The organism is Streptomyces sp. NPDC098781 (assembly GCF_044759995.1).
Classification (GTDB): domain Bacteria; phylum Actinomycetota; class Actinomycetes; order Streptomycetales; family Streptomycetaceae; genus Streptomyces.
The window spans coordinates 282277-501745 of the sequence record NZ_JBIWAK010000008.1; the positions used below are offsets into that span (position 1 = coordinate 282277).

178 protein-coding genes, 1 tRNA gene and 2 pseudogenes (1 of these 181 cut by a window edge) are annotated in these 219469 nt (G+C 71.2%); 93 read left to right on the top strand and 88 right to left on the bottom strand.

Translation table 11 applies throughout. The annotated features are described in order from the left end of the window. Positions 1 to 420 carry the final stretch of a glycoside hydrolase family 6 protein gene (locus ACIQWG_RS30585; protein WP_404101531.1) on the top strand. Its footprint begins 1299 nt before the window's first position, so 420 of the gene's 1719 nt are visible here — the last part of the coding sequence; its start codon lies beyond the left edge, outside the window; the stop codon is at positions 418 to 420. A gap of 87 nt (positions 421 to 507) precedes the next feature. On the opposite strand, the gene ACIQWG_RS30590 is transcribed toward ACIQWG_RS30585, so the two are convergent. Beyond that, positions 508 to 1278 (bottom strand): phytanoyl-CoA dioxygenase family protein, encoded by a 771-nt coding sequence (locus tag ACIQWG_RS30590; protein WP_404101533.1) that lies wholly within the window; start codon positions 1276 to 1278, stop codon positions 508 to 510. A gap of 138 nt (positions 1279 to 1416) precedes the next feature. On the opposite strand from ACIQWG_RS30590, the gene ACIQWG_RS30595 reads away from it, so the two are divergent. From ACIQWG_RS30595 to ACIQWG_RS30605, 3 genes are all read left to right on the top strand, one after another. Beyond that, positions 1417 to 2346 (top strand): class I SAM-dependent methyltransferase, encoded by a 930-nt coding sequence (locus ACIQWG_RS30595; RefSeq protein WP_404101535.1) that lies wholly within the window; start codon positions 1417 to 1419, stop codon positions 2344 to 2346. Between the two features lie 110 nt (positions 2347 to 2456). Continuing rightward, the gene (locus ACIQWG_RS30600; protein WP_404101537.1) at positions 2457 to 3158 is read left to right on the top strand and encodes an SDR family oxidoreductase; all 702 of its coding nucleotides are present in this window, start codon (positions 2457 to 2459) and stop codon (positions 3156 to 3158) included. A gap of 109 nt (positions 3159 to 3267) precedes the next feature. Then, positions 3268 to 3879, top strand: a complete 612-nt coding sequence (locus tag ACIQWG_RS30605; RefSeq protein ID WP_404101539.1) for a hypothetical protein — start codon at positions 3268 to 3270, stop codon at positions 3877 to 3879. Between the two features lie 133 nt (positions 3880 to 4012). Here the strand turns inward: ACIQWG_RS30605 and ACIQWG_RS30610 are convergent, their stop codons facing one another. The 3 genes from ACIQWG_RS30610 to ACIQWG_RS30620 form a co-directional block, all read right to left on the bottom strand. Continuing rightward, positions 4013 to 4846, bottom strand: a complete 834-nt coding sequence (locus ACIQWG_RS30610) for an aldo/keto reductase (protein ID WP_404101541.1) — start codon at positions 4844 to 4846, stop codon at positions 4013 to 4015. A gap of 177 nt (positions 4847 to 5023) precedes the next feature. Next, positions 5024 to 6850, bottom strand: coding sequence for an AMP-dependent synthetase/ligase (locus ACIQWG_RS30615; RefSeq protein WP_404101543.1), 1827 nt, complete (start codon positions 6848 to 6850; stop codon positions 5024 to 5026). 272 nt (positions 6851 to 7122) lie between these two features. Beyond that, positions 7123 to 7986, bottom strand: a complete 864-nt coding sequence (locus tag ACIQWG_RS30620; RefSeq protein ID WP_404101833.1) for a LysR substrate-binding domain-containing protein — start codon at positions 7984 to 7986, stop codon at positions 7123 to 7125. A 181-nt stretch (positions 7987 to 8167) separates the two neighbouring features. Here ACIQWG_RS30620 and ACIQWG_RS30625 point away from each other — a divergent pair, with 181 nt between their 5' ends. Then, positions 8168 to 9181 (top strand): bile acid:sodium symporter family protein, encoded by a 1014-nt coding sequence (locus ACIQWG_RS30625; protein ID WP_404101545.1) that lies wholly within the window; start codon positions 8168 to 8170, stop codon positions 9179 to 9181. Here ACIQWG_RS30625 and ACIQWG_RS30630 read toward each other — a convergent pair. After that, positions 9117 to 10352: a DUF4185 domain-containing protein gene (locus ACIQWG_RS30630; protein ID WP_404101547.1), complete on the bottom strand. Its 1236-nt coding sequence runs from the start codon at positions 10350 to 10352 to the stop codon at positions 9117 to 9119. The genes ACIQWG_RS30625 and ACIQWG_RS30630 overlap by 65 nt on opposite strands. Before the next feature lie 19 nt (positions 10353 to 10371). After that, on the bottom strand, positions 10372 to 12258 hold the full coding sequence (locus tag ACIQWG_RS30635; protein ID WP_404101549.1) for an exo-alpha-sialidase: 1887 nt from the start codon (positions 12256 to 12258) through the stop codon (positions 10372 to 10374). Positions 12259 to 12633: 375 nt separating this feature from the next. Here ACIQWG_RS30635 and ACIQWG_RS30640 point away from each other — a divergent pair, with 375 nt between their 5' ends. Continuing rightward, positions 12634 to 13167, top strand: a complete 534-nt coding sequence (locus ACIQWG_RS30640; protein WP_404101551.1) for an isochorismatase family protein — start codon at positions 12634 to 12636, stop codon at positions 13165 to 13167. 72 nt (positions 13168 to 13239) lie between these two features. Here ACIQWG_RS30640 and fdhD read toward each other — a convergent pair whose 3' ends face one another. Genes fdhD through ACIQWG_RS30665 form a run of 5 tightly spaced genes read right to left on the bottom strand, consistent with a single transcriptional unit; the run spans position 13240 to position 19684 of the window. Next, positions 13240 to 14088: a formate dehydrogenase accessory sulfurtransferase FdhD gene (gene fdhD, locus ACIQWG_RS30645; protein ID WP_404101553.1), complete on the bottom strand. Its 849-nt coding sequence runs from the start codon at positions 14086 to 14088 to the stop codon at positions 13240 to 13242. 8 nt (positions 14089 to 14096) lie between these two features. Beyond that, positions 14097 to 14957 (bottom strand): 2Fe-2S iron-sulfur cluster-binding protein, encoded by an 861-nt coding sequence (locus ACIQWG_RS30650; RefSeq protein ID WP_404101555.1) that lies wholly within the window; start codon positions 14955 to 14957, stop codon positions 14097 to 14099. Then, complete coding sequence (locus ACIQWG_RS30655; protein ID WP_404101557.1) at positions 14954 to 16777, bottom strand: NAD(P)H-dependent oxidoreductase subunit E; 1824 nt, start codon at positions 16775 to 16777, stop codon at positions 14954 to 14956. Before ACIQWG_RS30655 ends, ACIQWG_RS30650 begins: the two co-directional genes overlap by 4 nt. Positions 16778 to 16782: 5 nt before the next feature. Next, the gene (locus ACIQWG_RS30660; protein WP_404101559.1) at positions 16783 to 18702 is read right to left on the bottom strand and encodes a molybdopterin oxidoreductase family protein; all 1920 of its coding nucleotides are present in this window, start codon (positions 18700 to 18702) and stop codon (positions 16783 to 16785) included. A 10-nt stretch (positions 18703 to 18712) separates the two neighbouring features. After that, positions 18713 to 19684: a 2-dehydropantoate 2-reductase gene (locus tag ACIQWG_RS30665; protein WP_404101561.1), complete on the bottom strand. Its 972-nt coding sequence runs from the start codon at positions 19682 to 19684 to the stop codon at positions 18713 to 18715. Positions 19685 to 19932: 248 nt separating this feature from the next. Here ACIQWG_RS30665 and ACIQWG_RS30670 point away from each other — a divergent pair, with 248 nt between their 5' ends. From ACIQWG_RS30670 to ACIQWG_RS30685, 4 genes are all read left to right on the top strand, one after another. Beyond that, positions 19933 to 21276 carry an OFA family MFS transporter gene (locus tag ACIQWG_RS30670; protein ID WP_404101563.1) on the top strand — a complete coding sequence of 448 codons (1344 nt, stop codon included), beginning with the start codon at positions 19933 to 19935 and terminating at the stop codon, positions 21274 to 21276. Continuing rightward, complete coding sequence (locus tag ACIQWG_RS30675; RefSeq protein WP_404101565.1) at positions 21245 to 21379, top strand: hypothetical protein; 135 nt, start codon at positions 21245 to 21247, stop codon at positions 21377 to 21379. The genes ACIQWG_RS30670 and ACIQWG_RS30675 overlap by 32 nt, the downstream gene beginning before the upstream one ends. Positions 21380 to 21529: 150 nt before the next feature. Continuing rightward, positions 21530 to 22468, top strand: coding sequence for a beta-ketoacyl-ACP synthase III (locus tag ACIQWG_RS30680; RefSeq protein ID WP_404101567.1), 939 nt, complete (start codon positions 21530 to 21532; stop codon positions 22466 to 22468). 160 nt (positions 22469 to 22628) lie between these two features. Then, positions 22629 to 23306: a GntR family transcriptional regulator gene (locus tag ACIQWG_RS30685; protein WP_404101569.1), complete on the top strand. Its 678-nt coding sequence runs from the start codon at positions 22629 to 22631 to the stop codon at positions 23304 to 23306. Positions 23307 to 23346: 40 nt separating this feature from the next. On the opposite strand, the gene ACIQWG_RS30690 is transcribed toward ACIQWG_RS30685, so the two are convergent. After that, a complete protein-coding gene (locus ACIQWG_RS30690; RefSeq protein ID WP_404101571.1) occupies positions 23347 to 23883 on the bottom strand; it encodes a DUF4231 domain-containing protein in 537 nt (178 codons plus the stop codon). 281 nt (positions 23884 to 24164) lie between these two features. On the opposite strand from ACIQWG_RS30690, the gene ACIQWG_RS30695 reads away from it, so the two are divergent. The 15 genes and pseudogenes from ACIQWG_RS30695 to ACIQWG_RS30765 all read left to right on the top strand — a co-directional run bounded on the left by ACIQWG_RS30695 (position 24165) and on the right by ACIQWG_RS30765 (position 44763). After that, positions 24165 to 25346: an ROK family transcriptional regulator gene (locus tag ACIQWG_RS30695; RefSeq protein WP_404101835.1), complete on the top strand. Its 1182-nt coding sequence runs from the start codon at positions 24165 to 24167 to the stop codon at positions 25344 to 25346. A 137-nt stretch (positions 25347 to 25483) separates the two neighbouring features. Continuing rightward, positions 25484 to 27004 (top strand): sugar ABC transporter ATP-binding protein, encoded by a 1521-nt coding sequence (locus ACIQWG_RS30700; RefSeq protein WP_404101573.1) that lies wholly within the window; start codon positions 25484 to 25486, stop codon positions 27002 to 27004. Next, on the top strand, positions 27001 to 28020 hold the full coding sequence (locus ACIQWG_RS30705) for an ABC transporter permease (RefSeq protein WP_404101575.1): 1020 nt from the start codon (positions 27001 to 27003) through the stop codon (positions 28018 to 28020). Before ACIQWG_RS30700 ends, ACIQWG_RS30705 begins: the two co-directional genes overlap by 4 nt. 17 nt (positions 28021 to 28037) lie before the next feature. Continuing rightward, a complete protein-coding gene (locus ACIQWG_RS30710) occupies positions 28038 to 29075 on the top strand; it encodes a substrate-binding domain-containing protein (protein WP_404101577.1) in 1038 nt (345 codons plus the stop codon). A gap of 214 nt (positions 29076 to 29289) precedes the next feature. Further along, the gene (locus ACIQWG_RS30715; protein WP_404101579.1) at positions 29290 to 30525 is read left to right on the top strand and encodes a Gfo/Idh/MocA family protein; all 1236 of its coding nucleotides are present in this window, start codon (positions 29290 to 29292) and stop codon (positions 30523 to 30525) included. 15 nt (positions 30526 to 30540) lie between these two features. Continuing rightward, positions 30541 to 31539, top strand: a complete 999-nt coding sequence (locus tag ACIQWG_RS30720; protein ID WP_404101581.1) for a sugar phosphate isomerase/epimerase family protein — start codon at positions 30541 to 30543, stop codon at positions 31537 to 31539. A 284-nt stretch (positions 31540 to 31823) separates the two neighbouring features. After that, positions 31824 to 35540 carry a ThuA domain-containing protein gene (locus tag ACIQWG_RS30725; RefSeq protein WP_404101583.1) on the top strand — a complete coding sequence of 1239 codons (3717 nt, stop codon included), beginning with the start codon at positions 31824 to 31826 and terminating at the stop codon, positions 35538 to 35540. Between the two features lie 83 nt (positions 35541 to 35623). Beyond that, positions 35624 to 36745 (top strand): annotated as a pseudogene (locus ACIQWG_RS30730) (inositol-3-phosphate synthase); the annotation flags it as partial. Between the two features lie 347 nt (positions 36746 to 37092). Continuing rightward, positions 37093 to 38049, top strand: coding sequence for an SCO3242 family prenyltransferase (locus ACIQWG_RS30735; protein WP_404101585.1), 957 nt, complete (start codon positions 37093 to 37095; stop codon positions 38047 to 38049). Beyond that, complete coding sequence (locus tag ACIQWG_RS30740) at positions 38046 to 39011, top strand: sugar phosphate isomerase/epimerase family protein (protein ID WP_404101587.1); 966 nt, start codon at positions 38046 to 38048, stop codon at positions 39009 to 39011. Before ACIQWG_RS30735 ends, ACIQWG_RS30740 begins: the two co-directional genes overlap by 4 nt. A gap of 296 nt (positions 39012 to 39307) precedes the next feature. Continuing rightward, entirely contained in the window at positions 39308 to 40027 is a 720-nt protein-coding gene (locus ACIQWG_RS30745) for an EboA domain-containing protein (RefSeq protein WP_404101837.1), read from the top strand. Next, positions 40027 to 40962: a TatD family hydrolase gene (locus ACIQWG_RS30750; RefSeq protein ID WP_404101589.1), complete on the top strand. Its 936-nt coding sequence runs from the start codon at positions 40027 to 40029 to the stop codon at positions 40960 to 40962. Before ACIQWG_RS30745 ends, ACIQWG_RS30750 begins: the two co-directional genes overlap by 1 nt. Before the next feature lie 3 nt (positions 40963 to 40965). Continuing rightward, positions 40966 to 42135 carry a metabolite traffic protein EboE gene (gene eboE, locus ACIQWG_RS30755; RefSeq protein WP_404101591.1) on the top strand — a complete coding sequence of 390 codons (1170 nt, stop codon included), beginning with the start codon at positions 40966 to 40968 and terminating at the stop codon, positions 42133 to 42135. Further along, a complete protein-coding gene (locus ACIQWG_RS30760; protein WP_404101593.1) occupies positions 42132 to 43604 on the top strand; it encodes a nucleotide pyrophosphatase/phosphodiesterase family protein in 1473 nt (490 codons plus the stop codon). The genes eboE and ACIQWG_RS30760 overlap by 4 nt, the downstream gene beginning before the upstream one ends. Before the next feature lie 115 nt (positions 43605 to 43719). Next, positions 43720 to 44763 (top strand): sugar phosphate isomerase/epimerase family protein, encoded by a 1044-nt coding sequence (locus tag ACIQWG_RS30765; protein WP_404101595.1) that lies wholly within the window; start codon positions 43720 to 43722, stop codon positions 44761 to 44763. Between the two features lie 78 nt (positions 44764 to 44841). On the opposite strand, the gene ACIQWG_RS30770 is transcribed toward ACIQWG_RS30765, so the two are convergent. From ACIQWG_RS30770 to ACIQWG_RS30790, 5 genes are all read right to left on the bottom strand, one after another. After that, positions 44842 to 46230 carry an OFA family MFS transporter gene (locus ACIQWG_RS30770; RefSeq protein WP_404101597.1) on the bottom strand — a complete coding sequence of 463 codons (1389 nt, stop codon included), beginning with the start codon at positions 46228 to 46230 and terminating at the stop codon, positions 44842 to 44844. 1 nt (position 46231) lies between these two features. Then, entirely contained in the window at positions 46232 to 47617 is a 1386-nt protein-coding gene (locus ACIQWG_RS30775; RefSeq protein WP_404101599.1) for an OFA family MFS transporter, read from the bottom strand. A 119-nt stretch (positions 47618 to 47736) separates the two neighbouring features. Continuing rightward, positions 47737 to 49881 carry an acetate--CoA ligase family protein gene (locus tag ACIQWG_RS30780; protein WP_404101601.1) on the bottom strand — a complete coding sequence of 715 codons (2145 nt, stop codon included), beginning with the start codon at positions 49879 to 49881 and terminating at the stop codon, positions 47737 to 47739. 4 nt (positions 49882 to 49885) lie between these two features. Then, a complete protein-coding gene (gene frc / locus ACIQWG_RS30785; RefSeq protein WP_404101603.1) occupies positions 49886 to 51127 on the bottom strand; it encodes a formyl-CoA transferase in 1242 nt (413 codons plus the stop codon). A 10-nt stretch (positions 51128 to 51137) separates the two neighbouring features. After that, on the bottom strand, positions 51138 to 52820 hold the full coding sequence (locus ACIQWG_RS30790; protein ID WP_404101605.1) for a thiamine pyrophosphate-binding protein: 1683 nt from the start codon (positions 52818 to 52820) through the stop codon (positions 51138 to 51140). 144 nt (positions 52821 to 52964) lie between these two features. Between ACIQWG_RS30790 and sucC the strand changes: the two genes are divergently transcribed. The 3 genes from sucC (at position 52965) to ACIQWG_RS30805 (ending at position 56648) form a co-directional block, all read left to right on the top strand. Continuing rightward, entirely contained in the window at positions 52965 to 54098 is a 1134-nt protein-coding gene (sucC, locus tag ACIQWG_RS30795) for an ADP-forming succinate--CoA ligase subunit beta (RefSeq protein ID WP_404101607.1), read from the top strand. Positions 54099 to 54112: 14 nt separating this feature from the next. Next, entirely contained in the window at positions 54113 to 54997 is an 885-nt protein-coding gene (gene sucD / locus ACIQWG_RS30800; RefSeq protein ID WP_404101609.1) for a succinate--CoA ligase subunit alpha, read from the top strand. 109 nt (positions 54998 to 55106) lie between these two features. Further along, entirely contained in the window at positions 55107 to 56648 is a 1542-nt protein-coding gene (locus ACIQWG_RS30805) for an aldehyde dehydrogenase family protein (protein ID WP_404101611.1), read from the top strand. Between the two features lie 38 nt (positions 56649 to 56686). Here the strand turns inward: ACIQWG_RS30805 and ACIQWG_RS30810 are convergent, their stop codons facing one another. Further along, positions 56687 to 58018, bottom strand: coding sequence for a DUF2254 domain-containing protein (locus tag ACIQWG_RS30810; protein ID WP_404101613.1), 1332 nt, complete (start codon positions 58016 to 58018; stop codon positions 56687 to 56689). Between the two features lie 142 nt (positions 58019 to 58160). Here ACIQWG_RS30810 and ACIQWG_RS30815 point away from each other — a divergent pair. The 3 genes from ACIQWG_RS30815 to ACIQWG_RS30825 all read left to right on the top strand — a co-directional run bounded on the left by ACIQWG_RS30815 (position 58161) and on the right by ACIQWG_RS30825 (position 61227). After that, positions 58161 to 58245, top strand: a tRNA-Leu gene (locus tag ACIQWG_RS30815). A 454-nt stretch (positions 58246 to 58699) separates the two neighbouring features. Continuing rightward, a complete protein-coding gene (gene fusA / locus ACIQWG_RS30820) occupies positions 58700 to 60760 on the top strand; it encodes an elongation factor G (RefSeq protein ID WP_404101615.1) in 2061 nt (686 codons plus the stop codon). Positions 60761 to 60861: 101 nt separating this feature from the next. Further along, positions 60862 to 61227, top strand: coding sequence for an iron chaperone (locus ACIQWG_RS30825; protein ID WP_404101617.1), 366 nt, complete (start codon positions 60862 to 60864; stop codon positions 61225 to 61227). A 158-nt stretch (positions 61228 to 61385) separates the two neighbouring features. Here ACIQWG_RS30825 and ACIQWG_RS30830 read toward each other — a convergent pair whose 3' ends face one another. Beyond that, positions 61386 to 63185 carry a coagulation factor 5/8 type domain-containing protein gene (locus tag ACIQWG_RS30830; RefSeq protein WP_404101619.1) on the bottom strand — a complete coding sequence of 600 codons (1800 nt, stop codon included), beginning with the start codon at positions 63183 to 63185 and terminating at the stop codon, positions 61386 to 61388. Between the two features lie 214 nt (positions 63186 to 63399). Here ACIQWG_RS30830 and ACIQWG_RS30835 point away from each other — a divergent pair, with 214 nt between their 5' ends. From ACIQWG_RS30835 to ACIQWG_RS30855, 5 genes are all read left to right on the top strand, one after another. Continuing rightward, positions 63400 to 64719 carry an ABC transporter substrate-binding protein gene (locus ACIQWG_RS30835; RefSeq protein WP_404101621.1) on the top strand — a complete coding sequence of 440 codons (1320 nt, stop codon included), beginning with the start codon at positions 63400 to 63402 and terminating at the stop codon, positions 64717 to 64719. A gap of 5 nt (positions 64720 to 64724) precedes the next feature. Then, a complete protein-coding gene (locus ACIQWG_RS30840; protein ID WP_404101623.1) occupies positions 64725 to 65714 on the top strand; it encodes a carbohydrate ABC transporter permease in 990 nt (329 codons plus the stop codon). A gap of 7 nt (positions 65715 to 65721) precedes the next feature. Further along, on the top strand, positions 65722 to 66561 hold the full coding sequence (locus ACIQWG_RS30845; RefSeq protein ID WP_404101839.1) for a carbohydrate ABC transporter permease: 840 nt from the start codon (positions 65722 to 65724) through the stop codon (positions 66559 to 66561). 47 nt (positions 66562 to 66608) lie between these two features. Next, positions 66609 to 67973 carry a GH1 family beta-glucosidase gene (locus ACIQWG_RS30850; protein ID WP_404101625.1) on the top strand — a complete coding sequence of 455 codons (1365 nt, stop codon included), beginning with the start codon at positions 66609 to 66611 and terminating at the stop codon, positions 67971 to 67973. A gap of 139 nt (positions 67974 to 68112) precedes the next feature. Further along, positions 68113 to 69984 (top strand): discoidin domain-containing protein, encoded by a 1872-nt coding sequence (locus ACIQWG_RS30855; protein ID WP_404101627.1) that lies wholly within the window; start codon positions 68113 to 68115, stop codon positions 69982 to 69984. 9 nt (positions 69985 to 69993) lie between these two features. Here ACIQWG_RS30855 and ACIQWG_RS30860 read toward each other — a convergent pair whose 3' ends face one another. The 3 genes from ACIQWG_RS30860 to ACIQWG_RS30870 all read right to left on the bottom strand — a co-directional run bounded on the left by ACIQWG_RS30860 (position 69994) and on the right by ACIQWG_RS30870 (position 72005). Beyond that, on the bottom strand, positions 69994 to 70134 hold the full coding sequence (locus ACIQWG_RS30860) for a hypothetical protein (protein ID WP_404101629.1): 141 nt from the start codon (positions 70132 to 70134) through the stop codon (positions 69994 to 69996). Positions 70135 to 70231: 97 nt separating this feature from the next. Beyond that, entirely contained in the window at positions 70232 to 70705 is a 474-nt protein-coding gene (locus ACIQWG_RS30865) for a protease inhibitor I42 family protein (protein WP_404101631.1), read from the bottom strand. 352 nt (positions 70706 to 71057) lie between these two features. Beyond that, positions 71058 to 72005 carry an ATP-binding protein gene (locus ACIQWG_RS30870; protein WP_404101633.1) on the bottom strand — a complete coding sequence of 316 codons (948 nt, stop codon included), beginning with the start codon at positions 72003 to 72005 and terminating at the stop codon, positions 71058 to 71060. A gap of 182 nt (positions 72006 to 72187) precedes the next feature. On the opposite strand from ACIQWG_RS30870, the gene ACIQWG_RS30875 reads away from it, so the two are divergent. Genes ACIQWG_RS30875 through ACIQWG_RS30890 form a run of 4 tightly spaced genes read left to right on the top strand, consistent with a single transcriptional unit; the run spans position 72188 to position 77244 of the window. Continuing rightward, positions 72188 to 72724, top strand: coding sequence for a GNAT family N-acetyltransferase (locus tag ACIQWG_RS30875; RefSeq protein ID WP_404101635.1), 537 nt, complete (start codon positions 72188 to 72190; stop codon positions 72722 to 72724). A gap of 39 nt (positions 72725 to 72763) precedes the next feature. Then, a complete protein-coding gene (locus ACIQWG_RS30880; RefSeq protein WP_404101840.1) occupies positions 72764 to 74224 on the top strand; it encodes an ABC transporter substrate-binding protein in 1461 nt (486 codons plus the stop codon). A gap of 3 nt (positions 74225 to 74227) precedes the next feature. Continuing rightward, complete coding sequence (locus ACIQWG_RS30885; protein ID WP_404101637.1) at positions 74228 to 76018, top strand: ABC transporter permease subunit; 1791 nt, start codon at positions 74228 to 74230, stop codon at positions 76016 to 76018. Continuing rightward, positions 76015 to 77244 carry an MDR family MFS transporter gene (locus ACIQWG_RS30890; RefSeq protein WP_404101639.1) on the top strand — a complete coding sequence of 410 codons (1230 nt, stop codon included), beginning with the start codon at positions 76015 to 76017 and terminating at the stop codon, positions 77242 to 77244. Before ACIQWG_RS30885 ends, ACIQWG_RS30890 begins: the two co-directional genes overlap by 4 nt. A gap of 414 nt (positions 77245 to 77658) precedes the next feature. On the opposite strand, the gene ACIQWG_RS30895 is transcribed toward ACIQWG_RS30890, so the two are convergent. Next, positions 77659 to 78426, bottom strand: coding sequence for a CDP-alcohol phosphatidyltransferase family protein (locus ACIQWG_RS30895; RefSeq protein WP_404101842.1), 768 nt, complete (start codon positions 78424 to 78426; stop codon positions 77659 to 77661). Positions 78427 to 78534: 108 nt separating this feature from the next. Here ACIQWG_RS30895 and ACIQWG_RS30900 point away from each other — a divergent pair, with 108 nt between their 5' ends. The 5 genes and pseudogenes from ACIQWG_RS30900 to ACIQWG_RS30920 all read left to right on the top strand — a co-directional run. Further along, complete coding sequence (locus ACIQWG_RS30900) at positions 78535 to 79518, top strand: dehydrogenase (RefSeq protein WP_404101641.1); 984 nt, start codon at positions 78535 to 78537, stop codon at positions 79516 to 79518. Positions 79519 to 79669: 151 nt separating this feature from the next. Next, positions 79670 to 80068, top strand: a complete 399-nt coding sequence (locus ACIQWG_RS30905) for a 6-pyruvoyl trahydropterin synthase family protein (protein ID WP_404101643.1) — start codon at positions 79670 to 79672, stop codon at positions 80066 to 80068. Next, positions 80065 to 81264 (top strand): glycosyltransferase family 4 protein, encoded by a 1200-nt coding sequence (locus tag ACIQWG_RS30910; RefSeq protein WP_404101645.1) that lies wholly within the window; start codon positions 80065 to 80067, stop codon positions 81262 to 81264. Before ACIQWG_RS30905 ends, ACIQWG_RS30910 begins: the two co-directional genes overlap by 4 nt. Next, positions 81261 to 82340 (top strand): class I SAM-dependent methyltransferase, encoded by a 1080-nt coding sequence (locus ACIQWG_RS30915; protein WP_404101647.1) that lies wholly within the window; start codon positions 81261 to 81263, stop codon positions 82338 to 82340. The genes ACIQWG_RS30910 and ACIQWG_RS30915 overlap by 4 nt, the downstream gene beginning before the upstream one ends. Then, positions 82337 to 83362: pseudogene (locus tag ACIQWG_RS30920) on the top strand (lysylphosphatidylglycerol synthase transmembrane domain-containing protein); the annotation flags it as partial. The gene ACIQWG_RS30915 and the pseudogene ACIQWG_RS30920, both read left to right, overlap by 4 nt. Positions 83363 to 83466: 104 nt before the next feature. Here the strand turns inward: ACIQWG_RS30920 and ACIQWG_RS30925 are convergent. Continuing rightward, positions 83467 to 84255, bottom strand: a complete 789-nt coding sequence (locus ACIQWG_RS30925; protein WP_404101649.1) for a creatininase family protein — start codon at positions 84253 to 84255, stop codon at positions 83467 to 83469. Between the two features lie 41 nt (positions 84256 to 84296). Between ACIQWG_RS30925 and ribA the strand changes: the two genes are divergently transcribed. Then, on the top strand, positions 84297 to 84965 hold the full coding sequence (gene ribA, locus ACIQWG_RS30930) for a GTP cyclohydrolase II (protein WP_404101651.1): 669 nt from the start codon (positions 84297 to 84299) through the stop codon (positions 84963 to 84965). A 63-nt stretch (positions 84966 to 85028) separates the two neighbouring features. After that, complete coding sequence (locus ACIQWG_RS30935; protein WP_404101653.1) at positions 85029 to 86174, top strand: NAD(P)/FAD-dependent oxidoreductase; 1146 nt, start codon at positions 85029 to 85031, stop codon at positions 86172 to 86174. Positions 86175 to 86475: 301 nt separating this feature from the next. On the opposite strand, the gene ACIQWG_RS30940 is transcribed toward ACIQWG_RS30935, so the two are convergent. From ACIQWG_RS30940 to ACIQWG_RS30950, 3 genes are all read right to left on the bottom strand, one after another. After that, positions 86476 to 87711, bottom strand: coding sequence for a serine hydrolase domain-containing protein (locus ACIQWG_RS30940; protein ID WP_404101655.1), 1236 nt, complete (start codon positions 87709 to 87711; stop codon positions 86476 to 86478). A gap of 67 nt (positions 87712 to 87778) precedes the next feature. Further along, positions 87779 to 89128: an MFS transporter gene (locus ACIQWG_RS30945; protein ID WP_404101656.1), complete on the bottom strand. Its 1350-nt coding sequence runs from the start codon at positions 89126 to 89128 to the stop codon at positions 87779 to 87781. Next, the gene (locus ACIQWG_RS30950) at positions 89125 to 89712 is read right to left on the bottom strand and encodes a TetR/AcrR family transcriptional regulator (protein WP_404101658.1); all 588 of its coding nucleotides are present in this window, start codon (positions 89710 to 89712) and stop codon (positions 89125 to 89127) included. Before ACIQWG_RS30950 ends, ACIQWG_RS30945 begins: the two co-directional genes overlap by 4 nt. Before the next feature lie 236 nt (positions 89713 to 89948). Here ACIQWG_RS30950 and ACIQWG_RS30955 point away from each other — a divergent pair, with 236 nt between their 5' ends. Next, a complete protein-coding gene (locus ACIQWG_RS30955) occupies positions 89949 to 90290 on the top strand; it encodes a VOC family protein (RefSeq protein ID WP_404101660.1) in 342 nt (113 codons plus the stop codon). Here ACIQWG_RS30955 and ACIQWG_RS30960 read toward each other — a convergent pair. From ACIQWG_RS30960 to ACIQWG_RS30970, 3 genes are all read right to left on the bottom strand, one after another. Then, on the bottom strand, positions 90256 to 91422 hold the full coding sequence (locus ACIQWG_RS30960) for a glycosyltransferase (RefSeq protein WP_404101662.1): 1167 nt from the start codon (positions 91420 to 91422) through the stop codon (positions 90256 to 90258). The genes ACIQWG_RS30955 and ACIQWG_RS30960 overlap by 35 nt on opposite strands. 55 nt (positions 91423 to 91477) lie before the next feature. Further along, positions 91478 to 92731 (bottom strand): nucleotide sugar dehydrogenase, encoded by a 1254-nt coding sequence (locus ACIQWG_RS30965; protein WP_404101663.1) that lies wholly within the window; start codon positions 92729 to 92731, stop codon positions 91478 to 91480. A gap of 80 nt (positions 92732 to 92811) precedes the next feature. Then, entirely contained in the window at positions 92812 to 94275 is a 1464-nt protein-coding gene (locus ACIQWG_RS30970; RefSeq protein ID WP_404101665.1) for a glycosyltransferase, read from the bottom strand. 91 nt (positions 94276 to 94366) lie between these two features. On the opposite strand from ACIQWG_RS30970, the gene wecB reads away from it, so the two are divergent. The 4 genes from wecB to ACIQWG_RS30990 are packed head-to-tail and all read left to right on the top strand — an operon-like array spanning position 94367 to position 100107. Beyond that, positions 94367 to 95455: a non-hydrolyzing UDP-N-acetylglucosamine 2-epimerase gene (wecB, locus tag ACIQWG_RS30975; RefSeq protein WP_404101667.1), complete on the top strand. Its 1089-nt coding sequence runs from the start codon at positions 94367 to 94369 to the stop codon at positions 95453 to 95455. After that, complete coding sequence (locus ACIQWG_RS30980) at positions 95448 to 96095, top strand: class I SAM-dependent methyltransferase (protein ID WP_404101668.1); 648 nt, start codon at positions 95448 to 95450, stop codon at positions 96093 to 96095. Before wecB ends, ACIQWG_RS30980 begins: the two co-directional genes overlap by 8 nt. Beyond that, positions 96095 to 97903 carry a hypothetical protein gene (locus ACIQWG_RS30985; protein ID WP_404101670.1) on the top strand — a complete coding sequence of 603 codons (1809 nt, stop codon included), beginning with the start codon at positions 96095 to 96097 and terminating at the stop codon, positions 97901 to 97903. Before ACIQWG_RS30980 ends, ACIQWG_RS30985 begins: the two co-directional genes overlap by 1 nt. Further along, the gene (locus ACIQWG_RS30990) at positions 97900 to 100107 is read left to right on the top strand and encodes a glycosyltransferase (protein ID WP_404101671.1); all 2208 of its coding nucleotides are present in this window, start codon (positions 97900 to 97902) and stop codon (positions 100105 to 100107) included. Before ACIQWG_RS30985 ends, ACIQWG_RS30990 begins: the two co-directional genes overlap by 4 nt. 49 nt (positions 100108 to 100156) lie before the next feature. On the opposite strand, the gene ACIQWG_RS30995 is transcribed toward ACIQWG_RS30990, so the two are convergent. Together ACIQWG_RS30995 and ACIQWG_RS31000 are read right to left on the bottom strand one after the other, a co-directional pair. Further along, the gene (locus tag ACIQWG_RS30995) at positions 100157 to 101497 is read right to left on the bottom strand and encodes an MFS transporter (RefSeq protein ID WP_404101844.1); all 1341 of its coding nucleotides are present in this window, start codon (positions 101495 to 101497) and stop codon (positions 100157 to 100159) included. A gap of 181 nt (positions 101498 to 101678) precedes the next feature. Then, positions 101679 to 102344: a TetR/AcrR family transcriptional regulator gene (locus ACIQWG_RS31000; protein ID WP_404101672.1), complete on the bottom strand. Its 666-nt coding sequence runs from the start codon at positions 102342 to 102344 to the stop codon at positions 101679 to 101681. A gap of 170 nt (positions 102345 to 102514) precedes the next feature. Between ACIQWG_RS31000 and ACIQWG_RS31005 the strand changes: the two genes are divergently transcribed. Continuing rightward, positions 102515 to 103411 (top strand): shikimate dehydrogenase, encoded by an 897-nt coding sequence (locus ACIQWG_RS31005; protein WP_404101674.1) that lies wholly within the window; start codon positions 102515 to 102517, stop codon positions 103409 to 103411. A gap of 65 nt (positions 103412 to 103476) precedes the next feature. Further along, entirely contained in the window at positions 103477 to 105270 is a 1794-nt protein-coding gene (locus ACIQWG_RS31010; protein ID WP_404101675.1) for a bifunctional sugar phosphate isomerase/epimerase/4-hydroxyphenylpyruvate dioxygenase family protein, read from the top strand. On the opposite strand, the gene ACIQWG_RS31015 is transcribed toward ACIQWG_RS31010, so the two are convergent. From ACIQWG_RS31015 to tkt, 8 genes are read right to left on the bottom strand one after another with little or no spacing between them, the layout of a single operon-like run. Beyond that, positions 105257 to 106699: a membrane-associated oxidoreductase gene (locus ACIQWG_RS31015; RefSeq protein WP_404101677.1), complete on the bottom strand. Its 1443-nt coding sequence runs from the start codon at positions 106697 to 106699 to the stop codon at positions 105257 to 105259. The genes ACIQWG_RS31010 and ACIQWG_RS31015 overlap by 14 nt on opposite strands. Positions 106700 to 106723: 24 nt before the next feature. After that, complete coding sequence (locus tag ACIQWG_RS31020) at positions 106724 to 107329, bottom strand: histidine phosphatase family protein (protein ID WP_404101679.1); 606 nt, start codon at positions 107327 to 107329, stop codon at positions 106724 to 106726. 6 nt (positions 107330 to 107335) lie between these two features. Beyond that, the gene (gene gnd / locus ACIQWG_RS31025; protein ID WP_404101680.1) at positions 107336 to 108214 is read right to left on the bottom strand and encodes a phosphogluconate dehydrogenase (NAD(+)-dependent, decarboxylating); all 879 of its coding nucleotides are present in this window, start codon (positions 108212 to 108214) and stop codon (positions 107336 to 107338) included. Between the two features lies 1 nt (position 108215). Further along, positions 108216 to 109895, bottom strand: coding sequence for a glucose-6-phosphate isomerase (gene pgi / locus ACIQWG_RS31030; protein ID WP_404101682.1), 1680 nt, complete (start codon positions 109893 to 109895; stop codon positions 108216 to 108218). Beyond that, on the bottom strand, positions 109888 to 110823 hold the full coding sequence (gene opcA, locus ACIQWG_RS31035) for a glucose-6-phosphate dehydrogenase assembly protein OpcA (protein ID WP_404101683.1): 936 nt from the start codon (positions 110821 to 110823) through the stop codon (positions 109888 to 109890). Before opcA ends, pgi begins: the two co-directional genes overlap by 8 nt. Beyond that, positions 110820 to 112361, bottom strand: a complete 1542-nt coding sequence (gene zwf / locus ACIQWG_RS31040) for a glucose-6-phosphate dehydrogenase (protein WP_404101685.1) — start codon at positions 112359 to 112361, stop codon at positions 110820 to 110822. The genes opcA and zwf overlap by 4 nt, the downstream gene beginning before the upstream one ends. Beyond that, positions 112358 to 113506 carry a transaldolase gene (tal, locus tag ACIQWG_RS31045; RefSeq protein ID WP_404101687.1) on the bottom strand — a complete coding sequence of 383 codons (1149 nt, stop codon included), beginning with the start codon at positions 113504 to 113506 and terminating at the stop codon, positions 112358 to 112360. Before tal ends, zwf begins: the two co-directional genes overlap by 4 nt. Positions 113507 to 113524: 18 nt before the next feature. Next, complete coding sequence (gene tkt / locus ACIQWG_RS31050) at positions 113525 to 115618, bottom strand: transketolase (protein WP_404101689.1); 2094 nt, start codon at positions 115616 to 115618, stop codon at positions 113525 to 113527. Between the two features lie 186 nt (positions 115619 to 115804). Between tkt and ACIQWG_RS31055 the strand changes: the two genes are divergently transcribed. After that, positions 115805 to 116704: a helix-turn-helix domain-containing protein gene (locus ACIQWG_RS31055; protein ID WP_404101690.1), complete on the top strand. Its 900-nt coding sequence runs from the start codon at positions 115805 to 115807 to the stop codon at positions 116702 to 116704. Between the two features lie 261 nt (positions 116705 to 116965). Here ACIQWG_RS31055 and ACIQWG_RS31060 read toward each other — a convergent pair whose 3' ends face one another. After that, positions 116966 to 118327, bottom strand: coding sequence for a rhodanese-like domain-containing protein (locus ACIQWG_RS31060; RefSeq protein ID WP_404101691.1), 1362 nt, complete (start codon positions 118325 to 118327; stop codon positions 116966 to 116968). A gap of 111 nt (positions 118328 to 118438) precedes the next feature. On the opposite strand from ACIQWG_RS31060, the gene ACIQWG_RS31065 reads away from it, so the two are divergent. Then, positions 118439 to 118864 carry a spore germination protein GerW family protein gene (locus tag ACIQWG_RS31065; RefSeq protein ID WP_404101693.1) on the top strand — a complete coding sequence of 142 codons (426 nt, stop codon included), beginning with the start codon at positions 118439 to 118441 and terminating at the stop codon, positions 118862 to 118864. A gap of 57 nt (positions 118865 to 118921) precedes the next feature. Here ACIQWG_RS31065 and ACIQWG_RS31070 read toward each other — a convergent pair whose 3' ends face one another. Beyond that, on the bottom strand, positions 118922 to 120316 hold the full coding sequence (locus ACIQWG_RS31070; protein ID WP_404101694.1) for a glycoside hydrolase family 16 protein: 1395 nt from the start codon (positions 120314 to 120316) through the stop codon (positions 118922 to 118924). Positions 120317 to 120489: 173 nt separating this feature from the next. Here ACIQWG_RS31070 and ACIQWG_RS31075 point away from each other — a divergent pair, with 173 nt between their 5' ends. Further along, the gene (locus ACIQWG_RS31075; protein WP_404101696.1) at positions 120490 to 120804 is read left to right on the top strand and encodes a DUF1905 domain-containing protein; all 315 of its coding nucleotides are present in this window, start codon (positions 120490 to 120492) and stop codon (positions 120802 to 120804) included. A gap of 39 nt (positions 120805 to 120843) precedes the next feature. Here the strand turns inward: ACIQWG_RS31075 and ACIQWG_RS31080 are convergent, their stop codons facing one another. The 5 genes from ACIQWG_RS31080 to ACIQWG_RS31100 form a co-directional block, all read right to left on the bottom strand. Further along, a complete protein-coding gene (locus ACIQWG_RS31080) occupies positions 120844 to 122949 on the bottom strand; it encodes an MMPL family transporter (protein WP_404101698.1) in 2106 nt (701 codons plus the stop codon). 131 nt (positions 122950 to 123080) lie between these two features. Then, the gene (locus ACIQWG_RS31085) at positions 123081 to 123749 is read right to left on the bottom strand and encodes a response regulator (protein ID WP_404101699.1); all 669 of its coding nucleotides are present in this window, start codon (positions 123747 to 123749) and stop codon (positions 123081 to 123083) included. Beyond that, on the bottom strand, positions 123746 to 124939 hold the full coding sequence (locus ACIQWG_RS31090) for a sensor histidine kinase (protein WP_404101701.1): 1194 nt from the start codon (positions 124937 to 124939) through the stop codon (positions 123746 to 123748). Before ACIQWG_RS31090 ends, ACIQWG_RS31085 begins: the two co-directional genes overlap by 4 nt. Positions 124940 to 125039: 100 nt before the next feature. Beyond that, complete coding sequence (locus ACIQWG_RS31095; protein ID WP_404101703.1) at positions 125040 to 125828, bottom strand: IclR family transcriptional regulator; 789 nt, start codon at positions 125826 to 125828, stop codon at positions 125040 to 125042. 38 nt (positions 125829 to 125866) lie between these two features. After that, on the bottom strand, positions 125867 to 126292 hold the full coding sequence (locus ACIQWG_RS31100; RefSeq protein ID WP_404101705.1) for a MarR family winged helix-turn-helix transcriptional regulator: 426 nt from the start codon (positions 126290 to 126292) through the stop codon (positions 125867 to 125869). Between the two features lie 223 nt (positions 126293 to 126515). On the opposite strand from ACIQWG_RS31100, the gene ACIQWG_RS31105 reads away from it, so the two are divergent. From ACIQWG_RS31105 to fxsT, 8 genes are all read left to right on the top strand, one after another. Beyond that, positions 126516 to 127433: an SDR family NAD(P)-dependent oxidoreductase gene (locus tag ACIQWG_RS31105; RefSeq protein WP_404101706.1), complete on the top strand. Its 918-nt coding sequence runs from the start codon at positions 126516 to 126518 to the stop codon at positions 127431 to 127433. 11 nt (positions 127434 to 127444) lie between these two features. Continuing rightward, positions 127445 to 128320, top strand: coding sequence for an amidohydrolase family protein (locus ACIQWG_RS31110; RefSeq protein WP_404101846.1), 876 nt, complete (start codon positions 127445 to 127447; stop codon positions 128318 to 128320). Positions 128321 to 128330: 10 nt separating this feature from the next. Further along, complete coding sequence (locus tag ACIQWG_RS31115) at positions 128331 to 129833, top strand: long-chain fatty acid--CoA ligase (RefSeq protein WP_404101708.1); 1503 nt, start codon at positions 128331 to 128333, stop codon at positions 129831 to 129833. 8 nt (positions 129834 to 129841) lie between these two features. Continuing rightward, positions 129842 to 130297: a MaoC family dehydratase gene (locus ACIQWG_RS31120; protein ID WP_404101709.1), complete on the top strand. Its 456-nt coding sequence runs from the start codon at positions 129842 to 129844 to the stop codon at positions 130295 to 130297. A gap of 352 nt (positions 130298 to 130649) precedes the next feature. Beyond that, positions 130650 to 132782 (top strand): FxsB family cyclophane-forming radical SAM/SPASM peptide maturase, encoded by a 2133-nt coding sequence (locus ACIQWG_RS31125; protein ID WP_404101711.1) that lies wholly within the window; start codon positions 130650 to 130652, stop codon positions 132780 to 132782. Then, positions 132779 to 133618 carry an aminoglycoside N(3)-acetyltransferase gene (locus ACIQWG_RS31130; protein WP_404101712.1) on the top strand — a complete coding sequence of 280 codons (840 nt, stop codon included), beginning with the start codon at positions 132779 to 132781 and terminating at the stop codon, positions 133616 to 133618. The genes ACIQWG_RS31125 and ACIQWG_RS31130 overlap by 4 nt, the downstream gene beginning before the upstream one ends. A gap of 57 nt (positions 133619 to 133675) precedes the next feature. Continuing rightward, positions 133676 to 134977, top strand: coding sequence for a TIR-like protein FxsC (locus ACIQWG_RS31135; RefSeq protein WP_404101714.1), 1302 nt, complete (start codon positions 133676 to 133678; stop codon positions 134975 to 134977). Then, positions 134964 to 139034, top strand: coding sequence for an FxSxx-COOH system tetratricopeptide repeat protein (gene fxsT, locus ACIQWG_RS31140; RefSeq protein ID WP_404101716.1), 4071 nt, complete (start codon positions 134964 to 134966; stop codon positions 139032 to 139034). Before ACIQWG_RS31135 ends, fxsT begins: the two co-directional genes overlap by 14 nt. Positions 139035 to 139047: 13 nt before the next feature. On the opposite strand, the gene ACIQWG_RS31145 is transcribed toward fxsT, so the two are convergent. From ACIQWG_RS31145 to ACIQWG_RS31185, 9 genes are all read right to left on the bottom strand, one after another. After that, on the bottom strand, positions 139048 to 139941 hold the full coding sequence (locus ACIQWG_RS31145; protein ID WP_404101717.1) for an alpha/beta fold hydrolase: 894 nt from the start codon (positions 139939 to 139941) through the stop codon (positions 139048 to 139050). A 218-nt stretch (positions 139942 to 140159) separates the two neighbouring features. After that, positions 140160 to 141008, bottom strand: coding sequence for a hypothetical protein (locus ACIQWG_RS31150; protein WP_404101719.1), 849 nt, complete (start codon positions 141006 to 141008; stop codon positions 140160 to 140162). Between the two features lie 11 nt (positions 141009 to 141019). Beyond that, the gene (locus tag ACIQWG_RS31155; protein ID WP_404101720.1) at positions 141020 to 142687 is read right to left on the bottom strand and encodes a PHP domain-containing protein; all 1668 of its coding nucleotides are present in this window, start codon (positions 142685 to 142687) and stop codon (positions 141020 to 141022) included. A gap of 19 nt (positions 142688 to 142706) precedes the next feature. Beyond that, the gene (locus ACIQWG_RS31160) at positions 142707 to 144533 is read right to left on the bottom strand and encodes a LamG-like jellyroll fold domain-containing protein (RefSeq protein WP_404101722.1); all 1827 of its coding nucleotides are present in this window, start codon (positions 144531 to 144533) and stop codon (positions 142707 to 142709) included. Between the two features lie 56 nt (positions 144534 to 144589). Continuing rightward, positions 144590 to 147505: a glycoside hydrolase family 2 TIM barrel-domain containing protein gene (locus ACIQWG_RS31165; RefSeq protein WP_404101723.1), complete on the bottom strand. Its 2916-nt coding sequence runs from the start codon at positions 147503 to 147505 to the stop codon at positions 144590 to 144592. Then, entirely contained in the window at positions 147505 to 148341 is an 837-nt protein-coding gene (locus tag ACIQWG_RS31170) for a carbohydrate ABC transporter permease (protein ID WP_404101725.1), read from the bottom strand. The genes ACIQWG_RS31165 and ACIQWG_RS31170 overlap by 1 nt, the downstream gene beginning before the upstream one ends. 15 nt (positions 148342 to 148356) lie before the next feature. Further along, positions 148357 to 149310, bottom strand: coding sequence for a carbohydrate ABC transporter permease (locus tag ACIQWG_RS31175; protein WP_404101727.1), 954 nt, complete (start codon positions 149308 to 149310; stop codon positions 148357 to 148359). Then, entirely contained in the window at positions 149310 to 150596 is a 1287-nt protein-coding gene (locus ACIQWG_RS31180) for an ABC transporter substrate-binding protein (protein ID WP_404101729.1), read from the bottom strand. Before ACIQWG_RS31180 ends, ACIQWG_RS31175 begins: the two co-directional genes overlap by 1 nt. An 81-nt stretch (positions 150597 to 150677) precedes the next feature. After that, complete coding sequence (locus ACIQWG_RS31185; RefSeq protein WP_404101731.1) at positions 150678 to 151697, bottom strand: carbohydrate kinase family protein; 1020 nt, start codon at positions 151695 to 151697, stop codon at positions 150678 to 150680. A gap of 151 nt (positions 151698 to 151848) precedes the next feature. Between ACIQWG_RS31185 and ACIQWG_RS31190 the strand changes: the two genes are divergently transcribed. From ACIQWG_RS31190 to ACIQWG_RS31205, 4 genes are all read left to right on the top strand, one after another. Continuing rightward, the gene (locus ACIQWG_RS31190; protein WP_404101733.1) at positions 151849 to 152613 is read left to right on the top strand and encodes a DeoR/GlpR family DNA-binding transcription regulator; all 765 of its coding nucleotides are present in this window, start codon (positions 151849 to 151851) and stop codon (positions 152611 to 152613) included. Next, entirely contained in the window at positions 152610 to 153950 is a 1341-nt protein-coding gene (locus ACIQWG_RS31195; RefSeq protein ID WP_404101734.1) for a 6-phospho-beta-glucosidase, read from the top strand. The genes ACIQWG_RS31190 and ACIQWG_RS31195 overlap by 4 nt, the downstream gene beginning before the upstream one ends. Before the next feature lie 102 nt (positions 153951 to 154052). Then, positions 154053 to 157100, top strand: a complete 3048-nt coding sequence (locus tag ACIQWG_RS31200; RefSeq protein WP_404101736.1) for an alpha-mannosidase — start codon at positions 154053 to 154055, stop codon at positions 157098 to 157100. Next, a complete protein-coding gene (locus ACIQWG_RS31205) occupies positions 157100 to 158350 on the top strand; it encodes an alpha-L-fucosidase (protein ID WP_404101738.1) in 1251 nt (416 codons plus the stop codon). The genes ACIQWG_RS31200 and ACIQWG_RS31205 overlap by 1 nt, the downstream gene beginning before the upstream one ends. 176 nt (positions 158351 to 158526) lie before the next feature. Here the strand turns inward: ACIQWG_RS31205 and ACIQWG_RS31210 are convergent, their stop codons facing one another. Both ACIQWG_RS31210 and ACIQWG_RS31215 read right to left on the bottom strand, forming a co-directional pair. Further along, a complete protein-coding gene (locus ACIQWG_RS31210) occupies positions 158527 to 160209 on the bottom strand; it encodes a carbohydrate binding domain-containing protein (protein WP_404101740.1) in 1683 nt (560 codons plus the stop codon). Between the two features lie 133 nt (positions 160210 to 160342). Continuing rightward, positions 160343 to 161476 carry an ATP-grasp domain-containing protein gene (locus tag ACIQWG_RS31215; protein ID WP_404101741.1) on the bottom strand — a complete coding sequence of 378 codons (1134 nt, stop codon included), beginning with the start codon at positions 161474 to 161476 and terminating at the stop codon, positions 160343 to 160345. A gap of 347 nt (positions 161477 to 161823) precedes the next feature. On the opposite strand from ACIQWG_RS31215, the gene ACIQWG_RS31220 reads away from it, so the two are divergent. Continuing rightward, on the top strand, positions 161824 to 162684 hold the full coding sequence (locus ACIQWG_RS31220) for a metallophosphoesterase family protein (RefSeq protein WP_404101743.1): 861 nt from the start codon (positions 161824 to 161826) through the stop codon (positions 162682 to 162684). Continuing rightward, positions 162681 to 163361 carry a 4'-phosphopantetheinyl transferase gene (locus ACIQWG_RS31225; RefSeq protein ID WP_404101745.1) on the top strand — a complete coding sequence of 227 codons (681 nt, stop codon included), beginning with the start codon at positions 162681 to 162683 and terminating at the stop codon, positions 163359 to 163361. Before ACIQWG_RS31220 ends, ACIQWG_RS31225 begins: the two co-directional genes overlap by 4 nt. Before the next feature lie 21 nt (positions 163362 to 163382). Here ACIQWG_RS31225 and ACIQWG_RS31230 read toward each other — a convergent pair whose 3' ends face one another. The 3 genes from ACIQWG_RS31230 to ACIQWG_RS31240 all read right to left on the bottom strand — a co-directional run bounded on the left by ACIQWG_RS31230 (position 163383) and on the right by ACIQWG_RS31240 (position 164990). Then, positions 163383 to 163613, bottom strand: a complete 231-nt coding sequence (locus tag ACIQWG_RS31230; protein ID WP_404101746.1) for a hypothetical protein — start codon at positions 163611 to 163613, stop codon at positions 163383 to 163385. Between the two features lie 163 nt (positions 163614 to 163776). After that, entirely contained in the window at positions 163777 to 164301 is a 525-nt protein-coding gene (locus ACIQWG_RS31235; RefSeq protein ID WP_404101848.1) for a toxin-antitoxin system, toxin component, read from the bottom strand. 38 nt (positions 164302 to 164339) lie between these two features. Further along, a complete protein-coding gene (locus tag ACIQWG_RS31240) occupies positions 164340 to 164990 on the bottom strand; it encodes a helix-turn-helix domain-containing protein (protein WP_404101748.1) in 651 nt (216 codons plus the stop codon). Positions 164991 to 165213: 223 nt separating this feature from the next. On the opposite strand from ACIQWG_RS31240, the gene ACIQWG_RS31245 reads away from it, so the two are divergent. From ACIQWG_RS31245 to ACIQWG_RS31305, 13 genes are all read left to right on the top strand, one after another. Next, entirely contained in the window at positions 165214 to 165876 is a 663-nt protein-coding gene (locus ACIQWG_RS31245; RefSeq protein WP_404101750.1) for a hypothetical protein, read from the top strand. 174 nt (positions 165877 to 166050) lie between these two features. Then, positions 166051 to 167202 carry an NAD(P)/FAD-dependent oxidoreductase gene (locus ACIQWG_RS31250; protein WP_404101752.1) on the top strand — a complete coding sequence of 384 codons (1152 nt, stop codon included), beginning with the start codon at positions 166051 to 166053 and terminating at the stop codon, positions 167200 to 167202. Continuing rightward, positions 167199 to 167501 (top strand): (2Fe-2S)-binding protein, encoded by a 303-nt coding sequence (locus tag ACIQWG_RS31255; protein WP_404101754.1) that lies wholly within the window; start codon positions 167199 to 167201, stop codon positions 167499 to 167501. The genes ACIQWG_RS31250 and ACIQWG_RS31255 overlap by 4 nt, the downstream gene beginning before the upstream one ends. Further along, on the top strand, positions 167491 to 168873 hold the full coding sequence (locus tag ACIQWG_RS31260; protein ID WP_404101756.1) for an FAD-dependent oxidoreductase: 1383 nt from the start codon (positions 167491 to 167493) through the stop codon (positions 168871 to 168873). The genes ACIQWG_RS31255 and ACIQWG_RS31260 overlap by 11 nt, the downstream gene beginning before the upstream one ends. Then, a complete protein-coding gene (locus tag ACIQWG_RS31265) occupies positions 168870 to 169760 on the top strand; it encodes a dihydrodipicolinate synthase family protein (RefSeq protein ID WP_404101758.1) in 891 nt (296 codons plus the stop codon). The genes ACIQWG_RS31260 and ACIQWG_RS31265 overlap by 4 nt, the downstream gene beginning before the upstream one ends. A gap of 15 nt (positions 169761 to 169775) precedes the next feature. Further along, positions 169776 to 170777, top strand: a complete 1002-nt coding sequence (locus ACIQWG_RS31270; RefSeq protein WP_404101759.1) for a proline racemase family protein — start codon at positions 169776 to 169778, stop codon at positions 170775 to 170777. A 61-nt stretch (positions 170778 to 170838) separates the two neighbouring features. Next, on the top strand, positions 170839 to 171537 hold the full coding sequence (locus ACIQWG_RS31275; RefSeq protein ID WP_404101761.1) for a GntR family transcriptional regulator: 699 nt from the start codon (positions 170839 to 170841) through the stop codon (positions 171535 to 171537). 62 nt (positions 171538 to 171599) lie between these two features. After that, a complete protein-coding gene (locus tag ACIQWG_RS31280) occupies positions 171600 to 172598 on the top strand; it encodes a LacI family DNA-binding transcriptional regulator (RefSeq protein WP_404101762.1) in 999 nt (332 codons plus the stop codon). A gap of 110 nt (positions 172599 to 172708) precedes the next feature. Next, the gene (locus tag ACIQWG_RS31285; protein WP_404101763.1) at positions 172709 to 174058 is read left to right on the top strand and encodes an ABC transporter substrate-binding protein; all 1350 of its coding nucleotides are present in this window, start codon (positions 172709 to 172711) and stop codon (positions 174056 to 174058) included. A 6-nt stretch (positions 174059 to 174064) separates the two neighbouring features. After that, positions 174065 to 175021: a carbohydrate ABC transporter permease gene (locus ACIQWG_RS31290; RefSeq protein WP_404101764.1), complete on the top strand. Its 957-nt coding sequence runs from the start codon at positions 174065 to 174067 to the stop codon at positions 175019 to 175021. Continuing rightward, positions 175018 to 175878, top strand: coding sequence for a carbohydrate ABC transporter permease (locus ACIQWG_RS31295; protein WP_404101766.1), 861 nt, complete (start codon positions 175018 to 175020; stop codon positions 175876 to 175878). Before ACIQWG_RS31290 ends, ACIQWG_RS31295 begins: the two co-directional genes overlap by 4 nt. A gap of 42 nt (positions 175879 to 175920) precedes the next feature. Next, positions 175921 to 177513 carry a glycoside hydrolase family 13 protein gene (locus ACIQWG_RS31300; protein ID WP_404101768.1) on the top strand — a complete coding sequence of 531 codons (1593 nt, stop codon included), beginning with the start codon at positions 175921 to 175923 and terminating at the stop codon, positions 177511 to 177513. 76 nt (positions 177514 to 177589) lie between these two features. Further along, on the top strand, positions 177590 to 179731 hold the full coding sequence (locus ACIQWG_RS31305) for a discoidin domain-containing protein (protein WP_404101770.1): 2142 nt from the start codon (positions 177590 to 177592) through the stop codon (positions 179729 to 179731). Here the strand turns inward: ACIQWG_RS31305 and ACIQWG_RS31310 are convergent. From ACIQWG_RS31310 to ACIQWG_RS31325, 4 genes are read right to left on the bottom strand one after another with little or no spacing between them, the layout of a single operon-like run. After that, complete coding sequence (locus ACIQWG_RS31310; RefSeq protein WP_404101771.1) at positions 179700 to 180512, bottom strand: ABC transporter ATP-binding protein; 813 nt, start codon at positions 180510 to 180512, stop codon at positions 179700 to 179702. The genes ACIQWG_RS31305 and ACIQWG_RS31310 overlap by 32 nt on opposite strands. Before the next feature lie 12 nt (positions 180513 to 180524). Beyond that, on the bottom strand, positions 180525 to 181301 hold the full coding sequence (locus ACIQWG_RS31315) for an ABC transporter permease (RefSeq protein ID WP_404101849.1): 777 nt from the start codon (positions 181299 to 181301) through the stop codon (positions 180525 to 180527). After that, entirely contained in the window at positions 181301 to 182074 is a 774-nt protein-coding gene (locus tag ACIQWG_RS31320; protein WP_404101773.1) for an ABC transporter permease, read from the bottom strand. Before ACIQWG_RS31320 ends, ACIQWG_RS31315 begins: the two co-directional genes overlap by 1 nt. Before the next feature lie 28 nt (positions 182075 to 182102). Next, positions 182103 to 183071, bottom strand: a complete 969-nt coding sequence (locus ACIQWG_RS31325; protein ID WP_404101774.1) for an ABC transporter substrate-binding protein — start codon at positions 183069 to 183071, stop codon at positions 182103 to 182105. A gap of 157 nt (positions 183072 to 183228) precedes the next feature. Here ACIQWG_RS31325 and ACIQWG_RS31330 point away from each other — a divergent pair, with 157 nt between their 5' ends. Continuing rightward, entirely contained in the window at positions 183229 to 184080 is an 852-nt protein-coding gene (locus tag ACIQWG_RS31330; protein ID WP_404101775.1) for an IclR family transcriptional regulator C-terminal domain-containing protein, read from the top strand. Here ACIQWG_RS31330 and ACIQWG_RS31335 read toward each other — a convergent pair. From ACIQWG_RS31335 to ACIQWG_RS31360, 6 genes are all read right to left on the bottom strand, one after another. Beyond that, positions 183995 to 184933 (bottom strand): PDR/VanB family oxidoreductase, encoded by a 939-nt coding sequence (locus tag ACIQWG_RS31335; RefSeq protein ID WP_404101777.1) that lies wholly within the window; start codon positions 184931 to 184933, stop codon positions 183995 to 183997. The genes ACIQWG_RS31330 and ACIQWG_RS31335 overlap by 86 nt on opposite strands. After that, a complete protein-coding gene (locus tag ACIQWG_RS31340) occupies positions 184926 to 185102 on the bottom strand; it encodes a hypothetical protein (RefSeq protein ID WP_404101778.1) in 177 nt (58 codons plus the stop codon). The genes ACIQWG_RS31335 and ACIQWG_RS31340 overlap by 8 nt, the downstream gene beginning before the upstream one ends. Beyond that, entirely contained in the window at positions 185099 to 186169 is a 1071-nt protein-coding gene (locus tag ACIQWG_RS31345; RefSeq protein WP_404101780.1) for a Rieske 2Fe-2S domain-containing protein, read from the bottom strand. Before ACIQWG_RS31345 ends, ACIQWG_RS31340 begins: the two co-directional genes overlap by 4 nt. 115 nt (positions 186170 to 186284) lie before the next feature. After that, complete coding sequence (poxB, locus tag ACIQWG_RS31350; RefSeq protein ID WP_404101781.1) at positions 186285 to 188021, bottom strand: ubiquinone-dependent pyruvate dehydrogenase; 1737 nt, start codon at positions 188019 to 188021, stop codon at positions 186285 to 186287. Positions 188022 to 188049: 28 nt separating this feature from the next. After that, the gene (locus ACIQWG_RS31355) at positions 188050 to 188538 is read right to left on the bottom strand and encodes a hypothetical protein (RefSeq protein ID WP_404101783.1); all 489 of its coding nucleotides are present in this window, start codon (positions 188536 to 188538) and stop codon (positions 188050 to 188052) included. A 146-nt stretch (positions 188539 to 188684) separates the two neighbouring features. Next, the gene (locus ACIQWG_RS31360; protein WP_404101784.1) at positions 188685 to 189983 is read right to left on the bottom strand and encodes an MFS transporter; all 1299 of its coding nucleotides are present in this window, start codon (positions 189981 to 189983) and stop codon (positions 188685 to 188687) included. Between the two features lie 162 nt (positions 189984 to 190145). On the opposite strand from ACIQWG_RS31360, the gene ACIQWG_RS31365 reads away from it, so the two are divergent. Further along, a complete protein-coding gene (locus tag ACIQWG_RS31365; protein ID WP_404101786.1) occupies positions 190146 to 192197 on the top strand; it encodes a phosphocholine-specific phospholipase C in 2052 nt (683 codons plus the stop codon). A gap of 30 nt (positions 192198 to 192227) precedes the next feature. Here ACIQWG_RS31365 and ACIQWG_RS31370 read toward each other — a convergent pair whose 3' ends face one another. Together ACIQWG_RS31370 and ACIQWG_RS31375 are read right to left on the bottom strand one after the other, a co-directional pair. After that, a complete protein-coding gene (locus ACIQWG_RS31370) occupies positions 192228 to 193214 on the bottom strand; it encodes a hypothetical protein (RefSeq protein WP_404101788.1) in 987 nt (328 codons plus the stop codon). After that, positions 193211 to 194032, bottom strand: a complete 822-nt coding sequence (locus ACIQWG_RS31375; RefSeq protein WP_404101790.1) for a phosphatase PAP2 family protein — start codon at positions 194030 to 194032, stop codon at positions 193211 to 193213. The genes ACIQWG_RS31370 and ACIQWG_RS31375 overlap by 4 nt, the downstream gene beginning before the upstream one ends. A 232-nt stretch (positions 194033 to 194264) precedes the next feature. Here ACIQWG_RS31375 and ACIQWG_RS31380 point away from each other — a divergent pair, with 232 nt between their 5' ends. Next, entirely contained in the window at positions 194265 to 194879 is a 615-nt protein-coding gene (locus ACIQWG_RS31380) for a TetR/AcrR family transcriptional regulator C-terminal ligand-binding domain-containing protein (RefSeq protein WP_404101792.1), read from the top strand. Positions 194880 to 195026: 147 nt separating this feature from the next. On the opposite strand, the gene ACIQWG_RS31385 is transcribed toward ACIQWG_RS31380, so the two are convergent. The 11 genes from ACIQWG_RS31385 to ACIQWG_RS31435 all read right to left on the bottom strand — a co-directional run bounded on the left by ACIQWG_RS31385 (position 195027) and on the right by ACIQWG_RS31435 (position 205908). Then, positions 195027 to 196010, bottom strand: coding sequence for a DUF2510 domain-containing protein (locus ACIQWG_RS31385; protein WP_404101793.1), 984 nt, complete (start codon positions 196008 to 196010; stop codon positions 195027 to 195029). Between the two features lie 119 nt (positions 196011 to 196129). Next, the gene (locus ACIQWG_RS31390) at positions 196130 to 197284 is read right to left on the bottom strand and encodes an anhydro-N-acetylmuramic acid kinase (RefSeq protein ID WP_404101794.1); all 1155 of its coding nucleotides are present in this window, start codon (positions 197282 to 197284) and stop codon (positions 196130 to 196132) included. A 4-nt stretch (positions 197285 to 197288) separates the two neighbouring features. Beyond that, positions 197289 to 198560 (bottom strand): MFS transporter, encoded by a 1272-nt coding sequence (locus ACIQWG_RS31395; protein ID WP_404101796.1) that lies wholly within the window; start codon positions 198558 to 198560, stop codon positions 197289 to 197291. 71 nt (positions 198561 to 198631) lie between these two features. Next, the gene (locus tag ACIQWG_RS31400) at positions 198632 to 199423 is read right to left on the bottom strand and encodes an SDR family NAD(P)-dependent oxidoreductase (RefSeq protein ID WP_404101797.1); all 792 of its coding nucleotides are present in this window, start codon (positions 199421 to 199423) and stop codon (positions 198632 to 198634) included. 64 nt (positions 199424 to 199487) lie between these two features. Continuing rightward, the gene (gene pcaD / locus ACIQWG_RS31405) at positions 199488 to 200606 is read right to left on the bottom strand and encodes a 3-oxoadipate enol-lactonase (RefSeq protein WP_404101798.1); all 1119 of its coding nucleotides are present in this window, start codon (positions 200604 to 200606) and stop codon (positions 199488 to 199490) included. Then, the gene (gene pcaB / locus ACIQWG_RS31410; RefSeq protein ID WP_404101799.1) at positions 200603 to 201892 is read right to left on the bottom strand and encodes a 3-carboxy-cis,cis-muconate cycloisomerase; all 1290 of its coding nucleotides are present in this window, start codon (positions 201890 to 201892) and stop codon (positions 200603 to 200605) included. Before pcaB ends, pcaD begins: the two co-directional genes overlap by 4 nt. Further along, positions 201889 to 202494, bottom strand: coding sequence for a protocatechuate 3,4-dioxygenase subunit alpha (gene pcaG / locus ACIQWG_RS31415; RefSeq protein ID WP_404101801.1), 606 nt, complete (start codon positions 202492 to 202494; stop codon positions 201889 to 201891). The genes pcaB and pcaG overlap by 4 nt, the downstream gene beginning before the upstream one ends. A 6-nt stretch (positions 202495 to 202500) precedes the next feature. Next, on the bottom strand, positions 202501 to 203274 hold the full coding sequence (gene pcaH, locus ACIQWG_RS31420) for a protocatechuate 3,4-dioxygenase subunit beta (protein ID WP_404101803.1): 774 nt from the start codon (positions 203272 to 203274) through the stop codon (positions 202501 to 202503). A gap of 8 nt (positions 203275 to 203282) precedes the next feature. Further along, positions 203283 to 204485 carry a thiolase family protein gene (locus ACIQWG_RS31425; RefSeq protein ID WP_404101805.1) on the bottom strand — a complete coding sequence of 401 codons (1203 nt, stop codon included), beginning with the start codon at positions 204483 to 204485 and terminating at the stop codon, positions 203283 to 203285. Beyond that, positions 204482 to 205126: a CoA transferase subunit B gene (locus ACIQWG_RS31430; RefSeq protein ID WP_404101806.1), complete on the bottom strand. Its 645-nt coding sequence runs from the start codon at positions 205124 to 205126 to the stop codon at positions 204482 to 204484. Before ACIQWG_RS31430 ends, ACIQWG_RS31425 begins: the two co-directional genes overlap by 4 nt. After that, on the bottom strand, positions 205126 to 205908 hold the full coding sequence (locus tag ACIQWG_RS31435; protein ID WP_404101808.1) for a CoA transferase subunit A: 783 nt from the start codon (positions 205906 to 205908) through the stop codon (positions 205126 to 205128). Before ACIQWG_RS31435 ends, ACIQWG_RS31430 begins: the two co-directional genes overlap by 1 nt. A gap of 210 nt (positions 205909 to 206118) precedes the next feature. Between ACIQWG_RS31435 and ACIQWG_RS31440 the strand changes: the two genes are divergently transcribed. Next, on the top strand, positions 206119 to 206583 hold the full coding sequence (locus ACIQWG_RS31440) for a MarR family winged helix-turn-helix transcriptional regulator (protein WP_404101810.1): 465 nt from the start codon (positions 206119 to 206121) through the stop codon (positions 206581 to 206583). A 21-nt stretch (positions 206584 to 206604) separates the two neighbouring features. Here the strand turns inward: ACIQWG_RS31440 and ACIQWG_RS31445 are convergent, their stop codons facing one another. Continuing rightward, positions 206605 to 207552, bottom strand: coding sequence for a DUF3048 domain-containing protein (locus tag ACIQWG_RS31445; protein ID WP_404101851.1), 948 nt, complete (start codon positions 207550 to 207552; stop codon positions 206605 to 206607). 318 nt (positions 207553 to 207870) lie between these two features. Between ACIQWG_RS31445 and ACIQWG_RS31450 the strand changes: the two genes are divergently transcribed. Beyond that, positions 207871 to 209061, top strand: a complete 1191-nt coding sequence (locus ACIQWG_RS31450; protein ID WP_404101812.1) for a zinc-dependent alcohol dehydrogenase — start codon at positions 207871 to 207873, stop codon at positions 209059 to 209061. 13 nt (positions 209062 to 209074) lie between these two features. Here the strand turns inward: ACIQWG_RS31450 and ACIQWG_RS31455 are convergent, their stop codons facing one another. Beyond that, positions 209075 to 210145 carry an ATP-dependent DNA ligase gene (locus ACIQWG_RS31455; protein WP_404101813.1) on the bottom strand — a complete coding sequence of 357 codons (1071 nt, stop codon included), beginning with the start codon at positions 210143 to 210145 and terminating at the stop codon, positions 209075 to 209077. Positions 210146 to 210219: 74 nt separating this feature from the next. On the opposite strand from ACIQWG_RS31455, the gene ligD reads away from it, so the two are divergent. Next, positions 210220 to 211305, top strand: coding sequence for a non-homologous end-joining DNA ligase (gene ligD / locus ACIQWG_RS31460; protein WP_404101815.1), 1086 nt, complete (start codon positions 210220 to 210222; stop codon positions 211303 to 211305). Here the strand turns inward: ligD and ACIQWG_RS31465 are convergent. Next, a complete protein-coding gene (locus ACIQWG_RS31465; protein ID WP_404101852.1) occupies positions 211292 to 213484 on the bottom strand; it encodes an OmpL47-type beta-barrel domain-containing protein in 2193 nt (730 codons plus the stop codon). The two genes, ligD and ACIQWG_RS31465, sit on opposite strands and share 14 nt — an antisense overlap. A gap of 14 nt (positions 213485 to 213498) precedes the next feature. Next, positions 213499 to 215976, bottom strand: a complete 2478-nt coding sequence (locus ACIQWG_RS31470) for a ThuA domain-containing protein (protein ID WP_404101816.1) — start codon at positions 215974 to 215976, stop codon at positions 213499 to 213501. A gap of 178 nt (positions 215977 to 216154) precedes the next feature. Between ACIQWG_RS31470 and ACIQWG_RS31475 the strand changes: the two genes are divergently transcribed. The 3 genes from ACIQWG_RS31475 (at position 216155) to ACIQWG_RS31485 (ending at position 219378) form a co-directional block, all read left to right on the top strand. Further along, positions 216155 to 217156: a multicopper oxidase domain-containing protein gene (locus ACIQWG_RS31475; protein ID WP_404101818.1), complete on the top strand. Its 1002-nt coding sequence runs from the start codon at positions 216155 to 216157 to the stop codon at positions 217154 to 217156. 14 nt (positions 217157 to 217170) lie between these two features. After that, complete coding sequence (locus ACIQWG_RS31480) at positions 217171 to 218106, top strand: ornithine cyclodeaminase family protein (RefSeq protein ID WP_404101820.1); 936 nt, start codon at positions 217171 to 217173, stop codon at positions 218104 to 218106. 234 nt (positions 218107 to 218340) lie between these two features. Further along, the gene (locus ACIQWG_RS31485) at positions 218341 to 219378 is read left to right on the top strand and encodes a LacI family DNA-binding transcriptional regulator (protein ID WP_404101822.1); all 1038 of its coding nucleotides are present in this window, start codon (positions 218341 to 218343) and stop codon (positions 219376 to 219378) included. Positions 219379 to 219469: the final 91 nt, after the last annotated feature.

The window sequence follows — 219469 nt, forward strand, 5'->3', positions numbered from 1 at the left end:
GGCATGCTGATCGACACGTCGAGGAATGGCTGGGGCGGCAGCGCGCGACCCGCCGGGCCGGGTGCGACGACCGACGTCGACACCTACGTCAACGGAGGCCGCTACGACCGCCGTATCCATGTCGGCAATTGGTGCAACCAGTCCGGTGCCGGTCTCGGCGAGCGTCCGCAGGCCGCGCCGGCGGCGGGGATCGACGCCTACGTCTGGATCAAGCCCCCGGGTGAGTCCGACGGTGCCAGCTCGGAGATCCCGAACGACGAGGGCAAGGGGTTCGACCGGATGTGCGACCCGACGTACACGGGTAATCCGCGCAACGGCAACAACCTGTCCGGTGCGTTGCCGAACGCTCCGCTGTCGGGGCACTGGTTCTCCGCGCAGTTCCAGCAGCTGATGCAGAACGCCTACCCGCCGTTGTCGTAGTGCGGTGACTCGGCACTGCGGGTCCGCTGTGGTTGATCGCGCAGTTCCCCGCGCCCCTGTCGGGGCGCGGTAGTCGCCGGGGTCCGGTCAGTGCTCTCTGGCCAGGCCCCGGCGGATCGCGAACTCCACCGCCGAGTAGTCCCCGTCGGCCCGGTCCAGCTCCAGCGGCACCGCCGTGTGCAGCGGCGGCTGGGCCATGAAACGCGGGCGGGTGCCGTGGTGGGGCTGGGCGGCGTGCACCAGGAACGGGTGGCAGAGGTAGACGTCGCCGGGGCGGCCGGTGGCGTGGGCGAGCGGGCGGTGCGCCGAGGCCTGCGCGACCTTCGGGCCCAGCTCCAGGAAGGAGGCGCCCCGCTCGCCGTACGGTGCCAGGACGGGCGGTACGTCGAGATGCGAGCCGACCCGGACGCGGGTCGGGGCGTTGTCCTCGGTGACCTCGCTGAACAGGAAGAGCATGAGCAGGGCGCGGTCCTTGGAGTGCACGTTGGTGTGGGCGTGCTCGGCGCCCTCGGGCACATAGCTGCCCTCGATGTGCCAGCCCGCGTCGTCCGGCTCCTCCTCGTGCGGGAACCGCAGCGGGAAGGTGCCCAGCGAGTAGCGCGACTGCCAGCGGTCCTCACCCACCAGCACATCGAAGGCCTCGTGCAGCACGGGTGTGTTGACGGCGGCCGCGAAGGGGCCCTGCGCCATGTCGTACACCCAGTGCACGGGGTCCTTCCAGGTGCCCGGGTCCTGCGGGTCGTACCCCGTCTCCCGCCACAGCAGCCGCGCGCAGTGCTCGGCGACGCGCGGCGGAAAGGCGCCCTCGATCCTCACGAACCCGTCCTCGAGGAAGCGCTCCACCATCTCGTCGTCCATCGGGCCATCGTGAGCGACCGGAGCCCGCCGCCGCACCCCATTTTTCTTTGTCCCGTTTTTGCCGCCTCGGCAAGGACAGTGGCCCGGGGGCGGTGCCTCGGAGCAGGCTGGCGGCATCCGGACGAGAGGCAGGCCGCCATGGCACCCGAGAACCACCCGCACCACCAGCACCCGGGACACCAGCACCAGCACCCCGGACACCAGCACCACCATGACCACGACCACACCGAGGTCGACTGGGCCGAGATGGGCCCGCTGCTGGAGGCGCAGGCGGAGCTGTTCACGCCGCTGTACGAACACGCCATGGCCTGGCTGGCCAAACGGCAGACCGAGCCAGGGCTGATCGTGGACGCGGGCAGCGGTCCCGGAGTCCTGTCCTGTCTGCTCGCCGACACCTTCCCGGGCGCACGGATCGTCGCCGTCGACGGATCCGAGCCGCTCCTCGACCGGGCCCGGGGGCGGGCGCAGCGGCTCGGCGTCGCCGACCGTTTCGACACGCTCACCGGTGAACTCCCGGGGGTCCTGGACGAGTTGGACTACCCCGTAGATCTCCTCTGGGCCGGCCGCAGCCTGCACCACCTGGGCGACCAGCGTGCCGCGCTCGCCGCGTTCGCCGACCGGCTCGCGTCCGGCGGCACGCTGGCCCTCCAGGAGGGCGGTCTGCCGTCGCGCTTCCTGCCGCGGGACATCGGGTTCGGGCGGCCCGGACTCCAGGCCCGCCTCGACATGCTGGAGGCGGAGTGGTTCGCCCGGATGCGGGCCGACCTCCCCGGTTCGGTCGCCGAGACCGAGGACTGGCCGGCGCTGCTCGGCTCGGCGGGCCTGCGACCCACCGGCACGCGCACCTTCCTCCTCGACCTGCCCGCCCCGACCACGGACCGCGCCCGCGCCTACATCGCCGGCACCCTCGGCCGGATGCGCGAGGGGCTCGGCGACCGCCTCGACGCCGACGACCGCGCGACCCTCGACCGGCTGCTCGACCCGGAGGACAAGGCGAGCGTGCACCACCGCCCCGACGTGTTCGTGCTGGCGGCGCAGACGGTGTACACGGCCGTGCGGACCAGGTGACAGTCGGGGCGCCGGGCGGCGGCGGGGCTTGACTTAGAGAGCTCTCCAACTGGTGGACTCCCTCTCGTCCGAACCGAGACACAGGGGACCGAGACACAGGGGGATCCACCATGACCGACTCTCCGGTCGCACTCATCACCGGCGGTGGCAGCGGCATCGGCGCCGCGGTCGCACGACAGCTGCTGGCCGCCGGGTACCGGGTCACCGTCACCGGCCGTGGCGAGGCGCGGCTGCGCGGCTTCGCCGAGGAACTCGGCGCACCGCAAGGACTGCTGACCGTGGTCGGGAACGCGGCCGAGTACGCCGATGTGCGGGCGGCCGTCGACACTACGCTCAAGGCCTTCGGGCGGCTGGACACGGTCGTCGCCAACGCCGGCTTCGCCACCCATGACTCCGTCGCCGAGGGCGACCCCGAGGGGTGGAAGGAGATGGTGCTGACCAACGTCCTCGGTCCGGCCCTGCTGATCCGCGCCTCCATCGACGCCCTCAAGGAGACCCGCGGCCGGATCGTGCTGGTCGGCAGCGTCGCCGGGTTCGTGCCGGGGCCGGGCAACATCTACGGGGCGACGAAGTGGGCGGTCACCGGGCTCGCCGAGAACACCCGGCGGCAGGTCACCGACTGGGGCGTGGGCGTCACGCACATCGCCCCGGGCCGGGTCGAGACACCGTTCTGGGACAGCTACGGCAGCCTGCCGCCGGGGCATCTGCTGACCGCCGACCAGATCGCCGACTCGGTCGTGTGGGCCGTCCGGCAGCCCGACGGCGTGGACGTCAACACCGTCGTCGTACGGCCGCTCGGTCAGCCCAACTGACGACCTTCCGTCAGCAGGATTCCTTGGTCAGTTGCGGCGACATGACTCTCGGTAGAAGACTGGACATACCGAAGATTTCGGATGTGCGCCCGGCTCTCCGGGAGGTGTCATGTTCGTACGCGCCATCTACACGACCGGCGATCCGACGAAGATCGACACGGCCGTCAGGGCGATGAACACGGAGGGACGGGACCTTCTGGAGGACCGTCCCGGATACCGCGGAGCGAGCGTCTTCGTGGACCGGACGCTCGGGAAGCTGCTCGCGGCCAGTTGGTGGGAGACCGAGCAGGCCCGGCGCAACAGCGACGAGGTGCTGCGCGAGCGGCGGGCGGCGATGCTGGATCCCTTCGCGGGCACCCTCGCGGTCGACAACTACGAGGTGCTGGTCTTCCACCAGGTGGGGCAGCCGCGGGCGGGCGGCGGACTGCGCCTCACCCGGCTGGAGTTCGACCCCAGGGACACGGACCTGCTCGCCGACACGTTCCGGGCGACGGTGGTCCCGAGGCTCGACACGCTTCCGGGACTGGCCAGGGCGTCCCTGCTGGTCGACCGGGAGCGCGGACGCGGCATGGTCGGGGCGCTCTTCGTCGACCAGACGTCCCTGGCGGCGTCCCGCTCGGCCCAGGCGGGCGCCCGGCACGAGGGCGCGGCGAAGGCACATGTGAGCGTGATCGGCCTGGAGGAGTTCGAGGTCGTCTTCACCGATGTGCGGGGCGACTGATCCCGCACGGACACCGGCCGCCGTAAGCACGCCGGCCACCCCGAGCTCCGGCCCCGCAAGAGCGCCCCGCACGCGTCCGCCCGCCGCTCGTGCGACCGAGTGGCGGGCGGGGCGCTGTGCGGGTGCGGTGGGGTCAGCCGCCGAAGGTGGCCGGGTCCGGGCCGAGGCGGCGGTCCTCGTTGAGGGCGCTGATGGCGGCCAGGTCCTCGTCGTCGAGGTTGAAGTCGAAGACCGCGATGTTCTCCTCGATCCGCGACGGCGTCACGGACTTCGGGATGACCACGTTGCCGATCTGGAGGTGCCAGCGCAGCACGACCTGCGCGGGCGTGCGGCCGTGCTTCTGGGCGATGGCGACGATCGCCGGGACCTCCAGCAGACCCTTGCCCTGGCCGAGCGGGGACCAGGCCTCGGTGGCGATGCCCTGCTCGGCGTGGAACTCCCGGGAGGCGTGCTGCTGGAGGTGCGGGTGCAGCTCGATCTGGTTGACCGCCGGGACCACCGACGTCTCACCGATCAGGCGCTCCAGGTGCTCCGGAAGGAAGTTGGAGACACCGATCGCGCGGGCGCGGCCGTCGGCGTGCAGCTTCTCGAAGGCCTTGTAGGTGTCGACGTAGGTGCCACGGGCCGGGACCGGCCAGTGGATGAGGTACAAGTCGATGTAGTCCAGGCCCAGCTTCGCCAGCGACTCGTCGAAGGCGCGGAGCGTGGCGTCGTACCCCTGGTCGCCGTTCCAGAGCTTGGTGGTGACGAAGATGTCCTCGCGGGGGACGCCGGAGGCGGCGATGGCCTTGCCGGTGCCCTCTTCGTTGCCGTAGATCGCCGCTGTGTCGATGCTGCGGTACCCGGTCTCCAGCGCGGTGGCGACCGCCGTCTCCGCCTCGTCGTCCGGCACCTGCCAGACCCCGAAGCCCAGCTGGGGCATCTCCACGCCGTTGTTGAGGATGATCGGGGGGACCTTGCTGCTCACGAGCTCTTGATCCTTACGGTTGTCGTCAGGTGGTACTGCATATCGTCAACGATCACAGGACGCCGTGCATTCCTGACGGCGGAATCCGCTGCGGAAACCGCCGACGGCGACGACAACCGGGGCGAGCGCGACCGGAGGGCACGATTCCGCGTGCATGCCGGCCGACCCGGTACGGATTCACGCCTGGTACAACGCGTCGACCTCGTTGGAGTACGCGTTCTCGATCGCCTTGCGCTTCAGCTTCAGCGACGGTGTGAGCAGCCCGTGCTCCTCGGTGAAGGGCTGGGCGAGGATACGGAAGGTGCGGATCGACTCGGCCTGGGAGACCAGGGTGTTGGCGGCGACGACCGCACGTCGGACCTCGGTCTCCAGATCGGCGTCGCGCACCAGCTGGGCCGGGGTCAGCTGCGGCTTGTCGCGCATCATCAGCCAGTGCTCGACGGCCTCCTGGTCGAGGGTGACCAGGGCCGCGATGTACGGGCGGTCGTTGCCGACGACGATGCACTGCGAGACCAGCGGATGGTCCCGGACGCGTTCCTCCAGCACACCCGGCGAGACGCTCTTGCCGCCGGAGGTGACGAGGATCTCCTTCTTGCGGCCGGTGATGGTGAGGTAGCCGTCCTCGTCGAGGGAGCCCAGGTCGCCGGTGCCCAGCCAGCCGTCGTGCAGGGACTCGTCGGTGGCCTTGGGGTTGTTGAGGTAGCCCTGGAAGACGTTGGCGCCGTGCAGCCAGATCTCGCCGTCGTCCGCGATGTGCACGGTCGTGCCGGGGATGGGGCGGCCCACGGTGCCGTAGCGGGTGCGCTCCGGCGGGTTCGCGGTCGCGGCGGCCGTCGACTCGGTGAGGCCGTAGCCCTCGTAGATGTGCACGCCCGCGCCGGCGAAGAACAGCCCGAGCCGCCGGTCCATCGCCGAGCCGCCCGACATCGCGTGCCGGATCCGGCCGCCCATCGCCGCGCGCATCTTGGAGTAGACGAGCTTGTCGAAGAGCTGGTGCTGCATCCGCAGCCCCGCCGACGGGCCGGGGCCGATGCCCCACGCCTTGGCCTCCATGGCGTCCGCGTACTTCACGGCGACCTCGACGGCCTTCTCGAACGGGCCGGACCTGCCCTCCTTCTCGGCCTTACGGCGGGCGGCGTTGAAGACCTTCTCGAAGATGTACGGCACGGCGAGGAAGAACGTCGGCTTGAACGCGGCGAGGTCCGGCAGCAGGGCCGCCGCGTTCATCTGCGGCTGGTGGCCGAAGCGGACCCGGCCGCGGATCGCCGCGACCTGCACCATCCGCCCGAAGACGTGCGCGAGCGGCAGGAAAAGCAGCGTCGCCGCCTCGTCGCCCTTCTTGGAGTGGAACACCGGCTCCCAGCGCTCGATGACCGTGTCCGCCTCGTACATGAAGTTGCCGTGCGAGATGACACAGCCCTTGGGCCGCCCCGTCGTACCGGACGTGTAGATGACCGTCGCGACCGAGTCCGGCGTGACCGCCTGCCGGTGCCGGTGGACGACCTCGTCGTCGAGGTGGGCGCCCGCGTCGTACAGCTCGTGCACCGCGCCCGAGTCCAGTTGCCACAGCTGGTGCAGCCGCGGCAGCCGGCCGATCACCGTGGCGATCGTCATCGCGTGGTCCTCGTGCTCCACGATCGCCGCCGAGCACTCGGCGTCGTACAGCATCCAGAAGCACTGCTCGGCCGAGGAGGTGGGGTAGATCGGCACCACCTGCGCGCCGATGGTCCACAGCGCGAAGTCGAAGAGGGTCCACTCGTAGCGCGTACGGGACATGATCGCGACCCGGTCGCCGAACCGGATGCCCCGGGCGAGCAGGCCCTTGGCGAGAGCCAGGACCTCGTCCCGGAACTCGGCGGCGGTGACGTCCCGCCACTGGCCGCCCTCGTCCTTGCGGCCCAGCACCACGTACGACGGATCCTCCTGGGCATGCTGGAAGACGACGTCGGCCAGACCGCCCACCGGCGGTGCCAACGCCAACGGAGGGTTGGTGAACTCGCGCAAACCCCGCTCCCCGCTCCGAATGCCTCGGCTGACGCTCCGCACAGCGCCGTGAAAGCTACCCCACCCGCCTTTCGGACGGGAGGGGGCCGAAAATCGACCGCTGCTCGGGTATCCACTGGTCAGCGGTGGAAAATGCGCTCACATGGGGAAGGGTCGGACAGAAAACTGACGGTTGAGTAAGTTTCGGGGCCGTAATCTCCACCGAATCTGTACGAGCCAACTACCCGGTATGAGCCTTGTCGATCTTGTAATTCTCCGGATGCTCCACCCCGCTACCGGCGGTGCAGTCGATCCCCGCCCGCCAGGACCGCCGCCGCCAGCGCGTCCGCCGCCCCCTGGGCCGCCGCCTGCCGCCGGCCGTGCACGAGCACGAAGTCGACGCGCCCGAGCGCCGGCAGCCCGAACCGGTCCGGCACCCGCACGAGGCCCGGCGGAATCAGTCCCCGGGAGTGCGCCATCACCCCGAGTCCGGCCCGCGCCGCCGCGATCAGCCCGTTGAGGCTGCCGCTGGTGCACACGATCCGCCAGTCGCGCCCCTGCCGCTCCAGCGCCTCCAGAGCGAGCGCCCGGGTGATGCCGGGCGGCGGGTAGACGATCAGCGGCACGGGACGGTCCGCCTCCAGCCGCAGGCGCTCCGCGCCGATCCACACCAGCCGGTCGTGCCAGACCGGTTCGCCCCGCGGATCCTCCGGGCGCCGCTTGGCCAGCACCAGGTCGAGCTTCCCGGCGGCCAGCCGCTCGTGCAGCGTGCCCGAGAGCTCGACCGTCAGCTCCAGATCGACCTCGGGGTGCTCGTAGCGGAAGCTCTCCAGGATCTCCGGCAGCCGGGTCAGCACGAAGTCCTCGGACGCGCCGAAACGCAGCCGGCCGCGAAGCCGGGTGCCGGTGAAGAACGCCGACGCCTGCTCGTGCACCTCGAGGATCCGGCGGGCGAAGCCGAGCATCGCCTCGCCGTCCTCCGTCAGCTCCACGGAGTGGGTGTCCCGGGTGAACAGCGGCCGCCCGGTGGCCTCCTCCAGCCGCCGTACGTGCTGGCTGACGGTCGACTGGCGCAGGCCGAGCCGCCGGGCGGCCTGGGTGAAGCTCAGGGTCTGGGCCACCGCGAGGAACGTACGCAGCTGGGAGGGGTCGTACACGCCCTCCAGGCTACCCCTGGTCATCGCGGAACGTGATGACAGTCAGAGTGGTATGCCGGATTCCCGATCGCTGACCTCCGGAGGACGATGGAGAGGGCACGTCCGTGCCCGGAACCGGAAGTTCAGCGAAGCGACAGCGAAGTAGTGGAGCACAGTGAAACGCCTGCGATGGCCCCGTTGGATGCCGATCGACCCGTACATCCTGCTGCTGCTCGGGACGGTGGGGCTCGCGGCCCTGTTCCCGGCGCGCGGGACGGCCTCCGACGTGGCGTCAGGCGCCTCCACGGCCGCCATCGCCTTCCTGTTCTTCCTCTACGGCGCCCGGCTGTCCACCCGTGAGGCGCTGGACGGGCTGAAGCACTGGCGGCTCCACGTCACCGTCCTCGCCTGCACCTTCATCGTCTTCCCGCTGCTCGGCCTGGCCGCCCGCGGTCTCGTCCCGGTGATCCTGAGCGACCCCCTCTACCAGGGCCTGCTCTTCCTCACCCTCGTGCCGTCGACCATCCAGTCCTCGATCGCCTTCACCTCGATGGCACGCGGCAACGTGCCCGCAGCGATCTGCGCGGGATCCTTCTCCTCCCTCGTCGGCATCGTCGTCACCCCGCTCCTCGCGGCGGCCGTGCTCGGCGGCAGCGCCGGTGGGTTCTCCACCGACTCGGTGGTCAAGATCGTGCTCCAGCTGCTGGTGCCGTTCGTCGCCGGGCAGCTGCTGCGCCGCTGGATCGGCGGCTTCGTCACCCGGCACAAGAAGGTCCTCGGCCTCGTCGACCGCGGCTCGATCCTGCTGGTCGTCTACACCGCGTTCAGCGCGGGCATGGTCCAGGGCGTCTGGCACCAGGTGAGCGCGGTCCGGCTGGCCGGCCTGCTCGCGGTCGAGGCGGTGCTGCTCGCGGTGATGCTCGCCCTGACCTGGTACGGCGCCAAGGCGCTGGGCTTCGGCCGGGGGGACCGCATCGCGATCCAGTTCGCCGGCTCCAAGAAGTCCCTGGCCGCCGGGCTGCCCATGGCCAGTGTCCTGTTCGGCGCGCACGCCTCCCTCGCCGTCCTCCCGCTCATGCTCTTCCACCAGATGCAGCTGATGGTGTGCGCGGTCATCGCCAAGCGGCGCGCCCACGACGTCCAGGAGACGATCACCGTGTCGGCGCCGCCCGCAGCGTCACGAACCGCGGTCGGTACAGGGACACGTTCCGGCTGAGCTGGGCCGCCGCGCCGCCGGTGTCCAGCCAGTTGACGTCGTAGCTCAGCACCAGCCGCCCGCCGTCGCTCAACTCGGGGTGCACCTGCGGGTTGTAGGCGGCGACCTGGCCGCCCGGCGGCAGCGACGGGGTGAAGTCCTTCGTCGGCCCGTGCCACGGGCCGACGGGGGAGCAGGCCCAGTACGACGTCACCGTCGTCAGCCCGTCGGCGCCGGCGGCCATCGTGAACAGCACGTACGTCCCGCCCACCCGCGCCACCGAGAACGCGCTGCCCACCCCCGCGCGCTGCCCGTCCCCGAGCACGGCGCGCGGCCGTGCCCCCGCCTTCCCCCACCCGGAGCCGTTCCAGTACTGCCAGGCTCCGGGCTCGGCGAGCCGGCCGTCCGGCACACGGGCGACGTAGGCGTGCGACACGGGCCGGGAGGCGGCCTGGCCGTCGTCACCCCCGAAGACGTACGTCCAGCCGCCCTCCTCGAGCAGCGTCGTCCCGTACAGCACCCGCCGCGAGGCGTCCGGCACCAACTGCTGGTCCAGCACCCTGGTGACCGACTCCACCCGCAGCTCCGGCAGCGAGAGCGTGGCGACCTCGGTCGCGGTCGGCACACCGTAGATCCAGGGGGACTGCCCGGCCGTGCGCACCCACAGCAGCACCCGCAGCACGCGTTCCGCTGAACCGGGGGAGCGGGGCTCGACTCGGGCGGCGACCGGCCAGCGCCACTGGTTCGGCGCGGGATCGGGGAACAGCGGGGCGGCGAGGGTGCGCTCCAGGCGTCCGTCGCGCATGACGACCGCCGAGTTGCGCACCAGCGGGGCGGTCGCCTCCCGCCAGGTGAAGGACTCGCCGAACGGGTTGGGCGGGCCGTGCACCTGACCGAGATAGGTGTCCGAGAACAGCCACAGCAGCCGACCGTCCGGCAGCCGTACCGAGTGCGTCCCGTCGCCGCCGGTCCAGTCGTCGGTGCGGGAGGGGTCGTCGCCGTAGCGGGCGAACTCGGCGGTCAGCTCGTCGTCGGCCGACCAGGACCGGACCGAGTGCGCCACGCACGCGTCACCGCCCTCCCGTTCGCCGTCGTCCGGGAGGGCGGTGAGCAGCACGGCCGCGAGAACCAGGGCCAGCAGCAGTCCGAGGCCGGTTCCCGTACGCTGCCGTGCTCGTGCGTCGTCGGGCACGACCGGGACGTTAGTGGCCTCAGCCCACGTGGTCCATGGGCAGCCACAGGACGGTGTCCCGGGTGTTCACCTTCTTGCGGGTCGTCACCTGTGCCGCCGCGGCGGCGCTGAGCTCCTCCTCGCCGAGCGCCCGGCTCCACACCCGGACGTCGTCGATCGTGCCGGTGAGGAAGGCCCGGCTGTCCATGCGCTGGCCGACGTGCACCCCGAACGGCGAGTTGCGGCTGAGCGAACCGGGCACGTCCGTGGTGCTGATCGCCCTGCCGTCGAGGAACAGCGTCAGCCGGCCGCCGCCGCGCCGCAGCGCGAGATGGTGCCACTCACCGTCGTTGGCGGCGCCGCCGGCCCACACGGACGAGGTGTGCACGGTCCCGAACCCCTCCCGCGTGGTGATCAGCGCCCGCACCCGGTCGTTGTCGGGCTCGCCGCGCAGCCAGACCTGGGGCTGGGTGCTGCCGATCCCGCCCATCCACAGGAACGGCTGCTCGCCGGACGTGGCGGAATAGCGGAAGAACAGCGACACCGTGAACTCGCCCGTCCCGAGCGGCAGGCTGGAGCGGTACGGCAGCCGTACGGCGTCGTCGCGGCCGTCGAACTCCATGGCGCGGCCCAGCACACCGTCGGTCGTCCCGGCGCCGCCCAGGACGGTCGCGCGGGGTGCCCCGATGGCGAGGTCGGCGGTGGTCGGGTCGGGGCCGCGCCGGGGTCCGAGCCAGTCCTCGTTGAACCGCGCGAAGCGGATCTCGTCCCGGGCGTCGACCGCGCCGCCCTCGTACATCAGACCCACCGTGGACGCGTCGACGTCCACCATGTCGGAGTATCCCGACCAGTCCGTGGTGACGACCTTGCCGCGGTCCACGCTCTCCCAGGTGTCGCCGCCGTCGTAGGAGCTGCGGATCATCATGGTCCGACGGCGGTCCGGGTCGCCCGGTGCGGACAGCAGTATCCGGTTGCCCAACCGCAGTGTGGCGCCCTGGACTTGGGGCGTGTAGAGGTCGGGCAGGTCGTGGAACGGCCCGGTGAAGCTGTCGCCCCCGTCGCTGCTGAACGTCTGGGTGCGGTGCCCGAGGTCGGTGCCGTCCTGCTCCCGGCCGCTGATGAGGATCTTGCCGTCCGCGCGCTCGGTGACGGTCACCTCGGACGGCTTCTGCCGGAAGGTGTTGTCGGCGGCCGAGATGGGCCAGGAGTCGGTGGCGCCGATCCGCCAGTTGTCGCCGCCGTCGTCGCTGACGATGAGCGCGGCGTGGTTGGCGGTGACCCGACTGCCGTCCCAGGTCTCGGTGTTGACGCCGAAGACGAGCCGCCCGGCGTGCTTGCCCTTGGTGAGCTGGATGCCGTGCACGGGGCCGGTGGCGTACCAGGAGTTCCAGTTCGCGGGCAGTATCTGGTCGCTCAGGGGACGCGATTCGGACCAGGTCCGCCCGTCGTCGTCGCTGTACTGGAGGTGGGGTTTGCGATCACACGGAACCGAGCAACTGCCGCTGTCCGTACGCCCGGTGTTGTACGTCTCGGCCAGCACGATGCGGCCGGTCTCACGGTCCACGATGGGCGCCGGATTGCCGTGCGTGTCGCCGTTGCCGTCGTTGACGACCTGGAGCGGCCCCCAGGTGCGCCCGCCGTCGGTGGACCGCTTGAGCACGATGTCGATGTCGGCGGCGTCGCCGCAGTTGAGCACCCGTCCCTCGGCGAACGCGAGCAGCGTGCCGTCCTTGGTCTTCACGATCGCGGGGATGCGGAAGCAGGCGTACCCGGGGTCCTGGGACGCCTTGAACAGAACCTGTTGCTCGAACGACGGGCTCGTCGTGGTCGGTTGGGACTCGGCGGGACTTAACGTCGCGGCCGTCGCCGAGGTGGCGACGGCCGCGACAAGGGCAGCTCTGAGACGTGCGCGAACTCTAGCCGGCATGGTGCGGCCCGCCCTTCATCGTCTGGTCATGCGTCCAGGCATCTGAACATTCGGACATCCCACGTCCAAAGTGCGCATCACAGACGTTAGTTGGGCTATCGCACACATCACAAGAACCGTGCACGTGTCACGTCACGGATGGAGTATTGCTTTCCCCCCGTTGACCCGCGCCCCGACAGCCGCGTGCGCCTCGGTCGTTCCGCCGTCCGAACGGTATGCCACGCGTCGCCCGTCAGGGGTGAGCGCCGGGGCCGGCGCCCGGCATGTCGTCGCCGATTGCCCCGAACGGCCGACCCGCCGCGACGATCCACCGATTCATGGACTTGTTGATCCGGATTTCCGGTACACAGCGCTGATGGCGGATAACGTTCCGTCATGACCGCACCGCTCACGCTCCACCCGGCACACACCGCCCTCGTGCTGGTCGACCTGATGGACCGCATCGTCGCCCTGCCCCTGGAGCCCCGCAAGGGCACCGAAGTCCTCGTGGCCTGCGAGGAGTTGGCGGCGGCCTTCCGTTCCTCCGGCGCCACCGTCGTCCTGGTCCGCGTCGAACGCCCCGGCGTCGCCGAGCAACCGGCCGGCAGCGGTCTGGCGGGCGGCCTGCTGCGGGACGGTGACATCGAGATCGTGAAGCGCACCATCGGCGGCTTCCAGGGCACCGGACTGGACGACCGCCTGCGTGAACGCGGCATCCGTACGCTGGTGTTCGGCGGTATCGCCACCAACCTGGGCGTCGAGTCCACCGCCCGCGCGGCCGGCGACCTCGGTTACGACCTGGTCTTCGTCGAGGACGCGATGACGGCGTTCACGGCGGCCGAGCACGACGCGTCGGTACGGCTCGACTTCCCGCGGCTGGGCACCGTGGTGCGAGCGGCACAGCTGCGCCTGACGGGCCGTCAGGGCTAACGGCGGGGCCCACCACGGCGCAGGGGGCGCTCCCCGCCGATGGGGCCCCGCCGCCGTGTCGCGGGGAGCCTGTCAGGCCTGGGCGGCCGCGGTCCGCAGGGCCAGCCGGTGTTCGCCCGCGTACACGTTCATGGAGCTTCCCCGCAGGAAGCCCACCAGCGTCAGTCCCGTCTCCGCCGCCAGGTCCACCGCCAGCGAGGAGGGCGCCGAGACCGCCGCGAGCACCGGGATCCCGGCCATCACGGCCTTCTGCGCCAGCTCGAAACTGGCCCGTCCCGAAACCAGCAGGATCGACCGGGACAGCGGGAGGTCCCCGTTCTGAAGGGCGCGGCCCACCAGCTTGTCGACCGCGTTGTGCCGGCCCACGTCCTCCCGTATGTCCAGCAGCTCGCCCTCCTCGGTGAACAGGGCCGCCGCGTGCAGGCCCCCGGTCCGGTCGAAGACCCGCTGGGCCTCGCGCAGCCGGTCGGGGAGGCCGGCGAGCAGTGCGGGGTCGACCCGGACCGGGGGAGTGTCGGCGATCGGCCAGCGGGCCGTCGTACGGACGGCGTCCAGTGACGCCTTGCCGCACAGCCCGCAGGACGACGTCGTGTACACGTTCCGTTCGAGGGTGATGTCGGGGACGGTCACTCCCGGCGCCGTCCGCACGTCCACCACGTTGTAGGTGTTCGACCCGTCCACCGTGGCGCCCGCGCAGTACACGATGTTCTGGAGGTCATCCGCCTCCGCGAGCACCCCCTCGCTCACCAGGAACCCGGCCGCGAGCGCGAAGTCGTCACCCGGTGTGCGCATCGTGATCGCCAGCGGCTTGCCGTTGAGCCTGATCTCCAGGGGTTCCTCGGCGACGAGTGTGTCCGGCCGGGTGGAGACGGCTCCGTCCCGGATCCGGATCACCTTGCGTCGTTCCGTGACTCGTCCCATGTCCTGTCTCAGTCCCGGTTCTGTACGTGCTGATAGCCGAAACGGCCCTTGATGCAGAGGTTGCCGTGGGTCACCGGGTTGTCGTGCGGTGACGTGACCTTCACGATCTCATTGTCCTGCACATGGAGCGTGAGGTTGCAGCCCACTCCGCAGTACGCGCACACGGTCGTCGTCTCGGTCTGCGCGCTCTGGTCCCACGTACCCGCCGCCCGCATGTCGAACTCCGACTTGAACGACAGCGCCCCCGTCGGGCACACCTCGATGCAGTTCCCGCAGTACACGCACGCCGAGTCGGTCAGCGGCGCGTCGTGCTCCACCGCGATCCGCGCGTCGAAGCCGCGACCCGCGACCGAGATCGCGAAGCTGTTCTGCCACTGGTCGCCGCACGCGTCGACGCACTTGTAGCAGAGGATGCACTTGTCGTAGTCCCGCACATACAGATCGTTGTCGACCTTCGGCTCCTCGTTCAGCCGTGCCGCGTCCGGGCCGAAGCGGTCCGGTTTCGCCTCGTACTCCTTGATCCACTCGGCGACCCGCGGGGTCGTCGAGAGGTCCACGGACGAGGCGAGCAGTTCGAGCACGATCTTGCGGCTGTGCCGGGCGCGCTCGGTGTCCGTGCGCACCTCCATACCGGCCTCGGCCTTGCGCGAACAGGCCGGGACCAGCGTGCGTGCCCCCTCGACCTCGACGACACACACCCGGCAGGCGTTCTTGGGCCTGAGGGTGTCGCCCTCGCACAGGGTCGGCACGTCCTTCCCGGCGGCCCGGCAGGCGTCCAGGATCGTGGAGCCCTCCGTCGTGCGCACGGGCTCCCCGTCGATCGTGAATTCCAGCAGCCGGCGCGGGATCCCCAGCGGTACCACGGTCATTCGTACGCCCCCAGACGGTCGATGGCGGATTCCACGGCGTTCCACGCGGTCTGTCCGAGACCGCAGATCGAGGCGTCCCGCATCGCGCGGCCGACCTCCCTGAGCAGGGCGATGTCATCGGCGGCCGCCGCACCCGTGCGTTCGGCGATCCGGTGCAGCGCCTCCTCCTGCCGTACCGTCCCGACCCGGCACGGCACGCACTGTCCGCACGACTCGTCGCGGAAGAACTCGGCGATCCGCAGCAGCAGCCGGGGCAGCGGGACGGTGTCGTCGAAGGCCATGACCACGCCGGAACCGAGCGTCGTGCCCGCCTCGCGGGTGCCCTCGAAGGTGAGCGGGATGTCCAGCTCGTCGGGCCGGACGAAGCCACCCGCGGCGCCCCCGAGCAGGACCGCCCGCAGCCCGTCCCGGACCCCGGCCAGCTCCAGCAGCTCACCGAGCGTCGCGCCGAACGGGAGCTCGTAGATACCGGGCCGCACCACGCTCCCGGACACGCAGAACAGCTTCGGCCCGGTGGACCGCTCCGTCCCGATCGCCGCGTACGCCGGTGCGCCCATGGTCAGGATCGGCAGTACGTTGACCAGCGTCTCCACGTTGTTCTCGACCGTCGGCTTGCCGAAGAGGCCCTTCTCCACCGGGAACGGCGGCTTGGAGCGGGGTTCGCCCCGGTAGCCCTCGATGGAGTTGAAGAGGGCTGTCTCCTCGCCGCAGATGTAGGCCCCCGCCCCCCGCCTGATCTCGATGTCGAAGGCGTACCCCTGGCCGAGGACGTCGTCCCCGAGCAGCCCGCGCGCCCGTGCCTGGGCGAGGGCGTGTTCCATGCGGTGCAGGGCGCGCGGGTACTCGCCGCGCAGATACAGGTAGCCCTTGTGGGCCCCGGTCGCGTACGCCGCGACGGTCATCGCCTCGACCAGCGCGTACGGGTCGCCCTCCATGATCACGCGGTCCTTGAAGGTGCCCGGCTCTGATTCGTCGGCGTTGCAGACGACGTAGTGCGGATGGTCGGGCTGCGACGCCGTGGCCTGCCATTTGCGGCCGGTGGGGAAGGCGGCGCCGCCGCGCCCGACCAGGCCGGAGTCGCTGACCTCACGGATCACTCCGGCGGGACCGAGCTTGAAGGCCCGGCGCAGCGCGCTGTAGCCGCCGTGGGCGCGGTAGTCGTCCAGCGAGGACGGGTCGACCACGCCGACGCGGCCCAGCAGGGTCAACGAGGGATCGCCGGCCTGCGGCACCGCCATCATCGCGGGCGGCTCCTGCGGTGCCGAGTCCGGGGCGCTCGCGGCGAGGACGGCGTCGTGCACGGTCGCCGGCGCCGAGACCGCCGTACGCACCGGATCGCCGGCCTTGATCGCGAGCGCCGCCGGAGCCCGTTCGCACAGGCCCAGACACGGACTGCGTTCCACGCTCACCCCGCTGCCGAGGCCGAGGCGCGCCTCGATCCCGGCACACAGCTCGCTCGCCCCCGCGGCGGCGCACGCGAGGTCCGTGCACACGTGGAGCACGGTGGCGGGGCGGGGTTTGACCGAGAACATGGCGTAGAAGGTGGCCACGCCGTACGCCTCCGCCGGCGGCACCGTCAGCCGCCGGCAGAGGTAGTCGAGCGCGCCCTCGCTGATCCAGCCGATCCGGTCGTTGATCGCGTGCAGCCCCGGCAACAGCAGGTCGCGGCGGTCCCGGGCCTCGCGTCCGCCCCTGGCCCACCTCAGGTCGGCGTCCGAGCGGTCGGCGCCCTCCCAGGAGGACTCCGGCGGCCCCAACAAGGCGTCCACGGCCGCCCGTTCGTCGTCCGTCGGTTTGCTGTCGCCGAAGTGCAGGTCCACTTACGTCACCTCACGATGGTCGCGACGGGGAGCTTGTCGATCCGGATCGCCGACGCCTTGAACTCCGCCGTCCCCGCGATCGGGCAGTTCGCCTCGATCGTCAGCTGGTTGGTGTCCACCTCGTCGGGAAAGTGCATGGTCATGAAGGCGAGCCCAGGCCGCAGGGCGGTGTCGATCCACACCGGCGCGACCACCGAACCGCGCCGCGAGGTCACCTGGACCTCCTCGCCGACGACGACCCCGTACCGCTCGGCGTCCTCCGGGCTGATCTCCAGGTACTCGCCGCGCCGCAGCGGGGAGGCGAAACTCCCGGTCTGCACCCCGGTGTTGTACGAGTCGAGCCGCCTTCCGGTGGTGAGCCGCACCGGGTACTGCTCGTCGGTGAGGTCGACCGGCGGATCGTGCTGGACGATCCCGAACGGCGCCGGCACGCCCCGCTCGGCCGGGTCGGCCTCCCAGAGCCGGCCGTGCAGATAGGTCGGTTCCAGCCCGTCGGTGCTCGGGCACGGCCACTGGATGCCCTGATGGTCGTCCAGTCGCTGGTACGTCATCCCGTAGTGGTCCGGGGAGACCGAGCGCAGTTCGTTCCAGACGGCCTCGGAGTCGGCGTACTTCCACTCGTGGCCGAGCCGTGCCGCCAGCTCGCAGATGATGTCGATGTCCTCGCGCGCCTCACCGGGCGGGGTGACCGCCCGCCGCACCCGCTGCACCCGCCGTTCGCTGTTGGTCGTGGTGCCCTCGGTCTCCGCCCACCCGGCGGTGGCGGGGAGGACGACGTCCGCCAGCTCGGCCGTCTTCGTCAGGAAGATGTCCTGGACGACGAGGAAGTCCAGCTGCCGCATCCGCCGTACGGCCTGCTCGCTGTCCGCCTCGGACTGCGCCGGGTTCTCGCCGATGCAGTAGACGGCCTTCAGCTCGCCCTCCTCCATCGCCTCGAACATCTCGGTGAGGTTGAGGCCGTAGTGGGGCTGGATCACCGTGTCCCAGGCCGACTCGAACTTGAGCCGGGTGTCGGGGTCGAGGATGTCCTGGAAGCCGGGCAGCCGGTTGGGGATCGCGCCCATGTCGCCGCCGCCCTGGACGTTGTTCTGTCCGCGCAGGGGCTGGAGCCCGCTGCCGTAGCGGCCCACGTGGCCGGTCAGCAGCGACAGGTTGATCAGCGCCCGGACGTTGTCGGTGCCGTTGTGGTGCTCGGTGATCCCGAGGGTCCAGCACAGCTGGGCGCGCTCGGCGCGAGCGTAGGCGTGCGCCAACTCGCGGATGGCTGCGGCCGGTACGCCCGTCACCTTCTCCGCGAGCGACAGCGTCCACGGCTCCACCAGCGCCTTGTACTCCTCGAAGCCGCTGGTCGCCCGCTCGATGAACGCCTCGTTCGCGAGGCCCGCGTGGATGATCTCGCGGCCGATCGCGTGCGCCATCGGGATGTCGGTGCCGACGTTCAGCCCCATCCAGCTCTCCGCCCACTCGGCGGTGGAGGTGCGGCGCGGGTCGACGGCGTACATCCGGGCGCCGTTCCTGATGCCCTTCAGCACGTGCTGGAAGAAGATCGGGTGCGCGAAGCGGGCGTTGGAGCCCCACATCACGATGACGTCGGTGTGCTCGATCTCCTCGTAGGAGGAGGTGCCGCCGCCCGAGCCGAACGCGGCCGAGAGTCCGGCGACGCTCGGGGCGTGACATGTCCGGTTGCAGGAGTCGACGTTGTTGGTGCCCATCACGACGCGGGCGAACTTCTGCGCCACGTAGTTCATCTCGTTGGTCGCGCGGGCGCAGCTGAACATGCCGAAGGCGCCGCGTCCGCGTTCGAGCCCGCGGGCCGCCCGGTCCAGCGCCTCCTCCCAGCTCGCCGTCCGGAAGGGCTCGTCGCGGGAGTCCCGTACCAGCGGGTGCGTCAGCCGGGTGTAGGTCTTCGGTTGCCGTTTCCTCATACGACGCTCCTCATGCGGCGCTCCTCAGTGCGAGCAGGTCCGAGATGGCGTGCACGGTGCGCAGGGTGGGCACCTGGACGCCGGTGATCTCCGCCAACTCGACGACCGCCGCGAGCAGTACGTCGAGTTCGAGCGGCTTGCCGCGCTCCAGGTCCTGGAGCGTGGAGGTGCGGTGGTCGCCGACCTTCTCGGCGCCCGCGAGCCGGCGCTCGATGGAGACGCCGACCTCGCAGCCGAGGGCCTCGGCCACCGCGAGCGTCTCGGTCATCATGATCTCGATGACCTTGCGGGTGCCGCCGTGCAGGCACATCTGCCGCATGGTGGCGCGGGCCAGCGCGCTGATCGGGTTGAAGGAGATGTTGCCGAGCAGCTTGAGCCAGATGTCGTTGCGCAGGTCGGGTTCGACCGGGCACTTGAGGCCGCCCGCGATCATGGCCTCGCTGAAGTCCAGACAGCGCCTGGACACGCTGCGGTCGGGCTCGCCGATGGAGAACCTGGTGCCCTCCAAGTGGCGTACCACACCGGGGCCTTCGAGCTCGGTGGCGGCGTAGACCACGCAGCCGATGGCCCGTTCGGGCGCGAGTACCGCGCTGACCGTGCCGCCGGGGTCCACGCTCTCGACGCGGTGGCCTTCGTGCGGGCCGCCGTGCCGGTGGAAGTACCACCAGGGGATGCCGTTCTGGGCGGCCACGACCGCCGTGCCGTCGTGCAGCAGGGGCTCGATCAGCGGCCCGCACGCCGCGTACGAGTTGGCCTTCAGACCCAGGAAGACGAAGTCCACCGGGCCGACTTCGGCCGGGTCGTCGGTGGCGTGGGCGCGGGCGGTGAAGTCGCCGCGCTGACTGAGCACCCGCACCCCGTGCTGCCTCATGGCCGCGAGATGCGGTCCACGGGCGATGAGATGCACGTCGGCGCCGGCGCGATGCAGCGCGGCTCCGACGTAGGCGCCGATGGCACCGGCGCCGAGGACTGCAACTTTCACTTCGGAACGCTCCGTTCGGTCGAGGGAGTACCGCGGAGTGGCTGGGAAGTTGTGCCCGAACAGGTCGATTCTCGTCGACTGAATATTGTCTACAGTATGGATACAGGGTCAGCAAGAGTTCGCGCACGGGCTTGGGGAAGGCTTTCCGGACGGTGTTCGACCGTTCGTCGCGTCCTGCATACCGCTCACCGCATACGGTCGACGTGCCGCCTTCTCAACTCCCGTGGTCGTCCCTACCGTTCGGGATCATGAGTCCACCGCTCGCACCCCCGGGATGGAGCCGCTGGCTGGTTCCGCCCGCCGCTCTGTCGGTCCATCTGTCCATCGGCCAGGCCTACGCGTGGAGCGTGTTCAAGCCGCCGCTCGAATCCGCGCTCGGCCTCAGCGGCACACAGAGCGCCCTGCCGTTCCAGCTCGGCATCGTCATGCTCGGTCTGTCGGCCGCGTTCGGCGGCACGCTGGTGGAACGCAACGGCCCGCGCTGGGCCATGACCGTCGCCCTGATCTGCTTCTCGTCCGGCTTCCTGCTCTCCGCCCTCGGCGCGGCCACCGAGCAGTACTGGCTGATCGTCCTCGGCTACGGCTTCGTCGGCGGCATCGGCCTGGGCATCGGCTACATCTCGCCGGTCTCCACCCTGATCAAGTGGTTCCCCGACCGGCCCGGCATGGCCACCGGCATCGCCATCATGGGCTTCGGCGGCGGCGCGCTCATCGCCTCGCCCTGGTCGGCGCAGATGCTGGAGTCGTTCGGCAGCGACAGCTCCGGGATCGCCCTGGCGTTCCTGGTGCACGGGCTGTCGTACGCCGTCTTCATGCTGCTCGGGGTGCTGCTGGTCCGGGTGCCGCGCACCGAGAAGCCGGTCGGCGACGGGCCCGGCGCCTTCGACGGACCGCAGGTCTCCGCCCGCGACGCCGTGCGCACACCGCAGTTCTGGTGTCTGTGGGTGGTGCTCTGCATGAACGTGACCGCGGGCATCGGCATCCTGGAGAAGGCCGCGCCGATGATCACGGACTTCTTCGCGAACACCTCCACACCGGTGTCGGTGTCGGCCGCGGCCGGTTTCGTCGCCCTGCTGTCCGCCGCCAACATGGCCGGCCGGATCGGCTGGTCGTCGACCTCCGACCTGATCGGGCGCAAGAACATCTACCGGGTGTACCTGGGGGTGGGCGCGCTGATGTACGGCCTGATCGCGCTCGCCGGCGACTCCTCGAAGCCCCTGTTCATCCTGTGCGCGCTGGTGATCCTCTCCTTCTACGGCGGCGGCTTCGCCACCGTCCCCGCCTATCTGAAGGACCTCTTCGGGACCTACCAGGTGGGCGCCATCCATGGGCGGCTGCTCACCGCCTGGTCCACGGCCGGAGTGCTCGGACCGCTGATCGTGAACTGGATCGCCGACCGGCAGGAGGAGGCGGGCAAGAGTGGCTCGGCCCTGTACACGATGTCCCTGTTCATCATGATCGGGCTGCTGGCCGTGGGCTTCGTCGCCAACGAGCTCGTCCGGCCCGTGCACCCGCGTCATCACGTGCCCGTCCCGGCGCAGAGGGAGAAGGAGGCCGCTGATGTCCAGCGACAGCAGTCAGAGTCCGCCTAGCCGGCGCGGGCTGATCGCCTTCGCCTGGGTGTGGGTGGGGCTGCCGCTCGCGTACGGGCTCTACGAACTCGTACAGAAGGCGACGCAGCTGTTCACCGGGTAGGTGTTCGGGAGTTGTTCGGGCGTCCGAGGGTCTGAGGGAAGCCGACAATACGGGCGCCTGTTTCCTGTGGCATCACGTGCCGCCCTACCCGTGAGTCACTGATCAGACTGGTGAATCCCGCTACCCGAGGTCCGAGGGGGATCACCATCGATGAACGGCTCGCGCATCGCCGCCGTCGGCCACTATCAACCCGCCAGGGTCCTCACCAACGAGGAGCTGGCGGGCATGGTCGACACCAGTGACGAGTGGATCACCACCCGGGTGGGCATCCGCACCCGGCACATCGCCGGCCCCGACGAGCCGGTCGACGAGCTCGCCGGCCACGCCGCCGCCAAGGCCCTCGCGGCGGCGGGACTCGCGCCCGGCGACATCGACCTGGTCCTGGTCGCCACCTCCACCGCCATCGACCGCTCCCCGAACATGGCCGCCCGGGTCGCGGCCCGGCTCGGCATCCCCTCGCCCGCCGCGATGGACGTCAACGTCGTCTGCGCGGGCTTCACCCACGCGCTGGCCACCGCCGACCATGCCGTGCGGGCGGGGGCCGCGGCCCGGGCGCTGGTGATCGGCGCCGACAAGATGTCCGACGTGACCGACTGGAGCGACCGCACGACCTGTGTGCTGGTCGGGGACGGGGCCGGCGCGGCCGTCGTGGAGGCGTCCGACGAGGCCCGGATCGGACCCGTGCTGTGGGGTTCGGTGCCCGAGATGGGGCACGCCGTGCGGATCGAGGGGCAGCCCGCGCGGTTCGCCCAGGAGGGGCAGAGCGTCTACCGCTGGGCGACCACACAGCTGCCGGCCATCGCCCGCCGGGCCTGTGAGAAGGCCGGCCTCGCCCCCGAGGACCTCGCCGGCGTCGTGCTGCACCAGGCCAACCTGCGCATCATCGAGCCCCTCGCCCTCAAGCTCGGCGCGGTCAACGCCGTGGTCGCCCGGGATGTGGCCGAGTCCGGGAACACCTCGGCGGCGAGCATTCCGCTGGCGCTGTCCAAGCTCGTGGAACAGGGGCGGATCTCGACCGGGGACCCGGTGCTGCTCTTCGGGTTCGGGGGGAACCTGTCCTACGCCGGGCAGGTCGTCCGCTGCCCCTGACGCCGGCGTGATGTGGCCAACTCCTCAGTGCCCTGGCCGTTGTGCGCCGTAGACTGTAGACGAAAGACAATTGATACTGGCTTTCCGTGACGGGTACCGGCCTTTCGTCACGTTCGGCCACGGGACGCAGTCGCCCGGCGTTCGCCCAGGAGGGGAACCGATGTTGTCGACAGGACTGCCGCAGGGTGCGGTGCCCAAGCTCGAACGGCCCGGCCCGCTGCGCGACCGCGTCTACGAGGCGCTCCTCGAACTCATCACGACCCGTGCCCTCCAGCCGGGCCAGCACCTGGTCGAGAGTGAACTGGCAGGTCACCTCGGCGTGTCGCGCCAGCCGGTGCGGGAGGCACTACAGCGGCTGAACACCGAGGGCTGGGTCGATCTGCGGCCCGCGCAGGGCGCGTTCGTGCACGAGCCGACGGAGGAGGAGGCCGACCAGCTCCTCACCGTGCGCACCCTGCTGGAGGCGGAGGCCGCCCGGCTCGCCGCCGCCCACGCCGACAGCGCCGGCATCAAGGCCCTGGAACAGCTGTGCGCGGAGGGCGAGGAGGCCGTCGCCGCCGACGACGTGGACGGCGCCGTCGCCCTGAACGCCCGCTTCCACGCGAAGATCATGGACCTCGCGGGCAACGCCGTCCTCGCCGAGCTGGCCGCACAGGTCGACCGCCGGGTCCGCTGGTACTACACCCCGGTCGCCCGCCAGCGCGGCCACCAGTCCTGGATCGAGCACCGGGGAATGATCGCCGCGATCACCGACCGGGACGAAGCGCGCGCGACCCAGCTGATGAGGGAGCACACCGAGCACACGCGGCGGTCGTATCACGCCCGGTCCGAGTCCTGAGCGACGCCGCGGTGTTCAGGGCCGCGGAGCCGCTCGGAGGTCAGGGCAGCATGGGGTTCCCCGTGGCGTCCGTGCGAGGGCTCGCGACCTGTACCCAGGTGCCCATCTCCCGCTGCTCGATCCGGGTGACCCTGGTGGCGAGCGCCTGGTCCCGGGTCGTGGCATCGGCGTACGGCTCCGCGCCCGTGTAGTACAGACGGCGTTCCGCCTCCACGGCCTCGCGGGCCTCGCTGAAACGCAGGTAGTCGTCCTGCCAGTGGAAGACCGACCGCAGACCGGTGATCACCACGACGACCCCGCCCAGGACGGCGGGCACCAAGGCGTTCCTGGACGAGACGACCGCCGAGACGGGGATCGCCGCGGAGACGAGCAGCAGCAGCGTCTCGGTCATGCGGAAGTAGCGGCGAGCCCTGACGGCGGCGTCGCGATACCAGGCGTACGACCCGTCGGCCACGCGCATGGCATAGCCGGGCTCGGTGTCGGGCGAGCCGCCGGAGCGCGGGGGCTCGGCCGTGGCGCCGGCGCCGGCCGCGTCCCGGGTCGGCACCGGTTCGTCGGACGAGGTTCCCTGAGCCATCCGCGCTCCCCCCAAAGCACTCCAGTCGGCAGGGAAAGGGTAGCCAACCAAGGCCCCGTCGCACCCCCTTGGCGCACAAGGACGATCAGCGGCAGATGCCGTACGTGGTCTTCCCGCTCGCTTCTTTGTCCTGTGAGTGGAGAAAGTCGACGGCAATCTCTGCGCAAGTTCTTCCCAGTACCGGCAGCCACTGCTACGTTCCCCTCGAAAGCAGGCCGCAGCATGTGGCCGAAACCCGGCGCGCTCAGGCCGATTGAGGCGGGGAGGGGCTCGTGAGACGTATGACGGCGCGACCCGCGAACGCCCATCAGGCCAAGCTGCTCCGGCTGTTGCGCGACGAGGGACCCAACTCCCGTGCCCAGCTGGGCGATCAGATCGACCTCTCGCGGTCCAAGCTGGCCGTGGAGGTGGACCGCCTGCTGGAGACGGGCCTGGTCGTGGCCGACGGACTCGCCGCCTCGCGCGGTGGGCGCCGCTCCCACAACGTGCGGCTCAACCCCGGGCTGCGCTTCCTCGGCGTCGACATCGGCGCGACCTCGGTCGACGTCGCCGTCACCAACGCCGAACTGGAGATCCTCGGCCACCTCAACCAGCCCATGGACGTCCGCGAGGGACCCGTCGCGGTCTTCGAGCAGGTCCTGTCCATGGCAGTGAAGTTGAGGGCCTCGGGACTCGCGGAGGGATACGACGGCGCCGGCATCGGCGTCCCCGGACCCGTCCGCTTCCCCGAGGGCGTCCCGGTCGCCCCGCCGATCATGCCGGGCTGGGACGGCTTCCCGGTGCGGGAGGCGCTCAGCCAGGACCTCGGCTGTCCGGTCATGGTCGACAACGACGTGAACCTCATGGCGATGGGGGAGCAGCACGCGGGCGTCGCACGGTCCGTGGGCGACTTCCTCTGCGTCAAGATCGGCACCGGCATCGGCTGCGGCATCGTCGCGGGCGGTGACGTCCACCGTGGGGTCACGGGCAGCGCGGGCGACATCGGGCACATCCAGGCCGTGCCCGACGGCCGCCCCTGCGCCTGCGGCAACCGCGGTTGTCTGGAAGCCCACTTCAGCGGGGCGGCCCTCGCCCGGGACGCCGTGGAGGCGGCCCAGCAGGGACTGTCGGAGGAACTCGCCTCGCGACTCGAGGCGAACGGCACCCTGACCGCCGTCGACGTCGCCGCCGCGGCCGCCGCGGGCGACGCCACCGCGCTCGACCTGATCCGCGAGGGCGGCAACCGCGTCGGCCAGGTCATCGCCGGACTCGTCAGCTTCTTCAACCCCGGCCTGGTGGTGATCGGCGGCGGGGTGACCGGACTCGGCCACAACCTGCTCGCCGCGATCCGCACCCAGGTCTACCGCCAGTCGCTGCCGCTCGCGACCGGCAACCTCCCCATCGTGCTGGGCGAGTTGGGCCCCACCGCCGGCGTCATCGGCGCGGCCCGCCTCATCAGCGACCACCTGTTCTCACCCGCGTAAGTCACCGGCTCCACCCGGCTCACCAGTACGGCCCCCGCCTCGCCCTGCTCTGCCTCGAAACTGCTCTGCCCTGAACCTGTTCCGCCCTGAATCTGTTCTGCCCTGAAACCGGCCCGCACGCCCGCCAAGGGGACCTCATGGCACCAGAACCACCCCTGCTCAGCATGTCCGGGATCACCAAGTCGTTCCCCGGAGTCCGCGCCCTCGACGGCGTCGACCTCGACGTCCAGGCCGGTGAAGTGCACTGCCTGCTCGGCCAGAACGGCGCCGGCAAGTCCACCCTCATCAAGGTCCTCGCCGGCGCCCACCAGCCCGACACCGGCACCATCCGCTGGCGCGGCGACGAGGTCACCCTCCGCTCGCCGATCGCCGCGATGCGCCTGGGCATCGCCACCATCTACCAGGAACTCGACCTGGTCGAGCACCTGTCGGTGGCCGAGAACGTCCACCTCGGCCATGAACCCACCACCGCCGGTTTCGTCGTACGCGGAAAAGCCGCGCGGGCATCGACGGCCCAGCTCCTCAAGCGACTCGGACATCCCGAGATCGACCCCGGCCGTCTGGTCGGGGAGTTGTCGGCGGCCCAGCAGCAGATCGTCTCCATGGCCCGGGCGCTCTCCCACGACGTACGGCTGATCGTGATGGACGAACCGTCCGCCGCCCTGGACCCGGACGAGGTCGACAACCTCTTCCGCATCGTCGGCGATCTCACCGCCGAAGGTGTCGCCGTCGTCTACATCTCGCACCGCCTGGAGGAGATCCGCAGGATCGGCGACCGGGTGACCGTGCTCAAGGACGGGCGGGCCGTGGCCGGCGGGCTCCCGGCGAAGTCGACACCGACCCGGGACGTCGTGGCGATGATGACGGGCCGCAACGTCGAATACGTCTTCCCCGAGCGGCCCCTGAAGGACGCCACCGGCGGCGAGCCGCTGCTGGAGGTCCGAGGACTCGCCCGGGACGGGGAGTTCGAGTCCCTGGACCTGAGCGTGCGACCCGGCGAGATCGTCGGACTCGCCGGACTCGTGGGCTCGGGACGCTCCGAGATCCTGGAGACGATCTACGGCGCCCGCAAGCCCAGCGCCGGTCAGGTCCTCGTGGACGGGCGGGCGCTGAAGCCCGGCAGCGTGCGCGCCGCCGTGCGCGCGGGCCTCGGGCTCGCTCCCGAGGAACGCAAGGCGCAGGCCCTGCTGATGCTGGAGTCCGTCACCCGCAATGTGTCGGTGTCCTCCATGTCCCGCTTCTCCCGCGGCGGTTGGATCGACCGCTCCGCCGAACTGGGCGCGGCGCGCGCCGCCACCCGTGAGCTGTCGCTGCGGCCCGACAACCCGTCGGTGCCCGTGCGCACCCTCTCCGGCGGCAACCAGCAGAAGGCCGTCCTGGCCCGCTGGCTGCTGCGCGGCTGCCGGGTGCTGCTGCTCGACGAACCCACCCGCGGCGTCGACGTCGGCGCCCGCGCCGAGCTGTACGCCGTGGTCCGCCGGCTGGCCGACGAAGGCCTCGCCGTGCTCCTGGTCTCCAGTGAAGTGCCCGAAGTGCTGGGCCTCGCCGACCGCGTCCTGGTGCTGCGCGAGGGCCGTGTCGTGCACACGGCGCCCGCGCGTGAACTCGACGAACACCGTGTCCTCGACCTCGTCATGGAAGGAAGCCCGGCGTCATGACGCAGCACGCCTCTCCGCCCCGGGACAGCACCGGCAAGGTGCCGTCGGCCGGTGCGGCGCCCGCCTGGCGGGGCCTGATGGCCCGCGCCGACGTGCGCACCCTGTCCCTGCTCGGCGTCCTCGCCGCGCTGATCGTCATCGGCGGCATCACCAAACCGGACGAGTTCCTGGACACCCGCAACCTCCAACTCGTCCTCACTCAGGCGTCCGTGATCGGTGTCGTCACCGTCGGCATGACCTTCGTCATCATCTCCGGCGGCATCGACCTGTCCGTCGGCGCGATCGTCGCGCTGGCCTCGGTGTGGGCGACGACGGTGGCCACCCAGGAGTACGGCTTCGCCGGCATCCTCTTCACCGCCGTGATCGTCGGCGTGGGATGCGGGCTGGTCAACGGGGTGCTTATCGCGTACGGCTCGATGGTGCCGTTCATCGCGACCCTCGCCATGCTGGCCTCGGCCCGCGGACTGGCCCTCCAGATCACCGATGGCAAGACACAGATCGTCACCATTCCCTCAGTGCTGGACCTCGGCGAGCGCGACGCCTATGTGCTCGGCATCCCGCCGCTGGTCATGGTGTTCGCGGTCGTGACGATCATCGGCTGGCTGGTGCTGAACCGCACGACCTTCGGGCGGCGCTCGGTCGCCGTCGGCGGCAACGCCGAGGCGGCCCGGCTCGCCGGCATCGACGTCCGCCGCCAGCGGCTCTACCTCTACCTGCTGTCAGGGCTGTGCTGCGGAATCGCCGCCTTCCTGCTGATCATCCTGTCCGGCTCCGGCCAGAACACCAACGGCAACCTCTACGAACTCGACGCCATCGCCGCCGCGATCATCGGCGGCACCCTGCTCACCGGAGGCCGGGGCACCATCGTCGGCTCCGTGCTCGGTGTCCTGATCTTCACCACGATCACCAACATCTTCGCCCTGAACAACCTACAGAGCGACGTCCAGCAGATCGCCAAGGGCGCGATCATCGTCGCCGCCGTGCTGGTCCAGCGCCGTACCGCAAGCACGACCTGAGGAAAGGGTTCACCGTCATGCCAGAGCTCACCAGTCGCAGAGGGCTGCTGTTCGGGACCGCCGCCATAGGTGCCGGTGCCCTCCTCGTGGGTTGCACGAGCAACGAGTCCGATGACGAGCCGGCGGCCAACGACCAGCCGGCCGCCGACGACAAGCCCGGCAAGGCCGTCACCATCGGCTTCGCCGGACCGCAGGCCGACCACGGCTGGCTCAACGCGATCAACGACAACGCCAAGAGCCGGGCGAAGAAGTACTCGGACGTCACCCTGGAGATCACCGAGGGCTCCAACGACACCGCCGCCCAGATCGGCCAGATCGAGACCCTGATCAACAAGAAGGTCGACGTGCTGGTGGTGCTGCCCGCCGACGGCAAGGCGCTCACCCAGGTCGGCCTGAAGGCGATGCGCGCGGGCATCCCGGTCATCAACCTCGACCGGATCTTCAACACCCCGCAGGCGTACCGCTGCTGGATCGGCGGCGACAACTACGGCATGGGCCTCAACGCCGGGCACTACATCGGCGAGAAGCTCAAGGACAAGGCCGACGCCAAGGTCATCGAACTGGCCGGCCTGGACAACCTGGAGCTGACCAAGCAGCGCACCCAGGGCTTCGACGACGCCCTGAAGAACTACCCCAACATCAAGAAGGTGGCCCGCCAGGCGGCCGAGTTCACGGTCGAGTCCGGACAGGCCAAGATGGCGCAACTCCTCCAGGCCCAGTCCAAGTTCGACGCGCTGTGGAACCACGACGACGACCAGGGCGTGGGCGCGCTGCGCGCCATCGAGCAGGCAGGGCGCGACGACTTCCTGATGGTCGGCGGCGCCGGCGCCCTGTCCGCGTTCCAGGCGATCAAGCAGGACGACGGCGTCCTCAAGGCCACCGTCCTGTACCCGCCGACCATGGCCGCGTCCGCCATCGACCTGGCCCGTGCGCTGGGCCAGGGCAAGGGCGTCGGCGGCATGGCCGAGTTCGAGATCCCCGCGTCGATCACGCTCTACTCGGCGGTCGTCGACAAGACCAACGTCGACCAGTACATGTCCACGGGCTTCAAGTAAGGGGCAGCACCTTCGGATGCCGGTCGGCCCGGCGCCCCGGAACGGGCGCGGGGCCGACCCGGAAGGGGGCTGCGCGAGCGCGGTTCGATCACACCGGCGCAGCCGCCCCGAGACGGCGACCCCGGCACTCGGCGGCGCGCAGCCACCCGCGCCCCTCCGGAGGACACGGCCGGCCAACCCCCCACAGCGCACCGACGACGAGGAGGACCTCTTCATGGGACAGCCGCAACAGCCCGAAGCCGACGGCGGCACCGGGACGCCGGCACCCGGCACCCCGGAGAAGCCGCCGCTGCGCATCGGCATGGTCGGCTACGCCTTCATGGGCGCCGCCCACTCGCAGGGCTGGCGCACCGCGGGTCGTGTCTTCGACCTCCCTCGCGATCCGGTCCTGGCCGCGATCTGCGGGCGGGACGCGACGGCCGTGCACAAGGCCGCGCAGCGGCACGGCTGGGAGTCGGCGGAGACCGACTGGCGTGCGCTGATCGCGCGGGACGACATCGACCTCGTCGACATCTGCACCCCGGGCGACAGCCACGCCGAGATCGCACTCGCCGCGCTGGCCGCCGGCAAGCACGTCCTGTGCGAGAAGCCCCTCGCGAACACCGTCGAGGAGGCCGAGACCATGGCGGCCGCGGCCGACGAGGCCTACCGGCGGGGCCAGCTGGCGATGGTCGGCTTCAACTACCGCCGGGTGCCCGCCACCGCGCTGGCCCGCGACATGGTCGCCGAGGGCCGCCTCGGCAGCCTGCGGCACGTGCGGGTGACGTACCTTCAGGACTGGCTCGTGGACCCGGAGTTCCCCCTCACCTGGCGGCTGCGCAAGGAGCTCGCCGGATCGGGCGCGCTCGGCGACCTGGGCGCCCACATCATCGACTTGGCGCAGTACCTGGCGGGGGAGCGGCTCGGCGGAGTGTCCGCCCTGACGGAGACCTTCGTGCGGGAACGGCCGCTGCCGGGCGGCCCGACGAGCGGCCTGGCCGCCGTCTCCGCGAACGGGACCGGCCAGGTCACCGTCGACGACGCCGCCGTGTTCACCGGCCGCTTCCCGTCCGGCGCCCTCGCCTCCTTCGAGGCCACCCGCTACGCGACCGGCCGCAAGAACGCCCTGCGCATCGAACTCAACGGCTCGCAGGGGTCGCTCGCCTTCGACCTGGAGCGGCTCAACGAGCTCGCCTACCACGACGGCACGGAACCGGGGGCGCACGCCGGCTTCCGCCGCATCCTCGTCACCGAACCCGACCACCCCTACCTGGACGCCTGGTGGCCGCCGGGCCACGGCCTCGGCTACGAGCACACCTTCGTCCACCAGGCCCGCGATCTGGTCCACGCCATCGCCGAGGGCCGCCAGCCCGAGCCCTCCTTCGCCGACGGGCTCCAGGTCCAGCGCGTCCTCGCGGCGGTGGAGGAGAGCGCCGAGAAGAACTCCGTCTACACCCCGATAGCGGTCTGAGGAGGCTGACGCGCAATGCCGCGTACGTTCACGCTGTTCACCGGCCAGTGGGCCGACCTGCCGCTGGAGGAGGTCTGCCGGCTCGCCCGCGACTTCGGCTACGACGGGCTCGAACTCGCCTGCTGGGGCGACCACTTCGAGGTCGACAAGGCCCTGAGCGATCCCGCCTACGTCGAGTCGAGGCACCAGCTCCTGGACAAGTACGGCCTCAAGTGCTGGGCCATCTCCAACCACCTGGTCGGCCAGGCCGTCTGCGACGCCATCATCGACGAACGCCACCAGGCCATCCTGCCGGGCGAGGTGTGGGGCGACGGGGACCCGGAGGGGGTCCGGCAGCGTGCCGCCGCCCGTATGAAGGACACCGCGCGTGCCGCGGCCGCCTTCGGCGTCGACACCGTGATCGGCTTCACCGGCTCCGCGATCTGGCACCTCGTCGCCATGTTCCCGCCGGCGCCCGAGTCGATGATCGAGCGCGGCTATGAGGACTTCGCGACCCGCTGGAACCCCATCCTGGACGTCTTCGACGAAGAGGGCGTGCGGTTCGCGCACGAGGTCCATCCCAGCGAGATCGCCTACGACTACTGGACGACCTGGCGGGCCCTGGAGGCTGTCGGAGGCCGCCCCGCCTTCGGCTTGAACTTCGACCCGTCGCATTTCGTGTGGCAGGACCTCGACCCGGTCGGCTTCCTCTGGGACTTCCGCGACCGCATCTACCACGTCGACTGCAAGGAGGCCCGCAAACGCCTCGACGGCCGCAACGGCCGCCTCGGCTCCCATCTGCCGTGGGGCGACCCGCGCCGCGGCTGGGACTTCGTGTCCGCCGGGCACGGTGACGTCCCCTGGGAGGACGTCTTCCGGATGCTGCGCTCCATCGACTACAAAGGCCCGGTCTCCGTCGAGTGGGAGGACGCTGGCATGGACCGGCTCCAGGGCGCGCCTGAGGCGCTGACCCGTTTGAAGGCGTACGACTTCGAGCCGCCCAGCGCGTCCTTCGACGCGGCGTTCAACAGCTGAACCACGCACCCGGCGCAGGTCGGGGACGGGGACCGGCACTTCCGCCGGTCCCCTCTCAGACCTGCTCAGATCCCGCTTTGTCCTGTGTCGGGAGAAAGTTCAACCGAGTTCGACGCAAGGGGTGTTCGCCCCGGACGGACGCGGTTACCGTCCCTGAAGTGTTCAGGACACACGCAGAAGTGTTCACGGCACACCCACCTCCGGGGTGACGGCGCACCCCGGCGCCCGCACCGCACGTCTACGCACCCACCCCGTACGGCCCATCCCGTTCCCGGAGGGACTTCGTGCACAGAACCAGATTCCGCAGCACCCCCAGACGCCCCGGACTGCGCGCCGCCGTCGCCCTGTTCACCGGCCTGCTCCTGGCCGTGGGCACCCCCGCGACCGTCGCCGGCGCCCACCCCGGCCACCCCGAGCACGACGAACCCGCCGCCGAGGGGCAGTTCCAGCAGGTGCCGCTCGCCAAGGGCGAACCCGAGATGGGTGAGCCGATGTCGCTCGCCGTACTCCCGGACCGCAGCGTGCTGCACACCTCACGCGACGGCACACTGCGCCTCACCGACCAGGGCGGCGTCACCAAGGTCGCCGGCAAGCTCGACGTCTACAGCCACGACGAGGAAGGCCTCCAAGGCGTCGGTATCGACCCGGACTTCGCGAACAACCGGGCGATCTACCTCTACTACGCCCCGCCGCTGGACACCCCCGCGGGCGACGCCCCGGAGACCGGCACCGCCGACGACTTCAAGAAGTTCGACGGCGTCAACCGCCTCTCCCGCTTCACGCTGAACGCCAACGGCACGCTGAACACGGCCAGCGAGAAGAAGGTCATCGACGTCGCGGCCTCCCGTGGCACCTGCTGCCACGTCGGCGGCGACATCGACTTCGACGCGGCCGGCAACCTGTACCTGTCGACCGGCGACGACACCAACCCCTTCGCCTCCGACGGCTACACCCCGATCGACGACCGGCCGAACCGCAACCCGGCCTTCGACGCCCGCCGCAGCTCCGGCAACACCAACGACCTGCGCGGCAAGATCCTGCGCATCAAGGTCGCCGAGGACGGCTCGTACACCGTTCCGGAGGGCAACCTCTTCGCCCCGGGCACCGACAAGACCCGCCCCGAGATCTACGCGATGGGCTTCCGCAACCCGTTCCGGATGAGCGTCGACGACAAGACTGGCATCGTGTACGTGGGTGACTACGGCCCCGACGCGGGCGCCGCCTCGCCGACGCGCGGCCCGGCCGGACAGGTTGAGTTCGCCAAGGTCACCAAGGCCGCCAACTTCGGCTGGCCGTTCTGCACGGGCAACAACGACGCCTACGTCGACTACGACTTCGCCACCGGCGCCTCCGGCGAGAAGTTCGACTGCGCCGCCCCGAAGAACACCTCGCCGTACAACACCGGCCTCACCGACCTGCCGCCCGCGCAGGCCGCGTGGATCCCGTACGACGGCGGCTCCGTGCCCGAGTTCGGCAGCGGCTCCGAATCCCCGATGGCGGGCCCGGTCTACCGCTACGACCCCGACCTCGACTCCAAGGTGAAGTTCCCCGAGGCCTACGACGGCGACTTCTTCGCGGGTGAGTTCGGCCGCCGCTGGATCAAGCGGATCGAACAGAACGAGGACGGCTCCGTTGCGAAGATCAACGACTTCCCGTGGACCGGAACCCAGATCATGGACATGGAGTTCGGCCCCGACGGCGCGCTCTACGTCCTCGACTACGGCATCTCCTGGTTCCAGGGCGACGAGCACTCCGCGCTGTACCGGATCGAGAACGCCGAGGACGGCTTCTCGCCGATCGCCGAGGTCAGCGCCGACAAGACGTCCGGTGCGGCCGGCCTGAAGGTCAAGTTCACCGCTTCCGCCAAGGACGCCGACTCCCCGGACCTCACCTACAGCTGGGACTTCGGCGACGGCACGAAGGGCGAGGGGCTCACCCCCACCCACCAGTACAAGAAGGTCGGCACCTACACCGCCACCTTCACGGCCAAGGACCCCGAGGGCAACACCGGCAACGCCAGCGCCCGGATCGTGGTCGGCAACACCGAGCCCAAGGTGCGGATCGACGTCCCGGGCAACGGCACTCTGGCCGAATTCGGCAAGCCCGTCCCGTTCAAGGTGACGGTCATCGACCCCGAGGAGACCGTCGACTGCTCCAAGGTCAAGGTCGCCTACAGCCTCGGTCACGACTCCCACGCCCACGAACTGACCAGCGAGATGGGCTGCGAGGGCACCCTGACGCCGCCCGCCGGTGACGGCGGCCACGACCCCAACGCCAACATCTACGGCGTCGTCGGCGCCAGTTACACCGACGGCGGGGCGAACGGCCAGGAGGCCCTGACCGGCACCGCCCGTACCGTGCTCCAGCCGCTGCACCGCCAGGCCGAGCACTTCGGCACCCAGTCGGGTGTGAAGGTCTACGACAAGACCGGCGCCAACGGCGGCAAGACCGTCGGCGACATCAACGACGGCGACTGGATCTCCTTCACCCCCTACCGGTTCGACGGGCAGAAGAAGATGACCGTGCGGGCCTCCTCAGGCGGCGCGGGCGGCTTCATCGAGCTGCGCACCGGCTCCCCCGACGGCCCGCTGCACGGCTCGGCGTACATCCCGCCGACCGGCAGCTGGGAGACGTTCCAGAACGTCGACGTGCCGCTGCGGTCCCTGCCGAAGAAGACCACCGACATCTACCTGGTCTTCAAGGGCGGCGAGGGCGCGCTCTACGACGTCGACGACTTCGAGTTCTCCACCCAGCCCTTCAAGGGCGGCAAGAAGGTCCTGGTCTTCTCCAAGACCGCCGGCTTCCGGCACGACTCCATCCCGGCCGGCATCACCGCGCTGAAGGAGCTCGGCGGCCCGGCCGGCATCACGGTCGACGCGACCGAGGAGGCGAAGCAGTTCACCACGGCCAACCTCGCCAAGTACGACGCGGTGGCCTTCCTGTCCACCACCGGTGACGTGCTCAACGCCGAGCAGCAGAAGGCGTTCGAGAACTACGTGGCGGGTGGCGGCGGCTACATGGGCATCCACGCCGCCGCCGACACCGAGTACGACTGGGCGTTCTACGGCGGCCTCGTCGGCGCCTACTTCGACTCGCACCCGGCCATCCAGAAGGCCACGGTCCGCGTCGAGGACCACGACCACCCGTCCACCGCGCACCTCGGCGACGCCTGGGAGCGCACCGACGAGTGGTACAACTACCGCACCAACCCGCGCGAGCAGGCCAAGGTCCTCGCCACCCTGGACGAGACCACCTACCAGGGCGGGAACATGAAGGGCGACCACCCGATCGCCTGGTGCCAGAGCTACGGCGGCGGCCGGTCCTTCTACACCGGCGGCGGCCACACCAAGGAGTCCTACGCCGACGAGGCCTTCCGGGCCCATCTGCTCGGCGGCCTCCAGTACGCCACCGGCCAGGTCAAGGCGGACTGCAAGCCGAGCAAGGACTACCGGAAGATCTTCAACGGCCAGACCCTGGAAGGCTGGAAGCAGGCCGGCCCCGGCAAGTTCGACGTCAAGGACGGCACGCTGGAGTCCGACGGCGGCATGGGTCTGCTCTGGTACCAGGCCAAGGACCTGAAGTCGTACTCCCTCAAGCTCGACTGGAAGATGCAGGGCGACGACAACTCCGGGATCTTCGTGGGCTTCCCGGCCTCCGACGACCCCTGGTCCGCGGTGAACAAGGGCTACGAGATCCAGATCGACGCCACGGACGCGCCCGACCGCACCACGGGCTCCGTCTACTCGTTCAAGTCGGCGAACATCAAGGCCCGTGACCAGGTTCTGCGGCCGCCCGGCCAGTGGAACTCCTACGAGATCAAGGTCCAGGGCGAACGCCTCCAGGTGTTCCTCAACGGAGTCAAGATCAACGACTTCACCAACAAGGACCCCGAGCGGAGCCTGACCGACGGTCACATCGGCCTCCAGAACCACGGCGCCGACGACCAGGTCGCCTTCCGCAACATCCAGTTGAAGGAACTGCCCGCCACCACGGGCGACTGAACGGCGGCGGGCGGGGGACGCCGGACCCCCGCCCGCCGTCTCCCTCCCTCTTTTCGGGTTCGCGCACGATCAGGAGGCTGCCCATGTCCGCGTCCCTCTCCCGACCGCGAGTGGGAGTGTGGCTGATCGGAGCCCGAGGCTCCGTCGCCACCACCGTCGTCACGGGATGCGCCGCCATCACCGCGGGACTGCATCCGCCCACCGGCATGGTGACGGAGACGTCGATGTTCGCCGGGAGCGGGCTGCCCGCGCTCTGCGACCTCGTCTTCGGCGGCCACGACACCGTCGACTGCCCCCTGCCCAAACGCGCCGAGACCCTCACCGCCGGCGGTGTCCTCCCACCGGGCGTCGCCACCGCCGTCACGGCCGAACTCGCCGCCGCCGACCGGGAGATCAGGCCCGGCGGCCCCACTAGGGGTGACACCCGCGACGAGGCCGAACTCATCGCGACCTTCGCCGACGACATCCGCGACTTCCGCCATCGCCACGAGCTGGAGCGGGTCGTGGTGGTGAACGTCGCCTCCACCGAACCCGCGTCTCACGGTCCGGACGCCCCGCTGCCCGCCAGCACCCTGTACGCGCTCGCGGCCCTGCGCGCCGGCTGCCCCTACGTCAACTTCACCCCGTCCGAGGGCCTGCACCACCCCGTCGCCGCCCAGGAGGCCGAACGCAGCGGCCTGCCGTACGCCGGGCGGGACGGCAAGACCGGACAGACTCTGCTGCGGGCCGTGCTGGGCCCGATGTTCGCGCAGCGCGCGCTGAACGTTCGGGCCTGGTCCGGCACGAACCTGCTCGGCGGCGGTGACGGCGCCGCCCTCGCCGACCCGGCCGCCGCGGCGGCGAAGAACGCCGGCAAGGAACGCGTCCTCGCCGACACCCTCGGCACCGTCCCCGAGGGCGAAGTGCACATCGACGACGTCCCGGCCCTCGGCGACTGGAAGACCGCCTGGGACCACATCGCCTTCGACGGCTTCCTCGGCACCCGCATGATCCTCCAGACCATCTGGCAGGGCTGCGACTCGGCCCTCGCGGCACCCCTCGTGCTGGACCTCGCGCGCCTGGTGGCCCGGGCCCACGAGGCGGGCCTGACCGGCCCGCTCGGCGAACTCGGCTTCTACTTCAAGGACCCGGTGGGGGACGGTCCCGCGAGCCTGGGAGACCAGTACGCGGCGCTGGCGGGCCTGGGCGAGCGGCTGCGGCGGGGGCGAGCTCCGGAGGTCGGCCACGGGGAGGCCGCCGAAGGGGCTGCGGTACGGGGCGTCGAAGGGTCCGGGGCGGTCGGGGGTGCGGCGGGTCGGGGCATCGGTCCGTGGGGGTCGGCTGAGGAGGCTGCGGCGCAGGGTGCTGATCCGCGCGAGTCCGGCCCGGGGGAGCGGCTGCGGCGGGGTCGTGCTCCGGAGGTCGGCCAGGGGGAGGTCGCCGAAGGGGCTGCGGTGCCGGGCGTCGAGGGGTCCGGGGCGGTCGGGGGTGCGGCGGGTCGGGGCATCGGTCCGTGGGGGTCGGCTGCCGCGCTGGGCACTGATCCGCGCGAGCCTGGCCCGGGGGAGCGGCCGTGAGTGCTAGCCGTGCCTGGGCCGAACTGCTGCGGCTCCCCGCCCTGTTCACCGTCCCCGGCGACGCACTGAGCGGTGCCGTCGCCGCCGGGGCCCGTCCCAACTCGCGCACGCTGCTCGCCATCGGCTCCTCCCTGTGTCTCTACGAGGCCGGCATGGCCCTCAACGACTGGGCGGACCGGGCGGAGGACGCCGCCGAGCGCCCCCACCGCCCCCTGCCCTCCGGCCGCATCCGACCGTCCTCCGCCTTCGCCGCGGCCTGCGCCCTGACCGCGGCGGGGCTCGGTCTGGCAGCCGGCGCAGGCCGCCCGGCCCTGGCGGTGGCCGCTCCGCTGGCGGCAACCGTCTGGGCGTACGACCTCGCCCTGAAACGCACGCCTGCCGGCCCCGTGGCCATGGCCACGGCTCGCGGCCTCGACCACCTCCTCGGCGCGGCGGCGACCACCGGCCGTCCGCAGCGGGCGCTGCCCTCCGCCGCCCTCCTCGGCACCCACACCCTCGCCGTGACGACCGTGTCCCGACGGGAGACCCAGGGCGGGACGTCGCTGCCACCGCTGGCCGCCCTCGCCGCGACGGCCGTCCTCACCCGGCTCGTGGCACGCGGCGCGCGGGCCACGAAGGCAGCCGCGGCGACCGGACCGGGAACAGTCCCCGGCACGCACATCGGCACCGCACCCCGGAGGCTCGCGCAAGACCGACCCGTCCCCACGCTCGACGGCGCCCTGCGCACCGCCCTGGCCGCCGCCTACGCCGTCACCGCCGGCCGCCCCTACACACACGCCGCGCTGAACCCCTCACCGCCCCTGACCCAGCGAGCCGTCGGCGGCGGTATCCGCGCCACCATCCCGCTCCAGGCGGCGCTCGCGGCCCGCGCCGGATCCGGGCTCACCGCCGTGGCCATCGCCGCGCTCGCGCCCCTCGGACGGAAGTACGCGAAGAAGGTGAGCATCACATGAGCCCGCGGCACCACCCTGCGCAGGAATCCGCCGAACCGTCCGCCCGCCCGACCCCGCTGCGCTTCGGCTACGGCACCAACGGCCTCGCCGACCTCCGGCTCGACGACGCCCTCGCCCTGCTCGCCGACCTCGGCTACGACGGCGTCGGTCTGACCCTCGATCACATGCACCTCGATCCCTTCTCCCCTGACCTCCCCGCCCGCACCCGCCGAGTCGCCCACCGCCTCGGCGAACTCGGGCTCGGCGTCACGGTGGAGACGGGCGCCCGCTACGTGCTCGACGCGCGCCGCAAGCACGGCCCGTCCCTGCTGGACGCGGCGCCCGACGACCGCGCTCGCCGCGTCGACCTGCTGCTACGTGCCGTCCGGGTCGCCGCCGACCTCGGCGCCCACGCGGTGCACTGCTTCAGCGGCACCCTCCCGTCCGGCACGGAAGAGGACACGGCGTGGAAAAGACTGGCCGACAGCCTCACCCCCGTCCTGGAGGCCGCGGACGCCGCAGGTGTGCCGCTCGCCGTCGAACCGGAGCCCGGCCACCTCCTCGCCCGCCTCGAGGACTTCCACCGTCTGCGCCGCACCCTCGGCGACCCCGACCCGCTCGGCCTCACCCTCGACATCGGTCACTGCCAGTGCCTCGAACCCCTCTCTCCCGCCGACTGCGTACGCGCCGCCGCGCCCTGGCTGCGCCACGTCCAGATCGAGGACATGCGCCGCGGCGTCCACGAACACCTCCCGTTCGGCGAGGGGGAGATCGACTTCCCGCCCGTCCTGGCAGCCCTGGCCGCCACCGGCTACCAGGGCCTGACCGTCGTCGAACTGCCCCGCCACTCCCACGCCGGCCCTCACTTCGCCGAACTCTCCCTCCCCTTCCTCCGCGGCGCCGAGGCCACGGCCACCCGACCACCCGTACCTGTCCCATCCCAAGGCGATCCCTCCGCCACCCCCGAAGGGAGCACCTCATGAGCCAGCCCCGCACCAGCCCGGCGACCCCGGCAGCGGACATGGAGGACCGAATGGGCACGGAGGACCGACCAGGCCCGGAGGACCGCATACGCGCGGAGGAGCGCCCAGGCGCGGAGGAGCGAAAGGGCACGGGGGACCGCATACGCGCGGAGGACCGACTAGGCCCGGCGGACCCAATACGCGCGGAGGAGCGCATGGGCGCCGAGAGCCGGGACACCGGAGAGAGATCCGGCGGCGACAGAGCGGGCGCTGAGGCTCGAACCGACGCCGAGACCCGAACGGCGACCGAGAGCCGGATGGGCAAGGGCGTCCCGAGCCCCTGGGACACCCCTGGCGCCCCCCACCCCCTCGCGGCGACCCCTCCCGAAGCCCTCCGTGCCCACCTCGCCACCCACCTCGACCCTGCCCCCGGCGCCTGGCTGCGCCGGGCTCTCGACGAGGCCGCCGCGAATCCCGGCACCCACGGACCGATCTCCGTCTGGGAGCTGCGCGTTGCCGAGGCCGGCCGCCGCTGTGGCGCCGAGTACGCCGATGCCGCCCGCGCCCTCATCCTGCACGCGGCCCGCGCCGACATGGACGCGCTCACCCGGGTCTACTCCCAGGGCACCGCCGCCGAACGCCGCGCCGTCCTGTGCGCACTGCCCCACCTCGTCACCGGCCCGGACGCCCTCCCGCTCGTCGAGGACGCCCTGCGCACCAACGACACCCGGCTCCTCGCCGCCGCCGTCGGTCCCTACGCCGCCCGGCATCTCGACGCCCACCAGTGGCGGCACGCCGTCCTGAAATGCCTGTTCACCGGTGTCCCCGTCGACACCGTGGCCGACCTGGACCGGCGCGCCCACGGTGATGCCGAACTCGCCCGCATGCTGGGCGACTACGCCGCCGAGCGGAGTGCCGCAGGCCGTCCCGTGCCCGAGGACCTGTACCGCGTCCTGACCCTGACCGACCCCACGGCCACCCCACCCGCGTCCGCCACCGAGGGCGGCGACCGCGGCACCAGCGGCAAGGAGTCCTGATGCGCCTCTTCGACCCCCACATCCACATGACGTCGCGCACCACCGACGACTACCAGGCCATGTACGCCGCCGGCGTCCGAGCCGTCGTCGAGCCCTCCTTCTGGCTGGGCCAGCCCCGCACCTCTCCCGCCTCCTTCCTCGACTACTTCGACTCCCTCCTCGGCTGGGAGCCCTTCCGCGCCGCCCAGTACGGCATCGCCCACCACTGCACCCTCGCCCTCAACCCCAAGGAGGCGAACGACCCGCGCTGCGTCCCGGTCCTCGAGGAACTGCCCCGGTATCTCGTCAAGGACCAGGTGGTCGCCGTCGGCGAGATCGGCTACGACTCGATGACCCCGGCCGAGGACACCGCCCTGGCGGCCCAGCTCCAGCTCGCCGCCGCCCATGAACTTCCGGCCCTGGTCCACACCCCGCATCGCGACAAGCTCGCGGGGCTGCGCCGCACCCTCGACGTCGTCCGGGAATCGGCGCTGCCGCCGGAGCGCGTCCTGGTCGACCATCTCAACGAGACGACGGTCAAGGAGGCCAAGGACAGCGGCTGCTGGCTGGGCTTCTCCGTCTATCCCGACACGAAGATGGACGAGGAACGGATGGTCGCGATCCTGCGCGAGTACGGCCCCGATCAGGTGCTGGTGAACTCCGCCGCGGACTGGGGCCGGAGCGACCCGCTGAAGACCCGCAAGGTCGCCGACCTGATGCTCGCGGAAGGCTTCGGCGAGGACGACGTCGAACGGGTGCTGTGGCGCAACCCCGTCGCCTTCTACGGTCTCAGTGGTCGCCTCACCCTCGACGTGGCGACCCCGGAGGCGACCCCGGAGGCGACCCACGAGGGGAACTCCATCCTCCGCGGCGCGCCCAAGGACCCCGGCGAAGGACCGGCCGGCACCGCCGCAGACCTGGGCGGTCCGACCGCCGCCCCCGTGCCGGGAGCGTGAGCCATGCGCTTCCGCCACCCCGACGGTTCCACCGTCCACCTCGCCTACTGCACCAACGTCCACCCGGCCGAGACCCTCGACGGCGTCCTCGCCCAACTCCGCGACCACTGTGAACCGGTCCGCCGGCGGCTCGGCCGCGACCGCCTCGGCATCGGACTGTGGCTCGCCAAGGACGCCGCGCACGCTCTGGGCACCGACCCGTCCGCCCTGCGCGGTCTGCGCACCGAACTCGACCGGCGCGGCCTCGAGGTCGTCACCCTCAACGGCTTCCCCTATGAGGGTTTCGGCGCCGAGGAGGTCAAGTACCGCGTCTACAAACCGGACTGGACCGACCCCGAACGACTCGACCACACCACCGCCCTGGCCCGGGTCCTCGTCGGCCTCCTCCCCGACGACGTCACCGAGGGCAGCATCTCCACCCTGCCGCTCGCCTGGCGTACGCCGTACGACGAGCGCAGTGCCAAAACCGCCCAAGCCGCTCTGCTCACCCTCGCCGAACGCCTCGACGCCCTCGCCGAGTTGACCGGCCGCGACATCCGGGTCGGCCTCGAACCCGAACCCGGCTGCATCGTCGAGACCACTCGCGACGCCATCGCGCCGCTCACCGCGATCGGCCACGAACGCATCGGCATCTGTGTGGACACCTGTCACCTCGCCACCTCCTTCGAAGATCCGCACACCGCCCTCGACGCGCTCACCGACGCGCACGTCCCGATCGTCAAGTCCCAGCTCTCGGCCGCGCTGCACGCCGAACAGCCCCACCTCCCCGATGTCCGCGAGGCCCTGGCCGCCTTCGACGAACCCCGCTTCCTGCACCAGACCCGCGCCGCCACCGCCGCCGGCCTGCGCGGCACCGATGACCTCGGGCAGGCGCTCAAGGGTGACGTCCTGCCCGACGCCTCGCCTTGGCGCGCCCACTTCCACGTCCCGCTGCACGCGGCCCCCGCCGCGCCCCTCACCTCCACGCTCCCCGTCCTCAAGGCCGCACTGACCCGGCTCGTCGGCGGCGCGCACCCCCGCACCCTGCACCTGGAGGTCGAGACGTACACCTGGCAGGCCCTCCCGGCCGAACTGCGGCCCCGCGCCCGCAGCCAGCTCGCCGACGGCATCGCCGCCGAACTCGCCCTCGCCCGCGACCTGTTGACCGACCTCGGACTCAAGGAGCTGCCATGACCAAGCCATCGGATCCGGCGATCCCGGCCGCCCCGGCAGGCCAGGCAGCCCCGGCCGAGCGTCCAGCACCCCTACCGGACGCCACCTCCGAGACCCGTCCCACCCCACTGCTCGTCCTGGACGTCGTCGGCCTCACCCCCCGTCTGCTCGATCACATGCCCCACCTCAAGACCCTCTCCCAGTCCGGCTCACAGGCGTCGCTCGGCACCGTCCTGCCCGCCGTCACCTGCGCCGCCCAGTCCACCTTCCTCACCGGCACCCACCCGTCGGAGCACGGCATCGTCGGCAACGGCTGGTACTTCCGCGACCTCGGCGACGTACTGCTGTGGCGCCAGCACAACGGACTGGTCGCCGGCGACAAGATCTGGGACGCGGCCCGTCGTGCCCATCCCGGCTACACCGTCGCCAATATCTGCTGGTGGTACGCCATGGGCGCCGACACCGACATCACTGTCACCCCCCGTCCGGTCTACTACTCCGACGGCCGCAAGGAACCCGACTGCTACACACGCCCGCCCGCGCTGCACGACGAACTCACCGAGAAATTCGGCACCTTCCCCCTGTTCCACTTCTGGGGGCCCGGAGCCGACCTCGTCTCCAGCCGCTGGATCATCGACGCGACCCGCCACATCAACCGCACCCGGCACCCGGACCTGACGCTCTGTTACCTCCCGCATCTCGACTACGACCTACAGCGCTTCGGCCCCGACGACCCGCGCTCGCTGAAAGCGGCCGCCGATCTGGACGCGGCCCTGGCCCCGCTCCTGGACGACGCCCGGACGCAGGGCCGTACCGTGGTGGCGCTCTCCGAGTACGGCATCACCCGTGCGAACCGGCCCGTGGACATCAACCGGGCGTTGCGTCGAGCGGGTCTGTTGGAGGTGCACACCCAGGACGGCATGGAGTACCTCGATCCGATGGCGTCACGTGCCTTCGCCGTCGCCGACCACCAGATCGCGCACGTCTATGTCCGCCGACCGGAGGATCTCGACGCGACCCGCGCCGCGCTCGGCGGACTGCCCGGTATCGAGCAACTCCTCGACGACGAGGGCAAGAAGGCACACCATCTCGACCATCCGCGCTCCGGCGAACTCGTCGCCGTGGCGGAGCCGGACGCCTGGTTCACGTACTACTACTGGCTCGACGACGAACGCGCCCCCGACTTCGCGCGTCTGGTCGAGATCCATCGCAAACCCGGCTACGACCCGGTCGAACTCTTCATGGACCCCCTCGACCCCTACGTCAAGGTCAAGGCCGCGACCGCGCTCGCCCGTAAGAAACTCGGCATGCGCTACCGCATGGCGGTCGTGCCCCTGGATCCGTCACCTATTCGCGGCAGCCATGGCCGCCTTCCCGTGAGCGACGACGACGGTCCGCTCCTCATCTGCTCCACCCCCCGCGCTGTCGGCGACCGTGTCGCGGCCACCGACGTGAAGTCACTCCTGCTTCGACTCGCCGGTCTCGGCTGACGGGCCACGGCCGGCGCACAACCGCTCGCCGGTCTTCTCGACCCGTCTCTTCCGACTGGTCCCCAGTGAAGCACTCACCACTGACAACGGCCTTCGATCACAAGGAGTTCCAGGCATGAGCCGCTTTTCCCAGACAGACCCCGAACTCACGCACCGCCTCAGCAGACGAGGCATGCTCGGCGTTGCGGCGGGTGCCACGGCCGCCGCCCTGGTGGGCGCCGCCACCACCCCCGCGACCGCCGCCCCCGCCGCTGCCTCCCACGGCGGCGGCCACGGTCGCCCCGTCCTCCCGCCCGGACGCCTCGGCATCCAGCTCTACAGCCTGCGGGACAAGGTCTCCACCCTCGGCTTCGCGCCCGTCTTCGCCGAACTGGAGAAGTACGGCTATGACGAGGTGGAGTTCGCCGGGTACACCCAGGGTTCGGCCGGCCCGATCACCCTCGCCCAGCTCAAGCGGCTGGCCCGGAACCACGGCCTGAACCCGATCGGCAGCCACGTCGGCTACTACTCCGACGACCCGAACGCCTACACCTTCGCCCAGAACCTCACCAAGGTCCTGGACGACGCCCAGGCCCTGGGCCTCAAGCACATAGGCACCGCGTCCGGGCCGTTCCGCTACGGCTCCACCGTCGACGCCTGGAAGCGGGCCGCCGAGGAGTTCAACACCTACGGAGCGGCGGCCAGGGCACGCGGCATGAAGTTCTACCAGCACAACCACTCCGAGGAGTTCTCCTTCGCCACCGACAACCCCAAGGTCCGCCTCTACGACGTGCTGCTCGCCGAGACCGACCCCGACCTCGTGTACCTGGAGATGGACATCTACTGGGCCTACTCGGGCCAGTTCCGCTTCTCGAAGCGGCCCGACGGCTCACCCGCCCCCTTCGAGCCGCTGGACTACGTACTGAAGCAGCCCCACCGCTACCCGCTCTTCCACGTCAAGGACGGCGTCAGCGACCCGTCCGACACCTACGGATACCGCATGGTCGACGTCGGTGACGGCGACATCGACTACAAGCGGTTCATCTCCGCCGTGACAAAGCTGCGCGGCCACCGCCTCGCGCACCACTGGCAGGCGGAGCACGACAACCCGACCGAGTCGTTCACGTTCGCACGCCGTTCGAGCCGGCATCTGCACTCGCTGCGCGAGAAGGACTGCTGACGGCCGTACCGACGTGAGGAGGCCCTCCCCGCTGCGGGGAGGGCCTCCTCACGTTCGCGACGGATCACCGTCGACGGATCACCCCGTCGGTCGCGGCGCCGCCGTCCGTCCCGGCTGCCGCAGCAGCAGCGCGATCGCCGCGGCGGCCATCGACACTCCGCCGGCCAGCGCGTAGGCGCCGTCGTAGCCCCAGGCCGCGACGACCATGGAGCCCAGACCGCCGCCGAACAGACCGCTGATCAGCTTGCCGCTGTAGACCAGGCCGTAGTTGGTCGCGTTGTAGTTCTCCCCGAAGTAGTCCGGGGTGAGCGCCGCGAACAGCGGGTAGAAAGCGCCGCCGCCGAAGCCGGAGAGGAAGGCGAAGAACAGGAACAGCCATTCGCTGCGCAGGTCTCCGGCCCAGATCACGCCGAACTGGGCGAGTCCCAGGACGACGATCACGAACACCAGGGTCGACTTGCGGCCCCAGCGATCGGACAGCCAGCCGACGACACCGCGGCCGATGCCGTTGATGACCGCCATCACACCCATCGACGACGCCGCGACGAGGGGGCCGAAGCCGACCTCCTTGGCGTAGTCGACCTGGAAGGAGATGCCGAAGATCGACACTCCCGCCGTGAGGACGATGGACAGCCACATCAGGGGCAGCATTCCGGTCCTGATGGCCTCCCGGGGCGAGTACTGCTTGACGGCGGGAGGGTTCTTGGCCAGGCTCGCCGCGTTCTTCCCGTCGCCCGAGAACGTCAGGGGATCGACGTCGGCGGGCCACCAGTTCTTCGGCGGATCCTTGAAGAAGAAGGCGCACCCGAACACGACGATCATGATGTAGCAGCCGATCAGGTCCAGCACCCGGTGGTAGTTCGCGGTGTCGAACCCGTAGTTGAAGATGAAGATGAACGGCAGCGATCCGTACGCGAACCCGCCGTTGACGAAACCGGTCCTGGCCCCGCGGCGTTCCGGGAACCACTTGCCCACCATGTTGATGCAGGTCGCGTAGACCAGTCCGGCCCCGATGCCGCCGATGACACCGAAGCCGAGGATCGCCAGCAGCACGTTGTCCATGTGGGAGAGAGCGAGGAACCCCAGCAGGCACATGCCCGAGCCCAGGTACATGGCCGTGCGAGCCGTCAGGATGCCCTTCTCGCGCAGCCAGCCCGCCGGGAAGGCGACACCGGCCTGGAAGAACACCCAGACGCTGAGGATCCAGAAGGTGTTGCTCTGCGTCCAGCCGTGCGCGTGGGACAAGGTGTCCTCCGCGGAGCCGTACGCGTATTCGAAGACGCTGATGGCCATCATGGCGATCCACGGGAGATACACCATGATCTTGCGCGAGTGGCCGAGGATGTCCCGGTCGGTCTCGCCGACCCGGTAGACGCGCCCGCGCGCGTCGGTCACCTCACGGTAGGGACGGTGTGCGGCGTCGGAGTGTGCGGACGAACTGCTTGCTGCGTACGGATCTGCCGTCATGTCAGGCCATGTCCTCGCCGAGCGGTTGCGGGTTGGGGGCGATACGCGCGTCCTTGTCACGGCCCGGTGGGGTCAGGAACAGTGCCACGCAGCCGGCGAAGAGCGAGATCGAGCCGGCCAGGATGAAGGCACCGGAGTGTCCCCAGGCACCGACGACCACGGCGCCCATGCCCGCGCCGAGACCGGAGACGAGCTTGGCGCTGTAGACCATGCCGTAGTTGGACGCGTTGTTGTTCTCACCGAAGTAGTCGGCGGTGAGTGCAGCGAACATCGGGAAGATGGCGCCGCCGCCGAAGCCGGAGATCGCCGAGAAGATCAGGAAGAACGTCAGGTGCTTGCTCTCGGCCGACCACAGGATGCCGAACTGGGCGAGGCCCAGGATGACGCAGACGGCGAGCAGACACCGCTTGCGGCCGTAGCGGTCGGACAGCCAGCCGATCACGCCGCGGCCGGTGCCGTTGACGACCGCCTTCAGCGACATGGCCGTGGCGACGATGCCGCCCGCGAAGCCGGCCTCCTCACCGATGTCCACCTGGAAGGCGATACCGAAGATGTTCACGCCGGACGTGCAGGCCAGGCAGAACCACATCAGGGCGACCCGGCCGGTCCTCCATGCCTCAATAGGCGTGTACTGGCGCACCGCGGGCGGGTTCATCCGCAGCGAGCGGGCGGCGCGCGGGTCCTTCGGGGGGTTGAGCGGGTCGATGTCAGCGGGCCACCAGTTCTTCGGCGGGTCCTTGAAGAAGAAGCCGGCCACGCCCACCATCAGCGCGAGGAGGAGACCGACCGAGACCAGCACCCAGCGGAAGTTGGTCAGGTCCATGTAGCCGGTGAACAGGAAGACGAAGGGCACCGAGCCGTAGGCGAAGCCGCCGTTGACGAAGCCGGTCTTGCCGCCCTTGCGCTCCGGATACCACTTGCCGACCATGTTGACGCAGGTGGCGTAGACCATGCCGGCGCCCATGCCGCTGAACATACTGAAGCCGATGTAGGCGACCACGACATGTGGTGCATAGGCCAGCGAGAGGTAGCCCAGCAGTGTGCCCACCGCGCCCAGCATCATCGCGAAACGGGCCGGCAGCTTGCCGGACTCACGCAGCTTGCCGGCGGGGAAGGCCACCGCGGCCTGGAAGAACACCCAGACCGTCATCATCCAGAAGATGTGCGCACTGGCCCAGTGGTGCGCGGTGTGAAGCGTGTCCTCGGCGGACGCGAACGCGTATTCGGCGGAGGAGATGCCCATCATGCCGATCCAGGGCAGGATCACCATCCACTTGCGCTTGCGCCCCATGATGTCGATGTCGGACTCGCCCAAGCGGTAGACGCGTCCGTTCTTGTCGGTCACCTCGCGATAGGCGGCGACCCGTGGAACGTCGGTGGTTGTCACGTTGGTTGCACCCCTTGCGTCGAAAGTTCTGGCCAGCGCCCCCTGTCCAATGCCTTTCGTGTGCGCACGGGTCCCGGGTCGGCCGACCGCACTGTCGGCCGACCCCGTCTCCCTTCACCTCATGAAGCGCCCCCCAACAGTCCCGCCGCCCGCGCCCACCGGTACTTGGCGCCCAGCACGGCCACCGGCTTCTCGGTCGTGTACGGGTATGCCACGACCCCCCGCTCGTACAGGTACTGGCAGGCCTCCTCGACCTCCACGTCACCCGCCAGCGACGCGACGACGGGCTTCTCGATGCCGCGCGCACGGAACTCGGCCACCACGCGCGCGGTCAGCTCCGCGAAGACCATCGGGGGAGTGACGATCGTGTGCCAGTAGCCCAGGACCAGTGAGTGGATGCGCGGGTCCTCCAGGCCGAGCCGGATCGTCGCCTCGTACGTCGACGGCGGTTCGCCGCCCGTGATGTCCACCGGGTTGCCCGCCGCCCCGAAGGGCGGGATGAACTTCCGGAAGGCCTCGTCCAGGTCCGGCGGGATCTCCATCAGGGACAGGCCGTTGTCGGTCACCGCGTCCGACAGCAGCACACCGCTGCCACCGGCCCCCGTGATGATCACGACGTTGTCGCCCTTGGGGGTGGGAAGCACCGGCAACGCGCGCGCGTACTCCAGCATTTCGTTGAGGCCCGGCGCGCGGATGACACCGGCCTGCCTCAGGATGTCCTCGTACACGGCGTCGTCGCCGGCGAGGGCCCCGGTGTGCGAACCGGCCGCCTTGGCGCCCGCCGCCGTCCGGCCCGCCTTGAGGACCACGACCGGCTTCTTCGGTACGGTCGCGCGCGCGGCCTCGACGAAGGCGCGGCCGTCCTTGAGGTCCTCCAGGTGCATCGCGATGCACTCGGTGTGCGGGTCCTCACCGAACCAGGTCAGCAGGTCGTCCTCGTCCAGGTCCGACTTGTTGCCGAGGCCGACGATCGCCGAGACACCCGTCTTCGTGGTCCGCGCGAAGCCCAGGATGGCCATGCCGATGCCGCCGGACTGCGAGGTCAGCGCCACCCCGCCCTTGACGTCGTACGGCGTGCAGAACGTGGCGCACAGGTCCTGCCAGGTCGAGTAGTAGCCGTAGATGTTCGGTCCCAGCAGCCGGACGCCGTGCCGCTCGGCGATGGCCACGATCTCCTCCTGGAGTTCGTGCTCGCCGGTCTCCGCGAAACCCGAGGGGATGAGTACGGCGTTCGGGATCCCCTTGCGTCCCACCTCCTCCAGAGCCGAGGCCACGAACTTGGCGGGAATAGCGAAGACCGCCACATCCACCTCACCGGGAACGTCCGTGACACTCTTGTACGCCTTGCGGCCCAGAATGTCATCGGCCTTGGGGTTCACCGGATGGATGTCTCCGGCGAAACCACCGTCGATGAGGTTGCGCATGACCGAATTGCCGATCTTGCCCTGCTCGTTGGAGGCGCCGATGACGGCGACCGACGCCGGCTGCATCAGCCGGCGCATGGAGGTCAGGATCTCGTCGCGCGAGTAGCGGCGACGCGGCTTGGCGGGTGCCTCGGAGAGGATCACGCGGATGTCGGCCGCGACCGCCCCCTGTGCGGTCGCGATCACAGGGTTGAGATCCACCTCGGCGATTTCGGGGAAGTCCGCCACGAGCTGCGAGACCCGGCGGATCTGCTCGGCGACCGCCCACCGGTCCACGGCCTCCTGGCCGCGCACCCCGCGCAGGATCTCCGCCGCCCGGATCGAGTCCAGCATCGACAGCGCCTCGTCCGCGGTCACGGGCGCGAGCCGGAACGTGACGTCCTTGAGGACCTCCACGAGGACCCCGCCGAGCCCGAAGGCGACGACCTTGCCGAACGTCGGGTCGGTGACGGCACCGACGATGACCTCCTGCCCCTGCGGGAGCAGCTCCTGCACCTGCACGCCCTCGATACGGGCATCCGCGTTGTACGCGCGCGCGTTGTCGACGATCTTGTGGAACGCCGCCCGTACGTCCGCCGCGCCCTCGACGCCGACGATCACGCCGCCCGCGTCGGTCTTGTGGAGGATGTCCGGTGAGACGATCTTCATCACGACGGGCCCGCCGAAGCGCGCCGCGTACGCCACCGCCTCGTCGACGTCGGTCGCGAGCTCCTCGCCCGGTACGGCGATGCCGTACGCGTCGGCGATCACCTTGCCCTCGGGCGCGGTGAGCGCCGTACGCCCCTCGCCCCGCACCGAGTCGAGGAGCGTGCGCACCCTCAGGACGCGGTCTTCGGCCATCACGTCAGATCACTCCGTTCGACTTGAGCAGGCGCAGCTCCTCGTCACCGAGGCCGAGCTCGCCGATGTAGACCTCTTCGTTGTGCTCGCCGAGCAGGGGCGAACTGCTCACCTCGACCGGGGAGTCGGAGAGCTTGAGCGGACTGCCGACGGTGACGAAGTCGCCCCGCTCGGGATGCGGCACGGTGACGACCATCTCGTTGGCCACCAGCGAGGAGTCCTCGATGATCTCCTTGGTGGAAAGGATCGGCCCGCACGGGATGTTGTGCGCGTTGAGCCGCTCCAGCACCTCCCACTTGGGCAGGGTCGAGGACCACTCCTCGATCAGCTGGAACATCTTGTTCAGCTTGGGCAGCCGGGACTCGGGCGTCGCCCACTCGGGGTCGTCGGCGAGTTCGGGCCGGCCGATGAGCTCGCTGATCGGCTGCCAGCCGACGGGCTGCACGATGACGTACACGTAGTCGTTCGGGCCGCCCGGCGCGCACTTGACCGCCCAGCCGGGCTGACCGCCGCCGGACGCGTTTCCCGAGCGGGGAACTTCGGTGCCGAAGTCCTCGTTGGGATATTCAGCGAGCGGCCCGTGTGTCAGGCGTTGCTGATCCCTCAGCTTCACCCGGCACAGGTTGAGTACAGCGTGCTGCATGGCCACGTTGACCCGCTGCCCACGCCCGGTGTTCTCGCGCTGGAACAGCGCCGCGAGAATCCCCGCGACGGCGTGCACACCCGTCCCCGAGTCCCCGATCTGGGCTCCGGTCGCCAGTGGCGGCCCGTCCTCGAAACCGGTGGTCGACATCGACCCGCCCATGGCCTGCGCGACGACCTCGTACGCCTTGAAGTTGGTGTACGGGCCGTCGCCGAACCCCTTGATGGAGGCATAGACGATCCGCGGATTGATCTCCTGGATGCGGTCCCAGGTGAAGCCCATGCGGTCGACCGCGCCCGGTCCGAAGTTCTCGACCATGACGTCGGAGCGCCGGATCAGCTCGGTGAGGATCTCCTTGCCGCGCTCGGTCTTGGTGTTGAGGGTGATGCTCCGCTTGTTGCAGTTGAGCATCGTGAAGTAGAGGGAGTCGACGTCCGGGCGATCGCGCAACTGCTTGCGCGTGATGTCACCGGTCGGCGCCTCCAGCTTGACGACGTCCGCGCCGAGCCAGGCGAGCAACTGGGTCGCGGAGGGGCCGGACTGGACGTGGGTCATGTCCAGGACGCGGATGCCTTCGAGAGCCTTGGTCGACGTAGCAGTCATGAAGGCCTCCTCACTTGTACATGGTCTGGTTCATGGTTCCGGGGGCGTACGCGTCCGGGTCGACCCAGACGTTGATCAGCGACGGCTTGCCGGACTCTCGGGCGCGCCTGAGCGCGGGGCCGATGTCGGCGGGGTCACGGACCTCCTCGCCGTAACCGCCCAGCATCTGCGCGAACTTGTCGTAGTGGACGTCGCCGAGGGTGTTGCCGACCCGCTCGCGTTCCAGGCCGTACTTCTGGGCCTGGCCGTAGCGGATCTGGTTCATCGAGGAGTTGTTGCCGACGATGCCGACGAAGGGGAGGTTGTAGCGGACGAGCGTCTCGAAGTCCCAGCCGGTCAGGGAGAACGCGCCGTCGCCGAAGAGCGCGACGACCTCCTTGTCGGGCCGCGCCTGCTTCGCCGCGAGCACGAACGGCACCCCGACGCCGAGCGTGCCGAGCGGACCCGGGTCCATCCAGTGCCCGGGCGACTTGGGCTGCACGACCTGACCGGAGAAGGTGACGATGTCGCCGCCGTCGCCGATGTAGATCGAGTCCTCGGTGAGGAAGTCGTTGATCTCGCTGACCAGCCGGTACGGGTGGATCGGCGAGGCGTCCGACTTCAGGCTGGGCAGCCGCTTCTCCAGCGCAGTCTGCTCGGCCGCGCGCAGCTCGTCGAGCCACTCCTTGCGCTTGGACGCACCGCCGTTGACGCGCCCGGAGGCGGCCTCGGTCACCGACTTCAGTACCAGGCCGGCGTCACCGACGATGCCGAGGTCGATGTCGCGGTTCTTGCCGACGGTGCGGTAGTCGAGGTCGATCTGCACGACGGTCGCGTCCGGCGACAGCCGCTTGCCGTAGCCCATGCGGAAGTCGAAGGGCGTACCGACGATGACGATGACATCGGCGTTGGAGAAGGCGTACCGCCGTGACAGCTGGAAGTGGTGCGGGTCGCCGGGCGGCAGTGTGCCTCGGCCTGCCCCGTTCATGTAGGCGGGGACGTTGAGGGTGCGGACGAGTTCGATGGCCGCCTCGGTGCCGCGGGTCGTCCACACCTGGCTGCCGAGCAGGATGGCCGGCTTCTCGGCGTGCACCAGCAGGTCGGCGAGCTTCTCGATGGCCTCGGGGTCGCCGGCCGAGCGGGTGGAGGCACGGTAGGCGCCCTCCTTCGGCACACGCGCCTTGCTCACCGGCACCTTGGCGTCGAGGACGTCGCGCGGGATCTCCAGGAAGGAGGGCCCGGGAGCGCCGTGGTAGCACTCGCGGAACGCCATCGACACCATGTCCGCCGCGCGTGCCGTGTCCGGCACGGCTGCCGCGAACTTGGTGATCGGCGTCATCATGTCGACGTGGGGGAGGTCCTGGAGGGACCCCATCTTGTGCTGGGTGAGGGCGCCCTGGCCGCCGATGAGCAGCATCGGGGACTCGGCGCGGAAGGCGTTGGCGACGCCGGTGACGGCGTCGGTGGTGCCGGGACCGGCGGTGACGACCGCACAACCGGGCTTGCCGGTGATGCGGGCGTAACCGTCGGCGGCGTGGGCGGCGACCTGCTCGTGACGGACGTCGACGACCTCGATGCCCTCGTCGACGCAGCCGTCGTAGATGTCGATGATGTGGCCGCCGCACAAGGTGTAGATGCGGTCGACCCCCTCGGCCTTCAGAGCCTTGGCAACGAGATGACCACCGGAAATGACGTCCTGGGTGTCGTCGGGCATGGCGAAGTCCTGTCCCTTCGTAGGGGGTTGGAACGCTCTCGCGGTACATTGCATACAGTCGACGAATACTGTATGAACCTTGTTATCCCGCATCCGGTGGGTGGTGTCCAGGGGGCGTGCGGCACTTTCGAGTCAGGAGCCGGAATGGACCTGTACGAACACCAGGCAAGGGAACTCTTCGAGGAACACGGCATCTTGGTGCCGCGGGCGGAGGTGACGGACTCACCCAAGGAAGCCCGCGAGATCGCACGCCGGCTCGGCGGCCGAGTCGTGGTGAAGGCGCAGGTGAAGACAGGTGGCCGGGGCAAGGCCGGCGGGGTGAAGCTCGCCGCGGACCCGGCCGCAGCGGAGATCACCGCACGCCAGATCCTCGGCATGGACATCAAGGGCCACACGGTCGGCAAGGTGATGCTGGCCCAACCCGTGGACATCGAGACCGAGTTCTACGTGTCCTACGTGCTCGATCGCGCGGCGGGCGGATTCCTGGCCATCGCCTCGGCGGAGGGCGGCATGGAGATCGAGGAGGTCGCCGCCACCCGGCCCGAGGCCGTGGCACGGATCCCGATCGACCCGGCCGAGGGCGTCACCTCCGCGAAAGCGGGCGAGATCGCCGAAGCCGCCGGACTGCCGCCGCAGACCGTCGACGTCCTCGTACGACTGTGGGAGGTGCTGGTCCGCGAGGACGCCCTGCTGGTCGAGGTGAACCCGCTCGTGCGCACCGCGCAGGGACAGATCCTCGCCCTCGACGGCAAGGTCACCCTCGACGACAACGCCCGGTTCCGGCAGGCGCGTTGGGGTGCCGAGGGTGTGGAGCACGACGATCCGCTGGAGGCGGCAGCCGCCGCCAAGGGCCTCAACTACGTCAAGCTCGACGGCAAGGTCGGCATCATCGGCAACGGCGCGGGACTCGTCATGTCGACGCTCGACGTCGTCGCGGGCTGCGGCGCCCGGCCCGCCAACTTCCTCGACATCGGCGGTGGGGCCTCGGCCCAGATCATGGCGGACGGGCTGTCCGTCATCCTCTCCGACCCGGCCGTGAAGTCGGTCTTCGTCAACGTCTTCGGCGGGATCACCGCCTGCGACGTGGTCGCCGACGGCATCGTGCAGGCCCTGGACAGCGTCCAGTTGACCAAGCCGCTCGTCGTCCGTCTCGACGGCAACAACGCCGCCCGCGGTCGCGCCATCCTCGACGACCGCGCCCACCCCCTGGTCCAGCAGGCCACCACCATGGACGGCGCCGCGCTGCGGGCCGCTCAACTCGCCGCCGCCACAGCCTGAGGAGACATGACGACATGGCGATCTACCTCACCAAGGAGAGCAAGGTCCTCGTCCAGGGCATGACCGGCGGCGAGGGCATGAAGCACACCCGGCGCATGCTAGCCGCCGGCACGAACGTCGTCGGCGGCGTCAACCCGCGCAAGGCGGGCCGTACCGTCGACTTCGACGACCGTGCCGTCCCCGTCTTCGGCTCGGTCGCCGACGGCATGCGCGCGACCGGCGCCGACGTGACCGTCGTCTTCGTGCCGCCCGCCTTCGCCAAGGCGGCCGTCGTCGAGGCCGCCGACGCCGGCATCTCACTCGCCGTCGTGATCACGGAGGGCATCCCGGTCCACGACTCGGTGGCCTTCACCGCGTACGCCAAGGCGCGCGGCACCCGCGTCGTCGGCCCCAACTGCCCCGGCCTGATCACCCCCGGCCAGTCCAACGCGGGCATCATCCCGTCCGACATCACCAAGCCCGGCCGCATCGGCCTGGTCTCCAAGTCCGGCACGCTCACCTACCAACTGATGTACGAGCTGCGCGACATCGGCTTCTCGACCTGCGTGGGCATCGGCGGCGACCCCGTCGTCGGCACCACGCACATCGACTGCCTGGCCGCCTTCCAGGACGACCCCGACACCGAACTGATCGTCCTCATCGGGGAGATCGGCGGTGACGCGGAGGAACGCGCCGCCGCGTTCGTCCGCGACCACGTCACCAAGCCCGTCGTCGGCTATATCGCCGGGTTCACCGCGCCCGAGGGCAAGACCATGGGGCACGCCGGCGCGATCGTGTCCGGCTCGTCCGGCACCGCGGCGGCGAAGAAGGAGGCGCTGGAGGCCGTAGGAGTACGGGTCGGCGGCACCCCCACCGAGACCGCGCGCCTGGTCCTCGACCGTCTCGCGGCGAAGGCGTGACGTCACCCATAGTCCACACGGAGTCACTTTCGGGTGCACGTGTGCCTCGCTAGCTTCGTCGTGGCCATCACCGACCGCCCCCGACTGTGCACCGAGAGCGGAGACCCTCATGGCAACACCCCTCACCCTCAAATCCGGCACCGCCTGGACCGACGCCTGGCAGCGCTGCCTGACGGTCGCCCCGGAGGCCTTCCGGGACGACCGTGTCCTCAACCTCTGGAACTCGACCTGGCAGGCGGACGGCCGTGCCCTGCCCGCCACCAGCCCCGTCGACGGCAGCCCGATAGCCGGCCCGCCGCGCCTGGACCGGGACACCGCCCACCAGGCCGTACGCGCCTCGCTCGACCAGCACCGCGCGTGGCGGCACCTCCCGCTGGAGGAACGGCGGGCCCGCGTCGCCGCCACCCTCGACGCCCTGACCCAGCACCGGGACCTGCTGGCCCTGCTCCTCGTCTGGGAGATCGGCAAGCCCTGGCGGCTCGCCCGGGCGGACGTCGACCGGGCCATCGACGGCGTGCGCTGGTACGTCGACGGCATCGAGCCGATGGTCACCGGCCGGGCCCCGCTGAACGGTCCGGTCTCCAACATCGCCAGCTGGAACTACCCGATGAGCGTGCTCGTTCACGCAATGCTGGTCCAGGCACTGGCAGGCAACGCGGTCATCGCCAAGACCCCGACCGACGGCGGCGTCGCCTGTCTGACCCTGGCCTGCGCGCTCGCCGCCCGCGAGGGGCTGCCCGTCACCCTCGTCAGCGGCAGCGGAGGCGAGCTGTCCCAGGCGCTGGTGCGGGCGCCCGAGATCGGCTGTGTCTCCTTCGTCGGCGGCCGCGACACCGGCGCCGCGGTGGCCACGGCCGTCGCCGACCTCGGCAAGCGGCATGTACTCGAACAGGAAGGACTGAACACCTGGGGCATCTGGAACCACACGGACTGGGACGCGCTCACGGCGGTCATCCCCAAGCTCTTCGACTACGGCAAACAGCGCTGCACGGCGTACCCGCGCTTCGTCGTCCAGCGTGAGCTGTTCGACGATTTCCTGGCGGCGTACCTCCCGGCGGTGCGCACGCTGAGGACCGGCCACCCCCTGGCGGTCGAGAAGTGCGACGACCCGTACCCGCAGCTGGACTTCGGTCCGCTGATCAACGCCGCCAAGGCCAAGGAACTACAGGACCAGGTCGCCGAGGCGATCGACCGCGGCGCCGTCCCGGTGCACCGGGGCAAGCCGTCCGACGCCCACTTCCTGCCCGGCCAGGACACCTCGGCGTACGTCCAGCCGGTCACGCTGCTCAACCCGCCGCCGTCCTCGCCGCTGCACCACGCGGAGCCGTTCGGCCCGGTCGACACGATCGTCCTGGTCGACACGGAGGCGGAGCTGCTGGCGGCGATGAACGCGTCCAACGGCGCGCTGGTCGCCACGCTGTCCACGGACGACCGGGAGACGTACGAGCGGCTGGCCCCGCAGATCCGTGCGTTCAAGGTGGGCCACGGCAAGCCGCGCTCCCGCGGCGACCGCGACGAGCTGTTCGGTGGTTTCGGCGCGTCCTGGCGCGGGGCGTTCGTCGGCGGCGAGCTGCTGGTGCGCGCGGTGACGCAGGGTCCGGCGGGGGAGAGGCTGCCGGGGAACTTCCCGGAGTACCAGCTCCTTCCGTGAGCGGACATCGCCGGGGCATCGGCCGACCTGCGAACCGGTCAGCCGATGCCCTGCCGGTCCGGGCGGAGCGCGAACGCGCGGTCCGTCGCGTTCGGGGCGGTCTCGTCGACGGCCTGGCCGAGCAGTTCGCGGTGCCGCAGCAACGGCTCCCGCCGATCCGGGTGCGTGAGCAGCAGCAGGTCGTCCAGCCCGGCCAGCATGCGGCGTGACACCTGCGGGCTCGCGGGGGCGCACCCGCGCACCTCGGTGAACCCGAGGTCCACCAGCTCGGTCCACCCCGGTACCGGCTGCACCAGCCGCACGGCCCCGCCCCGGTCCCGGTGCAGTGCGACGTCCAGCGGCCGCCGGCTCAGCGCCGCCAGGAACTGCACGATCCGGTCCAGCGCCTGCACGGCCGTCGTCGGATCGTTGACCGCCGGCGACAGGGCCCGCAGCGCGATGTCGCACAACTGCCGCAGTCCGAAACCGAGATCCTGGTGATAGGTCCGTTCCACCCCGACGGAAATGGTGTAGCGCAGTGCGCCGGGCGGCGGGGCGGCCCCGTCGTGGACCGCCAGCAGGGGCGTGCCCGGCACCACGAAGTCCCCGATCCGTGGGATCAGCCGCAGCACGACGCCGTGTCTGCGGGCCACCCGCACCAGCCGTGCGATGTGCACGTCCCGCAACACGCCCGCCCGGCCCTCGTGCGGCACCCATGCCGTCGCCGGGCCGAGTTCGGGCGTGTCCGCTCCGCTCGCGGGCGGGGGCATCGAGGCGATCGCCCGGAAGGACTCCGTGGCGATCCGCGCGATCACATGGCTGATCCGCATCAGCCGCAGGGTGGCGTTCACGTACAGGACGAAGAGCAGCAGACTCAGCGCGACCATGCAGAGCGTGAGGATCGACTGCACCAAGGGCAGCGTCGTCACGTCCCGGGGGTCGTCGGCGGTGTCGAAGGCGGTCAGCACCAGCAGGGTCAGCACGAAGGTCGCCAGGAAGACCGCGAAGGTCGCCTTGGTGATCCGGCTCCGGACGAACAGCCGCACCACTCGCGGGGTGAACTGCCCGCTCGCCATCTGCACGGCCACCAGCGAGATGCTGAAGACCACGCCGATGAAGGTCATCATCGCCGACCCGACCGCGCTCACCACGGCCTTGGCGTCCTCCGCGAACCGCAGCAGCTCGTCGATCGACTCGTAGTCGCCGTCGTCCCGCAGCGAGTCCACGATGGCTGTGTCGAGCGCCTGCGCCGCGAGCCAGACCAGGAAGACAGCCACCATCGCGGCGGTCGGGGCGAACCAGAAGGTGTCCCGCAGATGCTCCCTCAGGGGCGACAGAGCACGCGGTCGTCGGCCCGGCTGCGGGCTCTGCGTAACCAGCCAGTCACTCATGGTCCGACCCTAGGGGCATCGGAGCGCGAGGTCCCGGACCCCCGCCCGGTGGAAGGAAACGCAGGTGAAAGGCACTCCGAAAGCTTGGTATTGTTGTCCACGTCGCCGAGCGGAACACCCCCGTCAAGGCGGCAGACACCTGGTCCGGGTGGCGGAATGGCAGACGCGCTAGCTTGAGGTGCTAGTGCCCTTTATCGGGCGTGGGGGTTCAAGTCCCCCCTCGGACACACATCGCGTCACTCGTGCGGGTCGGGCCCAGCCCCGGCCCGCACGACTTGTTTTCCCGTGGCTGTGAGACACGGCTGTGAGGCACTCCGAAGGCCGCCTCCGAAGGCCTGCTCCGAAGGCCGGCGACGACGCGGGGACACGGCGGCCGCTGCCCCGCCGGGAAAATCACGTGACCGGCCCCTCCTCCCCTCCCTAGACTCCAGCTGCAACATCACGAGGACCGACGAGTGAGGGGAGACCGGCCGTGCGCAACCGCATCGCTGTCGTCGTTCCCCGGTCGCGGTACGACGTGATCCTCGTGTCCTCGTCCGGCCGGTGCCCGCTGCGCGGCGTGCACCGCAGGCCCGTGACGAACGCCTGACGCCACCCGTCGACTCGACGACCCGTCAGTTCCCGCTTCCCGTCATGGGAATCGCGCTGCCCTTTTCCGGATCATCCGAAAGGCCATGGGCCGTGCGCACCGACCTCAACACCCTCGCCGCCGTTCGCAACCTCGGCATCCTCGCCCACGTCGACGCGGGCAAGACCACCGTCACCGAGCGGATCCTGTACGCCACCGGGACGACGCACAAGCGCGGCGAGGTCCACGACGGCACCACCGTCACCGACTTCGACCCGCAGGAACGCGACCGTGGGATCACCATCTTCGCGGCAGCCGTGAGCTGCTCCTGGGACGGTCACCGGATCAACCTCATCGACACCCCCGGCCACGTCGACTTCGCCGACGAGGTGGAGCGCGCCCTGCGTGTGCTCGACGGCGCGGTCGCGGTGTTCGACGCCGTCGCCGGGGTCGAGCCGCAGAGCGAGTCGGTGTGGCGGCAGGCCGACCGGCACGGCGTACCGAGGATCGCCTTCGTCAACAAGCTGGACCGAGCCGGGGCCGACCTCGACACGGCCGTCGAGTCGATCCGGGAACGGCTGCACCCGGCGCCGCTGGTCGTGCAGTTGCCCATCGGCACGGAGGACGGATTCCGCGGTGTCGTGGACCTCGTACGGATGCGGGCCCTGGTGTGGCCCGACGGTGCCGACACGGCTGTGCAGGAGCCGGTGCCGGAGGAACTGCGGGAGGAGGCGCACCGGCGTCGGCGGCTGCTGGAGGAGGCGGTGGCCGAGCTGCACGCCGGGGCGCTGGAGGAGTTCTGCGCGCGGTCGACCGTGTCCGAGCAGACCCTGGTCCGCGCCCTGCGCGAGCTGACCCGCAGCGGTGAGGGCGTGGTCGTGCTGTGCGGCTCGGCCTACCGCGACCGCGGTGTCGAGCCGTTGCTCGACGCGGTCGTGGCGTATCTGCCGTCGCCGCTGGACGTGCCGGCGGTACGCGGTCTGCGCGACGGCGTCGAGGAGGAGCGGCCGGCCGACCCGTCGGCGCCGTTCGCGGCACTGGCGTTCAAGGTGAGCGCCACGCCCACCGGGCGTCTCACCTATCTGCGTGTGTATGCGGGAACGATCGAGAAGGGAGACACGGTGTACGACGTCGGCGTGCGGCGCGGCGAGCGGATCGGGCGGATCCTGCGGGTGCAGGCCGACCGGCACGCCCAGGTGGACCGGGCGGTCGCCGGCGACATCGTGGCCGTCGTCGGCCTGAAGTCGGCCCGCGCGGGCTCCACCCTCTGCGCACCGGACGCCCCGCTCGTCCTCGAACCGCCCGGTGTCGCCGAACCGGTGGTGTCCGTGGCGGTCGAGGCCCGCAGGTCCACCGAGACGGACAAGCTGGCCTCGGCGCTGGCACGGCTGGCGGAGGAGGATCCGTCGCTGGTCGTCCGCACCGACGCCGAGACGGGGCAGACGGTGCTGTCCGGCATGGGCGAACTGCACTTGGAGGTGGCGGTGGAGAAGATCCGGCGCGAGACCGGGCTGGACGTCAACGTCGGCCGACCCCGGGTGTCGTACCGCGAGACGGTCGGCCGCGGGGTGTCCGGCTTCGTCTTCCGGCACGTCAAACAGGACGGCGGGGCAGGGCAGTTCGCACATGTCGTCCTCGACGTCGAGCCACTCGACACGGAGTCGGGGTTCGACTTCCGCTCGGCCGTCGTCGGCGGAAGCGTGCCGCAGGAGTATGTCCGTGCCGTGGAGGCCGGCTGTCGGGACGCACTCGCCGAGGGCCCCCTCGGCGGTCACCCGGTGACCGGGCTGCGGGTGACCCTGACCGACGGGGCGACGCATGTGAAGGACTCGTCCGACACGGCGTTCCGCACCGCCGGCCGACTCGGTCTCCGCGAGGCCCTGCGCGCCTGCGCGATGGTCCTCCTGGAGCCGGTCGTCGAAGTCACGGTCACCGTGCCGGAGGACGCGGTGGGCGCGGTCCTCGGTGACCTGGCGGCCAGGCGCGGCCGGGTCTCCGGCTCGGTCGGCCGGGCCGGTGCGGCGGTGGTCACCGCGACCGTGCCGCTGGCCGAGCTCTTCGGCTACGCGACCCGGCTGCGCAGCCGCACCCAGGGCCGCGGCACCTTCACGGCCCGCCCGACCGGGTACGCCCCGGCGCCGACCGGCCACCCGGTGGTGACGGCGACGCGGTAGCGCGCCAGGCGGCCCCTCCCGACCACGGGCGGGGCCGCTCCCGGCGATGCCGGTGGCACCCCTCCCTACAGCCCCGCCGCGTCCGGGCTTAGCCTGACCGCATGGTGCACAGCACAGCGGACGACGTCGACGCCTATCTCGCCGAGGTTCCTGCCGAGCGCAGGCAGGCCCTGAGCCGGTTGCGGGAGCTGTGCCGTGCGGAACTTCAGGGCTTCGACGAGGTCATGGCGTACGGCATGCCCACGTATCAGCGCGGCGGCGCGGCCGAGATCGCTTTCGCGAGCCAGCGGCAGTACATCTCCATCTATCTCATGCGCGGCGATGTCCGGGACGCGTTCCAGGAACGGCTGGACGAGCACGACATGGGCAAGGGCTGCCTGCGCTTCCGCAAGCCCGAGAAGATCGATTTCGAGCTGGTGCGGGATCTGCTGCGGGCCACTGCGGCCGGTCCGGGCCCGGTCTGCTGAGCACGGTGGAGCCTTCGCCGTCCGCTTCGTCTGCGTTCCTCGTCCAGGGCGCCCGGTGAGGCGTTCGATGTCGGTCGGCGACCGTGGTGCCGGTGCGCATCGAGTGACCGTGGCCCGGCGGACGGCTCGCCACCGACCGGCCGCCGGACCGAGGTCCGTCAGGGGTACGAGACGACGGTCGACGGCACCGTGGACGTCCCCGACGTGGGCGCCCCGGTGTCGTTGATCACGCACTCGTACTGCCCGTTGCCGCCCAGCGACACGACCAGCAGGTTGTGGAAGCGCACTCCGGACCGGACGGGGGCGGCGAAGCCGTGGTGCTGGACGATCGACGGGTCCACGTTGTAGTAGCAGTAGCTGCCCAGACCCCAGCCCTCGTGCGCCGTCACCCCGTCGCCGACCCGGTAGGCGGCGTACCCCTTGATCGACCCGTTCTGGACGGCGGCCTGGTTCGGGGCGTCGTACGCCTTCTCGTTCTGGAAGAAGATCGTGCGGCCCCGCTGGCCGAACCACTGGACGTCGTACTTGTTGAAGTGCTCCACGAACAGACCGGTCGCCAGGACGTCGTCGCCGTTGACCACGACTCCGTAGTCGGCCCGGTTGGTCTCCCAGCCGACGCCCTCGCCGTGGTCGGCCCGCCACACCCAGGTGTGGTCGACGATGGTGTGCCGGCTGTTGACGACCATGCTGGTGGTGGCCTTGCCGGGGCCCGCGCCGCCGATCCGCACGAACACGTCCTGGACCGTGGTCGGGTTGGCGGAGTGGTCCGCCGACGCGCCCCGCGGCCCGATCTCCAGCAGGGTCGCGGAGTTGACCGTTCCGGCGTCGACCAGGAACCCGGCGAGCCGCACCCCGTCGACGTCGGCGACCTTCACGGCCGTGACGCCGCCGTCCGGGATCAGGGTGGCGTAGCCGAGGCCGAGGACCACGGTGTTCGGCCGGTTGACCTGGATCGGCCGGTCGAGGTGGTAGATCCCCGGCGTGAGCAGCAGGTGCAGTCCCTGTGCCAGCGCCTCGTTCAGCGTGGCCGCCGAGACACCAGGCCGGGCGACGTAGAACTGTGTCAGCGGCAGGGAGGTACCGCGCGGGGTGCCGTTGCCCCAGGTGACCCCGCGGGCGTTCGTCCGCTTCTCCGGCAGGAAGACCCGGTAGCCGCCTCCCTCGATGTACAGGAACGGCTTCTCGCGGGAGACGGGCGTCGTGTCGAGCGTGGTGTAGGGCGGGTTGGGGAAGCTCTGCGCGGGAGCGCCCTGGACGCCCGAGAACACCATGTTCCACACGCCGTTGAGCCAGCTGCCGATCGCGCTGTCGCGGGTGTACCACTGCTGCTGGGAGTACGGACCGACCTGCCCGTCGACGCGGCTGTCGGCGATGTAGCCACCGCTGGCCCAGCCGTAGCCGGTGGGGGAGAGGTTGAGGCCGCCGCGGACGTGCATCCGGCGGAAGGGGGCAGCCTGGGCGACCGCCCAGCGGTTGGTGCCGTTCGCCGGGACGAGCGCCAGGTTCTCCGCCGAACGCCAGAAGTTCTGCGTCGCGTTGCCGTTGAACCAGCCGGCGTCGACCGTGACATCGCCGTTGATGGTGGTGTCGTCGGGGGACAGGCCGAGGCCCGCGATCGAGGTGTAGAAGCCGAGTTGGGCGTTGAGGCCGTGATAGGTGCCCGGCTTGAACAGCAGGGCGTACCGGCCGGTGCCGAACTGGGCCGACTCCTGCTGCCGGAACACCTCGTCGAGCCGGGCCTGGATGCCCGGGGTCGACGGGTCGAAGACGATGACGTTCGGGCCGAGGTCACCGCCGCCGGGCAGGGCACGAGGCTTCCGGCCGGCCGACGGGGGCGCGGCGGAGGCGGGCGTGGACGTGCCCAGTACGGCGGGCGCGGCGGCGGCCGCGGCAGCGGCGCCGAGGACCGCGCGGCGGTTGAGCGAGGGTCGTCGGGAGTGTGCGGACGAATCAGACATGGGCGGCTCTCCTTGTTCAGGAAGTGAACAGGGTGGGGTTTGTGAGCGCTCTCTCGCCGGTGAATGGTTCAGGCGGGAAACGAAGGAGTCAAGAGTTGGGGCCAGAGTCCGGCGACCGTGTCAAAAGCCTTGACGCGGGCCCTTCTTGGGTCTTAACTCACGCTCTAAATTAAGCATTCACGCAGCAGTACTCCCGGAAGGGACACCTGGAGCCATGCGCACAACGCGAGCCGCGGCCGTAGCTGCCGTCACCATGTCTCTCGTCCTGGCCGCCTCGGCCTGCGGAGGCGGTTCGTCCACCGACGGCGGGGGGTCCAACGACTCGCCGAAGACGCTGACGTACTGGGCCTCCAACCAGGGTGCCAGCATCGAGGTCGACAAGAAGGTCCTCCAGCCCGAACTCGACAAGTTCGAGAAGGAGACCGGCATCAAGGTGGAGCTGGAGGTCGTGCCCTGGTCCGACCTGCTCAACCGGATCCTCACCGCGACGACCTCCGGTCAGGGCCCCGACGTCCTGAACATCGGCAACACCTGGAGCGCCTCCCTTCAGGCCACCGGGGCGCTGCTGCCGTGGAACGCCGAGAACTTCGGCAAGATCGGCGGCAAGGACCGTTTCGTGGACTCCGCGCTCGGCTCGACCGGCGCCGAGGGCCAGGACCCGGCCGCGGTGCCGCTCTACTCGATGTCGTACGCGCTCTACTACAACAAGAAGATGTTCGCCGACGCGGGCATCTCCGAGCCGCCGGCCACCTGGGACGAGTTCGTGGCCGACGGCAAGAAGCTCAGCCAGGGCGGCAAGTGGGCCGTGGGCGTGGAGGGTTCGAACCCCTCGGAGAACATCCACCACGCCGTCGTCTTCGCCAAGCAGCACGGCGGCGACTTCTTCACCCCCGACGGCAAGCCGGACTTCACCTCCGACAAGGCCGTCCAGGGCGTCAAGCAGTTCGTCGACCTGATGGCCAAGGACAAGATCATCGCGCCCGGCAACGCCGAGTACGCCCAGAACCAGTCCGTCAGCGACTTCGCCAAGGGCAAGACGGCGATGCTGCTGTGGCAGTCCGCGTCCGCCAACCTCAAGTCGCAGGGCATGAGCGAGGACGCCTACGGAATCGCCCCCATGCCCGTGCAGTCCGGCACCCCGGGCTCCGGCACCGGCGTCAACTCCATGGTCATGGGCATCAACCTGGCCGTCTTCAAGAACACCGACAACGTCGACGGCGCCACGAAGTTCGTGAAGTTCATGACGAGCGACGCCGAGCAGAAGATCCTCAACGAGGCCTACAGCTCGATCCCGCCGGTCAAGGGCGCCCAGGCGGACACGGCCTTCAACACCCCGGCCAACGCGGTCCTGAAGGACACCCTCGCCAAGAGCGCCGTTGCGGCGCCGCAGGTCGCCGACGAGTCCCAGTTCGAGACGGCGGTCGGTACGGCCATCAAGGAACTGTGGGCCGACGCCGCCGCCGGCCGCGCGGTGACCGAGGAGTCGGTGAAGGCGGCCCTGGAGAAGGCCCAGCAGCAGATGCCGACGAAGTGAGCACGATGACGACCACGGTCCCTCCGGAGGCCGCCGTACGACGGAGCTCCCCCGGGAAGGCGAGCGGCCCCCGCCGCCGTCCCGGGCGGATCCGGCGCATCGGACTGCCGTATCTGCTCCTCCTGCCCGCCCTGCTGCTCGAACTCCTGGTCCACCTGGTGCCGATGGTGATCGGCATCGTGATGAGCTTCAAGGAGCTCACGCAGTTCTACATCCGCGACTGGACCACCGCGCCCTGGAACGCCCTCGACAACTACGAGATGTCGGTGGACTTCAACGCCCCCGTCGGCGAGGCGCTGCTCCACTCGTTCCTGGTCACCGTCGCCTTCACCCTGCTCTCGGTGGGCCTGTGCTGGCTGATCGGCACGGCCGCCGCGGTCTACATGCAGGACACCTTCCGCGGCCGGGGCCTGCTGCGCGCCCTGTTCCTGGTGCCGTACGCGCTGCCGGTCTACACGGCCGTCATCACCTGGGTCTTCATGTTCCAGCACGACAACGGCCTGGTGAACCACGTCCTGCACGACCAGCTCGGCCTCACCGACAAACCCTCCTTCTGGCTCATCGGCGACAACAGCTTCATCGCGCTGCTGACGGTGTCGGTGTGGAAGGGCTGGCCGTTCGCCTTCCTGATCGTCATGGCCGGCCTCCAGAACATCCCGAAGGAGCTGTACGAGGCGGCGGCGCTGGACGGAGCGGGTATGTGGCAGCAACTGCGCCGCATCACGCTGCCGTCGCTGCGCCCCGTCAACCAGGTCCTGGTCCTGGTGTTGTTCCTGTGGACCTTCAACGACTTCAACACGCCGTACGTCCTGTTCGGCAAGACGGCTCCGCAGGCCGCCGACCTGATCTCGGTGCACATCTACCAGGCGTCGTTCGTCACCTGGAACTTCGGCACCGGCTCCGCGATGAGCGTGCTCCTGCTGCTGTTCCTGCTCGTGGTGACGGGCGTGTATCTCGTGCTCACCTCGCGCGGACGGAGGACCAAGCATGCGTAACTCGCCCATGGCACCGCCGCGTTCCTTCCTCTGGTCCCGGCGGATCTTCCTCACCCTGCTCACCGGCTTCGTGCTGGTCCCCGTCTACGTCATGATCTCCAGCTCGCTGAAGCCGCTGGCGGACGTCACGGGCCAGTTCCGCTGGCTGCCCAGCAGCGTCACCATCCGCCCGTACATCGACATCTGGTCGACGGTGCCGCTCGCGAGGTACTTCGTGAACTCGCTGATCGTGGCGGGCGCGGCGACGGTCTGCTCGGTGGTGATCGCGGTGTTCGCCGCGTACGCGGTCAGCCGCTACAACTTCCGCGGCAAGCGCGTCTTCACGGTCACCGTGCTGTCCACCCAGATGTTCCCCGGCATCCTCTTCCTGCTCCCGCTGTTCCTCATCTACGTCAACATCGGCAACGCCACCGGCATCGCCCTGTTCGGCTCGCGCGGCGGCCTGATCCTGACGTATCTGACCTTCTCGCTGCCGTTCTCGATCTGGATGCTGATCGGGTACTTCGACTCGGTGCCGCGCGACCTGGACGAGGCGGCGCTCGTGGACGGCTGCGGGCCGCTCGGCGCGCTGTTCCGGGTGGTCGTGCCGGCCGCGATCCCCGGCATCGTCGCGGTCGCCGTCTACGCCTTCATGACCGCGTGGGGCGAGGTGCTGTTCGCGTCGGTGATGACCAACGACACCACCCGCACCCTCGCCGTCGGCCTCCAGGGCTACTCCACGCTCAACGACGTGTACTGGAACCAGATCATGGCCGCCTCACTGGTCGTCAGCGTGCCCGTGGTGGCCGGCTTCCTCCTCCTCCAGCGCTATCTGGTCGCGGGTCTGACGGCGGGCGCCGTGAAGTGAGCGCCGTGCCTCAGGCGACCAACACCCCCCATTTCGAAGGGATTTCTGTGTCCGACCGTATCGACCTCGCCGCACTCCCGCACGACTTCCTGTGGGGCACGGCCACAGCGGCGTACCAGATCGAGGGAGCCGCGGCGGAGGACGGCCGCTCCCCGTCGATCTGGGACACCTTCTCGCACACCCCCGGAAAGATCGCGGGCGATGACAACGGCGACGTGGCCTGCGACCACTACCACCGCTGGCGCGAGGACATCTCACTGATGCGCCGACTGGGCACCAACGCCTACCGGCTGTCGGTCGCGTGGCCGCGGGTCGTGCCCGGTGGAGACGGTCCGGTGAACCCCAAGGGCCTCGCGTTCTACGACGAGCTGGTCGACGGGCTGCTGGAGGCGGACATCACTCCGTCCGTCACCCTCTACCACTGGGACCTCCCGCAGGCGCTCCAGGACCGCGGCGGCTGGCCCGAGCGCGAGACGGCCGAACACTTCGCGGAGTACGCCTCGGTCGTGGCCGCCCGGCTCGGCGACCGCGTGAAGCACTTCGCCACCCTCAACGAGCCCTCCTGCTCGGCGTGGATCGGCCACCTGGAAGGCAAGATGGCCCCTGGCCTGACCGATCTGACGGCCGCCGTCCGCGCCTCCTACCACCTCCTCCTCGGCCACGGTCTGGCGACCCGGGCGATCCGCGCGGTCGCGCCCGGCGCCGAGGTCGGCATCGTCAACAACCTCTCCACGGTGTACGCGGCCGGCGACCGCCCCGAGGACGAGGCCGCCGCCCGCCGCCAGGACGGCCACGTCAACCGCTGGTGGCTCGACCCGGTGCACGGCCGCGGCTTCCCGGCCGACATGGTCGAGACGTACGGCGTCGACCTGCCCGAGCGCTCCGGCGACCTGGCGACGATCGCCGCCCCCCTGGACTGGCTCGGCCTGAACTACTACTTCCCGGCCCACGTCGTCGACGACCCCGCCGGCCCCGCACCCCACGCGCGCGCGGTCCGCCGCCCGGACGTACCGCGCACCGGCATGGACTGGGAGATCGACGCGAGCGGTCTGGAGACGCTGCTGCTGCGCCTGACCGAGGAGTACGGCCCGCGCAAGATCTACGTCACGGAGAACGGCTCCGCCTTCCCCGACGTCGTACGCCCCGACGGCACGATCGACGACCCCGAGCGTCAGGACTACCTCGTCCAGCACCTCGCGGCCTGCGCTTCGGCCGCCCGCAAGGGGGCGCCGCTGGCCGGGTACTTCGCGTGGTCGCTGCTGGACAACTTCGAGTGGGCGTACGGCTATGCCAAGCGCTTCGGCCTGGTCCACGTCGACTACGACACGCAGGTGCGCACGATCAAGGGGACCGGACACCGTTACGCGGACATCGTGCGGGCCCACGCAAGCCAGGCGCGCCGGGCGGCCTGACACCGAGCGCGGTGGGCGCGGGGGCCGGGGCCCGCGTCCACCGCTTCCGTCGCCGGACGGTCATGCGCATCGGCGACCGGCACCGAACCGCCATCTGAACTGTCATGTTCGCATCAACATCGACACTCAGGAGAGCCGCATGCCGCACCGCATCCCCCGCACCCTCCTGGCCGCCCTCGCGACGGCGGCCCTGCTGTCCTCCGGTACGGTCCTCGGCGCGCCGGCGTCCGCCGCCGTGGCCGCCGCATGGGACACCGACCGTGCCGCCACCGCCCACGCCGCGAACCCGGCCGCCGTCACCGCGTCCGGCGCCGAGAACGCCGGCCTGGCGGCGGGCCTCGCCTTCGACGGGGACGCCGCGACCCGCTGGTCCAGCGACTTCACCGACGACGCCTGGATCCGCGTAGACCTCGGCACCACGATCCGCGTCGACCGCGTGGTCCTGGACTGGGAGGCGGCGTACGGCAAGAGATACGTCCTGGAGGCGTCGAGGAACGGCACCGACTGGACCCCCTTCTACACGGAGACCGCAGGCACCGGTGGCACGGTCACGGCCCACACGTACCCGCAAGAGGTGACCGGCCGCTACCTCCGGATGCGCGGCATCGAAAGGGCCACGCCCTACGGCTACTCGCTCTACTCCTTCAGGGTCTACGGCGGCGAACCGGCCCCGGCGTCGACCACCCGCACCAACCTCGCGCTGAACCACCCCGCGTACTCCGACCACTACCAGCACGCGGGCAATTCACCGGCGTTCGTCACCGACGGCGGCCGGCCGGCGAACCTCAAGGACGACGCGACCCGCTGGTCCAGCGACTGGAACGCCGACCGCTGGATCTCGGTGGACCTGGGGGCTGTATCGGCCATCTCCTCGGTGGACCTCTACTGGGAGGCGGGCTACGCCGTCGACTACGAACTCCAGGTCTCCGACGACAACCGCACCTGGCGCACGGTGTACCGTCCGTCGGCCGCCGAGGTGGCGGCCCGCCGCGCGAACGTCAAGTCGCCGTCGGAGGCCGTGGGTCTGCACGACACGATCACCCTTCCCGCACCGACGACCGGCCGCCATGTCCGGGTGCTCGGCAAGGAGCGCCGCAGCTTCCACAACCCGGCCCCCGCCACGGCCCAGTTCGGCTACTCCCTCTACGAGTTCGAGGTCTGGGGCACGGGCGGCAGCGCCTCGGCGGCCTATCCGCCGCTTCCGGCCGAGCAGCCGGGGACGTATCGGACCACCTTCTTCGACGACTTCACCGGCGATGCGCTCGACCGCTCCAAGTGGCGCGTCGTGCGCACCGGCACCGAGATGGGCTCGGTCAATGGGGAGTCACAGGCGTACGTCGACTCGGCCGACAACATCCGCACGGAGAACGGCGCGCTGGTGCTGCGGGCGAAGTACTGCAAGGGCTGCACCCAGGCCGGCGGAGGCACCTACGACTTCACCTCGGGCCGCATCGACACGAACACGAGGTTCGACTTCACGTACGGCAAGGTCAGCGCCCGTATGAAGCTCCCGGTCGGCGACGGCTTCTGGCCCGCCTTCTGGCTCCTCGGCAGCGACGTCGACGACCCGTCGGTCTCCTGGCCGGCCTCCGGCGAGACCGACATCATGGAGAACGTCGGCTACCGCGACTGGACCAGCAGCGCCCTGCACGGCCCGGGCTACTCGGCCGACGGCAACATCGGGGCCCGCCAGACCTTCCCGGACGGCGGCACGGTCGACCAGTGGCACACCTGCTCCGTCGAGTGGACGCCCACCGGCATGCGGTTCCACGTCGACGGCCGCCTGGTCCAGGAGACGACCCGGAACAAGTTGGAGTCGACGCGGGGGCAGTGGGTGTACGACCACGACCAGTACGTGATCCTGAACCTCGCCCTGGGCGGGGCGTATCCCGCCGGGTGGAACCAGGTGACCACGCCCTACTGGGGGCTGCCGCAGTCGAGCGTGGACCGGGTCGCGGGTGGGGGAGTGCAGGCGGAGGTGGACTGGGTGCGAGTGGAGCAGAAGCAGTAGAGCCGCCGTTCAGTCCCCGGCCGTCCGAGAGCGGTGGACGTGTCGGAGGCCGAGCAGTTCGGCGACGGCCTCCAGCCAGCGGGCCGTCTCCTCGTCACCGTCGACCCCGTCGGCGGCGGTGGCCGCGGACTCCAGCCACCCCCGCACCATGGACGCCGCCTCGTCGCCCGGTACCGGATCGCCGGGATGTCCGACTGCGCCAGCTAGTCGTCGGTCCGGCCGGGGCGCGAGGTCTGCGGCTCGGACGTCATGGCTTCCTCACGGTGACGGTGTAGGTGTGGACGGTGGCCCGGTACTTCGCGTCGGGGGTGGGGCTGCCGCTCGGGACAGGGGACGGGGTGACGGGGCCGCCGGCGTCGCCGCCGCCGGCGCAGGCACCGTGCGGGCACTGGATGAGCCGGATCTTCGTGGTGCCCGCACCGATGGCCTTGAAGTCGAAGGAGTCCGTTCCGCTCCCGCTGCCGACGGAGTCGTCGTCGGCCTCGATCTCCTCCCGCTTGTCCGTGCTCCGGACGACGTCGCGGTCGGGCTCCGGCGCTGTCACGTACCACCATTCGCCCATCGCGGTGTCGACCGGAACGGACAGCGTGAACTCCTCCCCCTCGTCCACCTGTATGTGGTCCTCACCCAGCTCGTAGGTGTCCGGTTCGGTGAGGCCGCAGCCCGCGAGCACGGTCATCAGCAGGGCGGGCAGGGCGAGTCGCCGCAGGGCGCTGGTCATGGCGCTCACTCTCATCGGTCGGCGGGCAGGTGGACGGCGTACGCGTCGGGCATGCGGGCGTCGGAGGCCTTGTTCATGGTGCCGTTTACGAAGTCGTCCTGCTGCCCCCCAGTGACGGCTCAGGCCTGCTGACCAGGGATAGTACCTGAGTACGTGTCATGGGCATGCAGCCAAGCGCCGGGGCCTCGTTCAGGATCTGCGCTCGGGCCGAAGCGCTTCGGGCGTACGTCTCTCCGTCTCGCGGCGAGCGTCAGGCCCAACTGACGTTCCAGCCCGGCGAGGAGCGCGTCGCCGCCGCGGGTGAGGGCGCGGAGGAGCCGGCCGCGTTCCGGTCCCGACGAGCGACGGGGTGTCAGTCCCCTGCGGGTGAGCCCGGGACGAAAAAGGGGTCCACCTGGGCGGCCAGGTCGCTGCCCGTTCTGTCGTCCGCCCACGCGCGCGCGTTGCGCAGATGGAACTCGACCGCGTGCGCGTGCATCGCGGCCCAGTCCTTCCGTACCGCGTCGACCGCCCCGCGCAGCACGTTCAGCGCATGGACGTTGTGGGACTCCAGTTCTCCCTGCTCCCGCCCGCGCTCCGCCGCGCGGACCCACGACGACTGGACGAGGTGGGTCAGGAGATCGTCGCCCACCTCCTCCTTGAGGAAGAGCAGGTCGTCCTCGCAGGTCACCTTGTTGCCGACGACCGCGACACGGATGCCGAACTCCCTCGCGTGGTCACGGTACTGGCGGTAGACCGAGACCCCCTTGCGGGTGGGCTCCGCCACCAGGAAGGTCAGGTCGAAGCGGGTGAACAGACCGGAGGCGAAGGCGTCCGCGCCCGCCGTCATGTCGACCACCACGTATTCGCCGGGGCCGTCGACGAGGTGGTTGAGGTAGAGCTCGACCCCGCTCAGCTTGGAGTGGTAGCAGGCGACCCCGAGGTCGCTCTCGTCGAACTCGCCGGTCACCATCAGCGGTACGTCGCCCACGCGCCGGACGTGGCGGGTGTGCAGTTCGTCGTCGCCGAGGAGGCGCAGGAGGCGGGAGCCGCGGCCGGGCGGGGTCGTCTTGATCATGGCGTCGGCGGAAGGGATGCGCGGGTTGGTGCCGCGCAGGTACTCCTTGATGTCCCGTACGTGAGCGCCGAGGGGCGGGGCGTCCGGGCCGGGGCCGGTGTGACCCAGTGCCTCCGCGAGGTGCTGGTTGATGTCGCCGTCGACGGCCAGGACGGGCGCGCCGGAGCGGGCGAGGTGGCGGGTGAAGAGGGCAGACAGGGTCGTCTTGCCGCTGCCCCCCTTGCCGACGAACGCGATACGCATCAGCAGCCACCCGCCTTCCGTACCGGCAGGACCGCCGGTGTAACCTTGTTGAAAATGGATGTCATGTGATTAGGTTGGCCATGGCCGCTGATCACTGTCAAATCGCTTGAGCCGTACGAGGGTTGAGGAGGAGGTGAGGGGTGACGTGATCACCCCTTGCCCTTAACGCATATGATGTGCAAGTGCACGACTACAGCATCAGGGCGGCGCGCCCGGACGACCTCGACGGTGCGCGAGCCCTGATGCTCGACACCGTCTACCGCGACTTCGGCACCGGCTATGTGCCCCGCTGGCACGCGGACATCATCGACCCGGCCGCCGCCTATCTCGCCCCGCCCCGGCACACCCTCCTCGTCGCGCTCGACCCGCACGACAACGGTGTCGTCGCCACCGCCGCCGTCGACTCCCGCGGCCCGGCCCACCCGCCGAACCCGCGCGACCTCGCCGAGCGCTACCCCTCCGGCACGACCGCGCAGCTGCGCCGCGTCTACGTCCGCCCCGAGCACCGAAGGCGCGGGCTCGCCCGCCGGCTCGTCGCGGAGCTGCTCGCCTTCGCGGCGGCGGACGGCGGATACCGCGCCGTCTATCTGCACACCGACCCGAGCGTGCCCGGCGCCGAGAGCTTCTGGCGCTCGCTCGGCAAGGTCGTGCACGACGAACGCCAGGACACCGGCGGCGACAACGGCGTCGTCCACTTCGAGATACCGATGGAGCGATAGACCGTGCGACGCCGACTCCGCCCGATCCTCGCGGCCCTCATGCTCGCCCCGGCGCTCGCCGGCTGCTTCGCCTCCAACGGCGGCAGCGAGACGGACGACCGCGCCGACGCCGGCTCCCGGCTGCGCGTCGCCCTGGCCTTCCCACCCGCCGAGAAGCTCTCGCCGTACGGCGCCGACGCCACCATCCTCAGCCGCCTCGGCGTCACCGAGGGCCTGACCGCGCTGGACGCCAACGGCACCGCCACCCCCGCCCTCGCCGCCTCCTGGCGCCGGGAGGGCGACCGCACCTGGCTGTTCACCCTGCGCGAGGCAACCTTCCAGGACGGCTCCGAGGTCACCCCGGCCGCCGTCGCCGCCTCCCTCACCCACGCCACGCAGGCCGAGCCCGCCCCGGCCGCCCTCGCCGGCGTCACCCTCACCGCGAAGGCCGACGGCGCCACGGGCGTCCGGATCACCACCGGGGACCCCGACCCGATCCTGCCGTTGCGCCTGTCCAGCCCCTCCCTCGCCGTCCTCGCCGCCGGGGCGTACGACAAGAAGGACGACGTCGACCCGGTCGGCACTGCCACCGGACCCTTCGAACTCACCAAGGTGATGGGCGCCACCGCGGCCTCCCTCGACCGCTACGACGACTACTGGGGCGGCCGCGCCCAGGCCACCGGCATCGACGTGAAGTTCGTCGCCGACGGCACCGCCCGCGCGAACGCCCTGCGCACCGAACAGGTCGACCTCGCCGAGGCGATCCCCGTCTCCCAGGCCGCCACCCTCGACAAGGCCACCCGCGAGGCGACCGCCACGACCCGCACCACGAGCCTGCTCCTCAACAGCGAGAAGGGTCCCTTCAAGGACGCCGCGCTGCGTGCCGCCGCTCGCCAGGCCGTCGACACCTCCGTGCTGGCCAAGGGCGTGTACGAGGGATACGCCGACGTAGGCGCCGGCATCTACGGGCCCGCCGTCACCTGGGCCGAGGGCAAGCGCACCGACCCGGTCGGGCGCGTGAAGCCCGGGAAGCCGCAGGACACGCCCATCAAGCTCGCCACGTACGACAACCGGCCCGAACTGCCGGAGGTCGCGCAGGTGCTGAAGCAGCAGCTGGAGAAGGCCGGGTTCGCGGTGACGCTGGAGGTGCGTGAGTACTCGCGGCTGGAGAGCGACGCGCTGGCCGGCAAGTTCGACGCCTTCGTCCTCGCCCGCAACACCCTCGTCGACACCGGCGACCCGGTCTCCGTCCTCGCCAGCGACTACACCTGCGACGGCGGCTACAACATCGGTCAGCTGTGCGACAAGGACGTCGACCAGGCCGTGGCCAAGGCCGAGCGTACGACCGACACCGCCGAACGGCAGGACGCGGCGATGGCCGCCGAGGCCCGCATCCTGGGCAGCGACGCCGTCGTACCGCTGGTGCACCAGCGCATCATCACCGGCGTCGGGACCTCCGTCAGCGGCGAGATCCTCGACCCGTACGAGCGCACCCTCGTCGGCATCGGCACCCGGCGCTGACCCGTGCGACAGCGCGCGGCCACGCTGCTGTGGCGGGCCGGGATCGCGGGCGCCCTCGTCACGGCCATCGGCGTACTGCCCTGGCTCTCGCACACCGACCCGGCGCTGACCGTCCTGAAAGCCCGGTCGGCGGACCGCGACCCGACGCCCGAGGTGCTGGCCGACATCCGTGCCCAACTGGGCCTGGACAAGGGCCCGTTCCACCTGCTCGGTGACTGGGTGGGCGGGCTGTGGCGCGGGGACGCCGGACGGTCGTGGATCTCCGGCGGCGAGGTCACGCCCGCCGTGCTCCAGGCCCTCGGTGTGTCCCTGCTGCTGATGGCGGTGGCCCTCGTGGTCGCCGCCGTCACCGCCGCGCTGATCTGCGCCCGCACCCTATGGCTCGGGGCGCGGCGCCGGCTCGACGGACGGCGTGCCGGAGGCAGCGGTTCCGCGGTGCTCGCCGCACTGCCCGAGTTCCTCACCGCGTCCGTCCTCGCCACCGTCGTCGGCGTACAACTCGGCTGGCTGCCCGCCCTCGGCTGGTACGGCCCCCAGTGGACGGTCCTGCCCGCCCTCGCCCTCGGTCTGCCCGCCGGAGCCATCCTCGGCCGGCTCCTCGACGACCTGTTGCCCGGCGCCTTCGCCGAGCCCTGGGCCCTGGCCGCCACCGCACGCGGACTGCCCGGCCGCACGGTCGCCCGGCAGGCCCTGCGCCGCTGTCTGCCCGGACTGCTCCCCAACACCGGCCTGTTCGTCGTGGGCATCACCGGCGGTGCGGTCACCGTCGAGCAGATCTACGACATCCCCGGCCTCGGCCGTACCACCCTCCAGGCCGCCCTCGCCCAGGACCTGCCCGTCCTCCAGGCCGGCACGCTCGCCCTCGTCCTGCTCGCCGCCGTCGCCGCCGGACTGGCCCACCTGCTCACCCGCCTGCTGATCGGCCCGGCCCTGCGCGACGGCGCGCTGCCGTCCCTGCACCGGCCGTCGCCGCCCGCCCACAGGATCCTGCCCTTCGTGTACGGCGGCCTGCTCGTCGCCGTCATCGCCCTCGGCCTGCCCCGCGATCCGCTGGCCCTCGACACCGCCGAGCGGCTCACCGCCCCCTCCCCGTCGCACCCGTTCGGCACCGACGCCCTCGGCCGGGACGTCCTCGCCCGCGTCGCGCACGGCGCCCTCGACACCCTGCTGCTCGCCCTCGCGATCACGGCCGTCACCCTGCTCACCGGGCTGGCGCTCGGCCTGCTGCCCCGCCTGTCCGGGCCGCTCGTCGACACCGTCACCGCACTGCCGCCGGTCCTCGTCGCACTGCTCGTCACCTCGGTCGTCGGCGGCGGAAGCGCCACACCCGCGCTCGCCGTGGCCGCCGTGGCATGGACCCCGCTCGCCGCCCACACCTCCGCGCTTCTACGACAGGAACGCGCCGCCCTCCATCTCACCGCGACCCGCGCCCTGGGCGCCGGCCCCTGGTATCTGCTGCGCCACGAACTGCTGCCCGCCGTCCTCCCGCCCGTCGTACGACACGCCCTGCTCCGACTGCCCGGCATCGCCCTCGCGCTCGCCTCGCTCGCCTTCCTCGGCCTGGGCGCCCAGCCGCCCTCCCCGGAATGGGGCCTGCTCCTCGCCGAGAACCAGCCCTACGCCGAGCGCGCCCCCTGGGCGGTCCTCGCACCCGCCGCCGTACTCGCCCTGCTGGGCGCGCTGGCGGTGACGTCGGCCGGGGGAGTGCGGCGCCGTGGTCGAAAGGCCGCGCCCATCGAGCCCGAGGTGCCCGAACGACGGCCGGAAGCGGCGGAGTTGGTGGCGGCCCGATGAACCTGTCGGCGCTCGGCCTCGGCAAGCCGGCCCGCGCTCGACCCCGCCGGCTCTCTCCCCTCCTCCGCCTTCTCATCCTCACTCAACTCGCCTTCAACATCGGCTTCTTCGCCGTCCTGCCCTTCCTCGCCGAGCACCTGGGGCAGGGCGTCGGCATGGCGGGCTGGCTGGTCGGATTCGTGCTGGGGCTGCGGACCTTCAGCCAGCAAGGGCTGTTCGTGGTGGGCGGGGCGCTGGCCGACCGGTACGGGATCCGGCCGGTCGTGCTCGTGGGGTGCGTGCTGCGGATCGCCGGGTTCGTGTGGCTGGGGTACGCGCGCGAGACCTGGGCGGTGATCGGGGCCGTGCTGCTGATCGGGTTCGCCGCCGCGCTGTTCTCGCCCGCCGTGGAGTCCGAGGTCGCCCGCCAGGCCGTGCTCTGGGAGGAGTCGGGCGGCGGCTCCCGGACCCGGGTCCTGGCGCTGCTCACCGTCGCCGGACAGGCGGGCGCCTTCATCGGGCCGCTGCTGGGCGCGCTGCTGCTGGCGGTGGACTTCCGTACGGTGTGCTTCGCCGGCGCCGGGATCTTCGTACTCGTCCTCGCCGGACACGCGTGGCTGCTGCCGCAGCGCATACCCGGCCGCGGCGGGGTGGAGTTCCGCGGCGGCACGGGCAAGCTGCTGCGCAACCGCCGCTTCCTCGCCCTGTGCTGCGCGTACGGCGCCTACCTGCTCGCCTACAACCAGCTCTACCTCGCCCTGCCCGACGAGGTGGAACGCGCCACCGGCTCCCAGTCGGCGCTGGCCTGGCTGTTCGCCCTGTCCTCGCTGCTGGTGGTGATCGCCCAGCTGCCCGTCACCCGGTGGGTGGGGGAGCGGCTCACCCTGCGCCGGTCCATGGTGGCCGGGCTGCTGCTCATCGCGGCGGGCTTCGCGGTCGTGGCGGCGGTGCGCCCCGCCGACCGGACGGGTACGGCGGGCCTGTTGCCCGCGGCCGGCTTCGTCGTCCTGCTCACCCTCGGCCAGATGCTCGTCGCCCCGGCCGCCCGCGCCTGGGTCCCCGACCTCGCCGAGCACGGCCGACTCGGCCTCTACACCGGGGCGTTGTCCTCGATCTCGGGCCTCATCGTCCTCATCGGCAGCTCGGCGACGGGAACCCTCCTGGACACCGGCCTGCCTGCCGCGGTGCCGTGGCTGGCGTTGGCGGCTGTGCCGCTCGGGGCCGTTCTGGTGGTGCCGCGCAAGTAGGGTGCGGGCTCTGGGCTCGTCGGGTTCTTCCCCGCGGTTCGGCGACGGGAGCTCTCGTGGGCATTGGTCTGCCCGGTGCCGTGCCCTGGGCAGGGATGTGCGGCTGGCGATCGCCTGTCAGGCGAGCGTTGAACTTGTGGCCGCCTTCGGCCGGACGGAGAGGTCGCCGGCAGGCTGACTCTCGTCATGGTCCCCGTGCTCTCGGGGGTGCGCGCCCGGATCGAGGACGTCGGCATGGAGGAGGCGGTGCGCGGTGGTGGCGCGCCGGGCCGCTGATGGGGGAGGCGGGGGGCGCGGACCCTCGATCTCAGTTCGCGGCCGGACCTGGCCTCGGTCGACGGGCTGTACGAGCGGACGGGGTTCGCGAGGCGGCAGTCCCCGGCGTACCGGATGCCCCTGGGCGGCTGACCGCGTTCAGGACGCCACCAGCTCCGGCACCTTCGCCACGTCCGGCACGGAGACCCGCTCGGTACGCGATGTCCGGTACAGCCACAGGATGTCCCGCCCGAACGACCAGACCAGCGCCGCCAGCGCCGCCGCGGCGACCGCGAACGTCGCGGCGTACGGGAGGTAGTCGGACGCGGCCAGCAGCAGGAACACGCCCTGCATCGCGGCGACCGCCTTGCGGGCCGTGCTCGGCGGCAGCGGGGCGTTCAGCCAGGGCCAGATCCGGGCGGCGGCGACGAAGGCGTAGCGCATCGTGCCGATGAGGAGGACCCAGGGGCCCAGCGACATCGAGACGTACACGCTCAGCACCAGGATCAGGAACGCGTCCACCTCCATGTCGAAGCGCGCGCCCAGCGCCGTGGAGGTACCCGTGCGGCGGGCCACCTTGCCGTCCACACCGTCCAGGATCAGCGCCACCGCCGTCAGTCCGACGAACAATGTCACCGGCGGTGAGCTCTGGAACGAGTCCGCGACCAGCGCCGTCACCCCGCCCACCAGCGTCGCGCGGCCCAAGGTGACCCGGTTGGCCGGACCGAAGCGGCGGAGCCCGGAGCGGTGCAGGGCCGTCGAGAGCAGTGCCCACGTGGCGACGGCGAAGACCAGGCCGGTCAGCCAGCCCGCGGGCCCCATTCCGATCGCCGAACCGAGCAGGGCCAGCAACAGGATCTGCACGCCCGCTCCCACCGCGGTCTCCTGCTGTACCAGCCTCGCGTCGTAAGTGTTGTTCAGGGCCACCGCGCATTCCTCCGGCCAGATGACAGAGACGATCAAGGCCGCGTACTGTGCGCGACCTGTGCACACCTCCGTACGTGCACGGCTTCACGATCGTTCAGGAGGATCCCGATGAACCGCAGCGCACGTGCGTTCTGGCTCAGCTCTCCGGGCGCGGGAGAGGTCCGGGACGTCGCCCTGCCGGAGCCCGGCGACGGCGAGGTCCTGGTGCGGTCGCTGTACTCCGGGGTCAGCAGGGGCACGGAGACACTCGTGTTCCGCGGCGGCGTCCCGCACAGCCAGCACGCCGCCATGCGCGCCCCCTTCCAGGAGGGCGAGTTCCCCGCCCCGGTGAAGTACGGCTATCTCAACGTCGGGGTAGTCGAGGAAGGGCCGACGGCACTGGTCGGCCGTACCGTGTTCTGCCTGTATCCGCATCAGACGCGGTACGTCGTCCCCGCGAGCGCCGTGACCGTCGTACCGGACACCGTGCCCGCCGCCCGCGCCGTCCTCGCCGGGACGGTGGAGACCGCTGTCAACGCGCTCTGGGACGCAGCCCCCCTGATCGGCGACCGGATCGCCGTCGTCGGCGGCGGCATGGTCGGCTGCTCGGTGGCCGCCCTGCTGGCCCGCTTCCCGGGCGTGCGGCTCCAGTTGGTCGACGCCGATCCACGCCGGGCGGAGGTCGCGGAGGCGCTCGGAGCCGACTTCGCCTCGCCCGCGGAGGCGGCCGGCGAGTGCGATCTCGTCGTGCACGCCAGCGCCACCGAGCAGGGCCTGTCCCGGTCGCTCGAACTGCTCAGGGCCGAGGGCACGGTCCTCGAACTCAGCTGGTACGGCGACCGGCGGGTCGGCCTGCCGCTCGGCGAGGCCTTCCACTCCCGGCGCCTGGTCATCCGCAGCAGCCAGGTCGGCACCGTCTCCCCGGCCCGCGCCGCCACCCGCGGCTACGCCGACCGGCTCGCCCTCGCCCTCGATCTGCTCGCCGATCCCGCCCTCGACGCGCTGGTCACGGGGGAGAGCGCTTTCGAGGAGCTGCCCGAAGTGCTGCCGAAGCTCGCCTCCGGGGAGATCCCGGCGCTCTGTCACCGCGTCAGGTACCCGGACCCGCACTGACGCAGTCGTTCATCACCGGACGCACGAGCGCCTGACCTGAGAAAAGAGTGAGAGAGGGCTGAACGCGGGGAAGCCAAGAGCCGTACTACACGACATCCCCGGCAGCGAACAGCGGGGGATGAGGAGCGCACCGCACCTGGAGGGTCGTCCGTTGTTCAGCATCACCGTCCGCGATCACATCATGATCGCCCACAGCTTCCGCGGCGACGTCTTCGGACCCGCGCAGCGCCTGCATGGAGCGACGTTCCTGGTGGACGCAACGTTCCGGCGCGAGCAGCTGGACGACGACAACATCGTCGTCGACATCGGACTGGCCACACAGGAGCTGGGCGCCGTCGTCGCCGAGCTGAACTACAGAAACCTCGACGACGAACCCGACTTCGCCGGGATCAACACCTCCACCGAGTACCTGGCCAAGGTCATCGCCGACCGACTCGCCGAGCGGATCGAGAAGGGCGCGCTCGGCGAGGGCGCCAAGGGCCTCGCGGGGCTCACCGTCACCCTGCACGAGTCGCATGTCGCGTGGGCGAGTTACGAGCGTGCCCTGTGACCGACATCATCCTGGAGAAGCCGGAGAAGGCGCAGCCGCCCGCTCTCGGCTATGTGCCGGTGCAGCACTCCGTTCTGAAGAACGCCGAGATCATCCCGATGTCCCTGCGCTCCGTGCACTTCGTCCTGCCGGGCGGCGTCGACGACCCGGCCGCGCCGAGCGGCGGCAACGCCTATGACCGGCGGGTCTGTCTGGACCTGCCCGGCTTCGGCTGGCAGGTGCACAAGCACGCCGTGGACGGCGAGTGGCCCCGGCCCGGGGTGGCGGCCCGCGCCGAACTCGCCCGCACGCTGCGGGAGTTCCCGGACGGAACCGTCGTCCTGCTGGACGGTCTGGTCGCCTGCGGGGTGCCCGAGATCATCGTCCCGGAGGCAGAACGACTGCGCCTCGCGGTCCTCGTCCATCTGCCGCTCGGCGACGAGACGGGGCTGGAGCCCGAGGTCGCCGCCGACCTGGACGCCCGGGAGCGCACCGTGCTGCGGGCGGTCCCCGCGGTCATCGCCACCAGCGACTGGGCGGTCCGCCGGCTCGTCTCCCACCACGGCCTCGCCCCCGAAAGCGTCCATGTCGCCGCCCCCGGCGCCGACATCGCGCCCCTCGCCGCGGGCACGGACGGGGTGTCCCGCCTGCTGTGCGTGGCCGCCGTGACACCGCGCAAGGGACAGCACCGGCTGGTGGAGGCGCTGGCGACGGTGACCGATCTGCCGTGGAGCTGCGTCTGCGTGGGCGGGCTGAACCAGGATCCCGAGTACGTCGCCGAACTGCGGTCCCTGATCGCGCGGCACGGTCTGGAGGACCGGCTGATCCTCGCGGGCCCGCAGTCCGGCGCCGACCTCGACACCAGTTACAACGCCGCCGACCTCATGGTGCTCACCTCCTACGCCGAGACGTACGGCATGGCGGTGACCGAGGCGCTGGCGCGTGGCATCCCGGTGCTGGCGACCGACGTCGGGGGCCTGCCCGAGGCGGTCGGCCGGGCCCCCGACGGCGGTGTCCCCGGCATCCTCGTCCCGCCGGAGAACCCCGCCGCGATCGCCACCGAACTGCGCGGCTGGTTCGGCGAGGCCGACGTGCGACGCCGGCTGAAGGCGGCCGCCCGGGGACGCCGGGCCGCCCTGAACGGCTGGGCCGGCACGGCCCGCAGCCTGGCCTCGGTACTGGGCCGGCTGCCGAACGGACCCCGGAGGGCGGCATGACGAACCCGGCGACGACACAGACCGGCGCGGCCGTTCCGGCCCAGCCGGGGCCCAAGGACGTGACGGACGCGACCGACTCGGCGACAGTGCCGGGAGCGCGGCGAGGGATCGTTTCAGCGGAGGGTGACGTGAGTGGCGTGTCCGTACCGGCGTCCGACGACGACGCCGTGATCCTCGGTGCCGGCCCCGACTTCCGTCCCGGCGAGCGGGCCACCCTGCGCCTGCGGGACGCCGGTCCGGACGACCCGCCCCGCTACGCCCCCGAGTGGCTGGAGCTGCGGGAGGGCGCCGACGCCGCCGCGCGGGCGCACGACCTGCTCGACCCGCTGCGCATCCGGCTCGCCAACCTGCCCCGACGGGCGGGTGGACTGGCCATCCACGACATCGGCTGCGGCACCGGTTCCATGGGCCGCTGGCTCGCGCCGCACCTCGACGGCGCCCAGCACTGGGTCCTGCACGACCGCGACCCGTATCTGCTGCACTTCGCCGCCGTGGCCTCCCCGCGCTCGTCCGCCGACGGCAGCCGGGTCACGGTCGAGACCCGCCGCGGCGACGTCGGCCGCCTCACCCCGGACGCCCTCCAGGGTGCCTCGCTGGTGACCGCGTCCGCGCTGCTCGACGTCCTGACCCGCGAGGAGGTCGACACCCTCGCCGCCGCCTGCGTGGGCGCCGGCTGCGCGGCGCTGCTGACGCTCTCCGTCGCCGGACGCGTCGAACTCACCCCGTCCGACCCGCTGGACCAGGAGATCGCCGAGGCGTTCAACGCCCACCAGCGACGCTCCGGCATGCTCGGCCCCGACGCGATCACCGCGGCGGCCGAGGCCTTCTCCGAGCACGGCGCGACCGTCCAGGTGCACCCGAGCCCGTGGCGGCTCGGCCCGGGAGAGTCGGCCCTCACCGCCCAGTGGCTGCGCGGCTGGGTCGCCGCGGCGGTCGAGCAGCGCCCAGAACTGCGCGAGCGCGCCGACCGCTACCTCAGCGAGCGCCTCGCCGCCTGCCGGGCGGGCGAGCTGCGGGTCGTCGTCCACCACAGCGATCTGCTGGCACTGTGCCGACCGAAGGGCGGGGCGTCATGAGCGTGGAGACGGTGGCGAAGACGCCCGCGGCACGGTGGAACGCCACCTCGCCCTCCCGCATCGGAGTCATCGTCACCGAACCCCGCCCGGAAGCGGACACCCCCGAGTCCCCCCGGATCCGGCCGCGTTCCTTCCTCTCGCGCGTCAACACCCCCGCCGTCCGCACCCACGTGGGCACGGCCGTCGGCGTCGTCATCCTCGCGGTGCTGTTCTGGCGCCTCGGCACCGGCGTGTTCCTCGACGGACTGCGCCGGATCGACGCCGTGGCGCTCGCCGGGGCGCTCGGGATCGGGGCCGTCACCACCGTGTTCAGCGCCTGGCGTTGGCAGTTGGTGGCGCGTGGGCTCAGGATCCGGCTGCCGCTCGGACCGGCTGTCGCCGACTACTACCGGGCCCTGTTCCTCAACGCGGCCCTCCCCGGCGGCGTCCTCGGCGATGTCCACCGTGCCGTGCGGCACGGACAGAGCGCCGGTGACCTGGGGCGCGGGGTCCGCGCGGTGGTACTGGAGCGGACGGCCGGCCAGCTCGTCCTCGCGCTGGCCGGCGCCGGCATCCTGCTGACCATGCCGTCCCCGGTGCTGGACGAGGCCCGCGACATCACCCCGCTGCTGCTCTTCGCCGGCGTGGGCGCGCTCGCCGTGGTGGCCGCCCTGCGCATGAACCGCGCGCCGTCCCGCCGAGACCGCACCGAGCCGACGGCCCTGCGCAGGACCTTCGGCGAGGCCCGGGAAGCCCTGCTGTCCCGCCGCAACGGCCCCGGCGTCGCAGTCTCCTCCGCCGTCGTACTGGCCGGGCACCTCGGCATGTTCGTGCTCGCCGCCCGGATCGCCGGCTCCGACGCGTCCGTGGCCGCCCTGCTGCCGCTCGCCGTCCTGGCCCTGCTCGCCATGGGCCTGCCCCTGAACGTCGGCGGCTTCGGCCCCCGAGAGGGCGTCACCGCCTGGGCGTTCGGCGCCGCCGGTCTCGGCGCGACGACCGGACTGGCCGTCGCCGTCGTGTACGGCGTGCTCAGCTTCGTGGCCGCACTGCCCGGTCTGCTCGTGCTGGTCGCCCGCTGGTACACCGCGCTGCGCGCGGGATCCGGAACCGGATCCGCCGAGACCGTGGCGGACCCGGAACCCAGCGGCTATTTTCGTGCGTCTCCCGTATCCGCTACGGAATCGTCCGCGGAGGTCAGCAGTGACACATACGCGCCGAAGGAATCAGCGAGGCTCGCCAGCAGTCGCTTCCCCTTTTTCGCGGAACCCAGCGAAGGACGGCCGATGACACCGGAATCGGTATAGCCGGACATACCGAGGGTCAACAGATGACGGCGGTCGTCCGCCACGAAATCGGAAGTCTCATAACCGGGTCGGATCAATTCGGGATGAGTGTGCAGAAGGATGGAGGTCTCGATTTCCCCCGCGTGCATGTCGGTGAGCAGCGAGGTCTCCACCCCCGCCCGCTCCCGCGCCGCCTCCCAGTCCTCCGGGGCCGGGAACAGCGCCATTCGCTCCCCGCGCGCGGAGGATTCCTGAACGACGTTGCCCAGTACGTAGTTTCCGCCGTGCCCGTTGACCAGCACCAGGGTGTCGACGCCGGACCGGCGGAGCGAAGCCGCGATGTCCCGTATCACCGCATGAAGGGTCACGGAGGAGATGCTGACGGTCCCCGGCCAGGCCGCGTGCTCGTGCGAGCAGGAGATCGTCACCGGCGGAAGGAGGTGCACCGGGTACGCGGCGGCGATGTCACGCGCGATGGCACAGGCCACGAGCGTGTCGGTCGCCAGCGGAAGGAACGGACCGTGCTGCTCGAAGCTTCCGACGGGAAGGACCGCCACCTGTCGTGAGACGCCCGCTCCCCGCGTCCGTACGTCCTCGGTGGTGTCCGCCGGCACCAGCGAGTGCGCCGCCGGCCGCGTCTGCGAACCACTCATCTTTTCACGGCCTTTCGTCTCTGTTTAGGAACTGAAGAATCATGACAGATAAAATTGGCGTCATCGGCAAGAAGTCCGCTCCGCGGCCGCAGCGTTCCGGTGTGGAGCGCGTGGTGAATGCACCGCTGCCCACCGTGTACGGCGAATTCCGCGCCGTCGGATACCTCGACCACGACCGTGGTGACGAGCAAGTGGCCCTGGTCTACGGCGAGATCGGCACGGACGACGTACTGACGCGGCTGCACTCCGAGTGCCTGACCGGTGACGCCTTCGGTTCCCAGCACTGCGAGTGCGGCGACCAACTGGCCTCCGCGCTGCGCGCGGTCGTCGCCGAGGGCAGCGGCATCGTCGTCTATCTGCGGGGCCACGAGGGGCGGGGCATCGGGCTGCTCGGCAAGCTGCGCGCGATGGCTCTCCAGGCGGAGGGCCTGGACACAGTCGAGGCCAACCTGGCGCTCGGCTTGCCGGTGGACGCCCGCGACTACGGCGTCGCCGCCGAGATCCTGCACGACCTGGGCGTATCGAGCGTCCGCCTGATGTCCAACAACCCGCGCAAGCGCGAGGCGCTGGTGCGGCACGGCATCCAGGTGGCCGAGCAGGTCCCGCTGCTGATCCCGCCGTGCGAGAACAACATCACCTATCTGCGCACCAAGCGGGAGCGTCTCGACCACCACCTGCCCCATCTGGACGCGGTGGCGCACCTGTCCTGATTGCCGAGCGGCCCATCCGGACAGGAAGAGGGAACGACCGACGGCTTCCAGGAAGGTGGGCCCTTGGACACGCACGCGAGTGTCGTCGTCATCGGCGGCGGTGTGATGGGCACCAGCATCGCCTACCACCTCGCCCGCGCCGGGGTACGGGACGTCGTCCTCGTCGAGCGGGACGAACTGGCCTCCGGATCCACCTCGAAGGCGGCCGGCGGGGTCCGGGCGCAGTTCTCCGACGAGCTCAACATCCAGCTCGGGGCGCGCAGTCTGGAGGCGTTCGACCGGTTCGCCGAGGACACCGGGTACGACATCGGGCTGCACCGGGTCGGCTATCTGTTCCTGCTCTCGACGCCGCAGGACGTGGCCGGCTTCGAGGCGGGCGTCCGGTTGCAGAACGCCCTCGGCGTGCCCAGCCGGATGATCGACCCGGCCGCGGCACGGCGGCTGTCCCCGCTGATCAGCACGGAGGGACTGCTCGCGGCCGCCTACTCACCGGACGACGGCCACTGCACCCCGGAGTCCGTGGTCCACGGCTACGCGTCCGCCGCCCGCGCGTACGGGGCGCGGATCTTACGCCGCCACGGCGTCACCGGCATCGAGATGCGGGGCGACCGGATCACCGCCGTGACGACGACCCTCGCGCGGATCACCACCGACACCGTGATCTGCGCGGCCGGCCCCTGGTCACGGGCGATCGGGGCGATGGCCGGCGTGGATCTGCCGGTGCTGCCGCTGCGCCGGCAGATCGCGGTCACCGAACCGGTCGACGGTCTGCCGCCCCGGCTGCCCATGACCATCGACTTCACCACCAGCCTCTACTTCCACACCGAGGGCCCCGGCCTCCTCCTCGGCATGTCGGACCCGGACGAGCGGCCCGGCTTCGCCACGGACACCCATGATCGCTGGATCCCCCGGCTGGCGGCGGCGATGGAACGCCGCGCCCCCGCCCTGCTCGAACTGCGCCGCACGGGCGGCTGGGCGGGCCTGTACGAGGTCACCCCGGACCACAACGCGCTGATCGGCGAGGCGACTTCGGTGTCCCGGTTCCTCTACGCGACCGGCTTCTCCGGCCACGGCTTCCTCCAGGGCCCGGCCGTCGGCGAGGTGGTCCGCGACCTGTACCTCGGCCGCCGGCCCTTCGTGGACGTCGGCCCTTTGAGCGCGGACCGCTTCGCGGCCGACGCCCCGCGGCCGGAGGCCAACCGGGTCTGAGCGGGCGGGGGCCGTGTGGACGGGTCGCCTGTGTTCCGGGAACGGCGTGTGGCCGTCGGTGAGGTGGTCCGGGATCTGTACCTCGGCCGTCGGCCCCTTGTGGAGGTGGTCGGCCCCTTGGGCGTGGACCGGTTCGCGGCCGACGTCCCCTCGGCCGCCGACCCCTTGGGCGCGGCCGGTTCGCGGCGGTCGCCCCGCGGCCGGAGGCCAACCGGGTCTGAGCGGGCGGGGGCTGAGACGCCGGCGAGGGCCTCGTGGATGGGGCGCTTGTGTTCTGAACCGGGTCTGAGAGGGGCGGGGCTCAGTCGCCGGCCAGGGCCTCGTGGATGAGTCGTTTGAGGTCCTGGAACATCGTGTGCGAGGTCTTGGGCCGCACCTGGGTCATGAACTGCACCGTCAGATCGTGGCGCGGGTCGACCCAGAAGGTGGTGGTCGCGACGCCGCTCCAGCCGTAGGAGCCGAGGGAGGTCGGGGCCTTCGTGCGGGTCGGGTCGATCACCACGGAGACGCCGAGGCCGAAGCCGACGCCGTCGTTGCCGGGCTCGTCATGGGCGGGGCGGCTGCCGAAGGCGCGCAGGTCGGCGCCGCCCGGGAGCTGGTTGGACGTCATCAGGTCGACCGTCTCGGGGGCCAGCAGCCGGACGCCGTCCAGTTCACCGCGGCGGCGCAGCATCTCCATGAAGCGATGGACGTCGTACGCGGAGGCAGCCAGTCCACCGCTGCCGGACAGGAAGCGGGGACGCCCGCCGCGCAGCGGGAGACCGGGGATCGCCGCTATCGCGCCGTCATCGGTCTCGCCGTACAACTCGGCCAGCCGGTCGGCCCGTTCGTCGCTCACCCAGAACCCCGCGTCGGTCATCCCGAGCGGTCCGCAGATCCGCTCCGCGAAGAACTCGTCGAGCCGCTGCCCGGAGGCGACCTCGACGACCCGGCCGAGGATGTTGGAGGCGACCGAGTAGTTCCACTGTGTGCCGGGCTCGAACTGGAGCGGCAGGCTCGCGTAGACGTCGACCGTCCCGGCCAGGTCGGAGCCCGGCAGTACCGCCGACTCCAGGTTGGCGTCGCGGTAGCGGGCGTCCACGGGATGCGTGTGGTAGAAGGCGAAGGTCAGTCCGGCGGTGTGGGTCATCAGATGCCGGACGGTTATCGGACCCTCGGCGGGGCGGGTCACCATGTCGTCGCCGGACCCGCTCACATACACCCGGGGCTCGGCGAAGCCGGGCAAATGACGGTCGAGCGGGTCGTCGAGGGACAGCTTGCCCTCCTCCACCAGCAGCAGCGCGGCGACCGAGGTGACCGGCTTGGTCATGGAGTAGATCCGCCACAGCGTGTCGGCCTCGACGGGCAGTCCGGCCGCGACATCACGGTGCCCGTGCGTGGTGAGGTGCGCGACGCGTCCACCGCGGGCGACGGACACCAGGTAGCCGGGCAGCCGCCCCTCGTCGACGTAGTGGGCGAAGTACTGGTCGAGACGGTCCAGCGCCTTCGCGTCCAGCCCGACCTCACCCGGGTCGACCTCTTGTGTCAGCAGTGCCATCGCTCTCCTCCGAATTCCTTACGACGAGGATGCGCTCCGGCATACCCCGCCGGAACGGCCTCTGATCTCATCGTTGCGCAGGAACGCGTGTACGGTCCTTCGAATGGCCATGATCGTCCGCCGAGCCGGCGTGCCGTCCCGGTAGCGCACGGCTCAGCCCGGCTCCGGCCAGGGCGACGGCGGCGAGCACGCCCAGCGGCGGCGCCGGGTCACCGCCGGTTCCCATGAGGGCGGTCGCGGCGGCCACGCCCAGCACCGGTCCGACGTTCATCGCGGTCTGCTGGAGCCCGCCGGCCACCCCGGCCGACTCGACGGCGGCCTCCCGTACGACGACATGGGTCGCCGCCGGCATCACCGTGCCGAACCCGGCGCCCACCAGGGCGAACGCCATGCACAGGACCGGTACGGCCGACGCGCGGGACAGCACGAGGATCCCGAGCGCCAGGACCGCCATCGCCACGGCGGTCGTCCCGCGGGCGCCGACCCGGCGCAGCAGCACCGCGCTCAGGGGCGCCGCGAGCACCATGGACGCGGCCAGCGGCAGGCTGACCAGGGCGCTGCCGAGCGGGTCCAGACCGAGTGCGTCCTGCAACAGGAACGTACCGGCGAACAGCGTGCCGGACAGTGCCGCCGACGCGGCGACCAGCGTGCCGAGCGCGGAGCGGACCGCCGCCGACCCGATGACGTCCCGCGGCAGGAGCGGGCTCGGGGCGCGGCGCTCGTGCCGGACGAAGGCGGCAGCGGCGACCAGGGCGGTCGCGGCCGTCCAGCCCCGGCCCGGCAGCGCCACCAGCGCGTGGACCAGACAGGCCAGGGTCACCGCCAGCAGCAGGGGACCGGCCAGGTCCAGCCGGACGGGAGCGGTCGTGTGTGCCGGCCGCACCCTGAGGGCGAGCGCGCCGAGGACGATCGCGGGGACGACGTTCAGCAGGAACACCACCCGCCAGCCCGGCCCGGCCACCAGCGCACCGCCCAGCACCGGCCCGGCGGCGGCCGCCACCCCGATCGCCGCCGTCCGCACGGCGATCGGCGTGCGCAGCCGGTCGGGCGGGAACGCGGCCCGCAGCATCCCGAGCGTGGCAGGTTGCAGCAGCGCCCCGGACACGCCCTGGACGACCCGCAGTCCGATCACCCAGCCGACGCCGGGTGCCAGCGCGATCCCCGCCGACGTGAGCCCGAAGCCGAGCATGCCGATGCCGAACAGACGGTGGTGGCCGTACCGGTCGCCCAGACGTCCGGCGCACACCAGCAGGCCCGCCACCGCGATGAGATAGCCGGTACTGGTCCACTGCACCTGGGCGAAGGAGGCGCCGAGGTCGCGCTGGAGGGTGGGCTGGGCGACGGTCAGTACGGTGCCGTCGAACGCGACGATCACGGCTCCGACGACGCTGCTCGCGAGGGCCGGACGGGGATTCACTCGCCCTCCGGACCCAGGTGCGCGTCCAGGACGGAGCGCAGCACGGGGGTGAAGTCGTCGGCACCCGTGGCGAGTTGCAGGCTGCCCCAGCCCCACAGCTGGGCGACGCCGTGCAGGCCCGCCCACAGCCCGCCCGCGACGAGCCGGGCGTCGGCGTCGGGGCGGACCCGGCCGACCAGGTCCACCAGCCGGCCGAAGAGCGGAAGGCTGGTGTCACGCAGCCCCAAATGACCGCTCTCCAGCAGGTCATGACGGAACATCAACTCGTACATGCCGGGATTGCCGAGCGCGAACTCCAGGTAGATCCTCGCAAGTTCGGCGATCCGTGCCCGCGGTCCCCCCGCGCCCTCGCCGGCCGCCACGCGGGCGGCCAACTCGTCGAAGCCTCGGCGCGCGATGGCCGAGAGAAGCTCCAGATGGGTGGGGAAGTAGCGGCGCGGGGCGCCGTGCGAGACGCCGGCCCGGCGGGCGATCTCCCGCAGGGTGAGCGCCTGGACGCCCTCCCGCGCCACGAGATCCACCCCGACGTCGACCAGCCGGGCCCGTAGCCCCTGATCCGGGTCCTGTTCCTGTCCAACCTGCATAGACAGTGTCTACCACGGTGGCGTAGACAGTGTCTACGTGGGAATGTCGGGCCCGCACGGCGGGTGTACACACCGTGGCCGAGGGCACGGCCGACCTCGCCCCGGTCGCTGGGGGCCGGCATTCCCGAACGCACGATCCGCTGATGCTCGGATGGCCGGACGCCGGACGGGTACCGGCTGGTGCTGTGCCGGAGGGGCTGGTCGAACTCCTGGCGTCCCGCGGCTAGCCTGGGCGCGTGATCAATGGTGCACATGTGGTGATCTACACCCGCGACGCAGAGGCCGACCGCACCTTCCTCCGGGACGTCCTCGGCTGGCCGCACGTGGACGCCGGACACGGCTGGCTCATCTTCCAGGCACCGCCGACGGAGGTCGCGTGCCATCCCACCGAGGGGGAGCCGAGGCACGAACTGATGCTGATGTGCGACGACCTCGACGCGACCGTCACCGAACTCACCCAGAAGGGCGTGCCGTTCACGCGGTCGGTCGAGGACGTCGGCTGGGGCCGGGTGACCGGACTCCGGTTGCCGGGCGGCGGCGACGTCAGCCTGTACGAGCCGCGTCACCCGCGACCGTAGCGGCGGGGCCGTTCGCCTTCGGCGCGGACGCCTCCTTCACCCAGGACTCCAGGCACATCACGAACTCGGTGGCATGGTCCGCCCAGTTGAGGTCGGCCAGCGCCGCCTCCCAGCCCCGGGCCGCCGCGCGTCGGCGCATCTGCCGGTCGAACCGCAGATGCCGCACGGCCCGTGCCGCCGTGGTCGGATCCTCGTAGGGGACGACGAGACCACAGCCGTAGCGCTCGACCAGTTCGGCCGCGAGCGGGGTGGGCGTGGTGACCACCGGGACGCCGTGGGCCATGTACTCCACGGCCTTGGTGGGCCGTGAATGACGGTAGTTGGGCTCGTCCCGCAGCAGGGAGAGGCCCGCCAGACTGCCGGAGAGCAGGGCGAGGGCACGGTCGTTGGGCAGATACCCGTGCCAGCGCAGCACGCCCTCCCGGTCGGCCTCGGTGAGCGGGCCCCGCATGTCGGGGTCCGCCGCGCCGATCACCTCGACCCGGATGTCCGGCGCCAGCAGCCGTGCCGTCTCGATGAGTTCCAGCGCGCCGCGTGCCCGCGACAGATGTCCGAGGTATACGGCCCGGTCGTCGCCGGGCGGCTCGGGCGGCTCGGGCGGCACGGTCGCGAGGTTGCCGACGACGGGATGGGTCCGGCGGAAGCGCCGCTGGTAGGCGTCCTCGGCGAGGAGCAGCCGCAGATGGCGCTCCGCCTGCCGTTCCGCCGCCCGCACGGCCAGCCGCAGCGGTGGCCGCAGCGGCGGGGGCAGCCAGCGCTTCATCACCAGCGCGGCCGCCGTGTCCTCGTGCACGTCCCACACGGTGACGGGCACATGTCCCGCACGCCGCCAGCGACGCAGCGTGCCGGGCAGGGTGAGCAGCAGCTCCGGGTCGTGCAGCAGGACGACGTCCGCCTGGGGTCCCCGCTCGACGAGCAGGGCGCGGGCCGCGCGCAACGCCGCCCGGCGGTCCCGGCCGGCGGCCCGGGGCAGGTCCACGCCCTCGACGTAGGGGCGTGGCGGGGTCTCGCGTGCCGCGAAGGGCGCGGCGTACACGATCCGATGGCCGTGCTCGCGCAGGGCGGCGATCTCCCGGTGCAGGATCCGGGCGTCCTCGGGGTGGTGGACCACGGTCACGACGAGTATCCGCATCAGCGCACGCACCTTTCGACTGCCCCGAGAACCACGGCCCGGACGGGCCGTACGGTCACAGCACCTCGACCCCGGGCCGGAACACCCGCCCCCGGGTGTCGAACAGCAGCCGGGCCGCGTCACCGAGGGCCGGCAGGTCGTAGGCCGAGTGGTCCTGCAACAGGATCGTGAGGTCGTGCTCGCGCACCGCCGCCATCACGTCGTCCACGCGCGGCACGCTCACCCCGTCCACGGACCACATCGGCACATGCGGATCGTGGAAGGAGATGTCGGCCTCCCGCTCCCGCAGCAGCCGTGCCACCGGCACCGCCGGCGACTCGCGCTGGTCGGCCACGTCCGGCTTGTAGGTGACCCCGAGCAGCAGTACCCGGGAACCGTGCAGCGGCCGGCTCGCGGTGTTGAGGAGGTCCTGCGCCCGGCGCACCACGTACTCGGGCATCCGCCGGTTGATCTCCTGGGCCAGTTCCACGAACCGGAACTCGTACCCGAGCGACGAACGCACCTTGTACGACAGGTAGTTGGGGTCGATCGGGATGCAGTGACCGCCCACGCCCGGAGAGGGCCGGAACGCCTGGAAGCCGAACGGCTTGGTGCCGGCGCAGCGGATGGCGTCCCACAGGTCGACGTGCAACTCGTGGCTGATCACGGCGAGTTCGTTGACCAGGGCGATGTTCACATGCCGGTAGGTGTTCTCCAGCAGCTTGGCCATCTCGGCCTCGCGGGTGCCCTTCGCCTGGACGACGGTGTCGACGATCTTGCCGTAGAAGGCGACCGCGCGGGCCGCGCAGGACGGGGTGCAGCCGCCGACCACCTTGGGCGTGGTGCGCAGCCCGTGCGTGGTGTTGCCCGGGTCGATGCGCTCCGGCGAGAAGGCCAGCGCGAAGTCCGAGCCGACCTTGAGACCGGACTCCTCCAGGAGCGGCCGTACGACCTCCTCCGTGGTGCCCGGATAGGTGGTCGACTCCAGCACGACCAGCTGACCGGGCCGCAGCCGGCCCGCCACCGTGCGTACGGCGGACTTCACCGCGCTCAGATCGGGCCCGCCGTCGTCGCTCAGCGGAGTCGGCACACAGATCACCACGGTCTGCGCGCGGGCCAGACAGACGTCGTCCGTGTACGCCGCGAAACCGGCGGCACGCATCCGGCGCACATCGTCGTCGGAGACGTCGTCGACATGGGAGTGCCCGGCGTTCAGCGCCTCCACGACCCGGGGGTCGCGGTCGAGGCCGACGACTCTCAGGCCGATCGACGCCGCCTCACGCGCGAGCGGCAGTCCGACGTACCCGAGCCCGATCACCGCCAGTTCCACGCGATCGGGCGCTTCTGCTTCCCCGGGTGCTGTTTCGCTCTCTTCCCCGAGCGGTCCGGTCCGTTCGACCTGCATAGGGCTCACCCCGTATCAAGGCTGCCAAGGGTGCGGTACGCCTCACGGGTTGTGGCGGCGACCCGCCTCCAGGTGCGGTCACGCGCGACCATCGCGCGGGCGGCTGCTCCCCATTCGGAGCGCCGGTTTCGACTGTAAAGGACTATTTCCAGCTCATCAGCCCAGGAATGTGGTGATTCAGGCTTGATTAGCCGTCCGTTAACCTCCGGTTCCACCAGCTCCCTGAGCGCGGCGACATCGCTCGCGACCACCGGAACACCGCTCGCCATCGCCTCGACCGGCTTCAGCGGGGTCACCAGATGGCAGACCCGTTCGTCGGTACGCGGCACCGCGAACACGTCCAACACGGCGTGGAATTCCCGGACTTGAGCATGCGGCACGCGCCCCGTGAAGATCACGGCCGCCCCCTTGTCCAACCCCAGGCGCACCGCCAGCCGCTCCAGCGCGGGCCGCTCCGGCCCGTCCCCGACGATCAACAACCGCAGCGGCACTCCACGCCGTCGCAGCGTGTCACCCGCATGGAGCAATGTGTCGATGCCCTCGTGCGGGGTGAGCGTGCCGATCGTGCCCACGACGAACTCGTCCGGCGCGATGCCCAGCCGGGCGCGCATGAACGCCCCGTCCGGCGGCGGGGCCAGGAAGGCGTCGTCCACGGCGTTGGGCACGATCAGCACCCGCTCCTCGGGCACACCCCGCCCCACGATCTCGGCCTTCATCGCCTCACCCAGCGTGAAGACCAGATCGGCCTCGCGCATGCAGTACGTCTCCAGGGCCCGCCGCGTCCGGTACGTCTCGTCGTCCCGCCGACGCCCGGGCGCCTGCGTCAGCCAGGTCTCCTCCAGGAAGCCCCGCACCTCGTAGACCACCGGCAGCCCGAAGGTCTCCCGCAGGGCGAGCGCCACCCGCCCGTTGCCGTGGTCGCTGGCGGCGTGCAGCACGGCGGGACGCAGCCGTTCCACCAGCCCCGCCGCCAGTTCGGCGTTGCGTGCCAGCGCCGCCGCCTGTCCGTACGGCAGCCACGGCGGCAGCAGCCGGTGCTGGGGCACCGAGCCCACCAGTTGCTTGGAACGGGCGTCCAGTACGCCCGCCGTCACCGGGAAGCCGATCCGCGTCACGACCTGCGGGTCCAGCCCGGCCGCCAGCTGGGCCTCGGCGAGCTTCTGCGTGCGCACGGTGTAGCCGGCGTGCCGGAACGGCAGCGAGTTGGTGACCAGGTGGAGCACCCGGCCGGACACGGGACGGTACGGCCGGCCGAAGGGCGCCGGCACCCGCGCGGCGGACGGTGTCGCGACCGGACCGGCGGGACGGGCCCGCGCGGCCAGCCGCCGTTCGAGGGGCCCCAGTCCGCGCCGGACACGCCCCGGCAACAGACGCACGGCGAGCAGTCCCGCCCGCATCGGATCCTGACGCAGCTCACCGAGCGCCACCGAGGCGGCCAAACCGAGAGCAAGTGGAATATTCCGCGACATACCGTCAAGGTAGATCCAACGCGGAGCTACGGCCCACCAACAGTGGCCGGCAAGCGCCCGCAGGCGACCGAGCCATCGAACGGAGCCCACGATGAACGGCTGCGTACTCCATGTCGTCGGCACCCGGCCCAACTTCGTCAAGGCCGCGCCGGTCGTCGCCGCTCTCGGCGCCGCGGGCTGCGACCAGGTGCTCGTCCACACCGGGCAGCACTACGACGAGCGGATGTCGGACATCTTCTTCCGGCAGCTCGGCCTGCCCCGACCCGACACCGACCTCGGCGTCGGCTCCGGCAGCCACGCCCGGCAGACCGCCGACCTCCTGGTGGCCCTGGAAGGTGAACTGACCGCCCGCGCACCCGCCCTGGTCACGGTGTACGGCGATGTGAACTCGACGCTGGCCGCCGCGCTGGCGGCCGCCAAACTGAGCATCCCGGTCGCGCATGTCGAGGCGGGCCTGCGCAGCTTCGACATGACGATGCCGGAGGAGGTCAACCGGCGTCTGGTCGACCAGCTGGCGGAGCTGCTGTTCGCCACCAGCCCCGAGGCCGTCGGCCACCTCGCCCGTGAGGGCGTCGCTGCCGAGCGGGTGCACCTCGTCGGAAACCCGATGATCGACACCCTGCTCACCCATGTGGAGCAGTTCGACGCGATGGGCGTGCGCGCCGCCCACGGTCTGCCCGAGCGCTACGGCGTCGTCACCCTGCACCGGCCGGCCAACGTCGACGACCCGCAGGCCGCCGAGGCGGCCGCCCGCGTACTCGCCGAGGCCGCCCGCCATCTGGACCTCGTCGTACCGCTGCACCCACGCGGCCGTGCGGCGCTGAGCGCGGCCGGTCTCGCGGACGCGCCGGGTGTCCATCTCCTCGACCCGCTCGGCTACGTCGAGTTCATGAGCCTGGTGCGCGGGGCCGCCGCGGTGATCACCGACTCGGGCGGCGTCCAGGAGGAGACCACCGTCCTCGGCGTCCCCTGTCTGACCCTGCGGACCACGACCGAACGCCCGGTCACCGTCACCCACGGCACCAACCGGCTGGTCCGGCACGGGGAGCTGGTGCCCGCGCTGCGCAAGCTGCTGGACGGCGGGGGAGCGGCGCCGGCGGAGGGGCCACCCCTGTGGGACGGCCGGGCCGGCGCGCGGATCGCCCGTGTGATCACCGGGTGGCTGGAGCGCCATGGCTGACGGCATGCTCACCGACGCCGCCGCGCGGCGGTACTGGGACACCCGTCACGCCGAGCACGACGAGCTCGCCTCGGGCGGGCACATCGGCCTCGACCGCCCCGGCAACGAGATCTTCTACGCCCAGCGGCTCGGCGCCCTGCTCGATCTGGTCGGCGACCTGTCCAGCACCACCGCCCCCCTGTTCGTCCTCGACGCCGGCTGCGGCAAGGGGTACTTCGCCCGCGGCCTGGCCCGCTGCGGACACCGGGTCGACGCCTTCGACGTCAGCCCGACCGCCGTCGACCGTGCCCGCGCCGAGGGCGGCGGCCCCCGCTACGCCGTCGCCGCGCTCGACGAGTGGCGCAGTCCCTGGCCGTACGACACCGTCGTCTGCGTGGACGTCCTGTTCCACGTGCTCGACGACGAGGACTGGGCGGACGGTCTGCGCAACCTCGCCTCCCTCGTCCGCGTCGGCGGCCGGCTGATCGTCACCGACGAGGACACCGACCGCCGTACTGCGCGCGGCGACTACATCGTGCACCGCCCGCTGACCGCCTACCGGGCCGAAGCCGAGCCGCTCGGCCTGCGGCACACCCTTTCCAGGCCGTACGGGTTCCGGGAGAACCGGGTCGGCTTCCACGTCTTCACGAGGACCAGCTGATGCGCCTGACCGATCTGCTCCATCCGCACCTCGACACCGTCACCACGGTGGTGGACGCGACCGGCGGCGGCCTGCGCCTGGAGCCCTATCTGCATCTGCCGCCGGGTGTCGCCCTGCGCGACGACGACCGACGACCCGTCGCCGACGGGGAGTTGGCCCTTCTGTCCTACGGCCCGCAGGCCGAACTCCACGGCAGCGAGGAAGCCTGCCGCGCGGTGCTGGTACGGATGCTGCCCGGCGCGCGCGCACTGATCGTCTTCGGGCACGGCGGCGCCGAGCTGCCCTACCACCGGCTCCTCGACCATCTGGTGGCCCACCGCTGCCAGGTCCTGCGCGCGGCGCCCCTCGACTACGTCCATCTGCACGCGGGCGCGGTCGTCGCCCGTACCGACGAACTCCTGCCGCCGCACGACTTCTTCGGCCGGCCCGTCCCGTCCGACGGGTACGCCACCGCGCTGCGGATCGCCGACGAGTACGTCTTCGCCGACCTTGCCTCCCGCTCGCTGCGCGCCAGGCTCCTGGACCTGGAGACCGCCGCCGAGGAGGCGGAACGCATCCGGGAGGCATCCGGGCAGGACGGGCTGGCCGACCGGCTCGCCGCCGCCGTACGGGAGAAGGAGCAGCTCGCCGCCGCGCTGCGGGGTGCCCGGGACCGGGTCGAGGTGTTGCAGGCGCGCGTGGCCATGCTGGAGGGCTCGACCTCGCTGCGGGTGGGAAAGGCCCTGGTGACGGCCGCGCGTTCGCCGAAGCGGAGCGCGACCCGGCTGCCCGGGGAGCTGTACGGACTGTGGCGCGGCCGACGCCGTTCCACCGGACGGGTGGCCGACGCCGGGCCGAGGTCCCAGGCCGAGCCGGAGGCGCCCCGCGACGACCGGTTCCACCTCGCCCATCGCGCCCTGACGGCGGCGCCCCGCGACCGTCTCGTCGTCGCCGGTGTGCTCACCCCCGAGACGGCGGAGGACTTCGCGGCCGACGTGGCCGTCAACCGGCTGCTGCCGCACGACGGGCGGCTGCTCGTGGAGCGCACCGACCCGGACGTGCTGGTCGTACAGCTCAGTGCCTGCACGGGCGAGGGACCCTGGTGGCTCACCGGCACCGGACTCGCCCCCGACCTCGACCGCACCCTCGCCGAACTGCTCGCCGAGACCCGGGCGTTGGGACGCTCGGCCGTGCTGTGGCGGGACGCTCCCGCCTCCGCCGCCCCGGGGCTCGCCCGGCTCGCCTGGGACGCCGTCGTCGACAGCGACACCGGTGTGCGTCTGGGCCGCCTCGACCCGGCCGTGTGGGGCAGGGAACGGCTGCGCGAGGTGTTCCGGACGGACAGCACCCGGGTACGGCTGTCGCGGCTCGCCCGACTGACCGGCGCCCCGGACCCGTTGGCCGAGCGGCGCGTCGCCGTGCTGGCCGCGCCCCGGGACCCCACCGACATCGCCCGGCTCGTCGGCCAGGTGCTCGGCCAGCAGCACCGCCCGGCCGAGGTCGTCGTGCCCGAGCCGGCGGGACTCGACGAGCTCACCGCCGCCGGAGTGACCGTACGCCGGGGGCAGCCGCTGGCGCCGTGGGTCGCCGACTGGACGGACCTCACCGAGGACCGCCCGGACACCCTGCTGCTCGATCTGCTGTGCGCCCAGGAGTACTCCGGCGCCGACGTGGTGGGCCACACGCCGACCGCCGACGACTACGTCTTCGTGGCGTCGCTGCGTCCCCTGCTGGTGCGCCGGTCCCTGCACATGTCCGGTACGGATCCCGGCAGTTGGGCGGGTCAAGGGCATCGACTGTTCGCCGTGCGCGGGAAGGAGCCGTCATGAAGCGGGAAGGAGCCGTCGTGAGCCGTACGCTGCGGGCACTCGTCTACGGCGACGTCGACCTCAACCTCATCGACGGCTCCGCCGTGTGGGCGCAGTCCACGGTGCAGGCGCTGTCCCGGGCGGGCTGCCAGGCCCGGCTCGTCCTCAAGTCCCCGGTGCGCACCGGCCGGCTGACCGACCCGCTGGCCGAGCTGCCCGGTGTCACCCTGGTGCGCCCGCACGAGGAACGGCTGCTGCCGGGGCTCGCCGACCGGCCCATGTCGCCGGTGCAGGCCTCGGACGTGCTGGCCCGGCTCGACGAGGAGGACCCCTGCGACCTGCTGGTGCTGCGGGGCCGGCGGCTGGTCACCCGGATCGTGGCCGACGGCCTGTTCGACGGACGGATCTGGGCCTACCTCACCGACATCCCGCAGTCGGCGGCCGAGATGACCGACTCGGCCCGCGCGGATCTCGTCCGGATCGCCGAGGCCTCGCAGCGGCTGCTGTGCCAGACCGAGGAACTGCGCTGCTTCCTGGAGACCTGGGTGCCCGAGGCCTGCGGCAAGTGCGTGCTCAGCCCGCCCGCCGTGCCCGAGCCGGGCTTCGAGGTGCCGCGGCGGGACGGCCCGCACGAGCCGCTGCGGCTCGTCTACACCGGCAAGTTCGCGCCGCGCTGGAACACCCTGCCCATGACCCGGCTGCCGGAACTGCTGGCTCGACGAGGCGTCCCCGCCGAACTGCACACCGTCGGCGACAAGATCCACGACGATCCGGGACACCCTGACTTCCAGGCCGAGATGGCGCGGGCGCTGACCGCCACCCCCGGCGTCCTCCACCACGGCGGACAGCCCCGCGAGGAGGCCATGCGCATCGCCGCGGACTGCGACCTGGGGCTGGGCTGGCGCGACCCGGTGCTCGACTCCAGCCTCGAACTGTCCACCAAGGTGCTGGAGTTCGGCGCCCTGGGCCTGCCCGTCGTGCTCAACCGCACCCCGGCGCACGAGACGCTGCTCGGCACCGACTACCCGCTGTTCGTACCCGGACGCGCCGGACTCGACGACGCCGCCGACACCGTCGCACGGGCCGTGCGCGAGCCGGAGGCCAGACGCCTCGCGGCCGAACGCTGCCGTACGGCCGCCGGTCGGTACACCCTGGACGGGGCCGCCGCCCGCTGGCGCGCCCATCTCGACCGCGCCTTCCCCGCCGCGCCCTCAGGAGTGACTGCACGTCAGCGGCCGTTGCGCGTGGGGGTCGCCGGACACGATCTGAAGTTCCTCACCCGGCTGCTCGACCACTTCCGCTCACTGCCCGGCCTGGAGGTACGGGTCGACGCCTGGCCCGCGCTGTCCCGGCACGACCCGGACGCCAGCCGTGAACTCGCCGACTGGGCGGACGTGGTGGTCGTCGAGTGGTGTGGCCCGGCGGCCGTCTGGTTCAGCCGGCACAAGCGGCGCGGCAGCAGGCTGATCGTCCGGCTGCACCGCTTCGAGCTCGACGCGGGGTGGCCCCGCCAGGTCGACATCGACGCCGTCGACCGAGTGGTGTGCGTCAGCCCGTACTACGCCCGCCGCACCCGCGAGCACACCGGCTGGCCCGAGTCGAAGGTCGTGGTCGTCCCCAACTGGGTCGACACCGACCAGCTCGACCGCCCCAAGGCACCCGGCGCCCAGCACCGCCTCGGCATGATCGGCATCGCGCCCTGCCGCAAACGCCTCGACCTCGGCCTCGACGTGCTGGAGGCACTGCGCGCCGACGACCCGCGCTGGCATCTGTCGGTCAAGTCGAAGCCGCCCTGGGAGTACTGGTGGATCTGGAACAAGCCCGAGGAGCGCGCCCACTACGACGCCGTGCTGCGCCGGATGCAGACCTCGCCGCTGCTCGAAGGGGCCGTCGTCTTCGACACGTTCGGTGCTGACGTGGCGGGCTGGCTGCGGCGGGTCGGGCATGTGCTGTCGACCAGCGACGACGAGAGCTTCCACCTCGCCCCCGCCGAGGGGATGGCCTCCGGCGCCGTACCGTCACTGCTGCCGTGGCCGGGCGCCGACGAGATCTACGACAGCCGGTGGATCCACGACCACCCCGAGGCGATGGCCGAGGCGATCGCCTCGCTGGGCGAGGACGGCTGGCGCTCCGCCGCCGAACTGGCCCGCACCCAGGTACGGGAGAGCTTCTCCCTGGACCGGGTCGCCGAGACCTGGACGGAGCTGCTCGTGTCGGGCCGATGACCGGGTCCCCGGAGCCGTGCGGGCGTCCGGGGACCCGGGGCACGTCCGCTCAGGCCGTCACGGTCTCCCGCTGCGCGGCCTCGGCCGGCGTGCGCTCGCCTAGCCGCTCGGTCGGGATCTTGGCGGTCTCGCGGGCCGAGAGCGCCGCCACCACCGGCGGCACGCACAGCGCGGCCGTGAACAGGGCCACCGCGAACCAGTCGTCGCCGTCCGGGCCCGCGATCTGCGCGGCGAAGGTGACCGCGAAACCGGCGACCGCGAAGCCGATCTGGGTGCCGATCGCCATGCCGGACAGCCGGACCCGGGTGGAGAACATCTCGCCGTAGAACGAGGGCCACACCCCGTTCGCCGCGCTGTAGACCACACCGAACGCGACGATGCCCAGCAGCATGATCAGCGGGTAGGAGCCGGTGGAGATCGCCCACAGGTACAGGAACATGGTCACCGCGCTGCCGGCCGCGCCGATCAGATACACCGGGCGCCGGCCGATGCGGTCCGACAGCGTCGCCCACAGCGGGATCGCGCCGAGCGCGACCAGGTTGGCCAGCGCGCCCACCCACAGCATGGCGGACCTGTCGATGCCGACCGAGTCGCTGGTGGCGTACGACAGCGCCCACACCGTGAAGATCGTGCTGACCGAGGCGACCAGGGCGCCGGCGATCACCCGCAGCACATCCGCCCAGTGCTCCCGCATCAGCACCGCGAGCGGCAGTTTCACGACGCCCTCGGTGGCCGCCTGCTGCGCGAAGGCCGGCGTCTCGTCCAGTTTGCGGCGGATGACATAGCCGACGACGGCCACCGCGACACTCATCCAGAACGGCACCCGCCAGCCCCACGACATCAGCTGCTCCTCCGGCAGCGCGGCGATCGGGATGAAGACCAGGGTGGCCAGCAGCTGCCCGCCCTGGGTGCCGCTGAGGGTGAAGCTGGTGAAGAAGCCACGCCGGTGCGGTGGCGCGTGTTCCAGGGTCATCGAGTTGGCGCTGGCCTGCTCGCCCGCCGCCGAGATGCCCTGGAGCACCCGGCACAGCACCAGCAGGACCGGCGCCAGGGTGCCGACCTGGTCGCGGGTGGGCAGACAGCCGATCAGGAACGTCGAGACGCCCATCAGGATCAGCGTGAAGACCATGATCTTCTTACGGCCCACTCGGTCCCCGAAGTGACCGAGGAACAGCGCGCCGACCGGGCGCGCGGCGTACGCCACACCGAAGGTCGCCAGTGACAGCAGGGTGGCCGTCGCCGGGTCGGACTCGTCGAAGAAGACCTCGGGGAAGATCAGCGCGGCCGCGCTGCCGTAGATGAAGAAGTCGTAGTACTCCAGGGCGCTGCCGATCCAGGCGGCCGTGGCCGCCTTCCTCGGCTGGCCGGGCGGGGCGTCGGGGACGGGCACGGACACGGCGGCTCCTTTGAGGGAACTCCAACATAGGTGGAGTGAGCGGAAACGAAGGCGGCCAGGGGCTGGGGGAGAGGTGCCGGATCCCGGCTAATTAACCCACTGGGTAGTTAGTACGCGGTGGCTACGGATGTTGCGCCCACGTTTCCCGGGTGTCAAGAGGTGGCGCCGAACGACTTCAGTCGGCCGCGCGTTCCGCCGTCAGGTACGCGATCACCATGTCGCCGAGCATCGCGCGGTAGTGCTCGCGCCGGGCCGGGTCCACCAGGTCGCGGCCGAACAGGGCGCCGAAGGTGTGCCGGTTGGCGACCCGGAAGAAGCAGTAGGAACTGATCATCGCGTGCAGGTCCACGGCGTCGACATCGGCCGTGAACAGGCCGGACTCCTGCCCCGACTCCAGAATCCGGCGGATCACGTCCAGGGCCGGCGAGCCGATCTTGCCGAGCCGCTCGGAGGCCGCGATGTGCTCGGCGCCGTGGATGTTCTCGATGCTGACCAGGCGGATGAAGTCGGGGTGCTGCTCATGGTGGTCGAAGGTCAGCTCGGCCAGCCGCCGGATGGCCGCGACCGGGTCCAGATGCTCGACGTCGAGCTGCTGCTCGGCCTCCCGGATCACGCCGTACGCGCGCTCCAGCACGGCCGTGAACAGCTGCTCCTTGCCGCCGAAGTAGTAGTAGATCATCCGCTTCGTGGTGCGGGTGCGGGCCGCGATCTCGTCCACCCGGGCGCCGTCGTAACCGGCGCGGGCGAACTCCCGCGTCGCGACGTCGAGGATCTCGGCCTGGGTGCGGGCGGCGTCACGGGTCCGCCCGTTCGCGCGTGCCGGCTCTTCGACGCTGGTCATCGGTTTCCTTCGGCCAGGGGCGAGCGCACCCCGATGGCCCGCCCGCGTGCCGGTGATTGTAGAAGCCCCGCTGCCCCGGGTGGCGGGACGGGGCTTCCCAATCCGCCGGGATGGCTGCTATGACTAACTCACCAGTTCGTACATTAGTCAGCCGCTCAGGAGGTCGCCCGGTGGTCAAGGACGCCAAGGACTCGTATCTCGTCGGGCTGATCGGTTCCGGCATCGGACCCTCGCTCAGCCCGGCGCTGCACGAGCGGGAGGCCGACCGGCAGGGCCTGCGCTATCTGTACCGGCTCATCGACATCGACTCGCTCGGCGTGCCGCCCGACGCGGTGGGGGACCTGGTGCGGGCCGCCCGCGACCTCGGCTTCGACGGGCTCAACATCACCCACCCGTGCAAGCAGCTCGTCATCGAGCACCTGGACGCGCTCGCCCCGCAGGCCGAGGCGCTGGGCGCGGTCAACACCGTCGTCTTCGAGGACGGCCGGGCCGTCGGCCACAACACGGACGTCACCGGCTTCGCCGCGTCGTTCGCGCGCGGGCTGCCGGATGTGCCGATGGAACGGGTCGTGCAGCTGGGCGCGGGGGGTGCGGGCGCGGCCGTCGCGCACGCGATGCTGACCCTTGGCGCCGGGCAGGTGACCGTGGTGGACGCCCTCGGCGACCGCGCCGCGGACCTCGCCGCCGCGCTGAACGGGCACTTCGGCGCGGGGCGCGCCGCCGCGGGCTCGCCGGACCAGCTGGCTCGGTTGCTCGGCCCGGCCGACGGCATCGTGCACGCCACACCCACCGGGATGGCCGCGCATCCCGGTCTGCCCTTCGCCGCGCAGTTGCTGCATCCCGGGCTGTGGGTCGCCGAGGTCGTGTACCGGCCGCTGGAGACCGAGTTGCTGCGGGCCGCTCGTGCGGCCGGCTGCGCCGCTCTGGACGGGGGCGGGATGGCCGTGTTCCAGGCCGCGGACGCGTTTCGGCTGTTCACCGGGCGTGAGCCGGACAGCTCGCGCATGTTGGCGGACATCACGGAGCTGGCCGGGGCCGCCGAGAGCTCGGTGGGCAAGGCGGTATGACATCTGCGGGCCGTCCGGGGCCGGTCGCGCGGTTCCGCACGCCCCGGCATCTTGAAGGAGCGACCATGCGTACATCCATCGCCACCGTCTCGCTGAGCGGATCGCTCACCGAGAAGCTCACGGCCGCCTCCCGGGCCGGGTTCGACGGTGTGGAGATCTTCGAGAACGACCTGCTGGCCAGCCCGCTGGCCCCGGAGGAGATCCGGGCGCGCTGCGCGGACCTGGGCCTGAGCATCGACCTCTACCAGCCGATGCGGGACATCGAGGCCGTGCCCGCCGAGGAGTTCGCCCGCAATCTGCGCCGCGCCCGGCACAAGTTCGAGCTGATGCGCAGGCTCGGCGCGGACACCGTCCTCGTCTGCTCCAGCGTCCATCCGCTCGCCGCGGACGACGACGCGCTCGCCGCCTACCATCTGCGCCAACTCGCCGACCTCGCCCAGGAGTTCGGCATCCGGGTGGCGTACGAGGCGCTGGCCTGGGGACGGCACGTCAACACGTACACTCACGCCTGGCGCATCGTCGAGGCAGCCGACCACCCCGCGCTCGGCACCTGCCTGGACAGCTTCCACATCCTCTCCCGCGGCACCGACCCGAAGGGCATCGCGGAGATCCCCGGCGAGAAGATCTTCTTCCTCCAGCTCGCCGACGCCCCGCTGCTCGCGATGGACGTCCTCCAGTGGAGCCGCCACTACCGCTGCTTCCCCGGCCAGGGCGGCTTCGACGTCGCCGGACTGGTGCGGCACGTCCTGCACACCGGATACGACGGCCCGCTCTCCCTGGAAGTCTTCAACGACGTCTTCCGTCAGGCCGACGCCGGCCCGACGGCCGTGGACGCCCACCGCTCCCTGCTGGTCCTGCAAGAGACGGTCGGCCTCACCACCCCGCCCGAACCCGTCGTCCCCACCGGCGTCGCCTTCGCCGAACTGGTCACCCCCGACGCGGAACCGGTCTCCGCGGTCCTGGGCGCCCTCGGCCTCACCCGCACCGCACGCCACCGCAGCAAACCGGTCGACCTCTGGCAGCAGGGCGAGGCCCGGATCCTGGTCAACACCTCCGGCGCCGCCCGCCGCAGCGGCACCGGACTCGCCGCGATCGGCCTGGAGTCACCGGACCCGACGGCCGCCGCCCGCCGCGCCGAGGCCCTCCTCGCCCCGGTCCTGCCACGCCGCCGCGCCCCCGAGGACGCCCCGCTCGACGCGGTCGCCGCCCCCGACGGCACGGAACTCTTCTTCTGCGCCACGGACCGCCCCGAACTGCCCAACTGGCGGGCCGACTTCACGGACCTCGACCACGAGCCGGCCACCACGGGCACCGCCCGCATCGACCATCTCGCCCTCACCCAGCCCTGGCATCACTACGACGAGGCCACCCTGTTCCACCGCAGCGTCCTCGGCCTGCACGCCCAGGAGAGCGTCGACGTGGCCGACCCCTACGGTCTGATGCGCAGCCGCGCCGTCACCAACGCCGACGGCAGCGTCCGTATCGCCCTCGGCGTCGGCGCGGCACCCTCCGACGACACCGTGCACGCCCAGCACATCGCGCTGGCCACGGACGACATCGTCGCCGCCGCCCGTCGCTTCCGGGCGGCGGGCGGGCACCTGCTGCCCATCCCCGCCAACTACTACGACGACCTGGCCGCACGGTACGAGTTCGCGGACGGCGAGCTGGAGACGTACCGCGAACTCGGCATCCTCTACGACCGCGACGCGCACGGCGAGTTCCGGCACTGCTACACCAGGACCGTCGGCCGGGTCTTCTTCGAGCTCGTGCAGCGCGACGGCTACCGGGGCTACGGCGCCCAGAACGCGCCGGTGCGGCTGGCCGCGCAGCACACCGCCCGGGCGGTCACTGGCGGCTGACGGTACGGGTCACACCGGCGACGACCGTGGTGGCCAGGATCCAGCCGATGAGGACGAGGGCGTAGGCGAGGGCCTGTTGCCGGCCGGCCGGGGCGAAGGCCGGTTCCTGTCCGAAGGAGATCACCGGCAGCAGCAGGTCGAGGGTGTAGAAGACCGGGTTGAACTGCGGTGCCTCGTCCGCCTTCAGCGGTGGCGGGGCGTGCAGGGCGAACGCGACCGAGCCGACGGCGAGCAGGGACAGCAGCCAGCCGAGAGCGCGCAGCGGCCGGAAGCCGTAACCGACGGTCGCGTCCTGGACATGGCCCCACAGCCGGCCGTACCAGGGCAGCGTGGTGCGGTGCCGGCGCTGCTTGGCGAGCTGGACCAGGCGGGCGGCGTGGTCGTCGCCGGTGCGGCGGTAGGCGGCGGTCAACTGCTCGTAGCCGTGCGGGTCGAAGATGTCCTCGTCCCGCTCCAGCATGGGCAGCCGCCGCTCGGGCGGCACCTGCGGGGTCAGCGAGGTATAGGTGAGGTCGAGGAGGCGGACCTGGTCCGGAAGCATCTCCGGGTCCAGGTCGAGGTGCTCTATCTGGGAGCGGCGCAGGTTGAGCCTCCCCTCGATCGGGGGGCCGCCGCGCAGCCACAGCTCGCCGATCACACAGCTGCTCGCCCGCATCGCGGTGCCGCCGGGGTTGGCCAGCCGGCTGTACAGCAGGTCGAGCCGGCCCGGTATGCGCGCGCCGCGCAGGTCGACGCGGCCCTCGGCGGTCAGGCGCCGGGCGACCACGTTCGCGCCCACGGCCAGAGCCTCCGCGTCGATGACGTTGCCGTCGGGGTTGCGCAGTTCGGCGTCCTCCAGATCGATCGATCCCGCGACGGCGGCACCGTCCAGCCGTATCCGGCCCCGGGTGCGCAGGCCCCGGGCACACAGGTCGTCGTCGATGGAGGCCTGGTTGAGCTGGAGCACGGGCTCCGCCGAGTCGGCCGCGGTCACTTCCGCCTCGTCCAGGAACAGCGCACCGGAGATCTGCGCCCCGCCGAGGCGCACCGGCCCGCCGATCCGGCAGCGGGTCAGCCGCACGCTGCCGTCGATCCTGCTCCGCGAGGCGGCCAGGCCGGGCAGCGTGGAGTCGCGCAGACTGAGGTAGTTGAGCTGGGCACCGGCCAGGCGCGGAGTCGCGTCGAAGGTGCAGTAGCCGAGTCGCACCACGCTGTCGACGGCCGCGAACCGCAGGTCCAGCACGCCGGTGACCCGGGCCCCCAGGACTTTCAGGGCCGCCACTTCCCCCGGCTCCCGGGGCCCGTTGAGGAGCAACGTCCGCAACACAGCGGCCCTGACCGTCCGTTCGGGGCCGCCCTCTTCGCCATCCGGCCGCAGGTCCACGGTCGTTCCCGTGGCGAAGGCCCGCCAGACTCGCTGCTCGGCCGGTGTCAGATCGTTGATCTCCATCGGCCACGACTCTGGCGGGCTCGCTCACACGGTGTCAACAAGCTGTGTCCGTACGTTCCATTCCGCGATCACCGGCCGGCCGTGCTCGGTGGACAGTCGGCTGACGGTGCCGGTCGCCAGCTGGAACAGCCGTCCCTCGGCCGGGGCCAGGCCCAGGCGGCGGGCCGTCACGACGCGCAGGAAGTGGCCGTGGGCGACGAGGACGACATCGCCGCCGGGGAGCGCCGCTTCGACACGGGACAGCAAACGGTCGGCACGGGCGCCCACTTCGGCCGGTGACTCACCGGGGTGGGCCGCAGGGCCCGGTGCCACTCCGTCCGTCCACAGGTACCAGTCGGGGCGGGTGCGGTGGATCTCGACGGTGGTGACACCCTCGTAGCCGCCGTAGTCCCACTCGTGCAGGTCCGGGTCCGGTACGGCCCCGCTCACGCCCGCCAGTTCGGCGGTGCGGACCGCGCGGCGCAGCGGGCTGGTGAGGGCCAGGGAGAAGGTCCGCCCGGACAGGAGCGGGGCGAGGGACTTGGCCTGTTCCTCGCCGTCCTGGGTGAGGGGCAGGTCGGTCCAGCTGGTGTGCTGTCCCGACCTGCTCCACTCCGTCTCACCGTGGCGGACCAGGAGGAGATCCCCCACGGCGCGCTACTCCTTCGACTCGACGGCGTGCCCGCCGAACTGGTTGCGCAGCGCCGCGATCATCTTCATCTGCGGGGAGTCGTCCTGGCGGGAGGCGAACCGCGCGAACAGCGAGGTGGTGATCGCGGGGAGCGGCACGGCGTGGTCGAGGGCGGCCTCGACGGTCCAGCGGCCCTCGCCGGAGTCCTGCGCGAAGCCCTTCAGCTTCTCCAGGTGCTCGTCCTCGTCGAGGGCGTTCACCGCGAGGTCCAGCAGCCAGGACCGGATGACCGTGCCGTCCTGCCAGGAGCGGAAGACCTCCCGGACGTTGTCCACCGAGTCGACCTTCTCCAGCAGCTCCCAGCCCTCGGCGTAGGCCTGCATCATGGCGTACTCAATACCGTTGTGGACCATCTTCGCGAAGTGCCCGGCGCCCACCTTGCCGGCGTGGACATAGCCGTACGGCCCCTCCGGCTTCAGCGCCTCGAAGATCGGCTTGAGCCGGTCGACGTACTCCTTCTCACCGCCGACCATCAGCGCGTAGCCGTTCTTCAGGCCCCACACCCCGCCGGACACGCCGGCGTCGACGAAGCCGATGCCGTGCGCGCTGAGCTCCTTGGCGTGCTTCTCGTCGTCCGTCCAGCGCGAGTTGCCCCCGTCCACCACCGTGTCGTACGGCTTGAGCAGGCTCCCGAGCTGGTCGATCACGACCTGGGTGGGGTGGCCGGCCGGGACCATCACCCAGACCGTGCGCGGCGCGTCGAGCTGGTCGACGAGGTCGGCCAGGTTCGCGACGTCGGACAGTTCGGGATTGGTGTCGTAGCCGACGACGGTGTGGCCGGCGTTGCGCAGGCGCTCGCGCATGTTGCCGCCCATCTTGCCGAGTCCAACAAGACCGATCTGCATGTCAGTTCACTTCCTCCCGGACGCCCTGCGCGTCCTGTGCGTTCCTGAGCGAGCGGTAGGCGGCCACGAGGGCGGCGGTGGACGGGTCGAGGCCGGGGACGTCCGCCCCCTCGGTGAGGGCGGGTTCGACGCGCTTGGCGAGGACCTTGCCCAGCTCCACGCCCCACTGGTCGAAGGAGTCGATGTTCCAGACCGCGCCCTGCACGAACACCTTGTGCTCGTAGAGGGCGACCAGCTGGCCGAGGACCGACGGGGTCAGCTCGGGGGCGAGAATCGTGGTGGTGGGGTGGTTGCCGAGGAACGTGCGGTGCGGGACCTGCTCCTCGGGCACGCCCTCCGCGCGCACCTCGTCCGCGGTCTTGCCGAAGGCGAGCGCCTGGCCCTGGGCGAACAGGTTCGCCATCAACAGGTCGTGCTGTGCCTTGAGTTCGTCGCTGAGCTCGGCGACCGGGCGGGCGAAGCCGATCAGGTCGGCCGGGATCAGCCGGGTGCCCTGGTGGATCAGCTGGTAGTAGGCGTGCTGCCCGTTGGTGCCGGGCGTGCCCCACACGACCGGGCCGGTCTCCCAGCCCACGGTGTGGCCCTCGCGGTCCACCGACTTGCCGTTGGACTCCATGTCCAGCTGCTGGAGGTACGCCGTGAACTTCGACAGGTAGTGCGAGTACGGCAGCACCGCATGGGACTCGGCGCCGAAGAAATTGCCGTACCAGATGCCCAACAGGCCCAGGGTCAGCGGCGCGTTGTCCTCGGCGGGCGCGTTCCGGAAGTGCTCGTCGACGGTGTGGAAGCCGTCGAGCATCTCCCGGAAGCGCTCCGGGCCGATGGCGATCATCAGGGACAGGCCGATCGCCGAGTCGTAGGAGTAGCGCCCGCCGACCCAGTCCCAGAACTCGAACATGTTGTCCGGGTCGATGCCGAAGTCGGTGACCTTCTCGGCGTTGGTCGACAGCGCCACGAAGTGCCGGGCGACCGCCTTCTCGTCGCCGAGCCCGGCCAGCAGCCAGGAACGGGCCGAGGTGGCGTTGGTGATCGTCTCGATCGTGGTGAACGTCTTGGACGCGACGATGAACAGGGTCTCCGCCGGGTCGAGGTCGCGGACCGCCTCGTGGAGGTCGGCGCCGTCCACGTTGGAGACGAACCGGAACGTCAACTCCCGTGCGGTGAACGGGCGCAGCGCCTCGTACGCCATCGCAGGACCGAGGTCGGAGCCGCCGATGCCGATGTTGACGACGTTGCGGATTCGGCGGCCCGTGTGGCCGGTCCACGCGCCGGAGCGGACGCGGTCGGCGAAGGCGCCCATCTTGTCGAGCACCGCGTGCACCTTGGGCACGACGTTCTCGCCGTCCACCTCGACCACCGCGTCCCGCGGCGCCCGCAGCGCGGTGTGCAGCACCGCCCGGTCCTCCGTGACGTTGATCCGCTCACCGCGGAACATCGCGTCGCGCAGGGCGGACACACCGGTGGCGGCGGCGAGTTCACGCAGCAGGGCGAGGGTCTCGTCGTTGACCAGGTGCTTGGAGTAGTCGATCCGCAGATCGCCCACGCGCACGACGTACCGTTCGGCGCGAGAGGGGTCGGCGGCGAACAGCTCACGCAGCCGGGGGCGCTGGAGGACGTCCGCGCGGTGGTCCTCCAGGGCCGTCCACTCGGGGCGCAGGGTGAGCTTCGGGGTCTCAGACATGGGAGGAGGCCTCCTTGGTCGCCTCGCCGCGCAGGGCGATGGCGTACATCTCGTCCGCGTCGAGGCGCCTGAGCTCCTCGGCGATGAGTTCGGAGGTCGTGCGGACCTTCAGCGCGAGGGTGCGCGACGGCTGGTCCGGCAGGTGCAGCGTGGCCAGCGGGCCCTCGGGACGATCGATGACGATCTCGCCGTTCTCGGTGCCGAGGCGCACGCCGGTCACGACCGGACCGGCGGTGACCACACGCTCGGCGGTGACATGGAGGCGGGCCTCCAGCCAGCGGGCCAGCAGCTCGGCGGCCGGGTTGTCGGCCTCCGCCTCCACGACCGCCGAGACGATCGGCACCCGGGCCTGGTCCAGGGCCGCGGCGAGCATGGAGCGCCAGGGGGTGAGCCGGGTCCAGGCGAGGTCGGTGTCGCCCGGCGCGTAGGAGCGGGCGCGGACCTCCAGGTCCGACAGCGGTGTCTCGGTGGTGTACAGGTCGGTGATCCGGCGCTGGGCCAGCGCGCCCAGCGGGTCCTTGGAGGGGTTCTCGGGCGCGTCCACCGGCCACCACACGACGACCGGCGCGTCCGGCAGCAGCAGCGGCAGCACCACCGAGTCGGCGTGGTCGGAGACCTCGCCGTACAGGCGCAGCACGACCGTCTCGCCGGTGCCGGCGTCGGCGCCCACCCGGACCTCGGCGTCGAGGTGGGAGCGGGTGCGGTCGCGCGGGGTGCGGGCGTGCCGCTTGATCACGACCAGGGTGCGCGCGGGGTGCTCGTGCGAGGCCTCCTCGGCCGCCTTGATCGAGTCGTAGGCGTTCTCCTCGTCCGTGACGATCACCATCGTCAGGACCATGCCCACGGCCGGCGTGCCGATCGCGCGGCGGCCCTGCACCAGCGCCTTGTTGATCTTGCTTGCCGTGGTGTCGCTCAGGTCGATCTTCATGGCCTGCGCCAGCTCCGTCCGTCTCGTGCGAGCATCTCGTCCGCTTCCTCGGGTCCCCAGCTCCCGGACGCGTACCGCGCCGGCCTGCCGTGCCTGTCCCAGTACTCCTCGATCGGATCGAGGATCTTCCAGGACTCTTCCACTTCCTGGTGACGGGGGAACAAATTGGCGTCCCCAAGGAGGACATCCAGGATGAGCCGCTCGTACGCCTCCGGGCTGGACTCCGTGAACGACTCGCCGTACGCGAAGTCCATCGTCACGTCCCGGATCTCCATCGACGTGCCCGGCACCTTGGACCCGAACCGCACGGTCATGCCCTCGTCCGGCTGGACGCGGATGACGATGGCGTTCTGGCCGAGCTCCTCGGTGGCGGTGGAGTCGAAGGGGGAGTGCGGCGCCCGCTGGAACACGACGGCGATCTCCGTGACCCGCCGCCCGAGCCGCTTGCCGGTGCGCAGGTAGAACGGCACGCCCGCCCAGCGCCGGTTGTCCACGTTCAGCCTGATGGCCGCGTAGGTGTCGGTCTTCGAGCCGGGGTCGATGCCGTCCTCGTCGAGGTAGCCGCCCACCTTCTCGCCGCCCTGCCAGGCGGCCGCGTACTGCCCGCGCACGGTGTGCTTGCCGAGGTCCTCCGGCAGCTTGACCGCCTTGAGCACCTTGAGCTTCTCGGTGAGCAGGGACCCCGCGTCGAAGGCGGCCGGCTCCTCCATGGCGGTCAGCGCCATCAGCTGGAGCAGATGGTTCTGGATGACGTCACGGGCAGAGCCGATCCCGTCGTAGTAGCCCGCCCGGCCGCCGATGCCGATGTCCTCGGCCATCGTGATCTGCACATGGTCGACGTACGACCGGTTCCAGATCGGCTCGAACATCTGGTTCGCGAACCGCAGCGCCAGGATGTTCTGGACGGTCTCCTTGCCCAGGTAGTGGTCGATCCGGAAGACCTGCTCCGGGTCGAACACCTCGTGCACGATCGCGTTCAGCTCCCGCGCGCTCGCCAGGTCCCGGCCGAACGGCTTCTCGATGACCGCCCGCCGCCAGGACCCCTCGGGCGCGTCCGCCAGGCCGTGCTTCTTCAACTGCTGCACGACCTTCGGGAAGAACTTCGGCGGCACCGAGAGGTAGAAGGCGTAGTTGCCGCTGGTCCCGCGCGCCTTGTCCAGCTCATCGACCGTCCGGTGCAGCTGATCGAACGCCGCGTCGTCGTCGAAGTCGCCGGGGATGAACCGCATGCCCTCGGCCAGCTGCTGCCAGACCTCCTCGCGGAACTCCGTACGGGCGTGCTCGCGCACCGAGTCGTGCACGACCTCGGCGAAGTCCTGGTCCTCCCAGTCCCGGCGGGCGAACCCGACCAGCGAGAAGCCCGGCGGCAGCATGCCGCGGTTGGCGAGGTCGTACACGGCCGGCATCAGCTTCTTGCGGGACAGATCGCCCGTGACACCGAAGATGACCAGCCCGGACGGTCCGGCGATACGGGGCAGGCGGCGGTCACGTGTGTCGCGGAGGGGGTTGTCCCAGTCCGGTTCCAGTGCGGAGGTCATTCCGCGTCAGCTCCCTTGCTGCCGAGCGAGTTCTTGACGGCGTCCAACAGGTCCTGCCACGCCACCTCGAACTTGGCGACGCCCTCGTCCTCCAACCGGGTGACGACGTCGTCGTACGAGATGCCGAGCGCCTCCACGGCGGCCAGGTCGGCGCGGGCCTGGGCGTAACCCCCGGTCACCGTGTCGCCGGTGATCTCGCCGTGGTCGGCGGTGGCGTTCAGCGTCGCCTCCGGCATCGTGTTCACGGTGCCGGGCGCGACCAGTTCGTCGACGTACAGGGTGTCCTTGTAGGCCGGGTCCTTAACCCCTGTGGACGCCCACAGCGGGCGCTGCTTGTTGGCCCCGGTGCCGGTGAGGGCGGTCCAGCGGCGGCCGCCGAATACATCCTCGTAGGCCTCGTAGGCGAGCCGCGCGTTCGCCAGCGCCGCCCGGCCCTTGAGCGCGAGGGCCTCGTCCGTGCCGATCGCGGTCAGCCGCCTGTCGATCTCGGCGTCGACGCGGGAGACGAAGAAGGAGGCGACGGAGTGGATGCCGGACAGGTCCAGGCCGTTCGCGGCGGCCTTCTCCAGACCGGCCAGGTAGGCGTCCATGACCTCGCGGTAGCGCTCCAGCGAGAAGATCAGCGTGACGTTGACGCTGATGCCGTGGGCGATGACCTCGGTGATGGCGGGCAGGCCCGCCTGCGTCGCCGGGATCTTGATCATCACGTTGGGACGGTCGACCAGCCAGGCCAGCTGCCCGGCCTCGGCGATCGTCGCCGTCGTGTCGTGGGCGAGGCGGGGGTCGACCTCGATGGAGACCCGGCCGTCCCGGCCCCCGGTGGCGTCGTACACCGGCCGCAGGACGTCGGCGGCGGCGCGGACGTCGGCGGTGGTCATCATGCGGACGGCCTCGTCGACCGTGACGCCCCGCACCGCCAGGTCGGCGAGCTGCTCCTCATAGCCCTCGCCGGAGCCGATGGCGGCCTGGAAGATGGACGGGTTGGTGGTGACGCCGACGACGTTCCTGTTCGCGATCAGCTCGGCGAGGTTGCCCGACTCGATCCGCTTGCGCGAGAGGTCGTCCAGCCAGATCGAGACGCCCTCGTCGGCGAGGCGCTCGAGGATGCCCGCGGAGGCGGGGGTTTCGATGGTCACAGTGATCAACTTCCTTCTGCGTACGGATCAACCGCGGGCGGCGGCAATGCCGGTGGCGGAATGCAAGGCGGCCCGCGCCGCGGCGGCGACGTTCTCCGGCGTGAAGCCGTACTCGGCGAACAGCGTCTTCGCGTCGGCGGAGGCGCCGAAGTGCTCCAGGGAGACGATGCGTCCGGCGTCGCCCACGAACCGGTGCCAGGTCAGCCCGATCCCGGCCTCGACGGCGACCCGCGCCTTCACGGCCGGCGGAAGCACGTCTTCGCGGTACTCGCGCGGCTGCTGCTCGAACCACTCCACGGACGGCATGGACACCACCCGGGTACCGATCCCCTCGGCCTGAAGCACCTCGCGCGCGGCGACGGCGAGCTGCACCTCGGAGCCGGTGGCGATCAGGACGACGTCGGGGGTCCCGGTGGAGGAGTCCCGAAGGACGTAACCACCCTTCGCCGCAGCCGAGTTGGGGGCGTAGGTCGGCACACCCTGACGGGTGAGCGCCAGTCCGTGCGGGGCCGGGTCGGTGGAGTGGCGCCGGAGGATCTCGGCCCAGACGACGGCGGTCTCGTTGGCGTCGGCGGGGCGGACGATGTTCAGGCCCGGGATGGCGCGCAGCGCGGCCAGGTGCTCGACCGGCTGGTGCGTCGGGCCGTCCTCGCCGAGGCCGATGGAGTCGTGCGTCCACACGTACGTCACCGGCAGCTGCATCAGGGCGGACATGCGCACGGCGTTGCGCATGTAGTCGGAGAACACCAGGAAGGTGCCGCCGTAGATCCGGGTGTTGCCGTGCAGGGCGATGCCGTTCATCTCCGCGGCCATCGAGAACTCGCGGATGCCGAAGTGGACCGTACGGCCGTACGGGTCCGCCTCGGGCAGCGGGTTGCCCTTCGGCAGGAACGAACTCGCCTTGTCGATGGTCGTGTTGTTCGATCCGGCGAGGTCGGCGGAGCCGCCCCACAGCTCGGGGAGGACGGGGCCGAGCGCCTGGAGCACCTTGCCGGAAGCGGCGCGGGTGGCGAGCGACTTGCCCTCCTCGAAGAGGGGTATCGCGGACTCCCAGCCCTCCGGCAGCTGACCGGCGACGACCCGGTCGAAGAGCTTCGCGCGCTCGGGGTCGGCGCCGCGCCACTCCTCGATCCGCTTGTCCCAGGCGGCATGCGCCTCGGCGCCCCGGTCGAGGGCCCGGCGGCTGTGGGCGAGGACCTCGTCGGCGACCTCGAACGTGCGCGAGGGGTCGAAGCCGAGCACCCGCTTGGTGTTCGCGATCTCCTCCTCGCCCAGCGCCGAGCCGTGCGAGGCCTCGGTGTTCTGCGCGTTGGGGGCGGGCCAGGCGATGATCGTGCGCATCGCGATGATGGAGGGGCGCTCGGTCTCGGCCTGCGCCGCCCGCAGGGCCGCGTACAGCGCGGGTACGTCGATGTCGCCGCCCAGAGCGGGCTCGATCCGCTGGACGTGCCAGCCGTACGCCTCGTAGCGCCCCAGCACGTCCTCGGAGAAGGCGGTCGCGGTGTCGCCCTCGATGGAGATGTGGTTGTCGTCGTAGAGGAAGACGAGGTTGCCGAGCTTCTGGTGGCCGGCGAGCGAGGAGGCCTCGGCGGAGACGCCCTCCTCCAGGTCGCCGTCGGAGACGATCGCCCAGATGGTGTGGTCGAACGGGGACTCGCCCTCGGGGGCGTCCGGGTCGAACAGACCGCGCTCGTAGCGGGCCGCCATCGCCATGCCGACGGCGTTGGCGACACCCTGGCCGAGCGGGCCGGTCGTCGTCTCGACGCCGGCCGTGTGGCCGTACTCGGGGTGCCCCGGTGTCTTCGAACCGTGCGTCCGGAAGGACTTGAGGTCGTCCAGCTCCAGCTCGTACCCGGCGAGGAAGAGCTGGGTGTAGAGGGTCAGCGAGGTGTGCCCGGGGGAGAGGACGAAACGGTCCCGTCCGGTCCACTCGGGATCGGCGGGATCATGACGCATCACCTTCTGAAAGATCGTGTACGCGGCCGGGGCGAGGCTCATCGCGGTGCCCGGGTGGCCGTTGCCGACCTTCTGTACCGCGTCCGCCGCCAACAGACGCGCGGTGTCGACGGCACGCCGGTCCAGTTCGGTCCATTCGAAAGTGTCCGGTGTCTGCGTGCTCATCTTCAAGAAGTCCTCGATCGGAGCGAAGTGGCTGGTCCAACGCGTTCAAAAGTAAAAGTCTGACTTTTGAGAAGGAAGGTCGGCGTGTGCCAGGCTGTGGTGAAAGTGGGACACGGCGAGGAGTGCCGCGCACGGCTGAGCAGGGGTCACGCACGAGTGAGACGGCACGAGACGGACATGGCGGATATGGCGGAAATCGCGGACGCGAGGGGTCAAGGCGGCGACCCGATACGGACGTTTCCGTTCCCGGTCGATCTGAGCGTCCTCGGCGTCGGCATGCAGGTGGGCCGGATGGGCGCCGGGCCCACCTGGCACGCCGCCGACGCGCCGCTGGAGCGGGTGCACCGCATCGACTTCCACGTCGTGATGCTCTTCAGCGAGGGGCCCGTACGCCACATGATCGACTTCGCCGAGTACGAGGCGCGGGCGGGCGACCTGCTGTGGATCCGCCCCGGCCAGGTGCACCGGTTCTCCGGGACCGGCGACTACCGGGGCACCGTCCTGACCATGCAGCCCGGCTTCCTGCCCCGCGCCACCGTCGAGGCCACCGGCCTCTACCGCTACGACCTCCCGCCCCTGCTGCACCCCGACGCCGCCCAGCTCACGGCGCTGCGCTCGGCACTCGCCCAACTCCGGCGCGAGTACGAGGACACGACGACCCTGCCCCTGAGCCTGCACACCGCCGTCCTGCGGCACTCACTGACCGCGTTCCTGCTGCGGCTCGCCCATCTCGCCGCGAGTTCGGCGGAGGCCGCGCGGGACCAGGGCGACACGACGTTCACGCTCTTCCGGGACGCGGTGGAACTGGGCTTCGCCACCAACCACAGCGTCAGCGCCTACGCCGACCAGCTCGGATACTCCCGGCGCACCCTGGTCCGGGCGGTCCGGGCCGCGACCGGTGAGACTCCCAAGGGGTTCATCGACAAGCGGGTGATCCTGGAGGCGAAGCGGCTGCTGGCGCATACGGAGCTGCCGATCGGCCGGGTGGGGGTGGCGGTGGGGTTTCCGGACGCCGCGAACTTCTCCAAGTTCTTTCATCAGCACACGGAGATGACGCCGGCGGCGTTTCGGGCGGAGCTTCGGTGACGGATCGTCCCGAGGGTGCTGCGGTGTGGGGTCGTGGTGTGGCTGCGGGGCCGTCGTGGTTGGTCGCGCAGTTCCCCGCGCCCCTTGGGGGGTTGGGCCTCCGTCGGTGTTCAGTCCTCGGGGTGGCGGAGGGGTTGTCGAAGGGGGTCGTGGTGTGGCTGCGGCGCCGTCGTGGCTGGTCGCGCAGTTCCCCGCGCCCCTTGGGGGGTTGCGCCTCCGTCGGTGTTCAGTCCTCGGGGTGGTGTGTGCGCCGGGCTTCGCTCAGTCCTCGGTTCTGAGGGGATGGCCGGTTGTTCTTGACCAGTCCTCGGGGCCGCCCCTGAGGACGGTCACGTCGTGGTGGCCCGCTCGTTGTAGGACGCTGGCCGCTGTCATCGCGCGCTCGCCGCGGGTGCAGTGCACCAGTGCGCCCGACGGTGCCTCGGCGGTGTGGTCGGTGAGGTCGCCGAGTTCGATGGTGACGGCGCCGGGGATGTGGCCGGCCTCGCACTCCGATCGCTGACGGACGTCGAGTACCGGTCGGTCGGCGTCCACGTCGTCGGGCGGCACGAGGTCGACCGTCTCGTGGTCGCCGCCGGCGGACGTCCAGGCGTCCATCGTGACCCGGCCGCACAGCCGCTGGTGGCCGATCTTCAGGGACTGCCAGATGAGTTCGGCCAGGTCCTGGCCGGGAGCCGTGACGAAGACCAGCGGGGTGTCGTCGGGCAGCAGCCAGCCGAGCCAGGTGGCGAACTGGTCCCGGAGGTGCACGGAGAGGGCCCCGGGGATGTGGCCGGCCGCGAAGTCCTCGACCGGGCGCACGTCGACGATCCCCGCCCCCTCACCGCGCAGCCGGCGTACCTCCGCCGGGGACAGCGCGGGCAGCGAGGGCGCTGCGGGGAGCGGCTCGGGGCCCCGGCGGTTGGCCTCGGCGAGGCGGTCGAAGTACGCGGGGTAGGACCCGAGCCCGCCGAGCAGCCGCCGTACGAAGCTCTCCTCGTCCGGCGCGGTGAGCAGGGTGTTGGCCCGCTTCTCGGCGCCGATGGTCGTGGTGCGCTCGGCGCCCTGCGGGGCGGAGCAGAAGGAACCCGCGCCATGGGTGGGCCACACCGGCGTCGTGTCGGGCAGCCGGGTCAGCCGGTGCAGGGAGCGGTACTGGGCACGGGCGAGCTCCTCCGCCCGGTCGGCGCCGAGCAGATCGGTGCGGGCGGCCGAGCCGACGATCAGCGAACCGCCGGTGAAGACCCCCAACTCCCGTGTGCCGTCCAGCAGCAGGAAGGACAGGTGCTCGTCCGTGTGACCGGGCGTGGCGAGCGCGCGCAGGGTCAGCCCGCCCAGGTCCACCTCGTCGCCGTCCGCCAGGGCCCGGTGCTCGAAGGCGCGGCGCCCGGCGGCGGAGGCCAGCACGGTCGCCCCGTCGTCGGCCGCGAGCTGGAGCGCGCCGGTGAGGAAGTCGGCGTGCAGATGGGTGTCGGCGGCGAAGGCGACGGTGAGCCGGCGTCGGCGGGCCTCGGAGCGCAGGGCACGCAGATCCCGGCTCGCGTCCACGGCCAGGGCGCGGCCGTCGCCCAGATCGACGAGGTAGGCGCTGTTGCCGAGGCCCTCGTCGACCAGCGGAACGAGATGGTCGTCGGCGAAGCCCATGTGCTCCTCCCTCTGTCACCGTACGCGTCGGATGCCCCATACGCCCGCGTTCTGTCCCCAGGGCGGCGAGTTCCCTTGACTGCCGCGGCCTCACCTGCCTACGAGACATGCATGACCCCAGACGAGGACCACAGGGAAGATCCGACCGCGCGCACGCCCGACAAGGGCGGCACCCCCCTCCACGCCGTAGGCACCCTCCTGGACCGCCTCGCCGACAGACTCGGCGCTCGCGCATCCGTCACCGCCGTCTACGGCGAACCCGTCACCGCCGACGGTGTCACCGTCGTACCGGTCGCCAGAGTGGCCTTCGGGCTGGGCGGCGGAGGCGGACGGATCGGGGGCGCCAAGGCGGGTGAGGGCGGAGGCGGCGGGGGAGGTGTCGAGGCCACACCGGTCGGCTACATCGAGATCCGCGACGGCGTCTCGACGTACCGGCCCATCCGTGACCCCTGGTCCGACATCGTCGTCCCGCTCGCCGCCCTCCTCCTCACCGGCGCGATCCCCGAGGTCGTCCGCGCGATCCGGCGGCGGGGCTGACACGACGATGCCCCGCGCGACCGCACCGGTCCACGCGGGGCATCCTCGACCCATCGGTCAGCGACCGAAGTTGAACCAGTTCACGTTCACGAAGTCGGACGGCTGCCCGCTGGTGAAGGTCAGATACACGTCATGCGTGCCGGTCACCCCGCTGATGTTCGCGGGGATCGTCCGCCACGACTGCCAGCCGCCCGTGTTGCCCACCGCGAAACTCCCGACGGGCGCGTTGGAGCGGTTGTCGAGGCGCACCTCCACCAGACCGCTGACGCCGCTCGCCGCACCGCTCGCCACCCGGGCGACGAACTGGGTGGCCGCCGTCGAGCCGAAGTTGACCCCCCGGTACAGCGACCAGTCCCCGTTGGCGAGCGCCGCCAGGTTCTGGCCGCCGCCCGAGTCCGAGGTGGACTCGGTGCTCACGCCGCCCTGACCGTCGTACGACTCGGCCTGGATGGCGCTGTAGGCGTCCCGGTTGCCCGTCGGCGGGGGAGTGGTGCCGCCGCCGCTGGAGAGCACCTGGACGTAGTCCACGACCATGGCGTGGCCCGGCTGTGTCCCGCTGTCCGGGCCGCCGCCGAAGGCGTCCGGGAAGCCGCCGCCCATGGCCACGTTGAGGATGATGAAGTAGCCGTGGTTCGTGGCGTTCGCCCAGGTCGTGGCGTCCACCTGGTTGGCCCGGACGGTGTGGAAGTTGGTGCCGTCGAGGTAGAAGCGGATCTCCTCGACGCTCGTGGAGCGGTCCCACTCCATCCGGTAGGTGTGGAAGCCCGCCTGGCAGGTGGTGCCGGAGCAGGTCGTGTTGCCGCCGATGCCGCTGTTCTCGTTGCACGGGCCGCCGGGAGCGGTACCGCAGTGCATGGTGGCGAACACCGTGTTCATGCCCTGGGTGTTCTCCATGATGTCGAGCTCGCCGACGCCGGGCCAGTTCCAGTAGTTGCCGCGGTAGGGCCCGCCCAGCATCCAGAACGCCGGCCAGTAGCCCTTGGCGGCGGCGCCGGTGACGTTCGGCACCTGGATACGGGACTCCACGCGCAGCTTGCCGCCCGCCGGCGGCTGGAAGTCGGTGCGGTTCGTCTCGATGCGCCCCGAGGTCCAGTTGCCGGAGGCGTCCCGGCGCGGGGTGATGCGCAGATTGCCGTTGCCGTCGAGGGCGACGTTGTCGGTGCTGTTCGTCATCGTCTCGATCTCGCCGGTGCCCCAGTTGGCGGGGCCGCCGGGGTAGCCCTTGCCGGTGGCGTACTGCCAGTTCGAGGTGTTCACGCCGGTGCCCGCGGCGCCGTTGAAGTCGTCCAGGAACACCTGGCTCCAGCCCGACGGGGGCGTGGGGGCGGAGGCGTTCGCGGACGGCACGGCGGCGAGGGCGGCGGTCGCCGCCAGGCCGAGGGTGCCGAGCACGGCGACGAGCGCGCGTCTGAGGGGTCGGTGGCGACGGGGTATGCCGGAGGGTTCGCTCATGGGGGTGCTGCCTCTCGGTGTACGGGTGAAGGCGGGGGGTGTGCGTGCGGCTGACCGAGCGCTTGAGAGCGCTCTCAGAGTGACGCCAATGTGCTCCCCGACATGTCGACCGTCAAGAGGTGAAGCAGGGAAATCCCTTGCGCCACAGGTGAGTTCACCCTATGAATGCGTGCATGGAACTCGCCTTCAGCGGCCCGGTGATCGAATGGCGTGGCCCCGCGCCCTACTACTTCGTCCGGGTGCCGGACGAGGAGGCCGCCGACATCCAAGAGGTGGCCGCGATGGCCACGTACGGGTGGGGAGTCATCCCGGTCGGGGTGAGGATCGGCGACCTCGACTTCGAGACGTCGCTCTTCCCCAAGGACGGCGGCTATCTGCTGCCGCTCAAGAACGCGGTACGCAAGCCGCAGGGCCTCGCCGCCGGTGACGAGGTGGCCGTGCAGATGACCGTCCGCCTCCAGGAGGCGCCACGGCACCGGCACGGGTGAGGTGCCGGTGCCGGTGCTCGTGCCGGTGCCGAGGAGGCGTCAGGCCTTCGTGGTGAGCGAGGGCGTGGGTGCCCCGGGCTGCTCGTGCAGCCCGAACCGGTCGTGCGCCCGGCGCAGCGGCCTCGGCGCCCACCAGGCGCGGCGGCCGAGCAGCGCCATCGTCGCCGGCACCAGCAGCATCCGTACCACCGTCGCGTCGATCAGCACCGCGAGGGTGAGACCCAGACCGATCTCCAGGATCGGTGCGAAACCGCCCGTCATGAAGGCGCCGAAGACCACCGCGAGGAGCAGCGCCGCACAGGTGACCACCCGGCCGGACCGGCGCAGCCCGGTGACCACGGCCTCGCGGTCGTCCCCGCTGCGCTGCCGGGCCTCGCGCATCCTGGCCAGGATGAACAGCTCGTAGTCCATGGCCAGTCCGAAGGCGATCGCCACGATGAGCGGCGGCGCGGTCAGGCTGAGCGCGCCGAGCCCCTCCCCGCCCAGCAGCCCGGCCAGATGACCGTCCTGGAAGACCCACACCACCACGCCGAGCGCGGCCCCCAGACTGAGCAGGGTGGTCAGGATCGTGCGCAACGGGATCAACAGCGAGCCCGTGAAGGCGAAGAGCAGGGCGAAGATGCCGGCCAGGACCGTGACCGCCGCCCATGGCGCCCGCTCGGCGAGCATCTCCCGGAAGTCCAGCAGCCGGGCCGCCGGTCCGGTGACCTCGACCGGTTCGTCGCCGCGGAGGTCCCGGATCCGCTCCACCAGGTCGGTGGCCTCCTTGCCGTCGACGCTGCCCGGCGGCTGGATGCGGACGACCGTCGTACCGCCGGGCAGTTCGCGGGACTCGGCCGTCGGCGACAGGGCCCGGATCCGGTCGGCGGTCGCGATGTCCGTGTCCGGCTTCAGCACCACGGTGACCGGGGAGACGCCGGTGCCGGCCGGGAAGTGCGCGTCGACCGTGTCGTACAACTGCCGTGCCTCCGTGCTCGCCGGCAGCTGCTTGGCGTCGCCGAGGTTGATCCGCATGCCGGTGACGGGCAGCGCCAGGACCAGCAGCACCGGGACCACGACGGCCACGACGGCGACCCGGCGCCGGGCTGCGAAGCGGGCCAGCCGTGCGAAGACCCGGCCCTCCTCGCCCGGCGGCCGGGCCTTCGCCGGGGCGATCCGGCTGCCGAACCGGGCGAGCAGCGCGGGCAGCAGCGTGAGCGCGGCCAGCATGTCGACGACCACCACGGCGGCCACGGCCAGGCCCATGCTGCGCAGGAACACGCTCGGGAACACCAGTAGCCCGGTCAGGCTGACCGCGACGGTCAGCCCGGAGAACAGCACGGTTCGGCCGGCCGCCGCGACCGTGCGGTGCACGGCTTCCGTCACGTCATCGGTGTCGCGGCGCTCCTCGCGGAAGCGGACCACCATCAACAGGGCGTAGTCCACGGCGAGTCCGAGCCCCAGCATGGTGGTCACCTGGATCGCGTACACCGAGATGTCGGTGACCTCGCTGAACAGGAACAGGGCGAGGAACGCCCCCGCGATCCCGCTGACCGCGATCACCAGCGGCAGCACCGCCGCGCGCAGCCCGCCGAACACCACGAGCAACAGGGCGAGGACCACCGGCAGCGAGATCAACTCCGCGTTGCGCACGTCCTCCTGGGCCCGCTCCGCGATCTGCGTGCCCAGCAACGGGCCGCCGCTGACATGGACTTCGGGCGCGTCGATCTGCCGGATCCGGTCGGCCGCCGCGTCCACGGCCGCCTCCTCGGCGCCGTCGTCGAGGCCGCCTTCCAGGGTGACGGGGATGATCAGGGCCCGTCCGTCCTCGGCGGTCAGGCCACGGGTGGCGTAGGGATCGGGTACGGCGGCCACCCCGGCCAGCGACCGCACTTCGGCGACGGCCCGCTCGACCTGCGCCCGCAGGGCCGGGTCGGACACGGCGGTGCCCTCGACGACGGCGGTGATCGACTCGCCGGTCGGATCGGCGCGGTCGAGGTACTGGGCGGCGGCCTCCGACTCGGTGCCCGGGATGTCGGCCACATTGTCCGAGAGCCGGCTGAAGACGCCCGTCCCGAGCCCGAAGCCGAGCAGCAGGAAGAGCACCCAGAGAGCGATGACGGTGAGCGGGCGGCGGGTCGCCGCCCGGGCGAGCGTGGAGAGCACGGTCCCTCCCGGCAGGACGGGTCGGTTGCCATCGCCCTCAGACTCCTGCCGCGGGGGTGGTCACCGGATCGCCGGAAGGAGCGGTTTGCGGACCTCCGTCGTACGGGGGAAACGGGCCGGGATCTCCCTCGCTAGGGGGATCCGGGGGTGACGAGCCCCGTCTCGTAGGCGCAGATCACGGCCTGCACCCGGTCCCTGAGACCCAGCTTGCTCAGCACGTTGCTCACATGTGTCTTCACGGTGTGCTCGCTGACGAACAGCGCCGTCGCGATCTCCGCGTTGGACAGCCCCCGGGCCAGCATCCGCAGCGTCTCGACCTCGCGCGCGGTCAGCACGTCCAGCCGCTGCGGGGTGGCCTCCGCGGCCGCCTCGGCCCGCTTGCGCCGCACGATGTCCGCGACCAGCCGGCGCGTCACCGCGGGCGCGAGCAGCGAGTCCCCGGCCGCCACGACCCGCACGGCGTGCACGAGGTCGTCGCGCCGTACGTCCTTCAGCAGGAAGCCGCTGGCCCCGGCGCACAGCGCCTCGTACACGTATTCGTCCAGGTCGAACGTGGTCAGCATGACGACCTTGCAGCTCGACTGCCCGCACACCCGCCGCGCGGCGGCCAGACCGTCCATGACCGGCATCCGGATGTCCAACAGCAGCACGTCGGGCGTGTGCCGCTCGACCGCGGCGACCGCCTCGGCGCCGTCCCCGGCCTCGGCGACCACCTCGATGTCCGGCTGCGCCTGAAGGATCATGCTGAACCCGGCGCGGACCAGTTCCTGGTCGTCGGCGACCACCACCCGGATGCTCATCCCAGGGCCGCCTCCCGGTCGACGGCCGCGGGCAGCCGTACGACCACCTGGAAGCCGCCCCGCGGTCCGCGCCCGGCCCGTGCGCTGCCCCCGCAGGCCGCGGCCCGCTCCCGGATGCCGATCAGACCGTGGCCGCCGTGGCCGCCCACCGGCCCGCGTCCGTCGTCCGTGACCGTGAGTGTCAACTCGTTCTCCGTCCAGTCGAGTTCGACCGTAGCGGAGTCGGCCCGCGCGTGCTTGACGGTGTTGGTGAGGGCCTCCTGGACCACACGGAAGGCGGCCACCTCGGTGTCCGGCGGCAGTGGGCGGGGCGAGCCCGAGGTGCGCAGCTCCACGCGCAGACCGGCGGACTCGCCGACCTGGCGGACCAGAGCGGGCAGATCGGCCACGCCCGGCTGCGGCAACCGCCACGCGTCGCCGTCCGCCCGCTGTTCCTTGAGCACGCCGAGGATCCGGCGCAGCTGGGCCATCGCGTCCCGCCCCGCCGTCGCGATGGCGTCGAACGCGGCCTCCGCGCGTGCCGGATCGCTGCGCACCACCACCGGCCCTGCCTCGGCCTGCACCACCATCAGACTCACCGCGTGGGCGAGCACGTCGTGCATGTCCCGGGCGATCCGGGAGCGCTCCTGCGCGAGGGCACGCGCGGTGTCGGCGGCCCGTTCCCGCTCCAGCCGCCGGGCCCGGTCCTCCAGCTCGGCGGTGTAGGCCCGCTGCACCCGGGCGAGCACGCCGAAGCCGTAGGCGCAGACCACGCTGAGCAGCTGGAAGGCGTACTCGAAGGGCTGGGGGTCCTCCTTGTGCAGGATCACCAGCGAGACCCCGGTCAGCCAGCCGCCCAGCATGACGCGCCGCTGCCAGGGCCTGCCCAGGGTGGCCATCGTGTACAGGACGACCATGCCGCCGTACATCACGTCGGGCGGCGGGGCGTGGTAGACGGCCTGTGCCGGGGTGGCCACCGAGACCGCCCACGCCGTCGCGAACGGCGCCCTCCGGCGCCACACCAGCGGTACCGCGGTCGCGGCGCCGATCAGCCAGCCCTGCCAGCTCAGCCGGTCGTCACCCTCGTCGGGGAAGATCCACTGGAGTGAGACGGCGAACAGCACCAGGGCGGCGAGCGCCGAGTCGACGGCGTACGGGTTGGCCGTGCGCAGGCGGTCGACCGCGGGGGCGATCCAGGAACGAGCGGACACGGGCGGCTCCTCGGGGCAAGGGGCCCTTTCAGTATCGCGAGGGACCTCACGCCTCGTCCTCACCGACGAGAGGGATATCCGTCGGACCGGCCCGCGGCCCCTACGTCCCCTTCTCCGGCTGCCACCCCAGCGCCCGCGAGATCCCGCGCGCCGCCAGCCGCACCGCCGGCACCAGCACCGGAACCTGCGCGTCGGCCTGCGGCACGACGACCGACACGGCGGCGACGACCGCACCGCCCGGCCCGCGCACCGCCGCCGCGACCGACAGCGCGTCGTCGGTCACCTGGCGGCTGCTCACCGCCACGCCCGTGCGGCGCACCTCGGCCAGCATGCGGCGCAGCACGGCCGTGTCGGTCACGGTGTACGGCGTGAAGGAGGCGAGCGGCCCGGCGCAGTACCGCTCCTGGAACTCCGGGTCGCCGTGCGCGAGGAGCGCGAGTCCGACCCCTGTGGCGTGCAGCGGCCAGCGCGCTCCGACCCGGATATGCACCCCGACCGCCGAGCGGCCCGAGAGCCACTCGATGTAGACGACCTCCGGCCCGTCCTGGACCGCCAACTGCACGTTCTCATGCGTGGCTTCGTACAGGTCCTCCAGGTACGGCAGCGCGACCTGGCGCAGCGCGAGGCCGCGCGGCGCGAGTGCGGCGAGCTCCCACAGCCGCAGCCCGACGTGGTAGAGCCCGGCGTCGTCCCGCTCCAGCGCGCCCCACTCGGTGAGGGCCGCCACCAGCCGGTGGGCGGTGCTCAGGCTCAGCCCGGCGCGCCGGCTGATGTCGGTCAGGCACAGTGCCGGGTGCTCCAGGTCGAAGGCACCGAGCACCGACAGCAGCCGGTCGGGCGCGGAACGCGTCCCCCCGGCCGACGGGGACGGTACGGCGTCGGCGGTCATCGGCAGGTCGTCACCCCGGTCGGCGGGTCGGCATGTCGTCACCCCAGCCCGGACTCGGCGACGCGCTGGAGCAGCGCGTGCAACCGCTTCCGCTCGTCGGCGTCCAGCGGCCGCACCAGCTCGTCGGTGACGCGCCGGCCGGCCTCGTCGGTGTCCCGCAGGAAGGCCCGGCCCCCCTCGGTCAGCACGATGATCCGGCTGCGGCGGTCGTCGGGGGAGGGGCGCCGCTCGGCGAAGCCCAGCTTCTCCAGGTCGTCGACCAGGCCGACGATCGCGCTCGGGTCGTAGCCGAGCGAGGAGCTCAGCTCACGCTGGAGGGCGCCCGGGGTGGTGGCCAGCAAGCGGAGCACCGCGTAGTGGCGCAGCCGCAGCCCCGACTCCTGGAGGAACGTGTTGAACAGCTGACCGGAGCGCAGGCCGAGGCGGTACAGCAGATAGCCGGTGTCCGCGTGCAGTCCGCGCATCCACGGCTCGTCGGCGTCGATCGGCGCGGGGCCTGCGGTGTGCTGGGTGGTCGGCCGGCTGGCGATGGCGGGCTCCCTGGTCGAGGCCCCGGGGCGGGGCGGTGCGTGCGTGCTGCCCCCAGCATGACGCAAGGAGGAGTGTCCAACAACTATTGACGTCAACAACTATTGTTCCTACCTTCGATCTCGCAGCCGCACCTCACGCACTTCGAAGGGACCCGCCGTGCCCAGCATCGATCTCACCGGCAAGGCCGCCGTCGTCACCGGCAGCGGCCGGGGCCTCGGCCTCGCCTACGCCCACGCCCTCGCCGCCCACGGCGCCCGTGTGGTCGTCAACGACGTCGACGAGGCCGTGGCCGAGGCCGCGGTGAAGTCCATCGCCGAGGCGGGCGGCACCGCCGTCGCCGAGGTCGTCCCGGTCGGCACCGCCGAGGCCGCGGACCGGCTGGTCGGCCGCGCGGTCGAGGAGTTCGGCCGGCTCGACGTCCTGGTCACCAACGCGGGCATCCTGCGCGACAAGGTCCTGTGGAAGATGACCGACGAGGACTTCGACGCGGTCCTCACCACCCACCTCAAGGGCACCTTCACCTGCGCCCGCGCCGCGGCCGTCCGCATGCGCGAGCAGGGCGAGGGCGGCACCCTGATCCTGGTCGGCTCCCCGGCCGGACAGCGCGGCAACTTCGGCCAGACGAACTACGCCGCCGCCAAGGCCGGCATCGCCGCCATGACCCGCACCTGGTCGATGGAGCTGGGCCGCGCGAACATCACCGTCAACGCGATCGTGCCGGTCGCCGCGACCGCGATGACCGAGACGATCCCCGCCTTCGCGCCGTACATCGAGGCGATGCGCAACGGCGAGCCGCTGCCGGACTTCCTCCGCAAGGGCGAGGGCTTCGGCACCCCCGAGGACTGCGCGGCCCTCGTCCCCTTCCTCGCCTCCTCGTCCGCCCGCGGTGTCACCGGTCAGTGCATCGGCATCGGCGGCGACAAGGTGGCACTCTGGTCGCATCCGCAGGAGATCGCGGCGGCGTACGCCGACGGCGGCTGGACCCCCGACACCCTGGCCGACGTCTGGCCCACCTCGGTCGGCGCCGAACTCCAGTCGGTCGGCATCCCCGCGCCGAAGTTCCCGGAGGCGTGATGGCCCTCTCGCTGAACCCCGACGAACTGGTCGCCATCGACGTCCACACCCACGCGGAGGTCTCCTCCAAGGGGCACTCCTCCCTGGACGACGACCTGCACGCGGCCTCCTCCGCCTACTTCAAGGTCGCGGGCAAGCGGAAGCCGACCATCGAGGAGACGGCCGCGTACTACCGCGAACGGAAGATGGCCGCCGTGATCTTCACGGTCGACGCCGAGTCCGCCACGGGCACACCGCCGGTCCCGAACGAGGAGGTCGCCGAGGCGGCCGCCGCCAACGCCGACGTCCTCATCCCGTTCGCGTCCATCGACCCGTTCCGGGGCAGGGCGGGAGTGAAGCAGGCCCGCCGCCTGGTGGAGGAGTACGGGGTGAAGGGCTTCAAGTTCCACCCCAGCATCCAGGGGTTCTTCCCCGACGACCGCTCGGTGGCGTACGGCCTGTACGAGGTGATCGAGGAGACGGGCACCATCGCCCTGTTCCACACGGGACAGACGGGCATCGGCGCGGGCGTCCCCGGCGGTGGCGGAATCCGCCTGAAGTACTCCAACCCCCTCCACGTCGACGACGTGGCGGCCGACTTCCCCCAGCTGAAGATCATCCTGGCGCACCCGTCCTTCCCCTGGCAGGACGAGGCCCTCGCGGTCGCCACCCACAAGCCGGGTGTCCACATCGACCTGTCCGGCTGGTCCCCGAAGTACTTCCCGCCCCAACTGGTGCAGTACGCCAACACACTGCTCAAGGACAAGGTCCTCTTCGGCTCCGACTTCCCCGTCCTCACCCCCGACCGCTGGCTCGCCGACTTCGCCGAGCTGCCGATCAAGGACGAGGTCAGGCCGAAGATCCTCAAGGAGAACGCCGCCCGGCTGCTCGGGCTGACGAAACCGTAAGGGGCGTGACATGCGCAACGAGGGACTGGGGTCGTGGCCCGCACGCCGGGCCCGCAAGACCCCGCACCGCACGGCCCTGATCCACGGCGACACGACCTGCACGTACGGACGACTGCACGAACGCACCACCCGCCTCGCCCACGCCCTGCGCGAGCGGGGCGTCCGGCGCGGCGACCGTATCGCCTACCTCGGCCCGAACCACCCCTCCTACCTGGAGACCCTGTTCGCGGCCGGCACGCTCGGCGCGGTCTTCGTCCCGCTCAACACCCGCCTGGCCGGCCCCGAGATCGCCTACCAACTCGCCGACTCGGGCGCCAAGGCCCTGGTCTACGGCCCGTCACACGCCGGACTGGTGGCGGGACTCCCGGGCAGCACCGACGTACGCACGTATGTCGAGGTGGGCGCCGAGTACGAGCAGGCGCTGACGGCGGCCTCCGACGAACCCGTCGACACCCCGGTCACCCCCGACGACACCTGCATCATCATGTACACCTCGGGGACGACCGGCCGCCCCAAGGGCGCGATGCTCACCCACGGCAACATCGTCTGGAACGCGCTCAACGTCCTCGTCGACACCGACCTGATCGCCGACGAACGTGCCCTGGTCTCGGCCCCGTTGTTCCACACGGCGGGTCTGAACATGCTGACCCTGCCCGTGCTGCTGAAGGGCGGCACCTGCGTCCTGGCCGAGGCGTTCGACCCGGACGCGACCTTCGACCAACTGGCCCGCCACCGCATCACCTTCATGTTCGGCGTACCGACGATGTTCGACCAACTGGCCCGCCACCCCCGCTGGCCGGCCGCAGACCTGTCGTCCCTGCGCATCCTGACCTGCGGCGGCTCCCCGGTCCCGACACCGCTGATCGCCGCGTACCAGGAGCGGGGCCTGACCTTCCTCCAGGGCTACGGCATGACGGAGGCGTCCCCCGGAACCCTGTTCCTGGACGCCGAACACGCGGTGACCAAGGCGGGCTCGGCGGGCGTACCGCACTTCTTCAGCGATGTACGGGTGGTACGGCCGGACCTGACCCCGGCCGACGTCGGCGAGACCGGCGAAGTGGTGGTCCGCGGCCCCCATGTCATGCCCGGCTACTGGGGCCTGCCCGACGAGACCGCCGCGTCCTTCGCCGAGGGCTGGTTCCGCAGCGGCGACGCCGCCCGGGTCGACGAGGACGGCTACGTCTTCATCGTCGACCGCATCAAGGACATGATCATCTCGGGCGGCGAGAACATCTACCCCGCCGAGATCGAGGACCTCCTCCTCGCCCACCCCGACATCGTCGAGTGCGCGGTGATCGGCGTCCGGGACGACAAGTGGGGCGAGGTCCCGCGCGCGGTGGTCGTACCCCGTGCGGGCGCCTCCCTCGACCCCGACGAAGTCCTCGCCTCGCTGTCCGGCCGGCTGGCCAAGTACAAGATCCCCAAATCGGTGGTCCTCGCGCCCGAACTCCCGCGCACCGCCTCCGGAAAACTCCTCAAGTCCCGTGTCCGTACCCGCTACGGCAACCAGTAAGGAACCGCATGAGCATCACCGTGAACGGCCTCGACGAACTCAAGAACCTGGCCGGCAGCGACCTCGGCACGAGCGAGTGGATCGAGATCACGCAGGACCGGATCGACACGTTCGCCGACGCGACGGGGGACCATCAGTGGATCCACGTCGACCCTCGGAGGGCGGCGGAGGGGCCGTTCGGCGCGCCCATCGCCCACGGTTATCTGACGCTCTCGCTCTTCATCCCTTTGTTCACCGAGCTGTTGGACGTCCAAGGGGTGGCGACGAAGGTCAACTACGGGCTGAACAAGGTGCGTTTCCCGGCTCCGGTGAAAGTCGGGTCGCGGATACGGCTCACCGGTAAACTGGCGGAGGTGGAGGAGGTGCCGGGCGGCGTGCAGATCGCTGTGGAAGGCACCATCGAGATCGAGGGCGGGGCGAAACCGGCGGCCGTACTGACTAGCCTGTCGCGCTTCTACAGCTGAGGTGTTTCGTTACCCCGAAACGGTACCGATATCCCTCGGACGGAGGCATAGTTTGGTCATCAGCGGGTACTGACGAACCCGCCGCTGTACCGTGCTGTCAGAGTGCCCATTCACTCACCTTCACCCCACCCTCCTGATCAGGGAATACCGTGACCGTTCGAACCAGAGCCACTGCCGGCACCGAGGTGCGGCCGTCGGCCGCCGAAGCTCACACCACCGCGCCGCGTCTCGACGCTCCGCACGACCCGAAAAGCGTCCGAGGCGTACGTCGCGCCCGCTCGTCCTCGCAGACGCGCAAGGGGGCAGGGGTAACCTTCCAGTCGTCCATCTGAGGACTACCGCATACTCCGTCATGACCGGTCCGACCGTTCCGCTGCGGCAGCTCGTGCTGAAAGTGCACAGCAGATGCGACCTCGCCTGCCGGCACTGCTACGTCTACGAGCACGCCGACCAGAGCTGGAGCTCGCGCCCCAGAGTGATCTCACAGGAAACGATCTCCTGGACCGCCCTCCGGTTGTCGGAGCATGCCAAGAACCACCAGCTCGCCTCCGTACAGGTCATCCTGCACGGGGGCGAGCCGCTGCTCGCCGGTCCGGCCCGCTTACGGGCCGTCTGTGAGGCACTGACCACCGCGCTGGACGGCGTCTGCGACCTCGATCTGCGCATCCACACCAACGCCGTTCAGCTCAATGAGCGCCACCTCGACCTCTTCGCCGAGTACGGCGTGCGGGTCGGTGTCTCCCTGGACGGCGACCGCGCGGCCAACGACCGCCACCGGCTCTTCCGCGACGGCCGCAGCAGCCACGACAAGGTCCTCCGGGCGATCGCCCTCCTCGACCAGGACCGCTACCGACACCTCTACGCCGGCATCCTGTGCACCGTAGACGTGCGCAACGACCCCGTCGCCGTCTACGACGCCCTCGCCGCGCTGCGTCCTCCGCGCATCGACTTCCTTCTGCCCCACGCCACCTGGGACGAGCCGCCCCTGCGGCCCGACGGCAGCGGGACGCCCTACGCCGACTGGCTCCTCGCCGTTCACCACCGCTGGAGCGAACGGGGCGGCCCGATGCCGGTGCGGCTGTTCGACTCGGTCGTCAGCACCCTCGGCGGGGGGCCCAGCTTCACCGAGGCGATGGGGCTGGAAGCCGCCGACGTGGTCGTGATCGAGACCGACGGCACCTACGAACAGGCGGACTCGCTGAAGACCGCCTACGACGGGGCGCCGGTCACCGGCAAGGACGTCTTCCAGCACACCCTCGACGACGTGGCCCTGCACTCCGGCATCACCGCCCGGCAGAGCGGCCTGGACGGGCTGAGCACCGAATGCCGCGCCTGCCCGGTGGTGCGTTCCTGCGGCGGCGGACTGTTCGCCCACCGGTACCGCTCCGACGGCACCGGCTTCGACAACCCGTCGGTGTTCTGCGCGGACCTCAAGGAACTGATCCGGTCCATCGACGCCCGCACCGGCGCGAGCGCGACCCGTCCGATCGAAGGCTTCGACGCCCTGGCCGACGGCAGCGACGAGGGCATCGGCGTACGGCAGTTGGCGCGCGTCCGGCACGACGTGACCCGTGGGCTGCTGACCACCCTGCACAAGGAGATCGGGCCGCGCGCCGGCGAGCGGTGGGAACGCTCCTGGCAGCTCGCCCTCGACCTGGGGCGCCACGACGGCGGCCTGCTCGAACCGCTCCTGTCGCACCCCTACACCCGCACCTGGGCCGTGCGCTGCCTGGACGGTGTCGCCTCGCCCGCTCATCTGGCCTCTCTCGTGGCCGCCGTGGCCCTGCCGGCGCGGGCCGCCGAGAAGGCGCCGGTGCCGGTGAGCGACGGCGTCGCCCATCTGCCGGGCCTGGGCAGTCTGCGGATGCGACTTCCCCTGACCGAGGCCGAGTTGGCGGAACATCACCTCGCCGGTCCGGACTGGGAGCCACTGCACCGGGTCCGTGCCGACGGGCTGGACATCGTCCTGGACGACGCGGACCCTCATCGTGACTGCTTCGGCACTCCGGTCGGCGGACCGCTGACGGACCCGGAGACCGACCGCTGGCGTCATCTGCTGCCGCAGGCCTGGGCGTTGATCCGCAAGGCGCTGCCGGCCGTCGCGTCCGGCATGGCGGAGGGGGTGCGCGTGATCACTCCGCTCGCCGTACCACCGGATCCCGAACACTTCCTGCCCGGCGGAGGATTCGGCGCGCTGGGCGTCCACCTCGGCCGCGCCCCGGAGCACCTCGCCGTGGACCTGGTGCGTGGCTTCCGGCTGGGCGTGCTCGACGCCCTCCTCGACGCGTGCGACCTGTACGACGAGACGGACGTGCGCACCGGTGCGCTGCTCGGCGACACCTACGCGCGCGCCGCGACCGACATCCTGCGGCACGACGCCGAGGCGGCCCGCCGCACCCGCGCCCAGTGGGTGGCACTGTCGGAGGCCGGCTCGCTGACCGCGCTCGGCCGCCGGTTCGTCGACGGCATCGGGCGGAGCCTGTGACCGCCACCGCGCTCTCGCTCGCCGAGGACCTCAGGGCACTGGGCCTGCGTCCCGGGGCGACGGTACTGGCCCATGCCTCCCTGCGCCGGGTCGGCGCCGGAGCCGACACCGTCCTGGCCGCGCTGCGCGTCGCCCTCGGCGCCGAGGGAACGCTCGTCGTACCGACGTTCACCGCCGGCAACTCCGACACCTCACCGGCGTACCGGGAGCGCACCCGGAACATGACGACCGATCAAATCCGGGCACTGCAACGGCAGATGCCCGCCTTCGATCCGGACCGGACGCCCTCCGAGGGCATGGGCCGGCTGGCCGAGGCCGTGCGGTGCGCCGAGACGAGCGTGCGCAGCGCACATCCGCAGACCTCCTTCGCCGCCCTGGGCGGCCGGGCCGAGGAGCTGCTGGCCGTGCACGACCAGAACTGCCACCTGGGTGAGCGTTCCCCGCTGAACCGGCTGTACCGGTCCGGGGCCCAAGTGCTGCTGCTGGGCGTCGGCTTCGAGGTGTGCAGCGCCTTCCACCTCGCCGAGTACCGGGTCCCCGATCCGGCCCGGCGGACCTACCGCTGCGTGATCCTGCGCGACGGGGAGAGCCGCTGGATGTCGTACGAGGACATCGACCTGGACGACAGTGACTTCGGCGCGCTGGGCGCCGACTTCGAGAAGGGCGACGCCGCCCGGCCCGACCCGGTGGTGCGCGGCGGGAGTGTCGGGGACACGCAGGCCCGGCTCTTCCCGCTCGGCGCGGCCGTGGACTTCGCCACCGACTGGCTGGCCGGAAATCGATCCCGTCGCCTTTTCACGGACCCGTCACAAAACGCTGAGGGGTTCCTACACTGAGTGTCCACCCCCGCCGGGCCGGGGAACGGGGTGCGGGGGACGGGATCGGGGGATCGCGTGGAGCCGACGGAACCATGGGGGGATGCGACAGCCCCCTATTTCTTTCTCAGTTACGCCCGGATGCCGCAGGACGGAACGGATGCGACCGACCCCGACCTGTGGGTGCACCGGCTCTTTCGTGAACTGTGGGACCACATCCGGCAGATGACGGCCCATCCGGGCGCGCCAGGGTTCATGGACGGCACCATGCGGGTCGGGCAGAACTGGCCCAGTGAACTCGGTGACTCGCTGGCCCGCTGCCGGGTGTTCGTGCCGCTGTACTCGCCGCGGTACTTCATCAGCCCCTGGTGCGGCAGGGAGTGGGCCGCGTTCGGCAACCGCGTGGCCCGCCACCGGGAGGCGGGACAAGCAGGCATACCCAGTGCGGTGGTGCCCGCGCTGTGGTCGCCCGTCCCCGATCACCGACTTCCCGAACAGGTCAGGGAAGTGCAGTACATGCACCCCGAACTCGGCCAGCGCTACCGGACGTTCGGGCTGTACGGGCTGGCCAAGCTGAGGGCGTTCCGCAGCGACTACGAGAAAGCCGTGCTGCACCTGGCCCGGCGCATCGTCGACGCGGGTGAGAGCGTCGTCGTCGAGCCCGCCGAACGCGTCCGACTGGAGGCGGCCCCGGACGCGTTCGCGGCCACCCCCGCGACGACTTCGACCACCGGGCGCACCCTGCGGATCAGCGTGGCGGCCGCGTCCCTGAACCGGCTGCCCGAGGGCCGGACATCCGAGTACTACGGTCCCTCGGCCGTCGACTGGAACCCGTACCACCCCGATTCGGAGCGGCCCCTCGCCCAGGTCGCCGCGGACATCGCCCAGCGACTGGCCTTCCGCCCCGACGTCCGGGAGTTCGACCACACCGCGAAGCCGGCCGACGGGCCGGAGGTCGTGCTCCTGGACCGCTGGACGCTGCGCGACCCCGATCACCGGGCCGCCCTGGGCGAGTTCGACAAGAGCGACCTGCCGCCCACCGGTCTGGTGGTGCCGTGGAACGAGAACGATCCCGACAGCGACGAGGCGGAGTACGAACTCGCCGCGCAGGCCGAGGCCACCCTGCCGCGCCGGATCCGGCTGGGCCGGCAGGCGTGCAGACCCGCGGTCCGGGGCGTCCCGGACGGCCAGGCCTTCGACAAGGTCCTCCCCGACGTCGTGCAGTGGGCGGAGGGCGAGTACCGCAAGCGGGCCCAGCCCAGGCCACCGGCCGGGAAGGCCACCGAGCGATTCCGGCTGTGCGGGCGCGACGACCAGGACAGCCGACCCCAGGGACACCGCCGGAACGCCGAGGAGGAAGACCGCGATGAGCAGCCTTGACGAACAGGACGGCCGGACGGGCCGCATCGTCACGTTCTACTCGTACAAGGGCGGCACCGGCCGGACGATGGCCCTCGCCAACGCGGCCTGGATCCTGGCCGCCAACGGCAAACGCGTCCTCGCCGTGGACTGGGACCTGGAGGCGCCGGGCCTGCACCGCTTCTTCCATCCGTTCCTCGACCCGGCCACCGTCGGCGCCACCACCGGCGTCATCGACATGCTCAAGGAGTACGCCTGGGCGGCCACCAGCGACGGGGACGGCTCGGACCCCGAGGAGCGGCCGGCGGACTGGCACGTGGACTACGCCCGTATCCAGCGCCACGCCGTCTCCCTGGACTGGTCCTTCACCGAGCCGGGCACCCTGGACCTGGTGTCCGCGGGACGGCAGGACCGCGACTACTCCGGGCTCGTGAGCACCTTCGACTGGGACCACTTCTACGACGATCTCGGCGGCGGGCTCTTCTTCGACGCCCTGCGCGAGGACATGCGCCGCAACTACGACTACGTCCTCATCGACAGCCGCACCGGTCTGTCCGACATCGCCGACGTCTGCACGGCGCATCTGCCCGACATCCTGGTCGACTGCTTCACCCTCAGCGGCCAGAGCATCGACGGCGCCGCGGCCGTCGCCCACGACATCCGCGACCGGTTCCGCCGGCGCCGTATCCGCATCCTGCCCGTCCCCATGCGCATCGACGAGGGCGAGAAGGAGAAGGCGGACGCCGGGCGGGCGCTGGCCCGCGCCAAGTTCGACGGGTTCCCCTCCGGCATGACCGAGGACGAACTCACCAAATACTGGGGGTCGGTGGAGGTCCCGTACCGTCCCTACTACGCCTACGAGGAGACGCTGGCCACGTTCGGTGACGAGGCCGGCAACGCGACGTCCCTGCTGTCCGCCTTCGAGCGGCTCACCGGCGTGATCAGCGACCAGGCCGTCATCGGTCTGCCGCGCATGCCCGAGGAGGTGCGGGAGAGCGTCACCGCGAAGTTCACCCGCCAGCGGCTCGCGCTCCCCGCCGACCTGCACCTGAGCTATGTGTCCGAGGACCGCATGTGGGCCGACTGGATCACCGTCCTGCTGTCCCGGGCGGGGTTCAAGGTGTCGCGCAGGTACGTGGGCTGTGAGGGGGACGGCGCCGAGAAGCCCGCCGACCGCACCGTCTTCGTCCTCTCCCCGGCCTTCCAGCGTTCGGCGCGGGCCCGCCAGGTGTGGGACGCGGCCACGAGCGGTGAACTCGCGAGCCGCCGCCAGGTGGTCGCCGTCCGGGTCGGCGACCTGCGTCCGGCGCCCACGTTCGGCGAGCGGCCCTCGGTCGACCTGGTGCGGACCAGCGAGAAGACGGCCACCTCCGCGCTGCTGCGCGCCCTCGGCAAGCCGCCGTTGCCCGCCGAGCTCACCGACGAGGCGGCGCTCAGGGACGCCCGCTTCCCGGACACGGTGCCCAAGTTCTGGAACGTCTCGCCGCGCAACCCCTCCTTCACCGGCCGCAGCGCACTGCTGGAGAGGCTCCGCGACGGGCTGGGCAGCAGCAACTCCGGCGGCTCGCCCGCGCCGTACGCCCTCTACGGACTCGGCGGCGTCGGCAAGACGCAGATCGCGCTCGAGTACGTGCACCGCTTCGCCGCCGACTACGACCTGGTGTGGTGGATACCCTCCGAGCAGAACGAGCTCGTGGTCTCCTCCCTCAGCGATCTCGCCCGTCGGCTGGGTCTGCGGGTCGGCGACGACGCCGCGCAGGCCGCGCAGGAGGTCTGCGACCATCTGCGCCAGTCGTCCGCGCTGCGCTGGCTGCTGGTGTTCGACAACGCCGACGAGCCGCAGGAGGTGAGCAGGCACTTCCCCGGCGGCACCGGGCATGTGCTGGTCACCTCCCGCAACCACACCTGGCTGAACTTCGGCGAGGCCCTGGAGATCGATCCCTTCCTGCGCGAGGAGAGCATCGAGCACCTGCTGCGCAGGGCCGCCGACCTCACCACCGCGGACGCCGACCGGGTGGCCGCCGCGGTGGGAGACCTGCCCCTCGCCCTCGACCAGGCCGGCGCCTGGCTGGCCGAGACCGCCACGCCCGTCGACACCTATCTCGCCGAATTGGAGCAGCAGGCGGCGCGGGTGCTGTCGCTCAGCCAGCCCGCGAACTACCCCGAGCCGGTCGGCGCAACCTGGAACGTGTCCATCCAGCGGCTGACGGAACGTTCCCCGGCCGCGGTCCGCCTCCTCCAGCTGTGCGCCTTCTTCGCCGCCGAACCGATCTCGATGGAGCTGCTGTACGGCGACGAGATGACGAGCGTGCTGTCCGAGCTGGACCCCTCGCTCCAGGAGAAGATGGTGCTGGGCCGGGTGATCCGGGAGATCGGCCGGTTCGCCCTCGCCAAGGTGGACCGGGGCACCGAGTCGATCCAGGTGCACCGGCTGGTGCAGTCGGTGATCCGGTCCCAGCTTCCCGCCCGGGAGCAGGAGGACGCCCAGCACGTGGTGCACCGCATCCTGGCCGGCGCCCGTCCGTCGGGCGAGGAGCCCATCGACGACCCGAAGAACCAGCCCATCTTCGCCGCGATCTGGCCCCATCTGGATGCCTCCGAGGCCAGCACCTGCGACGAGCCGAAGACCCGGCAACTGCTCATAGACCGCGTCCGCTACCTGTGGAAGCGCGGCGACCTGAACGTCGCCCACTCCTTCGCCGACGGGCTGCGGGAGCTGTGGGAGGGGCAGCTGGCCAGGAGCCGCGCCCGGATCGCCGATCTGGAGAAGCAGGACCAGGCCGAGGCGACCACGCCGCCCGGGTCCAACGGCACGGTCGACCCGCGGGTCCCGCGCACCCTCGCCGAGGAGCGGCGGTACGCGACGGAACTCCAGACCCAGCTGCTGCACCTGCGGTTCCACACCGCCAACGTGCTGCGCTCGCTGGGCAAGTACGTGGAGGCGGAGGAGCTGGGCTCCGACACCCTCACCCAGCAGCGCGCCCTGCTCCAGCCCGGTCATCCGCACATCATGATGACGGCCAGCGGCCTCGCCACCGACCTGGGCAGCATCGGCCGGTTCGAGGACGCCCTGGAACTGGCGAACGAGGCGTACGACGGCTTCAAGGAGTACTTCGGCGAGGACCACTCGCGCACCCTCAGCGCCAAGAACAACCGCGCCGTCTGCCTGAGGCTGCTGGGCCGGTACACCGAGGCCCGGGACGTCGACCAGGAGATCTACGACCAGCGCCGCAACGACCTCGGCGCCGCGCATCCGCACACCTTGATCAGCATCACCAACCTCGGCCGGGACCTGCGCGAGACCGGCGAGTACGACGCGTCCATCTCGCTGCTGAGCAGCAGCCACGAGTCGTACAAGCGACTGTTCGGCGAGGCCAACCCGGACACCTTGCGCAGTGCGAAGAGCCTCGCCGTGTCGCTGCGCAAGGCGGGACGGGTCGACGAGGCGCGGGCGCTCACCCACCAGACCCGGGAGCACTACCGGCTGCGCGACGCGCCGGCCTCCACCCCCGACGTGCTGGACTGCACCCTGAACTACGCCACCGACCTGTACGCCACCGGGGCCCGCGAGGAGGCCCTGACGCTGGCCCAGGACATAGTGCGGCAGTACCGCATGGCACCCGGCGAGCGGCATCCGGCGACGCTCGCCGCCATCAACAACCTCGGGATCTTCATGCGGGGTTCCGGGGAGGTGAGCAGGGCGCGGGCGCTGCTGGAGAAGAACTTCGCCACCTTGCGCGAGGCACTCGGCGACCGTCACCCCTACACGCTCGCCTGCGCCGTCAACCTCGCCAACGTGCTGTCCGAGCTGAACGAGCTGAGCCAGGCGGAGGAACTGGAGCGGACGGCCGTGGCCGGTTTCCAGCCCACGCTCGGCCACCTGCACCCGGACACCATCGTCTCGCGTGCCAACCTGGGTGTGACCCTGCGGGCGCTGGGCCGCATCCCCGAGGCCGACCAGCTCCAGGAGAGCAGCCACGCCGAGTTCGCCCGGATGCTGGGGGAGAACCATCCGCACACGGTGAGCGTCCGCGAGGGCAAGCGCATCCACCGGGACCTGGAGCCGCCGGCCGTGTGAGGCGGTGCGGGGCTCAGGCGGGGTCGGCGGTCAGCCGCGAGCGTCCGCCCAGCAGCCAGGTGAAGACGTCCGGCAGCACCCGCAGCGAGGCGAAGTGTGCCTCCTCGGGGTGCAGCACGGCCCGGCCGCCCGGGATGCGCTCGGCCAGCCACCGGGTGTGGCTGGCCGGCGAGAACCCGTCCTGTTCGCCGTGCCACAGCAGTACGGGTACGGAGATGTCGGCCGGTGAGAAGCCCCAGGGACCGCAGAAGGACAGGGCGTCGTCCACCCACCCGTCGGCGGACACGCTGAACGCCTCCTGGTAGTTGCGCAACAGCATGGCGCGGATCGCCGCGTTGGCGATCACCCGCAGATCGGAGTTGGTCAGTTCCCCGCTCAGTTGCTTCAGCAGCTTGGCTGGATCGGACCGAATGTCGACTGAACGTTTTCGCAGACTCTCCGCGAGCAGATCGGGACCGTCCAGCGCCTTGGTGTACTCGTTGACGTTGGAGGCCGCCATGCCCGCGAACCAGTCCAGCCCGTCCGCGTCCCGCGGGGCGAGGCCGACCAGGACGGCGGCCCGGGTCACCCGGTCCGGCAGCAGTGCCGCGCAGGCGAGGGCGTGCGGTCCGCCGCCGGAGCGGCCGACCACGGCGAAGCGTGACACGCCGAGGGCGTCCGCGATGGCGGCGACGTCGGCGGAGACATGGGCGACCTGGCGTCCGGCGAGGCGGTCGGAAGGGCCGTAGCCGGGGCGGTCGTAGGTGATGAGCCGGACCCGCTGGCGATACAGCAGCATCGTCCGGGGTGCCGGGCCGAGCCGGCTGCCGGGCGTGCCGTGCAGCAGGAACACGGGCGAGCCGCCGGGATCTCCGCTGATCTCGACGGCTAATCGACGCCCGTCCTCCGTGTACACGTCTCTGAGCATGCGCGGCCCCCTTCCGAAGCCCCCGCCCGCTGCGGCATGCCGCGTGGCCGTGCAACGGCCCTTCCCTATCGTGCCCCAGATCATCCCGATGTGCGGGTGTTTCCGGCTTCTGGCGGGTCAATGGCCAAGAGATGGCGGGGACTTGGCGGTCCGGTGCGCGAGGTGAAGGCCGCGGCGAAAGGACCAGCGCTCGCCGCGGCCTCCGCAGGACTTCTCGGTCAGCCCGCGACCTGGCGGTACGAGTACACAGCCGTGGCCACCGCGCAGACCCCCGGCGGAATCATCTCCGCGCGCAACGTCCCGCTGTTCACGTCGTAGTCCACGCCCTCCGTCTCGAAGGCCCCCGTGCACACGCTGCGCTGCGGCAACGCGAACAGGCTCCGCACCGCGCCCGTGATCGGCTGACCGTCCACCTTGCGGGGCAGGTCGACCTGGAGGAGCGGGCGGATCTCGGGGAAGAGCGTGTTCGTGGCGTCGTTCGAGGCGCACAGCAGGCGGGTGTCGGTGACGAAGTCGCAGCCCTGGATGTCGCGTACCGGCTTGTCCAGGGTGATCTGCCAGGCTTCCTTCAGTTCGCCGCCGGCCTGGGGCGTGGACGGGTTCAGCAGGGGCGCGGGGAAGACCTGGAGCCGTCGCTGCTCGCCCCATTCGCCCGACACCAGCCACTGACCGTCGGGCGAGACGGTGGCGAAGGAGTTGTTGAGCTTCTCGCCCGGGTTGAGCTGGTGGACGTACTCGTGGCGCTTGCCGGACGGTGTCGTCACCGCGAACATCTTCGACGTGGCCGTGTCCGGGCCCTGGTAGGCGTCGAACACGTGCCCGTTCGCGATGTCCGGGTCGCCGACGTGGTTCCAGCCCTTGATCCGCAGGTCGAGCGGGATGTCCGCCATGCCGCGGTACAGGAGCGAACCGTCCGCCCGGACGGCGAGGCCCTGCCCGCCGCCCAGGGTGTCGGTGTACGCCGTGCCGGTCTCGGCCCACCGCGGGTCACCGGCCGCGGAGGCGGTGCCCGCGCCCAGCGCCAGGGCGGCCGATAAGCAAGCGGGGGTGAGGAGGTGACGTCTCATCAGGCGTCTCATCATGCTCCTGCCACGTCGATGAAGATGGGGTTGGAATAGAACCACGTATCCGTCCACGGGTCACCGTCGCCGGGCGCGTGCGGGATCGGCCCGTGCGGGTCGATCGAGGCGCCGAGGTAGCCCGCGCCGTGGCGGTTGCCGTCGCTGCCGCGCAGACGGACGTAGAAGGACTCGTGCCCGGCGGTGAGGGGGATGCGCAGGGTGTACGTCCCCTTGCGGCCGGAGACGTCCTTCGTCGTCACGACCCTGGTGTCGGGCGCCTGCCACGTGTCGCGGTCCGTGACCGGGCCGCGTACCGTGCCCCGGATGACGTCCACATGGGCCAACTCCGGCAGCAAGCCGTGGGAGTTGACGCGCGAAGCCGTCGTCACCGTCACGTTCAGGGTGAGCTTCTCGCCCTTGCGCACGCGCAGCCGGCCGCCCAGCGTGACGCCCCTGCCGTGGTCGCAGTCCCGCTTCACCCGTACGTCGAGGCCGTCCAGCAGATGACCGTGGTCCAGCCAGACCCGGCCCGCGCGCAGGCCCGCCATCACCGCGCGGTAGCCGTAGCGGGTGACGCCCACGTGGGTGCGGCTGAACTGGCCCGGCCAGAAGTCGCTGCCCGGCTGCGGGGTGTCGGTGTTCACCGGGTCGGGCAGCTTGCCGGTGTTGTCGAAGTTCTGACCGGGCAGCCAGTCGCCGTTCTTCCAGGTGTCGAAGACGATGCGGTGGGCGTCCGAGTTCGTGGTGATCGAGAACAGGCGGCCCTCCGCCAGCATCGAGTCCCACAGGCCGCCGACCGTCGCCGTCGCCCAGTCGAAGCCGCCGTACGTCCGGTACGCCTCCGCCGGATAGCCGGCCCAGGACTGCGCCGACGGCTTGTTCTCGTACTCGCCACGGATCGAGGTCGCACCGCGCCGGCCCGGGATGGCCGCACCCTGGGCGCCGGGCGCGCCCTCCATGCCGATCATGATCTCGGGAGCCGCGTCCCGCCAGCCCCGCATCTCGTGCGGGGAGTCGATGCCGAGGCGCAGCGGGTGGTTGGCAAGGACGAGGACGTCGTCCACGTAGCCCCTGCGGCGCTGCCCGGCCAGCCACTGGATGGCCTTGATCGCGTGGGCCTCGTTGCGGGCGGTGTCCGCGTCGGCGGCGCCGCCCTTGTCGTAGCCGAGCAGCTTGCCGTCGTAGGCGCTCTCGAACCGGGTGAGGAGGTCGACCTCGTGGCGGCCGGGCGTGGTGAAGACCGTGGCGTGCTCGGCGGCCGGGATGTACCACTCCAGGCCCTGGAAGATCAGCTGGCGTGGGTTCTCGGCGCGGGCCTCGAGGATCTCCTGGTGCTCCAGCGACGCCCCGTACTTGGCGTGGCCGAAGTTGGAGTGCTCGGTGAACACCATCCAGTCGAGGCCGTACTCGGCTCCCGCCGCGGCCAGTTGGGAGAACGTGTACTTGGCGTCGTGGCTGTAGACGGTGTGGATGTGGTGGTCGCCGACCAGGTAGGCCAGGCGGGGGTCGTCGCCGCCCCAGCCCCGCGACGAGGCCGCCGCGGGCACGGCCGCCGAGCCGAGCGCGAACGCGGCGCCGAACAGGCCGGCGCTGCGCAGGAGTCCGCGCCGGGAGACGCCCTGCGGGTCGAGGTCGCTGGCGGAGACGGACGGGTCGGCCCAGGTGGGCAACTGCTGCTCGGTCATGGGGTCATCCTCGGCAGGGTCAGTGAGTCATGAAGGACGTGACGGGCAGCGCCCGTTCGACGACACGGACGTCGCCGAGGCGGCCGTACAGGATCTGGTCGATCCGGCCGCCGTACTCGTAGCCGCCGAGCAGCCACGGCAGACCGACCGAGGTCAGGCCGATCGCGGTGGCGTGCGGATTGCGGGCCACCGGGCAGCCCTGGACATACATCGTGGTGTGCCGGCCGTCGTTGACGACGGCGACGTGCCACCAGGTCTCCCGGGCGGTCTCGTCGCCCCAGTTGGTCGCGATGCCCTGCTGGTTGAGCGGCCGGACCGCCCACTGCGGGCCGGGTCCGTCGGAGAGGGAGAGGGTGACGAGCGGCTCGTCGGGGTCGCCCTCCGTCTTGCCGGCGGCGCCGCCCGTGCCGGTACGGCTGACCAGGCCGGCCCAGGCGTGGTGCGAGGCGTCCCAGTCGGCGGGGAGCCGGTAGAAGGCCTCGATGGTGTAGCCGTACCTGAAGGTGGCCGAGTTGAGCGGGGCGCCGTCGACCGTACGCAGGTACGCGCCCCGCAGCGGCGACTTGTAGCCCTGGAACTCCAGGCTGCCGTGGCCGGGCTGGTCGGGGTGGTGGTCGTCGGACCAGCCGAGCTTGCCGCCGCCGACGGAGACCACGGTGAGGTCGTTGCCGCGGCCGGACAGGTCGCGGACGGTGCCGGAGGCGGGGGAGTCGAAGCGCCAGTAGGCGGCGGTGCCCCGGATCAGCATCTGCGACGCGGGGCGCGCCGGGCGGGCCGGCACCGGGGCGAAGCCGGAGAAGCGGTCCGCGAAGTCGATGTCGACCGAGAACCGGTCGGCGTCGCCGCTGAGTTCGATCTCCTGCCGCTCCAGCTCGTTGAGGCCCCTCGCGGCCCGGCCCAGGATCCACGGCGAGACCGTCTCCACGTCGATGACGTCGCGGTCGAGGTCGAAGTGGTAGAGGCGGATCATGGCCGCGCCGCCGAAGTAGCGGTTCTGGTAGTTCGTCAGGTGCAGGTGGACGTCGTTACCCGCGGTGTTCTCGCGGACGGCGCGGCCCGCCGGCCAGTAGTGGCCGTTGAGGGTGAGGAAGATCTGGTCGTGGTCCTTGATCAGCTGGTCCCAGAGCTGCTGGCCGTACGACGACAACTGGTCTTCGTCGACCACGAGTTCGTGCGTGGTCAGGATGACGGGCGTCTTGGGGTGGCGGGCGAGGACGTCCTTCGCCCAGGCGTAGCCCTTCGCCGACAGCCGCCAGTCCAGCGCCAGCACCATCCACTCGCGGCCGGCCGCCTTGAACAGGTGGTAGGTGTTGTAGCCGTCGGGAGAGGCGCCGCCGAAGGTGGGCTTGCCCTGGAAGCGCTTCGGTCCGAACGTGTCCAGGTACGGCGTCGAGCCGCGCTGGTCGTCCGTGGACGACTTCACGTCATGGTTGCCGGCCAGGACGCTGTAGCCGACGCCCCGCCGGTCGAGCAGCTCGAACGCCTTGCCGATCGCGGCGCATTCCTCCTTCGCGCCGTTCTCGGTGAGGTCGCCGAGGTGGGACAGGAAGACGATGTTCTTCTCCCGGCCGTGCTCCAGGAGATAGCGCAGGGACGCCTCGACGGGCGCCGGGTTGATGCTCGGCCCGTCGAAGAGGTACTGGGTGTCGGGCATCACGGCCAGCGTGAAGCGACGGCTCTCGGTGTCGGGACGCCAACCGGCCGCCGAGGACGCCTCGGCCACGGCCGGCAGGGCGACACCCGTCGTGGCGGCGGCGCCGATCAGCGCGGTCGCGCGCAGGAATCCGCGTCTTCCGGCTCCGGCCTGCGGGCCCTCGCCCTGTTCCTGGTCATGCGAAGTACACACGTGTGCTCCGTAAGGAAGATCCGTGAGGAAAGCCGACGGTGAAGGGCGTGGGGGGATCAGAGAGCGCGCAGGGTCCAGCTCCAGCGGTGGATGCCCGGTGCGACCAGATAGGAGGGTGAGGTGTCGGGCCCGCAGGACGCGGTGCCCAGGCCCCGGTGCGCGGCGTCGATGTGCACCACGCAGCCGGGCCGCGGGACCAGCTCGTCGTGGTGGTCGGTGGCGGCGAGGTCCTCGGCGCGATGACGGGTCACCGAGATCTGACGGGGCTCGTCCAGCGTGACGGACAGCCCGGTGGCGTCCGGCGCCGACAGCGTGAAGTGTCGTACGCCGTGCCGGCCGCCGCTCTCCTGCGGCCGCAGATAGGGGGTGAACAACTCGTCCACCGGTACGGAGTGATGGCCGACGGGCGCGCCCGCGCTGCGGTCGGGATACGACTCCCAGGGCCCCTGCCCGAACCACTCCAGCAGGTCGAGCCCCGCGACCGTCTCGAAGACCGTGCCGACCCGCGCCACATCGTCGAACGCGGCCGGCAGCTCGGCCTCCTCCTCGACCCGGATCCCGCCCTCGACGGGCGTGAACACCTGCCGGTGCCGTACGACACCGGTCGTGCCCGCGTACTCCGCGTCCACCGTGACCCTCCCGGCGTCCCGCCGCACCGACACGACCTTGCGCACCAGCGCGTCGAGTCCCCAGCTCCGCCAGCGCTGTGCCATGCCGCCGAGCTCGTCGTTGTCGGTGGGCGCCCGCCACAGCGAGAGGGTGGGCGCGGCGGTCAGCAGCGGGTGGACGAGGAGACCCTCGCCGTCCACCTCGGCGTTCCCCTCGACGGGAGAGACCTCGACCGGGTCCGGTCCGCGCAGCCTGATCTGCGGCACGCACACCTCGGTGCCGCGCGGCGCCCACGGCTGGTCCTCGGCCACCGTCACACGCAGCGTCAGCCAGGCCTCGCCGCCGTCCTGCGGCACCGCGAAGGGCAGCGGCACGGCGGCCGTCTCCCCGGGGCACAGGTTCGGCAGCCGCGCCGGCCCGGTCAGCGTCGTACCGTCCGCCAGGTCCAGCCGCCACTCGCCCGCCAGCCAGTCCAGACCGCGGAAGTGCTGGTGGTTGCCGAGCACGATGCCCTCGTGCTTGTAGCACTCGATGCGCACCGGCGCCGCGATCTCGCGGTGCTCGTACATGGCGGGCTTGGGCGTGCGGTCGGGGAAGACCACGCCGTCGGCGATGAAGGCGCCGTCGTGGATCGTCTCCCCGAAGTCGCCGCCGTAGGCCCAGCGGTACCCGGCGGCGGCGACACCGTTGTCGAAGAGCCCGGCGCCCGCGCGCCCGGCAGGTCTGCCATCGCTCACGCGTTGCAGAATTCCGTGGTCCCAGAACTCCCAGATGAAGCCGCCCTGAAGACCTGGGGTGGACTCGATGGCAGCCCAGTGGTCGGCCAGCGTGCCGTTGCTGTTGCCCATGGCGTGCGAGTACTCGCACTGGATGAGCGGTCTGGTCTGCTCGCCGGAGAGCGCGTGGGCGACACAGTCCTCGAGGGGCGCGTACATGGGGCAGGCGATGTCGGAGGCGTCGTCCGTCGCCGCCCAGTCGAGCTTGGCCGCCCCCTCGTACTGGACGGGCCGCGTCGGATCGTGCCGGCGCACCCAGCCGGCCGCCGCGTCGTGGTTCGCGCCGTAGTCGGACTCGTTGCCCAGGGACCAGATGATGACCGACGGGTGGTTCTTGTCGCGCAGCACCATGCGGGAGACGCGGTCCACGAAGGCGTTGAGATAGCGCGGGTCGTCGGCGATCTCGTGCGCGTGGTCGTGGGACTCGATGTCCGCCTCGTCGACCACGTAGAAGCCGAGCTCGTCGGCGAGGTCGTACAGCGCCGGGTCGGCCGGGTAGTGGGAGGTGCGGATCGCGTTGAAGCCGAAGCGCTTGAGCAGGACGAGGTCCGCGCGCAGGTCGTCGTACGACACCGTGCGGCCGGTCAGCGGGTGGAAGTCATGGTGGTTGACGCCCCGGATGAACACCCGCTCCCCGTTGACGAGCAGATCCCGGCCGACGATCTCGACGTCCCGGAAGCCGATCCGGTGCCGGGAGGTGTCGGCGACCGTGCCGTCGGCGCGGTGCAGCCGGACGCTCAGGTCGTACAGCTCGGGTGTCTCGGCGTTCCAGGTGCGCACGTCGTCCACGACGGTCCGCATCCGTGCCTCGCCGAGGAAGTCGGAGACCCGCTCGTCCGCCGCGTTGGCGCGGTCGAACTCCGCGTCCTGCGCGAGCGGTCGGCCGTCCAGCTCGCCGGTGAGGTACCACCCCGCGGGCAGGGCCCCGCCCGCGTCCCGCACCTGGCAGTCGACCCGAAGCTCGCCGCTGAGAGCGGCCCGGACGGTCACGTCCGCGAGATGCAGCGGGTCCGTGGCGTACAGCAGCACCGATCGCGTCACGCCCCCGTGCCACCACTGATCCTGGTCCTCGATGTGCGAGGCGTCCGACCACTTCACCACGGTCAGCCGTACGGTGGCCCGCTCGCCGGCGCGCACCAGTCCCGTGAGATCGAACTCGGCGGCCAGGTGCGAGTCCTTGGAGATGCCCACGGGCCGCCCGTCCACGTGCACCAGCAGCACGCTCTCGGCGGCCCCGACCTGGAGCACGATCCGGCGTCCGGCCCAGCCGGCGGGGACGTCCACCGCACGCTCGTACACGCCCGTCGGATTCGCCGCGGGGGAGCCGGGCGGAAACTCGGCGAACGGCATCCGCACGTTGGTGTACTGCGGCAGGTCGTCCGTGCCCTGCATGGTCCAGGCGCCCGGGACGTACGAGGACGACCAGGCACCGCCGACCGGCGCGTGGGGAGCCGGCAGCAACTGGAACCGCCAGTCGCCGTCGAGGGGGAGTGCTCCGGAGCGCCGGTCGACGGCGTTCATGGGCAGGCGCCCCCAGGAGGTCACCTCGGGTGCCTCCCAGGGGCGCAGCCCCAGCAGCGGGTCCATCAGCGGATGGCCCCCTTGCCGAGGTCGCCGATGATCTGGCGGGCGCCGATCGCGAACACGATCAGCAGCGGGACGAGGGCGAGCAGCGCGCCGGTCATGACCATTCCGTAGTCGGTGGTGCCGTGGGTGCCGTTGAGCTGGGACAGCGCGACCTGGAGGGTCACGTTGTCCGGGTCGGTCAGGGCGATCAGGGGCCAGGCGTAGTCGTTCCACTGGCTCATGAAGGTGAAGATGCCGAGGAAGGCGAGGCCGGGCCGGACGACCGGCAGCGCCACGTGCCAGTACTGGCGCAGGAAGTTGGCGCCGTCGATCCGTGAGGCGTCGAGGAGTTCGTCGTGGATGGCGCTCCTCATGTACTGGCGCATCCAGAAGATGCCGAACGCGTTGGCCGCCGCCGGCACGATCAGCGCGGTCATCGAGCCGATCCAGCCGATCTTCGCCATCATCACGAACTGCGGGATGATCGCCAGCTGCGTCGGCACCATGAAGATCACCATCAGCAGCGCGAACAGCACCCGGCGGCCCGGGAACTCGAACTTGGCGAACACGAACGCGGCCAGGGAGTCGAAGAGCAGGACCAGGAAGGTCACGGCCGAGGCCACCAGCAGCGAGTTGAGCATCGAGCCGACGAAGTCGAGGTTGTCGAACAGGCTGCGGACGTTCTGGAGGAAGTGGGAGCCGGGCAGCAGCTTCGGCGGGTAGGAGAAGATCTCGGTCGACGTGTGCGTCGACATGATGACGGCCCAGTAGAACGGGAAGGCCGACAGCAGCAGTCCGACGACGAGCACGGCGTGCAGCGCGACGCCCCGGCCGCGGGTTCCCTTGATGGTTGCCATGGTGGTCGGGCCTCCCTAGTCTTCGCCCCGGCGCTGCACCAGCCGCCAGTTGATGATCGAGAAGATGACGACGACGAGGAAGATGCCCCACGCCACGGCGGCGCCGTAGCCGAAGTCGTTGTTGTCGAAGGTCTGCTGGAAGAAGTAGAGGACCATCGTCCGGCCCGCGTGGTCCGGGCCGCCGGAGAACGTCGAGTCGTTCGAGGTGTTCTGGAGCAGCACCTGTGCCTCGGTGAAGCTCTGGAGGCCGGTGACCGTCGAGACCACGAGCACGAACAGCAGCGTCGGCCGCAGCATGGGCAGCGTGATCCGGAAGAACGTCTGCACGGGCCCGGCACCGTCCACCCGCGCCGCCTCGTACAGCTCGCTCGGGACGGTCTGGAGTCCCGCGAGGAAGATGATCGCGTTGTAGCCGGTCCACTGCCAGGTCATCAGCGTCGCGATGGCGACCTTGATGCCCCACGGTGTGTTCAGCCAGGCCACCTGGTCCAGGCCCACGGCCTGCAACAGGGCGTTGACGAGGCCGAAGTTGGTGGAGAAGACCGAGCCGAAGACGATCGCGATCGCGACGACCGAGGTGACGTTCGGCAGGAAGTAGGCGAAGCGGTAGACGTTCTTGAAGCGGACCGCGGAGTTGAGCATCACGGCCGTGACCATCGCCAGGAAGATCATGGGGAACGTGGCCAGCGCCCAGATGACGATCGTGTTCCCGATCGAGGACCAGAAGTCGCTGTCGCTCAGCAGGTACTGATACTGCGACAGACCCGCCCACTCCATGGACCCGAGCCCGTCCCAGCGGTGGAAGGACAGGTAGAGCGAGAAGCCGACCGGGATCAGACCGAAGGCGAGGAACAGCAGGTAGAAGGGCGAGATCGCGGCATAGAGGTGCCAGTGCTTGCGCAGGCCGGTCCTCGGCCGGGCCGGTGCGGTCGGGGCCACCGCGGGCGGGGTCTGCTCGATGACGGCCATCAGTGGCTCACCCCCAGGTGCTCCGCGATACGCCGGCACTTGCTCATGGCGTCACTCCAGGCTTTGTCCGGGTCCTTGCCGAGGACGCCGACGTTCTTGATCTCGTCCTTGATGGGCTGCCCGAGCGCCACGTCGTACGGGCTGTTGTAGGCGACCACGATCTTCTGCGCGGCCGGCCCGAAGACGTCCGTCGTCACCTGGCCGCCGAAGAAGGGGTCGGGCTCACGCAGTTGCTTCAGGTCGTAGGAGGCGGGCGTGGAGGGGAACAGGCCCGCGTCGACGTAACCCGTGGCCTGGTTGGCCGCGTCGAGCATCCAGGTGATGATCTCGAAGGCCCGCTCCGGCTCCCGGCACGCCTTGGTGATCGACAGGAACGAGCCGCCGTTGTTGGAGGGCCGCACGGGCATGTCGGCGATGCGCCACTTGCCCTTGGTCTTCGGGTTGCCGTTCTTGATGTCGTACGTCGCCCACGAGGCGCCGAGCTGGCTGGGCAGCTTGCCGGAGTCGACCGCCGATATCTGGTCCGGGGTGCCGGTGACGAGGTTCGAGACCAGCTTGCGCTTCTTCGCCTCGACGGCCAGCGCCCAGGCGTCACGGACATGCTCCTGGTCGCCGATGAAGTGGCGGTCCTTGTCGACGTACCGCTTGGCGCCCTGGTTGACCACGTTCTCGAAGACGCTCTGCACGTCGGTGAGGAGCGAGGTCCCCGGGATCCGTCTGCCGAGCCGCTCACCGGCGGCGAAGAACTTCTCCCAGGTGTTCAACTCCCTGGAGACGTCGGCCGGTTCGTACGGCAGGCCCGCCTTGCGGAAGACCTCGTACTGGTAGAAGTGCGCGACCGGCCCGCAGTCGATCGGAAAGCCGATCATCGTGCCGTCGTCGGCGATGCCCTGGTCCCACTTCCACGGCAGGTACTGGCTGCGGTACTTGTCCGCGCCCAGTGTCCGCAGGTCCACGAACTGGTCCGCGTTGGGCAGATAGGACGCCATGTCCTCGCCCTTGAGGCCCGCGATGTCGGGGACGTGGGCCTGACCGGTCATCGTGGTGATCAGCTTGGACCGGTAGTAGCCGCCGATCTTGATGGCCTGAAGGTCGACATCGGCGTCGTAGCGGGCCTTGGCGTTCTTCAGGACCGTGTCGCCGAGGCCGCCGTCCCAGTACCACAGGACCATGTTCCGGCCGGTCGAACCGGTCGGAACGGCACAGCCGGACGCCAGGCCGCCGAGCGCCGTGGCGGCCGTGCCGGCCAGGCCCGCGCGGAGCAGGCCTCTTCGTGAGAGCCGCACAGCTCCCACCGCCTTTCGGATCTTTTCGGGACTTCGCAGAAGAGGGGCATGTGGGGGAGTCCACGTGGGGGGAGGAGGAGTTCAGTGCTGCCGTGCGGGTGGGGTGACGGGTGCGTACGCGACGGGCGGTCCGGGATCGGCCGGGAGGCGGTCCGCCAGGAAGCCGTACGCCCGCTTCGGTTCGGGATCGGTCAGCGAGCGCCACCAGCGGTCGACGCCGTACCAGCCGGGCGCGGCCAGGGCACCGCCGTGCCGCTGGACCGACAGCCCGGCGGCCAGCACGGCGAACCTCAGCCGTTCCTCCAGTGGCCAGCCGCCCAGCGAGGCCGCGACGAAGCTCGCCCCGAAGACGTCCCCGGCGCCCGTCGCGTCGAGTACGCCGACGTTCAGGGCGGGCACGTCCGCGTACTCGCCGGTCACCTGGTCCACGGCGACCGCGCCGTCGCCGCCGCGTGTCACCACCGCCACCGGCACCAGCTCGCTGAGCGTGCCGAGCGCCGCGATGGCGCTGTCGGTACGGGTGTAGGCCATGGCCTCGGTCTCGTTGGGGAGGAAGGCGTGGCACAGGGCGAGCTGGTCGAGGAGGTCCGTCGACCACTGCTGGGTGGGGTCCCAGCCGACGTCGGCGTAGATCCGCGTGCCGTTCGCGGCGGCCTTGGCCAGCCACTCGCGCGGTTCGGCCTCGATGTGCACGAGGGCCGTGCGCGCCTCGGGCGGGTCGCCCATCAGCGCGTCCTGCGAGTACGGGGGCTCCTGGCCGTGGGTGACGAGCGCCCGGTCGTGGCCGTAGGCGAGGGAGACGGTGACGGGGGTGGGCCAGCCGTCCGCGGTGCGGGAGAGCGAGAGGTCGATGCCTTCCTGGTCGCGCAGGATGTCCCGGCAGTACTCGCCGTACAGGTCGTCGCCGAACACCGTGGCCAGCGAGGTCCTCAGACCGAAGCGTGCGGCCGCCACCGCCAGGTTGGCGATACCGCCGGGCCCGCAGCCCATACCGCCGGTCCAGATCTCCTCGCCCGGTGTGGGCGGCTTCCCGAGCCCCGTGAGAACGAGGTCGTAGAAGAGCAGCCCGGTCAGCAGCACATCGGGCCGGTCGTCGTCCACGGGAACGTCCTCTCGTTCGAGACCCGTTCGAAGAGCGCGTCAAAACTCTTCATTTCGGTGACCGGAATCGTGCGCCGCTCCGGGAGATTGGTCAATACCCGAGCAGAAATGAGCATGGCGATGATTGAAGATGACGAGTAGTGTTCACGCCGTGCTGGCAGAACGACGACACCAACTCATCCTGCGGGCGCTGCGCGCCGGCGGCCCCGCGGCCGTGACCGATCTCTCCGAGCAACTGGGCGTGAGCCCCGCCACGGTCCGCCGTGACCTGCTCAAACTGGAGGAGGACGGCCTGCTCACGCGGGTGCACGGCGGCGCGGTCGTGGAGGAGGGCGACCAGCCCTTCGCCGAGGTCGCCGGGGTGCGCGTGGCCGAGAAGGACGCCATAGCCGAACGCGCCGCCGCGATGATCCAGGACGGCCAGTCGGTGCTGCTCGACATCGGCACCACCGCCTTCCGGCTGGCCCGCCGGCTGCACGGCCGCCGGCTGACCGTGATCACCAGCAACCTGGTGGTCTACGAGGAGCTCGCCGACGACGATGGCATCGAGCTGGTGCTGCTCGGCGGCATGGTCCGCCGTGAGTACCGCTCCCTGGTCGGCTTCCTCACCGAGGACAATCTGCGTCAGCTGCATGCCGACTGGCTGTTCCTGGGCACCAGTGGAGTGCGGCCGGGCGGACACGTGATGGACACGACGGTGGTGGAGGTGCCGGTCAAGCGGGCCATGATCAAGGCGAGCGACAGGATCGTCCTGCTCGCCGACGCGGCGAAGTTCCCCGGGCACGGCATGGCGAAGGTGTGCGGTCCCGAGGATCTGGACGTGGTGGTGACGAACGCGCCGGTCGACACCGTGACGCATTCCTCCTTGCAGGAGGCGGGCGTCGAGGTCGTCGTGGCGGGAAAGGTGCAGACGTGAGGCTGACGATTCTGGGCGGCGGCGGATTCCGGGTGCCGCTCGTGTACGGGGCGCTCCTGACGGACCGGGCCGAGGGCCGGGTCACCCACGTAGTGCTGCACGACCTGGACGCCCGAAGGCTCTCCGCCGTGACCCGCGTACTCGCCGAACAGGCCGCCGCGGTGCCCGACGCACCCGAGGTGAGCGCCACCACCGACCTGGACGAGGCGCTGCGCGGCGCCGACTTCGTCTTCTCGGCGATCCGCGTCGGCGGCCTCGAAGGCCGGGCGGACGACGAGCGGGTCGCGCTCGCCGAGGGCGTCCTCGGCCAGGAGACGGTCGGCGCGGGCGGCATCGCCTACGGCCTGCGCACGGTCCCGGTCGCCGTCGACATCGCCCAGCGGGTGGCCCGTCTCGCGCCGGACGCCTGGGTCATCAACTTCACCAACCCCGCCGGACTGGTCACCGAGGCCATGTCCCGCCACCTCGGCGACCGCGTCATCGGCATCTGCGACTCGCCGGTCGGCCTCGGCCGCCGTATCGCCCGCGTGCTCGGCGTGAAGAACCCCGGCGAGGCGTGGATCGACTACGTCGGCCTCAACCACCTCGGCTGGGTACGCGGCCTGCGCGTCGCCGGCCGCGACGAACTCCCGCGGCTGCTCGCCGACTCCGACCTGCTCGGCTCCTTCGAGGAGGGCAAGCTCTTCGGCGTCGACTGGCTCCAGTCGCTCGGCGCCGTCCCCAACGAGTATCTGCACTACTACTACTTCAACCGCGAGGCCGTCCGCGCCTACCAGGAGGCCGACAAGACCCGCGGTGCCTTCCTGCGCGAGCAGCAGGCCGGCTTCTACGAGCGGATGCGCGACCCGGGTGCCTCCGCGCTGGAGATCTGGGACCGCACCCGCGCCGAGCGCGAGGCCACCTACATGTCCGAGAACCGGGAGACCGCCGGCGCCGGCGAGCGCGACGCCGACGATCTCTCGGGCGGCTACGAGAAGGTGGCGCTGGCGCTGATGAGGGCCATCGCCCGTGACGAGCGCACGACCCTGATCCTCAACGTCCGCAACCAGAACACGCTGTCGGTGCTCGACTCCGACGCCGTGATCGAGGTGCCCTGCCTGGTCGACGCCAACGGTGCCCACCCGGTCGCCGTCGCCCCGCTGCCCGACCACGCCACCGGGCTGGTCTGCTCGGTGAAGGCGGTCGAGCGGGAGGTGCTGGCCGCCGCCGAGTCCGGTTCGCGGACCACGGCGGTGAAGGCCTTCGCGCTGCACCCGCTGGTCGACTCGGTCAACGTGGCCCGCAGGCTGGTCGAGGGGTACTCCTCGGTCCATCCGGGGCTGGCGTACCTTAAGTAGCGCTCACCCGCGAAAGCGCTTTCCAGTGCTTTCCCCAGTCTGTCCGTCCTCGCCCTGCCCGCCCTCGCCTCCCCTCCGTTCTCTCCCTCTCTGGAGACACTGATGCACGACGAACGCCGCCGGATCGAGGAACGCGTCGAGCGCGTCCACAACCAGCGCATCAAGCCCGCGATCTACTCGGCCACCGTCCCGTTCGGGGTCGAGGCCTGGCAGGCGCCGGGTGAGCCGGTCTCCTTCGAGGAGGCCGCGGCCGCCCGGTACGAGCCCTTCGCGATGGACACGCCCTGGGGCCCGCCCTGGGGCACCACCTGGTTCCGGATGCGCGGACAGGTACCCGCCGAGTGGGCCGGACGACGGGTCGAGGCGGTCATCGACCTGGGCTTCGTCAGCGACTGGCCCGGCAACCAGGCCGAAGCCCTGGTCCACCTGCCCGACGGCAGGCCCCTGAAGGCGGTCAACCCGCTCAACCAGTACGTGCCGATCGGCAACCCGGCCAGGGGCGGCGAGGAGATCGACTACCTCGTCGAGGCCGCCTCCAACCCCGACATCCTGGCCAACGACTTCGCCGCCCCGACCCCGCTCGGCGACGTCCTGACCGCGGGCGACAAGCCCCTCTACACCTTCCAGCGCGCCGACCTCGCCGTCCTGGACGAAGAGGTCTGGCACCTGGACCTGGACCTCCAGGTGCTGCGCGAACTCATGGTCCACCTCGGCGAGCACGAACCACGCCGGCACGAGATCATGCACGCCCTCGACCGGGCGATGGACGTCCTGGACCTGGACGACATCTCCGGGAGCGCCACGGCAGTGCGCGAGGTGCTCGCGCCCGTCCTCGCCCGCCCCGCCCACGCCAGCGCGCACACCGTCTCCGGCGTAGGCCACGCCCACATCGACTCCGCCTGGCTGTGGCCCATCCGCGAGACCAAGCGCAAGACGTCCCGCACCTTCTCCAACGTCACGTCCCTCGCGGACGAGTACGAGGACTTCATCTTCGCCTGCTCGCAGGCCCAGCAGTACGAGTGGGTGCGCGACAACTACCCGCACGTGTGGGCGCGCATCCAGGAGTCGGTGAAGAAGGGCCAGTGGGCGCCGGTCGGCGGCATGTGGGTCGAGGCCGACGGCAACCTGCCCGGCGGCGAGGCCATCGCCCGCCAGCTGATCCACGGCAAGCGGTTCTTCATCGAGCACTTCGGCGTCGAGACCAAGGGCGTCTGGCTGCCGGACTCCTTCGGCTACACCGCCGCCTATCCGCAGCTCGCCAAGCTCGCCGGCAACGAGTGGTTCCTGACCCAGAAGATCTCCTGGAACCAGACCAACAAGTTCCCCCACCACACCTTCTGGTGGGAGGGCATCGACGGCACCCGCATCTTCACCCACTTCCCGCCGGTCGACACCTACAACGCCCGCTTCAGCGGTGAGGAGATGGACCGCGCGGTCCGCAACTACCAGGAGAAGGGCGGCGGTACGCGCTCCCTCGCCCCCTTCGGCTGGGGCGACGGCGGTGGCGGCCCGACCCGCGAGATCATGGAACGGGCGCGCCGGCTGGCCGACCTGGAAGGCTCGCCCAAGGTCGTCGTCGAGCACCCCGACGAGTTCTTCGCCAAGGCCCGCGCCGAGTACGAGGACGCCCCGGTCTGGAACGGCGAGCTCTACCTGGAGCTGCACCGCGCCACCTACACCTCCCAGGCCCGCACCAAGCAGGGCAACCGGCGCAGCGAACACAAGCTGCGTGAGGCCGAGTTGTGGGCCACGACCGCCGCGCTGCACGCGCCGGGCTACACCTACCCGTACGACAAGCTCGACCGGCTCTGGAAGACGGTCCTGCTGCACCAGTTCCACGACATCCTGCCGGGCTCCTCGATCGCCTGGGTGCACCGCGAGGCGGAGGCCGAATACGCCCGGGTGGCAGAGGAGTTGGAGGCGCTGACGGCCGAGGCGGTCGCGGCGCTCGGCGGGGGAGGGACCCGGGTCTTCAACACCAGCCCGTACGAGCGCGCCGAGGTGGTCCGTACGGCCGACGGCGCCCCGGCGTACGTGCAGGTGCCCGCGAACGGCAGCGCGCCCCTCGCGCCGGCACGGCCCGCGCAGCCCGTCTCCGTCTCCGGCCGGGTCCTCGACAACGGCCTGGTCCGGGTCGAGATCGCCGAGGACGGCACCCTGGCGTCCGTCTTCGACCTCCGGGCGAACCGCGAAGTCCTCGCGGACAAGGGCAACCTGCTCCGCCTGCACACCGACCTGCCCAACTACTGGGACGCCTGGGACATCGACAAGCACTACCGCAACCGCTACCGGGACCTGCTGGACGCGTCCTCCGTCACGGTCGTCGAGGAGGACCCGCTGATCGGCGCGATCCGCGTCGAGCGCTCCTTCGGCAAGGGCTCGAAGCTCACCCAGACGGTCACCGTGCGCGCCGGCAGCCCCCGTATCGACTTCGAGACCGAGATCGACTGGCACGAGGCCGAGAAGATCCTCAAGGCGGGCTTCCCGGTCGACATCCGCGCCCCGCACTCCTCCGCCGAGATCCAGTTCGGCCACATCCAGCGGCCCACGCACACCAACACCACCTGGGAGGCGGCCCGCTTCGAGGTCTCCGGCCACCGCTGGGTGCACATCGCCGAGCCCGGCTACGGCGTCGCGGTCATCAACGACTCGACGTACGGCCACGACGTCACCCGTACGGTCCGCGAGGACGGCGGAACGACGACCAGGGTCAGCCTCAGCCTGGTGCGCGCCCCGCGCGTCCCGGATCCCGAGGCCGACCAGGGCATGCACCGCTTCACCTACTCCCTGCTCCCGGGTGCGGGCATCGAGGACGCCGTCGCCGAGGGCTACGCCCTCAACCTCCCGCTGCGCGTGGCGGACGCGGCGGGCGCGCCCGAGCCGGTCGTCTCCGTGGACGGCGACGGGGTGACCGTCGAGGCGGTCAAGCTGGCCGACGACGCGTCCGGTGACGTCGTCGTACGGCTCTACGAGTCCCGGGGCGGCCGGGCCCAGGGCGTGCTGCGCACCGGATTCCCGCTGGCCGGCGCCCAGATCACCGACCTCCTGGAGCGCCCGCTGGAGCCGGCCGTCGTCGACGGCGGGGTCGCGGTCTCGCTGCGCCCCTTCCAGGTGCTGACCCTGCGCCTCCAGCGCGCCGAGGGGAACTGATGGCCGTACAGCCCTGGTTCACCGACGCCAAGCTCGGGATCTTCGTCCACTGGGGCATCTACGCCGTCGACGGCGTCCAGGAGTCCTGGTCGTTCTACGACGACATCGTCCCGTACGACCGGTACATGTCCCAGTTCGACCGCTTCACCGCCTCCCGCTACGACCCGCGCGACTGGGCGAAGCTCTTCGCGCGGGCCGGCGCCCGGTACGCCGTCCTGACCAGCCGCCACCACGACGGCGTCGCCCTGTGGGACACGGCGTACGGCGATCTGAACGTCGGCCGCGACCTGATAGCCGGATACGCCGACGCCCTGCGCGAGCAAGGCCTCAAGGTCGGGCTCTACTACTCGCACTCGGACTGGAGCCACCCCGACTACGCCTCCACCCGCAAGCCCGGCCGCCCGCCGGAACTGGAGGACAACCGCTACTCGGAGGTCGCCGCCGAGTTCGAGGACCTGGCGGCCTGGGAACGCTTCCTGGCCTACCGGGACGGCCAGATCCGCGAACTCGCCTCCCGCTACGAGCCCGACCTGATGTGGTTCGACGGCGAGTGGGACCGCAGCGAGGAGCAGTGGCGGATCCACGAGTTGGCCGCGCTGATCCGCTCCGAGGTGCCGGACGTCGTCTTCAATGCCCGGATGCTGAGCGAGGGCGACTACGCCACGCCCGAGCAGGGCGCCCCGGTGGTCCCGCCCGACGGCCCCTGGGAGCTGTGCCTGACGATCAACGACTCCTGGGGCCACCAGCACCACGACCACAACCACAAGTCGGTCGACCAGCTGATCCGGTACTTCGCGGAGACGATCGGCGGCGGCGGCAACCTGCTGCTGAGCGTCGGGCCACGCGAGGACGGCACGATCCCCACCGAGCAGGCCGAGCGCCTGGAGGGGCTGGGCGACTGGATCGCCAAGCACGCGGAGGCGGTGTACGGAACCGGGCGCGGCCTCCCGGCCGGCCACCACTACGGCCCGAGCACTCTCTCCAAGGACCGCCGCACGCTCTACCTCGTCCTCTTCGACGCCCCGCGCGCGCAGATCAACGTCCGGGGGCTGCTCGGCTCGGTCCGCCGGGTCACGGTCCTGGGCAGCGGCACCGAACTGGCCCACCGGATCACCGGCGGCCTGCACGAGACACCCGGGGTGCTCTGGATCGAACCGCCCACCGGGGCCGACCTCGACCCGCACGCCACCGTGCTCGCCGTCGAGTTGGACGGGGAGCTGGAGCTGTACCGGGGGTCGGGCCGCTTCTGACCCCGCGACACGCCTCGGGCCGGCCGGCCGCCACCCCCGTGACAGCCGCCGGCCGGCCCGAATCCCCCGTACTTCCCCCGTGGTGGCGCGTTCCCCCGTTGTTCCCCCGTTGCCCTTTCACTCTTATGAGCGCGGGGTCGGCGCCCTGATACACCCTTCCGGGAAAGAGTTCTGTCTCAGCCCGTGAACCCGGCCGTGATGGACGTGAACTGCCAGTTGTTCTGGCTGATCCCGGAGCAGTTGCTCGTCACCCCGCCGCCCGGACACGGCCGGTCGCGATTGACCGACCAGAAGGCGAGACGGGCGATGTGGTGGGAGTTGGCCCAGTCCCGGATCTGGGTCCAGGTCGCGGGCGAGGTCAGCTCCTGCTGGTCGGACAGGCCGTTCATGCCGGAGATGCCGATGTGGGCGTAGGCCGTGGCGTCGTCCCACCCGAAGGTGGACTTCAGCTTGTTCTTCAGCCCCTCCGTCGCGTTCACGGTGTTGCCGTACATGTCGGCGCCGCCGCCGAAGTCGAACGGCATGATCGTGAACACGTCGATCCCGGTGTTCAGCGCCCTGGCCTGCTCGATGAGCCGGTTGCCCCAGTACGTCGGCCCGGTCGTCGAGGTGCCGAAGGTGACGATGGTCCGCAGACCGGGGTTGTTCGCCTTGACGATCTTCAGGGCGTTCAGGATCCGGTCCTGCACCGTCGCGTTCTCGAACTCGTCCGTGTTCTCGATGTCGACGTCGATCGCCTTCAGCCCGTAGGCGTCGATGACCCGCTGGTACGCACCCGCGAGCGCCTCGGCCGACGAGCAGTTGGGCCCGAGCTTGTTGCCGCTCCAGCCGCCGATCGACGGCACGATGTCACCGCCCGCCGAACGGATGGAGTTGATGACGCTCTGGTCGTTGCCGCCGGTCAGCGGACGCTGTCCGTCCCAGGCCGGGTTGCAGCCGCCGGAGGACAGGATGAACGCCATCGTGAACCACTTGACGCCGGTCGCGCTCATCACCGAGGTCGCGCTCGGCGGGTCGCCCCAGCCGAGGTACAGATAGGGCGCGGCCTGCTTGAAGCCGGTACCGCCACCGCCGCCCGTATCCGTGGTGACCGTGACGGCGTTGGAGGCGGGCGAGGTGTTCCCGGCCGCGTCCCGCGCCTTCACCGTGAAGGTGTACGAGGTGCTCGCCGCCAGAGCGCTCACCGTGGCGCTGGTGCCGGAGACGCTGAGCACCTGGTTCGACCCGCTGTAGATGTCGTACCCGGTCACGCCCACGTTGTCCGTCGAGGCGTTCCACGCGAGCGACACGCTGGATGAGGTCTTGCCCGTGGAGCGCAGGCTGCCCGGAGCGGTGGGCGCCTGGCTGTCCGAGCCGCCGCCGGGACCGTCGAGGCTGATGTCGTCGGCGTAGTAGGTGCCCTGGGCGTACCAGCCGTGCACATAGACCGTCGCGCTGGTCTGTGCGGCACCGGTGGTGAAGGACAAGGACAGCTGACTGTACGCCGACGGTGAGGACGTCCATGTGGAGGCGCCGCCGTCCACCCCGAGGTAGACGTAGGACCCGCGCACCCAGCCGCTCAGGGTGTAGGTCGTGTTCGGCCGCACGGAGACGCTCTGGCCGCACTTGGCGATGTCACTCGAACTCACCGCCCCCGCAAGGGCCTTGGACCCGGCGCGCACGGGGGAGGAGACGACCGAGCCGAGGTTGCCGGTGCAGGACCAGGGGGAGAGGCTGCCCGACTCGAATCCCGGGTTGGTCAGGACGTTCGCCGCGTGGGCGGTACCGGGGAGGGCGACGGCTCCCGTGACGGCGAGAGCGGCGGTGCCGAGCAGGGCGAGAAGTCGATGTCTGAGACGTCTGAGAGGTTGGTTGCGCACGTGATCTCCCTGGGAAAAGTGGGGTGTTCGGGAGTGCACAGGTGCTGAGAGAGTGCGCAGACCAAGTTGGTATGGACCAATCCCGCTGTCAAGCTCTGACGTCGAGATCGGTCCATAGCAACGTTGAGTGGGGCTAGAGCGGCAGGGCCTGGGCCGCCTCGCTCCCGACCGGGTCGACCGTCGCCGGCGAGGGCACCGCGGGGAGCAACGGCTCCGTCTCCTCGGCCCGCTGCTGCGGAATGGACACGGGCCGCACCGGCCGCGGTCCCGAGACCACCGTGTAGTCCTGCCCCAGGAACGGCGGAACCACCTCGCCCGGGTCCTCCCCTAGCGCCAACTGCACCGCCAGCCAAGGGACGTTGACCCCGCACAGCGACAGCTGGTGCAGTCCACCGGCGGGCCGTGTGTTGACGTCCATCAGCACCGGCGTCTCACCGAACATCCGGAACTGGATGTTGGACAGGTAGTGCAGCCCGAACCCCTCCGCGATCAGCCGGGCCGGCTCCAGCCACTGCTCGTGCAGGGTGAACCCACGACGCCGGCCGTTCTTGACCCGGCCGATCGCCAGCCGCACCCGGTTGTCCGGACCGGTGAGACAGTCCACCGACACCTCCGGCTGCTCCAGCCGCGGCATGACCAGCCAGTCCACCGGCTCGTCGGCCCGGCGCAACGCGTCCAACACCAGATCCAGCTGCACATACGGTGTGGGGAACCCGCTGAGGTGCAGAAGCGAGAAGGGGGCGCGCGTGATGACCCGGAAGCCCACCCCGCCCGCGCCGGACGCGGGCTTGAAGCAGGCCTTGTGACCCGCCGCCTCCAACTCCTCGACGGCGGCGAGGAGTTCGTCGGCGTTGCGCACCCGCCACCACGGCGGCACCGGCACCCCGACCGCCTGGACGGCCTCGTACGCGATCACCTTGTCCTGGAAGACCGCCACGGCCTGCGGCGGGGGCGCGAGCAGCGCCGTACCGAGCGCCTCGAAGTCCGCGCGGTGCGCCACGATCGCCGACTGGTGCAGCCGGGGCACGAACACATCGATGCCCCTGCGCCGGCACTGGGCGAGGGCGTACTCCACGTACCCGGCCGGGGACAGGCCCTCCGGCTCCAGCTCGGCGGTGTCTGCGGCGGCCAGCACGGGTGAGTCGGCGTCCCCGTGCGTCGCATGGATCTCCACGGCCCGATCGCTGGGATTTCGTCGCAGCTGATCCATGAAGAAGACGTTCTCCGCGTACGTGCGGTTGAGCCAGACGCGTACGCGAGAGACCATGCAGGGCCGTCCTTTCGGGGTTCGCGGGCAGGGCGAAGCAGACCCGTGCCCGGGCAAGGTGAATGGAGGGACACCAAATCGCCCCTTGCGAAGGGACGTTCAAAGCCGTGGTGTTGCGGCGATCATACGGGTTTCAAGGGGTGCCGCGTGCAACGTACGTGTTACGGAATTGCGGATGCTTCCTGACCGTCTCGGGCCGTCCCGGTGCTCCCCGCCCGGCGACGACGTGATCCGCCCTTGTGACGGTGTGGGCCGGTGTGTTCTCGTGGTCTCGTTCGTATGATCGTCCGAGTGAGAGACGGGGCGGGATTCCGTACGGGATCCCGTGTGACCGGAAGGGGCGCAGGGTGACGTCGACGGTCGGCGGTGCCGGAGAACTGCTGGCCATCAGCGATCTGCACATCGGGTACGAGGAGAACCGCGCCCTCGTCGAGGCGATGCGGCCCGGCTCCGACGACGACTGGCTGCTGGTCGCCGGTGACGTGGCGGAGACGGCCGCCGACATCGGCTGGGCGCTGAAGACGCTCGCCGGCCGCTTCCGCAAGGTCGTCTGGGCACCCGGCAACCACGAGCTGTGGACCCACCCGAAGGACTCCGTCACCCTGCGCGGCGTCGCCCGCTACGAGCACCTGGTCGAGCTGTGCCGGGAACTGGGCGTGACGACCCCCGAGGACCCCTACCCCGTCTGGGAGGGCCCCGGCGGCCCGGTGGCGGTCGCGCCGCTGTTCCTGCTGTACGACTACTCCTTCCTGCCCTCCGGCTGCACCACCAAGGAGGAGGGGCTGAGGTACGCCCACGGCACCGGGATCGTCTGCAACGACGAGTACCTGCTGCACCCCGACCCCTACCCGTCCCGCGAGGCCTGGTGCGAGGCCCGCGTCGCCGAGACCGAGCGCCGGCTCGCCGAGCTCCCTGAGGACCTGCCGACCGTCCTGGTCAACCACTACCCGCTGGACCGGCACCCGACGGACGTACTCTGGTATCCCGAGTTCGCCATGTGGTGCGGCACCCGGCTGACCGCGGACTGGCACCGCAGATTCCGCGTCGAGACCATGGTCTACGGCCATCTCCACATCCCCCGGACCACCTGGCACGAGGGCGTCCGCTTCGAGGAGGTCTCGGTGGGATACCCCCGCGAGTGGCGCAAGCGACCGGACCCGCCGGGACGGCTGCGCCGGATTCTGCCCAAGGAGGACGGGGCGCGTTGATCGAGGAACTGCTGCCGGACCCGGTGGTCACCGTCGAGGCGTACGGCGACGACGAGGCCGAGGTGGGGGCGCTGTACCCCGAGGAGGAGGCGGTCGTCGCCCGGGCGGTCGACAAGCGCCGCAGGGAGTTCGCCGTCGTACGCTCCTGCGCCCGCAGCGCCATGGAGAAGCTCGGCGTGCCGCCGCAGCCGATCCTGCCCGGCGAGCGCGGCGCCCCCGGCTGGCCGCCCGGCCTCGTCGGCAGCATGACCCACTGTGACGGCTACAGCGCCGCCGCGCTGGTCCGCGCCGCCGATCTGGCCTCCCTCGGCATCGACGCCGAACCGCACCAGCCGCTCCCGGAGGGCGTGCTGCCCGCCGTCGCGCTGCCCGCCGAGGCGGAGCGGCTGCGCCGTCTGGCGGGCGATCACCCGGACCTCCACGGGGACCGGCTGCTGTTCAGCGCCAAGGAATCCGTCTACAAGGCGTGGTTCCCGCTCACCGGCAAGTGGCTGGACTTCACCGAGGCCGACATCGACGTCTTCGTCGACCCCGGTGAGCGGCACAGCGGCGGGTTCCGCGCCCGGCTCCTGGTACCGGGCCCCCGGGTGGGCGAGCACCGGCTCGACGGCTTCGAGGGCCGCTGGACGGTCCAGCGGGGGCTGGTGGCGACCGCCGTGAGCGTGCCGCACACATGAGGCCCCCGCGCTGCGAGTCCGCTACGGTTCCGCCGGGCACCAGCTCGTCAGCAGCTTGAAGAACTCCTCCTCGTTGCCCGTCAGGCCGGCCGCCGCCAGCGCCTCTTCCGCCTCGGCGAGGACGGCGGGCGGTACCACGGGTGGTCGGCCCTTCCCGGGGGGACCGTCGAACGCGGCTCGTACGGTGTGCAACAGCCGCAGATAGGCCTGGACTGCGGTGCGCTCGCGATCGGTCAGTACGGCGGTGGGCATCGGTCGGCTCTCCCCAAGTCGGCGTCGTCGCGTCACGCCCCGCACATGAGGGCGCACCACCAGCTTGCCGTCCACCACTGACAATCGGGTTCGTCCGCCGCTCCGGGCGTCGCCCGAGCGGGGGTACCCGACCTGCCTCGGACCGCTTCCGGGCGACGGAGCGTCAGCCCTGTGGCCCCAGGTAACCCAGTGACGCCTCGATCCGCCCCGCCAGATGGTCCCGTTGCCCGCGCGCCGACGAGTCCGCCAGCCAGGTACGGCACTTGCTGGCCAGTAACAGGCCGAAGCTCTCCGCCTCCTTCTCCTCGGCCTCGTCGAAGCGGCTGCGGGCGGCGACCTTCAGCACCGTCGAGCGCAGGTCGGCGTCGTTGCACAGGAGCCGGGCCGCCACGCTGGCGCCCTCGATGCTGTCGGTGCAGTGCCCTGCCTTCATGTGCCACAGCTCATGACCGAGGATCACCAACTGGTGGTCCGGCGCGGTGCGTTCCTCGACCACCACCAGGTCCTGGTCGGCCATGTCGAGCCACAGGCCGCTGGCGGTGCCGGGCGGGAAGGCGGCCGTACGGAAGTGGACGGGACGGCCCCGGCGTCTGCCCATCGCGTCGCACAGCGCGCGGTACAGGTTCTCGGGCGCCGCCGGCGCGGGGAGTGTCAGCTCCGCGACCAACTCGCCGCACAGGCGACGCATTTCCCTACCGATGCCCACAGATCTCCGTTCTCCCCGGATCACGACTCGGGTCGCTTGACGCTCTCCAGGAGCATGTCCAGCCACTCGGCGACCTTGTCGCGATGCTGGTCGGTGGGCAGTTGCGCGGCCCGCCAGGCGATGCCGCGCACGCCGTGGTCCTGAAGCAGTCTTTCCAACGGATCCTCCGCGGCCTGGGCGGCCTCGCGCTCCGCGAGCTTCTGGAGCAGGTCCTGCTCGGCGCGCTGGAGGGCGCCCGCCAGCGCCTCGGGGTCCTCGGCCGTGAGGAATCCGGCATGCACACGGAAGAAGCGCTGGATGGCGTCGCAGTGCTCCATGGTGGGGCGCCGGTCCCCGTTGATCAGGGCGCCGGCCTGCTGCCGTGACATGCCCGCGCCGTCGGCGATCTCCTGCTGGGTGTACTTGCGGCCGTTGGGCTTGAGACGGGTGCGGCGCAGGAGGTCCAGCCGCTGGAGGAAGCGGGCCTGCACATCGGGCTCGCCGGCGGGGCGGCCGCCGAGCAACGCCTTGACCACGGACTCGGGGACACCGCAGGCTACTGACAGGCGGCTGGTGTCGAAGACCTCCGTGTACGGCACGCCGAGCCGGTCGGCGAGCGCGGTGACACGGGCGACGACGCCTGGCAGCGCTGCCGTCGGCGGGGCGCCCGGACCCTCGAAGCCATCCGTCACCGACAGATCTCCTACGTCTCTCACAGGCTCCTCACAAGCCCTTCCCGTGAACTCGACGGAGATTACCGGGTAGTTCGAACTCACATCCAGGTCTCGCCACAACTGTGGCCAATTTCAGCCGTCAACCGGCACGAAATGCCACGATAGTTGACACGGCTCCGGCCGGGGCAGCAGGATCGGGGCGCCGCGTGAAGGCCGCATAGGCAAGAGGGGTGACCTCCCGATGGCATATCAGGCAGGTGGGCAGCGGTCCGTACCGCGACCCGTCCCCGAGAGGCCCGAGGCCCAGGCGTATCTGAGGGACCTCGCCGGCCTCGTGGAAGCCGTGCCCTTCCCTTCGGTCGTTCTCGATCACCGCTGGGACGTCGTGCTGGCGAACACCGCTTTCGCGTCACTTTTCCGCGGTGTGGGCCCGCATCCGACGGCCATGCCCGGCGAGAACCTCCTCAGGTTCGTCCTCTTCCACCCCGACGCGAGCACCGTGCTCGGCGACCACGAGTCCAGCTGGTGCCTGCCGATGCTGGCCCAGTTCGCGGACGCCGTGGAGCGGCACGGCCACGACCACGGGCTCCAGGCCATCCGGCGGGAGATCGCCCAGGATCCGATCATGGAGGCGGCCTACCGGCAGGGACTGCCGCACTGGCGCCGCGCGGTCGGTGAGCGGGCAGTCGCCCAGGACGGCGCCGTACGTCCCCTGCTGCATCCCGATCCGCGCTGGGGTGCCACCGAGTGCCGGGTCGTCGACGAGACGCCCAGGACTCTCCAGGAGATGGGCTACACCCGGCTGACGCTGGTGCTGCGCGAGGTGCGCCGGGACCGGCCCCGGGTGCGTGCGGTGCGCCGCGGCGCGGCCCACCTGCGCGTGGTGCCCGCCACCGAGGACTGACCGGGGCACCGTCGGCGTTCAGGTCGCCGGCGGCGCCCCGTCAGCACAGCGCGTTTCCTTGCCGGCTCCACGGCCTTGCGCCGGCCGCCTTGCGCGACCACCTTCGCGCCATTCCCTTGCGCCGGCCGCCTTCGCGCCATTCCCTCGAAGAGTGGTGTGTGACATAGTACTGGCGTGAGCGAGCGACTGACCTGCGACGTCGTGGTCGTCGGAGCCGGGATGGTGGGCGCCGCCTGTGCGTGGTACGCGAGCCGGGCGGGGCTCGACGTGATCCTCGTCGACCGTGGCCCGGTGGCCGGCGGTACGACGGGCGCCGGTGAGGGCAACGTCCTTGTCTCGGACAAGGAACCGGGCCCCGAGCTGGACCTCGCGCTGCTGTCCTGCCGTCTGTGGGGCGAGCTGGCGCGGGAGTTCGGCCCGGCCGTCGAGTACGAGGCGAAGGGCGGGGTCGTGGTGGCCTCGTCCGCGGCCGGACTCACGGCGCTGGAGGGGTTCGCCGACGGGCAGCGCGCCGCCGGGGTCGTCGCCGAACCGGTCGCGGGCGACGCCCTGTACGAGCTCGAACCCCATCTGGCCCCCGACCTGCCGGGCGGCGTCCACTACCCCCAGGACCGCCAGGTCATGCCCGCCCTGGCCGCCGCCCACCTCCTCCGCGCCTCCGGTGCCCGCCTGTTCACCGGCCGCACGGTGACTGGCGTCCTGCGCGCGCCCGACGGCGCGGTGCGCGGGGTGCGCACGGACCGGGGCGACATCCACGCCCCGGCGGTCGTCAACGCGGCCGGCACCTGGGGCGGCGAACTCGCCGCGCTGGCCGGCGCCCATCTCCCCGTTCTGCCCCGGCGAGGCTTCGTCCTGGTCACCGAGCCCCTCCCGCGCAAGGTCCGGCACAAGGTGTACGCCGCCGACTACGTGGCCGACGTCGCCGGCGACTCGGCGGCGTTGCAGACCTCGCCGGTGGTCGAGGGCACCGCGGCCGGCCCGATCCTGATCGGCGCGAGCCGGGAACGCGTCGGATTCGACCGGACCTTCTCCCTGCCCGTCGTACGGGCGCTGGCGGCGGGCGCGACGCGGCTGTTCCCGTTCCTGACGGACGTCCACGCGATGCGCGCCTACCTGGGCTTCCGCCCGTACCTGCCGGATCATCTGCCGGCCGTCGGACCGGACCCGCGCGTGCCCGGCCTGCACCACGCCTGCGGTCACGAGGGCGCCGGCATCGGACTGGCCACCGGCACCGGCCACTTGATCGCACAGGCGCTGACCGAGAAGACCCCCGACCTGGACCTGACGCCGTTCCGTCCCGACCGCTTCGCCGAGGAGGCCGTATGAGAACCCCGCTGGACCTCGCCGACGCCCACCCGGGGCCGGCCTTCACGGTCACCCTGGACGGTCGCGAGATCGAGGCACTTCCCGGGCAGTCGATCGCCGCCGCGCTCTGGGCCGCCGGGATCACCTCCTGGCGGACCACCCGCGGCGGCGGGCGCCCACGCGGCGTGTTCTGCGGCATCGGCGTCTGCTTCGACTGCCTGGTCACAGTCAACGACCGCCCGAACCAGCGGGCCTGTCTGGTGCCGCTCCACCCGGGTGACGCGATCCGGACGCAGGAGGGGACGGGGCATGACGGCTGACCTCGTGGTGATCGGTGCAGGGCCCGCGGGGCTCGCGGGGGCGGTGGCGGCGGCCCGGCAGGGCCTGGACGTGGCCGTCGTGGACTCGGCGGCGCAGATGGGCGGGCAGTTCTACCGTCAGCCCGCGTCGGGGCTCGGCGCTCGCCGCCCGCGGGCCCTGCATCACCAGTGGCGGACCTGGGAGCGGCTCCGGGACGCGTCGGCCGTGAGTGCCGTGCGGTTCCTGCCCGGTCACCATGTCTGGGCCGTGGAACGGGACTCCGACGGCTTCGCGGTCCACGCCCTGGTCGGCGACGAGCAGCGGGAGCCGGTCGTTGTGCGAAGCGCCGCCGTCCTCCTGGCCACCGGCGGCTACGAACGGGTGTTCCCCTTCCCTGGCTGGACCCTCCCCGGAGTCGTCACCGCCGGCGGTGCGCAGGCCATGCTGAAGGGCGGGCTCGTGGTGCCGGGACGCAGGGCCGTCGTCGCCGGGACGGGGCCGCTGCTGCTGCCCGTGGCGACCGGGCTCGCGGCGGCCGGCGTCGACGTCGCGGCGCTCGTGGAAGCGGCCGGTGCCAGGGACGTCGTACGGCACGGCCGGTCGCTGGCCGCGAAGTTGCCCGAGGGCGCCGGATACGCGGTCCGTCTCCTGCGTCATCGCGTTCGCCTCCTCGGCCGCCACGCGGTCGTCCGCGCCCACGGCGAGGACCGGCTGACCGGGGTCACCGTCGCCGCGCTCGGCGCCGACGGGCGCGTCCGGCAGGGCACCGAACGCCGGCTGGCGTGCGACACCCTCGCCGTCGGACACGGCATGCTCCCGCACACCGACCTCGCCCAGACGCTGGGTTGCCGCCTGGACGGCTCGACGGTGGCCGTCGACGACGAGCAGCGCACCGACGTGCCCGGCGTCTGGGCGGCGGGGGAGTCGACCGGCATCGGCGGCTCGGCCCTCGCCCTGGCCGAGGGGCACCTCGCCGGACTCTCCGCCGCCGCACGGCTGAAGGGCACGGACCCCGACCCGGCGCGGTGGACCCCGGCGGCCAAGGCCCGTACGCGACTTCGCAAGGTCGCCGCCGCCCTCGACGCCGCGTATCCGCCGCCGGAGCACTGGAGCGAGCCGGTCGCCGACGACACCCTCGTCTGCCGCTGCGAGGAGGTCACCGCCGGTGCCGTCCGCGAGGCCGTGGACCGACTCGGCGCGGGCGACCTCCGCACCGTGAAGCTGCTGACCCGGGCCGGCATGGGCTGGTGCCAGGGACGCGTGTGCGAGCCCGCGGTCGCCGGGCTCGCCGGATGCGAACCCACGCCGTCCCGGCGGCCGTTCGCGAGGCCCGTACCGCTCGGCGTACTCGCCCGACAGCACGACACCGCCCCTCGGAGAGGAACCCCATGACCGACCACCGCCCCTGGCACGGCGTCCTCGTCGCCACCGCCCTCCCGCTCGACGACGACCTCCGCGTCGACCACGCCAAGTACGCCGAGCACTGCGCCTGGCTCGTCGAGAACGGCTGCGACGGCGTCGTACCGAACGGCTCGCTCGGGGAGTACCAGGTGCTCACTCCGGAGGAGCGGGCGAAGGTCGTGGAGACGGCGGTCTCCGCGATCGGCGGCTCGCGGGTGATGCCCGGCGTCGCCGCCTACGGCTCGGCCGAGGCCCGGCGCTGGGCCGAACAGGCGCGGGACGCGGGCTGTGCGTCCGTGATGCTGCTGCCGCCGAACGCGTACCGTGCCGACGAGCGGTCGGTGCTGTGGCACTACGAGGAGGTCGCCAAGGCCGGCATCCCCGTGGTGGCGTACAACAACCCCGTCGACACCAAGGTCGACCTCGTCCCCGAACTGCTCGCCAAGCTGCACGGCGAGGGCCACATCCACGCGGTCAAGGAGTTCTCCGGCGACGTCCGCCGCGCCTACCAGCTCGCCGAACTCGCCCCGGAACTGGATCTGTTGATCGGCGCCGACGACGTCCTGCTGGAGCTGGCGCTGGCAGGCGCGAAGGGCTGGGTGGCCGGCTACCCGAACGCGCTGCCCCGCGCCTGCGTGGAGCTCTACCGCGCCGCCGTCGCCGGTGACCTCGGCACGGCCAGGAAGCTCTACGAGCAGCTGCACCCGCTGCTGCGCTGGGACTCCAAGGTCGAGTTCGTGCAGGCGATCAAGCTGTCCATGGACGTGGTCGGCCGGCACGGTGGACGCTGCCGGCCACCTAGGGTCCCGCTGCTGCCGGAGCAGGCGGCCGTCATCCGCGCCGCGACCGAGCGTGCCGTGGCCGCGGGGCCGGCGTAAGGCGAGGCTGGACCCATGCGCAGCAAACTCGTCCTGCACGCCGTCGACTCGCACACCGAGGGCATGCCCACCCGTGTGATCACCGGCGGTATCGGGACCGTCCCCGGCGCGACCATGAACGAGCGGCGCCTGTACTTCCGTGAGCACCGCGACGACATCAAGCAGCTGTTGATGAACGAGCCGCGCGGCCACTCCGCGATGAGTGGCGCCATCCTCCAGCCGCCCACCCGCCCCGACTGCGACTGGGGCGTGCTCTACATCGAGGTCTCCGGCTATCTGCCGATGTGCGGGCACGGCACGATCGGCGTGGCGACCGTGCTGGTCGAGACCGGCATGGTCGAGGTCGTCGAGCCGGTCACCACGATCCGCCTCGACACCCCGGCGGGCCTCGTCGTCGCCGAGGTGGCGGTGGCGGACGGCGCCGCGAAGGCGGTCACCCTCCAGAACGTCCCGTCCTTCGCCGTCGCCCTCGACCGCAAGATCACCCTGGCCGACGGGCGTGCGGTGACATACGACATGGCATACGGCGGCAACTTCTACGCCATCCTGCCGCTGGAGCAGTTCGGGCTGCCCTTCGACCGCTCCCGCAAGGACGACATCCTCGCGGCGGGACTCTCCCTCATGGCGGCGATCAACGCCGAGGAGGAGCCCGTCCACCCCGAGGACCCCTCCATCCACGGCTGCCATCACGTCCACCTGCTCGCCCCCGGCGCCACCGCCCGTCATTCGCGGCACGCGATGGCCATCCACCCCGGCTGGTTCGACCGTTCGCCCTGCGGCACCGGCACGAGCGCGCGGATGGCACAGCTGCACGCCCGGGGCGAACTGCCCCTGCACACCGAGTTCGTCAACGAGTCCTTCATCGGGACGCGGTTCACCGGACGCCTCCTCGGCACCACCGAGGTCGCGGGCCGACCGGCCGTCCTGCCCAGCTTCACCGGCCGCGCGTGGATCACCGGCACCGCCCAGTACCTGCTCGACCCGTCGGACCCGTTCCCGGCCGGGTTCGTGCTGTGAACGTCGACGATAATGAGGGCTACCAGTACGTGACACGTGATATTGCACAGCTAGGAGACCCATGCCCGCCCAGCGCACCGGCGCCCCCGCCACCGCAGCCGCCCCCGCGCTGCCCACCCTGGGCGGCAGGAAGAGCAGCTACCGGGAGCGGGTCGCCGACGCCCTGCGGGCCGCGCTGATCGCCGGTGAGCTGCTCCCCGGCGAGGTGTACTCGGCGCCGACGCTGGCCGCCCGCTTCGGGGTCTCGGCGACCCCGGTGCGCGAGGCCATGCTGGACCTGGTCAAGGAAGGCCTGATGGACACGGTCCCCAACAAGGGCTTCCGGGTCACGGCCGTCTCCGAGCGGCAGCTCGACGAGTACAAGCACATCCGGGCGCTCATCGAGATCCCCACCGTGGTCGAGCTGGCCGGGACCGGCGACAAGGTGTCCCTGGAGGCGCTGCGCCCGGCCGCCCGGGAGATCGTCCAGGCCGCGGTCGCCGGCGACCTCATCGCGTACGTCGAGGCCGACACCCGCTTCCACCTCGGGCTGCTCGCCCTCGCGGGCAATGCCCACCTCGTCGAGGTCGTGGGCGACCTCCGCAAGCGCTCCCGCCTCTACGGGCTCACCGCACTCGTCGAGGCCGGCCGCCTGCTGGCCTCCGCCGAGGAGCACCTCGAACTCCTCGACGCGCTGATCGCCCGCGACGAGAAGGCCGTACGCGAGGTCATGACCCGTCATCTGGGACACGTTCGCGGGCTCTGGGCGGCGAAGAAGTAGCGTCACCGCTCAGAGGCGCCACGACGCAAGCGGCTTGCGTTTCTTGCGCTATTCTTGCGTTCATGACGCGACGACTTGCTGAAGTGGCGAAGAAGGTCGGGGTCAGCGAGGCCACGGTCAGCCGGGTGCTGAACGGCAAGCCCGGTGTCTCCGCGGCCACCCGGCAGGCGGTGCTGTCCGCCCTGGACGTCCTCGGCTACGAACGGCCCACACAGCTGCGCGGCGAACGCGCCCGGCTCGTCGGGCTCGTCCTGCCCGAGTTGCAGAACCCCATCTTCCCGGCGTTCGCCGAGGTCATCGGCGGGGCGCTGGCCCAGCTCGGGCTCACCCCCGTGCTGTGCACACAGACCAAGGGCGGGGTCTCCGAAGCGGACTACGTGGACCTGCTGCTGCAACAGCAGGTTTCCGGCGTCGTGTTCGCCGGCGGTCTGTACGCCCAGAGCGACGCGCCGCACGACCACTACAAGGAGCTCGCCGACCGCAACATCCCCGTGGTGCTGGTCAACGCCGCCATCGAGCACCTCGGCTTCCCCGGCGTGTCCTGCGACGACGCCGTGGCCGTGGAACAGGCGTGGCGACACCTGGCCTCACTCGGGCACGAGCGGATCGGGCTGGTCCTCGGGCCCGGTGACCATGTGCCGTCCGCGCGGAAGCTGGCCGCGGCGCGAGCGCTCGCCGGAGAGCTGCCCGACGAGCGTGTCGCCCGCGCGATGTTCTCGATCGAGGGCGGCCACGCCGCCGCCACCCGGCTCATCGAGCGGGGCGTCACCGGGTTCATCTGCGCCAGCGACCCACTCGCGCTGGGGGTCGTACGGGCCGCTCGGCGCAAGGGACTTGACGTCCCGTCGCAGATCTCGGTCGTCGGCTACGACGACTCCGCGCTGATGAACTGCACGGAACCGCCGCTGACCACCGTGCGACAGCCGATCGAGGCCATGGGCCGGGCCGTGGTCGAACTCCTCAACGCGCAGATCGGAGGCCGCGCCGTGTCCGCCGACGAGTTGCTGTTCGAACCGGAGCTCGTGGTGCGCGGCTCGACGGCCCAGGCACCTCGTCGCTGAGATCCACATCTCTGTCGAATAATTGCAAATTCTACGCGACATCTTGCGAAGAGCTGTCGCCGGTGCTTGAGTGTGCGGCGCCCACCGCTCCTGCCCAGAGGGGTCCACCGATGAGAAGCACCGGGTTCCGCCGTACCTTCGCCGCGCTGAGTGTCTGCTCCCTCGCCCTCGCCGTCTCCGCCTGCGGGTCGGGCGACGACGACTCGGCGAGCGGCAAGACCCGCATCACGGTCAACTGCATGCCGCCCAAGAGCGCCAAGGTCGACCGCCAGTTCTTCGAGCAGGACATCGCCGCCTTCGAGAAGGCCAACCCGGACATCGACGTCGTCGCGCACGACGCGTTCCCCTGCCAGGACCCGAAGACCTTCGACGCCAAGCTCGCCGGCGGGCAGATGGAGGACGTCTTCTACACGTACTTCACCGACGCCCGGCACGTCGTCGACATCAACCAGGCCGCCGATCTCACCCCGTACGTCAAGGAGTTGAAGAGCTACGGCACCATCCAGCAGCAGCTGCGCGACATCTACACCGTCGACGGCAAGATCTACGGTGTCCCGCGCACCGGCTACTCGATGGGCCTGATCTACAACAAGGCGCTCTTCGAGAAGGCCGGCCTCGACCCCGACAAGCCCCCGGCCACCTGGGAAGAGCTCCGGGCCGCCGCCAAGAAGATCGCCGCACTGGGCGACGGAACCATCGGATACGCCGACTACAGCGCCCAGAACCAGGGCGGCTGGCACTTCACCGCCGAGCTCTACTCACAGGGCGGGGACGTGGTGAGCGCCGACGGGAGGAAGGCCACCGTCGACACCGCCGAGGGCCGCGCGGTCCTCCAGAACCTGCACGACATGCGCTGGACCGACGACTCGATGGGCAGCAAGCAGCTCCTGGTCATCAACGACGTCCAGCAGATGATGGGTTCCGGCAAGCTCGGCATGTACCTCTCCGCGCCCGACAACATCCCGATCCTGGTCAAGGAGAAGGGCGGCAACTACAAGGACCTCGCGCTCGCCCCCATGCCCGGCGGAGAGGGCACGCTCATCGGCGGCGACGGCTACATGTTCAACAAGAAGGCCGGCCCCGAGCAGATACGCGCCGGCCTGAAGTGGCTCGAGCACATGTTCCTGACCCCGGGCAAGGGATTCCTCGGCGACTACGCCCGCGCCAAGAAGGCCGACGCCCCGGTCGGCCTGCCCGAGCCGCGCCTGTTCACCGGCGCCGCCGACGCCAAGGACCAGGAGGTCAAGGAGGCCCACGCGAACGTCCCGGTGGAGAACTACCAGGCCTTCCTGGACGGCAACCAGAGCCTGGAGATGAAGATCGAGCCGCCGAGCGCGCAGCAGATCTACTCCGTCCTCGACGGCGTCGTCTCCGCCGTCCTCACCAAGAAGGACGCCGACATCGACCAGCTCCTCGAGGACGCGTCCGGGAAGATCGACAGCATTCTGGCGCGGGGCTGACGGACCATGACCAAGACGGCTCAGCGGGCGACCGTCGAGAAGATCGCGGTCCGTCCGACGCAGGCGCCGCCCCCGGCAGGGGACCGGGGGCGGCGCCGCCTCGCCGACCAACTGCGTGCCTACGGCTTCCTCGTCGGCGGCCTCGTCTGCTTCGCCCTCTTCTCCTGGTACCCGGCGATCCGCGCGGTCGTGATCGCCTTCCAGAAGTACACGCCCGGATCGGACCCCGAGTGGGTCGGCACCGCCAACTTCACGCGCGTCTTCGCCGACCCGGAGTTCTCCGCCGCCTGGCGCAACACGCTCACCTTCACGCTGCTCGCCCTGCTGATCGGCTTCGCCATCCCCTTCGTACTCGCCCTGGTCCTCAATGAGTTGAGGCACGCCAAGGTGTTCTTCCGGGTCGTCGTCTATCTGCCCGTGATGATCCCGCCGGTGGTCAGCGCCCTGCTGTGGAAGTGGTTCTACGACCCCGGAACCGGCCTCGCCAACGAGGCGCTGCGGTTCCTGCACCTGCCCACCTCGAACTGGTCCAACGGCGCCGACACGGCACTGGTCTCCCTGGTGATCGTGGCCACCTGGGCCAATATGGGCGGCACCGTCCTGATCTATCTGGCGGCGCTCCAGTCCGTCCCCGGCGAGCTGTACGAGGCCGCCGAACTCGACGGCGCGAACCTGCTCCAGCGCATCCGGCACGTCACGATCCCGCAGACCCGCTTCGTGATCCTGATGCTGATGCTCCTTCAGATCATCGCCACCATGCAGGTCTTCACCGAGCCCTTCGTCATCACGGGCGGCGGCCCGGAGAACGCCACGGTCACCGTCCTGTACCTGATCTACAAGTACGCCTTCCTCTACAACGACTTCGGCGGCGCCTGCGCCCTCAGCGTGATGCTCCTCGCACTCCTCGGTGCCTTCTCCGCCGTGTACCTGCGTCTGACGCGTACCGAAGGGGAGGACGCATGACCACCCGGACCCTTCTCTCCCCGGCGGCGCTCGCCCGCCCGCGCGGCAAGGCCGTCTACTGGTCGGTCTTCACCGGCACGGTCCTGCTGTTCACGCTCGCCTTCCTCTTCCCCGTGTACTGGATGGTGACGGGGGCGATGAAGTCACCGGACGAGGTGGCGCGGACGCCGCCCAGCCTCGTCCCGGAGCAGTGGCACGTCAGCGGCTACACCGACGCATGGGACCTGATGCAGCTGCCCAGCCACCTCTGGAACACCGTCGTCCAGGCGGCCGGCGCCTGGCTGTTCCAGATCGTGTTCTGCACGGCCGCCGCCTACGCGCTGTCCAAGCTGCGGCCCGTCTTCGGCAAGGTGCTCCTCGGCGGCATCCTCGCCACCCTGATGGTCCCGGCCCAGGCGCTGGTCGTCCCGAAGTACCTGACCGTGGCGGACCTCGGGCTGCTCAACGACCCGCTGGCCATCTGGCTGCCGGCCGTCGCCAACGCCTTCAACCTCTATCTGCTGAAGCGGTTCTTCGACCAGCTCCCGCGCGATGTCCTTCAGGCCGCCGAGATCGACGGCGCCGGGAAGCTGCGCACCCTGTGGTCGATCGTGCTGCCGATGTCCCGGCCGGTGCTGGGCGTGGTCTCGATCTTCGCGCTGGTGGCCGTGTGGCAGGACTTCCTGTGGCCGCTGATGGTCTTCTCCGACACCGAGAAGCAGCCGATCAGCGTGGCGCTCGTCCAGTTGTCGCAGAACATCCCGCTGACCGTGCTCATCGCCGCGATGGTGATCGCCAGCATCCCCATGGTCGCCATGTTCCTGGTCTTCCAGCGGCACATCATCGCCGGGATCGGCGCGGGCAGCACCAAGGGCTGAGAACGCCCTGTCCTCGATCCTTCCGACAGAAAGGGCCGCACCGTGGCACAGCCCCGTCCTGCCGCCGCACCGTGGTGGCGCTCCGCCGTCATCTACCAGGTCTACGTCCGCAGCTTCGCTGACGGCGACGGCGACGGCACCGGCGACCTCGCGGGCGTCCGCGCCCGGCTGCCGTATCTCGCCGAACTCGGCGTGAACGCCCTGTGGTTCACGCCCTGGTACGTCTCTCCGATGAAGGACGGCGGCTACGACGTCGCCGACTACCGCGCGATCGACCCGGCGTTCGGCACCCTCGCCGAGGCGGAGAAACTCATCGCCGAGGCGCGTGAGCTGGGCATCCGCACGATCGTCGACATCGTGCCGAACCATGTGTCCGACCGGCACCCCTGGTTCCAGGCGGCGCTGAAGGGCGGCCCGGAGCGCGAGCTGTTCCACTTCCGGCCCGGACGCGGCCCGGGCGGCGAACTCCCGCCCAACGACTGGCCCTCGCAGTTCGTCGGCTCCACCGAGCCGGTCTGGACCCGGCTGCCCGACGGGGACTGGTACCTCCACCTCTTCACCCCCGAACAGCCCGACCTCAACTGGGCCCACCCCGTCGTCCGTCAGGAGCACGAGGACATCCTGCGCTTCTGGTTCGAGCGAGGCGTGGCCGGCGTACGCATCGACTCGGCCGCGCTGCTCGCCAAGGACCCCGCGCTCACCGACCTCGCCGACACCCCCGGCCCCCACCCCTTCGTCGACCGCGACGAACTCCACGACATCTACCGTTCCTGGCGGACCGTCGCCGACGAGCACGACGGGGTCTTCGTCGGCGAGGTCTGGCTCCCCGACCCCGAGCGCTTCGCCCGCTACCTGCGCCCCGACGAGCTGCACACCGCCTTCAACTTCGCGTTCCTGTCCTGCCCCTGGGACGCCGAGCGGCTGCGCGCGTCGATCGACACCACCCTCGCCGAGCACGCGCCGGTCGGCGCCCCCGCGACCTGGGTCCTGTGCAATCACGACGTCACCCGCACGGTCACCCGTTACGGCCGCGAGGACACCGGCTTCGACTTCGCGGCCAAGGCCTTCGGCACCCCGACCGACCTGGCTCTCGGCACCCGGCGCGCCCGCGCCGCCGCCCTGCTGTCGCTCGCCCTGCCCGGAGCCGTCTACCTGTACCAGGGTGAGGAACTGGGCCTGCCCGAGGCCGACATCCCGCTCGACCGCATCCAGGACCCCATGCACGCCCGCTCCGGCGGCGCCGACCCGGGCCGGGACGGCTGCCGGGTACCGCTGCCCTGGGCGGCCGACGGGCCGTACGCGGGATTCGGGTCGCGCGAGGAGCCCTGGCTGCCCCAGCCCGCCGACTGGGCGTCGTACGCGGTCGACCGCCAGGCAGCGGACCCGCGCTCGATGCTCAACCTGTATCGCGAGGCCATCGGGCTCCGCCCGGTGTTCGGCGACGGCCCGCTCACCTGGCTGCCCTCGCCGGACGGCGTGCTCGCCTTCACCCGGGCGCCCGGTGTGACCTGTGTGGTCAACCTCGCGGACGAGCCCGCCGAGCTGCCGTCCGCCCGCGAACTCCTGCTCGCCAGCGACCCGTTGGACGCCGACGGGCGGCTGCCGAAGGACACCGCGGTCTGGCTGCGCGCCTGAGACCGCGGCCCGCTATCCCCGTACCCCCACCACGAAGGGATCAGCAATGCAGCGCACCAGCAGATGTGTCAGGATCATGCCAACCGCGGTGGTCGTCGCTCTCGCCGCCGGCCTGGTCACCGCGACGGCCCCCGCCGCCCGGGCGGCGTCCGGCGCCACCGTGCCCTTCACCTCGGTCGAGGCCGAGTCCGCCACCACGACCGGCGCCAGGATCGGCCCCGACCACACCCAGGGCACCCTCGCGTCGGAGGCCTCCGGCCGCCAGGCCGTACGTCTCGCCGCCGGCCAGCGTGTCGAGTTCACGGTCCCGCGGGCGGCCAACGCGGTGAACCTCGCCTACAGCGTCCCCGACGGCCAGTCCGGCAGCCTCGACGTGTACGTCAACGGTCAGAAGATCGCGAAGACCCTGCCCGTCACCTCGAAGTACTCCTACGTCGACACGGGCTGGATCCCGGGTGCCAAGACGCACCACTTCTACGACAACGCCCGGCTGTTGCTCGGCCAGAACGTGCAGGCGGGGGACAAGGTGGCCGTCCAGGCGACCGGTGTCCAGGTCACCGTCGACGTCGCCGACTTCGAACAGGCCGCCGGTCCCGCCGGGCAGCCCGCCGGATCGGTGTCCGTCGTCTCCAAGGGTGCCGACCCCACCGGCAACGGCGACTCCACCCAGGCCTTCCGGGACGCCATCGCCGCCGCCCAGGGAGGAGTGGTCTGGATTCCGCCGGGGGACTACAAGCTGACGTCCTCGCTGAGCGGCGTCCAGAACGTCACCCTCCAGGGCGCCGGCCACTGGCACACCGTCGTGCACACCTCCCGCTTCATCGACCAGTCCAGTTCCTCCGGCAACGTCCACATCAAGAACTTCGCGGTCATCGGCGAGGTCACCGAGCGCGTCGACTCCAACCCCGACAATTTCGTCAACGGGTCGCTGGGGCCGAACAGTTCGGTCTCCGGCATGTGGCTCCAGCACCTCAAGGTCGGCCTCTGGCTGCTGGGCAACAACGACAACCTCGTCGTCGAGAACAACCGCTTCCTCGACATGACCGCCGACGGACTCAACCTCAACGGCAACGCGCGCGGGGTGAGGGTCCGCCACAACTTCCTGCGCAACCAGGGCGACGACGCGCTCGCCATGTGGTCGCTGTACGCCCCGGACACCAACAGCAGCTTCGAGAACAACACGATCACCCAGCCGAACCTCGCCAACGGCATCGCGATCTACGGCGGCACCGACATCACCGTCAAGGACAACCTGATCTCCGACACCAACGCCCTCGGCAGCGGCATCGCGATCTCCAACCAGAAGTTCCTCGACCCCTTCCACCCGCTGTCCGGCACCATCACAGTCGACGGCAACACCCTGGTCCGCACCGGCGCGATGAACCCCAACTGGAACCACCCGATGGGCGCCATCAGGGTCGACTCCTACGACAGCGCCATCGAGGCGAACGTCCGCATCACCGACACGACCATCACCGACAGCCCGTACAGCGCCTTCGAGTTCGTGTCGGGCAGCGGGCGCGGCTTCGCGGCGAAGAACATCACCGTCGACGGCGCCACCGTGCGCAACACCGGCACGGTCGTCGTCCAGGCCGAGACCCAGGGCGCCGCCACCTTCCGCAACGTCACGGCGAGCGGCGTGGGCGCGGCCGGAATCTACAACTGCCCCTACCCGTCCGGCTCCGGCACCTTCGCCCTCACCGACGGCGGCGGCAACTCCGGATGGTCCAGCATCTGGTCGGACTGCTCGACCTGGCCGCAGCCCGGCCAGGGCAACCCCGACCCCGACCCCGCGCGCAACCTCGCCAAGGGCCGTCCGGCCACCGCGACCGGTTCGCAGGACGTCTACACCCCGGCCAAGGCCGTCGACGGCGACGCGAACAGCTACTGGGAGTCCAGCAACAACGCCTTCCCGCAGTCCCTGACGGTCGACCTCGGCTCCAGCGAGGCGGTCCGCCGGCTGGTGCTCAAGCTGCCGCCGTCCTCGGCGTGGGGCGCGCGTACCCAGACCGTCACGGTGCTGGGCAGCACCGACGGCTCGAACTACTCGACGGTCGTCGGCGCCACCGGCTACCGCTTCGACCCGGCCACCGGCAACACGGTCACCGTCGCCCTGCCCGGCGGCACCAGCCTGCGCCACCTGCGGCTGGCCGTGAGTGCCAACACCGGCTGGCCGGCGGGGCAGTTCAGTGAGGTGGAGGCGTATCTGACTTCGTGACCGCGTCGCGCATGCCCCCGCGCTTCGCCGCCTGGATCTGCTCGTACACATGGGTACGCAGCTCGGCGAAGCGCGGGTCCACGCGGGTGTGCAACTGGTCGCGCTCGGAGGGCAGTTCGACCTTCAGCTGCTCCTGTACGACGGTCGGGGAGGCGGACAGCACGATCACCCGCTCGCCCAGATAGACGGCCTCGTCGATGTCGTGGGTGACGAACAGGATCGTGATGCCGCGCTGCCGCCACAGCCCCCGGACCAGGTCCTCCAGCTCGGCTCGGGTCTGCGCGTCGACCGCCGCGAACGGCTCGTCCATCAGCAGCACACGAGGTTCGTACGCCAGCGCCCGCGCGATGGCCACCCGCTGCTGCATTCCGCCGGACAACTGCCACGGATACGCCCCCACGGCATCCGCGAGGCCCACCGACTCCAGCGCGTCCCGCACCAGCTCTCGACGCCTGGACTTCGTCAAATCCTTCTGCTTGAGCGGTAGTTCGACATTCTCGCCGACCCGCATCCAGGGGAAGAGGCTGCGCCCGTACTCCTGGAACACGAAGGCCATCCCGGGCGGGGGACCGGTCACCCGCCGCCCCTCCAGCAGCACTTCACCACCGGTCGGCGCGAGCAGTCCCCCCATGCACTTCAGCAGGGTCGTCTTGCCGCAGCCCGACGGGCCGACGAGGCAGACGAGTTCGCCCGGCTCGACGGTGAAGGTGAGGTCGCGCACCGCCTCCACCCGCCGGCCGGACCCCTCGTAGACCTTCTTCAGGCCGCGTACATCGAGCATGGACCCGCCCCTTCAGGACCGCCGGGTGGTCGCGCGCAGACCGTGGTACCAGCCGAGCACCCGGCGCTCGACCAGCTGGAAGACGACGGAGAGCAGGAAGCCGAGCAGGCCCAGGACGAGGATCCCGGTCCACATGTCGGGGACCGCGAAGCTGCGCTGGAACTGGACGACGGTGAACCCGATGCCGTTGTTGGCCGCGAACATCTCGCTGATGACCATCAGGATGATGCCGATCGACAGCGCCTGACGCAGCCCGGCGAAGATCTGCGGGCTCGCGGACCGCAGCACCAGATGACGCAGACGGGCGACGCCCGTGACACCGTACGAGCGTGCCGTCTCCAGCATCACCGAGTCGACCGCGCGCACACCCTCCACGGTGTTGAGCAGGATCGGCCAGACGCAGCCGCTCGCGATCACGACGATCTTCATGGTGTCGCCGATGCCCGCGAAGAGCATGATGACCGGGACCAGCACGGGCGGCGGAACGGCCCGCAGGAACTCGAGGACCGGTTCGCACACCGCGCGCACCGTGCGGTACGAGCCGATGACCGTGCCGAGCGCGACGCCTACGACGGCTGCCGTCGCGTAGCCCGCGAGCAGCCGCAGCACGCTCGGCACGGCGTCCGTGCGCAGCCGGGCGGCGGTCCAGACGTCCGGGAAGGTGTCGAGGATCGTCCGCAGCGGCGGCCAGAAGGGATCCGTGCTGCCCGCCGACGCCGCCCACCACACGGCGACCAGCACCACGGGCAGCGCCACGACGAGGACCAGCCTCAGCAGCAGACGCCCGATCACACCGCCACCTCCCCGCGCACCGACTGGTGCCAGGCCAGCGCCCACCGCTCGACCGTGCGCGCGCCGACATTGATGACCAGCCCGAGCAGCCCCGCGACCACGATCAGCGCGTACATCTCCGGAACCGCCTGCGAGGTCTGCGCCACCGCGATCTGCTGGCCCAACCCCGGCGCGCCGATGACGAGTTCGGCGGTGATCGCCAGGATCAGGGCCACGGCCGCGGCCAGCCGCACCCCGGTCATGACGTACGGCAGCGCGGTCGGCCACAGCACATGGCGCACCCGCGCCCAGGTGCCGAGGCCGTACGAGCGCGCCGTCTCCTCGGCGACCGGGTCGACGTCCTGGACGCCGTACAGGGTCTGGATCAGCACCTGCCAGAAGGAGGCGTACACGACGAGGAGGAGCACCGACCTCAGTTCGGTGCCGTAGAGCAGCACCGCCAGCGGGATCAGCGCCACCGAAGGGATGGGGCGCAGGAACTCGATCGTCGAGGCCGTCGCGGCACGCAGATACGGCACCACCGAGACGACCACGCCGGCGACGACACCGGCGCAGACCGCGATGGCCAGGCCCAGCGCCCAGCCGGTGAGGGTGTCGCCGAGCGCGCGCCAGAAGACGTCGTCGGAGAGTTCGTCCCACAGGGCCGAGACGATCCGGCTGGTCGGCGGGAAGTAGGCCTCCTTGACCAGGCCGAGCCGCGGCACCGCCTCGCCCAGGGCGAGGAAGGCCGCGAGTCCGGCCGCACCGAGTGCGACGTTCACGCCTCTCATGCGTCCGTGTCCCTCACGGCTGTGTCGCTCACGGCAGTAGGGCGTCCAGGTCGGGCGTCTTCTTGAAGAGGCCGTCCTCCTCGCCGAGCTTCATCAGGGCCTCGATGGAGGGGCGGTTCGGTTCGGCCGGCCATTTCGGCAGGATGACCTTCTCCAGCACCGCCGCCGGGATCTTCGTGTACGTCGTGACGATCTGCCGGGCCTCGTCCGGGTGGGTCTCGGCGTAGGCGAGGGACTCGGCGGTGGCGTCCTGGAACTTCTTGACCATGTCCGGGTTCTGCTGTGCGTACCGCGTCGAGGTGAAGTACATCGCCACGGTGAGCTCCGGCGCGACGTCGATCAGCGGGGAGGCGATCTCCCGGCCGCCCTGGCTGCGGATGGTGGCCGTCGCCGGCTCGACCACGCACGCGGCGTCGATCTGTCCCTGGTCGAGGGCGGCCGGCATCTGGTCGAAGGCCATCTCGACGAGCTTCACCTGGTCCGGGTCGCCGCCCGCCTCGCGCACCGCCTGGCGTACCGCGGTCTCGTTGATGTTCTTCAGGGTGTTGATGGCGACCTTCTTGCCCTCGAGCTCCTTCGCCGACTTGATCGGGCTGTCCCTCTTGACCATCAGGCCGTTGAAGTCCTTGCCCTTCACACCGGTCGACGCGATGCCGTTGGCCACGGCCTTCACGGGCACCCCGTTGGACTGCGCCACCATCAAGGACGTCACATTGCTGAAGCCGAACTGGAACTGACCGCTCGCCACCCCCGGCACGATCGCCGCACCGCCCTGAGCGGTGGTGAACTCCAGCTTCAGGCCCTGCTTTTCGAAGAACCCCTTCTTCTGGCCGAGGTACAGCGGCGCGACATCGACGATCGGGATGAGCCCGAGCTTGACGGTGGTGAGACCGCCGGACGACGCGCCCGCGTCCGACGATCCGTCGTCGGACGAGCCACAGGCCGTCGCGACGAGCAGCAGGGCGCCGGCGCTGAGACCGGCGGACAGACGACGCATGGCTCCTCCTGTACAGACAACGTGCAACGGTGTTCCGACAGGTTGTGCGCAACGCGCACAGTAGTGCGCGAGTTCACTCAGCGGGAAGGTAGAAGCCTCAAACGGATCCGGTCAATGGGTTCGCCGACAACATTGTTGACACTTTCTGGAGGTGGCGATGTCCGCCGACGCCCGCGCACCGCACTTCGTGAAGTCCTTCGAGCGTGGCCTCGCCGTCATCCGCTGCTTCGACGCCGACCATCCCGCCCGCACGCTCAGCGACGTCGCCCACACCTGTGAGCTGACCCGCGCCGCCGCCCGCCGCCTGCTGCTCACCCTGGCCGATCTCGGCTACGTCCGCCAGGACGGCCGTCTCTTCCGGCTCACCCCGCGCGTGCTGGAACTCGGCTACAGCTACCTGGCCGGCTACACCCTGCCCCAGATCGCCGAACCGCATCTGGAGCAACTCGTGGCACAGGTGCGGGAGTCGTCGTCCCTGTGTGTCCTCGACGGCGACGACATCGTGTACGTCGCCCGGGTCCCGACCAGCCGCATCATGACCGCGTCCATCACGGTCGGGACGCGCTTCCCGGCGTATGTGACCTCGGTGGGCCGGGTGATCCTGGCCCACCTGCCCCAGGAGGAGGCCGAACTCCGCCTGACCGGCGGCGAGTTGAAGTCGTTCACCCCGCGCACCCTCACCTCCCCGGACGCCCTGCGGGCGGAGCTGCGCCGCGTCCGCCGGCAGGGATACGCCCTCGTGGACCAGGAGTTGGAGGAGGGACTCAGGTCCGTCGCCGCCCCGGTGCGGGACCGGGACGGCGAAGTGGTCGCGGCCGTCAACATCGCCGTGCACGCCGGCCGCAACACCGTCGACTCCGTGCGCCGGGACCTGTTGCCGCCGCTGCGGGCGACGGTCGCCCGGATCGAGGCCGACCTGCGGATCACAGATCCAGGACCAGCCGCTTCCCCCGGCAACGGGACACACAGATCATCATCGTCTCGCCGCTCTCCCGCTCCTGGGGCGTGAGCACGCAGTCCCGGTGGTCCGGAGTGCCGTCGAGGACGTCGGTCTCACAGGTCCCGCAGGTTCCCTCGGTGCAGGAGTACAGCACCTCGATGCCGGCTTCCCTCACCGTGTCCAGCACGGAGGCACCCGGCGCGACGGTGAGCGTCAGCCTGCTTTGCGCCAGCTCGACCTCGAACTCCTCGTCCACGTCGGCGGGTTGCTCCTTCGGCTGGAACCGCTCGACCCGCAGCACCCCGGACGGGCACCGCTCCTGCACGGCGTCGAGCAGCGGACCGGGGCCGCAGCAGTAGACGAGGGTGCCGTCGGGTATGTCGTCGAGTGCGGCGGCCAGATCGAGGAGCCCGGACTCGTCCTGCGGGGCGAGCGTGACCCGTTCGCCGTACCGTCCCAAGTCCTCGGTGAACGCCATGGACCGGCGAGTCCGCCCGCCGTAGAGCAGCGTCCAGTCGGCGCCCGCCGCCTCGCACGCGGCGAGCATCGGCAGGATCGGGGTGATGCCGATGCCGCCCGCGACGAAGCGGTAGCGGCCGGCGGGCTCCAGCCGGAAGTGGTTGCGCGGACCGCGTACCCGGACCTTGTCGCCCGGCTCCAACTGCTCGTGCACATGGGCCGATCCGCCCCTTCCGGCCGGCTCCCGCAGTACGGCGATCCGCCAGCGGTCGCGGTCCGCCGGGTCACCGCACAGCGAGTACTGCCGCTCCAGCTCCGGCCCGAGCACGACGTCGACATGGGCGCCCGGCTCCCAGGCCGGGAGCCGCTCGCCCAGCGGGTGGCGCAGGGTGAGGGCGAGGACGCCGTCGGCCGCGGACTCCCGCCGGTCCACGACGAGTTCGGCTTCGTACACGTCAGTCATGAACGGTTCCTCGGGGCTCGTGTCCCTGGGGGTGGGCGAGCATCCACTCCCACATCTCCACCGGGTCCTGCGCGGTGTGCTCGCGGCCGCAGTGACAGGTGCCGTGCAGGACGTCGGTGCCGGGCAGCCAGTCGATGCGGTAGATCTCGCCGGTCGAACCCGTGCTCACAGGACCTTCTCCACGGGCTTGTCGCCCTCCTCGACCAGCCGGGCGAGGATACGGCGGGCGGCCAGGCCGCCGGTGTCGATGTTAATACTGAGCTCCTGATAGCCGTGGCGCTCGGTACCGAGGGTCCGCTGGAGCAGATTGAGCGCGGTGACGTCCTGCATGACGACGGTGTGGTTGTTGCCGCGCAGGAACTCGGTGACCTCGTCGTCCTCCGTCGCCCAGTCCCGCGAGACCGCCCAGAAGTCGTACACCTTGCCGTCGCCGGACGGGGTGATGGCGTACGTGATCTCGGTGTGGAAGCCGTTCGGGTCACTGCCGTCGGCCTCCGGCAGCACTCCCACCGGGGCGATCCTGCTGTGCAGCAGATACAGACACGGGGCGTGGTACTCGATGTCCTGCCAGCGGGTGATCCGGCCCTCGATCCCCGTCGACCTCGCGTAGAACGGCGGGCACTCGGCGTCGTCCATGTGCCGGCTGACCCGGACGATGCCGGCGCCCTCGTCCACCTCCGTGGTGATCGGCGTCTCGGCGACCTCGGGGGTGCCGATGTAGCCGCCGTGCAGGTAGGTCTCGTGCGAGAGGTCGAGCAGGTTGTCGACGAGGAGGCCGTAGTCGCAGTCGATCGGCTCCATGCCGCGCACGGTGACCCAGCCGGGGGAGTCGACGTGCCTGGCCCGCGGGATGTCCTGGGGGTCGGCGAGCGCCGGGTCGCCGACCCACACCCAGATCAGGGAGTCCTGCTCGACGACCGGGTACGAGGCCACACGCGCCGTGCGCGGGACGCGTTTCTGCCCCGGCACGTACACACACGTACCGCTCGTGTCGTACGTGAACCCGTGGTACCCGCACACGATCCGGTCCCCGTCGAGCCGGGTCGGCGCCTCGGACAGCGGGTAACGCCGGTGCACACACCGGTCGTGCAGCACGACGGGCGTCCCCGCCTCCTCGGTGCGGTAGAGGACGAGGGTCTCACCGAGGACGGTCCGGCCGAGCAGCTCGCGCCCGACCTCATGGCTGTAGGCGGCGACGTACCACTGGTTCCTGGCGAAGGCGGTCGTGTGAGGCATGGGCTTCCCGTCCCTGTCGGCGGGGCTCCGTCGCCCCGCGTGCCGTGGTTGGACTCAGGGTCCTGACGGCCGCGGCAGCGACGCAAGGCTCCTTCCGCCCGGCGGAAGGACAGCCCTACTCGAGGCTGAGCTGGCGCAGATTGGTCCGGGTCAGCTCCACGATCTCGTCACCGCGTCCGGACAGTACGGTCCGGGTGGCGAACAGGGTGAAGCCCTTGATCTGCTCAAGGGTGAGCTTGGGGGGAAGCGAGAGCTCCTGGCGCTCGGTGTGGACCTCGACCAGCGCGGGCCCCTCGTGGGCGAAGGCCTCCCGCAGGGCGTCCTCCAGCTCGTCGGCGCGCTGGACGCGGGACGCGTGCAGGCCGGCCGCACGGGCCTGGGCGCTGAAATCGGGGTTCTCCAGGCCCGTGCCGTAGGTGACGACGCCCGCGGCCTTCATCTCCAACTCCACGAAGGCCAGCGCCGAGTTGTTGAAGACGACCACCTTCACCGGGAGGTCCAGCTGCCGCAGCGTGATCAGCTCGCCCAGCATCATCGCCAGACCGCCGTCGCCCGACAGCGCGATCACCTGGCGGCCGGGGTGGCCGGCCTGGATCCCGATCGCGTGCGGCAGGGCGTTGGCCATCGAGCCGTGATTGAACGAGCCGATGAGCCGGCGCCGCCCGTTCATCCGCAGATAGCGCGCCGCCCACACGGTGGGCGTGCCGACATCGGCGGTGAAGGCCGCGTCCTGCTCCGCCAGCCGGTCGATGGTGGCGGCGACGTACTGCGGGTGCAGAGGCGAGTCGGTCGGCTTGCCCTCGGCCAGCCGGTCCAGACGGGTGCGCACGCGCTGGTAGTGGCCGGTCATCGTGTTCAGGAAACGGTCGTCGTCCCGACGGGCCAGAAGGGGCAGGAGCGCCTGGGCGGTGTCCTTCACCGTTCCGACCAGCGGGACCTCCACCGGCGTACGGCGGCCGATGTGCTCGCCGCGCACGTCGACCTGCACCACGGACGCCTTCTGCGGATAGAACGAGCGGTACGGGAAGTCCGTGCCCAGCATCAGCAGTGCGTCGCAGTGCTCCATCGCCCGGTATCCGGAGCTGTAGCCGATCAGCCCGGTCAGTCCCACGTCGTAGGGGTTGTCGTAGCCCAGGAACTCCTTGCCGCGCAGCGAGTGCACCATGGGCGCCTTGAGCGCCTCGGCCAGCGCCACGGCCTCGTCGTGGGCCCCTTCGCAGCCGGCCCCGGCCAGGATGGTCACCCGTTCGGCCGAGTTGAGGACCTGGGCCGCTCGGGCCAGCGCGGCGTCGTCCGGCCGGATGTGGGACGAGGTCTTGAGCACCGGGTGCCGGACGGGCTTGTCCGGGGCGGGTGCCAGGAACAGTTCGCCGGGGACGACCAGCACCGCGACCCCGCTGCGTTCGAGCGCGGCACGGATCGCCATCCCCAGGAGCCAGGGCACCTGTTCGGGCATGCTCGCCAGTTCGCAGTACACGCTGCACTCGCGGAACAGCTGCTGCGGATGGGTCTCCTGGAAGTACTCGCTGCCGATCTGCTCCTGGGGAATCTGCGCGGCCACCGCGAGCACCGGCACCCGGCTGCGCTGTGCGTCGAACAGGCCGTTGATCAGATGCAGGTTGCCCGGCCCGCAACTGCCGGCCGCGACGGCGAGGCGCCCCGTCACACCCGCGTCCGCGGCGGCGGCGAAGGCCGCGGCCTCCTCGTGCCGTACGTGCCCCCACGCGATGGTGCCGTCCCGGCGCAGCGCGTCGGTGAAGCCGTTGAGGGAGTCGCCGGGCAGGCCGTACACCCGTCGTACCCCGGACGCCTTGAGCATGGAAACGATGAGGTCGGCGACCGTGTCGGCCATGATGTGACGTCCTCCTGAGTGCGGAAGTTCAGTGCCGCGCCCGCGGACCGCAGAGCAGCCGGTTGAAGACGCTCACCGTGACCACCGCGTAGGCGAGGTGCGGAACGATGTCGGAAACCCAGTCGGATGCGGCCCAGGTCCGGGGATCGGTCACCCCCAGTACCGTCATGGGCCCGTTGGTGGCCACCAGTGCCCCCACTACGGCCACCGCGTACTGGGTGCCGAGAGCCGGCCGCCAACCCGCCGCGTGCCCGAGCCCCAGCAAGGCGCCCATACCGGTCCCGGCCGCCAGACCCGTCAGCGCACCGAGAGCCGTGACCCGGCTCTCCTGCGCCTGGCCCTCGCCGGGGATGCGCAGGTGCAGCTTCTGCGCCAGCTTGCGCACGGTCGTCTCGGGTGTGGAGCTCGCCGGTCGGCCGCGCAGCACCATGTCGCCGTAGGAGACCACGTCGAGCGCGGTGCTGCCCGCGGCCCCGGCGGCGGCCCCGTACAGCAGCGGGCCCGTGACACACACCATGACAATCCTCCTACCGCCCGCGAGACCTCCGAAGCGCGAGGGGACGTCGGCACGGCGGACCGACCTGCTCCCCGCATCAGAATGCGCCACCTCCGCCGCACCCGCCACGGGAGGACGATCCGGCAGGACGCCGGCCCCGGGACGGATCAGCGCTCCAACGCCCGGTGCGCCGTCTCCGGAAGGCGCAGATACACCAGCGAGGAGCCGAGGCACAGGACGGCGACGTACCAGGGGAAGAGGTCCGCGTGCCCCAGCTCCTTGAACAGCGTGCCCACGTAGGGCGCCGTACCGCCGAACAACGCGACCGTCAGCGAGTAGGGGAATCCGATGCCCGCCGCCCGCACCCGGGGCGGGAACACCTCGGCGTTCACCGCCGCGCTGATCGAGGTGAAGCCGGTCAGGAGGACCATGCCGGCGCACTGCACGAGGAGGAGCACCACGAACGAGTCGCGCAGGGCGTGCAGCAGCGGGACCGTGAGGAGGGCGAAGCCCAGGCCGAAGAAGAGGAGCAGGGGGCGGCGGCCGAAGCGGTCGGACAGCAGGCCGCCGATCGGCTGGAGCAGGGCGAAGAAGGCCAGCGAGATCGTGCCGGCGAGCAGCGCGTCGGACTTCTCGACGCCCGCGTTGAGTTCGGCGTACGTCGGCAGGTACGACGTCCAGGTGTAGTAGGCGATGGTGCCGCCCGCCGTGATGCCGCCGATCAGCAGGGACTGGCGGGGATGGCGGCGCAGCGCCTCCAGCAGGCCGGGGCGCGGGGCCTGCCGCTGCTCGGCGCTCCGCGTCTCCTGCGCGCCCCGGCGGATCCAGAAGCCGACCAGGCTGAGTACGGCGCCCAGCACGAACGGCACCCGCCAGCCCCAGCCGTTCATCTGCCCGTCGCTCAGCGTGTCCACCAGCAGGGTCGCGATCCCGGAGGCGACGAGCTGCCCGACGGTCGTCGACACGTACTGGAAGCTGGAGAACAGCCCGCGCCTGCCCGGTCCCGCCGACTCCACGAGGAAGGTCGTCGAGGCCGCGAACTCGCCGCCCACGGACAGGCCTTGGAGGAGGCGGGCCAGGACCAGGATCACCGGCGCGAGGACACCGGCCGACTCGTACGTGGGGGTCAGGCCGACCAGCAGACTGCTGCCGCCCATCAGCAGGATGGTGACCGTCAGCGCGGCGCGCCGGCCGCGGCGGTCCGCGATGGCGCCCATGATCAGGCCGCCCACCGGACGCATGAAGAAGCCGACCGCGAAGACCGCGAACGTCGACAGCAGCGGCACCAGGGAGTTGTCCGCGCTCTTCGGGAAGACCTCGGCCGCGATGTAGGTGGCGAGGAAGGTGTAGGCGTACCAGTCGTACCACTCCACGGCGTTGCCGACGGAGGCGGCGAGGAGCTGGCGTACGGGCCGGGAGGCCGGCGGGGAAACCGTGCGCGTCGTCTCTGTCATGATCGCGACCATCCCCGCACCCCGGCCCCGGCACACCTCACGTACCCGCGACTTTCACACGAGCGCCACCGGACCCTTCCCTGACGTTTGGTGCTCCTGGAACACTCCTTCCGCGCGCATTCCGTCACATGCCGTCCGGTCAAATCACCCCCTATGGGAAGAGGTCCCTCACCCATGCCCGAAGTCAATCGCCGCAGATTCCTTCAACTCGCGGGCGCGACCACGGCGTTCACGGCTCTGTCGAGCAGCATCCAGCGGGCCGCCGCCCTTCCGGCGAACCACCGCACCGGGTCGATCGAGGACGTCGAGCACATCGTCGTCCTGATGCAGGAGAACCGTTCCTTCGACCACTACTTCGGCGCGCTGCGCGGCGTGCGCGGCTTCGGTGACCCGCGCCCGGTGGCGCACGACAACGGCAAGTCGATCTGGCACCAGTCGAACGGCACCAAGGACATCCTGCCGTTCCACCCGGACGCCGACGACCTCGGCATGCAGTTCCTGGAAGGCCTCCCGCACGGCTGGAACGACGGCCAGCAGGCGTACAACGGCGGCAAGTACGACAAGTGGATACCCGCCAAGGGCACCACGACGATGGCGTACCTGACCCGGGACGACATCCCCTTCCACTACGCCCTCGCCGACGCCTTCACGGTCTGCGACGCCTACCACTGCTCGTTCATCGGCTCCACCGACCCGAACCGCTACTACATGTGGACGGGCTACACGGGCAACGACGGCACCGGCGGCGGCCCGGTCCTCGGCAATGACGAGCTCGGCTACGGCTGGACCACCTACCCCGAGCGCCTGGAGCAGGCCGGCATCTCCTGGAAGCTCTACCAGGACATCGGCGACGGCCTGGACGCGGCCGGCTCCTGGGGCTGGATCGACGACGCCTACCGCGGCAACTACGGCGACAACTCGCTGCTGTACTTCAACAAGTACCGCGAGGCCAAGCCCGGCGACCCCTGGTACGACAAGGCCCGCACCGGCACCGACGTCAAGAACGGCGACGGCTACTTCGACCAGCTGAAGGCCGACGTCAAGGCCGGCAAGCTGCCGCAGATCTCCTGGATCGCCGCCCCCGAGGCCTTCACCGAGCACTCCAACTGGCCCTCGAACTACGGCGCCTGGTACATCGCCCAGGTCCTGGACGCGCTCACCTCCAACCCGGAGGTCTGGTCGAAGACGGCGCTGTTCATCACCTTCGACGAGAACGACGGCTTCTTCGACCACGTCGTGCCGCCGCTTCCGCCGAAGGACGCCTCCAAGGGCAAGTCCACCGTCGACGTCTCGCTGGACCTGTACAAGGGCGACAGCAAGCGCCCGGCCGGCCCCTACGGGCTCGGCCCGCGGGTGCCGATGCTGGTCGTCTCGCCGTGGAGCAAGGGCGGTTACGTCTGCTCCGAGACCCTCGACCACACCTCGATCCTGCGGTTCATGGAGCGCCGGTTCGGCGTCAAGGAGACGAACATCTCCCCGTGGCGCCGGACCATCTGCGGCGACCTGACCTCGGCCTTCGACTTCTCCCGCAAGGACAGCCGCCCCGCCGCGCTGCCGGAGACGGACGAGTACGAGCCGCAGGACCGCGAGCGTCACCCGGACTACAGGCCCACGCCGCCGGCCGACCCGGACATGCCCAGGCAGGAGCGCGGTCTGCGTCGGTCCCGCCCGCTGAAGTACGTCCCGCACGTGGACGGTTCGGTGGACGCGGCGGCCGGCAAGTTCACGCTGTCCTTCGCCTCCGGCGCCAAGGCCGGTGCCGCCTTCCACGTCACGTCCGGCAACCGCACCGACGGCCCGTGGATGTACACCACCGAGGCGGGCAAGGGCATCGCGGACACCTGGAACTCGGTGTACTCGGGCGGCTCGTACGACCTGACGGTGCACGGCCCGGCCGGCTTCGTGCGCTACTTCAAGGGCTCCAACAAGGCGGCCGGCGCCGAGGTCACCGCCCGCCACAGGGGCGACGACATCGAGCTGACGTTCAGCAACAGGACGACCGCGAACATCCGCCTGAAGGTGGCCAACGGGTACGGCGGCCGTCCCACCACGGTGACGGTGCGCGCCGGCGCCACGGAGCGCCGCACGTTCGACCTGGCGACGAGCCGTCGCTGGTACGACCTGACCGTCACCTCCGAGACCGACCCGGCGTTCCTGCGCCGGTTCGCCGGACGCGTCGAGACGGGTCAGCCGGGCGTGAGCGACCCGGCGATCATCACGGAGTAGTCAGCATCGCGGTGCCGCTCGGAGCACCGATCACAGCGCCGTGAGGTGCCCCGGCCCAGGCTGCCGGGGCACCAGCGCCGGTTCCGGGGCGGCCGTGCCGGGCTCCAGGGCGAGTACGGCCGCCACCGGGTGCGCCTCGGGGACCTCGGCGGGCTGGTCGTACCCGTCGTACCCGTCGTACTCGTCGTTCCCGGCGGGCGCGGGCGTCGCACGGCTGAGCAGCACCACGCCCCAGGACGCCAGGCCCGCCCCGGCCAGCGCGAGCAGGACGCCCGCCGGGCCACCCCGCAACCGCTCGCCGAGCAGGACGAGCCCGATCAACGCGGCCGCCAGCGGGTTCGCCAGCGTCACCACGGCGAGCGGGGCACCGAGACCGCCCCGGTAGGCGGTCTGCGACAGCAGCAGCCCGCTCACCGCGAAGGTGGCGACCAGCAGCGCCACGCCGACCACCTGAAGGCTGAGCAGCGGCGCGGAGTGGTCGGTCGCGGCCACGGTGACCGTCTGGGTGAGCGCCGAGGCCACCCCGGAGGCGAATCCGGACGCGGTCGCGTGCCGCAGTCCCGGCCGGGCGCCCCGCCTCGACAGCATGCCGATCAGGGTCACCGTCACCGCCGCGACCGCCATCGCCTCGGAGGTGCTCAGCACCTCCTCGGGCGCGGGCCCGGTCGCCGTGACCAGGATCGCGGCCAAGCCGACCAGGGTCAGGGCCGTACCGCGCCACTCCACCGCGCTGACCCGCCGACCCGCCATCCGCGCCCCCAGCGGCACCGCGGCCACCAGGGTGAGCGCGCCGAGCGGCTGGACCACGGTCAGCGGACCGTACTTCAGGGCCACGACGTGCAGCAGCGCGCCGGAGCCGTTGAGCAGGACCGCCCCCCACCAGGCGCCGGACCCCAGCAGCCGCAGCAGGCCCGAGCCCGCGGCGCGCGAGGCCAGCCGCTCCTGGGCGACGGCCGCGGCGGCGTAGGCGACGGCGGAGAACAGGGACAGCAGGACGGCGAGGAGGGTGGCGTTCATCGGGCCGCTCCCACGAGTACGGACTGCTCGTCCGTGGCTTCCTCGCTCCGGGGACCCGGTACGAGGGGGCCGGCACCGCGTCCGGCCGTCGTGATCGTGTGCTTCGGCAGGGGGATCACCGCGAGCGCGGGGCCGAGCAGGGCCGCCGCGACGATCGCGTCGAGCCAGTAGTGGTTGGCCGTGCCGACGATGACCAGCAGGGTCAGCATCGGGTGCAGCAGCCACAGCCACCGCCACCGCGAGCGGGTCGCGACGATCAGGCCGACGGCCACCATCAGGGCCCAGCCGAAGTGCAGCGACGGCATCGCGGCGAACTGGTTCGACAGGTGGTCGGTCTGCGGCGAGCCGTACACGCTGGGGCCGTACATCCGCCCGGTGTCGATCAGGCCGGTCGCGGCGAGCATGCGCGGCGGGGCGAGCGGGAACGTCAGATGCACCACCAGGGCCGCGGCGGTGACGGCGGCGAGGACGCGGCGGGCCCAGACGTAGTGCGCGGGGCGGCGCAGGTACAGCCACACCAGGAAGGCCGCGGTGGCCGGGAAGTGCACGGTCGCGTAGTAGGTGTTCGCGAGGTGTACGAGCGAGTCGCCGTGCAGCAGCAGGTTCTGCAGCGAGGCCTCGTCGGGCAGGTGGAGGGCCCGTTCCAGGTCCCATACGCGGTCCGCGTCGCGGAAGGCCTCGCCGGTGTGGCCCGTGGCCAGCTGCCGGCCGAACTTGTAGACGAGGAAGAGCCCCGCGACGAGCAGGAACTCCCGGACGAGCGGAGGCCGGGCTATCGCCTCGGTCTCCGTCCGATCAGGCTCGGTGCGGCCATTCATCCCCCGGCCCTTTCGCTCACGTGGGTGGTGCTGGTGGAGCTGTCGAGCTGTTGACTCCCCTGGCTCGGCGAACTCATCGATACGTCGACGTACCGAAACGCCAGTGTACCGATACGCCACTGTACCGATACGCTCGCGTTCCGGTACAGTGGCGTTTCGATAGATGTGCGACACACTGGAGACCAGGCCCCGCGCAGGCGGGGCAGGCCCACCCGAGTGAGGAGACGAGCAGATGACGTCGCAGGCCGCGGACGGACCGGAGACGGTCGCCGCCTCGCGCCGCTCCAAGATCACGCCCGAGCGTGAGCAGGAGTTCTTCGACGCCGTGCTCGAACAGATCCGCGCCTGCGGCTACGACTCCGTCACCATGGAGGGCGTCGCCGCCAGCACGCGTTGCAGCAAGGCCACGCTGTACCGGCAGTGGAGGACGAAGCCGCAGTTCGTGGCGGCCGCCCTGCGCGCCAGTCGGCAGACCCGCTTCGACGGCATCGACACCGGCACGCTCGCCGGGGACCTCAAGGAGGCCGCCCGGGCCGCGGGGGCCTGGTCCTCCAAGGACACCCGGCTGCTGCAAGCCCTCGGCCACGCCGTCATGGAGGACCCGGAGCTGAAGCGGGCACTGCGCGAGGCGCTGATCGAGCCCGAGCTCGACGCGCTGCGGGAGATTCTGCGGCGCGGGGTCGAGCGCGGTGAGGTGGACGCCGGCCATCCGGCGCTGGAGTACATCCCCGCCCAGATCTTCGGCGTGCTGCGGGCCCGCCCCGTACTGGAGGGCGAGGACGCCGACCCCGAGTACATCGTCCGTTTCGTGGAGGCCGCCGTGCTGCCGACGCTCGGCCTCACCTGAGACTCAGGCCGCCGTCCATGGGATGACTGGACGGTGACCTGTAACGCGCCGCACCGTGGGGACGGGGGCGGCGCGCACCCCCCGGCCGGGTGGGGCTCCCCTTGAGCGGAGGGGAGCCTCGCCCGGCCGCATCATGTGCGGGGCGCGTCAGACGTCCTGGCCGTTGCCGCCGCCGGTGGACACCTTGACGCCCTCGGTGATCTCGTCGAGGACCGACTGCCCCTCGGTGACGTCGACGCCGAAGCGGATCACGACCATCTGCTGCGCGGCGACCGGCGAGGGGAAGGCGAGCGACTCGACGTAGCCGTCGGAGCCCTTGCTCGTCACCGCCTTCCAGCGGACCATGTAGCCCTTCTGCCCGGCCACGGTCACCGCCTTCGAGGCCAGCACCTCGTGCGAGGTGATCTCGCCGTACCCCTGGCCGTACGACTCCTCGGCGTTCTTCGCGATGTCCGCCTTGGCGACCTCCTCGGCCGTCTCGCCCTTGGTGCCGTGCTCCAGCGCCGGGGCTGAGTAGGCGCCGCCCTTGAGGCAGGTCTCAGTGGTCTTCGAGGGGCACTTGTACGACTCCTTCGACGACACCTGCGCGCCCACCGTCAGCTGCTGGCCGTACCAGCCGTCCGGCACCGGGATGCTGATCCCGTTCACCGGGTCGGTCACCGAGCCGCTCTCCACCCTCGGCGCCTCGGACCCCTCGGGCGCGGGCGACTGGCCACCGGAACCGCCGTCGCCGCCGCCGGAGTCGCCGAACGGGCCGCCCTGCCCGCCCCCGGGGCCGCCCTGGCCGCCCGGCCCTCGCTGCTGGGAGTCGGCGCTGCCGCCGTCCGAGCTGTCGTTCGCGGTCAGCGCGTACACGCCGACGCCGATGCTCGCGAGGACGACCGCCGCCACTCCCACGGCTATGCCGGTGCGCAGGCCGCGCCGGCCGCCGGACGGCGGTGCGGCGGGGTAGGCCGGGTACATGGGGTACGTTCCGCCGACGGGCTGCCCCGGGGGACCCGGCACGGTGTCCGACCCGGCGGGGCGGACCTGGTCCGTCCAGGCCTTGCCGTCCCACCAACGCTCGGTGGGAGGACCGTCGTTCGTCTGTCCTGGGTCGGGGTACCACCCCGGAGGAGTCGCCTGCGTCATGGGTCCACCGTATGAGGCCTCGGTGAAAGGCGGATGAGAGGGACCCGTCCAGGTCACTCGGGGACGAGGTTCACCCGGGGACGAGGTTCACCCAGGGACGAGGTGACCCATGGGCGAGGTCACTCAAGGACGAGCCGCACCGGCAGCCTCCCGCCGGGCGGCGGAAGCCGCAGCCCGTCCCGGCCCGGCGTGATCGAACCCAGCACCCGCGCGTGTTGGGCCCCGGTGGCCGTCGGCACCGTGCCGGGCAACCCGTGCGCGGTCAGGAACCCCAGCACGGCGAAGGCGTACGCCTCCTTCGCGGCCGACGGGAGCCCCAGCTCGTCGGAGGCGCGCAGCGCCACCCCGGGCAGCCGCTGTCCGAGCATCCTCATCAGCACCGGATTGCGCGTCCCGCCGCCCGAGGCGATCACCTCGGTCGCGCCGACCGCCCGCACGGCGTCGGCGACCGTACGGGCCGTGAGCATGGTCAGCGTGGCGACGACGTCCTCGGCCGGCAGCGTGCCGAAACCGGACAGCGCGTCGCGCAGACGGCCCAGATGGAACGTCTCCTTACCGGTCGTCTTCGGCGCGGGCAGCGCGTAGTACGGCTCCTCCAGCAGCCTGTCCAGCAGCGGCTCGTGGACGGTGCCGCGGCCGGCCAGCGCCCCGTCCACGTCGTACGCCAGCCGCCCGCCGCTGAACCCCCGCGCCGCCGCGTCGATCAGCGCACAGCCCGGCCCGGTGTCGAAGGCGGTGCCGTCGGGCGCGGTGAGGTTGGCGATACCGCCGAGGTTGAGGGCGACCGGGGTCCCCGGCCGCCCGCGCAGCCACAGCAGGTCGACCAGGCTGACCAGCGGCGCGCCCTGGCCGCCGGCGGCGATGTCGCGGGGCCGGAAGTCGGCGACCACGGGCAGTCCGGTGGCCTCGGCGATCCACGCGGGCTGTCCGAGCTGGAGTGTGCCGTGCACCTGCCCTTCCTCGGCCCAGTGGTACACGGTCTGCCCGTGCGAGGCGACCAACTCCGCTCGCCCGCCGCACAGTTCACGGTCGGCTCGGACGGCCGCCGCCGCGAAGGACCGCCCGATGCGGGTGTCCAGCCGGCACACCTCGGCCATGGAGGTCGTGCCGGGCGGCAGCGCGGCCGTGAGGGTCTCCCGCAGCTCCTCGTCGTAGGTCTCGCTCACCAGCCCCAGCGGCCTGAGCACGAGGCTGTCGCCGACGAGGTCCAGGTCGGCGGCGCCGGCGTCGATGGCGTCGTAGGACGTGCCCGACATCAGACCGATCACCCGCATACGCTCAACTCGCCTTTCCTCGTGGACCGCCGAGCAGCGCGAGGACGCTCACCGCGCACGTCGCCGCCGCGTAGTACGCGGGGATGTCCACGTTCCCCGTCCGTTCGATGGTCTCCGTGATGATGAGCCCGGCGCAGCCCGAGAACACCGCATTGGACAGGGCGTAGGCGAGTCCCAGCCCGGTGCAGCGGACGTTCGTCGGGAACAGCTCGGCGAGCATCGCCGGGCCCGGTCCCGCCATCAGCCCCACGACGGCACCCGCGCCCCACACTGCCGCACCCTTCACGGTGAGGGAAACACCCGGGTCCTGAAGAAGGTTGAGCAGCGGCACCGCGAGCGCGACCACGAGCACCGCACCCGTCAGCATCACCGCCCGCCGCCCGATCCGGTCGCTGAGCCATCCCGCCGGCAGGATCGTCGTCGCGAACCCCAGGTTGGCCAGCACGGTCGCGACCAGCGCCTGCTGGAAGCTCGCGTCCAGCGTGGACTGAAGATACGAGGGCAGCACCACCAGGAACGTGTACCCGGCCGCCGCCCAGCCCATGATCCGCCCGGCACCCAGCGCGATCGCCGCCGCGACCTCCCGCACGGGTGGCCGCTCGGCCGCACGTTCCTCCCGGAACGCCGGCGTCTCGTCCAGCCGCAGCCGCAGCCACAGCGCGCCGAGACCCAGCGGCAGCGTCAGCAGGAACGGCAACCGCCATCCCCAGTCGCCCAGTTGCTCCTCGCTCAGCACGGTCGCGAGCAGCGCGGCCACCCCCGCACCGCCCAGCAGCCCCAGCGCCACGGTGAACGACTGCCACGACCCGTACAGCCCACGCCGCCCCGGTGGCGCGAACTCGGTCATCACCGACACCGCGCCGCCGAACTCCCCGCCCGCCGACAGCCCTTGGAGCACCCGCAGAAACGTCAGCAGCCACGGCGCCAGGGCGCCGACCGTGCCGTACGTCGGCAGCGCGCCGATCAGTGTCGTCGCCCCGGTCATCAGCGTGATCACCAGGATCAGCACCGGACGCCGGCCGATCCGGTCGCCGAGCCGGCCGAACAGGGCCGCGCCCACCGGCCGGAAGAAGAACGCCAGCGCGAACGAGGCGTACGTCTTCACCAGCGCCTCGGCCTCGCCGCCGCCCTCGGGGGTGAAGAAGCGAGCGGCGATGATCGTCGCGAAGTAGCCGTAGACGCCGAACTCGTACCACTCGATGAGGTTGCCCACCGACCCCGCGACCAGGGCCTTGCGGGACCGGGCCGTGCCGTGCTGCTGGAAAGTCACCGTCATTGCCAACGGTTTCCCGGACCGGCCGCGGCTCACTCAGGGTTCTCTCCCGGCTGCGGGGCCCTTCGGACGCCTCAGAGCTTCAGGAGTTGATCCGTGACCGCCGCCAGCCGCTCCCGCACCCCGGGGTCGTACGTCCCCTCGTGTGCCCGAGCCCTGGACGTCCCGTCGAAGTAGCCGCCCGTCCCCATGTCCCGGGTGGCGAGGGCCAGGACGCCCGGCGCGCCGTCGGCGACCGTGTTCCAGGGCGAGACACCGCCCTCGCGGACCATCCCCGTGTCCATGTAGGTCGCCGGGTGCAGCACGTTGACCGAGACGCCGGTGCCCTCCAGCTCCTCCGCGAGGGTGAACGTATGGGCGGCGAGCGCGAACTTGCTGCGCCAGTACGCCCGTCGGCCGTCGTAGCCGCGGGTCAGCTCGGGGTCGTCGAGGTCGAGGGGCTCCTGGCCCGCCGAGCCGACGTTCACGATCCGGGCGGGCGCGTTGGCGCGGAGCACGGGAAGCAGGTCGCGGGTCAGCACGACCGGCGCCAGATAGTTGACCGCCAGCCGCAGTTCATGACCGTCGGCGCTGACCTCACGGCCCGCGCCGGGCGCCCCGAAACCCACCCCCGCGTTGTTGATCAGCACGTCGAGCTCGGGATGCTCCCCGGCGACATGCGCCGCCAGCTGCCGGACCTGCCCCAGCGAGGCCAGGTCCGCCACGAAGGCGTCGGCCTCGCCCTCGGCCCGCAGCTCGGCCACGAGCCGCTCCGTACGGCCCGCGTCCCGTCCGTGCGCGAGCACCCGGTGCCCGGCGCGGACCAGCTCGAAGGCGAGGTGGCGGCCGAGCCCCGAGGTGGTGCCGGTGATCAGAATGGTCGACATGCCCCCACCGTAGGCACGGGACGGCGGCATCTGCGAGGTGCCGCCGGTGCTACGACCCGCAGGGTCACCCTTCCTCTTCCGCGAGGACGCGCTGAGCCGTCGCGAACGCCGAGTTCGCCGCCGGAACACCGCAGTACACGGCCGTCTGGAGCAGCACGGCGCCGATCTCCTCCGGCGTCAGCCCGTTGCGCCGAGCCGCCCGGACATGCATGGCCAGTTCGTCGTAGTGGCCGTGCGCGACCAGCGCCGTCAGGGTGATCATGCTGCGCTCGCGGCGGCTGAGCGTCGGATCGGTCCAGATCTCACCCCAGGCGTAGCGCGAGATGAAGTCCTGGAAGCGTGCCGTGAACGCGGTCTGCCGGGCCTGCGCCCGGTCCACGTGCGTGTCGCCCAGTACCTCGCGCCGGACCTCCATGCCCCTTTTGGCGCCGCCACCGAGATGGGCCCGCAGAGCCGTGAGCACGGCCTGCGGACACTGCGCCGGCGCCAGGTGCGAGGCCCCCGGGATCTCGACGAGGGCGGCACCCGGCACGGCGTCCGCGATCTCCCGCAGATGGGCCGGCGGTGTCGCGGGGTCCTGGCGGCCGGCGATCAGCAGCGTCCGTGCGCTGATCTCCGGCAGCCGGTCACGCAGGTCGAAGGCGGCGAGCGCGTCACAGCAGGCGGCGTAGGCACCGGGATCGGCGTCCCGGTGGTCCTGGACCAGTTCCGGCACGGTGAACCCGGACGTGAACCAGCGGGCGGGCGCGTTCTCGGCGAGTTCCGCGAGCCCTTCGCGCCGCACCAGTGCGGCCCGCTCCTCCCATGGCTTCGACCCGTTGAAGTGCGCCGACGCACAGATCACGGCCAGGGAATCGACCCGCTCCGGGTGATGCACGGCGAGATGCAGCCCCACCGCACCGCCGAGCGAGACACCCGCGTAGGCGAACCGTTCGATGCCGAGCGAGTCGGCGAGCGCGAGCACCAGGCCGGCGAGGTCACCGACCGTCGCGCCGGCCCCGATGAGACCGGCGGCCGAACCGCCGTGCCCCGGCAGTTCCCAGCGGACCACCCGATGGGTGACCGACAGCTCGGGCGCGACCCTGTCCCACAGGGCGGACGAGGTGCCGAGCGAGGGCCCGAGCAGCAGTGGCGGAGCCGAAGTGGGTCCTTCGGCGCGGTGGTCGAGGAGTGGGTGCGTCAACGTCGCTCCAGAGCGCGGTCGGTGAGGGTTCCGGCGGAGCCGGTGTAGTGGGTGGGATCGAGGTCGACGTCCGCCAGCTCCGGTGCCTCGGCGAGCGGACGGCCCTCGGCCGCCAGCCGGGTGAGCAGTTCCTTGGCGCGGGCCCGGCCCAGCACCGGGGCCAGCTCGGCGGACAGCCGCTCCGAGACGATCAACCCCTGGGTGAGATCGAGGTGTTCACGCATGACGTCGGCCCTCACCCGGAGACCCTCGGCCAGCTCCACGGCGTCCCGCGCGGCCCCGCCGACCAGCCGCAGCAGCTCCCGCAGCGGCTCCCATTCGGCGTGCCAGGCCCCGGCGGGCCGCTCGTCCTCCGCCGCCAGCGACCCGTAGAGCGTGGCCGCGAGCTGAGGTGCCCGCCGCGCGGCGGAGGCGATCAGGGTGGACCGTACCGGGTTCGACTTGTGCGGCATGGCGGACGAGCCCCCGCCACTGCCCTCCACGACCTCCGCGATCTCCGTGCGGGACAGCGTGAGGACGTCCACCGCGACCTTGCCGAGCGCGCCCGCCGTGAAGGCCAGGCACCCGGCGAGATCCGCGACCGGGGTGCGCAGTGTGTGCCAGGGCAGATCGGGTGCCCGGAGGCCGAGTTCGTGCGCGTACGCCGCCGGAAGTCCGGTCGGATCGCCGGCGCCGTACGCCCCGAAGGCGGCCAACGTCCCGGCCGCGCCGCCGAGTTGGGCGGGCAGGGCGTCCCGTACGGCCCTCACCCGGTCCCGTGCGTCGAGCACCAGCGCCCGCCAGCCCGCCGCCTTCAGCCCGAACGTCGTCGGCACGGCGTGCTGGGTGAGCGTCCGCCCCGGCATCGCGGTGTCCCGGTGTGCGGCGGCCGTCCGGGACAGGGCCTGTTCGGTGCGGCCGAGGTCGGCGAGCACCAGGTCGAGGGTGCGCGCGGCGACCAGCATCGTCGCCGTGTCCATGATGTCCTGGCTGGTCGCGCCCCGGTGGACGTACGGGCCGTACGCGTCGCCGACCGCCGTCGTCAGATCGGCGACCAGAGGGATGACCGGGTTGCCGCCGGCCCGTGCCCGCTCGGCGAGGGACCGTACGTCGAAGCGGTCGGCGACCGCCGCCCCGGTCACCGCCGACGCGGCCTCGGCCGGGGCGAGGGCCAGGGCGGACTGGGCCCGGGTGAGGGCGGCCTCGGCGTCGAGCAGGGCCTGGAGGTAGGCCGTGTCGCCGGTCGCGGAGGCGGCGGGGGAGCCCGTCCACCCCGGGGCGAGCAGGCCGGAATCGGCAGAAGTCACTGGAACTCCAGGAAGACCGTTTCGCCTTCGCCCTGAAGGCGGATGTCGAAACGGTATGTGCCCCGACCCTGCTCCGCGGCGATCAACGTGCCGCGTCGCGTCTCGTCCAGCTGGGCCAGCAGTGGATCGGCGGCCAGCGCCGCGTCGTCGCCCGGCAGATAGATCCGGGTGTACAGGTGCACCAGCAGCCCGCGCGCGAACACGCACACGCTGAGGTACGGCGCGCTCCGCCCGCGCGCCCCGGGCCGCAGCGTCCGCGCGGTCCAGTGGCCGTTCGCGTCCGTCTGGATCCGGCCCCAGCCGGTGAACTCCACGCCGTTGCGGCCCAGGAAGCCGCCGCTCGCCGGGTCGCGCCGCATCGAGCCGTCGGCCTGCGGGACATTGCCGTCCGGGTCCGGGCCCCACAGCTCCACGAAGGCGTCCGGGAGCGGGGCGCCCTCGCCGTCGAGCACGTATCCCTGGAGGGCGATCGTGTCCGGGTGGCCGAGCGGCGCGATGTCGCCGCCCCCGGGGAAGGGCAGCGCGTGGCCGTAGAACGGGCCCACCGTGTGCGAAGGAGTGGGGAGAACGGTCTCCGGACGGCTCGGGTCGATCTTCGTCATCGCGGCTCAGCGCCCTTCTTCGATCCAGGTGGCGTTCGGCCCGTCCAGCACGATGTCCCAGCGGTAGCCCATAGAGAACTCCGGCACCGACAGACCGTGGTCGTACGTCGCGACCAGCCGCCGGCGCGCCGAGTCGTCCGTCACCGACTGGATGATCGGGTCGTACGGGAACAGCGGATCGCTCGGGAAGTACATCTGCGTCACCAGCCGCTGGGTGAACGCCGTCCCGAACAAGGAGAAGTGGATGTGGGCCGGCCGCCAGGCGTTGACGTGCTGGCGCCACGGGTACGGGCCCGGCTGGACGGTGGTGAAGCGGTAGCAGCCGCTGTCGTCGGTCAGGGTGCGGCCGACGCCGGTGAAGTTCGGGTCGAGCGGGGCGTCGTGCTGCTCGCGCTGGTGCGCGTAGCGGCCGGCCGAGTTCGCCTGCCAGATCTCGATCAGCTGACCGCGCAGGGGGCGGCCGTCGCGGTCGAGGAGCCGGCCCTCGACGGTGATGCGCTCACCGATCGGCTCACCGGTGTGCTGCCGGGTGAGGTCGTTGTCGATCTCGGTGATGTCGCGCTCGCCGAAGGCGGGGGAGTGCAGCTCCACCAGTTCCGGGTCCTTGCTGACGTCGATCGTGATCGGCGGTTGCTTGGGGTGACGCAGGACCGAGGAGCGGTACGGGGCGTAGTCGCGTCGGGGGTGGTGCTCGACCGGGGCGCCTTCGGCGACGCGCTTCTCGTACGCCTCGTGCTCCGCGGCGATCTCGAGGTCGATGTCGTGCTGCGTGAGACTCATGGGGATTCCTAGCGTTCGAGGACGAGGGCGAGGCCCTGGCCGACGCCGATGCAGAGGGTGGCGACGCCGATTCCGCCGCCCTTGCGTGCCAGCTGGTGGGCGACCGTGCCGGCGAGGCGGGCCCCGGAGGCGCCCAGCGGGTGGCCGAGGGCGATCGCGCCGCCCTGCGGGTTGAGGATCGCCGGGTCGAACTCGGGCCACTCGGCCACACACCCCAGCACCTGGGCGGCGAAGGCCTCGTTGAGTTCGAGCACGTCCAGGTCGGCGAATCGCTTGCCGGCCTTGGCCAGCGCCCGGTTGACGGCCTCGACCGGGGCCAGGCCGAAGTAGTGCGGGTCGACGGCACAGACACCGGTGGCGGAGATCCGGGCGAGGGGCTCGCGGCCGGTGGCCTTCAGGCCCTCCTCGTCGGTCAGCAGCAGGGCGGCGGCTCCGTCGTTGAGCGGGGAGGCGTTGCCCGCGGTCACGGTGCCCCCGGAGGTGCGGAACGACGGCTTGAGCTTCGCCATCGCCTCCAGCGAGGCGTCCGGCCGTACGCACTCGTCGGCGCTGAAGACGACCGGGTCGCCCTTGCGCCGCGGAACCGGCACGGCGGCGAGCTCGGCGTCGAACAGCCCGGCCCGCTGGGCCGCGGCGGCCTTCCGGTGGGAGGCCAGCGCGTACTCGTCCTGCTGCTCCCGGCCGATCTTGTGCTTCTCGGCGATCAGCTCCGCCGACTCACCCAGCGGGACGGTCCACTGCGGCTCCATCCTCGGGTTGACCATGCGCCAGCCCAGCGTGGTGGAGTACAGCTCCGCGTGGCCGGCCGGGAACGGCTTGTCGGACTTGGGCAGCACATACGGCGCCCGCGTCATCGACTCCACTCCGCCCGCCACGGCGATGGAGGCGTCCCCGACGGCGATGGCCCGGGCCGCCTGGATCACCGCTTCGAGGCCGGAGGCGCACAGCCGGTTGACCGTCACGCCGGGCACGGAGGTGGGCAGCCCGGCGAGCAGGGCTGCCATGCGGCCGACGTTGCGGTTCTCCTCGCCGGCGCCGTTGGCGTTGCCGAAGTAGACGTCCTCGATCCGGGACGGGTCCAGGTCGGGCGTACGGCCGGTCAGTTCGCGCAGGGCGTGGGCGGCCAGGTCGTCCGGGCGCACGCTCGCGAGGGAGCCGTTGTAGCGGCCGACCGGGGTGCGGACCGCGTCGACGAGATAGACGGTCTTCACAGCAGGCCCTCCGCGACGGTGAGTTTGGCGTCGGTCTTGGCGAGGATCTCGTCGACGCCCACACCGGGTGCCGCCTCGACGAGCACCAGCCCGTCCTCGGTGACGTCCAGGACGCCGAGGTCGGTGATGATCCGGTTCACACACGCCTTGCCCGTCAGCGGCAGGGCGCACTCGGTGAGGATCTTCGGCGAGCCGTCCTTGGCGGTGTGGGTCATGACGACGATGACCGTGCGGGCCCCGTGCACCAGGTCCATCGCCCCGCCTATCCCGGTGATCATCTTGCCGGGGATCGCCCAGTTCGCCAGGTCACCGTTCTCGGACACCTGCATCGCGCCGAGCACGGCGACATCGATGTGGCCGCCCCGAATCATCGAGAACGACAGCGCCGAGTCGAAGAAGGACGCGCCCGGCAGCACCGTGACGGTCTCCTTGCCCGCGTTGATCAGATCCGGGTCGACCTGGTCCTCGGTCGGGTAGGGGCCGGTGCCCAGGATGCCGTTCTCGGACTCCAGGATCACCTCCACGCCCTCGGGCAGGTAGTTCGGGATCAGGGTGGGCAGCCCGATGCCGAGATTGACGTACTGACCGTCCTGAAGCTCGTGCGCCGCCCGCGCGGCCATCTCCTCGCGTGTCCACGCCATCAGTTGCTCACCGTCCCTCGGGCCGCGGGCGCGGAGATCGTGCGCTGCTCGATGCCCTTGTCCGCCGCCTGCTCGGGGGTCAGCGCGAGCACCCGCTGCACGAAGATCCCCGGCAGATGCACCGCGTCCGGATCGATCTCGCCGGGCTCCACGAGTTCCTCCACCTCGGCGATCGTCACCCGCCCGGCCATCGCGGCCAGCGGATTGAAGTTCCGGGAGGACTTGTTGAACACCAGGTTCCCGTGCCGGTCGCCCTTCGCGGCGCGCACCAGCGCGAAGTCGGTCCGGATGCCGCGCTCCAGCACGTACTCCGTGCCGTCGAACTCCCGCACCTCCTTCGGCGGCGAGGCCAGCGCGACCCCGCCGGAGCCGTCGTAGCGCCACGGCAGCCCGCCCTCGGCGACCTGGGTACCCACCCCGGCCGGGGTGTAGAACGCGGGGATCCCGGCGCCTCCGGCCCGCAGCCGCTCGGCCAGCGTGCCCTGCGGGATCATCTCGACCTCCAGCTCCCCGGACAGGTACTGGCGGGCGAACTCCTTGTTCGCGCCGATGTAGGAGCCGGTCACCCGGCCGATCCGCCCCGCCGACAGCAGGACCGCCAGCCCGGACTCCATCGCCCCGCAGTTGTTCGAGACGACCGCCAGGGCGGACACACCCCGCTCGTACAGCGCCTGGATCAGTACGTTCGGCACACCGCTCAGCCCGAAGCCACCCACCGCGAGCGACGCGCCGTCGCCCACATCGGCCACCGCCTCCAGGGCCGTGGCGACCACTTTGTCCATCCGAGAAGCCCCATCTCTTCCGAGCCCCCAGCGCCCGAATTAGTCAGGGCACTGATTATTTCCGCGAGGTTCCCCTCACGCTGCCATCGGACCGGGAAGCCGTCAAGGCCTCAACGATTGTGAGCCTTGCCGGGCCGCTCGCACCGGGGACAGTCACATCAAGGCCAGGTATTGTTCAGTGCACCGACGAAAACAAACAGGGGAGTGCGGATGGCCGCCGTGGACCTCACCACCCACCCCGGGCACCTGGCCCGGCGGCTCCAGCAGGCGCACTACCTGCTGTGGAACGCCATGGTCTCCGAGGAGATCACCTCGCCCCAGTTCGCCGTCCTGAACACGCTCGTCGCCGAGCCGGGGCTGGACCAGCGGACGGTGGGGGAGCGGGTGGGGCTCGACCGGTCCACCATCGCCGAGGTGATCAGCCGGCTCGGCCGCCGCGGGCTGCTGGACAAGGTCCGCGACCCTCAGGACGGCCGCCGTTTCCTGCTGCGCCTCACCGACGAGGGGGCGCGCACCCACAAGAAGCTGACCGTGCGCACGGCCCGGATGAACCAGGTCTTCCTGGCCCCGCTCTCCGCCGAGGAGCAGACGCTGTTCTTCGAGCTGATCCGGCGGGTCGCGGACGCGGCCGAGGGGCTGCGCAACCCTGCGGAGCCCCTCGTCACACAGCCCTGACCCGTCCGGCGCCCGGGGTGCTCAGGACGCGTTCGCGAACACCACCCACACCTGGCCGTGCTGGAAGTTCATCCGCTTGCCGTCCTTGGTCGTGAACGTCGTGCCGTCCTTGGTCTTCGGGCGCTTCCACTTGACGTCGTAGACCCGGCCGTCGCGCAGCACCCGCGCCTTCCCCGAGCCCACCGTCTCGGTGTACGGCGTGTGGTGGCCGAGCTTGTCGTGGTAGTCGGACTTGCGCACCTTCACGTACTGCACGACGACCGTGCCGGCCATGACCCGCTTGCCGTCCGTCGTGCCGGCGGCCTTGCCGTCCATGGCGACCAGCCAGCGGTTGCGGCTCTTCGACCAGGTGAAGGTGTAGGCGGCCGCCGAGTAGCGCACCGTCTGCGAGGCCGTGGCCTTGCCGCCGGCCGGGGCGGCGCCGAAGCGGAAGCCGGTGGTCAGGACGGACGTGCCCGGCGCCTTGGGCATCAGCCGGTGGGGCCGCAGATAGAGGTTGTGCGGCGAGGTCCGGGCCTTGCCGCGGAAGTACGCGTCGGACCCCTTGCCGGGCGGCGCCGCCTCCAGCGGTGCCCCGTCGATCAGCGGCCTGAGCTTGCTCTGGGCGCCCGAGAAGGCGAGCACCGGCCGGTCGAACTGGCCCAGCAGCTCCAGGTCGGTCTCGCGGGCGCTGCGCACCGGCCCGACGACCTTGGGCAGCTTCTGCGCGTACACCGCCATCAGCCGGCTGAGGCCGCCCTCGACCTGCTCGACGTACACGATGTCCGCCTCGTTCAGGCCCGTGTGGGGCCGGGCGGCGCGGGCGTTGTCGATCTTCACGGCGAGTGCCGCGGGGCTCTTCGCCCGGCTCTCGCCGTCACCCGTCGCCGTGGAGCGCTCCTGGCCCCGGCCGTCGTCGCGCGGGCTGTCGGAGGTCGTGCATCCGGCGGCCAGGGAGGCCGCCAGCGCGGCGGCCAGCAGCCCCGTCATGGTCGTGGCGCGTCTTGAGCGCGCCGCTCGTCGTCTGCTCACCGTCGTCACCCGAACCCACCCGTCCCGTTCATGTCATCAATTGTGCGCTTATCCGGCTTATCCGGTCATCTGTGGCCTACCCGATCGCGCGCCGAGCTCCTCGCGAATCCGCCGATCGGCCCTGGCACGGACCACCGGGTCGGCGGATGCACGAGCACCGCCGCCCCCCCGGGCGGGCACGGCCCACGGGCCCGCGCGGTTCGGCGTAGGGACGCGGGGGTACCCGGGCGGCCACCGTACGAGCGCCGGCGCACGCGAGCGGAGGGAGCGCGGACGATGAGGGCAGTGACCTGGCAGGGCAAGCGGGACGTACGGGTGGAGAACGTGCCCGATCCACGGATCGAGGAGCCGACGGACGCGGTCATCCGCATCACGTCCAGCGGACTGTGCGGCTCCGACCTGCACCTCTACGAGGTGCTCACCCCGTTCATGACGCCGGGGGACATCCTCGGCCATGAACCGATGGGCATCGTCGAGGAGGTCGGCGCGGCGGTGCCGGACCTCCAGGCGGGGGACCGGGTCGTGGTGCCGTTCCAGATCGCCTGCGGCAGCTGCTGGATGTGCCTGACCGGCCTGCCGACCCAGTGCGAGACCACCCAGGTCACCGGCGAGGGCATGGGCGCCGCCCTGTTCGGCTACACCCGGCTGTACGGCGCCGTGCCGGGCGCCCAGGCCGAGTATCTGCGCGTCCCGCAGGCGCAGTTCGGGCCGATCAAGGTCCCGGAGGGGCCGCCGGACGACCGGTTCGTCTACCTCTCCGACGTGCTGCCCACCGCCTGGCAGGCGGTCCGCTACGCCGAGATCCCGCAGGGCGGCAGCGTCGCGGTGCTCGGCCTCGGGCCCATCGGCGACATGGCCTGCCGCATCGCCCAGGCCACGGGCGCCGGGGCGGTGTTCGGCGTGGACCTGGTGCCCGAACGGCTGCGGCGCGCCCGCGAGCGGGGCGTCGAGACCTTCGACCTGCGCGGCTTCGACGACGAGAAGGAACTCGTCGAGGCCATCCGCGACCGGACCGACGGCCGCGGCCCCGACGCCGTGATCGACGCGGTCGGCACCGAGGCCCACGGCAGCGCCGCCGCCCGGCTGGCCCAGAACGCCTCGGCGCTGCTGCCCCGCAAGCTGAGCGGCCCGCTCGCCGAGCGCTTCAGCATCGACCGGCTGGCCGCCCTGTACACCGCGATCGACCTCGTGCGGCGCGGCGGCACGATCTCGCTGTCCGGCGTGTACGGCGGCACCGCGGACCCGATCCCGCTGCTCACCCTCTTCGACAAGCAGATCCAGATCCGGATGGGCCAGGCCAATGTGCGCCGCTGGAGCGATGACATCCTGCCCTACCTGACGGACGAGGACCCGCTCGGCGTCGACGACTTCGCCACGCACCGGGTGCCGCTCGACGACGCCCCGCACGCCTACGAGATCTTCCAGCGGAAGCAGGACGGCGCGGTCAAGGTGCTGATGAAGCCGTGAGCCGTGCCGCCCCTCAGGCCTGCGGGGCGAAGATCTCCGCGAGGTCGTAGCGCACCGGCTCCTCCAGCTGCGCATAGGTGCAGCTTTCGGGCGTGCGGTCCGGGCGCCAGCGGCGGAACCGGGCCGTGTGCCGGAAACGGGCGCCGTTCTCCATGTGGTCGTACGCCACCTCGGCCACCAGCTCCGGCCGGAGCGGCACCCAGGACAGGTCCTTCTTGCCCGACCAGCGGCTCGGCGCCCCCGGCAGCCGGGCCGACTCGTGGGCCGCCTCGTCCGACCAGGCCGCCCACGGATGCCCCGCGACGTCCGCCATGCGCAACGGCTCCAGCTCCTCCACCAGCTCCGCGCGCCGCTTCATCGAGAACGCGGCCGACACGCCCACATGTTGCAGGGCGCCGCGGTCGTCGTACAGACCGAGCAGCAGGGAGCCGACGACCGGTCCGCTCTTGTGCAGCCGGTACCCGGCGACGACCACGTCCGCCGTCCGCTCGTGCTTGATCTTGAACATGGCACGCTCGTCCTGGAGGTAGCGCAGGGTCAGCGGCTTGGCGATCACACCGTCGAGCCCGGCCCCCTCGTACTGCTCGAACCATCCCTGGGCCGTCTCGACGTCGGTCGTCGCCGGCGCCACGTGCACCGGGGCCGTCACCCCGGACAGCGCCATGGTGAGCGTCGCCCGCCGGTCCGCAAGCGGGGTCTGCAACAGCGACTCGTCGGCCAGCGCCAGCACGTCGAAGGCCACGAACGACGCCGGGGTCCGCTCGGCCAGCATCCGCACCCGGGAGTCCGCCGGGTGGATGCGCTCGGTCAGCGCGTCGAAGTCCAGCCGCCCCTCCCGCGCGATGACGATCTCCCCGTCCAGCACACACCGCTCGGGCAACCGCTCCTTCAGCCCCGCGACCAGCTCAGGAAAGTACCTGTTCAGCGGCTTACCGGTACGACTGCCCAACTCGACCTCGTCCCCGTCACGGAACACGATCGCGCGAAACCCGTCCCACTTCGCCTCGTACTGCATGCCCGGCGGAATCTTCGCCACCGACTTGGCGAGCATCGGCTTCACGGGCGGCATCACCGGCAGGTCCATGCTCCGATTCTGCTCGAACAAGGCTGCCGCCGCCCGGTGTGCGACGAAGGCACCGTGCACTTACCGTGGCTCGCATGGGTGAAGCGGTGGAGTTGGAGTCGGGCGGGCGCACCGTACGGCTGTCCAATCCGGGGAAGATCTTCTTTCCGGAGCGCGGCTTCACGAAGCTGGACCTCGCCCGGTACTACATCGCTGTGGGCCCCGGCATCCTGCGGGCCCTGCGCAACCGGCCCACCACCCTGGAGCGCTACCCCGACGGCGTGACCGGCGAGTGGTTCTACCAGAAGCGGGCGCCCAAGAACATGCCCGACTGGATCCCCACCGCCCACATCACCTTCCCCAGCGGCCGCAGCGCCGACGAGATGTGCCCCACCGAGGAGGCCGCCGTCCTGTGGGCCGCGCAGTACGGCACGCTCACCTTCCACCCCTGGCCGGTCCGCCGTGACGACGTCGACCACCCCGACGAACTGCGCATCGACCTCGACCCGCAGCCGGGCACCGACTTCGACGACGCCGTCCGCGCCGCCCACGAACTGCGCGCCGTCCTCGACGAGTTCGGCGGACTGCGCGGCTGGCCGAAGACCTCCGGCGGCCGGGGCCTGCACGTCTTCGTGCCGATCGAGCCGCGCTGGACGTTCACCCAGGTCCGGCGCGCCGCCATCGCGGTCGGCCGGGAGCTGGAGCGCCGGATGCCGGACCACGTGACGATCAAGTGGTGGAAGGAGGAGCGGGGCGAGCGCATCTTCGTCGACTACAACCAGACGGCCCGCGACCGGACCATCGCCTCCGCCTACTCCGTACGGCCCCGCCCGCACGCCCCGGTCTCCGCGCCGCTGCGCTGGGACGAGGTCGGCGTCGCCCATCCCCAGGACTTCGACATCACGACGATGCCCGCGCGCTTCGCCGAACTCGGCGATGTGCACGCGGACATGGACGACCACCGCTTCTCCCTCGAAGCGCTGCTGGAACTCGCCAACAAGGACGAGCGTGAGCACGGACTCGGCGACCTGCCGTACCCGCCCGAGTACCCGAAGATGCCGGGCGAGCCGAAGCGGGTCCAGCCGAGCCGGGCCAAGAAGGCGGCGCCTCCCAAGGACAAGCCCAGGGACAAGTCCAAGGGGAAGTCCGAGGAGACGCCGCCGGAACCTACAGCTCCTTGATCCGGATGTCGCGGTACGAGACCACGTCCGTCGTGCCGTGCACCTGGAGCCCGACGTAGCCGGAGGCGAACCGCCGCCCGTCTGTGCCCGGGTCGTCCGAGCGGGGCGGGACGAAGTCCTGGCCGCCGATGTTGTCGAACTCGTTGATCAGCACACCGTTGCGGTACACCGAGTAGTGCTGGTCGACCACACGGATCTCGTAGTCGTTCCACGTGCCCTTCTGGGTGACACCGGCGCCCGCGAGCCCCACCCGGTCGAAGCCGTAGACCGAGCCGGTCTTGTACATGTCGCCGTCAGGACGGTCGAGCACCTGCACCTCGTGCCCGTACTTGATGGCGACCCACTCCGGCCGTGACTCCTCGGGGTGGTCGTGCACCCACGGGAAGCGGACGAACACCCCGGAGTTGGCGTTGCCGGTGCCCGGAGCGTCGTCACGCCACTGGAGCTTGAGCGAGAAGTCGCCGTACTTGCGCTCGGGGAACCACAGCATGCCCAGTCCGGCCTTGGTCGTCCCGGACGTGATCGAGCCGTCGCCGTTCGGCGCGAACGAACCACCGCCCACCTGCTGCCACTTGGCGAAGGACTCCGCGCTGCCGTCCAGGATCGTGCGATAGCCCTCGGTCTGGCCGGGCTTGCCGATCCCGGACTGCCGGGCGGCCTTGCGCACGGCGTCGTACTCGCGCTGGTCGACCACCCCGTCCTTCAGCAGCTGGTCCAGGACGGTCTTCACATGCTTGAGGAACAGCGCCTGGGACGTCCACTCCCTCTCGTCCTCGATCAGCTCGTTGATCCGGCACCGGCGGTCGGTGAGCCGGTTCGGGACGCCCGAGTCGACCGTGCCCACGATCACCGTCAACCGCTCGTCGAACTCCGGGCAGTTGGGGGCCGGAACCTGGCCGGACACCACGGTGAAGGTCACCGTGCGGGCCGCCGCGGTGTTGCCCGCCTTGTCCGTGGCCCGGTAGGCGAGGGTGTGGGTACCCGCGCGGTCCACGACGACCGGGGCGGTGTACGCCAGGTACGGTCCGCCGTCGATCGAGTACTCGATCCGGTCGACGCCCGAGCCGTGGTGCTCGTCGGTCGCCGAGACGGTCACCTTCGCGTTGCCGACGTACGCCCCCGACGAGTTCTTCGTGCCCTCGACGGTCACCCCGGTCACCGGCGGTGTCGTGTCCGGCTCGGGCGTCGCCACCACCGTGAACTGCACGTTCTTCTCGGCGGCCACATTGCCCGCCTTGTCGGTGGCCCGGTAGCGCACCGTATGGCTGCCGGCCTCGTGCACCATCACCGGCGCGGTGTACGGCTGCCAGGCGCCCGAGCCGATCGCGTACTCGATGGTGTTGACGCCGGAACCGGTGTCGGAGGCGGAGACGGTGACGGTCGCCATGTCGATGTACGCGCCGTCGGGATTCTGCTCACCACTGACGGCCGCCGAGGTCTCCGGCGGCGTCCTGTCGTCCGTCGGCGGTGCGACGACCGTGAACGTGATGTTCTTCTCCGCCGACACGTTCCCCGCCTTGTCGAAGGCGCGGTAGCGGATCTTGTGGTCGCCGACCTGGTCCACGACGACCGGGGTGGTGTACGGCGTCCAGGCGCCCGCGTCGCCGACCGCGTACTCGACCCGGTCGACCCCGGAGCCGCCCTCCTCGTCGGTGGCGTGCAGGGCCACGCTCGCCGAACCGACGTACTGCCCCTGCGCGTTCTGCGTCCCGCTGACATGCGCGGACGCCTCCGGCGCGGTGGTGTCCTCGCCGCTGCCCTCGGTCACCACCAGGATGCCCTGCATCTGCCCGTGACCGGGGATCGTGCAGTAGTAGCGGTAGCGGCCGGGGGTGAGCGTGACCTCGGCGGTGTGCTTGCCGCCCTGGTCGTCGTTCGGGTTGGCGAGGATGTTCAGCTGGACGTCGTTGTTGTACTCCGGGTCGGAGGTGTCGAACGTCAGCGTGTGCGGCATCCCGGTGGTGTTGCCGGTCGCCGTGCTGTTCTCGAAGACGATCGTCGTCGCGCCCGCCACGGCCGTCGCGGGCGCCGATCCGTACTTCGTGATGTCGTCGCCGGCGGTCCAGGTGAGGACCTGTGCGGCTGCCGCCGCCTCCGGCTGCGCCTGCGGCTGTCCGGTCGCGGGCAGTGCCTGAAGTCCCAGCACCACCAGCAGCGCGGCCAACAGGGCCGCCCACATTCTTCGTTGCCGTGTCACTGCGCCCCCCTCGCCAGCTGGTCGGCGGCCGGCGTCGGGCCGCCGCCCGTGTAGGTGACCCGCCACAGCGCCGACTTCGCGTCCGAGGTGAAGAAGCCCCGGCCGTAGTCGAGCACGTACAGCGCGCCGTCCGGACCGAACTTCCAGTCCATGAGGTTCTTGATGCCGTCGTTGCCGATCGGCACGATCTTCTTCAGCGACTCCGAGTGCACCGGCAGACCACCGTCACCGTGCGTCTTCGGGTCGGTGAGCACCGCGTTGCGCGGCTGGTCGGCGTCGTAGAAGTCACCGACGAACCACTTGCCGTCCCAGTAGGCCGGCCACTTGGTCCCACTGGTGCTCGCCGCGTCGTACCGGTAGACCGGCCCGTTCATCGCGGCCTGACCGCCGCCCTTGAGCCACGGCAGCCCGTAGGTGGCCTCCTCCTGCTTGTACGACGGCACGCCGTTCGCGTCGCGCGGGAAGTCCGGGGCGCCGCCCTGGGGCGAGTACCAGATGTTGTTGCCGGTGACCGGCGGCAGGTTGACGAGACCGTCGTTGTTCGGCGACTCGTTCTTCGGGTGGTCGCAGTCGTACCAGCCCAGCGGCTTGCTCGGATCCGGCAGATTGCGGTCCCGGTAGGGCTGCTTGTTGCCCATGCAGTACGGCCAGCCCCGGTTGCTCGCCTTGGTGATGACGGCGAACGTGTCGTACTTGGCCGGACCCCAGGTCGTCGAGGGAGCGCCCGCGTCGGGGCCGACCCAGCCCGCGTACAGGATGTCCGTCTGCCGGTCGACGGAGATCCGCGCCGGGTTCCTGACGCCCATCACATAGATCTCGCCGCGTGTCTTTCCACCGCCCTCGTCGGTCTCCCTGCCGGTGAAGAGATTGCCCTCCGGGAGCGTGTACGTCCCGTCCGGCTCCGGGTGGATGCGCAGGATCTTGCCGTTGAGGTTGTTGGTGTTGCCGGCGGTGCGGCGCGCGTCGGCGAAGGAGACGCCCTTGTAGTTGGGCTCGGGGTTGTTGCCCGAGTAACCCCCGCTGAAGCCACTGGAGTTGTTGTCACCGGTCGCGATGTACAGGTTGCCCTTGGAGTCCCAGGCCATCCCGCCGCCCGCGTGACAGCAACTGTGCACCTGCACCGGCCACTTGAGCAGCACCTTCTCACTGCCCAGGTCCAGCTTGTTCGTCGCCGGGTCGAGCGTGAAGCGGGAGACGCGCCGCTCGGCCATCTGCTTGTCGCGGTCGAGCTGAGAGTGCGGGGTGTAGTGCAGATACACCCAGCCGTTGTCCTCGAAGCGCGGATCGAGCTCGATGCCGAGAAGCCCCTCCTCGACCTTGATCAGCTCGTCGCCGCCGCCCTTGTTGCCGAACACCGTGAGCGCACCGGCCAGGGTGACCTTCCTGGTCTTCGGGTCGTAGACGTGGATCTCGCCCTTGCCCTTGCCGATGTCGGGGTTGTTCCAGTCGGTGATCACCGGCTGGGAGGAGTCGGCCCCACCCCTGCCGATGTACAGCACTCGGCCGTCGGGGGCGGTGACCAGGCCGTGCGGTTCGCCGATCTGGTCGTTCTGGCCCGGCTGGTTGGCCTGAGTGAGGCGTTCGGCCTTGTAGTTGCCGTTGATGGTGGCCTTGCAGTCGGCCTGGACGAGCCGGGTGGTCCACAGCAGGGCGCCGCGCAGATGCGCGCGGAAGTCCGTCTCGTCGTACGACGACACCGTGCCGCCCATGCCGGTGTAGAAGGAACGTCCACCGTCGTAGTCACGGCACCAACTCACCGGATGGTCCCAGCCGTTGGCGCCGGTGCCCGGCTGATACGAAGCCTCCCGGACCCGGGCGACCGTATGGACGCCACCCGAGGGGTTCTTCGCCCAGTTCAGCCACTTGTCCGGCCGCTTCCACTGCAACGGCAGCCCCTTGGTCGCCGGGTGCAGCCGGTCGCCGACCTCCACCACGGCCCGCTGCGCCGAGGTCGGTCCGCCGGCCGCGGGGCGGGCGCCGACGAGGCCGGTGAACCAGTCCGAGTACGGCTCGGCGCGGGCCGCGTCATGGACGCCGACGAAACCGCCGCCCGCCTCCATGTAGGCCTCCAGGCCGACCTCCTGCTCGGGATCCAGGACGTCCCCGCCGCCGGTGAGGAACACGATCGAGTTGAAACGGCCCAGCCTGGTCTCATTGGTGAACACCGACGCGTCATCGGTGGCCTCGACCTTGAAACGCTGGTCGGCCGGGCCCGTCAGGCCGATCTGCTCGATCGCCTCGATCCCGGCGTTCACCACGGGCGACTCGTCGCCGTCCGCAGCGGACCCGTAGAAGATGAGCACCCGTACATTCGCGCCGCCCGGAGGCGACTTGATGGACATCGTTGTCAGGGGTGGTTCCGGGACCGGGCGCGCGTCGGCCGCCGGAGCCGACATCAGTCCGGCGGCGACGATCCCGGCGGTCACAGTGGCCACCCAGGTCTGTCTCTTTGTGCTCAACCCTCGTAAGCGCATGGGCACCTCCACGGTCACAGCAACAGCGACAAGGAAGCTAGACCCCTTTGCATGACACGCCAATACCTATGACCGAACCGGGCCGAACTTTGTCCTGAGTGTGGATAAACGAGGGAGTGGCCGGTACCGTCTCAGCGGTTCATCCCCGTAAATTCCGTACCGCCGTGGGGAGTTCGACATGGGCAGACGCAGCTACGACCGACGCAGCTTCAACAGACATGTACTGCTGGGCGGCGCGACCGTCGCGACATCGTTGTCGCTGGGATCGGTACCCCAGGCCGCGGGCGCCGACACACCGGTGCGAACAGCCCCGGCCGGCGGCGAGGTCAGACACCTCAAGCTGTATGCCGAGAAGCTGGCCGACGGGCAGATGGGCTACGGCTTCGAGAAGGGCAAGGCGACGATTCCGGGCCCGCTGATCGAGCTCAACGAGGGCGACACCGCGCACATCGAGTTCGAGAACACCATGGACATACCGGTGAGCCTGCATGTCCACGGCCTCGACTACGAGATCACCAGCGACGGCACCAAGCTCAACAAGAGCGACGTCGAACCCGGCGGCACCCGCACCTACACCTGGCGCACGCACGCCCCGGGCCGGCGCAAGGACGGCACCTGGCGGGCGGGCAGCGCCGGTTACTGGCACTACCACGACCATGTCGTCGGCACCGAGCACGGCACGGGCGGCATCCGCAAGGGCCTGTACGGGCCGGTGATCGTGCGGCGCAAGGGCGACATCCTCCCCGACGCGACCCACACCATCGTCTTCAACGACATGCTCATCAACAACAAGCCCGCGCACAGCGGCCCCAACTTCGAGGCCACCGTGGGCGATCGCGTCGAGTTCGTGATGATCACGCACGGCGAGTACTACCACACCTTCCATATGCACGGTCACCGCTGGGCGGACAACCGCACGGGCATGCTCACCGGCCCCGACGACCCCAGCCAGGTCATCGACAACAAGATCGTGGGCCCGGCGGACTCGTTCGGCTTCCAGGTGATCGCGGGGGAGGGGGTCGGAGCGGGCGCGTGGATGTACCACTGCCATGTCCAGAGCCATTCCGACATGGGCATGGTGGGGCTGTTCCTGGTGAAGAAGACGGACGGCACGATTCCCGGGTACGAGCCGCACGACCACGGCCATGAGCCGGCCTCGGGCACCGCGCACCAGCACTGACGGATCATGGATGCGTGACTCTTGTTCTGACGCGAAGTGATCTGGAAGCGGTACTGACCCCGAAGGCCTGCCTGGAACTGCTGCGGGACGGCTTCGTGCGCGCGCGGGACGCGGCGGTGGCGGGGCAACGTGTGCGGACCGATCTGCCCTTCCCCGGCACCGCCACCGCGCTGATCCCGGGCGTGCTGCCGGGCATCGAGGCGTACACGGTGAAGGTCAACGCCAAGTTCCCCGGCGCCCGTCCCGCGCTGCGCGGGGTGATCTGTCTGCACAGCGGACACGACGGGGAACTGCTGGCCCTGCTGGACTCGGCCACCGTGACGGCGTGGCGCACGGGACTGGCGGCGGCGCTGGGCACGCACGTCCTCGCCGGCCCGGGTGACATCCTCGGCGTCATCGGGGCCGGCGCCCAGGCCGAGCTGATGGTGCGCGGGCTGGCGGAGCTGCGGACGTACCGCGAGCTGGTCGTCCAGGACACCGACCCCGAGCGGGCCGCCGCGTTCGCCTCCCGGCACGGCGGCCGGGTGGTGACCTCCGCGCAGGAGGCCGCGGCCACCGCCGACACCGTACTGCTGGCCACCTGGGCGCGGGAGCCGCTGCTACGGCTGTCCGACACCCGCGACGGCCATCACTTCACGAGCCTGGGAGCGGACGAACCCGGCAAGCAGGAACTGTCCGCCGATCTGCTGCGGGCCGCGCTGCTGGTCGTGGACGACCGTGAACTCGCCGCCGGCATGGGGGCCCTGGCGGCGGCCGGCCTTCCGGCGGCAGCCGCCGACGCCACGCTGGGCGATGTGCTGCGCGGCGAGCGTGCCGGGCGGGCGGGCGCCGGGGATCGCACCGTGTACGCGCCGGTCGGGCTGCCGTGGCAGGACCTGGCGTTGAGCTGGGCGGCTTATCGGGCGGCGGAGCGGGAGGGAGTGGGGCGGCAGGTGGATCTGCTGGCGTGAGGGGTGTGCTCCGTCCGGGAACGGTCGGGCAGGTGTGTGCGCCGGGAGTGCGGCACGGTGTGTGTGCCGGTCGGGGTGGCGGGGTTGCGTGGGTGCGGGCGGGGCTGCGGGGCTGCGGGGTCGGCCCGATGCGGCGCGGGTACGCGTCGGCGGCGGACGGGTGCGAGAGCGCTCTCACCTCCGGTTCCGTCGAGGGCTATCCTGATCCGCAACCTTTCGACGAGGAGCCGCGCAGTGACCGACACCGCCCCGCGTCCCACCCTGGAAGCCGTGGCCGCACGGGCCGGGGTCTCGCGGGCCACCGTGTCGCGGGTGGTCAACGGCGGGGACGGGGTGCGCGAACCGCTCGTCGAACGGGTGCAAAAGGCGGTGGAGGAACTCGGGTACGTGCCCAACCAGGCCGCCCGCAGCCTGGTGACCCGGCGCCATGACGCCATCGCCGTCGTCGTCGCCGAACCGGAGACGCGCGTCTTCGCCGACCCTTTCTTCGCCCTGCAACTGCGCGGAATCAGCAAGGAGTTGACCGCCCACGACAACCAGCTGGTGCTGCTGCTCACCGAGGGCCGCGACGACCACGCGCGCGTCGGCCGCTACCTCGCCGGCGGGCATGTCGACGGGGCGCTCGTCTTCTCGCTGCACCTCGACGACCCGCTGCCCGGACTGATCCAGCGCGCCGGAGTGCCCACGGTGTTCGGCGGGCGGCCCGGCTGGAGCGGCGACCGGCGGGGCGTCGTGTACGTCGACGTGGACAACCGCGGCGGTGCCCGGGACGCCGTACGGCATCTCACCGGCCTCGGCCGCACCCGCATCGCGCACATCGCCGGCGCCCTCGACCAGACCTCCGCGGTGGACCGGCTCGACGGGTTCCGGGACGTCATGGTCGACGCCGATCCACGGCTGATCGTCGAGGGTGACTTCACGCCAGCCGGAGGGGAGCGGGCCATGCGGGAACTGCTCGCGCGCTGCCCGGACCTCGACGCGGTGTTCGCCGCCAACGATCTCACCGCCGCGGGCGCCCTGCGGGTGCTGCGGGAGGCCGGACGGCGCGTGCCCGACGATGTCGCGGTGGTCGGCTTCGACGACATGCTTCCGGTGGCGGAACAGACCGATCCGCCGCTCACGACGATCCGTCAGGACATCGAGGAGATGGGCCGGTTGATGGCCCGACTGCTGCTACGGGGCGTGGAGCGAGGCGCCGCCGAGCAGGGCATCGGCGGGGCGCCGTCCAGTGTGGTGCTGCCGACCACACTGGTACGGCGGGCGTCCGCCTAGGGCCTGTCGTTTGGATCAGGTCGGCTGAGAGGGACTGCGCCTGTCGGCCGAGCCGAGCGGGGTCTGGTGCGTGCAGCTGCAAGGCGGAGGA

Excerpts from the sequence above, each read along its gene's own strand:
- ACIQWG_RS31095 (WP_404101703.1), bottom strand. The coding sequence starts at position 125,828 with ATGACCGCCGACGCCGTACCGTCCCCGTCGGCCGGGGGGACGCGTTCC.
- ACIQWG_RS31440 (WP_404101810.1), top strand. The coding sequence starts at position 206,119 with ATGGCCGCCGTGGACCTCACCACCCACCCCGGGCACCTGGCCCGGCGG.
- ACIQWG_RS31015 (WP_404101677.1), bottom strand. The coding sequence starts at position 106,699 with ATGGAGATCAACGATCTGACACCGGCCGAGCAGCGAGTCTGGCGGGCC.
- ACIQWG_RS31115 (WP_404101708.1), top strand. The coding sequence starts at position 128,331 with ATGCGCAACGAGGGACTGGGGTCGTGGCCCGCACGCCGGGCCCGCAAG.
- ACIQWG_RS31390 (WP_404101794.1), bottom strand. The coding sequence starts at position 197,284 with ATGCGGGTGATCGGTCTGATGTCGGGCACGTCCTACGACGCCATCGAC.
- ACIQWG_RS30950 (WP_404101658.1), bottom strand. The coding sequence starts at position 89,712 with ATGCAGGTTGGACAGGAACAGGACCCGGATCAGGGGCTACGGGCCCGG.
- ACIQWG_RS30715 (WP_404101579.1), top strand. The coding sequence starts at position 29,290 with ATGGGACAGCCGCAACAGCCCGAAGCCGACGGCGGCACCGGGACGCCG.
- ACIQWG_RS30805 (WP_404101611.1), top strand. The coding sequence starts at position 55,107 with ATGGCAACACCCCTCACCCTCAAATCCGGCACCGCCTGGACCGACGCC.
- ACIQWG_RS31145 (WP_404101717.1), bottom strand. The coding sequence starts at position 139,941 with ATGCTCAGAGACGTGTACACGGAGGACGGGCGTCGATTAGCCGTCGAG.
- ACIQWG_RS31070 (WP_404101694.1), bottom strand. The coding sequence starts at position 120,316 with ATGAGCGAACCCTCCGGCATACCCCGTCGCCACCGACCCCTCAGACGC.
- ACIQWG_RS31155 (WP_404101720.1), bottom strand. The coding sequence starts at position 142,687 with ATGACCGAGCAGCAGTTGCCCACCTGGGCCGACCCGTCCGTCTCCGCC.
- tkt (WP_404101689.1), bottom strand. The coding sequence starts at position 115,618 with ATGAGCACGCAGACACCGGACACTTTCGAATGGACCGAACTGGACCGG.
- wecB (WP_404101667.1), top strand. The coding sequence starts at position 94,367 with ATGAACGGCTGCGTACTCCATGTCGTCGGCACCCGGCCCAACTTCGTC.
- sucD (WP_404101609.1), top strand. The coding sequence starts at position 54,113 with ATGGCGATCTACCTCACCAAGGAGAGCAAGGTCCTCGTCCAGGGCATG.
- ACIQWG_RS30705 (WP_404101575.1), top strand. The coding sequence starts at position 27,001 with ATGACGCAGCACGCCTCTCCGCCCCGGGACAGCACCGGCAAGGTGCCG.
- ACIQWG_RS31230 (WP_404101746.1), bottom strand. The coding sequence starts at position 163,613 with ATGCCCACCGCCGTACTGACCGATCGCGAGCGCACCGCAGTCCAGGCC.
- ACIQWG_RS30980 (WP_404101668.1), top strand. The coding sequence starts at position 95,448 with ATGGCTGACGGCATGCTCACCGACGCCGCCGCGCGGCGGTACTGGGAC.
- ACIQWG_RS30830 (WP_404101619.1), bottom strand. The coding sequence starts at position 63,185 with ATGTCTGATTCGTCCGCACACTCCCGACGACCCTCGCTCAACCGCCGC.
- ACIQWG_RS30640 (WP_404101551.1), top strand. The coding sequence starts at position 12,634 with ATGACCGCACCGCTCACGCTCCACCCGGCACACACCGCCCTCGTGCTG.
- ACIQWG_RS30780 (WP_404101601.1), bottom strand. The coding sequence starts at position 49,881 with ATGGCCGAAGACCGCGTCCTGAGGGTGCGCACGCTCCTCGACTCGGTG.
- ACIQWG_RS30860 (WP_404101629.1), bottom strand. The coding sequence starts at position 70,134 with ATGGTGCGGGGGTGGCTGGAGTCCGCGGCCACCGCCGCCGACGGGGTC.
- ACIQWG_RS31085 (WP_404101699.1), bottom strand. The coding sequence starts at position 123,749 with ATGAGCATCCGGGTGGTGGTCGCCGACGACCAGGAACTGGTCCGCGCC.
- ACIQWG_RS30750 (WP_404101589.1), top strand. The coding sequence starts at position 40,027 with ATGCGCCTCTTCGACCCCCACATCCACATGACGTCGCGCACCACCGAC.
- ACIQWG_RS30660 (WP_404101559.1), bottom strand. The coding sequence starts at position 18,702 with ATGAGGAAACGGCAACCGAAGACCTACACCCGGCTGACGCACCCGCTG.
- ACIQWG_RS31360 (WP_404101784.1), bottom strand. The coding sequence starts at position 189,983 with ATGGTCGCGATCATGACAGAGACGACGCGCACGGTTTCCCCGCCGGCC.
- ACIQWG_RS30700 (WP_404101573.1), top strand. The coding sequence starts at position 25,484 with ATGGCACCAGAACCACCCCTGCTCAGCATGTCCGGGATCACCAAGTCG.
- ACIQWG_RS30720 (WP_404101581.1), top strand. The coding sequence starts at position 30,541 with ATGCCGCGTACGTTCACGCTGTTCACCGGCCAGTGGGCCGACCTGCCG.
- eboE (WP_404101591.1), top strand. The coding sequence starts at position 40,966 with ATGCGCTTCCGCCACCCCGACGGTTCCACCGTCCACCTCGCCTACTGC.
- ACIQWG_RS30865 (WP_404101631.1), bottom strand. The coding sequence starts at position 70,705 with ATGACCAGCGCCCTGCGGCGACTCGCCCTGCCCGCCCTGCTGATGACC.
- opcA (WP_404101683.1), bottom strand. The coding sequence starts at position 110,823 with ATGAAGATCGACCTGAGCGACACCACGGCAAGCAAGATCAACAAGGCG.
- ACIQWG_RS30840 (WP_404101623.1), top strand. The coding sequence starts at position 64,725 with ATGACGACCACGGTCCCTCCGGAGGCCGCCGTACGACGGAGCTCCCCC.
- ACIQWG_RS31075 (WP_404101696.1), top strand. The coding sequence starts at position 120,490 with ATGGAACTCGCCTTCAGCGGCCCGGTGATCGAATGGCGTGGCCCCGCG.
- ACIQWG_RS31385 (WP_404101793.1), bottom strand. The coding sequence starts at position 196,010 with ATGACGCAGGCGACTCCTCCGGGGTGGTACCCCGACCCAGGACAGACG.
- ACIQWG_RS30870 (WP_404101633.1), bottom strand. The coding sequence starts at position 72,005 with ATGCGTATCGCGTTCGTCGGCAAGGGGGGCAGCGGCAAGACGACCCTG.
- ACIQWG_RS30970 (WP_404101665.1), bottom strand. The coding sequence starts at position 94,275 with ATGTCGCGGAATATTCCACTTGCTCTCGGTTTGGCCGCCTCGGTGGCG.
- ACIQWG_RS31455 (WP_404101813.1), bottom strand. The coding sequence starts at position 210,145 with ATGGACCTGCCGGTGATGCCGCCCGTGAAGCCGATGCTCGCCAAGTCG.
- ACIQWG_RS31205 (WP_404101738.1), top strand. The coding sequence starts at position 157,100 with ATGGCCGTACAGCCCTGGTTCACCGACGCCAAGCTCGGGATCTTCGTC.
- ACIQWG_RS31305 (WP_404101770.1), top strand. The coding sequence starts at position 177,590 with ATGCCAACCGCGGTGGTCGTCGCTCTCGCCGCCGGCCTGGTCACCGCG.
- sucC (WP_404101607.1), top strand. The coding sequence starts at position 52,965 with ATGGACCTGTACGAACACCAGGCAAGGGAACTCTTCGAGGAACACGGC.
- ACIQWG_RS31255 (WP_404101754.1), top strand. The coding sequence starts at position 167,199 with ATGAGAACCCCGCTGGACCTCGCCGACGCCCACCCGGGGCCGGCCTTC.
- ACIQWG_RS31285 (WP_404101763.1), top strand. The coding sequence starts at position 172,709 with ATGAGAAGCACCGGGTTCCGCCGTACCTTCGCCGCGCTGAGTGTCTGC.
- ACIQWG_RS31400 (WP_404101797.1), bottom strand. The coding sequence starts at position 199,423 with ATGTCGACCATTCTGATCACCGGCACCACCTCGGGGCTCGGCCGCCAC.
- ACIQWG_RS30740 (WP_404101587.1), top strand. The coding sequence starts at position 38,046 with ATGAGCCCGCGGCACCACCCTGCGCAGGAATCCGCCGAACCGTCCGCC.
- ACIQWG_RS31470 (WP_404101816.1), bottom strand. The coding sequence starts at position 215,976 with ATGCGCTTACGAGGGTTGAGCACAAAGAGACAGACCTGGGTGGCCACT.
- ACIQWG_RS31475 (WP_404101818.1), top strand. The coding sequence starts at position 216,155 with ATGGGCAGACGCAGCTACGACCGACGCAGCTTCAACAGACATGTACTG.
- ACIQWG_RS30595 (WP_404101535.1), top strand. The coding sequence starts at position 1,417 with ATGGCACCCGAGAACCACCCGCACCACCAGCACCCGGGACACCAGCAC.
- ACIQWG_RS30670 (WP_404101563.1), top strand. The coding sequence starts at position 19,933 with ATGAGTCCACCGCTCGCACCCCCGGGATGGAGCCGCTGGCTGGTTCCG.
- ACIQWG_RS31370 (WP_404101788.1), bottom strand. The coding sequence starts at position 193,214 with ATGAACGCCACCCTCCTCGCCGTCCTGCTGTCCCTGTTCTCCGCCGTC.
- ACIQWG_RS30765 (WP_404101595.1), top strand. The coding sequence starts at position 43,720 with ATGAGCCGCTTTTCCCAGACAGACCCCGAACTCACGCACCGCCTCAGC.
- ACIQWG_RS30710 (WP_404101577.1), top strand. The coding sequence starts at position 28,038 with ATGCCAGAGCTCACCAGTCGCAGAGGGCTGCTGTTCGGGACCGCCGCC.
- ACIQWG_RS30900 (WP_404101641.1), top strand. The coding sequence starts at position 78,535 with ATGAACCGCAGCGCACGTGCGTTCTGGCTCAGCTCTCCGGGCGCGGGA.
- ACIQWG_RS30915 (WP_404101647.1), top strand. The coding sequence starts at position 81,261 with ATGACGAACCCGGCGACGACACAGACCGGCGCGGCCGTTCCGGCCCAG.
- ACIQWG_RS31170 (WP_404101725.1), bottom strand. The coding sequence starts at position 148,341 with ATGGCAACCATCAAGGGAACCCGCGGCCGGGGCGTCGCGCTGCACGCC.
- ACIQWG_RS30760 (WP_404101593.1), top strand. The coding sequence starts at position 42,132 with ATGACCAAGCCATCGGATCCGGCGATCCCGGCCGCCCCGGCAGGCCAG.
- ACIQWG_RS31320 (WP_404101773.1), bottom strand. The coding sequence starts at position 182,074 with ATGAGAGGCGTGAACGTCGCACTCGGTGCGGCCGGACTCGCGGCCTTC.
- ACIQWG_RS30605 (WP_404101539.1), top strand. The coding sequence starts at position 3,268 with ATGTTCGTACGCGCCATCTACACGACCGGCGATCCGACGAAGATCGAC.
- ribA (WP_404101651.1), top strand. The coding sequence starts at position 84,297 with ATGACAGATAAAATTGGCGTCATCGGCAAGAAGTCCGCTCCGCGGCCG.
- ACIQWG_RS31335 (WP_404101777.1), bottom strand. The coding sequence starts at position 184,933 with ATGACTGACGTGTACGAAGCCGAACTCGTCGTGGACCGGCGGGAGTCC.
- ACIQWG_RS30810 (WP_404101613.1), bottom strand. The coding sequence starts at position 58,018 with ATGAGTGACTGGCTGGTTACGCAGAGCCCGCAGCCGGGCCGACGACCG.
- ACIQWG_RS31380 (WP_404101792.1), top strand. The coding sequence starts at position 194,265 with ATGACGTCGCAGGCCGCGGACGGACCGGAGACGGTCGCCGCCTCGCGC.
- ACIQWG_RS31365 (WP_404101786.1), top strand. The coding sequence starts at position 190,146 with ATGCCCGAAGTCAATCGCCGCAGATTCCTTCAACTCGCGGGCGCGACC.
- ACIQWG_RS30635 (WP_404101549.1), bottom strand. The coding sequence starts at position 12,258 with ATGCCGGCTAGAGTTCGCGCACGTCTCAGAGCTGCCCTTGTCGCGGCC.
- ACIQWG_RS30940 (WP_404101655.1), bottom strand. The coding sequence starts at position 87,711 with ATGGCACTGCTGACACAAGAGGTCGACCCGGGTGAGGTCGGGCTGGAC.
- ligD (WP_404101815.1), top strand. The coding sequence starts at position 210,220 with ATGGGTGAAGCGGTGGAGTTGGAGTCGGGCGGGCGCACCGTACGGCTG.
- fxsT (WP_404101716.1), top strand. The coding sequence starts at position 134,964 with ATGAGCAGCCTTGACGAACAGGACGGCCGGACGGGCCGCATCGTCACG.
- ACIQWG_RS30880 (WP_404101840.1), top strand. The coding sequence starts at position 72,764 with ATGCTCGCCCCGGCGCTCGCCGGCTGCTTCGCCTCCAACGGCGGCAGC.
- ACIQWG_RS31375 (WP_404101790.1), bottom strand. The coding sequence starts at position 194,032 with ATGAATGGCCGCACCGAGCCTGATCGGACGGAGACCGAGGCGATAGCC.
- ACIQWG_RS30690 (WP_404101571.1), bottom strand. The coding sequence starts at position 23,883 with ATGGCTCAGGGAACCTCGTCCGACGAACCGGTGCCGACCCGGGACGCG.
- ACIQWG_RS30985 (WP_404101670.1), top strand. The coding sequence starts at position 96,095 with ATGCGCCTGACCGATCTGCTCCATCCGCACCTCGACACCGTCACCACG.
- ACIQWG_RS31310 (WP_404101771.1), bottom strand. The coding sequence starts at position 180,512 with ATGCTCGATGTACGCGGCCTGAAGAAGGTCTACGAGGGGTCCGGCCGG.
- ACIQWG_RS31125 (WP_404101711.1), top strand. The coding sequence starts at position 130,650 with ATGACCGGTCCGACCGTTCCGCTGCGGCAGCTCGTGCTGAAAGTGCAC.
- ACIQWG_RS31060 (WP_404101691.1), bottom strand. The coding sequence starts at position 118,327 with ATGGGCTTCGCCGACGACCATCTCGTTCCGCTGGTCGACGAGGGCCTC.
- ACIQWG_RS31450 (WP_404101812.1), top strand. The coding sequence starts at position 207,871 with ATGAGGGCAGTGACCTGGCAGGGCAAGCGGGACGTACGGGTGGAGAAC.
- ACIQWG_RS31395 (WP_404101796.1), bottom strand. The coding sequence starts at position 198,560 with ATGACGGTGACTTTCCAGCAGCACGGCACGGCCCGGTCCCGCAAGGCC.
- ACIQWG_RS31270 (WP_404101759.1), top strand. The coding sequence starts at position 169,776 with ATGCGCAGCAAACTCGTCCTGCACGCCGTCGACTCGCACACCGAGGGC.
- ACIQWG_RS31200 (WP_404101736.1), top strand. The coding sequence starts at position 154,053 with ATGCACGACGAACGCCGCCGGATCGAGGAACGCGTCGAGCGCGTCCAC.
- pgi (WP_404101682.1), bottom strand. The coding sequence starts at position 109,895 with ATGTCTGAGACCCCGAAGCTCACCCTGCGCCCCGAGTGGACGGCCCTG.
- ACIQWG_RS31235 (WP_404101848.1), bottom strand. The coding sequence starts at position 164,301 with ATGCGTCGCCTGTGCGGCGAGTTGGTCGCGGAGCTGACACTCCCCGCG.
- pcaH (WP_404101803.1), bottom strand. The coding sequence starts at position 203,274 with ATGAGTCTCACGCAGCACGACATCGACCTCGAGATCGCCGCGGAGCAC.
- fdhD (WP_404101553.1), bottom strand. The coding sequence starts at position 14,088 with ATGGGACGAGTCACGGAACGACGCAAGGTGATCCGGATCCGGGACGGA.
- poxB (WP_404101781.1), bottom strand. The coding sequence starts at position 188,021 with ATGGCCGACACGGTCGCCGACCTCATCGTTTCCATGCTCAAGGCGTCC.
- ACIQWG_RS30835 (WP_404101621.1), top strand. The coding sequence starts at position 63,400 with ATGCGCACAACGCGAGCCGCGGCCGTAGCTGCCGTCACCATGTCTCTC.
- ACIQWG_RS31290 (WP_404101764.1), top strand. The coding sequence starts at position 174,065 with ATGACCAAGACGGCTCAGCGGGCGACCGTCGAGAAGATCGCGGTCCGT.
- frc (WP_404101603.1), bottom strand. The coding sequence starts at position 51,127 with ATGACTGCTACGTCGACCAAGGCTCTCGAAGGCATCCGCGTCCTGGAC.
- ACIQWG_RS31055 (WP_404101690.1), top strand. The coding sequence starts at position 115,805 with ATGGCGGAAATCGCGGACGCGAGGGGTCAAGGCGGCGACCCGATACGG.
- ACIQWG_RS30825 (WP_404101617.1), top strand. The coding sequence starts at position 60,862 with ATGGTGCACAGCACAGCGGACGACGTCGACGCCTATCTCGCCGAGGTT.
- ACIQWG_RS31000 (WP_404101672.1), bottom strand. The coding sequence starts at position 102,344 with ATGACCAGCGTCGAAGAGCCGGCACGCGCGAACGGGCGGACCCGTGAC.
- ACIQWG_RS30960 (WP_404101662.1), bottom strand. The coding sequence starts at position 91,422 with ATGCGGATACTCGTCGTGACCGTGGTCCACCACCCCGAGGACGCCCGG.
- ACIQWG_RS30600 (WP_404101537.1), top strand. The coding sequence starts at position 2,457 with ATGACCGACTCTCCGGTCGCACTCATCACCGGCGGTGGCAGCGGCATC.
- ACIQWG_RS31345 (WP_404101780.1), bottom strand. The coding sequence starts at position 186,169 with ATGCCTCACACGACCGCCTTCGCCAGGAACCAGTGGTACGTCGCCGCC.
- ACIQWG_RS30650 (WP_404101555.1), bottom strand. The coding sequence starts at position 14,957 with ATGACCGTGGTACCGCTGGGGATCCCGCGCCGGCTGCTGGAATTCACG.
- ACIQWG_RS31355 (WP_404101783.1), bottom strand. The coding sequence starts at position 188,538 with ATGGTGTGTGTCACGGGCCCGCTGCTGTACGGGGCCGCCGCCGGGGCC.
- ACIQWG_RS30770 (WP_404101597.1), bottom strand. The coding sequence starts at position 46,230 with ATGACGGCAGATCCGTACGCAGCAAGCAGTTCGTCCGCACACTCCGAC.
- ACIQWG_RS31215 (WP_404101741.1), bottom strand. The coding sequence starts at position 161,476 with ATGGTCTCTCGCGTACGCGTCTGGCTCAACCGCACGTACGCGGAGAAC.
- ACIQWG_RS31150 (WP_404101719.1), bottom strand. The coding sequence starts at position 141,008 with ATGAGACGTCACCTCCTCACCCCCGCTTGCTTATCGGCCGCCCTGGCG.
- ACIQWG_RS31465 (WP_404101852.1), bottom strand. The coding sequence starts at position 213,484 with ATGTGGGCGGCCCTGTTGGCCGCGCTGCTGGTGGTGCTGGGACTTCAG.
- ACIQWG_RS30590 (WP_404101533.1), bottom strand. The coding sequence starts at position 1,278 with ATGGACGACGAGATGGTGGAGCGCTTCCTCGAGGACGGGTTCGTGAGG.
- ACIQWG_RS31280 (WP_404101762.1), top strand. The coding sequence starts at position 171,600 with ATGACGCGACGACTTGCTGAAGTGGCGAAGAAGGTCGGGGTCAGCGAG.
- ACIQWG_RS30925 (WP_404101649.1), bottom strand. The coding sequence starts at position 84,255 with ATGAGTGGTTCGCAGACGCGGCCGGCGGCGCACTCGCTGGTGCCGGCG.
- ACIQWG_RS31065 (WP_404101693.1), top strand. The coding sequence starts at position 118,439 with ATGACCCCAGACGAGGACCACAGGGAAGATCCGACCGCGCGCACGCCC.
- ACIQWG_RS30890 (WP_404101639.1), top strand. The coding sequence starts at position 76,015 with ATGAACCTGTCGGCGCTCGGCCTCGGCAAGCCGGCCCGCGCTCGACCC.
- ACIQWG_RS31120 (WP_404101709.1), top strand. The coding sequence starts at position 129,842 with ATGAGCATCACCGTGAACGGCCTCGACGAACTCAAGAACCTGGCCGGC.
- ACIQWG_RS30675 (WP_404101565.1), top strand. The coding sequence starts at position 21,245 with ATGTCCAGCGACAGCAGTCAGAGTCCGCCTAGCCGGCGCGGGCTGATC.
- ACIQWG_RS31245 (WP_404101750.1), top strand. The coding sequence starts at position 165,214 with ATGGCATATCAGGCAGGTGGGCAGCGGTCCGTACCGCGACCCGTCCCC.
- ACIQWG_RS31100 (WP_404101705.1), bottom strand. The coding sequence starts at position 126,292 with ATGCGCGGACTGCACGCGGACACCGGCTATCTGCTGTACCGCCTCGGC.
- ACIQWG_RS31265 (WP_404101758.1), top strand. The coding sequence starts at position 168,870 with ATGACCGACCACCGCCCCTGGCACGGCGTCCTCGTCGCCACCGCCCTC.
- ACIQWG_RS30845 (WP_404101839.1), top strand. The coding sequence starts at position 65,722 with ATGGCACCGCCGCGTTCCTTCCTCTGGTCCCGGCGGATCTTCCTCACC.
- zwf (WP_404101685.1), bottom strand. The coding sequence starts at position 112,361 with ATGACCTCCGCACTGGAACCGGACTGGGACAACCCCCTCCGCGACACA.
- ACIQWG_RS31260 (WP_404101756.1), top strand. The coding sequence starts at position 167,491 with ATGACGGCTGACCTCGTGGTGATCGGTGCAGGGCCCGCGGGGCTCGCG.
- gnd (WP_404101680.1), bottom strand. The coding sequence starts at position 108,214 with ATGCAGATCGGTCTTGTTGGACTCGGCAAGATGGGCGGCAACATGCGC.
- ACIQWG_RS30990 (WP_404101671.1), top strand. The coding sequence starts at position 97,900 with ATGAAGCGGGAAGGAGCCGTCGTGAGCCGTACGCTGCGGGCACTCGTC.
- ACIQWG_RS31430 (WP_404101806.1), bottom strand. The coding sequence starts at position 205,126 with ATGGCGTGGACACGCGAGGAGATGGCCGCGCGGGCGGCGCACGAGCTT.
- pcaG (WP_404101801.1), bottom strand. The coding sequence starts at position 202,494 with ATGACGAAGATCGACCCGAGCCGTCCGGAGACCGTTCTCCCCACTCCT.
- ACIQWG_RS31165 (WP_404101723.1), bottom strand. The coding sequence starts at position 147,505 with ATGGACCCGCTGCTGGGGCTGCGCCCCTGGGAGGCACCCGAGGTGACC.
- ACIQWG_RS31325 (WP_404101774.1), bottom strand. The coding sequence starts at position 183,071 with ATGCGTCGTCTGTCCGCCGGTCTCAGCGCCGGCGCCCTGCTGCTCGTC.
- ACIQWG_RS31175 (WP_404101727.1), bottom strand. The coding sequence starts at position 149,310 with ATGGCCGTCATCGAGCAGACCCCGCCCGCGGTGGCCCCGACCGCACCG.
- ACIQWG_RS31010 (WP_404101675.1), top strand. The coding sequence starts at position 103,477 with ATGCGTACATCCATCGCCACCGTCTCGCTGAGCGGATCGCTCACCGAG.
- ACIQWG_RS30680 (WP_404101567.1), top strand. The coding sequence starts at position 21,530 with ATGAACGGCTCGCGCATCGCCGCCGTCGGCCACTATCAACCCGCCAGG.
- ACIQWG_RS31275 (WP_404101761.1), top strand. The coding sequence starts at position 170,839 with ATGCCCGCCCAGCGCACCGGCGCCCCCGCCACCGCAGCCGCCCCCGCG.
- ACIQWG_RS31330 (WP_404101775.1), top strand. The coding sequence starts at position 183,229 with ATGTCCGCCGACGCCCGCGCACCGCACTTCGTGAAGTCCTTCGAGCGT.
- ACIQWG_RS30685 (WP_404101569.1), top strand. The coding sequence starts at position 22,629 with ATGTTGTCGACAGGACTGCCGCAGGGTGCGGTGCCCAAGCTCGAACGG.
- ACIQWG_RS30745 (WP_404101837.1), top strand. The coding sequence starts at position 39,308 with ATGGGCAAGGGCGTCCCGAGCCCCTGGGACACCCCTGGCGCCCCCCAC.
- ACIQWG_RS30790 (WP_404101605.1), bottom strand. The coding sequence starts at position 52,820 with ATGCCCGACGACACCCAGGACGTCATTTCCGGTGGTCATCTCGTTGCC.
- ACIQWG_RS31445 (WP_404101851.1), bottom strand. The coding sequence starts at position 207,552 with ATGACGGGGCTGCTGGCCGCCGCGCTGGCGGCCTCCCTGGCCGCCGGA.
- ACIQWG_RS30695 (WP_404101835.1), top strand. The coding sequence starts at position 24,165 with ATGACGGCGCGACCCGCGAACGCCCATCAGGCCAAGCTGCTCCGGCTG.
- ACIQWG_RS30625 (WP_404101545.1), top strand. The coding sequence starts at position 8,168 with ATGCCGATCGACCCGTACATCCTGCTGCTGCTCGGGACGGTGGGGCTC.
- ACIQWG_RS31435 (WP_404101808.1), bottom strand. The coding sequence starts at position 205,908 with ATGGACAAAGTGGTCGCCACGGCCCTGGAGGCGGTGGCCGATGTGGGC.
- ACIQWG_RS31295 (WP_404101766.1), top strand. The coding sequence starts at position 175,018 with ATGACCACCCGGACCCTTCTCTCCCCGGCGGCGCTCGCCCGCCCGCGC.
- ACIQWG_RS30855 (WP_404101627.1), top strand. The coding sequence starts at position 68,113 with ATGCCGCACCGCATCCCCCGCACCCTCCTGGCCGCCCTCGCGACGGCG.